Origin of the sequence: Parafrankia elaeagni (assembly GCF_000374165.1) — a bacterium.
GTDB lineage: Bacteria > Actinomycetota > Actinomycetes > Frankiales > Frankiaceae > Parafrankia > Parafrankia elaeagni.
On the sequence record NZ_KB893717.1, the window covers coordinates 1 to 230,686 of the forward strand.

General features: G+C 72.4%; 174 protein-coding genes, 3 tRNA genes and 4 pseudogenes. 89 read left to right on the plus strand and 92 right to left on the minus strand.

What is annotated here, in order from left to right:
* A pseudogene (locus tag B207_RS33460) lies at positions 1–190 on the minus strand (hypothetical protein); the annotation flags it as partial.
* A 375-nt stretch (positions 191–565) separates the two neighbouring features.
* Between B207_RS33460 and groL the strand changes: the two are divergent.
* Together groL and B207_RS0110830 are read left to right on the plus strand one after the other, a co-directional pair.
* The gene (gene groL / locus B207_RS0110825) at positions 566–2,188 is read left to right on the plus strand and encodes a chaperonin GroEL (protein ID WP_018636553.1); all 1,623 of its coding nucleotides are present in this window, start codon (positions 566–568) and stop codon (positions 2,186–2,188) included.
* Between the two features lie 327 nt (positions 2,189–2,515).
* A complete protein-coding gene (locus B207_RS0110830; protein WP_018636554.1) occupies positions 2,516–3,109 on the plus strand; it encodes a Uma2 family endonuclease in 594 nt (197 codons plus the stop codon).
* A 10-nt stretch (positions 3,110–3,119) separates the two neighbouring features.
* Here B207_RS0110830 and B207_RS0110835 read toward each other — a convergent pair whose 3' ends face one another.
* The 8 genes from B207_RS0110835 to B207_RS0110870 form a co-directional block, all read right to left on the minus strand.
* The gene (locus tag B207_RS0110835; protein WP_018636555.1) at positions 3,120–4,757 is read right to left on the minus strand and encodes a DNA repair helicase XPB; all 1,638 of its coding nucleotides are present in this window, start codon (positions 4,755–4,757) and stop codon (positions 3,120–3,122) included.
* A gap of 85 nt (positions 4,758–4,842) precedes the next feature.
* Entirely contained in the window at positions 4,843–7,359 is a 2,517-nt protein-coding gene (locus tag B207_RS0110840; protein ID WP_018636556.1) for a helicase C-terminal domain-containing protein, read from the minus strand.
* Between the two features lie 80 nt (positions 7,360–7,439).
* Positions 7,440–8,177, minus strand: a complete 738-nt coding sequence (locus B207_RS39680; RefSeq protein WP_154675273.1) for a hypothetical protein — start codon at positions 8,175–8,177, stop codon at positions 7,440–7,442.
* 76 nt (positions 8,178–8,253) lie between these two features.
* Complete coding sequence (locus tag B207_RS0110850) at positions 8,254–8,691, minus strand: DUF3180 domain-containing protein (protein WP_026310926.1); 438 nt, start codon at positions 8,689–8,691, stop codon at positions 8,254–8,256.
* Positions 8,688–9,224, minus strand: coding sequence for a 2-amino-4-hydroxy-6-hydroxymethyldihydropteridine diphosphokinase (gene folK / locus B207_RS0110855; RefSeq protein ID WP_018636559.1), 537 nt, complete (start codon positions 9,222–9,224; stop codon positions 8,688–8,690). Before folK ends, B207_RS0110850 begins: the two co-directional genes overlap by 4 nt.
* Positions 9,221–9,607: a dihydroneopterin aldolase gene (gene folB / locus B207_RS0110860; RefSeq protein ID WP_035740505.1), complete on the minus strand. Its 387-nt coding sequence runs from the start codon at positions 9,605–9,607 to the stop codon at positions 9,221–9,223. The genes folK and folB overlap by 4 nt, the downstream gene beginning before the upstream one ends.
* 5 nt (positions 9,608–9,612) lie before the next feature.
* On the minus strand, positions 9,613–10,506 hold the full coding sequence (gene folP, locus B207_RS0110865) for a dihydropteroate synthase (protein ID WP_018636561.1): 894 nt from the start codon (positions 10,504–10,506) through the stop codon (positions 9,613–9,615).
* The gene (locus tag B207_RS0110870) at positions 10,503–11,372 is read right to left on the minus strand and encodes a GNAT family N-acetyltransferase (RefSeq protein ID WP_018636562.1); all 870 of its coding nucleotides are present in this window, start codon (positions 11,370–11,372) and stop codon (positions 10,503–10,505) included. Before B207_RS0110870 ends, folP begins: the two co-directional genes overlap by 4 nt.
* A gap of 638 nt (positions 11,373–12,010) precedes the next feature.
* On the opposite strand from B207_RS0110870, the gene B207_RS0110875 reads away from it, so the two are divergent.
* From B207_RS0110875 to B207_RS0110890, 4 genes are all read left to right on the plus strand, one after another.
* Positions 12,011–13,255, plus strand: coding sequence for a hypothetical protein (locus tag B207_RS0110875; RefSeq protein WP_018636563.1), 1,245 nt, complete (start codon positions 12,011–12,013; stop codon positions 13,253–13,255).
* 20 nt (positions 13,256–13,275) lie between these two features.
* Positions 13,276–14,232, plus strand: a complete 957-nt coding sequence (locus B207_RS0110880; protein WP_018636564.1) for a phosphotransferase — start codon at positions 13,276–13,278, stop codon at positions 14,230–14,232.
* 53 nt (positions 14,233–14,285) lie between these two features.
* Positions 14,286–15,083, plus strand: a complete 798-nt coding sequence (gene larB / locus B207_RS0110885) for a nickel pincer cofactor biosynthesis protein LarB (protein WP_018636565.1) — start codon at positions 14,286–14,288, stop codon at positions 15,081–15,083.
* A 187-nt stretch (positions 15,084–15,270) separates the two neighbouring features.
* Positions 15,271–17,223 carry a nucleotide-binding protein gene (locus B207_RS0110890; protein WP_018636566.1) on the plus strand — a complete coding sequence of 651 codons (1,953 nt, stop codon included), beginning with the start codon at positions 15,271–15,273 and terminating at the stop codon, positions 17,221–17,223.
* Between the two features lie 10 nt (positions 17,224–17,233).
* Here B207_RS0110890 and B207_RS0110895 read toward each other — a convergent pair whose 3' ends face one another.
* Together B207_RS0110895 and B207_RS0110900 are read right to left on the minus strand one after the other, a co-directional pair.
* Positions 17,234–18,409 carry a geranylgeranyl reductase family protein gene (locus B207_RS0110895; protein WP_035740506.1) on the minus strand — a complete coding sequence of 392 codons (1,176 nt, stop codon included), beginning with the start codon at positions 18,407–18,409 and terminating at the stop codon, positions 17,234–17,236.
* A 37-nt stretch (positions 18,410–18,446) separates the two neighbouring features.
* The gene (locus B207_RS0110900; protein ID WP_195905279.1) at positions 18,447–19,448 is read right to left on the minus strand and encodes a DUF5926 family protein; all 1,002 of its coding nucleotides are present in this window, start codon (positions 19,446–19,448) and stop codon (positions 18,447–18,449) included.
* A 381-nt stretch (positions 19,449–19,829) separates the two neighbouring features.
* Between B207_RS0110900 and B207_RS0110910 the strand changes: the two genes are divergently transcribed.
* From B207_RS0110910 to purL, 5 genes are all read left to right on the plus strand, one after another.
* Entirely contained in the window at positions 19,830–20,789 is a 960-nt protein-coding gene (locus B207_RS0110910; protein ID WP_018636570.1) for an NAD(P)/FAD-dependent oxidoreductase, read from the plus strand.
* A gap of 196 nt (positions 20,790–20,985) precedes the next feature.
* The gene (locus B207_RS0110915) at positions 20,986–21,609 is read left to right on the plus strand and encodes an ATP-binding protein (protein WP_026310929.1); all 624 of its coding nucleotides are present in this window, start codon (positions 20,986–20,988) and stop codon (positions 21,607–21,609) included.
* Positions 21,610–21,769: 160 nt separating this feature from the next.
* Complete coding sequence (purQ, locus tag B207_RS0110920; RefSeq protein ID WP_026310930.1) at positions 21,770–22,489, plus strand: phosphoribosylformylglycinamidine synthase subunit PurQ; 720 nt, start codon at positions 21,770–21,772, stop codon at positions 22,487–22,489.
* Between the two features lie 20 nt (positions 22,490–22,509).
* On the plus strand, positions 22,510–23,502 hold the full coding sequence (locus B207_RS0110925) for an ABC transporter substrate-binding protein (RefSeq protein ID WP_230204964.1): 993 nt from the start codon (positions 22,510–22,512) through the stop codon (positions 23,500–23,502).
* Positions 23,503–23,536: 34 nt separating this feature from the next.
* Positions 23,537–25,822 carry a phosphoribosylformylglycinamidine synthase subunit PurL gene (gene purL / locus B207_RS0110930; RefSeq protein WP_018636574.1) on the plus strand — a complete coding sequence of 762 codons (2,286 nt, stop codon included), beginning with the start codon at positions 23,537–23,539 and terminating at the stop codon, positions 25,820–25,822.
* 50 nt (positions 25,823–25,872) lie between these two features.
* Here the strand turns inward: purL and B207_RS0110935 are convergent, their stop codons facing one another.
* Positions 25,873–26,967, minus strand: coding sequence for a DUF3027 domain-containing protein (locus B207_RS0110935; RefSeq protein ID WP_018636575.1), 1,095 nt, complete (start codon positions 26,965–26,967; stop codon positions 25,873–25,875).
* A gap of 157 nt (positions 26,968–27,124) precedes the next feature.
* Between B207_RS0110935 and B207_RS33465 the strand changes: the two genes are divergently transcribed.
* From B207_RS33465 to B207_RS0110955, 4 genes are all read left to right on the plus strand, one after another.
* Positions 27,125–28,798, plus strand: coding sequence for an MFS transporter (locus B207_RS33465; RefSeq protein ID WP_084692096.1), 1,674 nt, complete (start codon positions 27,125–27,127; stop codon positions 28,796–28,798).
* A 283-nt stretch (positions 28,799–29,081) separates the two neighbouring features.
* Complete coding sequence (gene mqnB, locus B207_RS0110945; RefSeq protein ID WP_018636577.1) at positions 29,082–30,017, plus strand: futalosine hydrolase; 936 nt, start codon at positions 29,082–29,084, stop codon at positions 30,015–30,017.
* 4 nt (positions 30,018–30,021) lie between these two features.
* The gene (locus tag B207_RS0110950; RefSeq protein ID WP_018636578.1) at positions 30,022–30,855 is read left to right on the plus strand and encodes a 1,4-dihydroxy-6-naphthoate synthase; all 834 of its coding nucleotides are present in this window, start codon (positions 30,022–30,024) and stop codon (positions 30,853–30,855) included.
* A gap of 98 nt (positions 30,856–30,953) precedes the next feature.
* A complete protein-coding gene (locus B207_RS0110955; RefSeq protein WP_018636579.1) occupies positions 30,954–31,304 on the plus strand; it encodes a rhodanese-like domain-containing protein in 351 nt (116 codons plus the stop codon).
* 4 nt (positions 31,305–31,308) lie between these two features.
* Here the strand turns inward: B207_RS0110955 and purS are convergent, their stop codons facing one another.
* Entirely contained in the window at positions 31,309–31,569 is a 261-nt protein-coding gene (gene purS, locus B207_RS0110960; protein WP_035740494.1) for a phosphoribosylformylglycinamidine synthase subunit PurS, read from the minus strand.
* 58 nt (positions 31,570–31,627) lie between these two features.
* Between purS and larE the strand changes: the two genes are divergently transcribed.
* Entirely contained in the window at positions 31,628–33,076 is a 1,449-nt protein-coding gene (gene larE / locus B207_RS0110965) for an ATP-dependent sacrificial sulfur transferase LarE (RefSeq protein WP_026310932.1), read from the plus strand.
* Positions 33,077–33,132: 56 nt separating this feature from the next.
* Here larE and B207_RS0110970 read toward each other — a convergent pair whose 3' ends face one another.
* A complete protein-coding gene (locus tag B207_RS0110970) occupies positions 33,133–33,372 on the minus strand; it encodes a hypothetical protein (protein WP_018636582.1) in 240 nt (79 codons plus the stop codon).
* 372 nt (positions 33,373–33,744) lie between these two features.
* Here B207_RS0110970 and B207_RS0110975 point away from each other — a divergent pair, with 372 nt between their 5' ends.
* The 3 genes from B207_RS0110975 (at position 33,745) to B207_RS0110990 (ending at position 37,170) form a co-directional block, all read left to right on the plus strand.
* Positions 33,745–34,140 (plus strand): cold-shock protein, encoded by a 396-nt coding sequence (locus B207_RS0110975; RefSeq protein WP_018636583.1) that lies wholly within the window; start codon positions 33,745–33,747, stop codon positions 34,138–34,140.
* A gap of 248 nt (positions 34,141–34,388) precedes the next feature.
* Positions 34,389–36,287, plus strand: coding sequence for a protein kinase domain-containing protein (locus B207_RS0110985; protein ID WP_018636584.1), 1,899 nt, complete (start codon positions 34,389–34,391; stop codon positions 36,285–36,287).
* A gap of 100 nt (positions 36,288–36,387) precedes the next feature.
* On the plus strand, positions 36,388–37,170 hold the full coding sequence (locus tag B207_RS0110990) for an HNH endonuclease family protein (protein ID WP_018636585.1): 783 nt from the start codon (positions 36,388–36,390) through the stop codon (positions 37,168–37,170).
* Positions 37,171–37,375: 205 nt separating this feature from the next.
* On the opposite strand, the gene B207_RS0110995 is transcribed toward B207_RS0110990, so the two are convergent.
* Positions 37,376–37,458 (minus strand) — tRNA-Leu (locus B207_RS0110995).
* A gap of 159 nt (positions 37,459–37,617) precedes the next feature.
* Here B207_RS0110995 and B207_RS0111000 point away from each other — a divergent pair.
* From B207_RS0111000 to pknB, 7 genes are read left to right on the plus strand one after another with little or no spacing between them, the layout of a single operon-like run.
* A complete protein-coding gene (locus tag B207_RS0111000) occupies positions 37,618–39,009 on the plus strand; it encodes an FhaA domain-containing protein (protein ID WP_018636586.1) in 1,392 nt (463 codons plus the stop codon).
* 2 nt (positions 39,010–39,011) lie between these two features.
* Positions 39,012–39,551, plus strand: coding sequence for an FHA domain-containing protein FhaB/FipA (locus B207_RS0111005; protein ID WP_018636587.1), 540 nt, complete (start codon positions 39,012–39,014; stop codon positions 39,549–39,551).
* Positions 39,548–40,960, plus strand: coding sequence for a PP2C family protein-serine/threonine phosphatase (locus B207_RS0111010; RefSeq protein WP_018636588.1), 1,413 nt, complete (start codon positions 39,548–39,550; stop codon positions 40,958–40,960). Before B207_RS0111005 ends, B207_RS0111010 begins: the two co-directional genes overlap by 4 nt.
* Positions 40,961–40,973: 13 nt before the next feature.
* Positions 40,974–42,455, plus strand: coding sequence for an FtsW/RodA/SpoVE family cell cycle protein (locus B207_RS0111015; protein ID WP_018636589.1), 1,482 nt, complete (start codon positions 40,974–40,976; stop codon positions 42,453–42,455).
* On the plus strand, positions 42,452–43,900 hold the full coding sequence (locus B207_RS0111020) for a peptidoglycan D,D-transpeptidase FtsI family protein (protein WP_018636590.1): 1,449 nt from the start codon (positions 42,452–42,454) through the stop codon (positions 43,898–43,900). Before B207_RS0111015 ends, B207_RS0111020 begins: the two co-directional genes overlap by 4 nt.
* Positions 43,897–45,576 carry a serine/threonine-protein kinase gene (locus B207_RS0111025; protein ID WP_018636591.1) on the plus strand — a complete coding sequence of 560 codons (1,680 nt, stop codon included), beginning with the start codon at positions 43,897–43,899 and terminating at the stop codon, positions 45,574–45,576. Before B207_RS0111020 ends, B207_RS0111025 begins: the two co-directional genes overlap by 4 nt.
* Positions 45,573–47,654 (plus strand): Stk1 family PASTA domain-containing Ser/Thr kinase, encoded by a 2,082-nt coding sequence (gene pknB / locus B207_RS0111030; RefSeq protein ID WP_018636592.1) that lies wholly within the window; start codon positions 45,573–45,575, stop codon positions 47,652–47,654. The genes B207_RS0111025 and pknB overlap by 4 nt, the downstream gene beginning before the upstream one ends.
* 48 nt (positions 47,655–47,702) lie before the next feature.
* Here the strand turns inward: pknB and B207_RS0111035 are convergent, their stop codons facing one another.
* Positions 47,703–48,353 (minus strand): aminodeoxychorismate/anthranilate synthase component II, encoded by a 651-nt coding sequence (locus tag B207_RS0111035; protein WP_018636593.1) that lies wholly within the window; start codon positions 48,351–48,353, stop codon positions 47,703–47,705.
* Positions 48,354–48,420: 67 nt separating this feature from the next.
* Positions 48,421–49,395: a DUF881 domain-containing protein gene (locus B207_RS38210; protein ID WP_018636594.1), complete on the minus strand. Its 975-nt coding sequence runs from the start codon at positions 49,393–49,395 to the stop codon at positions 48,421–48,423.
* A gap of 279 nt (positions 49,396–49,674) precedes the next feature.
* Between B207_RS38210 and B207_RS0111045 the strand changes: the two genes are divergently transcribed.
* Positions 49,675–49,941: a cell division protein CrgA gene (locus tag B207_RS0111045; RefSeq protein ID WP_018636595.1), complete on the plus strand. Its 267-nt coding sequence runs from the start codon at positions 49,675–49,677 to the stop codon at positions 49,939–49,941.
* A 186-nt stretch (positions 49,942–50,127) separates the two neighbouring features.
* On the opposite strand, the gene B207_RS0111050 is transcribed toward B207_RS0111045, so the two are convergent.
* The 3 genes from B207_RS0111050 to B207_RS0111060 all read right to left on the minus strand — a co-directional run bounded on the left by B207_RS0111050 (position 50,128) and on the right by B207_RS0111060 (position 54,320).
* Positions 50,128–52,062, minus strand: coding sequence for a glycoside hydrolase family 15 protein (locus B207_RS0111050; RefSeq protein WP_018636596.1), 1,935 nt, complete (start codon positions 52,060–52,062; stop codon positions 50,128–50,130).
* Between the two features lie 192 nt (positions 52,063–52,254).
* Entirely contained in the window at positions 52,255–53,118 is an 864-nt protein-coding gene (locus tag B207_RS0111055) for a PIG-L deacetylase family protein (RefSeq protein WP_018636597.1), read from the minus strand.
* A complete protein-coding gene (locus B207_RS0111060; protein WP_154675275.1) occupies positions 53,115–54,320 on the minus strand; it encodes a class I SAM-dependent methyltransferase in 1,206 nt (401 codons plus the stop codon). Before B207_RS0111060 ends, B207_RS0111055 begins: the two co-directional genes overlap by 4 nt.
* Before the next feature lie 180 nt (positions 54,321–54,500).
* Here B207_RS0111060 and B207_RS0111065 point away from each other — a divergent pair, with 180 nt between their 5' ends.
* Together B207_RS0111065 and B207_RS0111070 are read left to right on the plus strand one after the other, a co-directional pair.
* Positions 54,501–57,626, plus strand: coding sequence for an AfsR/SARP family transcriptional regulator (locus B207_RS0111065; protein WP_018636599.1), 3,126 nt, complete (start codon positions 54,501–54,503; stop codon positions 57,624–57,626).
* Positions 57,627–57,628: 2 nt separating this feature from the next.
* On the plus strand, positions 57,629–58,075 hold the full coding sequence (locus B207_RS0111070; RefSeq protein ID WP_018636600.1) for a PH domain-containing protein: 447 nt from the start codon (positions 57,629–57,631) through the stop codon (positions 58,073–58,075).
* 31 nt (positions 58,076–58,106) lie between these two features.
* On the opposite strand, the gene B207_RS0111075 is transcribed toward B207_RS0111070, so the two are convergent.
* A complete protein-coding gene (locus tag B207_RS0111075; protein WP_018636601.1) occupies positions 58,107–58,889 on the minus strand; it encodes a rhomboid family intramembrane serine protease in 783 nt (260 codons plus the stop codon).
* Positions 58,890–58,961: 72 nt separating this feature from the next.
* Between B207_RS0111075 and B207_RS41300 the strand changes: the two genes are divergently transcribed.
* On the plus strand, positions 58,962–59,264 hold the full coding sequence (locus tag B207_RS41300) for a hypothetical protein (protein WP_018636602.1): 303 nt from the start codon (positions 58,962–58,964) through the stop codon (positions 59,262–59,264).
* A gap of 47 nt (positions 59,265–59,311) precedes the next feature.
* Here B207_RS41300 and B207_RS0111085 read toward each other — a convergent pair whose 3' ends face one another.
* Positions 59,312–59,839 carry a peptidylprolyl isomerase gene (locus B207_RS0111085; RefSeq protein ID WP_018636603.1) on the minus strand — a complete coding sequence of 176 codons (528 nt, stop codon included), beginning with the start codon at positions 59,837–59,839 and terminating at the stop codon, positions 59,312–59,314.
* 308 nt (positions 59,840–60,147) lie between these two features.
* Between B207_RS0111085 and B207_RS0111090 the strand changes: the two genes are divergently transcribed.
* Entirely contained in the window at positions 60,148–60,858 is a 711-nt protein-coding gene (locus B207_RS0111090) for a hypothetical protein (RefSeq protein ID WP_018636604.1), read from the plus strand.
* 64 nt (positions 60,859–60,922) lie between these two features.
* On the opposite strand, the gene B207_RS0111095 is transcribed toward B207_RS0111090, so the two are convergent.
* Together B207_RS0111095 and B207_RS33475 are read right to left on the minus strand one after the other, a co-directional pair.
* A complete protein-coding gene (locus B207_RS0111095) occupies positions 60,923–62,653 on the minus strand; it encodes an FAD-dependent oxidoreductase (RefSeq protein WP_018636605.1) in 1,731 nt (576 codons plus the stop codon).
* 69 nt (positions 62,654–62,722) lie between these two features.
* Positions 62,723–65,020, minus strand: coding sequence for a hypothetical protein (locus B207_RS33475; RefSeq protein ID WP_051102487.1), 2,298 nt, complete (start codon positions 65,018–65,020; stop codon positions 62,723–62,725).
* 1,069 nt (positions 65,021–66,089) lie between these two features.
* Here B207_RS33475 and B207_RS33480 point away from each other — a divergent pair.
* On the plus strand, positions 66,090–67,121 hold the full coding sequence (locus B207_RS33480) for a universal stress protein (RefSeq protein WP_018636606.1): 1,032 nt from the start codon (positions 66,090–66,092) through the stop codon (positions 67,119–67,121).
* Positions 67,122–67,202: 81 nt separating this feature from the next.
* On the opposite strand, the gene B207_RS0111110 is transcribed toward B207_RS33480, so the two are convergent.
* From B207_RS0111110 to B207_RS0111120, 3 genes are all read right to left on the minus strand, one after another.
* Complete coding sequence (locus B207_RS0111110) at positions 67,203–69,023, minus strand: C2 family cysteine protease (protein ID WP_084692097.1); 1,821 nt, start codon at positions 69,021–69,023, stop codon at positions 67,203–67,205.
* Positions 69,024–69,097: 74 nt separating this feature from the next.
* A complete protein-coding gene (locus B207_RS0111115; protein ID WP_026310936.1) occupies positions 69,098–70,234 on the minus strand; it encodes a phosphotransferase family protein in 1,137 nt (378 codons plus the stop codon).
* A gap of 124 nt (positions 70,235–70,358) precedes the next feature.
* Complete coding sequence (locus B207_RS0111120; protein WP_018636609.1) at positions 70,359–71,504, minus strand: phosphatase PAP2 family protein; 1,146 nt, start codon at positions 71,502–71,504, stop codon at positions 70,359–70,361.
* A 636-nt stretch (positions 71,505–72,140) separates the two neighbouring features.
* On the opposite strand from B207_RS0111120, the gene B207_RS0111125 reads away from it, so the two are divergent.
* The 3 genes from B207_RS0111125 (at position 72,141) to ahcY (ending at position 76,648) form a co-directional block, all read left to right on the plus strand.
* Complete coding sequence (locus B207_RS0111125; RefSeq protein ID WP_018636610.1) at positions 72,141–72,347, plus strand: DUF1918 domain-containing protein; 207 nt, start codon at positions 72,141–72,143, stop codon at positions 72,345–72,347.
* A gap of 152 nt (positions 72,348–72,499) precedes the next feature.
* Entirely contained in the window at positions 72,500–75,049 is a 2,550-nt protein-coding gene (locus B207_RS0111130) for an efflux RND transporter permease subunit (RefSeq protein WP_026310937.1), read from the plus strand.
* 162 nt (positions 75,050–75,211) lie between these two features.
* Positions 75,212–76,648, plus strand: a complete 1,437-nt coding sequence (ahcY, locus tag B207_RS0111135; protein ID WP_018636612.1) for an adenosylhomocysteinase — start codon at positions 75,212–75,214, stop codon at positions 76,646–76,648.
* Between the two features lie 123 nt (positions 76,649–76,771).
* Here ahcY and B207_RS0111140 read toward each other — a convergent pair whose 3' ends face one another.
* Positions 76,772–77,326: a hypothetical protein gene (locus B207_RS0111140; protein WP_230204984.1), complete on the minus strand. Its 555-nt coding sequence runs from the start codon at positions 77,324–77,326 to the stop codon at positions 76,772–76,774.
* A 573-nt stretch (positions 77,327–77,899) separates the two neighbouring features.
* Here B207_RS0111140 and B207_RS0111145 point away from each other — a divergent pair.
* A complete protein-coding gene (locus tag B207_RS0111145; protein ID WP_026310938.1) occupies positions 77,900–78,694 on the plus strand; it encodes a peptidoglycan recognition protein family protein in 795 nt (264 codons plus the stop codon).
* Between the two features lie 99 nt (positions 78,695–78,793).
* Here B207_RS0111145 and B207_RS0111150 read toward each other — a convergent pair whose 3' ends face one another.
* Both B207_RS0111150 and B207_RS0111155 read right to left on the minus strand, forming a co-directional pair.
* A complete protein-coding gene (locus tag B207_RS0111150) occupies positions 78,794–80,161 on the minus strand; it encodes an ABC transporter permease (protein WP_018636615.1) in 1,368 nt (455 codons plus the stop codon).
* A complete protein-coding gene (locus B207_RS0111155) occupies positions 80,158–81,162 on the minus strand; it encodes an ABC transporter ATP-binding protein (protein ID WP_018636616.1) in 1,005 nt (334 codons plus the stop codon). Before B207_RS0111155 ends, B207_RS0111150 begins: the two co-directional genes overlap by 4 nt.
* 154 nt (positions 81,163–81,316) lie before the next feature.
* On the opposite strand from B207_RS0111155, the gene B207_RS0111160 reads away from it, so the two are divergent.
* The 3 genes and pseudogenes from B207_RS0111160 to B207_RS0111170 all read left to right on the plus strand — a co-directional run bounded on the left by B207_RS0111160 (position 81,317) and on the right by B207_RS0111170 (position 83,321).
* The gene (locus B207_RS0111160; RefSeq protein ID WP_018636617.1) at positions 81,317–82,261 is read left to right on the plus strand and encodes an SPFH domain-containing protein; all 945 of its coding nucleotides are present in this window, start codon (positions 81,317–81,319) and stop codon (positions 82,259–82,261) included.
* Positions 82,262–82,282: 21 nt separating this feature from the next.
* A pseudogene (locus tag B207_RS42815) lies at positions 82,283–82,477 on the plus strand (hypothetical protein); the annotation flags it as partial.
* 169 nt (positions 82,478–82,646) lie between these two features.
* Complete coding sequence (locus B207_RS0111170; RefSeq protein WP_018636619.1) at positions 82,647–83,321, plus strand: GOLPH3/VPS74 family protein; 675 nt, start codon at positions 82,647–82,649, stop codon at positions 83,319–83,321.
* A gap of 70 nt (positions 83,322–83,391) precedes the next feature.
* Here B207_RS0111170 and B207_RS0111175 read toward each other — a convergent pair whose 3' ends face one another.
* Positions 83,392–84,228: an undecaprenyl-diphosphate phosphatase gene (locus B207_RS0111175; protein ID WP_018636620.1), complete on the minus strand. Its 837-nt coding sequence runs from the start codon at positions 84,226–84,228 to the stop codon at positions 83,392–83,394.
* A 412-nt stretch (positions 84,229–84,640) separates the two neighbouring features.
* On the opposite strand from B207_RS0111175, the gene B207_RS0111180 reads away from it, so the two are divergent.
* The 5 genes from B207_RS0111180 (at position 84,641) to B207_RS0111200 (ending at position 89,749) form a co-directional block, all read left to right on the plus strand.
* Positions 84,641–85,303, plus strand: coding sequence for a TetR/AcrR family transcriptional regulator (locus B207_RS0111180; RefSeq protein WP_018636621.1), 663 nt, complete (start codon positions 84,641–84,643; stop codon positions 85,301–85,303).
* A gap of 290 nt (positions 85,304–85,593) precedes the next feature.
* Positions 85,594–86,895 carry an acyl-CoA dehydrogenase family protein gene (locus B207_RS0111185; protein ID WP_018636622.1) on the plus strand — a complete coding sequence of 434 codons (1,302 nt, stop codon included), beginning with the start codon at positions 85,594–85,596 and terminating at the stop codon, positions 86,893–86,895.
* Entirely contained in the window at positions 86,892–87,917 is a 1,026-nt protein-coding gene (locus B207_RS0111190; RefSeq protein WP_018636623.1) for a phosphotransferase family protein, read from the plus strand. The genes B207_RS0111185 and B207_RS0111190 overlap by 4 nt, the downstream gene beginning before the upstream one ends.
* Complete coding sequence (locus B207_RS0111195; RefSeq protein WP_018636624.1) at positions 87,914–88,714, plus strand: enoyl-CoA hydratase-related protein; 801 nt, start codon at positions 87,914–87,916, stop codon at positions 88,712–88,714. The genes B207_RS0111190 and B207_RS0111195 overlap by 4 nt, the downstream gene beginning before the upstream one ends.
* A 51-nt stretch (positions 88,715–88,765) precedes the next feature.
* Positions 88,766–89,749 carry an NADPH:quinone oxidoreductase family protein gene (locus tag B207_RS0111200; RefSeq protein WP_018636625.1) on the plus strand — a complete coding sequence of 328 codons (984 nt, stop codon included), beginning with the start codon at positions 88,766–88,768 and terminating at the stop codon, positions 89,747–89,749.
* A 107-nt stretch (positions 89,750–89,856) separates the two neighbouring features.
* Here the strand turns inward: B207_RS0111200 and B207_RS0111205 are convergent, their stop codons facing one another.
* Entirely contained in the window at positions 89,857–91,119 is a 1,263-nt protein-coding gene (locus B207_RS0111205; RefSeq protein WP_018636626.1) for an amidohydrolase family protein, read from the minus strand.
* 427 nt (positions 91,120–91,546) lie between these two features.
* Between B207_RS0111205 and B207_RS0111210 the strand changes: the two genes are divergently transcribed.
* Both B207_RS0111210 and B207_RS33490 read left to right on the plus strand, forming a co-directional pair.
* Entirely contained in the window at positions 91,547–91,978 is a 432-nt protein-coding gene (locus B207_RS0111210) for a nitroreductase/quinone reductase family protein (RefSeq protein WP_018636627.1), read from the plus strand.
* 266 nt (positions 91,979–92,244) lie between these two features.
* Positions 92,245–94,596 carry a WD40 repeat domain-containing serine/threonine protein kinase gene (locus B207_RS33490; protein WP_051102488.1) on the plus strand — a complete coding sequence of 784 codons (2,352 nt, stop codon included), beginning with the start codon at positions 92,245–92,247 and terminating at the stop codon, positions 94,594–94,596.
* 74 nt (positions 94,597–94,670) lie between these two features.
* Here B207_RS33490 and B207_RS33495 read toward each other — a convergent pair whose 3' ends face one another.
* The 11 genes from B207_RS33495 to B207_RS0111270 all read right to left on the minus strand — a co-directional run bounded on the left by B207_RS33495 (position 94,671) and on the right by B207_RS0111270 (position 109,861).
* Positions 94,671–96,530, minus strand: coding sequence for an AMP-dependent synthetase/ligase (locus B207_RS33495; RefSeq protein WP_018636629.1), 1,860 nt, complete (start codon positions 96,528–96,530; stop codon positions 94,671–94,673).
* A gap of 25 nt (positions 96,531–96,555) precedes the next feature.
* Positions 96,556–98,880, minus strand: coding sequence for an ABC transporter permease (locus B207_RS0111225; protein WP_018636630.1), 2,325 nt, complete (start codon positions 98,878–98,880; stop codon positions 96,556–96,558).
* Between the two features lie 5 nt (positions 98,881–98,885).
* Positions 98,886–99,659 carry an ABC transporter ATP-binding protein gene (locus B207_RS33500; RefSeq protein ID WP_230204965.1) on the minus strand — a complete coding sequence of 258 codons (774 nt, stop codon included), beginning with the start codon at positions 99,657–99,659 and terminating at the stop codon, positions 98,886–98,888.
* Between the two features lie 74 nt (positions 99,660–99,733).
* A complete protein-coding gene (locus B207_RS0111235; protein ID WP_018636632.1) occupies positions 99,734–100,882 on the minus strand; it encodes a 3-oxoacyl-[acyl-carrier-protein] synthase III C-terminal domain-containing protein in 1,149 nt (382 codons plus the stop codon).
* Positions 100,879–101,691, minus strand: coding sequence for a hypothetical protein (locus B207_RS0111240; RefSeq protein WP_018636633.1), 813 nt, complete (start codon positions 101,689–101,691; stop codon positions 100,879–100,881). Before B207_RS0111240 ends, B207_RS0111235 begins: the two co-directional genes overlap by 4 nt.
* Positions 101,688–102,806, minus strand: a complete 1,119-nt coding sequence (locus tag B207_RS0111245) for a fatty acid desaturase family protein (protein WP_018636634.1) — start codon at positions 102,804–102,806, stop codon at positions 101,688–101,690. The genes B207_RS0111240 and B207_RS0111245 overlap by 4 nt, the downstream gene beginning before the upstream one ends.
* Positions 102,806–103,297: an SRPBCC family protein gene (locus B207_RS33505; RefSeq protein ID WP_018636635.1), complete on the minus strand. Its 492-nt coding sequence runs from the start codon at positions 103,295–103,297 to the stop codon at positions 102,806–102,808. The genes B207_RS0111245 and B207_RS33505 overlap by 1 nt, the downstream gene beginning before the upstream one ends.
* A complete protein-coding gene (locus B207_RS33510; RefSeq protein WP_018636636.1) occupies positions 103,294–104,652 on the minus strand; it encodes a polysaccharide pyruvyl transferase family protein in 1,359 nt (452 codons plus the stop codon). Before B207_RS33510 ends, B207_RS33505 begins: the two co-directional genes overlap by 4 nt.
* Positions 104,649–105,941, minus strand: coding sequence for an SDR family oxidoreductase (locus B207_RS36830; protein ID WP_195905280.1), 1,293 nt, complete (start codon positions 105,939–105,941; stop codon positions 104,649–104,651). The genes B207_RS33510 and B207_RS36830 overlap by 4 nt, the downstream gene beginning before the upstream one ends.
* A 1,029-nt stretch (positions 105,942–106,970) precedes the next feature.
* Positions 106,971–107,043: transfer RNA gene (locus B207_RS0111265), tRNA-Ala, on the minus strand.
* A gap of 2,023 nt (positions 107,044–109,066) precedes the next feature.
* Positions 109,067–109,861, minus strand: coding sequence for a maleylpyruvate isomerase N-terminal domain-containing protein (locus B207_RS0111270; RefSeq protein ID WP_230204966.1), 795 nt, complete (start codon positions 109,859–109,861; stop codon positions 109,067–109,069).
* Positions 109,862–110,225: 364 nt separating this feature from the next.
* Between B207_RS0111270 and B207_RS0111275 the strand changes: the two genes are divergently transcribed.
* Positions 110,226–111,506: a polyamine ABC transporter substrate-binding protein gene (locus tag B207_RS0111275; protein ID WP_018636639.1), complete on the plus strand. Its 1,281-nt coding sequence runs from the start codon at positions 110,226–110,228 to the stop codon at positions 111,504–111,506.
* Positions 111,507–111,527: 21 nt separating this feature from the next.
* Here the strand turns inward: B207_RS0111275 and B207_RS0111280 are convergent, their stop codons facing one another.
* From B207_RS0111280 to B207_RS0111290, 3 genes are all read right to left on the minus strand, one after another.
* The gene (locus B207_RS0111280; RefSeq protein ID WP_018636640.1) at positions 111,528–111,656 is read right to left on the minus strand and encodes a DLW-39 family protein; all 129 of its coding nucleotides are present in this window, start codon (positions 111,654–111,656) and stop codon (positions 111,528–111,530) included.
* 146 nt (positions 111,657–111,802) lie between these two features.
* Positions 111,803–112,345, minus strand: a complete 543-nt coding sequence (locus B207_RS0111285; protein WP_018636641.1) for a YbhB/YbcL family Raf kinase inhibitor-like protein — start codon at positions 112,343–112,345, stop codon at positions 111,803–111,805.
* Between the two features lie 311 nt (positions 112,346–112,656).
* Positions 112,657–113,556 (minus strand): DedA family protein, encoded by a 900-nt coding sequence (locus tag B207_RS0111290; RefSeq protein ID WP_018636642.1) that lies wholly within the window; start codon positions 113,554–113,556, stop codon positions 112,657–112,659.
* A 259-nt stretch (positions 113,557–113,815) separates the two neighbouring features.
* On the opposite strand from B207_RS0111290, the gene B207_RS0111295 reads away from it, so the two are divergent.
* Entirely contained in the window at positions 113,816–115,108 is a 1,293-nt protein-coding gene (locus tag B207_RS0111295) for a lipase family protein (RefSeq protein WP_018636643.1), read from the plus strand.
* 16 nt (positions 115,109–115,124) lie between these two features.
* On the opposite strand, the gene B207_RS0111300 is transcribed toward B207_RS0111295, so the two are convergent.
* Entirely contained in the window at positions 115,125–115,898 is a 774-nt protein-coding gene (locus B207_RS0111300; protein WP_018636645.1) for a TetR/AcrR family transcriptional regulator, read from the minus strand.
* Positions 115,899–116,285: 387 nt separating this feature from the next.
* Here B207_RS0111300 and B207_RS33520 point away from each other — a divergent pair, with 387 nt between their 5' ends.
* From B207_RS33520 to B207_RS0111315, 3 genes are read left to right on the plus strand one after another with little or no spacing between them, the layout of a single operon-like run.
* Positions 116,286–117,731 carry a glycosyltransferase family 4 protein gene (locus tag B207_RS33520; protein ID WP_084692100.1) on the plus strand — a complete coding sequence of 482 codons (1,446 nt, stop codon included), beginning with the start codon at positions 116,286–116,288 and terminating at the stop codon, positions 117,729–117,731.
* Positions 117,725–118,519: a class I SAM-dependent methyltransferase gene (locus B207_RS0111310; RefSeq protein ID WP_018636647.1), complete on the plus strand. Its 795-nt coding sequence runs from the start codon at positions 117,725–117,727 to the stop codon at positions 118,517–118,519. The genes B207_RS33520 and B207_RS0111310 overlap by 7 nt, the downstream gene beginning before the upstream one ends.
* Complete coding sequence (locus tag B207_RS0111315; protein WP_018636648.1) at positions 118,506–119,657, plus strand: prenyltransferase/squalene oxidase repeat-containing protein; 1,152 nt, start codon at positions 118,506–118,508, stop codon at positions 119,655–119,657. The genes B207_RS0111310 and B207_RS0111315 overlap by 14 nt, the downstream gene beginning before the upstream one ends.
* Here B207_RS0111315 and B207_RS0111320 read toward each other — a convergent pair.
* The 4 genes from B207_RS0111320 to B207_RS41310 all read right to left on the minus strand — a co-directional run bounded on the left by B207_RS0111320 (position 119,616) and on the right by B207_RS41310 (position 122,799).
* A complete protein-coding gene (locus tag B207_RS0111320) occupies positions 119,616–120,233 on the minus strand; it encodes a class I SAM-dependent methyltransferase (RefSeq protein ID WP_018636649.1) in 618 nt (205 codons plus the stop codon). The genes B207_RS0111315 and B207_RS0111320 overlap by 42 nt on opposite strands.
* A gap of 310 nt (positions 120,234–120,543) precedes the next feature.
* Entirely contained in the window at positions 120,544–121,008 is a 465-nt protein-coding gene (locus B207_RS0111325) for an NUDIX hydrolase (protein ID WP_026310940.1), read from the minus strand.
* 472 nt (positions 121,009–121,480) lie between these two features.
* A tRNA-Ile gene (locus tag B207_RS0111330) sits at positions 121,481–121,554 on the minus strand.
* 72 nt (positions 121,555–121,626) lie between these two features.
* Complete coding sequence (locus B207_RS41310; protein ID WP_230204967.1) at positions 121,627–122,799, minus strand: DUF3566 domain-containing protein; 1,173 nt, start codon at positions 122,797–122,799, stop codon at positions 121,627–121,629.
* Between the two features lie 130 nt (positions 122,800–122,929).
* Between B207_RS41310 and B207_RS39685 the strand changes: the two genes are divergently transcribed.
* Complete coding sequence (locus B207_RS39685; protein ID WP_154675279.1) at positions 122,930–123,355, plus strand: hypothetical protein; 426 nt, start codon at positions 122,930–122,932, stop codon at positions 123,353–123,355.
* Positions 123,356–123,475: 120 nt separating this feature from the next.
* Here B207_RS39685 and gyrA read toward each other — a convergent pair whose 3' ends face one another.
* The 6 genes from gyrA to dnaA form a co-directional block, all read right to left on the minus strand.
* Positions 123,476–125,989, minus strand: a complete 2,514-nt coding sequence (gene gyrA / locus B207_RS0111345) for a DNA gyrase subunit A (RefSeq protein WP_018636652.1) — start codon at positions 125,987–125,989, stop codon at positions 123,476–123,478.
* A gap of 197 nt (positions 125,990–126,186) precedes the next feature.
* Complete coding sequence (gyrB, locus tag B207_RS0111350; RefSeq protein ID WP_018636653.1) at positions 126,187–128,292, minus strand: DNA topoisomerase (ATP-hydrolyzing) subunit B; 2,106 nt, start codon at positions 128,290–128,292, stop codon at positions 126,187–126,189.
* A gap of 283 nt (positions 128,293–128,575) precedes the next feature.
* Positions 128,576–129,172, minus strand: coding sequence for a DUF721 domain-containing protein (locus tag B207_RS0111355; RefSeq protein ID WP_026310942.1), 597 nt, complete (start codon positions 129,170–129,172; stop codon positions 128,576–128,578).
* A gap of 55 nt (positions 129,173–129,227) precedes the next feature.
* Positions 129,228–130,703 carry a DNA replication/repair protein RecF gene (gene recF, locus B207_RS0111360; protein ID WP_018636655.1) on the minus strand — a complete coding sequence of 492 codons (1,476 nt, stop codon included), beginning with the start codon at positions 130,701–130,703 and terminating at the stop codon, positions 129,228–129,230.
* A 1-nt stretch (position 130,704) separates the two neighbouring features.
* Positions 130,705–131,865: a DNA polymerase III subunit beta gene (gene dnaN, locus B207_RS0111365; protein ID WP_018636656.1), complete on the minus strand. Its 1,161-nt coding sequence runs from the start codon at positions 131,863–131,865 to the stop codon at positions 130,705–130,707.
* 1,612 nt (positions 131,866–133,477) lie between these two features.
* The gene (dnaA, locus tag B207_RS0111370) at positions 133,478–135,001 is read right to left on the minus strand and encodes a chromosomal replication initiator protein DnaA (RefSeq protein ID WP_018636657.1); all 1,524 of its coding nucleotides are present in this window, start codon (positions 134,999–135,001) and stop codon (positions 133,478–133,480) included.
* 1,216 nt (positions 135,002–136,217) lie between these two features.
* Here dnaA and rpmH point away from each other — a divergent pair.
* From rpmH to B207_RS0111410, 10 genes and pseudogenes are all read left to right on the plus strand, one after another.
* A complete protein-coding gene (gene rpmH, locus B207_RS0111375) occupies positions 136,218–136,355 on the plus strand; it encodes a 50S ribosomal protein L34 (RefSeq protein WP_018636658.1) in 138 nt (45 codons plus the stop codon).
* 29 nt (positions 136,356–136,384) lie between these two features.
* Complete coding sequence (gene rnpA, locus B207_RS38215) at positions 136,385–136,786, plus strand: ribonuclease P protein component (protein WP_084692101.1); 402 nt, start codon at positions 136,385–136,387, stop codon at positions 136,784–136,786.
* Positions 136,783–137,238, plus strand: a complete 456-nt coding sequence (gene yidD / locus B207_RS0111380; RefSeq protein WP_026310943.1) for a membrane protein insertion efficiency factor YidD — start codon at positions 136,783–136,785, stop codon at positions 137,236–137,238. The genes rnpA and yidD overlap by 4 nt, the downstream gene beginning before the upstream one ends.
* 12 nt (positions 137,239–137,250) lie before the next feature.
* A complete protein-coding gene (gene yidC, locus B207_RS0111385) occupies positions 137,251–138,672 on the plus strand; it encodes a membrane protein insertase YidC (protein ID WP_018636660.1) in 1,422 nt (473 codons plus the stop codon).
* Between the two features lie 229 nt (positions 138,673–138,901).
* Positions 138,902–139,495, plus strand: coding sequence for a Jag family protein (locus B207_RS0111390; protein WP_026310944.1), 594 nt, complete (start codon positions 138,902–138,904; stop codon positions 139,493–139,495).
* A 589-nt stretch (positions 139,496–140,084) separates the two neighbouring features.
* Positions 140,085–140,918: a glycosyltransferase family 39 protein gene (locus tag B207_RS42550; RefSeq protein WP_326828404.1), complete on the plus strand. Its 834-nt coding sequence runs from the start codon at positions 140,085–140,087 to the stop codon at positions 140,916–140,918.
* Positions 140,818–141,525: a hypothetical protein gene (locus tag B207_RS42555; protein WP_326828402.1), complete on the plus strand. Its 708-nt coding sequence runs from the start codon at positions 140,818–140,820 to the stop codon at positions 141,523–141,525. Before B207_RS42550 ends, B207_RS42555 begins: the two co-directional genes overlap by 101 nt.
* Positions 141,526–142,042: 517 nt before the next feature.
* Positions 142,043–142,798 (plus strand): 16S rRNA (guanine(527)-N(7))-methyltransferase RsmG, encoded by a 756-nt coding sequence (gene rsmG / locus B207_RS33530; RefSeq protein WP_051102499.1) that lies wholly within the window; start codon positions 142,043–142,045, stop codon positions 142,796–142,798.
* Positions 142,761–143,765, plus strand: a pseudogene (locus B207_RS42820) (ParA family protein); the annotation flags it as partial. The gene rsmG and the pseudogene B207_RS42820, both read left to right, overlap by 38 nt.
* A 494-nt stretch (positions 143,766–144,259) precedes the next feature.
* On the plus strand, positions 144,260–145,189 hold the full coding sequence (locus tag B207_RS0111410) for a ParB/RepB/Spo0J family partition protein (RefSeq protein WP_018636666.1): 930 nt from the start codon (positions 144,260–144,262) through the stop codon (positions 145,187–145,189).
* Between the two features lie 189 nt (positions 145,190–145,378).
* On the opposite strand, the gene B207_RS0111415 is transcribed toward B207_RS0111410, so the two are convergent.
* The 10 genes and pseudogenes from B207_RS0111415 to B207_RS0111460 all read right to left on the minus strand — a co-directional run bounded on the left by B207_RS0111415 (position 145,379) and on the right by B207_RS0111460 (position 161,856).
* Positions 145,379–146,017, minus strand: a complete 639-nt coding sequence (locus B207_RS0111415) for a GNAT family protein (protein ID WP_018636667.1) — start codon at positions 146,015–146,017, stop codon at positions 145,379–145,381.
* Between the two features lie 174 nt (positions 146,018–146,191).
* Positions 146,192–147,469 (minus strand): N-acetylmuramoyl-L-alanine amidase, encoded by a 1,278-nt coding sequence (locus B207_RS0111420; protein WP_018636668.1) that lies wholly within the window; start codon positions 147,467–147,469, stop codon positions 146,192–146,194.
* A 682-nt stretch (positions 147,470–148,151) separates the two neighbouring features.
* Positions 148,152–148,478: a thioredoxin gene (trxA, locus tag B207_RS0111425; RefSeq protein ID WP_018636669.1), complete on the minus strand. Its 327-nt coding sequence runs from the start codon at positions 148,476–148,478 to the stop codon at positions 148,152–148,154.
* A 124-nt stretch (positions 148,479–148,602) separates the two neighbouring features.
* The gene (gene trxB, locus B207_RS0111430) at positions 148,603–149,646 is read right to left on the minus strand and encodes a thioredoxin-disulfide reductase (RefSeq protein WP_018636670.1); all 1,044 of its coding nucleotides are present in this window, start codon (positions 149,644–149,646) and stop codon (positions 148,603–148,605) included.
* A gap of 238 nt (positions 149,647–149,884) precedes the next feature.
* Positions 149,885–151,384: a hypothetical protein gene (locus B207_RS0111435; RefSeq protein ID WP_051102491.1), complete on the minus strand. Its 1,500-nt coding sequence runs from the start codon at positions 151,382–151,384 to the stop codon at positions 149,885–149,887.
* A gap of 336 nt (positions 151,385–151,720) precedes the next feature.
* Positions 151,721–152,416: pseudogene (gene sigM / locus B207_RS41320) on the minus strand (RNA polymerase sigma factor SigM); the annotation flags it as partial.
* Positions 152,417–152,450: 34 nt separating this feature from the next.
* Positions 152,451–154,508: a protein kinase family protein gene (locus B207_RS0111445; protein WP_026310948.1), complete on the minus strand. Its 2,058-nt coding sequence runs from the start codon at positions 154,506–154,508 to the stop codon at positions 152,451–152,453.
* 648 nt (positions 154,509–155,156) lie between these two features.
* Positions 155,157–158,735 (minus strand): murein biosynthesis integral membrane protein MurJ, encoded by a 3,579-nt coding sequence (gene murJ, locus B207_RS41325; RefSeq protein ID WP_018636673.1) that lies wholly within the window; start codon positions 158,733–158,735, stop codon positions 155,157–155,159.
* The gene (locus B207_RS33540; protein ID WP_018636674.1) at positions 158,732–161,170 is read right to left on the minus strand and encodes a DUF6049 family protein; all 2,439 of its coding nucleotides are present in this window, start codon (positions 161,168–161,170) and stop codon (positions 158,732–158,734) included. The genes murJ and B207_RS33540 overlap by 4 nt, the downstream gene beginning before the upstream one ends.
* A gap of 215 nt (positions 161,171–161,385) precedes the next feature.
* Positions 161,386–161,856, minus strand: coding sequence for an NUDIX hydrolase (locus B207_RS0111460; protein ID WP_035740497.1), 471 nt, complete (start codon positions 161,854–161,856; stop codon positions 161,386–161,388).
* 185 nt (positions 161,857–162,041) lie between these two features.
* Here B207_RS0111460 and B207_RS33545 point away from each other — a divergent pair, with 185 nt between their 5' ends.
* Entirely contained in the window at positions 162,042–163,592 is a 1,551-nt protein-coding gene (locus B207_RS33545; RefSeq protein WP_018636676.1) for a CCA tRNA nucleotidyltransferase, read from the plus strand.
* Here the strand turns inward: B207_RS33545 and B207_RS0111470 are convergent.
* Positions 163,582–165,072, minus strand: coding sequence for an MFS transporter (locus tag B207_RS0111470; RefSeq protein WP_018636677.1), 1,491 nt, complete (start codon positions 165,070–165,072; stop codon positions 163,582–163,584). The two genes, B207_RS33545 and B207_RS0111470, sit on opposite strands and share 11 nt — an antisense overlap.
* 296 nt (positions 165,073–165,368) lie before the next feature.
* On the opposite strand from B207_RS0111470, the gene B207_RS0111475 reads away from it, so the two are divergent.
* Entirely contained in the window at positions 165,369–167,234 is a 1,866-nt protein-coding gene (locus B207_RS0111475; protein WP_018636678.1) for a substrate-binding domain-containing protein, read from the plus strand.
* Between the two features lie 138 nt (positions 167,235–167,372).
* Here B207_RS0111475 and B207_RS0111480 read toward each other — a convergent pair whose 3' ends face one another.
* Both B207_RS0111480 and B207_RS0111485 read right to left on the minus strand, forming a co-directional pair.
* Entirely contained in the window at positions 167,373–168,446 is a 1,074-nt protein-coding gene (locus B207_RS0111480; protein WP_018636679.1) for an inositol-3-phosphate synthase, read from the minus strand.
* Between the two features lie 272 nt (positions 168,447–168,718).
* On the minus strand, positions 168,719–169,423 hold the full coding sequence (locus B207_RS0111485) for a PadR family transcriptional regulator (protein WP_018636680.1): 705 nt from the start codon (positions 169,421–169,423) through the stop codon (positions 168,719–168,721).
* 338 nt (positions 169,424–169,761) lie between these two features.
* On the opposite strand from B207_RS0111485, the gene B207_RS0111490 reads away from it, so the two are divergent.
* The 15 genes from B207_RS0111490 to B207_RS0111560 all read left to right on the plus strand — a co-directional run bounded on the left by B207_RS0111490 (position 169,762) and on the right by B207_RS0111560 (position 187,604).
* Positions 169,762–170,169, plus strand: a complete 408-nt coding sequence (locus B207_RS0111490; RefSeq protein WP_018636681.1) for a DUF5318 family protein — start codon at positions 169,762–169,764, stop codon at positions 170,167–170,169.
* Between the two features lie 314 nt (positions 170,170–170,483).
* Positions 170,484–173,942, plus strand: a complete 3,459-nt coding sequence (locus B207_RS0111495) for a transglycosylase domain-containing protein (RefSeq protein ID WP_018636682.1) — start codon at positions 170,484–170,486, stop codon at positions 173,940–173,942.
* A 109-nt stretch (positions 173,943–174,051) separates the two neighbouring features.
* Positions 174,052–175,872, plus strand: coding sequence for a glycosyltransferase family 87 protein (locus B207_RS33550; protein ID WP_084692104.1), 1,821 nt, complete (start codon positions 174,052–174,054; stop codon positions 175,870–175,872).
* A complete protein-coding gene (locus tag B207_RS0111505; protein ID WP_407671408.1) occupies positions 175,869–177,119 on the plus strand; it encodes a hypothetical protein in 1,251 nt (416 codons plus the stop codon). Before B207_RS33550 ends, B207_RS0111505 begins: the two co-directional genes overlap by 4 nt.
* An 88-nt stretch (positions 177,120–177,207) precedes the next feature.
* A complete protein-coding gene (locus tag B207_RS0111510; protein ID WP_018636685.1) occupies positions 177,208–177,525 on the plus strand; it encodes a hypothetical protein in 318 nt (105 codons plus the stop codon).
* A gap of 199 nt (positions 177,526–177,724) precedes the next feature.
* Entirely contained in the window at positions 177,725–178,051 is a 327-nt protein-coding gene (rpsF, locus tag B207_RS0111515; RefSeq protein WP_026310950.1) for a 30S ribosomal protein S6, read from the plus strand.
* Positions 178,052–178,114: 63 nt separating this feature from the next.
* Positions 178,115–178,717, plus strand: coding sequence for a single-stranded DNA-binding protein (locus B207_RS0111520; RefSeq protein WP_026310951.1), 603 nt, complete (start codon positions 178,115–178,117; stop codon positions 178,715–178,717).
* 61 nt (positions 178,718–178,778) lie between these two features.
* A complete protein-coding gene (gene rpsR / locus B207_RS0111525; protein WP_006543269.1) occupies positions 178,779–179,015 on the plus strand; it encodes a 30S ribosomal protein S18 in 237 nt (78 codons plus the stop codon).
* Between the two features lie 11 nt (positions 179,016–179,026).
* Positions 179,027–179,473, plus strand: a complete 447-nt coding sequence (gene rplI, locus B207_RS0111530; protein WP_026310952.1) for a 50S ribosomal protein L9 — start codon at positions 179,027–179,029, stop codon at positions 179,471–179,473.
* An 818-nt stretch (positions 179,474–180,291) separates the two neighbouring features.
* Complete coding sequence (gene dnaB, locus B207_RS0111535) at positions 180,292–181,650, plus strand: replicative DNA helicase (protein WP_018636689.1); 1,359 nt, start codon at positions 180,292–180,294, stop codon at positions 181,648–181,650.
* Between the two features lie 77 nt (positions 181,651–181,727).
* Positions 181,728–182,090 carry an antibiotic biosynthesis monooxygenase family protein gene (locus B207_RS33555; RefSeq protein WP_018636690.1) on the plus strand — a complete coding sequence of 121 codons (363 nt, stop codon included), beginning with the start codon at positions 181,728–181,730 and terminating at the stop codon, positions 182,088–182,090.
* A 26-nt stretch (positions 182,091–182,116) separates the two neighbouring features.
* Positions 182,117–183,154: a collagen-like protein gene (locus B207_RS40605; protein ID WP_018636691.1), complete on the plus strand. Its 1,038-nt coding sequence runs from the start codon at positions 182,117–182,119 to the stop codon at positions 183,152–183,154.
* Positions 183,155–183,386: 232 nt separating this feature from the next.
* The gene (gene ilvD, locus B207_RS0111550) at positions 183,387–185,240 is read left to right on the plus strand and encodes a dihydroxy-acid dehydratase (RefSeq protein WP_026310953.1); all 1,854 of its coding nucleotides are present in this window, start codon (positions 183,387–183,389) and stop codon (positions 185,238–185,240) included.
* A gap of 161 nt (positions 185,241–185,401) precedes the next feature.
* Positions 185,402–186,538: a glycoside hydrolase family 16 protein gene (locus B207_RS0111555; protein WP_230204970.1), complete on the plus strand. Its 1,137-nt coding sequence runs from the start codon at positions 185,402–185,404 to the stop codon at positions 186,536–186,538.
* 70 nt (positions 186,539–186,608) lie between these two features.
* On the plus strand, positions 186,609–187,604 hold the full coding sequence (locus B207_RS0111560; protein ID WP_035740536.1) for a hypothetical protein: 996 nt from the start codon (positions 186,609–186,611) through the stop codon (positions 187,602–187,604).
* A 69-nt stretch (positions 187,605–187,673) separates the two neighbouring features.
* On the opposite strand, the gene egtD is transcribed toward B207_RS0111560, so the two are convergent.
* Genes egtD through egtA form a run of 4 tightly spaced genes read right to left on the minus strand, consistent with a single transcriptional unit; the run spans position 187,674 to position 192,558 of the window.
* A complete protein-coding gene (gene egtD / locus B207_RS0111565; protein WP_018636695.1) occupies positions 187,674–188,837 on the minus strand; it encodes an L-histidine N(alpha)-methyltransferase in 1,164 nt (387 codons plus the stop codon).
* Between the two features lie 42 nt (positions 188,838–188,879).
* Complete coding sequence (gene egtC, locus B207_RS0111570) at positions 188,880–189,626, minus strand: ergothioneine biosynthesis protein EgtC (RefSeq protein WP_018636696.1); 747 nt, start codon at positions 189,624–189,626, stop codon at positions 188,880–188,882.
* 32 nt (positions 189,627–189,658) lie between these two features.
* A complete protein-coding gene (gene egtB, locus B207_RS0111575; protein ID WP_018636697.1) occupies positions 189,659–191,071 on the minus strand; it encodes an ergothioneine biosynthesis protein EgtB in 1,413 nt (470 codons plus the stop codon).
* Positions 191,053–192,558 (minus strand): ergothioneine biosynthesis glutamate--cysteine ligase EgtA, encoded by a 1,506-nt coding sequence (egtA, locus tag B207_RS0111580; protein ID WP_018636698.1) that lies wholly within the window; start codon positions 192,556–192,558, stop codon positions 191,053–191,055. Before egtA ends, egtB begins: the two co-directional genes overlap by 19 nt.
* 507 nt (positions 192,559–193,065) lie before the next feature.
* On the opposite strand from egtA, the gene B207_RS0111585 reads away from it, so the two are divergent.
* On the plus strand, positions 193,066–193,857 hold the full coding sequence (locus tag B207_RS0111585) for a nuclease-related domain-containing protein (protein ID WP_026310955.1): 792 nt from the start codon (positions 193,066–193,068) through the stop codon (positions 193,855–193,857).
* Between the two features lie 80 nt (positions 193,858–193,937).
* Here B207_RS0111585 and B207_RS33565 read toward each other — a convergent pair whose 3' ends face one another.
* The 6 genes from B207_RS33565 to B207_RS0111610 form a co-directional block, all read right to left on the minus strand.
* Positions 193,938–195,854 (minus strand): conjugal transfer protein TraC, encoded by a 1,917-nt coding sequence (locus B207_RS33565; protein ID WP_018636700.1) that lies wholly within the window; start codon positions 195,852–195,854, stop codon positions 193,938–193,940.
* A complete protein-coding gene (locus B207_RS0111595) occupies positions 195,851–197,353 on the minus strand; it encodes an SCO6880 family protein (RefSeq protein WP_018636701.1) in 1,503 nt (500 codons plus the stop codon). Before B207_RS0111595 ends, B207_RS33565 begins: the two co-directional genes overlap by 4 nt.
* Positions 197,354–197,360: 7 nt before the next feature.
* The gene (locus B207_RS0111600; RefSeq protein ID WP_230204971.1) at positions 197,361–198,587 is read right to left on the minus strand and encodes a hypothetical protein; all 1,227 of its coding nucleotides are present in this window, start codon (positions 198,585–198,587) and stop codon (positions 197,361–197,363) included.
* 185 nt (positions 198,588–198,772) lie between these two features.
* A complete protein-coding gene (locus B207_RS38230; protein ID WP_230204972.1) occupies positions 198,773–199,552 on the minus strand; it encodes a hypothetical protein in 780 nt (259 codons plus the stop codon).
* 72 nt (positions 199,553–199,624) lie between these two features.
* On the minus strand, positions 199,625–200,065 hold the full coding sequence (locus B207_RS0111605; RefSeq protein ID WP_018636703.1) for a DUF6112 family protein: 441 nt from the start codon (positions 200,063–200,065) through the stop codon (positions 199,625–199,627).
* Positions 200,062–203,307, minus strand: a complete 3,246-nt coding sequence (locus tag B207_RS0111610; RefSeq protein WP_026310957.1) for a hypothetical protein — start codon at positions 203,305–203,307, stop codon at positions 200,062–200,064. The genes B207_RS0111605 and B207_RS0111610 overlap by 4 nt, the downstream gene beginning before the upstream one ends.
* A 423-nt stretch (positions 203,308–203,730) precedes the next feature.
* On the opposite strand from B207_RS0111610, the gene B207_RS33570 reads away from it, so the two are divergent.
* The 3 genes from B207_RS33570 to B207_RS0111625 all read left to right on the plus strand — a co-directional run bounded on the left by B207_RS33570 (position 203,731) and on the right by B207_RS0111625 (position 205,717).
* Complete coding sequence (locus B207_RS33570) at positions 203,731–203,961, plus strand: helix-turn-helix domain-containing protein (protein ID WP_154675280.1); 231 nt, start codon at positions 203,731–203,733, stop codon at positions 203,959–203,961.
* 74 nt (positions 203,962–204,035) lie between these two features.
* Positions 204,036–204,671, plus strand: a complete 636-nt coding sequence (locus B207_RS0111620) for a hypothetical protein (RefSeq protein WP_230204973.1) — start codon at positions 204,036–204,038, stop codon at positions 204,669–204,671.
* A gap of 47 nt (positions 204,672–204,718) precedes the next feature.
* Positions 204,719–205,717 (plus strand): C40 family peptidase, encoded by a 999-nt coding sequence (locus B207_RS0111625; protein ID WP_018636706.1) that lies wholly within the window; start codon positions 204,719–204,721, stop codon positions 205,715–205,717.
* A gap of 50 nt (positions 205,718–205,767) precedes the next feature.
* Here B207_RS0111625 and B207_RS40610 read toward each other — a convergent pair whose 3' ends face one another.
* The 4 genes from B207_RS40610 to B207_RS0111645 form a co-directional block, all read right to left on the minus strand.
* Positions 205,768–205,926, minus strand: a complete 159-nt coding sequence (locus tag B207_RS40610; RefSeq protein ID WP_006542861.1) for a hypothetical protein — start codon at positions 205,924–205,926, stop codon at positions 205,768–205,770.
* Positions 205,927–206,445: 519 nt separating this feature from the next.
* A complete protein-coding gene (locus B207_RS0111635; protein WP_018636707.1) occupies positions 206,446–208,179 on the minus strand; it encodes an FAD-binding oxidoreductase in 1,734 nt (577 codons plus the stop codon).
* A 48-nt stretch (positions 208,180–208,227) separates the two neighbouring features.
* Positions 208,228–210,738: a serine/threonine-protein kinase gene (locus tag B207_RS0111640; RefSeq protein ID WP_018636708.1), complete on the minus strand. Its 2,511-nt coding sequence runs from the start codon at positions 210,736–210,738 to the stop codon at positions 208,228–208,230.
* A 15-nt stretch (positions 210,739–210,753) separates the two neighbouring features.
* A complete protein-coding gene (locus tag B207_RS0111645) occupies positions 210,754–213,429 on the minus strand; it encodes a serine/threonine-protein kinase (protein ID WP_026310958.1) in 2,676 nt (891 codons plus the stop codon).
* 357 nt (positions 213,430–213,786) lie between these two features.
* Here B207_RS0111645 and pgi point away from each other — a divergent pair, with 357 nt between their 5' ends.
* Positions 213,787–215,445: a glucose-6-phosphate isomerase gene (gene pgi, locus B207_RS0111650; RefSeq protein ID WP_018636710.1), complete on the plus strand. Its 1,659-nt coding sequence runs from the start codon at positions 213,787–213,789 to the stop codon at positions 215,443–215,445.
* Between the two features lie 165 nt (positions 215,446–215,610).
* Complete coding sequence (locus B207_RS0111655; RefSeq protein ID WP_018636711.1) at positions 215,611–215,958, plus strand: STAS domain-containing protein; 348 nt, start codon at positions 215,611–215,613, stop codon at positions 215,956–215,958.
* On the opposite strand, the gene B207_RS36845 is transcribed toward B207_RS0111655, so the two are convergent.
* Positions 215,920–216,201, minus strand: coding sequence for a hypothetical protein (locus B207_RS36845; RefSeq protein ID WP_018636712.1), 282 nt, complete (start codon positions 216,199–216,201; stop codon positions 215,920–215,922). The genes B207_RS0111655 and B207_RS36845 overlap by 39 nt on opposite strands.
* A gap of 307 nt (positions 216,202–216,508) precedes the next feature.
* On the opposite strand from B207_RS36845, the gene B207_RS0111665 reads away from it, so the two are divergent.
* Positions 216,509–216,751, plus strand: coding sequence for a hypothetical protein (locus B207_RS0111665; protein WP_018636713.1), 243 nt, complete (start codon positions 216,509–216,511; stop codon positions 216,749–216,751).
* 18 nt (positions 216,752–216,769) lie between these two features.
* On the opposite strand, the gene B207_RS0111670 is transcribed toward B207_RS0111665, so the two are convergent.
* From B207_RS0111670 to B207_RS0111680, 3 genes are read right to left on the minus strand one after another with little or no spacing between them, the layout of a single operon-like run.
* Complete coding sequence (locus tag B207_RS0111670; protein WP_018636714.1) at positions 216,770–217,933, minus strand: right-handed parallel beta-helix repeat-containing protein; 1,164 nt, start codon at positions 217,931–217,933, stop codon at positions 216,770–216,772.
* Complete coding sequence (locus B207_RS33580; protein WP_026310959.1) at positions 217,930–220,287, minus strand: right-handed parallel beta-helix repeat-containing protein; 2,358 nt, start codon at positions 220,285–220,287, stop codon at positions 217,930–217,932. The genes B207_RS0111670 and B207_RS33580 overlap by 4 nt, the downstream gene beginning before the upstream one ends.
* Positions 220,284–221,558: a glycosyltransferase family 2 protein gene (locus B207_RS0111680; RefSeq protein ID WP_018636715.1), complete on the minus strand. Its 1,275-nt coding sequence runs from the start codon at positions 221,556–221,558 to the stop codon at positions 220,284–220,286. The genes B207_RS33580 and B207_RS0111680 overlap by 4 nt, the downstream gene beginning before the upstream one ends.
* 358 nt (positions 221,559–221,916) lie before the next feature.
* On the opposite strand from B207_RS0111680, the gene B207_RS0111685 reads away from it, so the two are divergent.
* Together B207_RS0111685 and B207_RS0111690 are read left to right on the plus strand one after the other, a co-directional pair.
* Complete coding sequence (locus tag B207_RS0111685; RefSeq protein WP_026310960.1) at positions 221,917–223,329, plus strand: UDP-glucose dehydrogenase family protein; 1,413 nt, start codon at positions 221,917–221,919, stop codon at positions 223,327–223,329.
* Positions 223,330–223,388: 59 nt separating this feature from the next.
* A complete protein-coding gene (locus B207_RS0111690) occupies positions 223,389–224,318 on the plus strand; it encodes a polysaccharide lyase (protein ID WP_018636717.1) in 930 nt (309 codons plus the stop codon).
* Here B207_RS0111690 and B207_RS33585 read toward each other — a convergent pair.
* The 4 genes from B207_RS33585 to B207_RS0111710 all read right to left on the minus strand — a co-directional run bounded on the left by B207_RS33585 (position 224,270) and on the right by B207_RS0111710 (position 229,898).
* Positions 224,270–227,503 (minus strand): ATP-binding protein, encoded by a 3,234-nt coding sequence (locus B207_RS33585; protein WP_051102492.1) that lies wholly within the window; start codon positions 227,501–227,503, stop codon positions 224,270–224,272. The two genes, B207_RS0111690 and B207_RS33585, sit on opposite strands and share 49 nt — an antisense overlap.
* A gap of 104 nt (positions 227,504–227,607) precedes the next feature.
* Positions 227,608–228,408 carry an ABC transporter permease gene (locus B207_RS0111700; protein WP_018636719.1) on the minus strand — a complete coding sequence of 267 codons (801 nt, stop codon included), beginning with the start codon at positions 228,406–228,408 and terminating at the stop codon, positions 227,608–227,610.
* Positions 228,405–229,388, minus strand: coding sequence for an ABC transporter ATP-binding protein (locus tag B207_RS0111705; RefSeq protein WP_018636720.1), 984 nt, complete (start codon positions 229,386–229,388; stop codon positions 228,405–228,407). The genes B207_RS0111700 and B207_RS0111705 overlap by 4 nt, the downstream gene beginning before the upstream one ends.
* 54 nt (positions 229,389–229,442) lie before the next feature.
* On the minus strand, positions 229,443–229,898 hold the full coding sequence (locus B207_RS0111710; RefSeq protein WP_026310961.1) for a MarR family winged helix-turn-helix transcriptional regulator: 456 nt from the start codon (positions 229,896–229,898) through the stop codon (positions 229,443–229,445).
* 128 nt (positions 229,899–230,026) lie between these two features.
* On the opposite strand from B207_RS0111710, the gene B207_RS0111715 reads away from it, so the two are divergent.
* Positions 230,027–230,653, plus strand: coding sequence for a nitroreductase family protein (locus B207_RS0111715; RefSeq protein ID WP_018636722.1), 627 nt, complete (start codon positions 230,027–230,029; stop codon positions 230,651–230,653).
* Positions 230,654–230,686: the final 33 nt, after the last annotated feature.

The window sequence follows — 230,686 nt, forward strand, 5'->3', positions numbered from 1 at the left end:
CGATCACGTCGCCGTGGGTGGCCCGGTTGACCTTGTCACGCATCGGGGCGAGCCGGTCGATCGTGCCCGCCAGATCGAGGCGGGCCAGGTAGTCACGCACGACGGGCAGCGCGCCGAGCGGCTTCTCGACGCTCGGCGGCCCGTAGTCCATCACGACCGTCACAGCCAGGAACAGTCCCAGGCCTGTCACTACCGATCGCGGTCACCCCGACGTGATCCGAACAAGAGACCAAGCAGCTGGCTCACCGCACGCACGTGCGGAAGACAGGACTAGCAGCGGTACCGGACCGAGCAGCGATCGCGCGGCGTCAGTCCGCGGATGGGTGGCGTTCAGCCGGATCTCCCGTGCGCCACACCGTCCGATGCAGGGGCACGAGCTTGCACTCTCCCATGCCGAGTGCTAAACAAGACCTGGCACTCTCGACATGGGAGTGCCAAGGGCTGAAACGACGAGGCTTCCTGGTCGTCCTCCCGCTCAGGCGGGGAGCCAGGTCGGGCCGTCCGTCGCGGGCGTCGTTGTGGCCAGGCCATCGAACTGCCATCCCCCTGGGAGGACCCAGACACCATGCCGAAGATCATTGCCTTCGACGAGGAGGCACGGCGCGGCCTGGAGCGCGGCATGAACCAGCTGGCCGACGCTGTCAAGGTCACGCTCGGCCCCAAGGGTCGCAACGTTGTCCTGGAGAAGAAGTGGGGCGTCCCCACGATCACCAACGACGGCGTCAGCATCGCCAAGGAGATCGAGCTCGAGGACCCGTACGAGAAGATCGGCGCGGAACTCGTCAAGGAAGTAGCGAAGAAGACCAACGACGTCGCGGGTGACGGCACCACCACCGCGACGATCCTGGCCCAGGCGCTCGTGCGCGAGGGCCTGCGCAACGTCGCCGCCGGCGCGAACCCGATGGGCCTGAAGAAGGGCATCGAGGCCGCCGTCGAGAGCGTCTCCGAGGAGCTCTCCCGCGTCGCCAAGGACGTGGAGACCAAGGAGCAGATCGCCTCCACCGCCTCCATCTCGGCCGGGGACCCGGCCATCGGCAGCATGATCGCCGAGGCGATGGACAAGGTCGGCAAGGAAGGCGTCATCACCGTCGAGGAGAGCAACACCTTCGGCCTGGAGCTTGAGCTCACCGAGGGCATGCGCTTCGACAAGGGCTACATCTCGCCGTACTTCGTCACGGACACCGACCGCATGGAAGCTGTCCTCGACGACCCGTACATCCTCATCGCCAACAGCAAGATCGCGGCGGTCAAGGACCTGCTCCCGATCCTGGAGAAGGTCATGCAGGCCGGCAAGCCGCTGGCCATCATCTCCGAGGACGTCGAGGGCGAGGCCCTCGCGACCCTGGTCGTGAACAAGATCCGCGGCACCTTCAAGAGCACCGCGGTGAAGGCCCCCGGCTTCGGTGACCGCCGCAAGGCCATGCTCACCGACATCGCCGTGCTGACCGGCGGCCAGGTCATCTCCGAGGACGTCGGCCTCAAGCTCGAGGGCACCACCGTCGACCTGCTGGGCCGCGCCCGCAAGGTCGTCATCACCAAGGACGAGACCACCATCGTCGAGGGTGCCGGCGACGCGGACCAGATCGCGGGCCGGGTCAGCCAGATCCGCAACGAGATCGAGAAGTCCGACTCGGACTACGACCGCGAGAAGCTGCAGGAGCGGCTGGCGAAGCTCGCCGGCGGCGTCGCGGTCATCAAGGTCGGCGCGGCCACCGAGGTCGAGCTCAAGGAGAAGAAGCACCGCATCGAGGACGCCGTCTCGAACGCGAAGGCAGCCGTCGAGGAGGGCATCGTCGCCGGCGGCGGCGTCGCTCTCCTGCAGGCCGCCACCAGCGCCTTCGAGAAGCTGGACCTGTCCGGCGACGAGGCGACCGGTGCGAACATCGTCCGTATCGCGCTGGAGGCGCCGATCAAGCAGATCGCGTTCAACAGCGGTCTCGAGGGCGGCGTCGTGGTCGAGAAGGTGCGCAACCTTCCGACCGGCCACGGCCTGAACGCGGCCACCGGCGAGTACGTCGACATGGTCGCCACCGGGATCATCGACCCGGCGAAGGTCACCCGCTCGGCGCTGCAGAACGCCGCGTCGATCGCCGGCCTCTTCCTCACCACCGAGGCCGTCATCGCGGACAAGCCGGAGAAGGACAAGGCCCCGGCCATGCCGGGTGGCGGCGGCGAGATGGACTTCTGAGTCCAGCTTCCCCGCTCTGTGCGAGCAAGGGGCGGTCCCGGCTTCGGCCGGGGCCGCCCCTTCCGCGTTCCTGGTCGGTCACCCGACCGCCGGGTGGGAGGTGCCACGGCGGCGGGTGACCGTTCACGGGGCGCGCCGGGTTGCGGGACGGAGCCGTCGCGACCCACGTATCGACCACGGGACAGCCACGAAACCCCTGATCGACGCACGTGAAGTTACCAGGCAGTAATAATGCTGACAAGAGACTTCGTCTCGTCGGCGGACTCCCCGCCTCGCGCTGGCGGGTCAGCGCCTCTGCCTTAGACAGTGGACGATGCAAGGAGCACGATGAACAACGTGGTACAAGCTCCCGCTCCGCTCCGGGCCCACCGCCCGACCCTCACGCTGCCGTCCCCGCCGGTCACCGTCGATGATCTGCACACGACGACGCACGGCAACGCGCGGGTCGAGATCCTCGACGGGCTGTGCGTCGCCCGCCCCTGGCCGACCCCGCTGCGCGCCCGGGTGACGGACCGGCTGCGGGCCCTGCTCAGCGAGGCGGCGACGTCCGGCGCGCAGGTGTTCACCGGGCTGCAGGTGGAGCTGTCCCCGCGTTGCCTCGTCGTGCCGGACGTCGCTGTGGTCGCGGTCGGCGACCCGCAGCGGCGGCGGATCGCCGAGACGCCGTTCGCCGTGCTCGAGGTCGCCGACACCAGCACCCGGCGCTACGACCGGACGCTCAAGCTCGACCTGTACCGCGAGTTCCGGATCCCGGTCTGCTGGCTGGTGGACCCGGACGCCGCGACCATCGAGGCGTTCGAGCTGGTCGGCTCCGGCTATGTGCCGGCCGGCGTGGTGCGCGGCGACGAGGAGCTGACCGTCACCCGCCCCTTCCCGGTGACCGTGACGCCGGCCGCCCTCATCGACCCGCCCGAGGACTGACCGACCCGGGTCAGGCCAGGTCGTCGGCGTCGACGATGGTGTAGGCGTAGCCCTGCTCGGCGAGGAAACGCTGGCGGTGCGCCGCGTACTCCTGGTCGAGGGTGTCCCGCGAGACCACGGTGTAGAAGTGGGCGGAGCGGCCGTCCGCCTTGGGGCGGAGCACCCGGCCGAGACGCTGCGCCTCCTCCTGCCGCGAGCCGAAGGTGCCGCTGACCTGGATCGCCACCCCGGCCTCGGGCAGGTCGATCGACACGTTGGCCACCTTCGAGACCACCAGCGTCGTGATCTCCCCGGTGCGGAAGGCCTCGAACAGGCGCTCGCGCTCCTTGTTCCGCGTGGATCCCTGGATGACCGGCGCGTCGAGCAGCCGCCCGAGCTCGTCCAACTGGTCCAGGTAGGCGCCGATGACCAGGACCCGGTCGTCCGCGTGCCGCTCGACGAGCCTGCGCACCACGGTGCTCTTGCTGTGGGCGGTGGAGCAGACCCGGTAGCGCTCCTCGGGTTCGGCGACGGCGTAGGTCATCCGCTCGTCGTCGGTGAGGGTGACCCGCACCTCGGTGCACTCCGCGGGCGCGATCCAGCCCTGGGCCTCGATCTCCCGCCACGGCGCGTCGTAGCGCTTCGGCCCGATCAGGGAGAACACGTCGCCCTCCCGCCCGTCCTCGCGGATGAGGGTGGCGGTGAGGCCGAGCCGCCGGCGTGACTGGATGTCGGCCGTCATCCGGAACACCGGCGCGGGCAGCAGGTGCACCTCGTCGTAGACGATGAGGCCCCAGTCGCGGGCGCCGAACAGCTCCAGGTGCAGGTACTCGCCCTTGCGGCGCGCCGTCATCACCTGGTAGGTCGCGATCGTGACCGGACGGATCTCCTTGCGTTCGCCGGAGTACTCGCCGATCTCGTCCTCGGTGAGGGACGTCCGGCGCAGCAGCTCGGTGCGCCACTGGCGGCCGGCGACGGTGTTGGTCACCAGGATCAGCGTGGTGGCGCCGGCCCGGGCCATCGCCGCGGCGCCGACGACGGTCTTGCCGGCTCCGCTGGGCAGCACCACGACGCCGGAGCCGCCCTCCCAGAAGCCGGCGACCGCGCCCTTCTGGTAGTCGCGCATGGCCCAGCCGTCCTGGCGCAGCTCGATCGGGTGTTTCTCCCCGTCGACATAGCCGGCAAGGTCCTCGGCGGGCCAGCCGACCTTGAGCAGGGCCTGCTTGAGCCGGCCCCGTTCGGACGGGTGGACGGCGATCGTGTCGTCGTCGAGCCGGGTGCCGAGCATCGGCGCGACCCGCTTCGACCGGGTGACCTCGGTGAGGACGGCGCGGTCGAAGGCACGCAGCACGAGGCCGTGCACCGGGTCCTGCTCCAGCCGCAGCCGGCCGTAGCGGTCCATGGTGTCGGCGACGTCGACCAGCAGCGCGTTGGGCACGGCGTAGCGCGAGTAGCGGACGAGGGCGTCGACGACCTGCTCCGCGTCGTGGCCGGCGGCGCGCGCGTTCCACAGCGCGAGCGGTGTCACCCGGTAGGTGTGCACGTGCTCGGGTGACCGCTCCAGCTCGGCGAAGGGTGCGATCGCCGCGCGGGCCTGGCTGGCGAGCGGGTGATCGACCTCCAGCAGCAGGGTCTTGTCCGACTGGACGATCAGGGGGCCGTCCGGCAAGCCGCCACCGCCTTCCGCAGTTCTGGTTCCCTTGCGCGACGCATCCGACGGTACAGCCGGCAGCGGCCGGTGCTCGACCCGCCGCTCAGGCGGGCTCGTCCGCGGTGGGGGGCACGATCCAGTCGCTGGCCTCGGGCACCGGCGGCGACTCGAACGATCCCTGGATCTCCGCGACCCGGGTGATCCGGTGCAGGGCGAAGCGGCGGGGGGCCGCGCTGCGCTCGTCCCAGGCGGTGAGCCAGCCGCCGTCCAGCTGGCTCGGCCGCACCACCCGGTCGCTGGGCGTCCCCTGCTGGTCGACGTAGCCGAGCAGGACGCGCCGGCCGTCGCGCACCGCGCCCTGCAGGGTGACCAGGATGAGTGGGGCGGAACGGACGGAGGTGAGGTCCTCGCCCGCGGACTCCCGCGCCGCGCGTGCGGCGCGGGCGATGTCGTCACCCCGCCGGACCAGTCGGACGACGTCCAGCAGCTGCTCGGGGTTCCCGCGGCCGCCCGCGCCGCTGCTGGGACCGGCGCCGCCGGTGGGGATGCGCGGTCGGGCGGGGGTCCGGTGCACCTCGGGGCGGGGCAGCACGATCCGCCCGTCCGGAGCCTCGGCGACGGGGGCGAAACCGGCGGCGCGCAGCCCCTCCAGCAGCTCCGCGACGGGCAACGAGGAGATCGCGATCGTCGGGGCCACCCGGCGCATCGCCAGCGCCTGGGTGTGCCGGGAGGCGACGACCTCGGTGAGCAGCGCCAGATCGTCGCAGCGCAGGTAGGACGCGGCCGGCCCGGACCGCAGCCGGCCGTGCCGCCGGGCCGTGTCGTCGATCAGGTACGTCAGGGTCTGCGGGACGCCACCGCGCGCCAGCGAGCGGAGAAGATCGTGCAGGTCCTCGGCCGCACTGCCCGCGTCCAGGGCGCGCCGCAGCGAGGCCTCGGTGAACCGGTAGACGGTGGCCGCGCCGGCCGATTCGATGTCGGCCATCCGGGCCAGCTCACCGGCCACCCGCGGCACCAGCGGGCCGGGGGCGACCGCGGTCAGGTCCGCCTGGATCAGCAGCTCCTCGACGGGTTCGGGCAGCAGCGGTTCCATCGCGTCCGCGAGCCGGCGGATCAGGCTCTCGCCACCGCCACCGCCGCCGCCACCGCCGGCCGCGCCCCGGTCGGCGGCCAGGCGCCCGGGCGTGCTCGGCACGCCGCGACCGGTGAAGCCGAGCAGCTCCGCCTCGGCCATCGTCCCGTCGATCATGCTGTCGAGCAGCGCGCCGGTGCGGCGGGGCGTGTGCCAGGTGAGCCGCGCGCGGACGGAGTCGGCGGTCGGTGCGACCCCGTCCGGCGCGGCGGCGATCGCGCGCAGCACCTCGGCTCGCAGTTCCGGGACACCGGGGCGCCGGGTGTCGAAGGACATCGCGGCGAGCTGACGCCCCCGCTCGTCCCGCCCCCCGACCAGCCAGGACGCCGACGGTGAGCGCAGCCAGCCCGCCGCGAGGACGGCCCACCGCTCGGCCACCGACTCGGTGCACCAGCGGTCGTAGGCGTTGGTGGGCACGAACTGCACCTCGGTGCCCGGGGTGGCGTCCACCAGCCCGGCGGCGGCGGCCGTCTCGATGACCAGCGCCGCCGCCGGCTCCGGCAGATCCATCAGACGGGCACCGGCGCGCAGGTCACGCACACTGAGCCCACCCGTGCGCAGCGGCGTGACCGGCACGGACCCCCAGGCTGTCAGCAGCGTGGTCACCGCCCGCACCAGCGCCTCGGCGGCCAGCGCGGCGGCCGGGTCGGCAGCACCCGCGCCCACCTCGCGGCCGGTGACCTCGGGCGGCTCGGGATGCAGCTCGCCGGCCGGGCGGTCACCGCGCAGCAGCAGGCCCACCTCCCGCGGCAGTTCCACGGTGGCGGCGTCGATCCCGACCAGCAGCCCGCGGGCGAGCAGCTCCTCGACCGGGCTGCGCGCCGCTGCCACGTCGAGGAGCCGCTCGGCGTCGTTCGTCGCGCCGAGTGCCGGACCACCCGCGAGACGTCCGGCGACCTCCCGGGCCCGCGGCGAGCACCCGTCGAGCAGGGCAGCAGCCCGAGCGGGCTCGGCGAGCACGGCGGACACCATCTCGATGAGGCCCTCGCGCCGGCCCTGCTCGGCGGCGACCGACGTGTCGGCGAAGACGGCCGCGGGCAGACCCACGGCGGCGGCGACCCGCGCGAGCTGGGAAAGCTGATACACCCCCAGGCACTTCCGTGCCGGTCGGCCGAGGCCGAGCGGGCGGTCCCCCAGCAGGTCGACGGCGACACCGACCAGCCGGATCGCCTCGTCGGGCCCCCAGATCACGGCGCGCTCGCGCAGGGAGTCGACCGCTGTGCGCACCTCGAGACCGCCGCAGAACACCCCCAGCTCACGGTAGGACGCGGGGCTGGGCAGCACGGTGAGCGCCTGGACGATCTCGAGGGTGAACGCGTCCAGCCGTTCCAGCGCTCGGGCGACACTCCCCCGGATCTCCAGCCGGGCCGCGAGGATGTCGAAATCGGGCGGCGGTGGGGTGGCGAGGTCCGGCCGGAGGCTGAACAACCGGGCCAGAGCGTCGTCCGGCAGCGCGCGCAGCCAGGCTGCCAGCGAGGACGAGGACATCCTGATGACGGTAGCCGCCCCGCCGGGCCCGGTCAGGCGGGACGTGGCCGGGCAGGCCCGGTCAGGTCCGTCCAGATCGGTCAGCGCAGATCCTGGACGGTGTCGACCACGACCGAGAGGTGGTTGTCGCGGGCCCAGCCCGCCAGCCGGGACAGGATGTCCTGATCGCCGGGCAGGGCCAGCGCACGGCCCACCGAGACCCCCACCACGAGCATCGTGCAGACCAGGAGCGCCTTGCAGACGGTCGACAGCGGCCGGCGCCGATGGTGGCGTGGCCGGGACGCGGAGCCGGGTTGGGGGGCGGGGTGGGATCGGGCGATCTCGCCCCACTCCTCGCCGAAACGGCGCGGAGGCTGCCGCGGGGCCGCGGGCGGGCGGGCGGGGACGGGCTCCTGGTGGCCGGTGGTGCTCACGCTCTCCAGCCCCGATGCCCGCGCGGTGGGAGGGGGCGTCGGCACGCGGCCGGGGCCGGGGGTGGGGGTGGGGGTGGGGCGGCGAGCACCAGGAGCTGGCTCGGTCGCCATGTCCGCCGGGTCGAAACCCGCGCGGCGGGCCGGGCCACGAGCCGGGCCGGGCCGGGGCCCCGGCGGCGGCTGACGCGTCGTCCAGGTCGGCCGTGACTGCGGCTGACGCGCCGGCTGACCACGCAGGTCGGCGAAGGACACCAGGCGCGCTCCGGCCTGGCGGGGCCGCCCGACGACCACCGGGCGGCCGGGCGCCGGGCGGGCAGGCGCCGGGCGGGCAGGCGCCGGGCGGGCAGGCGAACCGGACCGGCCGTCGTCAGGGCCGGAGAACGTGTCCTGGCCGTGAGTGACCACACCCGTCCCTTTCGTGCCGGACAACCGGATCCCAGGGTAGCGTGGCCGGTTCGACAACAGGCGTTGTGGTGGACCGTCAGCGGTTACGGATCCGGCACACCCGTTCCAGGGCCAACCCGCCGGCGATCAGCACGGCCGTGGCCCCGAGGCCGAGGCCGGCGGCCAGGGCGTCGCCGCCGGCGGTCCCGAACTCGTCGGTGCGGGGGGCCGTGTAGGCGAGCAGGGCGGTCCAGCCGCCGGCCAGCGCCGCGCCGACCACGGACGTCGCCTTCGCGAGCGCGGCCAGTCGGGCGACGGTCAGCGGCAGGATCGGGCGGGTCCCGGGCCGGCCGGCGAGGCGTCGCCTCGTCAGCGATGCCACCTGCAGCTCGATCAGCCCCACCAGCAGGACGGACAGGGACGTCGTCGGGGGCACCTGCGGCAGCGACTGGTACCTCCACCACAGCAACAGGTAGACCAGCGCGCCGACCACGACGGCGACCGAGAGAAGGTCACGCACGTGGGTGGGTCTCACCGCCGCGGTCCCGGCGTGTTCCCGGCCGGCAGGTCGAGGGAGGTCCGCCGCGGGGCGGCGGTGCCCGGCACCGCGAGCAGCCGCGCCACCAGGTCCGCCACCGGGCCGTGCCCGACCAGCGAGGCCTGCGGCTCGACGTCCAGCCAGGGCACGCAGACGAACAGCCGCTCGTGGGCGCGCGGGTGCGGCAGCAGGATGTCGGGGTCGTCGCTGCGGGTGTCGCCGCAGGCGATGATGTCCACGTCGAGGGTCCGTGGGCCCCACCGGACGGTGCGCACCCGCGCGGCCGCCTCCTCCGCGGCCCGCGCCGCCGCCAGCAGCGACGCCGGTTCGGCGGCACCGACCAGAACGACGGCGTTGAGGTAGTCGTCCTGGTCGGGCCCGCCGACCGGGTCGGTCTCGTAGACGGGTGAGGTGGCGTGCACGCCGAGCGTGGCGTCGAGCTGGGCTACCGCGCCGCGCAGGAACGCGAGCCGGTCCCCGATGTTGGAGCCGATCGCCACCACGGCGTGGCCGCCGCCCGCCGGGCTCATCCGGCGAGGTCGTGGCGGGAGCGCGCGACGGTCACCGCGATGTCGGCGAAGGGAAGCGGCACGGGTGCTGCCGGCTTGTGCACGGTCACCTCGGCCGTGTCGACCCGGGGGTCCGCCAGGCAGACCCGGACCAGCCGGTGCGCGAGGGTCTCGATCAGGTCGACGGGCTCGCCGGCCACGACATCCGCCAGGGCCTGGGCGAGCTCGCCGTAGTGCACGGTCAGCGTGAGGTCGTCGGTCGCCGCGGCGGGGCCCGTGTCCAGCCAGAGGGTGGCGTCGACGACGAAGAACTGACCGAGCTCGCGTTCCGCGGGCAGCACGCCGTGCCGCCCGTGCACCCGCAGCCCGGTCAGCGTGACCCGGTCGCGCCCGGCCCCGGTCACCGCCGTCACCGGGCCGGCCCGACCCGACAGGCCACCGGACGGGCGGGGCGGGCGGGGCCGGCCGCGTGCCACGCCCGGTGCACCCGGACGGCGTCCACCGCTGGGCGTACCGCGTGCACCCGCACCGCCCACACTCCGGCCGAGGCCAGCAGCACGGTCGTGGCCTGGGTGGCGGCATCCCGGTCGTCCGGCGGCCGGGGCGGTTCACCGGGGCCGCTCAGCACCGAGCCGAGGAACGACTTGCGGGAGGTGCCGACGAGCAACGGACGGCCGAGGGCGGCGAGTGCGTCCAGGTTCGCGAGCAGGGCCCAGTTGTGCGCCGCGGTCTTGGCGAACCCGATACCCGGGTCGATGATCACCTTGTCCTCCGGCACGCCGGCGGCCAGGACCACCTCGAGCCGGGCGGACAGCTCGCTCACCACCTCGGTGACCACATCGTCATAGACCGCCAGGGCGCCCATGTCCGCGCTGGAGCCGCGCGAGTGCATCAGGACGTAGTGGACGCCCCGCTCGGCGACGATGCGCAGCAGGTCGGCGTTCGTCCCGCAGGAGACGTCGTTGACCAGCAGAGCACCGGAGTCGACCGCGGCCGCGGCGACCGACGCGCGGCTCGTGTCGATGCTGATCGGCACGCCCGAGGAGGCCAGCTTGGCGACGACGGGCAGCACCCGGCGCAGTTCCTCGCTGGCGAACACCCTGGGCGCTCCGGGGCGCGTCGACTCACCGCCGACGTCCACGATGTCGGCCCCCTGGTCGATCATCAGCTGACCGGCCCGGACGGCGTCGGCCGGGTCGGGGTAGGCGCCGCCGTCCGAGAAGGAGTCGGGGGTTACGTTGACGACACCCATGATCCTGGTCGGGGCGTCGGTCGCGAACAGATCCGCGGGGGATGCGCTCATGAGCGGGCGGCCCCGTTCCCCGCCGGGCCGACTGGCGCCGGTGCGGGCAGCCTGCGGTAGCTGTAGCCGTAGACCGGCCGGAAACCACGGCGGGTGTAGAGCGCCCGGGCGGCGATGCTGTCCCGCTCGACCTGCAGGTAGGCATGGTTGGCCCCACCGGCGCCCGCCCACCGGGCGAGTTCGGCGAGTACGCGGCCCGCCGCGCCGCGGCCACGCGCGCCGGGCAGCGTGGCCATGCTGTAGATGCCCAGCCAGCCACCGTCGAGGACGCCGCGGCCGACGCCGGCTGGAACGCCGTCGACGTGAAGGGTGACGTAGCGCTGGGGCAGCGTCATCGCCCGGAGCACGGCGAGTGAACCGGCGCGCTGCGCGGCGAAGGTGGTGAGAACCCGCCCGGCGACGGCGAGCCAGCGCTCGTCGGGCAGGTCGGCGTGGGTCACCTCGACCTGCCCGTCCCCTGGACGGGCCACGAGCAGGCCTGCCAGGGGTGCGACACAGACATCCGTGGGCCCGGCGTCGTCGTACCCGGCGGCGTCGAGGGCGTCCAGCAGGCCGGCGGGACGGGCGACCGGGGTGACCTGGAAGGTCGGCGGCAGACCCACGGCCTCGTAGAAGGATCGGACCACGCGAAGGCCATCGGCGAGGTCCGGGACGTCGCCCCGGGCCCACACCGAGTTCCCTCGGCGCGAGGAGCCCGCCGACTCCCGAAGCACCCAGCCCGCATGGGCCTCCTCCCGAAGGGGCGGCCAGGCTCGATGCGCGAGTTCCTCCAGCCGGCAGGCCAGCGCCACCTCGCCCGCGGGCAGCTCCCGCCGGGGTGCCACCAGCGCGTCTTCTCCGGCGAGGCGCGCCGGATCAGCGACCACGGAAGCTCCGCGAACAACTCGCGGACACATCGACCACGGAACTGAGGCTACCGATCGCCTCTCCCGGCCGCGCGGATGTGCCCGGCCCGCCGTCGTCACCGCCGTCACCGTCGTGAACCGCCGATCCGTCCGGGGACGATCGACATCCATGCAACCCACCCACACTCGGAATCGGGAGCTCACCGCTGCCGTCGACCGTCCGGCAGCGGCAGCGACCGGCCGGTCAGCAGCACCCCCTAAACGAAGATAAACGTTACATATGCCTCAGGCGATAAAGAAGATCCAGTGGGTAGGGATCTCACTGGAAGATCCTTCACCGTTCCGCCGCCAACCAAAATCCCATAACCAGAACACCAATGACACAACCACCGACGGGCCACATTGCTGTGACGCAAGCCCGTCACTGTCCGACATCCACGCCTCGTAGCATCGGCTGGTGCACCCGACAACCGCATCCGCCGTCCGCACGTGCCATTCGCACGAGCATCGGCATACGCACGGGGGGCCGAGGCAACTTGCGATCACCGTGGTCCGTCCGGTGGCCGTCCAGCGGCCCGCCGGCCACGGCGCTTTCCCGCCACTAGCGTGAAAGCGCAAGGTCACGAACGCGCCTCGTGACACACAGGAAGGATCAGGGCATGCCGCAGTCGGACGGACCCCCGCCGCTGGCCGTGCCGGGTTTCGACGAGATCTTCATTCCCCCGGCCCGCACTCCCCCGGACGACCGGCCCGAGGACTATCCCGCCCAGCCCCCGGAGCGCCAGGCCCCGGACGACCTCACCTGGGCAGCCGGTGCCGGTGCCGCGGAACCGAACGGCGCCGATCGTCGGCGGTTCCAGCTGTCCGCGGGTGCGGCCGTCGTCAGCGCGCTGCTCGCCCAGGGCCCGATCATGGAGGTGGCTGACGTGCTCGCGGCCAGCCCGGTACAGCTGGCCCTCGAGCGCGCGGACGAGGCGCTGGGCGAGCTCATGAACACACACGAGGTCGTGCCGCCCGCCCACGTGCGGGCCAGGACGGCCCGGCTGCGGCGCGGCCTGGAGCGGCTCGGGCGCCGCTCGATGGGCACCGTGGAGTCGCAGCAACTGCTCGTGCTCGCCGGCCGCGTCGCGGTGCTCGGCGCCGACGCGGCCTTCAAACAGGGCGACGTCGGCTCCGCCCGCGATCTCGCCGCCGAGGGCTACCTGGCCGGCGTCGAGGCCGGCGACGGCCCACTGTGCGGCTCGGCGCGCGAGGTCGGCGCGGTCAACGAGTTCTACGTCGGGCGGCCCGGCGAGGCGCTGCGGCTCGCCCGGGACGGGATGCGCCATGTCGGCAGCGGGCCCGTCCGGGCCAGGCTGGTCTGCCAGGAGGCGAGGGCGCTCGCCGCGATGGGTGATCTGCGCGGCGCGGCGGGCAGCCTGGACCAGGCCTACGACCTGGCGGATGCCATCCCGGTGGACCAGTGGGGCCGTCCCGGGCCGAGCTTCGACACGTTCCACCCGGTCGAGGTCTCCTACAACGCGACGACGGCGCTGTGCCTGCTCGGCCGTCCCCGCGCTGCCGAGGAGCATGCCGACCTGGCCATGCCGCAGCTCGACGGGATGGACGCGCCGGGCTTCCGCTCCGTCATCCGGTTCGACCTGGCACTCGCGATGGCGCGCCAGGGCCGGCTCGAGCTGGACCGGGTCTGCGAGCTCGCGACCGACGCGATCGGTATCTCCTGGGGCCGCACGGTCGCCTCGGTCTCCAGCCGGGCGGACCAGTTGCTGGTCGCCACCTCCCCGCACAGCGAGGTGCGGGGAGTCCGGGAGCTGGCGGCACTGGTCCGGGAGTGGCAACGCTCGGCGTCGCGCCAACGGCCCGGCCCGGGAACCGCCGTCCCCCCGCCGCCGCTGGATCTCTAAGCCGCCCGTGACCGATCATCATGGCCACCGAACCCGCGGCTGCCGGCCCCGGCCCCGCTCCCGGACCCGCCGGCCGTTTCACCGCCGCGCGCTCCCGGCAGGCGCTCACCCGGCTCTGCGCCAGCATCGGCCTTGACGATCGGGACGCCGAACCGATCAAGCTGACCGTCAACGCGGTGTACAGGCTGCCTCGCGAGGGGGCAGTCGTACGCATCGCCAGTTCCACCGCGATGAACCACCGGGTGGCGAAGGTCGTCCAGGTGGCGCGGTGGCTGGCCGAGCACGGGATGCCCGCGGTGCGTCTCCTCCCCGGCGTGCCCGCACCTGTCGTGGTCGACGGCTGGCACGCCACGGTCTGGCGGGACGCCGCTCCGCCCGCGGCCGTCACCCGGCCGGCGGCGCATCCGGCCCGCAGTCTGGCGGACGTCCTGCTGCGCCTGCATGCGCTCGCGCCACCCGAGCCACCGCTGCCCGCCTGGGATCCGCTCGACGACGTCCGGCGGCGCCTCTCGGACGCCGAGGGCCTGCCGGCCGCGGACCGTGCCTTCCTGGAGAGCCTGACTCTGCGGGTCTCCGACGCGCTCGGGAGCGTCCGGTACGTGCTGCCGCAGGCCGTCATCCACGGGGACGCGCATCTGGGAAATCTGATCCACACCGCTCCGAGCAGGGTCGTGATCTGTGATTTCGACGCGACCTGCCTGGGTCCGGCCGAATGGGATCTGGTGCCGGTCGCGCTCGGAGCCGTGCGCTTCGGCCGGTCGCCACAGCCGCAGGAGGAACTCGCCCGCGCCTACGGCTTCGACGTCACGGCCTGGGACGGTTTCCCAGTGCTGCGTGCGGTCCGCGAGCTGAAGCTCGTGACGAGCGTGGCGCCCGTCCTCGCCAGCAGTCCGAGCGCCGCGGCGCAGTTCGCGGTCCGCCTCCGGAGCCTGCGCGCCGGGGCCGCCGACCGGACGGTCTGGGCCCCCTACCACTGACCGACACCGGTGCCGGCATCGGCGAGGGCATCGGCGATGGCAACATCGGCGGTATGGACCCCGAACGTCTGCGGACCCTGCTGCACGCCGTGTCCGACGGTGAGGTCACCCCGGAGGCCGCCGCCGCCGAGCTGGCCGCCGGCCCGCTGGGAGCCGACGGCTCGGGCTTCCGTGATCTCGGGTACGCGCGGGTCGACACGCACCGGGGCATCCGCACCGGTGATCCGGAGGTGGTCTTCGGAGCGGGCAAGACCGCGGCGGAGACCGTCGGCATCGTGGACGCCCTGCGTCGTGCCTCGGACGAGGCGCGGCCCACCATGGTCACCCGGGCGGACGGTGCCATGGTGGCTGCGCTGCGGGCACGCTGGCCTGACGCCTGGGTGAGTTCCAGTGCCGACGCGGGCGCGGGCGGGCGTCCGGCGACGGTTGTGGTCGGCGAGCCGCCCGAGCCACGCGGCCTGGTCGCGGTGGTCGCCGCCGGTACCTCGGACGCCCACGTCGCCGAGGAGGCGGCGATGACCGCCGCGGCCGCGGGTGCCGGGGTGGAGATCGTCCGGGACGTCGGCGTCGCCGGGCTGCACCGGGTGCTGGCGGCCCGGCCGGTCCTCGACCGCGCGGACTGCCTGGTCGTCGTGGCCGGGATGGAAGGTGCCCTGCCGAGCGTGATCGGCGGCCTGGTCGGAACGCCGCTGGTGGCGGTGCCGACCAGCGTCGGGTACGGGGCGAGCTTCGGTGGGCTCGCCGCGCTCCTCGGCATGCTCACCTCGTGTGCTCCGGGCATAGCGGTGTGCAACATCGACAACGGCTTCGGCGCGGGGCTGTTCGCCGCCCGGGTGGCCCGCCGGGCGTAGTCCTCTCGTGCCCTGGTGACGCCCCGTGCCGTGCCGAGGTCCATCGAGTCGTGTCATCCTGGATGGGGCCCATCACCGACCGCCCGAACGGAGGAGCGGGGCTGGACATCGTGCCGGGGCAGGGTCGACGGTGTGACGTCGCCACACGGCGGTCGTTCATCTCAGGCAGGATCATGAGAACGCGATCATGAGCAGGACTGACGATATCGGTGGCGGGGGCCGCCCGTCGCCGTTCGGCGGCATGTCCGTCGAGGTGACCGGTTCGCACGAGGCCGTGCGGCCGGACGAGCCGGCCGCCGGCCACCAGGGCTGGTTCTCCGACGCGCCAGCGGACGCGATCGACGTCGGCGGTGTCGACGTCGGCGGCATCGACGTGGGAGGTATCGACGTCGGGGGGATCGACGTCGGGGGGCCAGGCACCTTCGACAGCCGGCCGAACCGGATCACTCCACCGCCACCGCCACCGCCGCCACCGGCACCGGCACCGGCGCCTCCCGTGGCCGACCCGGCCGCGGCCTCATGGCTCGCGCACTGGCCGGTCAGCGATTCCCCCGCACCTCCCGCAGCCCCAGCGGCCCCCGTGTCTCCCGCGGCACCGCTCCCGCCGGCCTGGCCCGCGCCGCCGCCGGTGTCCTGGCCACCCGTGTCCCAGCCACCCGTGTTCCAGCCGCCGGTGCCGCCGCCGTCCGAGTCGGGGGGTGACACCTGGCCGTCGATCCGGCCAGGCGCGGGTGACGTGGATCCTCCCGCGCCGCAGGCGCCCCGACCGAACCGGATGATCGACGGTGTTCCGACCCGGACATTCGATCCGCTGCTCGACCACGGCCTGCCGCCGGCCGCGGGGCCGGCGACCGGTGAGTACCGGCCGTCGACGCTGTACCCGGCACCGCCACCACCACCGCTACCGCCGCCGGGCTCGGCGACCGGCCCGTACCGCTCCGGCCGGGTCGCGTCCTGGCTCCGCGACCCACCGGCCGACGTCCCGGAGGGCGTTCCGGAGGGCGTTCCGCCGGCCGAGCCCGCCGGCTACGAGCGGGAACGGGGGCGGGGGCCGGAACGCGAGCAGAGCGAGGGCCCCGGCTGGGAGCCGGAAGACCAGCCCTGGAAGCAGGAGCCGGGCCGTGAGCGGTCGTTCACGCCCTTCGAGGAGCAGCCGGAGCATCCGTACGCCGATCCGTACGCCAACCCCTACGACCCGTATGACCCGTATGACCCGTATGACCCGCGGCACGCGGCCGGGCTGTCCACCGGGGCGCTGCTGCCCCCGATGCCGGACACCGCCTCCCGCGGCTGGCGACGGCTGGTCTACCAGGTGTCCGCCGGGGCGCTGAACCCCGGCCCGTCCCCGGACGAGGCCCGGTACCGGCGCCTGCTGAACCGGATCCGCACCCCGCTGGACGACTGCCACCGCATCGCGGTCCTGTCCCTCAAGGGTGGCGTCGGAAAGACCACGACCACGGTCTCGCTCGGGTCGACGCTGGCCAGCCTGCGCGGCGACCGGGTCGTCGCGATCGACGCGAACCCGGACCGGGGCACCCTGGGGGCCCGGGTGGAGAGCACCACCCGGCACACCGTCCGGGACCTGCTCGAGGCCGCCGACCAGCTGCACCGCTATGTGGACGTCCGGCGCTACCTGTCGCAGGCCGAGTCGCGGCTGGAGGTGCTGGCCTCCGCGAGCGACCCGGAGATCTCGGATGCCTTCACCGACGATGACTACCGGGCCGTCGACGACATCCTGCAGCGGCACTACTCGATCCTGCTGACCGACTGCGGGACGGGCATGGTGCACAGCGCGATGCGCGGCGTTCTCGACCTCGCCGACACACTGGTGATCGTCAGCAGTGCGAGCGCGGACGGCGGGGCCAGCGCCAGCGGCACGCTCGACTGGCTGGACGCGCACGGCTACCGCCCGCACGTCAGCGAGGCCGTCACCGTGATGACGATGTTCCCGCAGCACGGTGAGGCGGTGGACGTCGACGCGCTGGAGGACCATTTCGCGGCGCGGACCCGCCAGGTCGTCCGGGTGCCGTTCGATCCTCATCTCGCCGCCGGCGGCCCGATCATGCTCGACGAGCTGCGCCGGGAGACCCGCCGGGCCTACGAGGAGATCGCGGGAGCGGTGGCCGAGCGCTTCCAGTAGGGCCCGCGGCTCACCGCGAGAGGGCGGCGACGGCGGCGGCGACGCCGGGGCGGCGCAACTGCCGGGCCACCGTGGAGCGGCCGTCGACGATCCGGCTGAACAGGCCGAAGGTGCCGGGGAAGGCCGCCATCATGGCGTGCATGAGCGCCGGGCGACGGGCGAAGGCCGCCAGCACCGTCCGGCTGGCGGCGATCTCCGTGCCGAAGACGTCCAGGACCAGCCCGGGATAGCGGTCGATGGCGGTGCGGTCGCCGGCCGCGGCCGCGGCGGCGGCGGTGCCGGCGAGCCGGCCGGAGCGCAGCGCGAAGGAGATGCCCTCCCTGGTCCAGGGGTCGAGCAGCCCGGCGGCATCGCCGGCGACCAGGACCTGGCCGCGCCGCAACGGCGAACCGTCGGCGCGCACCCGGGTCAGATGCCCGGAGTCGTGCAGCCGGGGCATGGCCGCGAGCCCCAGCCGCTCGACAAGCGACCGGTAGTAAACCCGCAGCGCCGGGCCTTCGGTACGGGACCCGATGACGCCCACGGTGAGCACCTGCCCCTTCGGGAACACCCAGCCGTAGGAGCCGGGCAGCGGCCCCCAGTCGAGCAGCATCCGCCCGGCCCAGGTGTCGGCCATCGCGGCCGGCACCTCGAACTCGCCTTCGAGCCCAAGGTCGACCTGGTCGCAGTGGACGCCGACATAGCTGCCGGCCCGGCCCGACGTGCCGTCGGCGCCGACCACGACCCGGGCCCGCACCGCCGGAGCGGATCGAACGAGAACTGTCACCGCCCGCGCGTCCTCGCGCAGGCCGGTGACATGGGCCATGGTGCGGATCTGGGCGCCGGCGGCCTTCGCCGCGCCGAGCAGCGCGGCATCCAGCTCGGAGCGCATGACCATCGACAGCAGTGGCTGACCGTCGTGGCGCCGGCGGGTCACCGTGCGACGGCCGTCCAGCGTCATGGTGAGCGCGTCGACCCGGGACCGGACGAGCGGGGCAAGATCGATCCGGGCGTGCTCCATCGACAGGCCGACCAGGCCGCCGCCGCAGGTCTTGTACCGGGGGACGTCCATCCGCTCCAGCACGCAGACGCTGGCGCCGGCTTCGGCCGCCGAGCGCGCGGCGGCCGCGCCCGCCGGCCCGGCACCGAGGACGACCACGTCGTAGTCCTCGGTGTCCGGGCCGGGCTGGTGGCCCTCGGAGGCCACGATCGGACGGGCACGGATCTCGGGGGACACGTCGAACCTAACGGAGCGTAAGCGTGCGCCCGACGACGCCGGCGCGTACTCGCCGTTCCTGGGAAGTGAGCGCGCGCGGGTCGGCGAAAGCTTCCCGCAGCACCGCCCAGAGCTGGGCAGCCGGCTTCTCACAGGAGTCGGCGTCCGCGCCGGGCTCCAGATCCCACACCGGTACCACGAGGCCGTCCGCACGGAAGGACCCGACGAAGCGGGAGCCGTCACCGACAGCGAGTTGGCCGGCGGCGGACACCCGCGCCAACGCGTCGAGGACAGCCTCTTCCGAGACGTCCGAGACGTCCGAGACGTCCGGGACAGCCGGGACAGCGGGGCCCAGCGGCAGCGCCCAGCGCAGGTGGACCCGGTCACCGGGGCTGCACCAGTAGGCGGCCGGCACGGACTCCAGCCGCGCGGTCGGGACCACGGTGGCGTTCGCCCGGTCCAGGCTCGCGGTCACCTCCGCGCTGGGCTCGACGCCGTTGGACGACGGCACCCACCAGGCGAAACCCGGGTGGACGGTGATCTCCAGCGGGGCCGGGTCGAGCAGGTCGGGGAGGCGGGGCAGCGCCGCCAGCCCGCCGGAGAGGCGTTCCACCGCGGCGGGAGCGGAGGCCGGCGGGCCGTCCACCACCGATCCGGGCTTCGCGTCGAGGGCCGCGAGCAGCGCGCCGGCCAGGTCGGCCGCGGGGTCGAGGCCACTCACCAGGGTCTGCATGGCGAGCAGGATCTCGCCGTCGTCACGGACGACCGCGGCCGCGGCCTGCGGCAGCAGGGTGCCGAGAATGATCCTCCGGTCGGCGTGATCGGGATTGTCGGCCAGGTGGGCCGCCGACAGGGTCAGCGGTGCGGTCGCGCTGGGGACGAACTCGCGCAACGCCACCAGGTCGGGTTCGTCCACCCGACCGGCGAAGGGCCGCAGGACCGGGGCGGGGCGGCGGCGCTCCCCATGGCACGCCTTGTACCGCCGGCCGGAGCCACACGGGCAGGGCTGCCGGGGCCCGGCGGACGGCACCGGGCCGGGGCTGGTGCCGGACCTGGTGCCGGACCTGGCGTCGGAGCTGGTTTCGTGACGGCTGGGCGTCGTACGGCGAGCGATCGGTGGGCCTCCGCGGTCGGGCCCGCGGGACGCGGGGCGCCGCGGGGCGGATCTGTAGGAAGGCAAGGCTAGGCCATCGGCCCGCGGCTCCGCGTTCGACATGCGCCGCCCCGCCGGGCCGTCGGCGGTACGCGCAGTGATAACCCTTCCCCACCTGGGAGTTTTCCCTTCGATCGGGACCCGGGGCCGTTCCGCGACGCCCAGTGGCCGCCGGGGCGCGCACGATGGCGGGATGGTTTCCGGGCTCGGGCGGGTCGGCAGTCGGCTCGTCGCCGGACAGCACAGAACGGTTTGCCCGTGGCAAAGGTCGTCGTCGCAGGTGGAGGGATCTCAGGCATCGCGTGCGCGCGGGAGCTGCGGGTCCGCGGGATCGACGTCGAGGTCCGCGACCGCGGCCGGGTGGTCGGTGGGCGGATGGCGTCGCGGTGGATCGACGGCCGGATCGTCGATTCCGGGGCCTCCTACTTCACCGCCCGCGACCCCGAGTTCCTCGAGGTCGTCGAGGACTGGCTGGCTCGCGGCCTCGTCCGCCCGTGGACGTCCCGGTTCCCGGTGGTCGACGGTCCGTCGGCGACGATCGGCCCGGCGTCGCCCGGGCCGCTGCGTTACGCGGCGCCCCGCGGGATCCGCTCGCTGGTGGTCGACCTGGCGAGCCGCGGCGGTGTTCCGGTGACGCAGTCAGCGCCCATCCGCATGGTGCGACCCGGCCCGGTGGTCGACGGGGAGGCGGTGGACGCCGCGGTCCTGGCGATGCCCGATCCGCAGGCGCTGCGGCACCTGGCCCCCGAGCTCGGCGCCGAGCGGGCGGTGCTGCTCGGACGGGAGTGGATGCCGGTGCTCGCCCTCCTCGCCGGCTGGGGTACCCGGGGGTGGTCGCCGATCGACGGCGCCTTCGTGCACGAGGACCCGACCATCGCATGGGTCGCCGACGACGGGCGCCGGCGCGGGGACAACGCCCCGGTGCTGGTGGCCCACTCCACCAGCGACTTCGCGGCCGGCCGGCTCGCCGACCCGCCCGCCGCGGCGGCGGCGCTCACCAGTGCCCTGCGCCGCCTGCTCGCCATCCCCACCGAACCGGACTGGACCTATGTCCAGCGCTGGACCTTCGCCCGCCCTGCCTTACCGCGGGAGGAGACGTTCTTCTTCGGCCAGGCCCGGGTGGGCCTGGCCGGAGACAGCTGGGGCAGGCCGCGGGTCGAGACGGCATGGCGATCGGGCACCGATCTCGCCCGGGCCATCGTCAGCGCGCTGGCCTGACCACGCGCGTTCCGCGCGTTCCCGCGCGATCCCACGCGCCCGGCCGGACAGCGCCCTGTACCCATCAGGTCGACATACCCGCCAGATCGACACCGATATCACAATGGACCACCACCGGGCGGCTGCCGTCCACTGGAGAAGCTACCGGCGGAAACGGCTCCGGTTGATGCCGGACCGGCGGGGTACACCCACCGACATGGAGATCAAACTCGGCCTGTCGCTCCCCCGGGATGAAATCTCCATTCCGATTGTCCGCCGAATATGTGCACAGGCACTGAAAGTCCTGGGGGTTTCCCAGGACTGCATCGAGGATGTCGAGATCGCGCTGACCGAGGCCTGCGCGAACGTCCTGATTCATGCGACGGCGGACGACGAGTACGAGGTCTCGGTCGGCGTCGACAACACGGTTGCCGTGATCGAGGTCGTCGACCACGGAAGCGGCCTCACCGGTTCCTTCGGCAGCGACGACGGCTTCTCGGGCAGTGACGACGGCTTCCCCGGCAGTGACGGTGACGGTGACGGCGGGCCCCACGGCCCGGCCACCCGGAAACCCGACTGGAACGAACCTCAGGGGCCCGATCCGTCCATGCTCGGTCCTACCGAACTGCTACCGGAACAGGGGCGTGGAATTCTTTTGATGCGCGCACTGATGGACAACGTCCGGTTCGACGCCGTCGATGGCCCGCTGCCGGGTACGCGGGTACACCTGGAGAAACTTCTGACCTGGAACAAGGATCACCCCGGTCGGCGTCTTCACCAGATTCCCACCCATCACGGCCCGTGGTCGGGACGTCCCCGGCAGCCACCCGACCAGCCGTAGCGCGGCTCGTCCCGGCTCGGTGTCCCGGCTCGGTGTCCCGGCTCGGGGTTTCGGCTCGGGGTTTCGGACCCTGTTCCATGGTTGTGCGCCCGCCCGGCCGGTAGGTTGAGGCCGGTTACACCGAGGTCGGATGGCGTGGGTCGAGGACGGTGGTGCGGAGATGGCGGCAGTTCCCGCCGGCGAGGCAGGTAACGGGCGCCCGCCCAGGGTTGGCGTGGTGACGTTCCCGGGCTCGCTGGATGACCGGGACGCCGCCGCGGCCGTGCGGCTCGCCGGGGCCGAGCCCGTCCCGCTCTGGCACGGTGACAACGACCTGCACGGGGTCGACGCGATCGTGTTGCCCGGCGGTTTCTCCTACGGTGACTACCTGCGGGCGGGCGCGATCGCCCGGTTCTCACCGGTCGTCGGCGCCGTTGTCGCCGCGGCCGGGGCGGGCCTGCCGGTGCTCGGGATCTGCAACGGGTTCCAGGTCCTGTGCGAGGCCGGGCTGCTGCCCGGTGCGCTGACCCGCAACGCCGGGCTGCACTTCGTGTGCCGTGACCAGCGGCTGCGGGTCGAGACCAGCGGCACTGCCTGGACCGGCTCGTTCACCGCCGGCGAGGAGATCGTCATCCCGGTGAAGCACGGTGAGGGCCGTTACGTCATCGACGCGCCGGCGCTGGCCGAGCTGACCGCCCAGGACCGGGTGGTGGTGCGCTACGCCGGGGGGAACCCGAACGGATCGGTGGACGACATCGCCGGGGTGTGCAGCGAGAACCGGCGGGTGGTCGGGCTGATGCCCCATCCGGAGCACGCGGTGGAGGACCTGACCGGACCGGGTACGGACGGCCTGCGGATGTTCACCTCGGTGCTGGACGGCCTGCTCCGCGCGGCCGCCTGACCCGGCATGGGTGGCCGAGCGTGACCGTACGTCCCAGCGCGGCGCGCGCGCCGCGCGTGGCCGCGGTGGCCGCTCTCGCTGCGATCGTCGCCCTGCTGTCGACGATCGCGGGCTGCGCGGAGTCGACCGACGGCCAGCTCGGCTCGCTCACCGTGGCCGACGCCGGTTTCACCGAGAGCAAGATCCTCGCCGACATGTACGGCGAGCTCCTCGGCCAGGCCGGCTACCAGGTGGAGCGGACCTCGGTCCAGAACACCGAAATCGCGCAGTCCGCGCTGGAGGACGGGCGGATCGACGCGATGCCGCAGTACGTGGCGACCTACGCGGGCCTGCTCAACTCCCAGCTGGGCCCAGGCCGCTCCGCCGGCGACGAGGCCGCCGCCGCGGAGACCACCGGCCCCGCCGGATCGATCGTCTCCTCGGATCTCGACTCGACCCTGCGTCTGCTCCGCGGCCTCGCGGAGGAGGTGGGGCTGAGCGTCCTCGAACCGGCCGACGCCGTCGACCAGAACGCGTTCGCCGTCAGCCGGACCTTCGCCGAGCGGCACCGTCTGACGTCCCTGTCGGATCTGGGGGCCAGCGGTCTGTCGGTCCGGCTCGCGGCCGGCGCCGAATGCGCCAACCGTCCCTTCTGCGAGCCCGGCCTGGTGCGGGTCTACGGCATCAGGATCTCGGGCATCATCGAGACCGGGGTGGCGACCGCCCAGACCAAGGCGGCCGTGCGGGACGACGTCGCGCAACTCGGCCTGGTGCTCACCACCGACGCCACCGTCGCCGACTACGACCTGGTCGTGCTGACGGACGACCGGAAGCTGCAGAACGCCGACAACCTCGTGCCGATCGTGCACTCCGGCTCGCTCACCCCCGAGATCACGGACGCGCTGAACGCGCTGGCCCCGGTGCTCACCACCGCCGACCTCGCCGAGCTGAACAAGAAGGTCGACGCCGAGCGGCAGAAGTCCGAGGACGTCGCCCGCGACTACCTCACGGACAAGGGCCTGCTGGGCGCCTGACCCGGCCGGCCCGCTCATCAGCCAGGATGGGACCGTGACCGGAACCCCTTCCGCCCCCACCACCGGCCCCGCCGGCCCCGCCGGGCAGGCCGCCCAGCAGCCCTACCGCGAGCTGGGCCTGACCGACGACGAGTACGAGCGGATCCTCGCGACGCTCGGCCGCGTCCCCACCGGCGCCGAACTGGCCATGTACTCGGTCATGTGGAGCGAGCACTGCTCGTACAAGTCCTCCAAGGTCCACCTCCGCCAGTTCCGGGACACCCCGGCCACCGACCGGCTCCTGGTCGGCATGGGCGAGAACGCGGGCGTGGTGGACGTCGGCGAGGGCCTGGCCGTCACGTTCAAGGTCGAGTCGCACAACCATCCGAGCTTCGTGGAGCCGTACCAGGGCGCCGCCACCGGCGTCGGCGGCATCGTCCGCGACATTCTGACGATGGGCGCACGGCCGATCGGTGTCCTCGACCCGCTGCGCTTCGGGGCGGCCGACGCGCCCGACACCGCCCGGGTGCTGCCGGGTGTGGTCGCCGGCATCGGCGGCTACGGCAACTGCCTGGGCCTGCCGAACATCGGCGGCGAGGTCGTCTTCGACCCGGTGTACGGCGGGAACCCGCTGGTCAACGCGCTGTGTGTCGGCGTGATGCCGGTCGGCCGGGTTCAGACCTCGGCGGCCACCGGAGTGGGCAACGCCGTGGTCCTGCTCGGCGCGAAGACCGGGCGGGACGGTATCGGCGGCGTCTCCGTCCTGGCCTCGGCGACGTTCGAGGCGGACGGCGGCCCGGCCCGGCGGCCCTCGGTGCAGGTCGGGGATCCGTTCACCGAGAAGATCCTGATCGAGTGCTGTCTCGAGCTGTTCGACCGTGGCCTCGTCACCGGCATCCAGGACCTCGGCGGCGCCGGCCTGACCTGCGCGCTGACCGAGACGACCGCCGCCGGCATCGCCACCGGCCAGCCGGGCGGCATGGAGGTCGACCTCGACCTCGTCCCGCTCCGTGAGGCGTCGATGGAGGCCCATGAGGTGCTCGCCAGCGAGTCGCAGGAGCGGATGCTGGCCATCGTCACCCCGGACGTCCTGCCGGAGGTCCTGGCCCTCGCGACGCGCTGGGGCGTGATCGCCACCCGGATCGGCACCGTCACCGACAGCGGCCGGCTGATCGTGCGCTGGCATGGCGAAACCGTGGTGGACGTCCCGCCCGGCTCGCTGGCCGACGACGGGCCCGTCTACGAGCGCCCGCTGCGCCGCCCGGCCGACCTGGACCTGCTGCATGCGGACGTCCCGACCACCCTGGAACGGCCGCGGACCGGCGACGCGCTGCGGGCGACGCTGCTGCGGATGATCGCCTCCCCGAACCTGTGCTCGCGGGCGTGGGTGACCGAGCAGTACGACCGGTACGTGCAGGCCAACACGGTGCTGGCCCAGCCCGAGGACGCCGGCGTGCTGCGGCTCTCCGACTCCGGGCTCGGCATCGCGCTGGCCACCGACGGCAACGGGCGCTACGCCCGGCTCGACCCGTTCGCCGGGGCCCAGCTGGCGCTCGCCGAGGCGTGCCGCAACGTGGCCGCCGCCGGCGCCGAGCCGATCGCCGTCACCAACTGCCTGAATTTCGGCTCCCCGGAGGACCCGGAGGTCATGTGGCAGTTCGCGCAGGCCTGCGCCGGGCTCGCCGACGCCTGCCGGCGGCTCGGGCTGCCGGTCACCGGCGGCAACGTGTCGTTCTACAACCAGACCGGGTCGACGCCGATCCACCCGACCCCGGTCGTCGGCGTACTCGGCCTGTTCGGCGACGTGCGCCGCCGGACGTCCATCGGCTTCACCGGTGACGGCGACACCCTGGTGCTGCTCGGCGAGACCCGGGACGAGTTCGGTGGCTCCGAGTGGTCCTGGGTCACCCACGGGCATCTCGGGGGGACGCCGCCCGCGGTCGACCTGGCCCGGGAGAAGGCGCTCGCCGAGGTGCTCGTCGCCGGGGCACGGGACGGGCTGTTCACCGCGGCCCACGACCTCTCCGAGGGCGGGCTCGCCCAGGCTCTGGTCGAGTCCTGCCTACGGGGCGGCCGCGGCGCACGGATCGATCTGCCCACCGGCGCCGACCCGTTCGTCGAGCTGTTCAGCGAGTCCGCCGGGCGCGCGGTGGTGGCGGTGCCCGGCGGGCGCCGCGACGAGCTGGCACGGCTCTGCGCCGCCCGGGGCCTGCCGTGGCGGCCCCTCGGCACCGTCACCGGCGGCAGCCTCGACGTGGCGGGCCGGTTCACCGTTGCGCTGGACGAGCTGCGGACCGCCCACGAGGGCACCCTGCCCCGCCTGTTCGGCCACACCGGCTGACCCACCCTGACGCCCGGGCGGGGGCCCCTCCCGGACACCGGGCCCGGGCGTCAGGAGTGGCCGTAGGGCTCGGTGTCGGTACCGTCGTCGGTGCGTCCGGCAGGGGTGTCCGCCACCGAGCCGGGCCCGTGCGCCCACGCGGCCACGCCGACCAGTTCGACGTCCGTCGGCATCAGGTCGGACGGGTCCTCGTCGAACGGCACCGCTTCCGGGTGCGCCGACGGCGCGACCAGTGCCTCGGAATGCGCGCCGCAGCCGTGGTCGATCGAGGTGACCCGGCTGTCGTCCGGCGCCAGCTCGTTGGCGCAGACGCCGAACATGCGCCCCAGCACGCCGACGAGCCGCACGTGGAACCCACAGGTCAGGCAGGACGCGGGCGCGACCTTGGCGATGGAGGCGTCCGGGCCGGCGTCGCCGCCGTACCACCGCTGCGCCGTGTCCTCCCGGCCGGCCAGGGAGAGGATCCGGGGCCGGCCGAGCCCCAGTTCCATCCAGACGTCGGCATCGTCGAACTCCAGCGCGTCGCCGGCCCGCAGCGTGAGGCGGGGATCGTCGACGGCGGTGGGCAGCAGGTCACCCACCCCGACGTCACCCGGCCGCAGGCGCTCCGACCACGGGACCCAGGCGGGTGCGAGGACCGCGCCCTCGCCCGGCATCAGGACCACGTCGTTGACGGTCACCTTCCGCAGGCGGGGGGCACGCGCGACGGCCACCGTCCAGGTCCAGCCGACGTAGGCCGGGGACAGGCAGGCGAAGCGGTGCAGCACCAGCCGGTCCGCCTCCGCCTCGACGCCCAGGTGCTCACCGACCTCCGCCGGGTCGCCGGCCTCCTCCTCGGCCGCGGCCCGCGCGAGGTCCACCGCGGCGGCGCACACGGCGTCCGGCGCCGGCTCGCGCGCCGTACGGGTCGCCCGGCCGGCCCGTGCCCTCGGCGCCGCCGGCTCCGGCTCCGGCTCCGGCTCCGGCGGCACAGTCTCAGGTGACACTGTCTCCGGCGTCACGCGCGCGGTCACCTCATCGGGCGGGGGTTCGGGCGGGCTGAAGGCCGGCTCGGCAGTCGGCTCGGCGGCTGCCCCGACCGCCGGGGAGGTACGCCGCGGCGAGCGGCGGCGGGGGGGTCGCGGCGGTGCCGGCTCGGTGACCACCGGGGGCGTGGCCTCACTGTGATCCGTCGCGGCATCGGCTGACGGATCGCCGGTACCACGCGACGACCCGCGGGACGCACGAGCCCCAGCCGACTCGGAACGAACGTCTAGTGCTTCCACGGCACGTATTCTCACTCACCGATGGCCGCCCCGCCCGATGTGGTCGTGGTCTCGGGCGGTAGGGGCGAGCAGACTCGGCACCGTGAAGTTGGGAAGCGCACTCACTGGCGGCCTCAACCGCCTGCGTGGGACCATTCGTCGCGACGGGGCGCAACAGTCCGGGCTTTCCTCGTTGACCGAGTTGTCGTTCGTCAACGCGGCGGGTGACGCACTCGTCACGGTGGCGCTGGCCGGTTCGCTGTTCTTCGCGGTGCCGACCGGGGAGGCCCGTTCCAAGGTCGCGCTCTACCTGCTGATCACGATGGTTCCGTTCGCGCTGCTCGCGCCGGTTGTCGGCCCGCTGCTCGACCGGGTCGCCCACGGCCGGCGGACCGCCCTCGCCGCCATCTGCCTGGGGCGGTGCCTGCTGGCCTGGCAGCTCGCCGGAGCGCTGGACGGACTCGCCGTCTATCCGCTCGCCCTGGGGCTTCTGGTGCTTTCCCGTGCCTTCGGGGTGGCCCGCAGCGCGGTCGTCCCACGGGTCACCCCGCCGGAAATGACCCTGGTCAAGGTCAACTCGCGTATCTCGCTCGTCAACATCGTCGCCGGCGCGATCGTCGCGCCCCTCGGCCTGGGGCTGGCCAGCATTCCCTTCGTCGGCTATCCCTGGGTGCTGCGGGCGTGCGCGCTGGTCTACATGGTCGGCGTGCTGCTCGCGTTCAACCTGCCCGGCCACGTCGACTCCGCGGCCGGCGAGCGGACGCTGCGCGAGCTGACCGGGCCGCGCCGCCGCGGCAGCCTGCGCACCCGGGTCGCGGCAGTGCTCGGTGCCCTCCCGGTCGCGCTGCGGGCAACGCTCGTCCTGCGCGGCCTGGTGGGCTTTCTCACCTTCTACCTCGCCTTCCTGCTGCGGACGAGCGGCGGGAACAACCTCTGGCTCGGTGCGCTCGCCGCGACAGCCGGCCTGGGCAGCGGTATCGGCGTCCTGATCGGCGGCCGGCTGGGGCGCCGGCGCCCGGAGGGCATCCTGATGCTGAGCCTGCTGCTGCCGACAGCCGGCTGCCTGGTGGCCGCGGTGACCTACACCCGGCTCACGTCGCTGGTGGCGGCGCTGCTGGCCATGACGGCGGGCTCGATGGGCAAGCTGGCGCTGGACGCAATCATCCAGCGCGACATCGTGGAGGACACCCGTGGTTCCGCCTTCGCGCGGTCGGAGACGGCCCTGCAGCTCGGCTGGGTGACGGGCGGGGCCTTCGGGCTGATCGAGATGCCGGGAGCACTCGGGTTCACGCTCGCCGCCGCGGTTGTCGGGCTCACCCTCGTATTTCAGTCCCGCGCCCTGCGCCGGGCCCGCGAGCAGGCACGCGACCGGCACCAGCAGACGGTCCGGCCCGGCGCCGCGGTCGTCCCGGCGGCCCCTGCCGGCTACGCCCCGGACCCACGGGCCGACGTCCCGGTCGGATGGCGGGTGCCGGACCCGGGGCTGGTGCCGGAGGCGGGTGGGACGGCGCCTTTCCGCGGTGCTGCGGCACCGGCCGTGGCAGACCCGGCACGGCCGCCGGCGCTGCGGCCGACGGTGCCGGACCTGACCATCCCGGCGGCACCGGAGTCGTATGGACCGGAGTCGTATGGAGCAGTGCGGAACGTGCCGGAATTCACTGACCAGGGATCGCAGCCGCCGGCATCTGAGATCATTCGACGCCGCGGCCGCCGCGGGCGGCGGGATCACTGAGCGATACGGCCACCGAGGGCGGAAACGGGCCAATGACAGTAGCCCGGACCGACTGTCGGCGCAGCAGGAACGAAAATAGCGTAGTTATAAAATAACTCAACGTGTGCGGAACCACGGAGGGTCGACCGCGATGCTAGGGTCCGTCAACTAGTCCGGTTTGCACCACCCCCCAGGCATCGTGGCGTTACCTCGCCGTCCGGCACGGTCGCCTGAATGCGGACCGGCGCCCCATCGGCACGACGGCAGAACAAGGACACATCCAGACCATGATCTTGAGTGGGTCATGACCCGCACCCTCATCGTCACCGCGGTGAACGCCGAGGCGGACGCAGTGTGCGCAGGTCTGATGGGGAGCTGGTCACGCGGCCGCTCGCGCACCCCGTCCGGCCCCGGAGGGCTGGTCTCGCCGGACTGGGACCGGCAGCTGCTGACCACTTCCACCCTCGGCCCCTATGTGGGCCGCCGGCGGGGTCCGGTGACCGTCCTCGCCGCCGGGCCGGCCGGTGCCGCGGCTGCGGCCGGCACCGCCGTCGCGCTGTCGGTGGCCAGCGCGGCCGGCGAGCCGTTCGGGCTGGTCATCGCCATGGGCGTCGCCGGCGGGTTCCGCGGCTGGGCCGAGATCGGTGATCTCGTCATCGCCGACCGGCTGGTCGCCGCCGACCTCGGCGCCGAGTCCGGCCTGGACGAGCCGGCGGAGGCCGCTCCCCCGGTCCGGGTCAGCGAGATGGACCGCAACCTGGGCTTCTACCCGCCCGGTGCGCCCTCTCCGCAGACCGGGCCCCCGACCGGGCCGGTCGCCGCCGGAGCGTTCCTGACCATGGACGAGCTCGGGCTCGGCTCGTCGACCCTGCAGCCCGACGCCGGGCTGGTCCGGCGGATGACGACCGTCCTGGGCGTCACCGGGCGGCGCATCGTCAGCGGCACCGTCGTCAGCGTCTCCACCGTGACCGGGACGGAGCGGCGGGCCGCCGCGCTCACCTCCCGGCTGGACCCGGTCGCCGAGGCGATGGAGGGCTACGCCGTCGGGATCGCCGCCGGCGCGTTCGGGGTCCCGGTGACCGAGATCCGGGCGATCAGCAACCTGGTGGGCCGTCGGGACCGGGCGTCCTGGAACATGCAGTCCGCGCTCGGCAGCCTGCGCACCGCGGCCGCGGCGCTGGTCGCGCACCCGGAGGGCCTGGTCCCCGTCCCGCAGGCCGAGAAGGGGCCGGCACACTAGGGCCGTGGACACGCTCAGCCTCGCGATCTCGCCCTGCCCGAACGACACCTTCGCCTTCCACGCGCTGGTGCACGGGCTGGTACCGGGAGCGCCGCCGGTGTCGACGACGTTCGCCGACATCGACGTGCTGAACGCACGGGCCGCCGACGGTGTCGACGACCTCGTCAAGGTGTCCTACGCGGCCCTGCCGTGGCTGCTCGGCCGGTACAGCCTGCTCGCCGCGGGCAGCGCGCTCGGCCGCGGCTGCGGCCCGCTCGTCCTGACCGCGGGGCGCACCGACCTGCGCGGGGCGTCGGTCGTCATCCCGGGCACACGCACCACGGCGTACCTGCTGTTCCGGCTGTGGGCGGAGAAGATCGGCGTCGGGTCGGTGGAGGTGCTGCCGTTCGACCAGATCATGCCGGCGGTCCGCGACGGCGGGTACGACGCCGGGCTGGTGATCCACGAGTCGCGGTTCACCTACCCGTCCTACGGCCTGACGGCCGTGGCCGACCTCGGAGACTGGTGGGAGGGCCACACCGGTCTCCCGATCCCGCTCGGCGCCATCCTGGCCCGCCGCGGGCTCGACACGGCGGGCCTGTCGGACGCCGTCCGGGCGAGCGTGGCCGCGGCGTTCGCCGACCGGTCCGCGAGCGCGCCGTTCGTGATCGAGCACGCGCAGGAGATGGCACCCGACGTCGTGAACGCCCACATCGAGCTGTATGTGAACGACTTCACGCTCGACCTCGGGGACGAGGGTCGCGCCGCTGTCGGCGAGCTGCTCGGGCGGGCCGCCGCCGCCGGCCTCGTCCCCGCGCTGGCCCCCGGCGCGCTCGACACCTGGCCACCGCGCGTCTGATCACGGACGTCTGCCCGGATGGGCGGCGGTGAGCGTGACGCCGCATCGAGCGTGATGTCGCATCCGCCGCCCGGCCTACCGGGTGGCAGGATGGCCCTGTGAGTCCCGAGCAGATACCCACGGTCACCGTGCCGGAACTTCCCGTCCAACTGCCCGCCGAGGGCGGCCCCGTGCTCGTCGACGTGCGCGAGCCCGACGAGTGGGCCGCCGGCCACATCGACGGCGCGGTCCACATCCCGATGGGCGAGATCCTCGCCCGCATCGGCGAGGTCCCGCGGGAGCGGGACGTCGTCGTCGTCTGCCGCTCCGGCGCGCGGTCCGCCAGGGTCACGGCGCATCTCGCGCGGGAGGGCTGGGCAGCCCGCAACCTGGTCGACGGCATGCTCGGCTGGCAGGCCGCCGGGCGCCCGATGGTGAGCGACAGCCCGGTCGCCCCCACCGTCATCTGACCGGCTACTCCTCCACGCGAGCGGGCTCCACCCGTACGACGTAGTCCTCGATCACGGGGTTCGCGAGCAGGGTCGAGGCGAGATGGTCGATGCGGGCGAGTGCGTCCGCATCGACCTCGCCGTCCAGCTCCAGCTCGAACCGCTTGCCCTGGCGCACCCCGCTGATCCCGTTCACGCCGAGCCGGGGCAGTGCCGTCAGCACGGCCTGGCCCTGCGGGTCGAGGATCTCCGGCTTGAGCATCACATCCACCACAACCCTGGTCACACCCGCGGACCCTACCGGCTTCCGGTGGCCCGCCGAGCCCGCTGGTTACGCTCACCGGGTGTCCCCCTGGAGAACATCCACCCTGGTCGTCGGTTTTGACCTGGACATGACGCTGTTGGACGCCCGCCGCGGGATCGTCGCGGCCTTCGCCGCCCTGACCGCCGAGACCGGCGTGGCGATCGACGGCGAGGCCGCCGTGGCCCGTCTCGGGCCCCCGGTGGAAGACGAGATGGCGCGCTGGTTCCCGGCTGACGAGGTGGCCCGGCGTGTGGTCCGTTACCGCGAGCTGTACAGCACGCACGCGCTGCCCCTGTCCGTCGCGATGCCGCACGCCGTCGAGGCGGTGGAGGCCGTCCGGCACGCCGGTGGCCGGGTGGTGGTGGTGACGGCGAAGAGCCGCCCACTGGCCGTGGCCAGCCTGGAACAGATCGGTCTCGCCGCGGACGAGGTGGCGGGCTGGTTGTTCGCCGAGGCCAAGGGTGCCGCGCTCCGCGAGCACGGGGTCGACATCTTCGTCGGCGACCACCTCGGGGACGTCCACGGAGCGCGGTCGGGCGGCGCGCTGGCGGTCGCGGTGCCCACCGGTCCGTGCACGGCCGCCGAGCTGGCCACCGCCGGCGCGGACGTCGTCCTGGACGATCTCGCCGCCTTCCCCGCCTGGCTCGCCGACGAGGTGCTGCGCCGGCGGCTCGACCTGTTGGCGCAGCGGCTGCGCGAACTCGGCTCGGTGCTCGTCGCGTTCTCCGGCGGAGCCGATTCGGCTCTGTTGCTGGCGGCGGCCGTCCGCGCGCTCGGCGCCGGGTCCGTGGTCGCCGCCACCGCGGTGTCTCCCTCGTTGCCCGCCGCGGAACTCGACGCCGCGCGCCGGTTCGCCGCCGACCTGGGTGTCCGGCACGTCCTGCCGGCGACGGACGAGATGAGCAGCGCCCAGTACCGCGCGAACGGCGCGGACCGCTGTTACTTCTGCAAGGCGGAACTGCTCGACACCCTCGGCCCGCTCGCCGCCGAGCTCGGCCTGGGCCATGTGGTGACCGGCACGAACGCCGACGACGCCGTCGCCGGCTTCCGGCCGGGCATCAGCGCGGCGTCGAGCCGGGGGGCGCGCACCCCCCTGCTCGACGCCGGTCTGACGAAGTCGCAGGTCCGGGCAGCCTCTCGCCAGTGGGGCCTGTCCACCTGGGACAAGCCGGCGGCCGCCTGCCTGGCCAGTCGGATCGCCTACGGGGTGCAGGTCAGCCCCGCCCGGCTGGCCAGGGTGGAACAGGCCGAGACGGCCCTGCGCGTGGCTGCCGCGGACGCCGGCTTCCACCTCCGCGACCTGCGTGTCCGCGACCTCGGCGGCCTCGCCCGCATCGAGGTCGACCCCGAGCACGCCCCGCGCCTGGCAGCCCGCCCCGAGGTGACGTCGGTGGTGCTGGACTGCGGCTTCGCGCGTGTCGAGGTCGACCCCCGGGGATTCCGCTCCGGATCGATGAACGAGCTACTCCCGTCGCCCGGCTCCGCGTAGTGACGTAGCCGGGCCGGGTGGCCGGGCCGGGTGGCCGGGCCGGAACCAGCCGGTGGTCAGACCTCCGGCGCGCCCTCGCCCTGCTGGTGGGCGCCCCGCTCGGCATGCTCGCGGTAGGCCTCGGCCTCGGCCTCGGAGACGGACAGGCCGTCGGCCGCCGCCATCGCCTCCGGGTCGACGGGTCCGCTGGAGGTGCGTGCCACATCGTCCCGGCGGCGACTCTCCTCCGCCTCGGCCAGAGCATCCGCGTCCCGGAAGTCGAGATCGACATCGTGGTTCTGGTCCAGCTTGGGCATCACACTCACTCCTCCGGCGATCAGATGGAACCGTAGGTGCGCTGATTCCCTTCCGTTTCCCTTCCGCGTCCGACCGGGGCCACACGGCCCATCTCGGGTCCGGCGCATGGCCCTCCTGCCCCGGATGCGCCTTCTGTAACGCCGGCGGGCGGCCGAGAAACCGGTTCGCCAGGTGTCCCGGCGCTGTTCCGCGATCGTGCACACGTCGGACCTGCGGGTACGCGCAGCCTTTGTGGCCTGGACGTCTCCAGGCCCGCCGGCCACGCAGCGTCATCGTCCGCGAAGCCCCTACACCCGGCGCGGACGCCCGATAGCCTGGGACTCGTCACCGCGTGTCAACCCGCCGATCCGCATCGCAGAACGAGGTCGCCCGTGCCCACCGGCAGAGTCAAGTGGTTCGATGTCGAACGGGGTTTCGGATTTCTCAGCCGTGATGACGGCGAGGACGTCTTCGTCCACAAGGCCGCTCTTCCGGCCGGTGTCGATCGGCTCAAGCCCGGCGACCGCGTCGAGTTCGGGGTGGCCGCCGGCCGCCGGGGCGACCAGGCTCTCTCGGTGCGGATTCTGGCTGCTCCGCCGTCCGTCGCCAAGGCCGCCGCGAACGCCAACCGGCGCAGTCCCGACGAGCTGCACAGCATGGTCGAGGACATGATCCAGATCCTGGACGACATCCAGGGCGAGTTGCGCCGCGGCCGTTACCCGGACCGGCGGGCGGCCCAGAAGGTCGCCAAGGTCGTGCACGCCGTGGCGAACGAACTCGAGCGCTGAGCGCCCTTCACCGCGGTCATGGTCGCACGGCACACGCCACGCTCTGTTCGCACAACCCGCGCTGTCGGATCAACGACCGCGGAGTACCGGCGGAAGGCCCCCTTCGTCCTGTATCGACGAAAGGAAGGGCGGTCCGCCAGGTGAGAGGTCGCGGGCGGTGCCGCGGTGTGGCCGGAAAATCCGGCCATAGCTTCGGCTCTCGCGGAGCGCACCGCGCGTTGGTGCAGACTGCGAAGAGGCCATGGACCATGGACGCCGCGACCCCGGCACCGAAGGTGGACGTCATCGTGGATCACAACGGGGAACACGCCCCGGCGGCGCGCGGACAGCCCGGGAGCGGCATGCCCCCGGGCGAGGTGCTGCACCCGCACGAGCCCCGAGTGATCGGCCCCTACCGCCTGCTGCGTCGTCTCGGCGCCGGCGGGATGGGAACCGTCTACCTGGCCGAGTCCGCGGGTCGGCGGGTCGCGGTCAAGATCGTCCGACCGGACCTGGCCGCCGACGAGGAGTTCCGCCGGCGGTTCCGGCAGGAGGTGGACGCCGCACGCCGCGTCGCGCCGTTCTGCACCGCAGAGGTGCTCGACGCCGACCCCGACGCCCCCGCCCCGTATCTGGTGACCGAGTTCATCGACGGCGTCCGGCTGGACCACGCGGTCGAGAACGGGCCCATCGGCGGGTCGACCCTGACCGGGCTCGCCGTCGGGGTCGCCACGGCGCTCACCGCGATCCACAGCGCCGGCCTCGTCCACCGTGACCTCAAGCCGAGCAACGTGCTGCTTTCGATGTCCGGGCCGCGGGTGATCGACTTCGGCATCGCGCAGGCGCTGGAGGGCGCCAAGGCCAAGCCGACGGCCTGGGGCTTCGGCTCCGCCGGCTGGATGGCTCCCGAGCAGGTGAACGGCCAGCCGATCGGCCCGGAGGCCGACGTCTTCACCTGGGGCATCCTGGTGGCCTTCGCCGGAACCGGCCACCACCCGTTCGGCACCGGAACCGACCTGGAGCTGAGCACCCGCATCGTCAGCTGGGAGCCGGACCTGCTGGGCCTGCCGCCCGGCCTGAAGACGCTGGTCGCCGCCGCCCTCGCCAAGAATCCCGACGCCCGCCCGAACGCGCGCGACCTGCTGCTGAACCTCATCGCGCTGCCGCCCACCACACCGTCGGCCGACAGCGGCGACGGGGCCGCCTGGCGGCCGAGCGACGCCGCCGTCGACCAGGCCGAGGAACTGCTGAACCTGACCCGGGGCAGCACCCTGCCCGGTTACGCGTCCTCCCGCGCCCAGTCCGCGAGGCAGCTCCGGCAGCCCGCCGCCGTTCCGCCCGCCGCCGGGCCACCTGCCGCCGGGCCACCTGCCCAGGTGCGCCCACCCGGCCAGGGCGGGCCACGTGGCCGGGGCGATGCCGCGGCACCCGGTGCCGGTCCCGGTCACGCCACGCCAGGGCGTCCCGGTATCGCCGTCCCGACGCCGGCAGGAGCGCCGCCGTTCTCGGGCGCACCGGCCGGTGCGGGGCCGCCCTCGGCGGGCTGGCCGGCGGCCCGGCCCCCCGGCCAGGGCCCGCCCCCGCCTCCGCCGGCGGCGGACACCGGTACGCAGGCGCCGTCCCGCTCGACCCGGCAGCGGCTGCTCCTGTTCGGAGCCGTCGCGGTCACGGCCATCCTCGCGGCCTGGCTGATCAGCGCCGTCACCGGCGGTGACTCCGGCAGCGGCCGGCCGGCTGCCGGCGGGCAGGCCCCGCCGGCGGAGGCCACGACGGATCCCCGGACAGCCGGACTGGGCACGCCGGTGCGCGACGACCAGCTGGAGTTCGTCGCGACCAAGGTCGAATGCGGGGTGGAGAAGATGGGCGAAATGATCTTCACCCGCCGGCCGGCCGGCCAGTTCTGCCTGGCCGACATGCGCATCACCAACACCGGCTCGGTCGAGCGGGCGCTGAGCAGCGAGGACCAGTTCCTGGTCACCACGGACGGCGAGAACCACTCCGCCGACTTCCTCGCCCGCCTCTACCTGCGCGACGACGTCTGGTCGACGATCGGGCCCGGGGTGACGGTGACCGGCACCTTCGCTTTCGACATCCCGGCCGACAGCGAGGCCCGCGCCCTCGAGCTGCACGAACGCCCGGAAAGCCGAGGCGTCACGATCACCTTGTAGCCGGCACAGGTTACGGTGGCCGCCGCGGTGGGAACCGACCATCACGGACCACATCGGACGCGGCACGCGCTCCGGTCATGCCGGCAGATCGGGGACGTGTGTGGGCGGGCGCAGCACCATTGCCGACCAGGGCAGCAGGGTCGGCGGGCTGCTCGCCGCCGCGGCGCTCCTGCTCGGGGTGCTCCTCGGCGGCTGCGACGAGGTGAACGAGGCTCTGGACGCGGCGGCGGGCACGCCGGCGCCCACCGCCGCCGCTCCCGGCGAGGCGGGTGCCGGCGGCGCGCCCGCGGCCACCGGATCGGCCCTGGAGCTGCTCGGCACGCTGCCCGTCCGCGGCGAGGACAACTCGCCCCCCTATCGGCGGGACGAGTTCGGAGCGTCCTGGTCGGACGTGGACAGAAACGGCTGCGACACCCGCAACGACATCCTGCATCGTGACCTTCGCAGTATCACCACGCGCAGGTCGGACGACTGCATCGTGCTGACCGGTGAGCTGCGGGACCCGTACACGACGCGGACGGTGCGGTTCGACCGGGAGCGCAGTGCCTCCGCCGTCCAGATCGACCACGTGATCGCGCTTGCGGATGCCTGGCGCACCGGCGCGCTGGAATGGTCGGACCAGGAGCGGCTCGCCTTCGCGAACGATCCGGAGAACCTGCTGGCCGTGGACGGACCGACGAACCAGCGGAAGAGCGACCAGGACGCCTCCGAGTGGCTGCCCCCCAGCCCCGGTGCCCGCTGCCCGTACATCGCCCGCCAGGTGGGCCTGAAGGCCCGCTACGGCCTCTGGCTGGAGCCCGCGGAGGCCACCGCGATGCGCGACGTCCTCCAGACCTGCCCCGCCCAGCCCCCCCTGGGCACCGCCCCCACCACACCCCGCTGAGCCCCAGGGAACTGGATACCAGGAACCGGCGACTCCGCACCAGGAACCCGGAGACCGGGGAACTCGGGGACCGGGAACTCGGGGACCGGGAACCGGGGAACTCGGGGGTTTCACCGCGGGGGGTCCCGGGGGCTCGCCCCCCCGAAAAAAGTCGCGGCCCGCCGCGAAGCAGACAAAAAGTCTGCGAACACGACGGGCCGGCTCGTGGGCGAGGGGGGAGTTGAACCCCCACGTCCGTTAAGACACACGGACCTGAACCGTGCGCGTCTGCCATTCCGCCACTCGCCCGAGTGGGACTATCAGCTTGCCGTGGCACACGCTACCACGCCGGAGATGTACTGAGGCGCCACCCCCCGCCGGGCGGGTGGCCATGTCAAGCTGCCGAGCCGTGGGACGGACCCGTCGGTGGGCATACGATCTCACAGACCGGGAGAAGGGAGGTCGGGCATGGGCGTGCTCCAGCGCTTCGAGCGGCGCCTTGGCGGCCTCGTCGAGGGCGCGTTCGCGAAGGTGTTCAAGGGCGGGGTCGAACCCGTCGAGATCGCCAGCGCGCTTGCTCGGGAGACCGACGATCGGCGCGCGAACAGCTCGAACCGGGTCCTGGTTCCGAACGAGTTCGCCGTCGAGCTCGCCGGCGGCGACTTCGCCCGGCTGTCCCCGTACTCCCGCGAGCTCTGCGACGAACTGGCGGAGATGGTCCGCGAGCACGCGGCCGAGCAGCGGTACACCTTCGTCGGCCCGGTGACGGTCCGCCTCGCGGAGGCCGCCGATCTCGATATCGGGGTCTTCCGGATCCGCAGCAGTGTCGCGTCGGCCGATGCGGCGGTGGTCGGCGGTCGCCGGGCGCGTCCCCGGTCGGCGGCGCCGGGCACTCCCCATCTCCTGATCACGACCCGGGCGCCGGGCGGATCCGGCGGCGCGGAGCGGGAGTATCCGCTGGACGCCGAGATCATCGTGATCGGCCGCAGCGTCGAATGCGACATCCGGCTCAACGACACCGGCGTGTCGCGGCGGCACGGCGAGATCCGCCGCCTGCCGGACGGGCAGTTCCTCTACGTGGATGCCGGCTCGACCAACGGCAGCCTGGTGAACGGCCGCGCGGCGACCCAGGTGAAGCTGATGAACGGCGACCGCATCGAGCTCGGCACGGCGGTGGTCGAGTTCCGCCGGGAGGATGCGCGCGCCGGTGCCACGGGTCCACGCGGCCCGCGTACCCCACCGCCGGCCGCGCGGTCGTCGGTCCCGCCGGGCCGCCCGGCGGATCAGCGGACCCCGCCGCCTTTCGACCCGCACCAGCCGACGTCCCCTGGCCGGCGGCCCGTGACGCCCGCGCCCGGGCGCGGGGATCGCGGGAACGACTACCGGGAAGGGCCGTCCCCCCGGTTCCGCGACGAGCCCGGCCCGCCCGACAGGTGGAGCCCGGGCCGCCGTGAGGAGAACTTCCGCGGCGGCCCGGCACCCCGCTATCGCGACGAGCCCGGCCCCGGCCTCCGACCGGGTCCGGGCCCCGGCCCCGGACCCGGACCGGACGAGTACCGGGAGGGCCCGTCCGCCCGGTTCCGCGACGACGGCCCGCCGGCACGCGACCGGCGGCCGGCCGGTGCTCCGCCGCTTCGCGGGCCGGGGCGCGGCGAGCGGGAACGCCCCTCCCCCGGCCGGGAGCCGCACCGGGATCAGCCTCGGGATCCTCGGCGCGACGGTGGGCGCGGCTTCCGCGGGGAGCCGGCCCGGGCCGACGACGGGCTCGAGGCGCTGGAACCACTCGACGAGCCGGACCCGTACGACTCCGGCCGAGCCGGCGGGCGTTACGGTGACGACAACCGCCGCAGGGGCTGGTAGCCGTGGATCCCACCGAGCCCAGCGAACTCGTCCTCCTGCTGGTCAAGATCGGCTTCCTGGCGTTGCTCTGGGGCTTCGTCCTGGTGGCGGTGCGGGCCGTTCGGCTGGACATGTTCGGTCCGACCCAGCGGCAGCGGCGGCGGCAGCCGGTGGTGGCGCGGGCGCCGTCCCCGGCGCCGAACGCGCGGCCGGAGCGGGTCCGGTCGCCCCGCCAGAACCCACGGCCTGTCCCACCGCCGGTGGCGGATCACACGCCGACCCGACTCGTGGTCACAAAGGGGCACCTTGCAGGCACAACAATCCCACTGGGCCCCGAGGTAATCACCATGGGACGGGCACCGGACTCGACTCTGGTCCTCGAGGATGACTTCGCGTCCGGCCGGCATGCGAGACTCGTTCCTCACGACGGACAGTGGTTCGTCGAGGACCTCGGCTCGACCAATGGCACATTCCTCAACCGCACGAAGGTGACGAGTCCCATGCCGGTACCTCTCGGCGCGCCGGTCAGGATCGGGAAGACCGTCCTGGAGCTGCACCGGTGAGCCTCAGGCTTCACTTCGCCGTCCGCTCGGATGTCGGGCATGTCCGAGAGGGGAACGAGGACTCCGCCTATGCGGGCGTTCGCCTGCTCGCGGTGGCCGACGGTATGGGCGGTCATGCCGCCGGGGAGGTCGCCAGCTCGACCGTGATCTCCCGGCTGGCCGAACTCGACGAGAACCTCTCGCCCCCCGACCTGCTCACCGAGCTGTCCGAGGCGGTTCGGGACGCGAACCGCCAGCTGCGTGACATGGCCCTGGAGAACAGCTCCCTCGACGGGATGGGCACGACGGTCACGGCGATGCTGTCCTCCGGGGAGCACCTGGGGCTGCTGCATGTCGGCGACTCCCGTGCCTACCTGCTGCGGGACGGCGAGCTGGCCCAGATCACCCACGACCACACCCTCGTCCAGGATCTGGTCGACCAGGGCCGGATCACCCCGGAGCAGGCGAACACCCATCCGCAGCGGTCGCTGCTGATGCGGGCGCTCGACGGCCGGGAGGTCGACCCGGACCTGTCGATGCGCCAGGCCGTCGTGGGTGACCGCTACCTGCTGTGCACCGACGGGCTGTCCGGGGTGGTGAGCGAGGAGACCATCCTGGAGGCGCTGCTGCTCGACCAGCCGCAGGACGCCGTCGACCGACTGGTCGAGCTGGCGCTCAAGGGCGGTGGGCCGGACAACATCACCGTGGTCGTGGCCGACGTGCTCGAGGACGGTCACGACGACGACGCGCCGCTGGTGGCCGGCGCGGCCGCGGAGAAGCGTGTCGTCCCGCATGCGGCGGCGGCCCGGTCCGGCCCGAATCCACGGAACGCGGACTCGGAGTCGGCGGCCGCCAAGGCGGCCCGCATCGGCCGCACCGGGTTCTACCGCCGCGGTTCCCACGAGCCGGGGGACGACCCCGACGAGGATCCCGAACGAGCCCCTGCACGCGGTGGGGGGCGGCGGCGCCTGTTCGTCTCGACCATGGTGCTGGTGCTGGTCGTCGCGGGTGCGACGGTGGGCTGGACCTGGGTGCGGGGCCAGTACTACGTCGGTGTGGACGACGAGAAGGTCGCGGTCTTCCAGGGCCTGAAGGGGAGCATCGCCGGCGTCTCCCTGTCGACGGTGCGCTCCCGCCACCAGCCGTTGAGCGAGGTGGCGGAGCCGCAGCGCGACCGGCTGCGCGACGGCATCCGCGCCGACGACCTGGCCGACGCCAACCTGATCATCTCGGAGCTGGAGCGACCGGACGACTCCGACGACATCGCGGACCCGGCATCCGAGACCGCGGCCACGCCTTCGCCGGCTGTCGTGCCGGACGCGAAAACCTCCGGATCCGAGTTGCCGTCCCCGGTGGCGGGCGTGTGCCCGACCGCGAGCCCCGTCCCCGTGCCGAACTGCCCTCCGCCGGCCGTGCCCCCCTCCCCGTGAGCACGGTCGCCTGATGACTCTCCCCCCACTCCGCAGGCCCAGATCGGCTGACCTCACCGCCACCTTCGCCGGCTTCCCGCTGCCGAGTGGGCTCGAACTTCCGCCGTACCGCCGCCGTGAGCTGCTCCTGCTCAGCTACGCCGGCGTCCTGGCCACCGCGGCGTTAGCCGCGCTGACGCTCGCCCACGACGGCGCGATCGGCTTCCAGGTCTTCACCTACGGCCTCGGCTTCTTCTCCCTGTGGGCGCTGGGGCACCTCGCCGTCCGCCGGTTCGCGCCCGCCGCGGACCCCGTGCTGCTGCCGGTGGTGGCGGCGCTCAACGGGCTCGGCCTGGTGATGATCTACCGGCTGGACCTGGCGAAGGCCGACGCGGCCCGCCGTGCCGGTCGGGCGATACCGACCGGAGCCGCGCAGACACAGCTGGTCTGGACGCTGCTCGCGATCGCCGTGTTCGTCCTCGTGCTCGCGGTCGTGCGCGACCATCGCAGCCTCGCCCGGTACGCCTACACCGCCGGGCTCGCCGGCCTGGTCTTCCTGATGCTGCCGATCGCGCCCGGCATCGGCGCGACCATCAACGGCGCCCGGCTGTGGCTGCAGGTCGGGCCGTTCTCGTTCCAGCCCAGCGAGGTCTCGAAGATCATCCTTATGATCTTCTTCGCCGCCTACCTGGTGAACAAGCGGGACGTCCTCTCGGTGGCCTCGCGGTCGTTCCTCGGCATGAAGATCCCGCGAGCCCGTGACCTGGGGCCTGTCCTGGTCGCCTGGCTGGCCAGCCTCGGCGTGCTGGTGGTCCAGAAGGACCTCGGGTCGTCGCTGCTGTTCTTCGGGATGTTCCTGGTGATCCTCTATGTGGCCACCCAGCGGGCGTCCTGGGTGGCCATCGGCCTCGCGCTGTTCATGCTCGGCGCCGTCGTGGCGCACAGCCTGTTCGGCCACGTGCAGATCCGGGTAGACGGCTGGCTGCACGCCTTCGACGGGGACAACCCGTCCGACACGTCGTTCCAGCTCGTCCAGGGCCTGTACGGCTTCGCGGCGGGCGGGATCACCGGCACCGGGATCGGCCAGGGCAGCCCGCAGCGGGTGCCGTTCGCGAACACCGACTTCGTCATGGCCAGCCTGGGCGAGGAGCTCGGGCTGACCGGTGTGATGGCGGTCCTGCTGCTGTACGCCCTCGTCGCGGCCCGCGGCATCCGGGCCGCGCTCGGCGCCAAGGACCCGTTCGGCAAGCTGCTGGCCACCGGGCTCTCCGCGACCCTGGCACTGCAGGTGTTCGTCCAGGTCGGCGGCGTGATGCGGCTGATCCCGCTGACGGGGCTGACGTTGCCGTTCGTCTCGTACGGCGGGTCGTCCATCGTCGCCAACGCCGCGATCATCGCGCTGCTGCTGCGGATCAGCGACGCCGCTCGGCGCCTGGACGAACCTGTGCCGGATGCGCCCCTGTTCGACCCCAGCGCGGTCTCCGAAAGCCCCACCCAGGTGGTGAAGACCACGTGAACACCCCGGTCCGCAAGGTGGCCCTCGCCTGCATGGTGCTGTTCGCGGCGCTGCTGGTGAACGCCAACTGGATCCAGGTCGGCCAGGTCGACCGGCTCAAGACCGAGCCGACCAACGCACGCCAGATCACCGAGCGCCTGGAGCGGCAGCGTGGCGGGATCATCTCCGGCGACACCCAGCTCGCGATCTCCGTCCCGGTCGACGACGAGTACAAGTTCCAGCGCCAGTACCCGGCCGGCCAGCTTTATGCCAATGTGACCGGCTACTACACCCTTTTCACCGCGGCGGGTCTCGAACGTTCCGAGGACGTGTTCCTGTCGGGGGACGACGACCGCCTTCTCGCCAGCCGGGTGACCGATCTGTTCACCGGTGAGGAGCGGCGCGGCGGCACCGTCGTGACCACGATCGTGCCCCGCCTCCAGCAGGTGGCGGCCGAGGCGCTCGGGGACCGCACCGGTGCCGTCGTCGCGCTCGACCCGGCGACCGGGGCGATCCTCGCCATGGTCACGAGCCCGACCTACGACCCGAACACCCTGGCCACGCACGACGAGTCGGCCGCGACCGAGGCCTACCAGGCGCTGGCCGGCGCCGAGAGCCAGCCGCTGCTGAACCGCCCGGCGCAGCAGACCTATCCGCCCGGCTCGACGTTCAAGCTGATCACCGCGGCGGCCGCGCTGGCCGCCGGGTACGAACCGGAGACCCGGGTCCCCGCGCCCGACGAGCTCACACTCCCGCAGAGCACCACAGTGCTACCCAACTTCGGCGGGGAAACCTGTGGGGACGGCAGGACGGATACTCTGATCCACGCACTGACCATCTCCTGCAACACCGCATTCGCCGAGCTGGGAATAGAGCTGGGAGGCGACGTTCTGCGGAACCAGGCGGAGGCTTTCGGCTTCGACTCGACGATCGAGGACTTCCCGCTCCAGCAGGCCCGCAGCATCTTCCCGGACGGCCTCGACGGAGCTCAGACGGCGCAGTCGGCAATCGGCCAGTTCAACGTCCGGGCGACCCCCTTGCAGATGGCGGAGGTGGCCGCGGCGATCGGCAACGGGGGTGTCCGGATGAAGCCCTATCTCGTCTCCGAGCTGCAGGGCCCGGATCTCAAACGGCTCAGCCGCACCGAGCCGGCCGAACTCGGCCGGCCCGTCACTCCCGAGGTCGCGGCCAAGCTCACGACGATGATGCAGAGCGTCGTGAGCTCCGGCAGCGGCCGCAGAGCCCAGATCTCCGGCGTGGACGTCGCCGGGAAGACCGGCACCGCCGAGCACGGGGCCGGTGAGGCGCCGCACGCCTGGTTCGTCGGTTTCGCCCCGGCCAGCTCCCCGCGGGTGGCTGTTGCTGTGATCGTCGAGGACGGAGGCGGCGAGCTCGGAACCGGCGGCGCTGTCGCAGCGCCCGTTGCCCAGAAAGTCATGCAGGCCGCATTGGACACGCAACGATGAGCACATCTGCCAACAGCCCGTCGCAGCCGTTCGCCGGCGCGGCCTCCCCCAACACCGTGCTCGACAACCGCTACCGCCTCGACGGCCGGATCGCGACCGGTGGCATGGGCGAGGTCTGGCGCGGGCTCGACCAGACGCTCGGCCGTCCCGTCGCGGTGAAGCTGCTGCGCCCCGAGTACGCCAGCGACGAGTCGTTCCTCGTCCGCTTCCGCGGTGAGGCCCGGCACGCCGCCCGGCTGTCACACCCCGGCGTCGCCTCCGTCTACGACTACGGCGAGGTCTCCACCGCCGACGACTACCCGACCGCCTACCTGGTGATGGAGCTGGTGGAGGGCGAGCCGCTCTCCGCCGTGCTGCACCGGGAGAAGCGGCTCACCCCCGACCGGATGCTCGACGTCCTCGGGCAGGCCGCCGACGCGCTGCAGGCCGCGCACGCGCTCGGCGTCGTGCACCGGGACGTGAAGCCGGGCAACCTGCTGCTCCGCCACGACGGAGCGGTCAAGGTCACCGACTTCGGGATCGCCCGGGCGGTGGACGCGGCCCCGCTCACCGCGACCGGCATCATGATGGGGACGGCCTACTACGTGTCGCCGGAGCAGGCCTCGGGCCGCCCGGTGACACCGGCGAGTGACGTCTACTCCCTCGGCGTCGTCGCCTACGAGTGCCTGGCCGGGCGGCGCCCGTTCGACGACCGCAACCCGATCGTCGTCGTGATGGCGCACCAGCAGGACAACCCCCCGCCGCTGCCGTCCGACATCCCGTACCAGGTCAGGGCACTCGTCGAGTCCGCCATGGCGAAGGACGCCGGGCGCCGGCCGGGGTCGGCGGGCGCGTTCGCCCGGTCGGCGGCCAGCATCCGGCGCGCGCTGTGGAACGCCGAGGCCGGGCGGTGGAACGGCGCGGACGCCACCACCCGTCATCCAGCACCGTCGGCACCACCGAATTTCGGGCCGGGGAACTCCCGGGCCCCGAGCCTCCCCCGGACACCGTCGTGGAACCGGCCGAGCGGGCCTTCCTGGCAGCAGCCGGGCGGCGCGGATCCGGCGGCCGGCGGCGGTCCCAGCGCCGGTGCCGGTGCCGGTGCCGGTCAGGGCATGCCCGCCACCGTGCTGCAGCCGTCGCCCGGAGCCGGTCCCGGGCCGGGCCCCGGCAGGCCGGGTGGTGGCCAGGCGGGACCCTCCGGGCCGGGCCGGTCGGGGCCGGGTTCCGCGGGCCCGCCGGGATCGCGCGGCGGCACCGGGCGGCTGTACAGCCCCGGCGAGTTCGCCGACTACGAGGCCAACTACCAGGGCAACAACGACTTCGGGCCGCGGGGCCAGGGCGGCCACGGTGACCCGGCCGGCACCCTTTACCAGCCGTCCCAGCCCAGCTGGTCGGACGAGCCCGGCGACGCGGCGGGCGGGCGCCCGGGCCGCCGCCGGCCCGTCCCGGCGAGCGGCGGACGGCGCCGGCTGCCGATGCCTGTTCTCATCGCGCTGCTGATCCTCACCGTGCTGGTGGTCGCTGTGATCACCCGTGAGTTCGCGGAGAGGGGAGGGTCCGAGAACAACAGTGCAGCCCCAGCAAGTGTGCTGCATCTCACACCCGTGGTAGAAAAGATCGTCGGTGCGGGCGGCGAAGCGACTGGCACCGTGGTGGCCGGCGCGAGACAGCCGACGACGGGTGACAATCTGTGACCGATGTAACGGAGAGATACGACGCTCAGCCGAGGCTCGTCGGCGAGCGGTACGAGCTCGGCGGATGCATCGGCTACGGCGGCATGGCCGAGGTCTACCGGGGCCGCGACATCCGGCTGGGCCGCGAGGTCGCCGTGAAGACGCTGCGCGCCGACCTGGCGCGCGACCCGACCTTCCTCGCCCGGTTCCGCCGCGAGGCGCAGTCCTCGGCGTCGCTGAACCATCCCGCGATCGTCTCGGTGTACGACACCGGCGAGGACGTCATCAACGGGACGCAGCTCCCGTACATCGTCATGGAGTTCGTCGAGGGCCAGACCCTGCGGGACATCATCCAGGCCCGGGGGCCCCTCGACGAGCGGTACGCGATGCAGGTCACCGCGGAGGTCTGCGCCGCGCTGGACTACAGCCACCGGATGGGCATCATCCACCGCGACATCAAGCCCGCGAACGTCATGGTCGGGGCGGACGGCGCGGCGAAGGTGATGGACTTCGGCATCGCCCGCGCGACGACCGCGACGTCGTCCACGATGACCGCCACCTCCGCGGTGATCGGCACGGCCCAGTACCTCTCCCCGGAGCAGGCCCGCGGCGCGCGGGTCGACTCCCGCAGCGACGTCTACTCCACCGGCGTGCTGCTCTACGAGCTGCTGACCGGCGAGCCGCCGTTCCGCGGCGACAACCCGGTCGCCGTCGCCTACCAGCACGTCCGCGAGATCCCGCCGCCGCCGTCGAGCCACGACCCGCGGATCTCCCCCGCGGCCGACGCCGTCGTGCTCAAGGCGATGGAGAAGGACCCGGACGACCGCTACGCGACCGCCGGCGAGATGCGTGACGACCTCGAGCGCGCGCTGGGCGGCCAGCGGGTGCACGCGATGATGACGGGCGGCGCCGACGAGACGATGCTCGGCGCGGGAAGCACGGCGACGGCCGGCACCGCGCTGCTCGGCCGCTCCGGCGGCGGCTACGACAACCGCTACGACGACCGCGGCGGCTACGACGACGACGGCTACGACGACCGCACGCAGATCCGGGGCGAGTCCTACGACCGCTTCGAACGGACCGGGCCGGTCAACCGCTACGACGACGACGGCCGCTACGACGAGCCCGGGCGCTACGACGAGCCCGGCCGCGGCCGGCCGGGCGGCGACCGCGACGGCTCGCCCATCCTCAAGTTCGTCCTCGCCGGCCTAGGTGCCGTCCTGGTCTTCGTCGTGGTGGCGCTGCTCGCCACCTCCCTGCTCGGCGACGACGGCGGCGAGGACACGGCCAGCGCGCAGATCACGATCCCGAGTGACCTCATCGGCAAGCCGTACAACGACGTGATCCGGGCGCTGCGGGCCGAGGGCTGGACGGGCACGGAGGACAAGAAGGACGAGCAGAACGACCAGTTCGACCCGGACACCGTGCTGAGGATGATGCCGGCCCCGGGCGCGCCGATCGACCCCGACGAGACCGTGACCATCACCGTCGCGATCGCGAAGGGCCAGCAGACGGTTCCGTCGACGCTCGTCGGCATGACCGAGCAGGCCGCGACGGAGACGTTGCGCGCCGCCGGTCTGGAGGCGGTGGCGGTGCAGTACTTCGACGCCGCCCAGTATGGGGTGGGCAAGGTCGAGAGGAGCGAGCCCACGCCCGGCGCCCTTGTCAGCGCCGGGGCGACCGTCACGATCTACGTGGTGAACCCGCAGGTCAACGTGCCGGACGTACGGGGCAGAACCGCGGAGGCGGCCGCCGCCGAACTGCGCAGGTTCGGGCTCGAGGTCGCCCAGCAGGCTTCCCAGGACGCTTCCCGCCCGCCCGGCACCGTCGCCGACCAGAGCCCGAACGGCAACAGTGTCGCCCGCGGCTCCACAGTGACGATCTTCGTCGTGCAGCAGGCCACCCAGCAGACGCCGACCTCACCGCCCACCACCGGAGGCACCGGGGAGCCCGAGGAGACGACACCGCCCGAGGAGACCCCGACCGCCCCGCAGACGACACCGCCGGTGACGACGCCGCCGGTGACGACGACACCCACGGCCGGCGGGCCTCCGTTCAGCGGTGGGCCAGGCCAGAACGGCGGCTTGCGAAACAACTGACCGGGCCGGGCCCCGGGCCGGGCCGGGTCAGGAGCCAGGGGTCAGGGGTCAGGCGAAAGCGGCCAGGCGCAGCGTCTCGACCTCCGCCGCGAGGGCGGGGGCGAGGCGGCTGGCCGCCCCGCCGTCGCCGCACGTCTCCAGCCAGCGGGCGAGCATCAGGTGCCCGCCCTGGGTCAGCACCGACTCGGGGTGGAACTGGACGCCTTCGAGCGGCAGCTCGCGGTGGCGCATCGCCATCACCACCCCGCTCTCGGTGCGGGCTGTCACCTCGATCTCGGCGGGCAGCGTGGGCTCCTGGACCGCCAGCGAGTGGTAGCGCGTCGCGACGAACGGCGACGGCAGGTCGGCGAGCACCCCGGCACCCGCGTGGTGAACCACCGACGTCTTGCCGTGCAGCAGCTCCGGCGCCCGGTCGACCGTCGCGCCGTAGGCGACGCCGAGAGCCTGATGCCCCAGGCACACCCCGAACAGCGGCAGCCGGCGGTCGGCGCAGGAGCGCACCATCGGGATGCTGACCCCGGCCGCCTCGGGCGTGCCCGGCCCCGGGGAGAGGAGCACGCCGTCGATGCCGAGACCGCCGACGTCCGCCGGGTCGATCTCGTCGTTGCGCCGCACCAGGCACTCGGTCTCCAGCTGGCCGAGGTACTGGACCAGGTTGAACACGAACGAGTCGTAGTTGTCGACGACCAGGATCCGCATCAGGCCTCCCGGGGCACGGCACCGGGCGCGGCGCGCCCACGGGTACGGCTTCCATCCTGCCGCACGCTCAGCCGGTGCCCGGCCCGATGTCGGTGAGCGGGTCCCCACTGTGCGCGGGCAGGAGCAGGTCGGCGTCCGTCACGACGCGGTACCCGAGGCCGTAGGCCGCCACGTAGTCCCGGTACAGCCGCACCCCGGGATCGCCGTCCAGCGCGCCGCGCAGCGCGGTCTGGTCACCGATCGCGCTGATCCGGAAGGGGGGTGAGTAGACCCGGCCCTCGAGCAGCAGCGTGTTGCCGACGCAGCGGACCGCCGTCCGGGGGGTGACCCGGTGGTTCATGATGGCCATGGCCTCGGCGCCACCCGCCCACAGCGCGTTCACCACCGCCTGGACGTCCTGCTGGTGCACGACGAGATCGTTCGGGCCCGGCGAGCGGATGCCGGCGGGCAACGGCCGGCCCCGGGTCTCCCGCGCCGCGTCGTCCAGCTCGACGGTCACCGCCGGGCCGCGGACGGCGGTGAGGCCGACCTGGGCGGCGAGCTCGGCGCGCCGCAGCCGCGGATCGTCCGCGTCCGGCGCGTCCGGCGCGTCCGGCGCGTCCGGCGCGTCCGGCGCGTCCGGCGCGTCCGGCGCGTCCGGCGCGTCCGGCGCCGGCGCCGGCCCCGGTGCTTCGGACGTGGGCGTGGGTGTGGACGGCGAAGGTGTCGGCGACACGGACGCGGAGGGGGCCGGCCGGTCGGGGGATGCCGCCCCGCCGGATCCCAGTGCCGCCCGCTCGCCGCGGACCCGCTCCGCCTCGGCGCTCAGGCGGCGGCGGTCCTCGGCGACGAAGTCGGCGACGCTCGCGACACCCGACCCGCCGGCACGGCCTGCCGCGGGTGTGGTCGCGACCGCACCGCAGACGAGGGCGACCAGCACGGCGGACGTCGCGGCCGCGGCCAGCCGCCAGGCACCCGGCCAGCTGGCACGCTGATGCGTCCGGCGGTCAGTGATGTCGTCCCGGTCAGTGATGTCGTCCGTGGCGCCTCGGGCCCTTCCCATGTCGCGCCGTCCTCCGGTGGGCGGCGGTCGCGGTCGGCCACTGTCCGCAGCCGTGGTTGCCACCGCCGCAGGCTACGCCGCGGACCACAGCCCGCATACGGCCGGCTCCGGTCGGCGTGCCGGGCAGGCGCCACGCCGCGGGGACACCGGGACACCTCAGTCGGCGCCCATACGGCTTCCGGACGGTCACACTGTCTACCCTGGTGACGAACGTCGCGATGACGCCCGCCCGGCACCCCGGCCGGCGCACCGTGCGAGCCTGGTCACGAGGAGCCCCCAGTGCCCGAATCCCGACGCCGGAAGTCGAAGAAGCCGGCGGCGACCGCCCCCCAGGGCAGCACCCGCACGCCGAAGCGCAAGCCACCGTCGCCGCCCTGGTTCGGGGCGATGATCCTGGCGTTCTTCCTGATCGGCATTGCCTATCTGCTCGTCTACTACTTCTCCGACGGCGGGGTGCTCGGGATGGAGAGCCTCGGCGGCTGGAACATCCTGGTCGGTTTCGGGTTCGTGGTCGTCGGGCTGGCAGTGTCGACCCAGTGGCGCTGAGCGGTCCAGCCGACGCTGAGCGGTCCCGTGGCGCCGCGATGACTTCCACCGATGTCATTCATCCACAACCGTTGTCCACAATGTGGATATCCGGCATACGGAACCCTTATGCCCGACGGGCCGACGCTGTTCCCGACAGGGCCGGCACAACGGGCCCCGGCCCGTTACGCCGGGGCCCGTTGCCGATCAGCCGGCGTAGGAGGGCTGGGGGCGGGAGTCGCCGCCCTCGGCCCCGATGACGTACATCACCGCGTTGATCAGGGCCAGGTGGGTGAAGGCCTGTGGGAAGTTGCCCAGGTGGCGGCCGTCTGCCGGGTCGATCTCCTCGGCGTAGAGGTCCAGCGGGCTGGCCAGGCTCAGCAGCCGCTCGCACAGCTGCCGGGCCCGGGTGACCTCCCCGATCTCCACGAGCGCCGACACCAGCCAGAACGAGCAGATGAGGAACGCGCCCTCCTCGCCCTCGGCCCCGTCATCGGTCTCGTCCGTCCGGTAGCGCAGGACAAGACCGTCCACGGTCAGCTCGTCGGCGACGGCGAGCACGGTGGCCTTCACCCGGTCGTCGGTCGGGGGCAGGAAGCCCAGCAGCGGCATCAGCAGCACCGAGGCGTCCAGGGCGGTCGACCCGTAGTACTGGGTGAACACGCCGCGGTGGTCGACTCCGTTGGCCAGCACGTCCGCATGGATCTCCTGCGCGATGCCGCGCCACCGCTCGGCCGTGGTGTAGTCACCGCGCATCTGCGCCAGCTGCCGGCCGCGGTCGAGCGCCACCCAGCAGAGCATCTTGGACGCCGTGAAGTGCTGGGGTTTGCCGCGGACCTCCCACATCCCCCGGTCGGGCTCCCGCCAGTGCGTCGCCGCGGCCTCGACGAGCCGGACGAGCACCGTCCACAGCCGTTCGGACAGGTAGTCCCGCGAACGGGTGTGCAGGTAGACCGAGTCGAGGATGACGCCCCACACGTCGTGCTGGCGCTGCTGGGCCGCCGCGTTGCCGACCCGGACGGGGGTGGCACCGTCGTAGCCGGACAGGTGCCCGAGGATCTCCTCGTCGATCCGCGGCTCGCCGCCGACCCGGTACATCACCTGGATGTCGTCGGCGTGCTCGGCGACGTCCGCGATGAACGAGAAGAAGTCGTCCGCCTCGTAGTCCAGGCCGAGGGTGTAGAGGCCCCACAGGGCGAACGTCGAGTCGCGGATCCAGCTGTACCGGTAGTCCCAGTTGCGCTCGCCGTGCGGGGTCTCCGGCAGGGACGTCGTCGCGGCGGCGAGCAGCGCGCCGGTCGGTGCGTAGGTCAGGCCCTTCAGCGCGAGGGCGCTGCGCTGGAGATGCCGGCGCCACGGGTGGTCCGGGAACCTCCCGCGGGACAGCCACTGCCGCCAGAACTCGGTGGTGCTCTCGACCGCCGTACAGGCCTGGCGGTAGTCGGCGGGCAGCAGCGGGTCCTCCGCCCGCCAGGTCAGCGCGACGAACGCGGTGTCGCCCTCCCGCAGCGTCGTCCGGGCCAGCGCCCGGCGGCCGTCGAAACCGAGCCGCAGGTCGGTGCGCAGCCGCAGCGAGACGCCCGAGGACGGATCGGCGTCCGGCCCGGTCTCCGGGCCGGCGTGGCTGATCACACCGGTGGAGTAGTCGTCGCCTTCGTAGCACCATGACTCGGGGCTGCGCCCGTAGTCGAAGTTCGGCTCACAGACGAGGCTCAGGTCGACGTCGCCGTGCTCGCACCGGGCGAGCCGCAGCAGCACGTGGTCGGCGTCCCAGTCGCCGGGGGTGCGACGGTGCGTCTTGGAGCGCCGGTGGGTGCGGTGCCACCGGCCGACGACCAGGCAGTCCGTGACGATCAGCCACCCGGTGGGTGTCTGCCAGGTGGTCTCCAGGACGTTGGTCCCCGGCAGGTAGCGGCGACCGGCCGGAATGAACGTCCGGTCCGGGCCGAAGCGGAACCCGCCCGCTGACCGGTCGAGCACCGCCCCGAACACGCTCGGCGCGTCGGGGCGGGGCACGCACATCCACTCGACGTTCCCGCTTGGCGCGACCAGGCAGTTCGTCTCGCAGTCGGAGAGGAACCCGTACTCGGCGATCGGCGGGAACGGGCTCCCCCCGCCACGTCGCGTCGGTGTGTGCGCCACTGTTCCCCCTCCACCCGCGCCGCGGTGCCGCGACGCCGTCGCCCGCGACCGGCCGCCCCTTCCCCGCGGATCGGACCACCAGATCGCTACTTTGAGTAAAAGTAAGAACGCGAATGGTAGCCAGACCCGGAGGGCGCGCAAGCCACCCGGCCGCGCCGTCGGCAAGCCGACACCGGCTGGCGGGGCCCGGGGTCAGCCGGGCCGGCGTGGGGTCCGGTAGTCCACGAACGCCTCCTCGGCGGCCCACGCCGCGTAGCGGTCCGGACCCAGCGCGGCCAGCGCGCCCGCCGTCTGCGAGGCATGCGCCCGCAGTGCGGCGATCTTGCGTTCCAGTAGGGCCCCGGTGGGCCGCAGCCGGGCCGCGAGCACCTCCTCCGCCACGACCGGGCTGTCCTCCTCAGCCTCCTCGGCGTCCTCGTTCATCCGCACGCCAAGGATCTCCTCCACGTCCCGGCTCTGGGCGGCACGGTCGGCGGTCGCGGCCGCGTACAGCAGGCGGGCGCCGGCCGGGGCCGCCCGCTCGAACGCGGCCGTCGCCCAGGCCGAGACTGCGCGGTGGTCCGGGTGGCCGGTGAAACCGTCCGGTCCGAAGGTCACGACAGCGGCCGGGCTGACGGCGCGGATGACCTCGGCGATCCGATGCACCGGTCCGGCCGGCGGGATCTCGGCGCAGCCACCGTCGGGCAGGCCGAGCAGAACCTGCTCGCGGACCCCGAGGACGTCCAGCGCCCCGGCCAGTTCGGCCACCCGCAGCTGGCCGAGCGTCGTTCCCGGCGGCGAGCCGGGCGGGACCGGCCCGCCCCGCTCGCCGCGCGTGGCCGTCAGGCAGACGACCCTGGCTCCGAGCCCCGCGGCCACCGCCATCAGCGCTCCGGACAGGTAGGTCTCGTCGTCCGGATGCGCCCAGATCCCGAGCAGTGGCCCCGGCGGGGGCGGCGCCGGGGTCGCCGCACCGGCGCGGCGACCGCCGAGAAGGTCGAGAACCAGCGTTCCGACCAGCCCGGTCGGCCCAGCCAGCCCGGTCGGCCCAGCCAGCCCGGTCGGCCCGCGGCTCATCTCCGGGCCTCGATGACGATGTTGACCATCGTCTCCGCGGCCACCCGGACGGAGCCGAACCCGCCGGCCCGGAGGACCTCGGCGATCCGCGCCGGTCCGGCCATGCCGCCCAGGGCGTCCCGGCCGGGTGCGTCGCCGTGGGCGGCGTGGGCGGCGTGGGCGGCGTGATCACCATCGGTACCCGGCTCGGGCTGCGAGAGCGCGTCGGGCAGGCAGACGAGGGTCGATGCCGCGTAGAAACTCTGCCCGACGACGTCGGTGTTGTCCTCCACCCTGTCCGCCGCGCGCGGCTCCACCAGCATCAGCGTGCCGCCGGGGGCGAGCGCCCGGTAGCACGCCGCGGCGGCGGCCACCGCGTCCCGAACGTGGTGGAAGGAGTCGAAGAAGCAGATGAGGCTGTAGCCGCCGCCGATGTCGCCGGTCACCGGGGCCACCGCGAAGGTCGTCCAGTCGGCGACCCCGGCCCGGTGGGCGGCCGTCCGCGCGGCGTGCACCGACTGCGGGTGCGGGTCGACGCCGTGGAAGGTGGACGACGGGAAGGCCTCCGCCATGAGCAGGGTCGACGAGCCGTGGCCGCAGCCGACGTCGAGCACCTTCACGCCGGAGCGCAGCCGGTCGACGATCCCGTCCAGCGCGGGGAGCCACTCACTGACCAGGCTGGCCCGGTAGAGCGGACCGAAGTAGCGGTGGACGCCGCTGTACAGCCGCGGGTCGTGGCTTCCCCACTCGATGCCACCGCCGGTGCGGAACGTGTCGACCAGCCTGTCCGCGGCGGCGTAGAAACCCATGATCGACTCGTAGCCGCCGGCCGAGGCCGCTGGCGAGTTCGGGTCCGCGAGCACCGCGGCCCATTCGGCCGGCAGGTGGAACTGCTCGTTCGCCGGGTCGTAGCGCAGGTTGCCGGCGGCGTACTGGGACGCCAGCCACTCCCGCAGGTAGCGCTCCACCAGGCCGGTCCGCGCCGCGAGCTCCCCGCTGGTGACCGGCCCCGCGGCCGCGAGAGCCGCCCACAGGCCGAGCCTGTCACCGAGCCACCCGAGGGCGCTCACCGTGGCGGTCGCCTGGTCCTGGGCGATCTTGAAGGCGAACCGCTCGACCTCCGCCAGGTCGAAGCCTCCCTGGGCCAGAGCCGTGTCGTCCGCCGTCGTGCCGTCCGCTGTGGTCTCGGTGGTCTCGATGGTCTCGATGGTCTCGGTGGTCATGGCCGCCTCCTGCTGCCGGCGGGCTCCGGAGGGTGTCGCACACCCGTCCGGGATGAGCCCGGTGATGAACACCTCCGAGGCTGCGTGAGCCGGCTTGAATGGGAGCTGCACGCCAGATGCACGCGGTTGCACGGCTCTTCCGCCGACAGGGAGGGGTCGGCCGGGAGGGGAGGAGCACAGATGACCGGCGGCACCATCCCCGACGACCGTTCCGCTCCGTGGGCGGATGTGGAGGTCGACCTCCTCGGCCCGATGCGGCTGCGCGTCGACGGGTCGGAGGTCGCCGTTCCCGGCGCCCGGCGGCGGGCCCTGCTGGCCACGCTGGCACTGGCCCAGGCGAGGGTCGTCGGAGTCGGCGCGCTCACCGAGGCCGTCTGGGGCACGGAGCCGCCCACCTCCGCCGGCCCGACACTGCACAGCCACCTCTCGCGGATCAGAGGCCACCTCGGGGCACGGGCCGACCACCTCCTCCGGGACGGCGGCGGCTATCGGCTCGTGCTCGCCGCCAACAGCCTCGACGCCGCCCGGGCGGAGGCGTCCGCGGCGCGGGCCCGAGCGCTGCGCCCGACCGATCCGGCGGCCTCGGCCGACCAGCTGCGGCTGGCCCTCGGCCTGTGGCGGGGTGACGCCCTGGCGGAGTTCGGCGAGGGTGGCCCGCTCGGTGCCGAGGCCGTCCGGCTGGCCCGGCTGCGCCAGACGCTCACCGATGATCTCCTGGATGCTCGCCTCGGCTGCGAACCCGCGGCGGTCGTGATCGGGGATGCCATGCACGCCGCGGCCGCCGACCCGTTACGGGAGGCCGCGCACCTGCTGCTCATCCGCGCACTGGCACTGGACGGCCGGGCCCCCGAAGCACTCTCCGTCGCCCGCGGCTTCCGCCGCCGGCTCGCCGACGAGACGGGTCTGGCCGCGTCGGCGGCGCTCGCCGATCTCGAACGCGCGGTGGCCCGCGGCGAGCTCGTTCCCACCGCCCCACCATCTGTCCGTGCTGCTGCCGCGGCACCGTCTTCGCAGCCCACGGAGCAGCCCACGGAGCAGCCCACGGAGCGGGGCACGCCCGGCGACCGGGCTCGGCGGGTCCCTCAGGACCCGCCGAGCCCGCGAGTCCGCCTGCCCCGCTCCCCCACACCTCTGCTGGGACGCGCCGACGAGCTGGACCGACTCGCCGAGCTGCTGCGCGCCGACCGGTGCGTGACCATCGTCGGGCCCGGCGGCGTGGGCAAGACGCGCATCATGCTGGACCTCGTGCACCGTGCCGCCCCGCTGTGGCCGGACGGGGCCACCCTGGTCGAACTGGCACCCGTGCGGGACGAGGCGACAGTGCCCTTCGTTCTCGCGCAGGCGCTGGAGGTCAGCACCCGAGGTGACCTGCTGCATGCCGTGATCGACTTCCTGTCGACCCGCCGGCAGATCCTCGTGATCGACAACTGCGAGCACCTGCTGGACGCCGCCCGCGCCCTGGTGGTCGAACTGCTCCGCTGGGTGCCGCACCTCGCGGTGCTGACCACGAGCCGGGCCCCGCTGGGCGCGGCCGGCGAGTGGGTGTTCCGCCTCGGGCCGCTCGCGCTGCCCGCGCCGGGCACCGATCCGGCCGACGCCGCCGACGCGGCCGCCGTCCGGTTGTTCCTCGACCGCGCGAGGCAGGCCCGCGGCGGCACCGAGCTGAGTCGCGCGGCCGTCGGCGACGCCGTGGAGATCTGCCGCGGGCTGGACGGCCTGCCGCTGGCGATCGAGCTGGCGGCGAGCCGGCTGACGGTACTGCACCCGACCGACCTGCGCGCCCGGATGGACACCGGGCTCGATCTCGGCCGGGGTGGCGGGGGGCCTGCCGACGACCATCGCCACCAGACCCTGCGCGGCACGATCGCCTGGTCCTACCGCCTGCTCGACGCCCGCGCCCAGCGGCTTTTCCGTCATCTGGCCGCGGTCCCGGGTGTCTTCGAGCTGTCGGTCGCCGAGTTCGTCGCCACGGCGATCGCCGACGACGATCCGGTGGCCGCGCTGGGTGCTCTCGTCGACACATCGATGGTGGAGACGGTCCCGTCACCGGTCGACCCCGGCAGCGGCACAGCGTTCCGGATGTTGGACAGCATCCGGGCGTACGGGACGGAGGCGGCGCGCGCGGCCGGTGAGCTCGAGGCCGCCCAGGATCTGGTCGCCGCCTGGTCCTGCACGTTCAGCCGGGCCGCGGCGGCGGGCCTGACCGGTGGGGACGCGCCGTGGTGGGGCCGGCGCATCCTCGCCGCGCTGCCCGTGCTGCGGGCCGGCCGCGAACGGCTGCTGGAGCGCGGTGACGTGGCGGCCGCGGTACGGATCTGCGTCGACATCGAGGAGTACGCGATCTGGCACGACAACGCCGAGCTGTGGGCCTGGACGCTGGACAGCACCGAGCTTCCCGGAGTCGCCGACCTGCCGGACGCGGCGCAGCTGCTCGCCGCCGCCAGTCACGCGGCGTGGCGGTCGGGCAGCCTGGCGCAGGCCGTCGACCTCGCCCGGCGCTCGCTCGCCTGCGCCCAGGACGAGATCGGGGTCAGTGTCGCCCAGTACGCGCTGGGCACCGTCGCGCTGTTCACGGGCGACTACGACGCCTCCGTCGAGAACCTCACCGCCTGCGCCGAGGTGGACTCGTACCGCATCCCGAACCAGCTGGCCGTCGCGGCGCTGGCGGCGGCCTACGGCGGCCGGGACGCGCTGGCCGAGCAGCTGATCACCCGCGCCGACCGGCTCATGGCCGGCACCACCATGGCGGTCACCCGGGCGTTCGTCCCCTACGTCCAGGCGGAGATCCACACGCACAGCGACCCCGCGCTGGCCCGTCGGCACGCCGAGCGCGCCCTGCGCGAGGCCCGTTCCAGCGCCATCACCTTCATCGCGGGGGTCACACTGGTCACACTGGCCTCGTCCGCGGCTCGCACCGGCGATCTGGCCACCGCGGTCGCCTGCTACCCGGAGGTGATCCAGCAGTGGCTGCGGACCGGAAGCTGGCCGCAGCAGTGGACCACCCTGCGTAACGCGGCCGACCTGCTCGCCCGGCTGGGCCGGGAGGAGGACGCGTTGCTGATGCTGATCGCGGCGGAGGCGGACCCCGATGCCCCCGCGGTGGTGGGAGTCGATGCGGAGCAGCTCGCGGGCCTGCTCACGAGGCTGGACGCCCATCTCGGCGACGCGGTGGCAAGCCGGATCCGGCAGGACGCGCTCCGGTTGGGTCGGGTGGAGGTGGTGGAACGGGCGCTGGCCGCCGTCGCCGCCCTTCGCACCGCGACCCCGGATACGGCGGATGCCACGGACGCGGCGGCGAGGATCTGACCGTGGCGCCGCAGAAGCTTTCCTGGTCTCCCTCGCTGCTGCGGTGCGCCGCGTACGCGGCGGGCGGCGGCGCCCTGCTCGTCGTCGCCGCCGTCGAGAGCCTGGCCTGGCGGGCGGCGTCCCTCGACAACGCGGGACGCCTGCTCGTCGGTCTGGTCGGCCTGGGGCTGGTGGGGCTGGCCGTCCGGGACGCGGCAGGCCGGCCCGCGCTGCGGCTGACCGCCGGCGGACTCGACTACGTGGACGGGCTGCGCCGCCGGCACCTGCCCTGGGCCGCGGTGCTCGGCGTTCGCTCCGCGGCCCTGACCCACAACCGCCGCCTCGTCCACGTGCGCACCCTGGAGATCGAGACCCTCGATGGGCCGGTGCTGATCAGCCGCCGGCAGCTCGGTGCGGATCCGGAGCAGGTAGCGGAGATCATCGAGGAGCAGCGCGCCCGGCTCGGCTGAGAACGGCCGGGTCAGGCGCGGTCAGGCGCGGTCAGGCGCCGAGAACCGGCAGACCGAGGGACGCGGTCTTTGCGAAGGCCACAGCGAAGAACACAGCGATGAGCGCAAGCACGCCCGCCGCCTGTACCGGCGCGCGCCGCGCCGGTACATAGGCGTAGATCAGCCCCACCAGCGCACCGGCGGCCAGGCCGCCGATGTGCCCCCAGCGATCGATGTTGTTCAGGGTGAACGTGATCGCGAAGTTGAGCACGATCAGGATCAGGATCTGGGTCGTGTCGGTCCGCATTCGCCGGGCGATCACGTAGAAGGCGCCGAAGAAGCCGAAGATGGCGGTCGACGCGCCGAGGGAGTACGCATCCAGGCCGTTCACCACGTAGCTCAGCACGTTCCCACCCACCGCGCCGGCGAGGAAGAGCCCGACGAGCCGCACCCGCCCGATGATCGCCTCGAGCTGGTAGCCCAACACGAACAGGGCGTACAGGTTCACCAGGATGTGCAGGTAGTGGCCGTGCAGGAAGGCGGCGCTGACGAGGCGGTAGTACTGGCCGTGCAGGGCGACGTCCACACCGCTGAGCAGGAAGTCCTGGCTGAACCGGTTGACGTCGTTCGCGTTGCGACTGAGCCCGGGCAGGTCCTGCAGGACGTAGGCGACAACGCACAGGCCGAGGAGAATCTGGGTGACCAGCCCCTGCCGGCCGGCCCGCCGCCGCGCCCCGAAGCTCGCGCGGTCGCCGGAGCGACGGGCCGGGCCCTGCCGGTCCGAGCCGGCACCGGACTCCTCGGGGCAGTGGAAGCCGACCGCCGCCGGACGCATGCAGTCCGGGCAGATCGGCCGCCCGCACCGCTGACAGGAGACGTAGGTTTCCCGCTCCGGGTGGCGATAGCAGTGCGGAAGGTGCGGTGGCCCCGCGGGCGGCGGGCTCCCGGCCACCGGGCCGGGCGGGCCGGCGGGCGCGGGCCCACCCGGCTGCCCGGGCCCACCGGACTGGCCGGGCCCACCGGACTGGCCGGGCTGCCCGGGCAGAACCGGCTGTTCCGGGTGGCCGGAGATGACCGGACCGCCCGGTGGGAGGGGCCGACTCCACTGCCCAGGCTCGTCGGCGCGCGGTGCGGGAGCGCCGCGTTCCGCGTCACCTGCCGGCGGATGCGTCACAGCCGGCCCCGCCGCACCGCGGCACCGCGATCATGACAGGCCGCCACGCACGCCACCCCCGCCCTCATGATCGTTTCGAAGCCTCAGACGGGCCGGGTGTCGATGACGATCTCGTTGATCACCACGTCGGTCAACGGACGGTCCTGCGCGCCCGTCTGGGCCTTGCCGATCGCGTCCACGACCTCGGTGCCCCGGGCGACCTCACCGAAGATCGTGTGCTTGCGGTTCAGCCAGTCGGTGGCGGCCGTGGTGATGAAGAACTGGGAACCGTTCGTGCCCGGACCGGCGTTCGCCATCGCGAGCAGGTACGGGCGGTTGAACTGCAGGTCCGGGTGGAACTCGTCGGCGAACTTGTAGCCGGGGCCGCCGCGACCGTTACCCAGCGGGTCACCACCCTGGATCATGAAGTTCGGGATCACCCGGTGGAAGATCGTTCCGCTGTACAGCGGAACGCCGGTCTTCTTCTCGCCGGTCTGCGGGTCGGCCCACTCCCGGCTCCCGGTGGCAAGCCCGACGAAGTTCTTGACCGTCTTCGGGGCATGATCGGGAAACAGCCTGACCTCGATGTCGCCCTGAGTCGTGCGCAGCGTCGCGTACAGCTCCTCGGCCATGAGCCTGCCTTCTCTCCGTCTTTTCGGCACGTACCTCTTGTCTCGCCCGATCGTATGCCGGGCTCACGACGACAGCGGCCACCGCCGATCCCACCGGACACCCTCGCCGGACAGCATCGGGCATGTGTCGCAAGCGTAGGTGACACGACCCGAGGGCCCGTCACGTTGTAACGGCCAACGGACGGGGTACGGGACACTGCACAGATCTTGACGGCGCGTTTCACCCGGGTGGGGCTTCGGGCGCCTGCCGCACGGCACGCCTTCACCTCCGATCGCGACATCAACGACGCAGTCAGCGAAGGGAAGCCATGAGCACGACACTCAAGGACAGGCTCGCGCACGTCACAGAGGCCGCGCCGGTGAGCGGGATCCCGGGCGCCGCGCGCAACGTGGCTGATCGCGCCGGCGCCGCCGCTACGAAGGCCGCGGTGAAGGCGGGCAGTACCGCCGGATCCGCCGCACATGCGACCCGTGGTGCCGGAAGCACACTGGCGCACCGGGTCTCCGACGTCTCCAGCACCGGTGGGAGCGTCGCCGGTAAGGCGGCCAGCCGGGCCGCCGGCAAGGCCTCGGAGGCGTCGGGCCGTACCGCGCGGCGGATCGAGAAGGCACGTTCGAGCGCGGAGATCTCGGCGGAGCGGGCACGGATGGCGACCGAGCTGCGCCTGGAGAAGACACGCTCACGCCGCGCCGTCCGCTCGGAGTCGAAGGCCCGGGCGCAGGCCGACCGGGCCCAGGAGCTGCTGGAGAAGCGGCTGGCGAAGGCAGAGCACCGGCTCGCCCGGGTCCACCGTCGGCGGCGGCGCGGCTTCGTCACTCTGCTGCTCGTCGGCAGCGGCGCCGCGGCGGCGGTCGCCGCCCGCCGTTACCTGGCCTCCGCCGATGCCGAGGACACCACCGCCCAGCCCGTCCCGCCGGTCCGGAGCAACATCACCGAGGGCGTCGGGCCGGAGGTGACGTCCGGTATGGAGGAGATGCCCGGCGTGGACGCCATGACCGAGGCCGGCCGGCACACCTGACCGAGCCGGCTCCGCGGAGCCGCGCGGCCCCGGGGGCAGGCCTCGGGGCCGGGCCAAGGTCAGGTCAGGTCACCGTGTAGTGCCCGGGCGCGCCGGCCGGCACGGCCGGGTGGGACGGTGCCACCGGGGCGACCCGCCGATACGGCGCTCCCTGCGGGGGCCGCGGGTCGGCGTCGCCCCGGTTCGGCCAGAACGCCATGGCCCGTTCAGCCATCGCTGTGATGGTCAGCGACGGGTTGACCCCCAGGTTCGCCGGCACCGCCGCACCGTCGACGACATGCAGACCCGGATGACCGAACACCCGATGGTAGGGGTCTATCACTCCACGCGACGGATCTTCGGACAGCGCCGCCCCACCGAGAATGTGCGCGGTGATCGGGACGTTCGCCAGTTCCGTGATCACCCCGCCGGCGTGGCCCCCCATCCGTTCGGCGACCAGCCGCGCCGCCTGGTTGCCCTCGGGAATCCAGGTCGGGCTCGGCTCACCGTGACCGGCCCGGCTGGTCAGCCAGGAGGTCCCGAACGGGCCCCGACGCCGACGGACCGTCAGCGAGTTGTCCCGTGACTGCATCACCAGGGCGATCATGGTCCGCTCCGACCAGCGCCACGGCACCCCCAGCAGGGCGAGGTACGGACGTCGCGCCACCGCTCTCAGGAAGGCCACCCAGCGAGGGAGCCGGCCGCCGCCGTCCGTCATCGCGCCCGACAGCAGTGCCATGAGATTGCTGCCGCGGCCATAACGGACGGGCTCCACATGCGTGTGGTCGTTCGGGTAGAACGACGAGGTGATCGCCACTCCGCGGGCGATGCGGCCGTCCGGCAGCGGCCTGGTCGCACCGAGGATGGCCTCGGAGTTCGTCCTGGTCAGGTGGCCCAGGCGCGGCGACAGATCCGGTAGCTGACCGCCGTCCCGCATCGCCAGCAGCAGGCGCTGCGTACCCAGGGCGCCCGCGGCGAACACGACCTGCCGCGCCGTCCAGTGGCCCGCGCCGCGGTCACCCGGGCGCCGGGCGCCGGTACGTGCTGTCTGGATCTCGTAGCCGCCGCGGCCGTCGGGCCGGACCCCTCGCACAGTGGTGTCCGGCACCACCCGGGCACCACACTGTTCGGCCAGGTAAAGGTAGTTGCGGTCGAGGGTGTTCTTGGCGCCGCGGCGGCAGCCGGTCATGCACTCGCCGCACTCCACGCAGCCGGTGCGGCTGGGCCCGGCCCCGCCGAAGTACGGGTCCGGCACGGTGACCCCGGGTTCACGCCGGCCGTCGCGGCCGAAGAAGACACCGACGTCGGTCAGCCGGAAGGTGTCGCCGACACCCATGTCGTGCGCGACTGCCTGGAAGACCTCGTCGGCCATGGACATCGACGGGTTCCGGGTGGCGCCGAGCATGCGCTCGGCCTGGTCGTAGTACGGCGCCAGCTCCGCCCGCCAGTCCGTGACACCGGCCCACTGCGGATCCGTGTAGAAGGCGTCCAGCGGACGGTACAGCGTGTTCGCGTACACCACGGACCCGCCGCCGACGGCCGCGCCGGACAGGACGAGCACCCGCCCCAGCAGCGTGATCCGCTGGATGCCGTGGCAGCCGAGGCGAGGCAGCCACAGGTACCGGCGGATGTCCCAGCTCGTCTTCGGCAGCGTCGCCGGGCTGAACCGGCGACCGGCCTCGATCACCGTGACCCGGTAGCCCTTCTCCGCCAGGCGCAGCGCGGCGACGCTCCCTCCGAATCCGCTCCCGACCACGAGGACGTCGCAGTCGTTCCCCGCGGCCGCCCAGGCCCGTTCGGTGTCGTCGCCGCCCATGGAACCCATCATGCCGCTGCACACGGAGCGTCGCCGAGACCCGAGGCGGGGCCGAGTACGGCGGCGGGCTCACACCCCCGCTGTCGGCTCCGCCTCCGGCGCTTCGGTATCCGCGCCCTGCCCCGCCCTGACCGGCGGCGCCGCCACCACGGCCGCGTCCGCGTCCGCGGTGATCTCCGTCACCTTGGTCGTCACAGCCTGGAGTCGCACCTCTTCAAGATCACGAGCTTCCTGCCTGTCCTTGGCTTCCTGTTTCTCCCGGGCTTCCTGTTTCTCCCGGGCTTCCTGGGCGCCCGCCGCCGCAGCGGCAGCGATGGCGGCCAGGTCGGGAGGCGGAGGCGGCGGCAGATCCGCCGAAACCGTCGGCCTGGTCGGGGGATCCGGCTCGCGCCCAGGACCAGCTGGCTGCGCTGGCGCTGGCGCTGGCGCTGGCTCGGGCTCGGGCTCGGGGAGGGCAGCTTTCGCAGGCACGGGTTTCGAGACGGCGGATTTCGGCGGCGTCAGTTGTGTGCCGGCGCCCTGCGCCGGGGGACCGGGCTGCTCCTGGCCGCCCGGCGGTGACGCAGCCGAGGGCGCGGTCTGTTTCCTGGTCGCCGCGGTGGTCACCGACGTCACCGGACCGAGTGGGCTGTCCGACGGTCGGGGACCCGGCCGGGCCGGCCGGTCCGGCATGGCCTGCCAGCCCAGGCATGAACGACAACTGCACTGGGTGACACCACGCGGCAGCCGGTCCATCCGCCAACGGATGTTGTCCACAACCCCGTCTCCGTTGACCCACACCCCGGTCGCGACGAAGTTGACCAGGTGGGTGGCCAGCTCGACCGGAGCCCAGGTGCCGTCGGAGAGCACATCGAAGACCTGCTGGCGCAGCACGTCGAAATCCTCGGCTGGCCCGCGGAGCAGGCTGGCAAGCGTGTCGATCACCTGCCCGGTGGCTGTCCACAGCTCCGCGGTCTCCGGATCAAGTTCCGGTTCCGGTTCCGGTTCGGGCGCCGGAGTCGGCTGGGCCGCTTCCTGCGCCGGAGGCGGACTGCCCAGGCCGACGGCGGCGTCCGGCGGAACCACGGGTGACGGGGCCGGATGCCGCGGGTTCTCGGCGGCCCGGCGGTTCGTCGTCGCCTCCTCGCCCGCGGACCGCGGACCCGGTGTCCGTAGTGCCGTCGGCTCACCGACCGGCACGGTCCCGCCTGGTGTGCCCGGGGCGGAGACTCCTCCGGCCGGGTCCTGCGCGGTGGAGATCCCCTCGACGGCGATGCCCTCGACGAACCCACCACGGGACGGCGCGGCCTCGGCCGGTGCGCTCACCGTTGGTGCCGCAGCCGTGGCCGCCAGCGGTCCGCCCGCGACCGCTGCGCCGCTCGCCGCATATTCGCTGGCGCAGATCCCCATGGCCGCGGTCCGCCCCGCGAGGGTCACGTCGGAGGCGACCGCCTGCAGGCAGGGGCCGGAGTTCCCGTGGCCCCCACCCGGCCCCGCCGGGCCGGCGGTGCCGACCACCGGGCCGAAGGGAACGTAGGGCGTCTCGCCCACAGCCATCGCGCGCTCGCCGTAGCCGACCTCGGGGCCGGCCTCGGAGGAGGCACCGGACACGGCGGGCTGGGGGCCGGCGGGGTTCGTCGACGCCGGCGCCGCACGCATGCCCGTGTCGGCTGGCGACGGGAGTGTGCGCGGCTGGCGACGGACCCGAATGATGCCCCGGCCGCCTGCGCCGTAGGTCGGGTGCTTGCGGCGGCGGATGAGCGCCGGCCGTTCCAGTGACGCCGCGGTGAGGCAGCCGTCGTCGGGGCCCGCTGAGGCCGCCTGCTCTCTCGCCTCGAGAATGACGGACTCGGCGCAACGGCCCGCGGTCGGGACGGCGGCGATGCCACGTGGATCCCCACCCTGCGGAGCGGCGGCCGCCGCTCCCACAACGGTGCCGTCGGGTCCGCCGGCGGGCTGCCCGCCCTGCTCGGCACCCGACCCGGCGAGCCGGTAGCCGCCCGTGCGCGCCACGGCCTCCGGCACGCTCAGCAGATAGCGCGCTGTTCGACCCGCCGCCGGACGGTGGATCGTCACGAGCCAGCCGTTGGCACGCAGTGCCGACAGCTGCCGCTGGGCGTGGGTGCGGCTGTAGTTGGTCTGCTCACAGAGCAGCGCCAGGCCGGGAGAGGTTATGTAGGAGCCGGCCGGCGCGGGGAGCGCCGCGGCCTCACTGTGCGTGCAGATCGTGAACGCGACGAGCTTCATCGCGGGAGTCACGCCCGACTTGGCGTTGAGGAGGGCGTCGTGCCAGTCCGCCATGCTCGCGACCGGCACTCCTCGATCGGGAGTGCTGACCATCACTAGCGCGCCGGGAATGACCAGCTGGGTCATGGTGTCGGAAGCCACGTTCCTCCTCCCTCAAGTGGCCTGATGCTCCCGGTCTCCGGAACTGCGGCCGGGTCTGCTTCGCCGCTCGCGACCGCCCGGTCACGGAGGGGCCGGCGGCAGCTGACGGTTCCAAGTTCTTTGCTACCAGTCTGGAGACCGTCCGGTGATGCTGAGATCACGTTTCCGTGCGGTCTCGTAGTTGTCCGATCGGTTTTTCCGGCGATTGGCCGGAGGTTGCGGGCAGGCGGCCGGCACGCAAGACCATCATCCGGGAGCGGTGCTCGTCGAATGCACCTTTGTCATCCGTGACCGGCCGGGGCTACTCGCCGGACCCCGGGGTCGAAGGAACAAGGATACGCGGGCCTTCGTCCGGTCCCGCACGCTACTCCGCCTCGCCCCGGGACACGCCGGACGTGACGGGTGTCCGCCCACACGGAGAACACACCCCCATCACCAACAACGGGTGACTGCCGGGTCACCTGCGGCGCCGAAGGTGGCCGGTGACGTTCCACCGCAGGCTGCGCAGTGCGCACCCACTGCCACAGAGCACACAAGGGACACGTGAGGGACATACGGGGAGCACACGGCCACCGCCGCCACAATCGCCGCGGAGAGGTCGTGCCGTTCAGCCGGAGAGGCCCTTCCGGCAACGCCCCGACGCGTCGCACACGGTGCGCACAGTTCACACGGAGCACACATCGCGCGGCGTGGACACACCTTCACCGCGCACGACGGACGTCCGAACGCGTCCGATTCGAGGGAGTTTTCTCCCCTACGGGGCTCTGGCCGCCCCAAAACACAACGATGGAGATCTATATCAGCAATCATCGCTGGACCTGGAGATCAGCTTTTACCACAAAGGCGACAACTGATTGCGGCCCACGAGGCGCCGGGTGCCATGCACGGCCACCACCGAGCACCAACGGCCTGCTTCTGGACGGCCAGGTTCCCGCGAGGCGGGCCGGGTAGGTGCCCATCGTCGGCCGGGGCAGAGGGTGGCGCCCTGGCCGCGGGGGGCGGGGGGGCGGAGGGCGGACGGGCCGGGAGTGGGGCCCGGTCGACAGCGCGTCGAGAGAGGGAGGCCGTCATGACCGACGAGGGCCGCAACGGGTCGGCAGGCAGGTCCGCGGGGGCTGACATCGTCGTCGGGATCGACGGGTCGCCGGGTTCGGAGTCCGCGCTGCGGTGGGCGGTCACGGAGGCGTCCCGGCGCGGCGCCCGGGTGCGTGCCGTCCTCGGTTCGTGCCCACACGAGCAGCCGTCAGCTGTCCGCCGGTGGGCCGACGCGACCGCGGGCCCGCACGACGAGGGGACGCTCGCGCAGGCCGCCGGCCAGGTTCTGCACGAGGCACTCACCGACGTCGAGCTCCCGCCCGGGCTCGCCGTCGTCGAGGAGGTGATTGACGCCCCGGGCAGCGAGGCCCTGCTCACGGCGGGCCGGGACGCCGAGATGATCGTGGTCGGGACGCGCGGCCGGGGCCTGCTCCACCGGCTGCGGATCGGTTCCGTCAGCGCCTCCGTCGCGGTGCACTCGCCCGTGCCCGTAGTCGTCGCCCGTGCCCCCCGAACGGGGGATGACGAGGATGCTGCGGAGTCGGCCGGGCCGGCCGGGCCGGCCGGCCGGAGCGAGCAGCAGCCACACACGCCGGAGTCACCGGAGGCGCAGCCGCCTCCGGTGGTCGTCGGTGTGGACGGTTCACCGAACTCGCTGGCGGCGCTGCGCTGGGCTGCGGACGAGGCCGTGCTGCGTGGTGCCCCTCTGCACGTCGTGCACGCCTGGCTTGCCGCGATGCCCCTCCCGTTCGCCGAGACGTCCGGAGAGATCGTGGCGGCCCTGGAGGACCAGGCCCGGGCCGTGCTGGACGACTCGATCGCACAGGTGATCGGCGCGGCCGCCGGACCGGGCCAGGACGGTCCGGCGGCGCCCACGCCCAGCGTCCGACGGGTGCTGGTGGCGGCCTCGGCGACGCGGGCGCTGCTGGAGGAGAGCCGGGACGCCGATCTGCTGGTGGTCGGGGCTCGCGGCCGGGGTGGCTTCGCCGAGCTCCTGCTCGGATCGGTCAGCCACCAGACGATGCTGCACGCGACCGCACCCGTGGCGATCATCCACGGCCACTGAGCGCTGCCGCCGCGGCAGTACCGCGGCCGCGCGGAGTTCCCGGCCAAGGTGGGGAGTTCCCGGCCAGGTTGGAGGGCGGGCTCAGCTCCGCCGGCGCGTCGACCCGCACTGGACGCCCGCCAGCTCCGCGCGGATCTCCTCCCAGCTGTGCCAGTCGAGCCGGTCGTCGGATGCGGTCTGGTCCCACGGGTTGCGGAGGAGGACCCGCCCGGTGTGCTCGTCCGCGCCGAGGATCGTGTAGGCGTGTGCGGGCACGAGCGTCGATCCGTTACCGGGCCGGTTCCGCGTGACCACGGTCACCACATCACCGGCCGCCAGTCTGCCGGCGATGTCCGGCACCTCGACGTCGGCCGCCGGGACGCCGACGGCCTCGGCGCCGGTCAGCTGCCGCATCGCGGCGGCGGGGTCGCCACCCTCAATACCTGCGTAGCTGCCCGCCAGGCGGGCGTAGGCCTTCTCGTACAGGGCGGGCCACAGCTCCGGGTCACCGTCGGCGTTGTCCGTGTCGGCGCCGATCTCCTGGCCGGTCCTCCGGTCCACGGGAAGGCTCCGGGTCACCGTGATCTCGACCGCACCACGCCCGGCGGATCCGGCGCCCGAGGCCGCGCGGGGACCGTGCCCCGTGTACAGGGTGACAGTGACCGTGCCGTTCGCGTTCTCCCGGAGGTGCTCGCGTAACAGCCCCGGATCCGCGTGGACGACGCCGAGGAGGGCGGCGAGGAAGTAACAGTCGCCGAGCCGGCCCTGGCCGACGTCCGCCGCGGTCGCCCCGCGCACCCAGACCGGGCTCCTGCCGTGCCCACGCCGGACGAAGCCCCCGGTGGAGGCGCTCGGCCCGAGCGCACGGATCCACGACGGCCCCTGCTCGACCACCGGCGGTTCCAGCCCTGGGAACAGCCGGGCCACCTCGCCCACCATCGACGCCGGCGCCTGACGCAGGATCAGGTCCCCGAGCGCGACGACGGCGGGCAGCCGGCGCAGCGTGCTCAGGTCCAGCCGGCTCGGTGCCAGGGCCACGGCCGCGGCCAGCACCTCCAGCGGGCGGCCGCGTAGACCGCCGATCACCGACGTCAGCTCGCCCGGAGCGAGCCGTGCCAGTCGTACGGAGATCTCGGCGAGCTCAGCCACCCCCAGCCGCAGCGGATCGGTGCCGATCAGCATCGCCAGCCCCGCGGCGAGCCCCTCCGGTGCGGCCGAACCGCGCGCGGCCAGCCGGGGCGCGGCCAGCCGGGGCGCGGGGCGGTCAGCCGGCCGCCAGGCCTGGTCAGGCGACGGCACCGGCCGGCGGGCGAGGCTCTCCGCAGCGGCGATCTCCGTCAGCCTGCGGTCGATCGCCTCGGCCATCTCACCGGCCTGCGCGGCCACGAGGTCGAGGCCGTGGCACACGCCCACAGCCCGCCCGGTGGGCCCCAGCCGAGCCAGGAGGCGCACCGCCTCGTGCCCGGCCGCCCGCAGCCGGTGAGCGAGCTCCGCGAGCCGCTCCACCGAGAAGCGGACGTCCACCGGCCCGGGCGGCCCTGTCGACCGGAGGCGCTCCGGCTGCCGGACGACCAGACGCCCTGGAGGAACCGGAACGGCGGCGTGACCGGCAGTGGCGTGACCGGTGGTGGCCTGACCGGCAGTGGCGGCGAGGTCGAGGACGTCGGCCCGCTCGCGGGCCAGGCGGGCGCCTGCGGCCAGTGCGGACGCCCAGGCGTCGATCCGGGCGTGGCATCGCTGCTGCCAGGGTGACCGCCACGTCAGGTCGTCGTCGAGGGCGATCACCGGCCCGAGCAGCAGCAGGATCTGCTCCGCCACCTGGCGCAGCGCGACGGCCGCCGCGCGCGGCGGGGCGGGCTCGTCATGGCCGGCACCGGGCCGCGGGCGCCCCACCGCCCCGGTCGTGTCGGCATCTCCCAACATGATCGAAAGTTAACCGCCGGGAGCCGCTCAGGGCCCGGGCCGACAGGGAGAGGCAACAGAGGGAACCAGCCGGGCTACAGCCCGGTGGCAGCCATCACCTGCAGGCAGCGGTCCTCCAGGTGGGTGACGATCTTCCAGTAGTCACGGAAGGCGGGGTTCGTCGTCTGGCCGTGGTGGTAACGGAAGTAGATCTGCTGCGCGATCACTGCGAGTCGGAACAGGCCGAACACCTGGTAGAACGGCCACCGGCCGACATCCACGCCGCGGCGTTCGCCGTAGTACTCGACGATCTCGGCCCGGGTGGGCATACCGGGGGCGTGGCTCGGCTGCCGGCGGGTGTGCCGGTAGACATCGTCATCGTCCGCCTGGATCCAGTAGGCGAGCGCGCCCCCGAGATCCATCAGCGGATCACCGATGGTCGCCATCTCCCAGTCGAGCACACCACTGATCCGCGGAAGCCCGTTCTCATCCGGACTGGACACATCGAAGACCACGTTGTCGAGCCGGAAGTCGTTGTGGATCACGCAGGCGGCGACGTCCTCCGGCGCGTACTCTGCCAGCCAGCTCATGACGGGCTCGAAGGACGGGACGTTCGGCGTTCGGGCATCCCGGTAGCGCCTCGTCCACCCACGGATCTGCCGGTCCACATACCCCTGGCCGCGTCCCAGGTCCGACAGGCCGTGGGCGGCCGGGTCGATGTCGTGCAGGGCCACCAGCAGGTCGAAGACACCGAAGGCCAGCTGGCGGGTCCGCACCGGGTCGAGGGTCAGCGACCGCGGGAACTCCGACCGCGGGATCACCCCGGCGACCCGCTCCATGACGTAGAAGTCGGAGCCGATCACCGCCGGGTCGTCGCAGAAGGCGATCACCCGCGGCACATAGGGGAAGGCCGGCCGCAGGCGCGCCTGCACCCGGTACTCCCGGCCCATGTCGTGCGCCCCGGAGGCCTTCCGGCCCCGCGGCGGGCGGCGCAGGACGAGATCGACGTTCTCGTAGCGCAACAGGTAGGTCAGGTTCGAGGCGCCTCCGGAGAACTGCCGGACCTCGGGGCGCCCCGGGGCAGGAACCACGCCGTCGGGCGCGACGGCACCGTTGCTGGTCGCCTCGGCGGATGCCCCGAGGTGCCGGCGGAGCCAGTCGTCCACCGCGGGTACGTCGAGCGCATCCTCGTCCCGCACCGGGCGCGACCCAGCTAGATCATCCACGGCCATCCGTCGAGCCTAGTGCCGGCGCGGTCGGCAGGATCGGGACACCGGTCCGGAAAACCGTTGCGCCGTAGGCCTCCGTCGGGTTGTCTGCCGCCGCGTCACGCCGCGCCCCACGCCCTCGCCAGCGTCAGGCGGTGGGGCCGGCGGCCGGATCCGCGCCGGGCGGTCGAACCGCTTCGCCGGGCGGGTCACCGGAAACGGCGGCCACCGCGGACACCGGAGACACCGGAGACACCGCGGACACCGGGGGCACCGGGGGCACCGGGGACGAGGCGGACGAGGCGGACACCGCGTGCTCGGCAGGGGTGGGCAGCAGGCGCTGCTCCGGCAGGCCGGTGACCGGCCTGCCACTTTCCTGGCGGGCACAGGGCACCGATCTGACTCCGGCGGAAGCGCTGGTCAGCGCAGTCGCCGCGGTCCTGTCGCAGGTCGGCCGCAACCGCTGGCGGGAGCCAGGGGCCAGGCACGCCAGTCTGTTCCGCACCGAGGGCCGGCTCAGCACAACCGCGATGGCGACCAGCCCGCCGCCGATGGCCCCGTCCATCCAGTAGTGATTGGCGGTGATCACAACCACGATGATGGTGATCACGGGATGGGCGACGATCAACCAGCGGGCCCGCGCCCGCAGAATCGTGATCACTCCCCAGGCGACCAGAATCGACCAGCCGACGTGCAGGCTCGGCATGGCCGCGTACTGGTTGGCCACCGTGTCGCCGGCGGTGTAGGGCGTGGGGCCGAAGACCGCGCCGGTGTCGACCAGCGTCACGTGTGGCATGACCTGGGGCAGAAACCGCGGGGGCGCCAGCGGGTACAGCATGTGGATCAGGAGTGCCGCGCTGGTGGAGGCCAGGATGACCAGCCGCACCCGGGGCCACGCATCCCGGTGCCGGACCAGGACCCACAGCAGGAACGTGATGGACGCCGGGAAGTGGACGCCCATGTAGAAGCGGTTCGCGAGCTCCAGCAGGTGCGTGGAGTGCAGCGCGAGCTGCTGGATCGCGGACTCGCTGGGCAGGTCGAGGAGCCGTTCGACGTTCCAGACGTCCCTGGCGTTCGCCAGGGCCTGCGGCTCCCGGCCGACGGCCAGCCGGCGCCCCATGCCATAGATCATGTAGAGCAGCGCGAGGAGCAGGACCTGACCACCGAAGAACAGCGCGGACGAGGTCGCGCGCCCCAGCCTGGTCGCGTGCAGCCACGAACTCCTCAGCGCGACGGCGACCGGCCCGTCACCGGACCTCGCCTGCTCACGCCAAGGAATCGGAATGCTCACCATGAGCCCCACCGGCGCATCTCACGCCCTCCCGCCGACATGCCCCGTTAACCTCCCGTTCCTACCGGCCGATCGGTAAGCAGAGCAAGAACCCGGCCCCTGTGACACCACACTCATCTGCCCTCACCCGCCGATGAGTGACGCTGCGTGATGCCCCGCCCGGGCCCGTTGGCCGGCCTGCCGCCCCTCCCGACTCGCCGGCTGGCGGCCAAGTGACAGTGAGATAAACCAACAGCGAACAACCCTCGGCTATTTCCACCACATTGGAACCTTTGTCCTACCCGCCTGTCGGATGTTCGACACAGGACGGCCATGAGGGCATTCCGGCCACACCACGCCCAGACGGCTGACATGGGACTCCGGCCGGCCGTAGGCCGCATATCGGTGTCCGTCACGCCCTGCCCCCCGGCCGAGACATCACCCACAGCAGTCCTCCGGACAGCCACGCTATGTCCAATATCACATTCATCGCGGACGGCACGGCAACCATCGCGCTCCGCAGACACGCCGGTTCACGGCGAAGGACCGCAAAATTGACGAGACGGACCTTTGCGGCAGGGCCTCCTTCCCACCTGCCGGAGACCGCGAACCGTGTTACTCCGGAGCTACCGCACACCCAGGGCCGAAGGGAGAAACATCATGTACGCATCGGTAGGCGACCGCTTCGTCGTCCACGGCCGCACGGTGGGAGACCCGGAGCGCCACGGGTCGATCATCGAGGTCCGCGGGACGGGCGGCGGGCCGCCGTTCATGGTCCGCTGGGATGACGGGCACGAGGGGCTGTTCTTCCCCGGCGCCGATTCCACCATCGAGCTGCGGCCGGCGCGCGAGCACGTGACGGTATGAGCACCTGAGGATGCGTTCCACGGTCCGGGCAAAAATTCCGGGTCGTGGGGGTCGGCACCCGGATGTGATGTGCGCTATACACCTTGCAAACCGATCTCCGGGCGGTTCGAACGGCCGCCCGGGCGCCACGTTGATCCCCGGAGAGCATCCTGATGCCAAGTTCGCCAGTGCCGTCGGACGGATCCGCCCGAGGCGGCAGATCGACCCGTTTCTGGTCGGGCCTGGGTCGCGTGGTCGGACGCCGGACTGGCATGGTCGCGGCGGTTGCCGCGCTCGTCACCGTGGTGCTGGGGTTCGGCCTGACCAGGCTGGAGTTCACCACCGGTCAGGAGAACTACCTCAACCCCGACTCCCAGGTCGCCAAGGACAACGTCGCCTACCAGCAGCTTTTCGGCGGCCAGGCGATGATCACACTCTTCACCACGAAGCCGGACGCCGACCTGGTCGACCTCTTCACACCCGGCAACGTCCAGAAGTTCCGTGAGCTGTCCACCAGCCTGGAGAAGGACCCCGGTGTCGAGAGTGTGATCACTCCACTTACGGCGCTCGAGTTTACCGAGAATCTTGTCACCAGCCCGGACGGACAGATTCTGCACAGTCCGGCAGCCAAGATCCTGCTTGCCGCCCAGGGCCGCGATCCGGATCCGAGGTCCGCTGAACTGCGTTTGGCCGACTCACTCCGCACGCTGGAACGCATCAACAGCATTCCAGCGGATCAGCGTTCGGTTGAGGACGCCGCCTGGATCGAATTCCTCCTTTACGACAACACCGGCGCGGTCCGCAAGTCGCTGCAGTCCTTCTTCCCGACCGAGCACACCGCCCAGATGATCGTGCGGCTGCAGGGCAATGCGTCGATCGAGGAGGAGGGCGAGGGCGCCACCGTCACCGAGGCCGCGATGGCACGCATGACCTTCGACAACGTCGACGTCATGACGACCGGTGCAGCCGTGCTCCTGCGGGACATCAACGACTACCTGCGGGGCGGGTTCCTCACCCTCGGTGGTATCTCACTGGTCATCATGGCCGGTCTGCTGCTGGTCGCGTTCGCTGTCCGCTGGCGGCTGCTGCCCCTGGCCGTGGTGGGTGTCGGACTGGTCTGGGCCTTCGGCCTCGCCGGCTACCTGGGCATCCCGCTGTCGGTGGTGACGATCGCCGGCATGCCCGTCCTGCTCGGTGTCGGCATCGACTTCGCGGTGCAGCTGCACAGCCGGGTCGAGGAGGAGGCCCAGCTCGACCGGGCCCTTGATCCGGTCGCGGAGGCGCTGGCGCGGCTCATGCCCGCACTGGCGCTGGCCGCCGTCGCCGGGGTCGTCGCGTTCCTCGCTCTGGAGTTCAGCGAGGTGCCGATGATCCGCGACTTCGGCGTGCTGCTGGCGATCGGGCTGCCCGTCATCGTGCTCGCGACAGTGCTGCTGAGTGCCGCCTCGCTCGGCTTCCGCGAGCGCCGGGCACCGACCGCACCGAAGGACTACTCCCGCGGCCCGCTCGGGCGGACTGTGGTCTGGCTCGGGTCACTGCCCCGCGCGGCCGCGATCCCGCTCGTCGTGCTCTCCACCGCGATCTTCGCCGGCGGTCTGGTCGTCGAGGGCGATCTGAAGGTCCAGACCGACCCGGAGAAGTGGGTCAGCCAGGACTCCCAGGTCGTGCACAACATCCAGGACCTCAAGGCGCAGACGGGCTCCAGCAGCGAGCTCGGCGTCTTCATCCAGTCGGACGACATCTTCGACGACCGGACGGTCCGGTTCGTCCACGACCTCGCCCATCAGCAGCTCGACGAGCACCCCCGCGAGCTGTTGACCGTGTCAAGCCTCGTGACCACCATCAGCTTCCTCATGGAGGTGCCCGGCACCACGCTGCTCGCGCCGACCGGCGAGGACATCCGGCTGGCCTACGAGGTCACCCCGGAGCCGATCAGGCAGAGCACCGTCAACGCGGACGGCCGGGCGCTCAACATGATCTTCCGGACCGGGCCGGGGGCACTGGAGGAACGTGCCGTCGTCGTGAACCACATCCGGGACTCGGTCGCACCTCCCGAGGGGATCCGCGCCACACCGTCCGGGCTTGCCGTGGTCGGCACGGGGCTGCTGGAGAACTTCGAGAAGAACCGGGTGGAGCTGACCTACTTCGCGCTGATCGGCGTCTTCCTCATCCTGCTCCTGCGGTACCTGAACATCGTCCGCGCGGTGGTCTCCGTGGTTCCGGTGCTGATCGCGGTGGGCCTCACCGCGATCGTCTCCCACCTCGCGGGCTTCGAGCTCAGCCCGCTGACGGCGGTCGGCGGCCCGCTGGTGATCGCGCTCTGCGCGGAGTTCACCACTCTGATCGTGATGCGCCACGTCGAGGAGCGGCGGCGCGGACGCGACCCGCAGGCGGCCACCGAAGAGGCCGCGGCCCGGACCGGGCGGGCCTTCATGGTGTCGGCACTGGCCGCAGTGATCGGAATCGTGGTCCTCGCGTTCAGCTCGCTGCCGCTGCTGCGGGACTTCGGCCTGGTCGTGGCCCTGAACGTCGGCATCGCGCTGCTCTCCGCCCTGATCGTGCTGCCGCCGCTGCTCCTGTGGGCGGACGAGCGCGGCTGGGTCTACCGCGAGTCGCGGGGCGTGCCGCCGGAAGCCGGTCCGCGGGTCGCTGCGGCCGGTGCCTCGGCCTCCCCTGCGTCGACGGCCACCGAGCCCGGGGCGGGCGGTCCGGCCGGCGGCTGATGTGACGCGACCGGACCGGGTCTTCGCCGTTCCGGTCCACTGTGGCACGCTCAACTGACTCGTACCTTCGCCTGCCGACGGCAGTCCGACAGGCCGCCGGCAGGCGAACCGTGACACCGCAGTGGAGGCTCGGCAGCCATCCGAGCGCAATGAGGAGAGGGCATGACTTTCGACTTCAAGGTCGCGGATCTCGCGCTGGCCGAGTTCGGCCGCAAGGAGATCCGGCTTGCCGAGCACGAGATGCCCGGGCTGATGGCGACCCGCGCCGAGTACGCGGCCAGCCAGCCCCTCAAGGGCGCCCGGATCATGGGCTCGCTGCACATGACGATCCAGACCGCGGTCCTGATCGAGACGCTGGTCGCGCTCGGTGCCGACGTGCGGTGGGTCTCCTGCAACATCTTCTCCACCCAGGACCACGCGGCGGCCGCCGTGGTCGTCGGGCGGAACGGCTCCAAGGACGACCCGCAGGGCGTACCCGTCTTCGCCTGGAAGGGCGAGACGCTGGAGGAGTACTGGTGGTGCACCGACCAGGCGCTGGCCTGGCCGGACGGCGGCGCCCCCAACATGATCCTCGACGACGGTGGTGACGCGACCCTCCTCGTCCACAAGGGCGCCGAGTTCGAGCGGGCGGGCGCGGTCCCCGCGACCGACCCCTCGGACTCCGAGGAGTACGCGATCATCCTGGACACGCTGCGCCGGACGATCTCCGAGAAGCCCGGCCGGTGGACCGCCGCCGCCTCCTCGATCAAGGGTGTCACCGAGGAGACCACGACCGGTGTGCACCGGCTGTACGAGATGGCCCGGGCGGGCACACTGGCCTTCCCGGCCATCAACGTGAACGACTCGGTCACCAAGTCGAAGTTCGACAACAAGTACGGCTGCCGCCACTCCGTCATCGACGGGCTGAACCGGGCGACCGACGTGCTCATCGGTGGCAAGGTCGCGGTCGTCGCCGGTTACGGCGACGTCGGCAAGGGCTGCGCGGACGCCCTTCGCGGTCAGGGTGCCCGGGTCATCGTCACCGAGATCGACCCGATCTGCGCCCTGCAGGCCGCGATGGACGGCTTCCAGGTCCTCACCCTCGAGGACGTCGTCTCGACCGCCGACATCTTCGTGACGACCACCGGCAACTACGACATCATCACGGCGAAGCACATGGCCGCGATGAAGCACCAGGCGATCGTCTCCAACATCGGCCACTTCGACAACGAGATCGACATGGCCGGCCTGGCGAAGATCGAGGGCATCGAAAAGATCAACATCAAGCCGCAGGTCGACGAGTGGGTGTTCCCGGACGGGCACTCGATCATCGTGCTGGCCGAGGGCCGGCTGATGAACCTCGGCTGCGCCACCGGCCACCCGAGCTTCGTCATGTCGAACAGCTTCACCAACCAGGTGATCGCGCAGATCGAGCTGTTCACCAAGACCGACCAGTACCCGCTCGGCGTGTACGTCCTGCCGAAGCACCTGGACGAGAAGGTCGCCCGGCTGCACCTCGACGCGCTCGGCGTCAAGCTCACGACGCTGAGCAAGCAGCAGGCCGACTACATCGGCGTCCCGGTGGAGGGCCCGTACAAGGCGGACCACTACCGCTACTGATCGACCGGCTCGTCAGAAGCGCCAGAGCGCCAGAGCGTGCGAAGGGCCGTCCCGGTCGCCCGGGGCGGCCCTTCGCCGTGTCCGAACCAGCTGCCCCGCCGGCCCCGTCGGTCAGGACGTCGGTCAGGACGTCGGCACAGGCAGGGCTCCGTCGATCGCCCCGGCCGCCGGGGCCTCGGGCGGGGCGGTGCGGAACCAGCACACAGCCGTCCAGATCGTGCCGGACCACGCCGCGTCGCTCCCGGCAGCAGGTTCCGCCGCACCGGCAGCGGCGTCGGTGGACTCCTCCTCCGCCGAGGCCAGCGTGTACCAGCCATCGGGTAGGTAGGCCCCCGAACGGGCCACTGTCGGGGTGTCGTAGTCGGCCGGGATCTCGTCGGGAACCACCAGCTCCCCCGCTCCTGGCGGGCACGCCAGCCCGTTGGACGCCGTGATCCGCGAGCCGGGCTGCCGACGCCCCGACCCGGTGTCACACAGCACCGCCGACCGGGGCGGCCAGAAGGCCGCCGTCTGCGCGTAGTAGCCCGCGGTCAGATGCACCGGTGCGCCCGGATCGGGTTCCCCGGTCGGGTCCGCGACGTCGAACTGGCGGTCGCTGCGGCACTCCGCCGCCGGGGTGCCGCCCGCGTGCGCCGCGGGCTGACCGACGATCGCGAGAGAACCCACGGTGGTCAACACAGCCACCATGCCCACCCGGCCAGGGGCGCGTGATCGGTCCAGGCGATGCGAGCGTCCCACTCCGCGTGATCGAGGCGATCGATGTGGCAGGCGTGATCGTGGAAATGTCATCAGCAGTACCCCTCCCTGTACGGGGAGTCAGACAAACATGTCGGACGGACGCCGACCCGCAGGTGCCGGGCAACACACGCCCTGTCGGCTTGACGACAGCCGGTGCCCGGACCTGACACCGCGGCGATCCGTGCCGGGTATACGCGCGCGGACGTCCGCACCCGCGCGGACAGTGGGTGCTTTCTGCCCCGCCATCCAGCCAGCGAATCACGACAAAACAATGCTGATACGCCGATCGGGGCCTGCGGACGACAGCCGGCCCACAGCACGAACGACCCCAGATGAGGATGGTCCGGCCCGGAGGGGTAGGAATCCCTCAGACCCTCCGACCCTAGAGGAAGACGTGAATCGTCCAGACCTGAGGCCACCGGACCACACGACGCCAGCCAGGACCCCGGTCCCGGTCAGCACCTCGGCCGCGGCCGGGAGCTCGGCTCCCACCAGAAACCAGCGGGGCTGACCGTGCCGGCCACCCTTTACCCACCGGCACGGTATCGCCCCGTCCGGAACACCTCGGGCAGCATGACGCAGCCGACCCGGGGCCTGATTCCCCATGTCCAGGTCGGCACGGGCTCGCTGTTCGGCTGGTTCGACAATCCGGCCAGCGAGGTGAGCTCGCACCTGTGGCTGTCCAGGGGCGGCGAGTTCGAGCAGTACGTCCCGTTCGACCGGCGCGCCTGGGCACAGGCCGCCGGCAACCCGTTCTGGATCAGCGTCGAGTGCGAGGGGTACGACACCGAGGACTACGCGCCGATCCAGATCCAGCGGCTCGGTGAGCTGTTCGCCTGGGGGATCCGTGAGTTCGGCTGGCGGGCCGAGATCACCGATTCGACGAACGGCTACGGCATCGGCACCCACCGCATGGGTGGCGCCTCCTGGGGCGGCCACTCCTGCCCCGGGAACATCCGGGCGAACCGCCGCGGTGACATCCTCGCCGCAGCGGTGGGCGCGCCCTCGTTCGCGGACCCTCGCCAACGCTATGCGGGCATGCCCACCCTGCGGGAGGGCTCCCGCGGCGCGGCCGTGGTCACACTGCAGAACGCGCTGAACATCATCTTCGGGCACGAGGCGACGTCCGGTGACCCCTTCAGGCTCGTCCCGGACGGGGCCTACGGTCCGCAGACCGCCGCCCGGGTGGCCTCGCTGCAGCGTTACGCGACGCCCTGGTTCGGGCGCATCCCCGACGACGGCATCTGCGGCCCCGCCACCTGGCGCAAGATCGGTTATGTGCTCACCGGAATAAACCGGCAGGTCTGACGCCGCCGGGCCGGGCCGCGGGCGCCGGGCAGACACCGGCCGTCCTCGCCCGGAGCCGACCCCGCGACCCCGCGCGCCCGCGCGCCCGCGCGCCCGCGCTCAGGCCTGGCGCAGCGCGTCGGCGAACGAGACGCGGGCACCGGTGCGCAGCACCGCGTTGTGGTAGATCCGCCCGGTGACCCGCAGGAGCACACCGATCAGCGCGAGTGCCAGCAGGACCGAGACGACGAGCTGCCAGACCGGCGCGACCCCGAGCGCGATCCGCATCGGCATGAGGACCGGGGAGAACAACGGCACCATCGACAGCACGGCGATGAGGCCGTTGTCAGGGTCTCCGGGCACGACCGAGACGCCCAGCACCCAGGGGACGACGAGCGCCAGGACGATGGGGCTGGAAATACCGCCGAGGTCCTCCTGCCGGGAGACCATCGCGCCGATCGCGGCGAAGGGCAGCGCGTACAGGAAGAACCCGATCACGTACCAGACCACGGACCAGACCACAGTTCCGGTCGCCTCGTTCGACGGCAGCGTGAGCGCGCCGGTGACCAGCGAGGCCGCCAGCCCGCCGCCGGCGAGAACCACCATCTGGATCAGCGCGACGATCCCGATGCCCAGGACCTTGCCTGCCATCAGCGTCCATGGCCGGACCGTGGACAGCAGCAGTTCGACGACCCGGCTCGACTTCTCCTCCACCACGCCCTGGGACACCGCAGGCCCGTACAGCATCAGCCCCATGTAGATCAGCAGTGCCGAGGCGATCCCGAGGACGAGACGCTCGCTCTGGTGGTCGGGCGCCGGATCGAGCGCGGTGACCTGGACGTCGGCGGCGGCCACCGTCTCGTTGACCTGGGCCGGGTCGCCTCCGAGCACACTGATCTCGTTGTCGAGCACCTGCTGGCGCGCCAGAACGGCCAGGACGCCACGCAGGTCGTCGCTCAGATCCTCCCGGACCGCGACCCGCAGCCCGCTCGGTGCCGCGGTGACGAGCGCGTCCAGGTCGCCGTCGGAGACCTCGCGCAGACCGGCGGCCTCGTCGGGGACCTCCCGCGTGGTGACGTCGATGTCCAGGCTTGTGGCGACGGCCGCGAGCGGGCTGGTGAGCGCGGACTCCGCCGCGACGACGCCGACCGACTCCGAGGACTCCCGGCCGCTCACCAGATCGATCACTATCGCGGCCCCGACCAGGAGGACGAGCAGGGCGCCGGTCGTGATCAGAAAGACCTTGGAACGCAACCGCAGGCCGAGCTCGCGGCCAGCGACCAGGCGCACCGTGGCCCAGGGGCTCAGTGCCGGGTAGAGCCCGTCGGCGCCCCCGTCCCCGCTCCCACCGGCCCCGCCGCTCCCGCCGCTCCCACCGGCCCCGCCGTTCCCGCCGGCCCCGCCAGCTGTCGGGGTCCCGCCCTGCATCGGGATGCCGGGGCCTGCACGCGGGCCGCCGGTAGGACCGAGATCGGCTTCCTGGTTCACGCCCTCGTCCCCTCGTCCACCGTTCTCGTCCCCTCGTCCACCGTTCTCGTCCGGTCGCCTGCCGCCGTCCGGTCGCCCGGCGCTTCGCTGGCACCGGCGTCGCCCGCGCTCACCGCGGAGCGGAAAAGCTCGGACAGTGACGGCCGGCGCCGCCGGAACTCCCGGACCGGCCCGGCGGCCAGCGCCCGGCGCAGCAGATCCTGGTCGTCCGCGCCGGGTGCGAGGTCGACGACCGTGCGGTCGCCCTCGGTGTGCCGGACGGTGACGCCGGGCAGGTCCAGCGCCCAGCCGGAGGGGGCTCCGGGCACCTCGACGATGATCTGCTCGACACCGCCGGCCCGCAGCTCGTCGACCGCGCCGCACGCGACCATGCGTCCCGAGGCGACGATGCCGACGCGGTCGCAGAGCCGTTCGACGAGCTCCAGCTGATGGCTGGAGAACACCACCGGAACCCCGGCGGCGCTCCGCTCGCGCAGCACCTGGCTCATCACGTCGACGGCCACCGGGTCCAGCCCGGAGAACGGCTCGTCGAGGACGAGAACCTCCGGGTCGTGGACGAGCGCGGCGGCCAGCTGCACCCGCTGCTGGTTGCCGAGGCTGAGGTTCTGGACCTCGTCGTCGCGGCGAGGGGCCACCCCGAGACGCTCCAGCCACGCCTCGGCGCTGCGGCCGGCGGCCGCGGCCGGCATCCCGTGCAGGCGGGCGAGGTAGACGATCTGGTCACGGACCTTCATCTTCGGGTAGAGGCCCCGCTCCTCCGGCATGTACCCGATACGGCGGCGCACGGCGAGGTCGACCGGCCGGCCGGCCCAGCGGACCTCGCCCGCGTCGGCGGCGAGAACCCCGAGCGCGATCCGCATGGTGGTGGTCTTGCCCGCGCCGTTGCTCCCGACGAACCCGAACAGCTCCCCGGCCCGGACGTCGAAGGTCATCCCGTCGAGGGCGATCACCTCTCCGTAGCGCTTGCGCACGCCGTCGATCTCGAGACGCCTGTCCGTCACCGGCCACCTCCACATAGCGCCCACCCCGTGGACGAGGCCATAGTAACCCGTTAAAGTGATATCACTTTGATATCGGGGCCGGGTTCGCGGCGCGCGTCGCCGGACACATCCAGCCAGCGCGGTCCACCTCGCCCAGCAATGCCTGGAGGCACTCATGCCCACCGAGTCACCACAGACCGGACCCACCCACGTCGTCGACATGCCCGCGCCGAGCGTGGGCGAACATCCCGCGAAGAACGCCTCCGGCCTCGTCATGCTGCTCGCCGGGCTGGTCGGTCTGCTGGTCGGAATCGCGGTCGCGGTGCTGGGCATCGTGCTCGCGGCCGGCGACCACGCCGTGCCGGGCGCCGTCCTCGTGGTCGTCGGCGTGCTCGGCGTCATCGCCGTGCTCATCTCGCTGTGCGGCCTCACGGCGGTCTCCCCCGGGGAGGCGCGCGTCGTCGCGCTGTTCGGCCGGTACGTCGGAACGGTGCGGACCACCGGCCTGCGCTGGGTGAACCCGTTCACGACCCGGCGGAAGGTCTCGACCCGGATCCGCAACCACGAGAGCGGCGTGGCCAAGGTCAACGACGCGGACGGGAACCCGATCGAGATCTCGGCCGTCGTGGTCTGGCAGGTCAGGGACACCGCGCAGGCAGTGTTCGAGGTGGACGACTTCGTCGAGTTCGTGGCCATCCAGTCCGAGACGGCGGTCCGGCACATCGCGACCAGCTACCCCTACGACGCCGGGCCCGAGGTCATGTCGCTGCGTGACAACGCCGAGGAGATCACGGCACGGCTCTCCCAGGAGATCTCGACGCGGGTCGCCTCCGCCGGCGTACGGATCATCGAGTCCCGCATCACCCGGCTCGCCTACGCGCCCGAGATCGCCCAGGCGATGCTGCGCCGCCAGCAGGCGGGAGCCGTCGTCGCGGCCCGGTCAAAGATCGTCGAAGGTGCTGTGGGGATGGTCGAGGCCGCGCTGGAGCGGCTCGACCGCGAGAACATCATCGAGCTGGACGAGGAACGGAAGGCAGCCATGGTGAGCAACCTGCTCGTGGTGCTGTGCAGCGAACAGTCCACCCAACCGGTCGTGAACGCCGGCACTCTCTACTCCTGAGCCTCGGAGCCAGCAAACGCCGTGGTCGAACGCAAGAAGATTCTGCTGCGCCTCGATCCCGCCGTGCACGACGCACTGGCGCGCTGGGCATCGGACGAGCTGCGCAGCACCAACGCCCAGATCGAGCACCTGCTGCGCGCGGCGCTCGCCGCACGCGGCCGGCTCCCCCGGGACGTCGGGGCCATCCCCCGGCGGGGCCGGCCCCGCCACGAGACCGAGACCAAGCCCGTGCCCCAGACCGAGACCGAGCCCGAGGCCAAGCCCGAGACCGAGACCGAGACCGAGACCGCGGCCGAGACCGAGACCGAGCCCGCGGCCGGCAGCCCCGAAGAAGGAAACCCGGGGCCGGCCCGCCGGGGCCGGCCGGAGCAGTAGGAGGCCCGTCGTGGAGCCACCCTCATCCCTGCCAGGCCAGCTTTTTCTGCTGGCCTACGATCTGGAGCGCGATCGCATGCGCCGATCGCCCCACCTCGGCCGTGCGCTGCGGGCGGCTGCCCTCACCGAGCTCCGCCAGCAGGGTGCGATCGCCGACGAGCGGGGCCGGGTCCGGCTCGTGCCCGCGTCCGCCGCCGGTCGGCATCCCCGGCCCGGGGCACCGGGCCGGGGAGGGCCCGGCCGCGACGCCCTGTCCGCGGCGGTGGCCGAGGAGATCAGCGCCCGGCAGCGGCCCCGCAAGTGGCGGCGCTGGGTGGACAGGAACCAGCGGGCGGCCGTGCGGACAGTACGGGAGGAGCTCTCAGCCGGGCACTGGATCAGGGTGGAGCACCGCCGGATCCTCGCAGTCATCCCCTCGACGGCTGTCACCGTGCGGGACAGGGCCATGGTGCGCCGACTCCACGGCACGGTGGACCAGGTGCTGCGGGTCGGTTCGAGCGCCGAGGCCGACCCGGTCGCCGCCAGCCTGGCGGCGCTCCTCGGGGCGGGAGAGATCGGCGCGCTTCGCGGCTGGCGGGCCCGGCGGGCCGTCCGGCACCGGCTTGCCGCGATGGAGCCGGTGGCCGGTCCCGCCGTCGCGGCGCTGCGCGCCGCCGTGCGTTCCCAGAAGTCCCAGGGTGCCTGAGCGCGTCCAGGCGGCCGGGATCAACTCGGATCAGGCCGGATCAGATCCGATCAGGTCGGGCCTGATCCGATCAGGTCGGGGAGATGAGGCCCGTTGCGAGCAGGAAGAGAAGGATCGATCCGAGGGCGAGGCGGTAGATGATGAAGACACTGTAGCTGTGCCGCGCGACGAACTTCAGCAGCCAGGCGATCGCGACGTAGGCCGTCAGGAAACTGACCACGGTCGCGGTGATGGTGACCGTCCAGCCGACCCCGTTGGCGATGTTGGACGACTCGGTCACGACCTGGAGCAGCGCGGCGGCGAACAGCGCCGGGATCGAGAGGAAGAACGACAGCCTGGTCACCGTGACCCGATCGATTCCACGGAACAGGCCGGCGGACATCGTCGAACCGGAACGCGAGATCCCGGGAATCAGGGCCATGCACTGGACGACACCGATCACCAGGGTGTCCTTCCAGGTGACGTCCTCCTCGTGCCGCTTCTGGGTGGCGACGTGATCGGCGTAGGCCATAACCCCGCTCCAGCCGATCAGCGCCAGGCTGACAAACCACAGGCTCCGCAGTGTGGTCTCGATCTGATCTTTGAACAGCAGACCGACGATCCCGATCGGAATGGAGCCGACGATCACCGCTGTGCCGAACCGAAAGTCGGGGTGATCACGGTACTCTGGCCTGGTCAGGCCCCGGGCCATGGCGGCGATGATGCGCTGGAAATCGCGCCGGAGGTAGAGCAGGGTGGCGAATACCGCGCCAACCTGGATGATCGCCGTGAATGCAGTGATGTCCGGGTCGTCGATCTTGTGGCCGAGCGCCTTCTCCAGGATTGTCAGGTGGCCGGTGCTGGAGACCGGGAGGAACTCCGTCAGCCCTTCGACCGCACCGAGAAAAACCGCTTCGACGATATTCATTCCAGCCCTTCCTCGGCACCACCTGCGACCGGCGGACCGCCAGGAGTGTATGCCGGGAAAGATCGGCAATTGACACGGGGTCTACCGGGCACGCCCCGCCTGGCAGCGCTCACCGGACCTGCGGGCCGCACGCCGCGGCCATCGGCACGGACCCACACGCCTTCTCCGCCCCGTCCGCCCCGCCCCGTCCGCCCCGCCCCGTCCGCCCCGTCCGCCCCGCGCATCCATCCGCGCATCCATCCGCGCATCCGTCCGGGGGCAGCCCAGCACTACCGTGGCGTGCCGGTCGGTTCGGCCGCCTCGCGGTCCCGACGCGGCTCCACCCACCGGAACGGCGCGCAGAATATACTTCTTATCCGCAGAGAAGAACGTTCTCGCCCTGCCCGCATCTCGGACCCAGAAGGACAGCGACGTGAGCGACACTGTCGGAGTGGAATGGGAGGATGCGCCGGCTTCGGTACGCGCCGCCGTCGACCGGGCGCTGAACCGGCACCAGCGGGACGCGTTGACCGAGGTCGAGCAGATTCTCAACGCCGCCCTCCGGGTCGCCGTCCGGGTCGCCCCCGCCGACCCCAAGGTCGCCGACATCGTGGCCGAGGCCGGGACCTCCAACCAGACCTTCTACCGCTACTTCGCGGGCAAGAACGATCTCATGCACGCGGTGCTCGAACGGGGCATCGTGCTGGTCCGCTCCTACCTGCGCCACCAGATGGCGAAGAAGCCGGATCCCGCCGGGCAGCTGACCGCCTGGGTGGAGGGCATGATCGCCCAGATCACCCGACCGGCGGTGGCCCAGCAGGGCATCACCGTCAACCGGCTGCTCGCCCGGGCCGGGGAGTCGATACCGGGGCGGGCGACGCTCGACGAGCAGCTCGGCGAACTCCTCATCCCCCCGCTGACCGCGGCCGGCCGAGCCCGTCCGGATCTTGACGCGCGGGTCATCCAGGATGCGGTGCTCGGCACCATGCAGCGCCATGTCGGGCCCGGCACGATGCCCAGCGAGGACGAACAGCGCCATCTGGTCGGCTTCTGCGTCTCCGTCATCGGCCCGGCGCCGCGGCCGCCCGCCGACTGAGTCCCGGTCCGACCTCGACACCAGACAACCACCCTCGGTCACAGGTGACTGTCGCCCCCGCGACCGAGGCCGTGTCCGCCGAGGACCTGCCGCATCGCGCCGAGCCGGCGATGTACGCGGCGAAGGCACGGCGCTCCGGGTCACCGGCCGTCTACACACCAGCACTGGACTCTCCCGGCCGACCTCCGCGTGACCGCCACGAAGATCCAAGACCCTCGTTCCGGGATATCGGAAGTTGTGTTCCGAGTATGAAGAACGTTATTCTGGCGACGCTGAGAGGAGCGCCGACGATGTCGTGGGATTTCGAAACGGAGCCCGAGTACCAGGCGCAGCTGGACTGGGCCAACACCTTCGTCCGTGAGGAGGTCGAGCCCCTCGACCTCGCCTGGCCGAACCTGCAGTTCGTGCCGCCGGACGACAATCTCCGGCGGGTCATCACCCCGCTGCGCGAACAGGTCAAGGCGCGCGGGCTGTGGGCCACCCACCTCGGGCCGGAGCTGGGCGGCCAGGGGCACGGGCAGCTCAAGCTGTCGCTGCTGAACGAGATTCTCGGCCGGTCCAGCTGGGCGCCGCTGATCTTCGGCTGCCAGGCGCCGGACACCGGCAACGCCGAGATCATCGCGCACTACGGCACGGAGGCGCAGAAGAAGCAGTACCTGCAGCCGCTGCTGGACGGCGAGTGCTTCTCGTCCTACTCGATGACCGAGCCCCAGGCCGGTTCCGACCCGACGCAGTTCACCTGCCGCGCGGAGCGCGACGGTGACGGCTGGGTCATCAACGGCTGGAAGTTCTTCTCCTCGAACGCCAGCACCGCACGCTTCGTGATCGTCATGGTGGTCACCAACCCGGACGTGAGCGCCTACCACGGCATGTCGATGTTCCTGGTGCCGACCGACACCCCGGGCATCAACATCGTGCGCAACGTCGGGCTCCCGGGCGAGCCGCTGGGTGAGGGCCACCATGCCCTCATCCACTACGAGAACGTGCGGGTTCCCAACGAGGCGCTGCTGGGCGGCGAGGGCCAGGCGTTCGCGATCGCGCAGACCCGCCTCGGCGGCGGGCGGATCCACCACGCGATGCGCACGATCGGCCTCGCGCAGAAGGCGCTGGACATGATGTGCGAGCGGGCGCTGAGCCGGCGCACCCAGGGCAGCCTGCTGTCGGAGAAGCAGTTCGTCCAGGGCTTCATCGCCGACTCGTACGCCCAGCTCAAGCAGTTCCGGCTGCTCGTGATCCACACCGCGTGGTCGATCGACAAGCACAACGACTACCGCAAGGTCCGCAAGGACATCGCCACCGTGAAGGTCGTGATGCCCTCGGTCCTGCACGACATCGCCGCGCGCTCGCTGCAGGTCCACGGCGCGCTGGGCGCCAGCAACGAGATGCCGTTCCACCAGATGATCATGGGTGGCTTCGTCATGGGTCTCGCCGACGGGCCGACCGAGGTGCACAAGGTCACCGTCGCGAAGCAGGTCCTGCGGGACTACAAGCCCAGCGACGACCTGTGGCCCACCGAGCACCTGCCCAGGCGCCTCGCCGCCGCCCGGGAGAAGTACGCCGAGTTCCTGGACACAGAAGTGGGGAACCTGTGACGATCGACGTCGACCGACTCACCCACTGGCTTGACGAGACCGGGCTCCCCGGCAGGGGCGAGCCCCTCGAGCACCGCTACGTCTCCGGCGGCACCCAGAACGAGATCTACGAGATCCGCCGCGGTGACCTGCACGGCGCCCTGCGGATCCCGCCCGCCGGCGCCCCGGCCAGCCGCGACGCGGGCATCCTGCGGGAGTGGCGCATCATCGAGGCGCTGGACGGGACGGACGTCCCGCACACCGAGGCCATCGGCATGTGCGAGGACCCCTCGGTGCTCGGCCGAACCTTCTACATCATGGGCTTCGTCGACGGCTGGTCCCCGATGGACCAGCGCGGCGTCTGGCCCGAGCCGTTCAACTCCGACCTGGAGGCCCGCAAGGGGCTGTCCTACCAGCTCACCGAGGGCATCGCCCTGCTGTCGAAGGTGGACTGGAAGGCGCGGGGCCTGGAGGGCCTCGGCCGGCCCGACGGCTTCCACGACCGCCAGGTCGACCGCTGGACGGCCTTCCTGGAGCGGATCAAGAAGCGGGAGCTTCCCGGCTTCGACACCGCCGCCTCCTGGCTGCGCAAGAACCGGCCGATCGACTACATCCCCGGCCTCATGCACGGCGACTACCAGTTCGCGAACGTGATGTTCCGGCACGGCGCGCCGGCGAAGCTCGCCGCCATCGTCGACTGGGAGATGGGCACGGTCGGCGACCCCAAGCTCGACCTGGCCTGGATGCTGCAGAGCTGGCCGGAGGACACCAGCTCCCCGGAGCTCACCGGCAAGGGGTACGCCGACCTCTACGCGATGCCGACCCGTTCGGAGCTGCTCACGCACTACGCCGAGGTCTCCGGCCGGCAGGTGGACGACTTCGACTACTACCGGATCCTCGCCAAGTTCAAGATGGCCATCGTGCTGGAGCAGGGCTACCAGCGGGCCGGCGACGACGTGAAGCTCCAGACGTTCGGGCCGATCGTGCTCACCGCGATGAAGGACGCCGCGGACCTCGCCGAGTCGACGGACTACAAGTCATGACCGAGGCTCCCGAGACCCCCGAGCTCGTCACCGAGCGAGTCGGTTCGACGCTCGTCATCCGGATCAACCGGCCGGAGGCCCGTAACGCCCTGACCCCCTCGCTCCTGGCCGCGATCGGCTCCGCCGTGCTGCAGGCCGAGAACGACCCGGAGATCCGGGTGGCCGTCCTCACCGCCACCGGTGAGAAGGCGTTCTGCGTGGGCATGGACCTCAAGGCCTTCGCGCGGGGAGGGAGCTTCGACTCCTCCCAGGCCGCGGACAAGGAGGGCCGGGCGGCCTTTGACCGGCTGACGACCGGGGACGTCCGCGTTCCCGTCATCGCCGCGGCGAACGGCACGGCGGTCGGCGGCGGCTTCGAGCTGCTGCTGGCCAGTGACCTCGTGGTGGCCTCCTCGGCGGCGAAGTTCGGCCTGCCCGAGGTGAAGCTGGGCCTGTTCGCCGCGGGCGGCGGGGCGGTCGCGCTCGCCAGCCGGCTTCCGCTGGCGGTCGCACTGGAGCTCACGCTCACCGGCAGCAGCTTCGACGCGGCCCGCGCCCAGCAGCTCGGGCTCGTCAACGCGGTGGTCGAGCCGGCGAAGGTGCTGGAGACAGCCCTGGAGTTCGCCGCGAAGATCGCCGCCAACGGCCCGCTGGCCGTCGCCGCCACGAAGGAGATCGTCCGACTGGCCGCGGAGGACCCCGGGCGAGCCCGGACACGGTCCGCCGAGCTGTCCGCCATCGTCTTCCCGAGCGAGGACGCGAAGGAGGGCGCGGCGGCGTTCATCGAGCGGCGCCCCGCGCAGTGGAAGGGACGCTGATGCCGCGGCCGGTGCCCGTGCCCGGGCCCACACCCGCCGGGCGGGCCTGAGATGCTGGCCGCGGTCTGCCGGGAGTACGGCGGGCCGGAGGTGGTGCGGGTCGAGGAGTTCCCGACGCCCGTGCCCGGCCCCGGCCAGGTCGCCGTGCGGGTGCGCGCGGCGGCCGTGAACTTCTCGGACGTCCTGCTGGTCGCCGGTGAGTACCAGGTGAAGGTCCCGCCGCCGTTCGTCCCGGGCAGCGAGTACGCCGGCGTCGTCGAGACCCTCGGCGAGGGCGTGACCGGCATCGCGCCCGGCGACCGGGTGTTCGGCACCGGCATGGTCGGCGCCTTCGGGGAGGTGGCCGTCGGCCGCGCCGAAGGCGTCACCCGCACACCGGAAGGCATCTCCGACACCGTGGCGGCCGCGTTCGGCGTCGCGCACCGCACCTCATACCACATGCTCCGGTCGGTGGCCCGACTCCAGCCGGGCGAGCAGCTCGTCGTGCTCGGCGCCGGCGGCGGGGTGGGACTCGCAGCCGTGCAGATCGGGGTGGCGCTCGGCGCGACGGTGACCGCCGTGGCGTCGTCACCGGCGAAGCTGGAGGCGGCCGCCGCCAACGGCGCGACGCACCTCGTCGACCACCGCTCGACGGACCTGCGCAAGGCGCTGAAGGAGACCCTGCCCGACGGGGCGGACGTCGTCCTCGACCCGGTCGGGGGCGACCTCGCCGAGCCGGCGCTGCGCGCCCTGCGGTGGCGCGGCCGCTTCGTCACGGTCGGCTACGCCTCGGGGACGATCCCCCGGATCCCGCTCAATCTGGTGCTGCTCAAGGGCATCGAGATCGGCGGCATGCAGCTGCGCGACCTGGGCACCCACGCTCCGGACGAGCTGGCGCGCAACGAGCGGGAGCTGATCGAGCTGTTCGCCGCCGGCAGGTTCACCCCACACATCGGCGCGACGTTCGCCTTCGCCGACAGCGCGGCGGCCCTGCGCCACGTCGCCGACGGCCACGCCGTCGGCAAGACAGTGCTGGAGATCGCCGCCGGCGACTAGCCGGACCGGCGGCACGCCGGACCGGCGGCACGGAGTCGGGCCCGGCCCGGTGCCCTCACAACGAGGTGGGGCACCGGGCCGGGCCGCCGTGTCTGCGGGGCCGTGTCTCAGCCGCTGTGCGCGTGCCGCTCGGCGAAGAGCCGCGCCCACTCCTTGCGGGAGCGGATGGCGGTGTCGACGTCGGTGGCGGTGGCCCGCAGTGCCCCCACGGTGGCCCGCTCGCGGGGCAGCTCCGTGAACGGGTCCCAGTTGAAGAACCGGCAGGCGTTCTCCCAGGTGATCTTGTTGATCTCCTCGTCGTTCGCGCCGGCCTGCTCCAGCTCGTTCAGGACGAACTCGGGCGCCTCCGGCCAGATCGAGTCGGAGTGCGGGTAGTCGCACTCCCAGGCGATGTTGTCGATGCCGATCTCGCGGCGCAGCTTCAGCGAGGTGGGGTCGGTGACGTAGCAGGCCAGTGAGTGCTCCCGGAACACCTCGCTGGGCAGCTTCCCGCCGAAGTCACGGCGCAGCCACTTCTGGTTGGTGTAGTGCCGGTCGCAGCGGTCCAGGTAGAACGGGATCCAGCCGATGCCGCCCTCGGAGAACGCGAACTTCAGGTCGGGGTAGCTGCGCATCGCCGGGCCCCACAGCAGGTCCTGCGCGCAGAGCGAGGAGATCTGGCAGGCCAGGATGATGAGGTTGTCGATCGGGGCGTCCGGGGCGAGCTTGAGCGCGCCGAAGCCGGTGCCGATGTGCAGGCACATCACCATGCCGGTGTCGGACAGGGCCTCGAACACCGGCGCCCAGAAGTCCAGGTCGTGGTAGCTGGGCAGCCCTTCGAGGTGCGGCAGCTCGGGCATGGTGACCGCCCGGCAGCCCTTGGCCGCGACCCGGCGGATCTCGTTCACCATCAGCTGCGGGTCCCAGGTGGGCAGCAGGGCGAGCGGGATGAACCGGCCCGGGTAGGTGCCCGCCCACTCGTCGATGTGCCAGTTGTTGTACGCCTGGACCATGGTGACCGTGGTGTCGGTCTTGTAGTGGTTCAGGTGACCCGCCGAGAAACCGGCGAAGGTCGGGAAGCACATCGAGGCCAGGATGCCGTTGCGGTCCATGTCCCGCACCCGGTCGTGGATGTCGTACACACCCGGGCGCATCTCCGCGAACCCGGCCGGGTCCTTGCCCCACTCCTCCGCCGGCCAGGACACGACCGCGTTCAGGCCGCTCACACCGGTGACCCGACCCTGGTAGATCCACTGGTCGACGCCCTTGTCGTTACGCACGACGTGGGGCGCCTGGTCCACGAGGTTCGCCGGGACGTGGTTCTTGAACATGTCCGGCGGCTCGACCACGTGGTCGTCGATGCTCACCAGGACCATGTCGTCGATGTTCATGTTCCTCCTCGACCGCCTGATTCGGGAGTGTGCTCCCGACCACACCTATACTTCTACGCCTTCCCACCCTGGCCGTCTCCGCGCATTCGGCCAAGAAGCTTGCGTAGTCGGCCAGACCTGACCGCTGACGAGCAGCCCGTCGCCTGGCCGTGCCCATGCGTCACACCAGCCCGCCATGCCCTGCGACACCCGCCGACGCGGCTGCCCGCGCGGGTCATCGGCGCCGCTCGGCCTGCCGTTTCCCCTGATCAACCATGACTGACGCGCACGTCAGGCGCCATCGAATCGGAGGATTGCCATCCGCATTGCCGAGACCGAGGGCCCCTGGCCGATGCGACCGGCGTCGCACCGTGGTGGACCGCGACCGGGACGTAATCAGGGTGCTCTTTGTGAAGAGCTGATGGCAGGACGACACAGAGGCGGGCTGATGAGCAGGAAGTTGTACAGCGCGCAGGAGATCCAGGAGTTCGTCGAGGAGTTCCGGGCGAACGGGGGCCGTCCGACGGGTCTCTTCGAAGGTGCCACGCTGCTGTTGCTGGACAGCGGCCCCGAGCCGGATGGTTCGCGGCACGTGTGCCCCCTGAACTTCTACCCCGCGAACGGCCGGTACTACGTCTTCGCCGCCAATGACGGCGCGGACGAGGACCCGCGTTGGCTCGGCCAGCTGCGGGCCGAGCCGAACGCGACCATCGAGGTCGAGGGCAAGGTCCTCCAGGTGACGGCCGTCGAGCTCGGGGCCGGCGAGCGGGGAATGATCTACGCGCGCCAGGCCGCCCGGAACCCGCAGTTCGAGCACTTCCAGGGGATGACGTCCAGAGTCATCCCGGTCGTGGCGCTCATCCCCACCGGCGACGCCTGACCCTGGCCGCCGCCCGGCACCCGGCACCCGGCACCCGGCACCCGGCACCCGGCACCCGGGATCCTCCACACCGGGTGCCGGGCGTTCCGGGTGCCGGGCGGCCCGGGCGCGGACGCACGTTCCGTACCTATTGGATGCGCGCATTGCGAGCCGCAAACGCCCTGCCGCGAGGGCTTCCGGATACCTCCCTATGATCGCGGATCGTGCCGGGAACGGTCGGTTCACGATGATCGCCGGGAATGTTGTCCGAGAGTCAGGCCCCAGTCGTGTTCATTGATCCGGAGCGGGTGGCGGCGGCGCTGCCCGCGTACGACCTTGGCCCGGAAGTCGGCTCGGGTGCCTTCGGGTTCGTCCTGGAGGGCCGCCACCGCGGTCTGGACCGCGTCGTCGCCATCAAGGTGATGCCGACCCGGCGCCGCCACCACGCCCTGGACTCGTCGGTCGAGGCGCGGATCCTGGCCCGCTTCGATCATCCGCACATCATCCGGGTCCACGACTACGTCCAGACGGACGACCTGCATCTGATCGTCATGGAAATGATGGCCGGGGGAACCCTGGACGACCGCAGGGGCGTCCTCACCCAGCTCGATGCCTGCGCCGTCGGCCTGGCCGTCGCCGACGCCCTCACCTGCGCGCACTCCAAGGGCATCCTGCACCGGGACATCAAGCCCGAGAACATGCTGTTCGACACGACCGGCCTGGTGAAGGTGGCCGACTTCGGGATCGCGAAGCTCATGAGCGGCGCGGCGGGCCCCACCAGCACCCTGGTCGGGACGCGGCACTTCATGCCCCCCGAACAGCTCCACGGCGGCCCGCTGAGCGCGGCCACCGACGTGTACGCGCTCAGCGTGGTGCTCCATCTCCTGCTGACCGGCGAGGTGCCGCCGGGCCCCATCCCGCCCCGCCCGCTGCTGGCCTCGGACGGCCGCGAGCATCCGGTGCCGTCTGCGCTGCGCGCCGTGCCCGGGCCGGTTCGGGCAGTGATCCAGGCCGCGCTGGCCGAGGACCCCGCGGACCGCCCGCAGACCGCCCGCAGGTTCGCGATCGCTCTCGCGGGTGCCGCCGCCGCGGCCTACGGCCCGGGCTGGCTCGCTCGGGCGGACGTGCCGGTCCATCTCCACGAGGACGTCCGCGCCGCCACGACCACCCCTGCCACGCCGGCCGCCCCTGCAACGCCTGCCGCGCTGGCCACCCCTGCCTCGCTGGCCGCGCTGGCCACCCCTGCCTCGCCGGCCACGCCGGCCTCCCTCGCCGGGGAGCAGCCGCCGGCCGTCGACGGCACGGTGCTCCCGTCAGCCGCACGTGGCGAAGCGCCGGCGCGCGGCTGGTCACCCGGTCCGGCGAGCTCGGCATCGGCATCGGCATCCTCGTCGCCGGCCCCGGCCGGGAAACCGGGCGCAGTGCCCGGGAAGCCGCGCGGCAGTGACGGCAGCGGCCAGCGGCGGCACGCCCGGCCGCGCTCCCACCGGAACGCGCCGCCTCGCCGCCTTCTCACCGCCGGCCTCGCTCTGCTGTTCATCGCCGTCGTGGCCGGGGGCACCGTGCTCGCCGTCGCCCTGAGCCACGACCGGCCCCGCGTCCTCGCCGCCCCACTGGGCGAACCGCTGACGGAACACGCCGACTGGGTGGTGTCCCTCGCGTTCGCGCCGTCGCCGTCGCAGTCGCAGTCGCAGTCGCAGTCGAGGCGGATCCTCGCCAGCGGCAGCAAGGACGGGACGGCGCGACTGTGGGACGTGTCCGACCCGGCCGCCCCGTACCCGATCGGACCGCCCCTGCCCGGCACCAGCCCCGGGGTGACGTCGGTGGCGTTCTCCCCGGACGGAAGGACGCTCGCCAGCGGCAACTGGGACGGAACAGTACGGCTCTGGGACGTCACCGACCCGAGGGCGCCGTTCACCCTCGGCGCCCCGCTGTCCGTCGACGTCGGCGGCCCCAGGTACCCGGAAACGCTTGTCTCGGTGGCGTTCCTCGCCGATGGATCGGCCCTGGCCAGCGCGGGACCCACCCAGACCACGCTGTGGAACGTCACGGACCGGCAGCGGCCGACCCCGCTCGGCCCGCCCATTCCCGGCCGCACGCGGCTCGCGCGGCTGGTGGGGGCGGACATCGGTGGCGCCGTTCTGGGACGGGTCGGCGAGGGCTCGACGGTCCGTCTCTGGAGCGTGGCCGACCCCGCGCACCCGGAGGCACTCAGCGTGCTGTCCTCCGGCCACGTCGGTGATGTCAACGCGCTGGCCCTGTCCCCGGACCAGCGCACCATGGTCACCGGCGGCGCCGACACCGAGCTGCGGATGTGGGACATCACCGACCGCCGGCACCCGCGCCTTCTCGGGAAGCCCGTCAGACACCACCAGAGCACCCTGTGGACGGCGCTTTTCCTGCCGGGCGGGCGCACAGTCGTCACGGCCAGCTACGACGGCACGGTGGGCGTCTGGGACGTCCGTGACCGCGAGCACGCGCGCTATGTGGGCCCGATCCGCACCCGCCACACGGACTGGCTGCTGTCGATGGCCCTCTCCCCGGACGGGCGGATCCTGGCGACCGGAGGCAAGGACGGGACCATCCAGCTGTGGAACGCGGCCGGGCTGACCGACGCGACACCGCCGGAGAACAGTTGAACGCCTCCGCCCCTGAACTCCTCCGCCCCGACACGCGCTCCCGTGGTCACCGTGGTACGCCCCGGCACGGCGCGTCAGCCGCCCGCCCCGCGAGCGGTGCTTCCGCGGCGGGGCGCATCCAGGCCAGGCGGCTGGTCATAGAGCGCCTCATAGCGGTCCGCGTGGAGGCGGTGGATGACGGCGCGGCGGAGCTTGCCGGTCGCGGTGAGTTCCCCGGCCTCCTGGGAGAGATCGCGCGGGAGGATGGCGAAGTGCTTGATCTGCGCGGGCCGGGCGACCCGCTGGTTGGCGGCGTCGACGATCCCGCCGACCAGCGCCTGTACCCGGGGGTGCGCCGCGAGCGTGGGAAGGTCGGCGGGGAGACCCCGCTCCCCCGCCCAGGCCTCGATCTCCTCCTCGTCCAGGGTCAGCAGGCTCACCAGGTAGGGCCGGCGGTCCCCGTAGCTGACGGCGTGCGAGATCCAGCGTGACTGGCGCAGCAGGTTCTCCAGCACTGCCGGGGCGACGTTCTTGCCACCGGCGGTGATGATGACGTCCTTGCGGCGGCCGGTGATGGTCAGGAAGCCGTCCGGGTCGAGGCGCCCGAGGTCCCCGCTGTGCAGCCAGCCGTCGTGCAGCACCTCCGCGGTCGCCACCGGGTCGCCCCAGTACCCGGCGAAGACGTGCGGGCCGCGCAGCAGGATCTCGCCGTCGGCGGCGATCGCCAGCTCCAGGCCGGGAACCGCCCTGCCCACCGTTCCGACCCGGTTGTCCTCGAACCGGTTCACCGTGCCCAGTCCGGTGCTCTCCGTCATGCCGTAGCCCTCGAGCACGGGCACGCCCGCCGCCCGGAAGAACTCGAGCACGTCCGGCGAGATGGGGGCGGTGCCCGACAGGGCGAGCCGTACCCGGCCGCCGAGGACGGCGCGTACCGGTGCCAGCGCGTCGTGGGCGGCGGCCTGGCTCGGGGCCTGGCTCGGGGCCTGGCTCGGGGTGAGGATCGCGGACATCCGCGCGTGGATCTTCTCGAAGACCCGGGGGACCGCGGGGAGCACGGTGGGCCGGACCTCGGCGAGCTCGCTGACCACCTGCGTGATGTCCCCGCCGAAGTAGGCCAGCGTCGCCCCGAAGCGCAGGGCACCGAACTGCATCATCTGGCCGAACATGTGCGCCAGCGGGAGGAACAGGTAGATGACGTCGTCGGGGCTGAAGTAGCCGAGCTCCGCGGCCGTCCCGCAGCCCGCGACGAGGTTGCCGTGGGTGAGGACGCACCCCTTGAGCGGGCCGGCGCTCCCCGAGGTATAGATGATCATGCAGGGTTCGTCGACCGTGACGGCCGCTCGCCGCAGCCGCGCCACCTCGGCGTCCCGGTGCCCGCCGCACCTGGCGGCATCGCCGAGCGTCGTGACGTCGATCGCGACGTCGGTCACCCCGGCCGGAGCCGGGGCGGCGGCAGCGCCGGGAGCGTCGGCCTCGGAGCCGGCCGGCGCGTCCTCCATGGTCAGCACCGTCCGCAGGCCGGGCACCGCGCCGGCGGTCAGCCCGAGGCGCGCCAGGGCCCCGAGGTCCTCCACGACCAGCACCACCGCGCCGGAGTCCCGGAGGATCCCGGTGCACTCCTGCGGAGAGCTGGTCGGGTAGATCGGCACGACCGCGGCCCCGGCCGCCAGGGCGGCGAACGCCACCCGGCTCCACTCGGGCCGGGAGTTCGCCAGGATGGCGACCCTGTCCCGCGGCGCCACGCCCAGGGCGACCAGGCCGGCGGCGAGGTCCGCCGTGTCGGTGGCGACGTCGGTGAAGGTCCGGTCCCGCCACGCGCCGCCGTCGCGGTACCGGACGGCGGCGCGCTCGCCGAACCTCGCCGCCGCGAGGAACGGCAGGTCCGACATCACCCGCAGGTCGAGGTCGGCCGGGGCAGGCGGCGGGACGGGCGGCGGGGCGGTGTGGAGCGTCACGATGGTCCTCTCGGGTTCCGGCCGGTCAGGTCGACCGAGTGCGAAGATGATCAGCGATCCCCCACCGCATGACGGCCCGCTGCCCGAGCAGGCCGACGACCGGGGCGACGACGACCGCGGCGAGCATCGGCCAGGCGAAGTCGGACCAGCCCACGTGCACGTCCACCGCGAACCACGCCTGTCCCATCCGGTCGTTGAGGTAGCGCGCGAGCCCGAACGCCAGCGGCACGGAGAGCACGAGGGAGGCCACAAGCTGGGCGATGACGCCGGTCATGATGACGGTGCGGATTCGCCGGCCGGAGAGCCCCAGCGAGCGCATGATCGCGAACTCGCCGCGCTGCTCGACGATCTGGATGTGGACGAGTGTCGTCACGAACAGGATCGACACCCCGACGCTGAACCCGATCGCGATGTAGATGATGCTCATCATCTCGGCGATCGACGTCTCGAACGCGCTGGTGATGCTGTCCTTGCTGGTGACCCTGGCGATGGTGGCGGTCTGCGTGCGCAGGGCGTCCGCGTAGTCCGGGCCGGCGTCCACGTAGAAGCCGGAGACCGCGTCCGGGACGGTGCCCAGCCGCTGGAGCGCCGGCAGCGTCAGGGTGGCCTGACGCAGGTAGATGTCGTTGGTGATACCGACGACCCGTACCCGCTGCGTCGCCCGTCCCTTGGCGGCGCTGATCTCGTCGCCGAGGCCGACGCCGAGCTGCCCGGCCAGGTCGTCGCTGAGGACGACCTCGTCGGCGGCGGTCGCGGCGTGCCCGCGGGCGGGGATGACGAGGTGCATGCCCTGGGGGGACGTCAGGCCGACCAGCAGGGCGGGGGCGGCCCTGTCCCCGGCGCGCAGCTCCCCGGTGGTGCGCTGGTAGGGCTCCGCGGCGGCCAGGCCGGGGCCGTCGATCGCCGCCCGCGCCTGGCTCTCGGGCTGCGGCTGGCGCAGGTCCACCGCATAGCGCCAGCGTTCGTCCCGGAAGGCTCCGTTGACGGTCTCCAGCGTCGAGGTCATGCCGAGCCCGTAGCTGATCGCCACCGCCACCGAGCCGGCCATCGCCAGGATCGAGGTGAGAGTGAGCAGCCGGGCCCGGGTCAGGCCGCGCAGACCGTGCCGGACGGCGAGGGGCAGCCGCAGCAGTGTCCGGCCGCGGCCGGGGGCCCGGCGGACGGCGGGGACGGGCGACAGCAGCTGCCGCGGCGGAGTCGCCAGCGTGGGGATGCTGGCGACGAGCAACGTGACGGCCCCGGCGGCGATGCCCATCGCGACCGCGACGGCGGCGAGGGCCGGGTCGACGGAGTGGGTGACATCGCGCAGCTCCATGCCGCTGGCGTAGACCTCGGCGAAGGCCCAGCCGACCCCGATCCCGAGGATCAGCCCGACGACCCCGCCCAGCACACCGATCACCAGCCCGAGCCGGACCAGTGCGAACCGCACCCGGCGGCGCCGGTACCCCAGCGCCGCGATGATGCCGAACTCGCGCCGCTTGTCGACGGCGAACCGGTGGAACGTCAGGATCCCGAGCACGATCGAAAGCCCGACCAGGGTGAGGACGATCGCCGGGCTGTAGGCGGCGAAGGCGTTGAGGTCGTCGCGGACGCTGCGGTAGCTGTAGCCGTCCAGGCGAGGGGTCACGCTGACCACGCCCACGCCGGCCGACTCGAGCTGCCGGGACAGTCGCAGGCCCACAGCCGACGGATCGGCACCGGGAGCCAGGCGCACCAGCAGGCTGTCGGCCAGCACCGCACCGGTGATGTCGGCTGCCCGCCCCGGGTCGGCCCACAGCACGCCGAGGGAACCCGGTTCCGCGACGACGTAGTCCGGGTTGACCGTCGTCACCATGAACTCGGCGCTGGTGCCGATGCCGACGACCGCCGGGGTCCACTGCCGCCCGAACGCGGCCACCGTCAGGTGGTCGCCGACGCGCAGGCCCTGGTGCTCGGCGAGCGAGCGGTCGACGACGACCTCGTCGGCGCCCGGGGCGAAGACGCGGCCGTCGAGCAGCTTCCACTGGTTCATCCGCGGCTGTGCCGGTTGGAAGACCAGCTCACCGGCCAGCGAGGTCCCGTCGGTCAGCTCGAGCGAGGCCGGCAGCAGGAGGCGCGACTCGACGTCGGCGACCTCGGCGAGGGCGCGCGCGTCGGGCAGGTCCGCGGTGGGCACCGGCTCGACCTGGACCTCCAGGTCGGCCGTGTGGAGCTGGCGGACAAGGCTGTCCTGCGTCGCGCGCAGGTCGTGCAGGGCGCTGGCGATCGCGAACTGGATGGCCACGCCGCTGCCGAGGATCAGGACCAGCGCGAGCACCCGGCCCCGGACCGACCAGAGGTCCCGCCACAGCTTGGTGTCGAGGAGTGCCATCGGGCTCACGCCGGCCCGCGGCCGGCCTGCGCCGGCGGTGACCCGGCCGGCCAGTCCAGGCCGTACCCAGCCACCCGCGGGGCCTCGTGCAGACGTCCGCGGGTCAGTTCGACCACCCGGTCGGCGCGGGCGGCGATCTTCGCGTCATGGGTGATGAGAACCACCGCCGACCCGCTCATGCGCTGCGCCGTGACGAAGAGCTCCAGGACGGCGGCGGCCGTCTCCTCGTCCAGGTTCCCGGTGGGCTCGTCGGCGAGGATCAGGGGGGTCTCCTTCGCCAGTGCCCGTGCGATCGCGACGCGCTGCTGCTCTCCGCCGGAGAGCTGCCCGGGAAAGCGGTCCCGCTTCGCCGCCAGGCCGACGCGGTCCAACCACTGGTCGGCGCGCTGCCGGGCGCCGGGCGGCATGGGCACCATCGCCTCCAGACCGAGCAGGACGTTCTCCCGCGCGGTCAGGGTCGGCAGCAGGTTGAAGAACTGGAAGACGAACGCGACGACATGCTGGCGGAAGCTCTCCAGCTCCTTCGTCCCCAGCGTGCGCAGGTCACGGCCGGCGACCCGGATCGTGCCGGCCTGAGGCTGCTCCAGGCCGCCGAGCAGGGTCAGCAGCGTCGATTTCCCGCTGCCGGACGGTCCGACGATGGCGACGAACTCCCCGCCGCGCACGGTGAGGTCGGTGCCGCGCAGCACCGGCACCGGTCCGTCCGTGCCCCGGTAGGCGTAGGACAGATCACTGGCCTCCACCACTGGTCCGGTCACCCGGTCACTTGGTCCGGTCACCCGGTCACTCTCCTTTCCACGCGCCCTGGACGGCGCCCGCGCCCCGCGCCCCGCGCCCCGCGGCACCGTCGGCGTCATACCCGCGCCCGCGTCCCCGCGGGATCTCGGACCTCCATCACGCTGCCCCGGGTGAAGAACCCGCTGCCGTAGCCGAGAAAGAGGAGCGTCTGGCCGGGACGCGGCCCGCTGCCGCGCAGTAGTTCGTCCAGCGCGTAGTACAGCGACGCCGAGGAGGTGTTCCCGTACCGGTCGAACGCCCGGAAGTTGTGGTCGACCTGCTCGGGACGCAGCGCGAGCGCTGCCGTCAGTTCACGGAGCACCTTGCTGCCCGCGGTGTGCAGCACCGCGAAGTCGACGTTGCGCTGCCACTGGGGAATCTGTCGGTCGACCAGATAACGGGCCTTCTGCGCGGTCGTGGTCAGATGGCGGCGCACCAGCGGTTCCATCACCAGCCGCACGCCCCTGCCGGCCACCGCGGGAATGGTGTTCGCCAGCCGGATCTCGTGGTAGACGGCGTTGGGCTCGTAGGTGATCGTCGACAGTGCCTCGTCGTCGGTGAGGACGCTGCCCGCGTGCCCCCGGATGCGAAGCAGCGGCGTGTGGCGGTGCGGCCGGCGGGCGACGAGGAAGGCCCCGACGCCGTCGCCGAACACCGTGTTCGCCACCAGGCTCGCGGTCGTGTCGGCCAGCGGGTTGGCCATCACGGAGGTCAGCTCGCTGGACACGACCAGGCCCAGCTCGCCGGGGCGCAGCAGGTCGCCGGCCAGCTCCAGCCCCAGCAGGGCCGCGGCGCATCCCATGTAGCCCAGGTCGACGATCCGGGCCCGGGGGTGGAGGCCGAGACTGTTGCCGACGATCGAGCTGAGGTTCGGCACCATGCCGCCGACCGTGGTGTTGGTGACGACCGCCCTGATCTTCTTCGGGTCGACACCGGAGCGGTCGAGCAGCTCGCGCACGCACCGCACCGCCAGCTCGCCGGTGCGCCGCCGGTACCGTTCGTAGCGTTGTTGGTAGGTCTCGCTGTGGGTGTCGTCGACCGCGAAGTCCGCGAAGTACCGGCTGCGGCTGCTGGCGAGCAGCTTGTGGTACAGCTCGACGAACTCGTCCGTCAGCTTGGGCCGCAGCCGCTGGTCGACCATCGTCCGCATGTCGTCGTTGGTGACCCGGACCAGGTGGCGGTCGCCGTCGAGTGGCATGGCGGCGAGGATGTCGAGCCCGGTCACCTCGCCTGCTCCCCGCCCACCGCCGGCTTTTCTGCCGCTGCCGGCTTTTCTGCCGCTGCCGGCTTTTCTGCCGCTGCCGGGTTCCCTGGCGGCGCGCCGGTGCCGTCGCGAGTGGGCTGCCGCGGGATCCCGGGGAGGCGTGCCAGGAGATAGGGCGGCAGGTCACGCACCGGCAGGAGCTCGACGACGACGAACAGCCCGTCGTCCCGGTTACCGGCGACGTAGTCGTCGTAGGCCTGCCCCGTGGGATGGGCCGGAGCCGGCTCCGAGCGCAGGGCGTAGCCCAGGTCACGCATGCGGTCCGGGACGAGCCCGCGGTCGCTCACCGTGGTGACGCCCAGGTGTGCCGCCGTGTCGGCGTACCAGGAGCCGAACGGGTTGGCGCGCTGCGGGGCGAGCACGTCGGGGAAGCAGCGGCCGCCCACCGCACGCATGTTCCGGTAGCTGCGCGGACTGTTCGTCACGCCGGCGAGGAACACCGGCCGCCACGGGGGGATACGCAGGACCGCCCGCCGGATGAGGAGGTGGCCGAACCGGGCCTGGAGTCCTCGGAACCGAGGGTCGGCAAGCCTGCCGGCGAGACTGAAGTGCAGCACCGTGCGACCGGCGACGCGCCGACGCTGGAAGAACTGGAAGCCGACCACGTCGTCTCCCTCGCGGGCGACGAAGATCTCGTCGACGGCGCGGGCGTACCGATCGATGACACGGCCGGGCTCGGCGGCCTGGAAGCTCGATGCGAACACGTGGGCGACGCCGCTGCGGGTCGGCTCATCGAGCGACCGGCTCGGCAGAAGGTCGATCGTCGTCAAGGGAGCTCTCCAGCGGTCCTGGCCGGCGCGGCGGTGCGCGCCGTCGTGGAGGACCCCGTTGTCGGGGACGCCGTGGCGGGCGGCACCGTGGCGTGCCCGGCGGCGGCACGGCCGGCGGGTAGTGGGCGGGGCAGTGGGCGGGGCAGTGCGTCCCGGAAGATCTCGACGGGGTCACGCCGGCGCAGCCGCCACATGAAGCCCAGGAACGGAACCTCGAAGGGCTGCCGGTAGCCCTCGCCCCGCAGGTGTCGACGGGCCTTGTTCAGGGAGTACCAGGGCACCCCGGGAAAGAGGTGATGCTCGGTGTGCCGGTTGAAGTTGAGGGCGAGCACCACGCCGAGCCAGTCGGGCAGATGTGTGGAGCGGGTGAACGCGTCCTGCTCGGCGAAGGGCACCGGTGCCGGGTGCGCGTCGGAAAGGAACGGGAAGAGCTCCGAGTGCTGCGGCAGGTTCATGTTCTCGATGACCACGTAGAACACGACCAGCATGGGGAGGAAGTAGGTCGCCCAGGCGACCGGGCCGACGACGGCGGCCGCGGTCACGTGTGGGACTACGCACACCGCGTTGGAGAACCAGCCCCGCGCGGGTTTGTGGCCCGGGATCCCGGCCGGCCGCACCGGATATCCCCAGAAGACCTCGAACAGGAACTTGATGAAGGGGATCGGCAGCCACAGCCGCCAGACCAGCCGGAAAAGCGTGTTCTGTACCCGTCCCGCCTTCCACAGCGCCAGCAGGTGCGCCTGGGTGGGATCCTTGTCGATCACACCGACCCAACGGTGGTGCAGGAAGTGGATGTGCCGCCAGGAGTAGTACGGAATGAGGCAGAACACGCTGCCCAGGTGCCCGCTGACCGAGTTGGCCCCGACGCGCGTGAACAGGGATCGGTGGCCGCTCTCGTGCAGGATGACGAACCATCGGAAGACCGAGATCCCGGCCAGGACCTCCAGGACGAGGAAGGCCGGGCTCCAGGGCGAGGTGAGGCTCAGACCCCACGCGATCGCCAGCAGCAGCAGGCACTCCCCCAGCACCGTGGCAAGGCCCTTGACGTCACTGACCCGCAGCAGACCCGCATCGCGCAGGGCCACCCGTGAGCGGCTGAACCGCACGGTCTCCATCACGCCTCCCCGGGAGGGGCCCCCGACGGGCCCGCGGCCTCACCCACGCCATCCGTCGGCGCGAAGTGGGCTTCCAGTGCCGCGTGCCGCCGCCGGAACGTCGAGGCGAGCAGCACCCGGCACAGCAGACTGTCGACGAGCGGCCCGAACCGGGTGGTCACCTGCAGGTGGTCGATGACCCTCGTCCCGCCACCAGGCCTCGGCTCGAACAGGTGAACGTGCCTGAACAGCCGGTAGGGCCCGCCCGCCATCTCGTCGACGAAGCGCACGTTCTCCTGGTACTCGACGATCTCTGCCCGGTGGGTGAGCCACAGGCCGGGTGCCAGCCGGTATCGGAAGTGCAGGAGGTCGCCCTTGCACCACCTGTCCAGCGAGCTGCGCCAGCGGACCCGGTAGGGGAACAGCTGCTCGAAGCCGATGCTGCTGGTGCAGTGGCGGAAGACCTCGGGCACCGGCGCGGGCAGGTCCGAGCTGTAGATCAGCATCGTCATTCCGCTGCCCTCGCGAGTGAGGTGGCGGAGACCGGCTGGCGTGGCAGGGTCAGGCTCAGGGACGGCTGTGGCTGGGGCTGGGGCTGCGGTTGGGGCTGCGGCTGTGGCACGGCAGCCGTCGCCCATCCTGCGTCGTGCGCCCAGGCCCGCAGGATGCCCCGGTTCTCCGCACACCGGGGCAGGTAGTACGAGGCCAGGCGTTCGGCGAGTCGGGAGCGACGCTCCTCGCCGGTGGCCACCAGACGGTCGAAACCGGCGCGCAGCGCGGCGGCGAGATGGGGGTTGTCGTGCCCGATCGCCAGATCGGACATACCGAGTTCGCCGTAGATGCTGGCGAGCCGCTCGTCATGGTGAAGTGCCATCTGTGGCACGGACGTCTCCATGGACAGAACGCACGCGTGGTAACGGGAGGTGACCAGGTAGTCCAGGCCACGCAGGTCGGCCACCATCTGGCGGGCCGTACGCTGCCCGGCGAAGCTGGCATGGGTGCGGTCGAGCACCTCCGGCGGCAGCGTGTCGAGGATCTGCCGGCAGATCCGGGTGTCCAGGGCCTCCATCGCGACGAGCTGCACCTCCCAGCCACGATCCCGGACGACGTGGACAAGCAGGTCGGACCAGGCTGCCACCAGCTCCTGAGTGCGCCGGGCCCGTTCGGCGTCCCAGGAGTAGTAGTACGGCCAGTGGTAGCGGAGCTCCCGGCTGCCCCATGGACGAGCCCGCACGGGCCACACGTGGAAGTTCACTGGCGCCAGGCCGACGCGCGGGGCTCGGCCCGCCGGGCGAGGGGCGCTGTGCCGGTACTGGAACGCCGTGTCGGTCGTGTCGAGGACCGACCGGGTGACCCCGGCCTCGCGCAGGATGTCGCGGGCAGCCGCCGTCCGGACGACGACCAGATCCATCGACCGTGCGACATACCGGGTGAGCAGACGGTTCACGGGCTTCATCCGGCCGGCGTCGACGGCGTAGGCGACGGTGGCAGCACCCGCCCGGCGCGCGGTCCAGGCTCCCCACAGGAACAGGTAGAGCAGGGCGCTGCTCCAGCTGTCCTTGAAAAGGCTGCCCTCCACCAGCATGACCAGGTCGTGACGGGCGGTGAGCCGCCGCACGGCGGCCGGGTAGACGTAGGGGATCTCGACGATGGACAACGTCGCCGACTCCGTGATCAGCCGGAGGGTGTTGGCGCGGCTCGCGGTGCCGACAGTGATCTCCACCTCCGGACCGAAGACGGCGCGAACGTCCTCGATGATGGTCAGCAGGCGGATCTCCGACCCGGTGTTCTCAGCGCCGAGGTAACCCAGCAGCAGCACACGCGGTGCGCTGGTCCTTTCCCTGGCCATGTCGTCCCCGTAGGTCACAGCACCGACTCCGCCCCGGTGGAGGAGCCGACCAGTGCGCCACTCGGAGCCGTCGCCAGCGCCGCCGTCGCCGCCCGCGTGCCGTCAGACACCCGCGTGCCGTCAGACACCCGCGTGCCGTCAGACACCCGCGTGCCGTCAGGCGACCGCGCCCCGGAGACCACTCGTGCCTCCGCCTCGAGCTCGTCGAGGAAGGCCTGGACGAACTCGCGCATGCGGACCAGATCCAGCCAGTCACCGGCATGTCCGTGGTCGGCCCCGCAGGCCCGCACATTGGTCCGGTCGTAGGTGCGCTCGTAGCACAGGTAAGGCAGGTAGTGACGCATCTTCCGAAGCAGGACCGTCTCGACCAGGTTGTCCCGCGGTCTGGGGGCGCCGGAGAACTCCGCCTCCAGTGCCAGCCCGATCAGCGGCGGCACCCCGTAGACGAGGTCGGCCAGGCTGAGCGGCCGTTCGTTGGTCAGGTGATACACCCGACCCGTCGTCGCGGCTCCCTGATCGAGGATCGCCAGCATCTCGTCGACCACCACGTCGACCGGGATCAAATTGATACTCGCCTGTCGCTTGGCGGGAAGCCGGACCGAAGGCGTGCCCTCGGGGATGTGCCCCGCCGCCCTCCACAGGAGCTCGACCACCTTGTAGAGGCCGGTCCGCGAGCTCGTGCGCAGGGTGCGCGAGTGCCCGATGATGATGCTCGGGCGGAAGATCCGGACACCGACAGCATGGCTGGCCGCATGTTCCCGGACCAGCCCCTCCGCGTACCACTTGCTTTCCTCGTACACGTTGGTGAACGCCTCCGGGCAGCGGGTGTCCTCCTCGGTGATCAGGCCTTCCCTCGTTCCCGAGACGTAGGCGGTGCTGATGTAGTTGACGGCATGCAGACCGGACGTATCGGCCAGCTCGGCGAGCAGCTGGCGCGTGCCGTCCACATTCGACGACCACACCTCGCCGCGGTCCTCCTCGCGGAAGGACAGATTGGCCGCGCCGTGCAGCAACTCGAACCCGTCTGTGGCCCGCACCCACGCCTGCCAGCCCGGGTCATCCCGTAGGCGCAGCACACGCAGATCCGCGGGCAGGACAGTGACCCGGCGCGCGAACGCCCCGACGTCGAAAACCGTCCCGCAGTCCGCGGCCGCGGTCGCCAACGCGGCCAGCACCCGCTCCCGCGGAGCCGCGCCGGGCGCCCCCCTCGCCAGACACAGCACCCGCCCGTCCGGATGGGAGTGCAACCATTCCAGAAGTACGTGAGAACCCAGGAAACCAACGGTTCCCGTGCAGAGAAGATCCACTCGCTCTCTCGTTTCTTTGCCAGTCACCAGCACCGTCCCATCCGGTTAATTCTCTAGCTGCTTTCGCGGTCGAATGGCCGGCGGCAACGAACCCAGCCGGTTATATCACGGGCCTCGACTTCATTAGCACCACCATCTTCGGCCACACCCGGAGAGAATTGAAGAACATGCCGGACTTTTCGTCACCAAATGGCGGCATCCGCGCTTCGTCTTATTGCCTTTGTAGATTAGTTTTCTTTGCAGTTCCTGGCCGCATTGACCAGCCGCCGTCAAACTCGATCTTCAATGCATGGATGAGCGGTCTGGGAAACAGTGAGGCGCGGGTCCGGATATGGCTCGATCACCGGCATCTGCCAGATCTGTCGAAGAAGGTGCGGGACGGGGCGCGACCGCAAAGATATCCCGAATGGCAGGGGTCTGGTATTCACCATCGACCTGTCCGGGTATCGGCTGGCCGCAATCGGGTCATACCCCGGGCACAAGCTATACGCAATCCCGGTGGACCGTCGGAGCAGAGCCATCTGCCCTGTCGAGGTGCGACCACGGGCCGCGGCGGTGGGCGGGCGGGCGTCCGGCCCAGGTCTGCGGCGGTCGCGGACAGACAGGAAGTCGGCCCATCGGCGGACTCCGATCTCCGCGCGGGGAACGGGTTGTTCCTCGCACCGGGAGTCGGTACACGGGCGCCACACCCGCGACAGCTACAGCGTGCTTCGTGGACTGCCCCGATCGCGTTCCCGCCTCCGCGACGCGCTCCGCGCCTGGAACAGCTGCTTTGATCAGGCAGGGCGCCGATGTGCCCTCTGACGTCTGCGGGCGCCTGCCGGGGTCGTGGACAGCTTCCTCGGCGGCCCGGCCTCGGGTCAGCCAGACGGTGGCCACGGCTGACGCAGCCCGGCCAGACGCCGATCACCCGGCCCCGCCACGTCGGGCGAAGCCCGACACCCGGGGGCCCGGGGGCCCGCCCCCGGAAAGACATAACGGCCCACGGCGAAGCCGATCAAAGATCGGCGAGCAGCATGGGCCGGCGAGTGGAGACGAGGGGACTTGAACCCCTAACCCCTGCCTTGCAAAGGCAGTGCTCTGCCAGTTGAGCTACGCCCCCGACGGACGTGATCATCGGGGCTGCACCGCCCCCGCGTGACCAACGTTCCCAAGCGTACGGCATCACGTGCCGTACGGGTGCCGCAGCCGAGGTTCGCCGCCTGCCCGGGGGCCTCGCGACCCCGGGCACGGGCAGCGGACGAATCCAGTCGCAGCGCCGTTGTCCACAGGGTCACCCAGCGCACCGCCAGTTCCCGCGTCCGCTCCGCGCCTCGACAGCCTTGCCACGCGACCGCCGACGGAGGCGACATCGATCCACCGTTGGTTCACGAGTGATTCGGACACCAACCCCGTGGGGCCTGGTGGTGTTCCGCATCCGGAGGGATCCGGGGTTTCGTGAGTGTGTCCACGTTGTGGACAACCTTGATGTGGATCTACAACGATGCCCACTGGTGGGGTATGTCGATGCGGGTGACGTCCGACCGACACGGATGCGTGACAAACAGATGGCTATGCACCATGCTGGTCACAACGAGCGTTGTTGACAGATATGCCTGGCGTGGGCTGATCGGCGGCGAAAGTCAGCTCCGGGCCTGTCGGGTTTACTCGCCCACCATCGTCGTCTTGTGCATGGGTAGTGCCGGCTGGTGTGCGCGGGGCCGGGTTCCGCCGGCCGCGAGCGATCACGACGCGGCGTCGATGGCCGTGGAATCCCTGGTCGTCACGCTGGCCGCCAGGTGGCGACGAGCACCGCGGGTGGTAACCGAGGACGGATTCCGTCCGTCGGGCGCCGGGTGACCGCACGCTGACCACGACTCATCTCCGGCCGGAGTTCCGCTTCGTCTCCGGCCCCGCGTCGCCCGTTTCGGGCCGCTGGCTGCACGCCCGCCAGACAGGTGGTCAGCGGGGTACCGAACAGCCCAGACCCGGTCAGCGGTGCCCATAGGTGGTCATCGCTGCTTCCGCATGCGCGCCGGGCGTGGACAACTGCCACAGCGCCGGCGAGAGCCGCTGCCGGCTGGCCTATCCGCGCCGAGGCTGCCCTGACAGGGCGACCAGCGGTTCACAGGCCGGGCTGGTCGTCTGTGGCGGCGTTCCGTGCGACCGACGCGCTCGCGACAGCTGCGCACCGCGGCCGTCGCGGGCCTCGGCCATCGGCGTGTGCCCGGCACCGCATCGCCGGCGGTCGCCGCACCGCACGGCCCGCCCCCTCGGAGACCGATGACTTTTGTTACTAAGCAAACGTTCTACACTCGGCCCCACGCACGAAGGAGCCTGGATATTGCCAACAGAATCCGCGGGCGACGCGCTGCCCAAATCTCCCCACGCAGGGCTTTGCCGACTTCAGTAACCAACTCCCTTGAATCACGGGCGAACCGCACACCGGCCCCGTGGGGGGAGTACGTCAGATTTTGCTACTAAGCAAACATCGCGAACACACTCCGCGGAAGGTCAGCGCGAGAATCATCCATCACTTTACGCCTGTGGTCATGGACATCGATTGACGCCAAGCAAAATAATTGCACTCCGATGACAGTCTCCACGCGGGGTGCGAGTAAGTTCCGCCACCCAAATCCCTCGATGGGGAGTGTGAAATTTTGACGATAAGCAAAATAATTCCACACAACCCCGCGACGGCTTTCGTCAGCGGATCGGTCGGACTCCCATGGTGGTTATCGACGTCGTTTGACAATCAGCAAAATTGTTTGCCAGGACCCTCACTGGTTATCGTTGACGTGTCTAACGTCACCCCTCGCTGGAGACTGTTAGATTTTGCTGGAAAGCAAAATACGCCGACTATACCCATCCCAGGTTTTCGTTGCGTAAGTCGCCGGATGCCCCCCACGGTCATCGTAAACTTTTGCTTTTAAGCAAAAATGTGTGACGGTCACCGTGCCTGGAAAACGTCAGACCAGTATCGCCGCAATCCCGATGGTCATCGTCGTCTTTTTATGACAAGCAAACGTCGGCGACGGTCACCATGAGCGGATTTTTCGGTCTGCGGCGATAAACAGAGCCTCGTCCGCGTCTGTCGTTCGCCCGGGCACCGGCCGCCGCCGGATTCGGACCCGTCCAGGGGCCGATCAGGTCCAGGGGGCGAGGGAAGGCCAGGCGGGATCACCCTCGGCACGTCCCGACAGCCAGCGCAGGGTCTCGCGGGTGGGAATGTCGACCCGGACCACTCGCGGGCCCCGCCCGGCGGTGAGGGAGGGGCGGTCGCCGGGGGTAAGGAGGATGGTGACGTCCGCGGGGACGCGGTCGGGCAGGCGGCGGGTCGACCAGGCCCACTCGGCTTCGACGTAGGCCGGGCTCAGATCCTCCCAGCCCGGGCCGCCGAGGTCCTTCAGACCGAGATCGACCAGGTGGACCTCGACCTCGCGCCACCGCAGGAACACCAGGTCGGCCAGGCTGGTGGCGCCCAGGGTGAGCGTCCGACCGAGGCCGCCGCGCCAGACGTCCACGTGGGTGCCGTCCCAGGCCTGCTCCAGTCGGTGGACCGCGTCGGTGAGGTCCGCCACCAGCTGCTGGGCGGGCTGGCCCGCGCCGGCCTCGACGCCGGCCTCGCGCTGGGCCCGCCCGCCCGGATACTGGTCCTCGGCGCGCCCCTCCGCTGCCGCGCCGAGGATCCCGGTGTGGCTGTCCGCGTTCCTCGCCAGGTGGGCGATCAGGTGGCCGACCGTCCAGCCCGGGAGGAGCGAGGCCCGGCGCGCGGTCACGTCGTCGACTCCGGCCGCCAGGCCGAGCAGGCGGGCGTGGGCGCGGGAACAGCCCAGCAGCCGGTCGAGAGGCACGGCGGACTGCGTGTACTCGGGGCCCGGCTCCCTTCCCGGGTAGCTGACGAACGAGGCAACCGGCGGTGCTGATGTCGACGTTGTCACCGACGTGGATGCGGCCACCGAGGAGGTCACGAAACCCGCGGGGGTTGTTGCCGCTGCCGCTGCTGGCGGTGGCGTTGACGGGCCTGTTCCGGGCGCGTTGGGGAAAGCCATAGGTCAAGGCTCCCCCGCTGCCGGGGGCTCATGCCACTTCGCGCACGCGGCCACCGCACTCGCCGCGCTCCCCGCAGCCTGCCAGTCCTATGACACGACGCGGGAGCGGGCGGCGACAGCGGCCGGTCAACAGTGCTTTCCGGATCGGCGCCGGACCGCGGAGCAGGCATTCCGGGGCTCCCGCCCAACCAGTCGTCCGACCGCGGGGCGACCATGTCCAGGCGGGACAGCACCAACCGGAGGGGGGTCAGCCATGATCGGAACTAGCCGGTCCAGCGGACCGGCGGACCGGCCGGCGGACGGATCGGGCAGCGGGGTGACTGGCGTTGGCGCCTCACTGCACGACCCGGCGCTGATACGCGGGCTCACCAGGCAGCGGCTGAGCCGGCGGAACCTGTTCCGCCTCGCGGGTCTGGCGGGTGCCACGGTCCTGGCGGCGGCCTGTGGGGACGGCACCGGGCCGGGTGGCCGCGGCGCCGCGGCCGACGTCGCGGGTTTCTGGTCGGGGCGGGAACGAGCGGGAAGAATCGATTTCGCGAACTGGCGTTTCTACATGGACGTCGGGGCCTCCGGTTCCGGGCATCCCTCACTCGAGCTCTTCACCCGGGAGACGGGCATACAGGTCGGCTACCACGAGGCGATTCGGGACAACGAGTCCTTCTTCTCAGGGGTCCGCGCCGACCTGGCCGCAGGCCGGTCCATCGGTTATGACCTGATGGTTCTGACCAACGGCAACGTCCAGAGCCGGGTGATCGAGCTCGGTTATCTGGCGCCGCTCGACCACAGGCGGCTGCCGATGTTCGCGGCCGAGGCCGCCCCGAGCGTGAAGGACCCTGCGTACGACCCGGGCAACCGGTTCACCGTGGCCTGGCAGTCCGGCATCACCGGAATCGCGTACGACCCGACGCGGACCGGCCGGGAGATCTCCCGGTTCGCGGACCTTTTCGACCCGACCTTCGCGGGTCGGGTCGGAATGTTCGGTGAGAACGAGGACCTTCCGAATCTCGCACTGCTCGGAATCGGCGTCCCACCGGCCAGCTCGACGCCCGACGACTGGCGGCGGGCTGCCGAGAAACTCCACCAGCAGCGGGCCGCGGGGATCGTCCGCCGTTACTACGAGCAGGAGTACATCGACTCACTCACCGCTGGCGAGCTGTGGCTTTCCATGGCGTGGTCGGGTGATGTCTACCAGCGCCTCGCGGCCGGCGCGAACCTGAAGTTCGTGGTGCCCGAGGAAGGAGGCCTCATCTGGACGGACAGCATGTGCATTCCGGTGACAGCGCAGAACCCGGTGGATGCCATCACCTACATGGATTTCGTGTACCGGCCGGACGTCGCCGGCATGCTCGCGGAGGACATCCGGTACCTCACCCCGGTGCCGGCCGCCCGCGGACACGTCTCCCCGGCGCTGGCCGGGTCGCCGCTGCTCTTCCCGACGCGCGCGGAACTCGACCGCGTGCACCGGTACCGGGTGCTGACCGCCGCCGAGGAGACCGAGTGGAACAGCATCTTCCAGCCGGTCTACCAGCGGTGACGGCGCCTGTGGACCAGAAGCTCAGTGATTGCCCTGCGCGGACGTGGCCTCGCGCCACAGGTCGATCTCATCCTTGTTGCGGCGGCGGCGCGCCGCGGTGAGGAGAGCACCGGCGCTGGCCGCCACGGCGACGAGAGTGAACTTGCGCATACCGGCTCCTCCTGGTCGACTGCGTCTCCTGCCACCGTATCGCGCCCCGATGCCCGTCGCCCGGACTGATCACGACTGATGACCTTCCGGCTGCCTGCCGGCTGGGAACCGGCAGGCAGGCAGCGCGGGCCGGCGGGGCCGCGAGGTCAGCGCTGGTAGGTGGCCCGCAGAACGCCCCGGGCGAGGGTGTGGAAGGTCAGGTTGAAACCGACCACGGCCGGGGCGACCGTGGCGTCGATCTCCAGCTTCGGCACGTCGACGGCGTGGACGACGAAGACGTACCGGTGCGGCCGGTCGCCCTCGGGTGGGGCCGCACCGCCGTAGCTCGGCGTCCCCCAGTCGCTTCGCACGTGGTAGGCGCCCGACGGCAGGCCGGCGAGATCACCGCTGCCGGCACCGGTGGGCAGTTCCGTCACCTCGGCCGGGATGTCGACCAGGACCCAGTGCCAGAAGCCGCTGCCGGTGGGGGCGTCCGGATCGAAGCAGGTGACGGCGAAGCTCTGCGTCCCGGCCGGGAAACCCGACCAGGACAGGTGCGGCGACAGGTCAGCACCGCCGGCGGCGGCGTACACCTGGTCAAGGCCGAGCGGGCTGCCATCCGTTATGTCGCTGCTGGTCAGGGTGAACGACGGCAGCGCGGGCAGCAGGTCGAGCGGGTCCGGTGCGGTCTTCCGGTCCAGCAGGGACATCGGTCGATCCTCTCGTCACGGTGGATGGCGGCGCGGGCAAGATCTGGGTGGTTCCGGTCGAGGGGCTGGCCCGGATTCGCGCCGGCGAGCGGGGCTGGACGCGCTCCAGATCCTCCCCGGGACACCCGGATGGGTGACGCAATGCCCCGATTGATCCCGGTTCGGGGTTTTTTCTCATTAGTTGTGTCGGGAAGACGACGTCTGCCGGGGCAACCCGATACGGTGGACAGGTTCCGGCGGGTGTCTCCCACTGAATCCCCCCGTATCAGTGGGTCGCCCGCCGGAACCTCTTCAGACGGCCGACGAGCGAGCTACCGGTTCCGGGTGGCGGAGTGCCGGCCACCCCCGCGGCGGTTGGTCCGCTCGATGCGGGTGGTCCGCTCAAGGTCGTCTTCCTGCGCAGCGCCCTGGAACTCCTCGGCGCCGTAACCGCCGCTTCCGGCCCCGTAGCCGCGCTGGTCAGCCAGCCCTGCCGGGCCGCGAGCCGCCGGGGCGCGAAGATCCTCCGCGTAGTGGCTGCCCGCAGCGGGCTCCTGCCCGGCAGCGCTCCCGACCTCTCCGGCGGAGCCGCGCCCCGCGGCCTTCCTGCGACGTGAGCGCAGGACCTCCACCGCGATGGGCAGCACCGAGATCAGCACGATGAGGATCAGCATCGCCTCGACGTTGTCCCGGATGAAATCGATCTTCCCGAGGAAGAAGCCGAGGATCGTGACGCCGCAGCCCCACAGCACCCCGCCGATCACGTTGAAGGTCACGAAGGTCCGGTAGTTCATGCGGCTGACACCGGCGATCACCGGAGTGAAGGTCCGCACGATCGGGACGAAGCGGGCCAGCACGATCGAGCGGGCACCGTACTTCTCGAAGAACTCCTGGGCCTGGTCGACGTACTCCTGTTTGAACAGCCGCGAATCCTCGCGGCGGAACAGCGCCGGGCCGACCTTGCGGCCGAACAGGTACCCCACCTGGTCACCCGCGATCGCGGCGATGCCGATGAGCACGCATGCGAGCCACAGCGGCGTCGACACCTCATCCCGGGAGATGAGCAGGCCCAGTGTGAACAACAGGGAGTCGCCAGGCAGGAAGAACCCGACCAGGAGCCCGGACTCCGCGAAGACGATCAGCAGGACCACGGCAAGACCGGCTTTTGCCAGGTTGTCGGCACTGATGAAGTCCGGCCCGAGGGCCAGGGTGTTCGACGCGAACGTGGTCACTGTCGAGGGCCTCCTGGTGGATTTCGAGCCGGCCGCGCTGGCGGCTGTGATTTCCAGGGTCTCACGCCACCGGTGTGGCCCCACTGCGGCCTCGACCGGGCCGGGCCGGCGGGCAGCCGCCCGACCAGCCGATCCGCCTCGGCAACCGTTCCGACCCGCCCCGCTCTCGGGCACGGGCGGACCACAGCGGCTGCCGGCGGAAACCTCGCCGAAGCCCAGCCGATGCCGATCCAGCGCAAATGGCCCATAGCCTCTACCTGTGGCGAGATCACGGCATCGTCTCCTCGGCCTCGCCCTCGGGGCCCTCGTTCTCGCGGCTCCGCTGGGCGCGTGCTCCCGTGGGTCAGCGGGGCCCACGGAGCCCCGCCGGACCGAGGCGGCACCTGCACCGACCCGGAGCCTGGCACCGGCCCTCAGCTACCACCTTGCCGGCTACGGCCTGGAGGACCGCGCCACCGACGGCGGCCCGGCCTCCGACGACCTCGCCGACCTGGCCGCGGGGGAGCCCGGGGAGCTGGTGTCCAGCGCCCCGGTGACCACGCCGGACGACATCCGCGCCTGGCGGGTGGTCTACCACTCGCGTGGGCCGCAGAACGAGGACCGCCTCGTCACCGGCCTGGTCCTGGCCCCGCCAGCCGATTCCCCGGTCCCGTCGGGGGGACGTCCGCTGGTCTCGTTCGGCCACGGGACAACCGGGATCAACGACGCCTGCGCCCCGTCGCGGGCCGAGCCTCCGCTGTCGATGATCGGCGGAACCCTGCGGCTCGTCCGGGACGGGTACGTCCTGGCGGTGACGGACTACACCGGGCTGGGCGGCCCCGGCGAGCACCCGATCTACGAGGCGGACTCGGCGGCGAAGGCGCTGCTGGACGCCGCCCGCGCCGCCCGGTCGCTGCGGCCTGCCCAGGCGGGTGAGGACGTGGTGCTGTGGGGCTACTCGCAGGGGGGGCAGGCGGCCCTCGCCGCCGGGGCCATCGCCGCCGACTACGCACCGGATCTCCGCGTCCTGGGATCGGCGGCGACCGCGCCCCTGCTCGACCTGCCCGCCTCGCTGCACGACATGCGGACCCTCCCGGACGGGGTGGCCTACCTCCTCCTCGCGGTAACCGGCCTCGCGGCCGCCGATCCGGCCCTTGCCCCCGATGCCATCCTCACCGCCACCGGCCGGCGGCTGACCGCCATGGCACACAACCGGTGCGCCGGCGACCTGCTGCTGGCGAGCACCGGCGAGTCCGTCACGAGCGTCTTCACCCGCGACCCGCTGCGGACCGAGCCGTTCGCCAGCGCGCTGGAACGCCAGTGGCAGTACGTGCAGGCGCCGGGCCCGCCCAGGCTGGTGCTCCAGGGCGGGCTGGACACCGTCATCCACCAGGCGACCACCGACCGGGCGGTCAGCGCGCTGTGCGCCGCCGGCGGATCGGTCGAGTACCACCGGTACGGCCTGGCCAACCACGGCACGGTGATCGACGCCTCGGTGGACGATCTCTCCCGCTGGGTGGCGGCACGGTTCGCCGGCACCGCCGCCCCGACCGGCATCTGCGCCACGCCCTGACCGCACCCGCCGGCGGTCAGCCGCTCGCCTGGGTGGCAGCGTCGGAGCCCCTCGCGGCGGCGAGGGCGAACTCGACGAGCCGACGGTGATATGGCGTCGGCACCGCCGCGACCTCCCGATCCGCCGCGGCCTCCCAGTTCGCCCCGCTGCCCAGACCTGTCATGCCGTCCGGAGCCGCTCCGCCGTCCGGAGCCGCTCCGCCGTCCGGAGCCGCCGCGCCGTCCGGAGCCCCACGGGGCCGGCCGAAGGCCTGGCGCCCGAACGCCTGCCGGGTCAGCAGGGCGCCGAGGAAAGCACTCGCCGCGAGATCCGTGTCAAGATCCGGTCGAGTCTCGCCGCGCAGCCGGGCGTCATGAAAGGCGTCCTGGACGGCTGCGGCGCACCGGTCCACCGACTCGCGCCGGAAGGCGGCGTAGAGATCGGGGTACCGGGACAGCTCCGCCACGCACCGGGCAAGGATCGACATGCGCGGCTCGGTGAAGACCGCGTCCACCTGCGGTGCGAGGCACAGGAGGTCCTCGCGCAGCGAGCCGGTCCGGGGCGGCACCAGGCCGGCCGCCAGGGTGCCCAGCGCGGCGAGGACGAGCGCGTCCCGCGTCGCCCAGCGGGCGTAGATGCCGCGCTTCGCGACGCCCGCACGGGCGGCGACGCTGTTCACGCTGAAGCCGCCGACTCCGTGGCCGGCAAGTTCGTCGACGGCGGCGCGCAGCACCCGATCGTCGATCGTCGCATCCCGCGGACGGCCCCGACGCGGCCGCGAACAGGCGTCGGCCAGGTCACCGGGAGGCATCGCTCCAGCCTAGGCGCCGGACCGCGGCGGCAGTCGCCGCGGCGACGATCAGGCCGCCGACGGTCAGGTACGCCGACGGTCACTACAGAAAGTAACGATCGCCCATCGTGACAGAGCGTGGCGGCGACGGTGTCCCCGATCCGGTCCGCCGGACCGGTGGCGGGGGGAGACGAGCAGGTGACAGGCGGTCTGGACGGATTGGGAAACTCACTCCCAACGAACGACCAACACGCGGCCCCGCTATCGCCGCCAACTACGCAGAGTGCTTTTTTTCGGTTCAAAGCCGCCGTAACTATGCAGTTTTCGTGAAGATCGCCGCTTAATGTCCTAGTGTTCCAGCAACGGCGCTGTCCACGGGCTCGCGGGACCCGTAGGAGCCCGCGAGCGATGGAGGACGCACCGTTGCGGATCGCGTTGTTGTCGTACCGAAGTCTGCCTACGTGCGGTGGCCAGGGAGTGTACGTACGGCACCTCTCGCGTGAACTAGTCACTCTCGGTCACCAGGTTCACGTTGTGAGCGGGCCGCCCTATCCGGCCCTCGACCCGGGAGTCGGCCTCACGCAACTGCCGAGCCTGGACCTGTACCGCGACGGTGACCCGTTCCGCTGGCCAGGGTTTCGTGAGTTCCGATCCCTCGCCGACGTCGTCGAGTTCGGCATGATGCGCACCGGCCAGTTCTCCGAGCCGCTGGCGTTCTCGATCCGGGCCTTCGAAGCCCTGCGGCCACGCGGCGGTCGTCGTCCGGACTTCGACATCGTCCATGACAACCAGGGCCTGGGCTACGGCCTCCTACCACTGCGCCGTGCGCTGCGCCCCTTCGGGATCCCCGTCGTCTCCACGGTGCATCACCCGATCACGGTGGATCGGCGGCTGCACCTCGCCGCCACGACCGGCCGGTGGGCAAGGCTCGGCGTCCACCGCTGGTACTCGTTCCTGCCGATGCAGGCACGGGTGGCCCGTGGTCTCGACGGTGTGGTGGTGCCTTCGGAGAGCTCCCGCCACGAGATCGTCGCCGACATGGATGTCCCCATCGATCTCCTCCACACCGTCCCACTGGGTGTGGAGTCCGACATCTTCACCCCGCGGCCCACCCGGCCGGTGGCAACGGCCGAAACGGCCACCGCGGGAGCGCAGGACGCCGGGACGGCCGGCAGCGCGACACCTGTGCCGGGGCGGATCGTGGTGGTGACCAGCGCGGACGTCCCCCTCAAAGGACTGATGGTGCTCCTGGAGGCGCTGGCGAAGCTGCGGGCGGAACGGCCGGCGCACCTGGTGTGCATCGGGAAGGTCCGGGAGGGCGGCGCGGCGCAGCGCCAGGTCGTCGAGCTCGGGCTGACCAAGGCGGTGACCTTCCGTTCCAATGTCCCCCAGCCCGAGATGATCGAGCTGTTGCGGTCTGCCGAGGTAGCTGTCGTTCCCTCGCTCTACGAGGGCTTCAGCCTCCCCGCGGTGGAGGAGATGGCCTGTGGGCTACCGCTGGTCGCCACCACGGCGGGCGCGCTGCCCGAGGTCGCCGGCCCGAACGGCGAGGCCGCACTGCTGGTCCGGCCCGGTGACGCCGACGCGCTCGCCGGCGCGATCGGAACCCTGCTGGCCGACCCCGAGCTGCGGGCGCGCATGGGCGCGGCGGGCCGGCGGCGGGTCGAGGAACGGTTCTCCTGGCGGGCTGCCGCGGCCGGCACCGCGGCCTGGTACGAGACGCGGATCGCAGCCGCGCAGACCGCCGTCGGCCGGTCCTCACATCACACTCCGCCCACTCACACCCCACCCGCCGCGGCCGTTACGGGTCCCGGTGCGGGCCCGACGCCCTCCGCCGCCGAGCCCGCATGCTGACCGTCGACTTCGAGCGGTTCCCGGTCCCCGGCAGGGCCCGGGTCCTCGATCTCGGCTGCGGCGGCGGCCGGCACTCCTTCGAGGCCTTCCGGCGCGGCGCCCAGGTCATCGCCCTGGACTACTCGGCCGACGAGGTCGGCGGGGTGAACACGATGTTCGGCGCGATGGCCGCCGAGCGGCAGGTGCCCGCGGGCGCCAGGGCCGCGTCCGTGCGCGGTGACGCACTCGCCCTGCCCTTCGCGGACGGAACCTTCGACCGCGTGATCGCAGCCGAGGTGCTGGAGCACCTGCCGGAGGACGGCGGCGCGATGGCCGAACTCGCCCGGGTGCTGCGCCCCGGCGGCTTCGCGGCGGTCACCGTGCCGGCCCGCTTCCCGGAGCGGGTCTGCTGGGCCCTGTCGGACGACTACCACAACGTCGAGGGCGGCCATGTCCGCATCTACCGGCGAGACGACCTGATCGGAAAGCTGCGCGCCCACGGCCTCGAACTGATCGGCCAGCACCGCGCCCACGCTCTGCACGCCCCCTACTGGTGGCTGCGCTGCCTGGTCGGCGTGCACGACGACGACCATCCGGCCACCAGGCTGTACCACCGTCTGCTCGTCTGGGACATGATGCGCCGCCCGGCACTGACCCGTGTCGCCGAACGCCTGCTCGATCCGGTGCTCGGCAAGAGTGAGGTGCTGTACCTGCGCAAACCACGACCGCCGCGACCGGATGACGAGTTCATCGCCGCCCCGCTGACCGCGGAGCCGCTGACCGCGGGAGCCGGGCGTGCGGGCAGCTGACACGGGGGCGATCCAGGCCGTTGTCGGCCGTGACGCACTGCGGGCCACCGCCGACGCCATAGCCGCGGTCCAGGAGCCCGACGGGGCCATCCCCTGGTTCGCCGGCGGCCACACCGACGCGTGGGACCACCTCGAGTGCGCGATGGCGCTCCTGATCGCCGGGCGGGTCGATGCCGCGGACGCTGCCTGGGAGTGGCTGCACCGCCGTCAGCGTCCGGACGGCTCCTGGGCCACCAGCTACCTCGGCGGAGCCGTCCGGGAGGACTTCGCCGACAGCAATCAGTGCGCCTACGTGGCCACGGCTCTCTGGCACCGCTGGCTTGTCACCGGCGACCGGGAGTTCGTTGCCCGGATGTGGCCCGTCGCCCGGGCCGCCCTGGACTTCGTGGTGGACATGCAGGCCCCCGGCGGCCAGATCTGGTGGGCTCGCGACCCCGCCGGCCAGGACTACCCCGAGGCGCTGGTGACGGGATGTTCGTCCACTCTGCACAGCCTGCGCTGCGGACTCGGCCTGGCCGCCATCGCGGGTGAGACGAAACCTGACTGGGAACGGGCCGCCGGTGCGCTCTGGCACGCGCTGCGCCACCATCCGGAGCTGTTCATGTCCCGGGACCGCTGGTCCATGGACTGGTACTACCCCGTGATCGGTGGCGTGCTGCGCGGGGCGGAGGCGCGGGCGCGACTGCGCTCCCGCTGGGACGACTTCGTCGTCGACGACCTCGGCATCCGCTGCGTCGACGACGAGCCGTGGGTCACCGGCGCCGAGACCTGCGAACTGGCCATCGCTCTGCACCTCGCCGACGACACCGACGCGGCCGTGCAGATGGTCCGCAACATGCAGCATCTGCGCGACCCCGGCGGCGGCTACTGGACCGGCTGGCAGTTCGCCAGCGAGGTCCACTGGCCCGAGGAGCAGTCGACCTGGACGTCGGCCGCGGTCATCCTCGCCGCCGACACGCTCTCCGGCGGCCCGACCGAACGCACCTTCCGCGGCGATGGCCTGCCCGAAGGGCTGTATCTCCCCCGCAGGGCCCCCAGCCTGCCCGCGCCCCGCGAGCCGGCCACCGCCGGCTGCGGGTGCGGGCGGGAACAGGCCTCAGAAGAGGCGGCGGAGCACCCGCAGACTTCCCGTACGTGACGTCTCGCTGAATCCGTCCCGTACCGCGCGCAGCAGCACGTGGTACGGAGCCTGGCCGCCGTCCGCCGGATCCGGGAACACGTCGTGGATGACCAGCCGGCCACCGGGGCGGACGTGGCGGGCCCAGGCCTCGTAGTCGACCTGGGCCTGTTTCTCGGTGTGCCCGCCGTCCAGGAAGAGCAGGTCGATCGGGGTGGACCACCACCGCCCGACCATTTCGGAGCGCCCGACCACAGTCGTGACCACATCCTCGACACCGGCGGACTCGAGGGTCGCCCGCAGCGTGGGTAGCGTGTCCATCCGCCCGGTCCGCCCGTCGACGAGCGTGTTGTCGTGGAACTCCCAGCCGGCCTGGTTCTCCTCCGAGCCACGGTGGTGGTCAACGGTGACGACCGCCGCGCCGATGAGCCTGGCGGCGGCGGCGAGGTAAAGGGTGGATTTCCCGCAGTAGGTGCCGATCTCACAGATGAGCCCACCGCCGGGAAGCTCGGCGGCGGCCGCGTACAGCGCCTGGCCTTCCTCGGGTGGCATGAAGCCCTTGGCGGCCTGCGCCGCCTGCTGCAACGCCACGTCCACGTCGTCTCCTCGTCCCAGGTAGGGGATCCGAGTGGCGGATCCGAAGCTCCGCGACCAGCGGGATGGACCCGCCCGGCTCCCCACCCCATCGCCGATGCCGCCTGCACGTCTTACCAGAACAGGCAAACAGCACGCATGGGATGCGCTCCTGCGGTTTCACGCCCTGAGGCCACAACGCCCGCCCACGGGCCGGGTCCCACCCGCCGGTGTCGGCTACCGGACACCCACCCCCGCCCTCAGGTACCCACGGACAGGGATATCCACAAGATAATCCACAGCTTTATCCACAGCCCTGTGTACGGAGTCGAGTTCAGGCCGGCCACGGGGCCGCACGGGCCAGTCCGAGCGCGACGTCCACCAGCCGGGTGCGCGGGAGCTCCGCGACCTCCGCCAACGCCACCCAGGCGGCCAGGTCGGTGGACCCGCCGGATTCGGGCCGCAGCTCCCCGCCCAGGACGCGCCCCGCGTAGATGATGCGCAGCCCGTGGAAGTCCGTGCTGTCCGGCGCCCAGAACTCTCGGATGGAGTCGACTCCCAGCAGACCGGTGATCTCGACGGCGAGCCCCGTCTCCTCCGCCACCTCCCGGACCGCGGCCCGCTCCGGATGCTCCCCGTGGTTCAGCCCGCCACCCGGCAGCGTCCACCGCGCCCCGTCCGGCTTCCCGGTCCGCCCGATCCACCGGGCCAGCAGCAGCCGATCACCGTCCACGCACACCGCGTACGCCGCGACCCGCTGGTACTCCCGAACACCCCGCGAGCCGCCCGTGTCCCCCATGCCGCGCACCCCTTCGCCCGCCGTGGAGGCCACTGCCTCCCGGCCCCCCGGACGATTCTTCAGGCGCCGACACCCCCCAGACCACGAAACCCCGCAACCCGCGCCTCAACGGCCCCCACAGGCCCCCTGCCGGGTACTCCAGCAAGCCCCCCCCGCCCCTCCCGCCACGGCGACCACACGCGACCGAAGCCCTACCAAACGACCACACACACCTCACAGCACACCCCACCCGACACAGACAGCTGCCCCCCCACCACCAAAACCCCCAACCCAGCCCCCCCACACCCCAACCCACCAACCCAAAAACAAAAACCCAACCCACACCCAGGCCACGGACCTGGGAGTGGGACCAACCACCAAAACCACAGCCCCCCGCCCGCCGCCGGGGGGGCTCGGGGGGTCACCCCCCGGCAAAATCCCGCGGGAGCCCGGGAACTCCCCCAAGGGGAGTGAACACGCAAAGCCGATCGCGTGGACCTAGGTGGACTTGAACCACCGGCCTCTTCCTTATCAGGGAAGCGCTCTAACCGACTGAGCTATAGGTCCTTGCTGGTGATGAGAGTACAGGATGGCGGCGGCTGTGGGACGGCCGCCGCCACCCTGGTTGAGGCTGATCCGCTACTGGTCGCTCAAGGTGACCTCGAGGCCGCCGATCATGTCGGCACAGAGGTTGTAGAGGAGCGCTCCGAGGGTGGCCAGGGCCGTCATCAGCACCACGTTGATCGCACCGACGAGGAGGCTGATCTGCATCGCGCGGCCGAAGGACAGCCAGCCGGACACGTCGGTGTTGGTGCCGTCGGTCAGCGTGTCGGCCGCGTCGGTGACGCTGTCGAAGACGCCGATGGAGTTGAGGACGAACCAGAGCACCGCCACGGCGACGATCAGGATGAGGAAGACACACAGGGAGAACGCGAACGACAGCCTGGTGACGGACAGCGGTTCGACGCGGGAGAGCCGCAGCCGGGCACGCCGGCTGCCGGCGGGGCCGCGTCGCTGGCCCTGTTCGCCCTGGTCTCCGCGGATGGGTTCGAAGCCGTCGTGGCCACCGCGCTGGGCGCCACGCGGCCCGCTCTGGGGCCCCGGGGGGCCGAGCGGGCCGGGGCGGGCGGAGCCAGGGGCGCCGGTGGGCCCCAGCGGCTCGGTGGAGAGCCCGTTCGGGCCGAGGCCACCTGACGGCGGGGGTGCGCCGGGTGACGCGCCCGGGCGGTCGTAGGGGGCGGTGCGGTCGGCCGGGACGGCCCGGGTGGCGGCTGGGCCGGCGCCGGCCCGGACCGGTTCGGGGGTGGGCCGGCGTTCGACGGGCATGCGTTCGGTGACGGCCGCCCGGTCGGTGGGGTTCCTCACGTCCGCGGCGCCTGGCTCCGTGGGGGCGGCTGTCCCGCGTTTCGACAGGTTCGGACGCACCAGGGAGATCGTGTCGGTGTCCCGGGGCCGGTCCGCGGGCGCGGGCGCGCCGGGGCGGGCCGCCGGGGTCGTGACGGTGGTCTGCGCATCGTGCTTTCTCGTCGTGTCGGTTGCGCCCGCCCGGGTGCCGCCCTGGCCGGTGGTGGTTGCGGTGGCTGGCTCGACGCTGGTCCGGCGCCTGGCGTCGGCCGGTTTCCGGGCAGCGCCGCCGGCGGGCGCGGGGTCGGTGTCACGGGCGGATGTTCTGGTCGGGGCCGGTCGTGCCCCGCCGCCGCGGTCGGTGTCGCTGCCGCGCGGGGTGGGGGCCGGGCGGTCGGTTCCGCCTCCCCTGCCCGCGGGCGCCGGGCCCGAAACGGCCGGGCCACCACCGGGTGTCTTCGCCGCCACCGAAGTGCCGGAACCCGTGCCGGAACCCGGGGCCGTGCCGGAACCCGGGGCCGTGCCGGAGCCTGGGGCCGTGCCGGAGCCCGGGGATGACTTGCCGCGTTGGAAGAAGGGGCTGGCACTGTCCGCAGCCGTGCCTCCGCTCCCCTTGGCGCCGCCAGCGCCAGCGCCCCGCGAGCCCGATCTCGTCGGTGCCGGTGCCGGTGCCGAGGCCGAGGCCGGCGCGGCGGCGGCGGGGGTGGATGCGGATGACGGTGACGCGCCCGAGGATGACGGCGTCACCAACTTCGGCGGCGAGGAGGCGGCCGCGGACGGCCGCGACGAGTTCCGCGCGGCCGACCCCGACGCGGGTGCCTCGGCCGGGTCGGCCTTCCCCGCTCCGGCCTTCCCCGGTGCGCCGTCGGTGCCCGTCGCGCGGGGCTCGCCGGGGCTCGCGGACCCGGTGCCGTCCGGCCGTCGCGTCCGGTCGGGGTCGTCCGGCCGGCCGCCGCTCACGGGTGACTCCGGGCGGCCCGGGGATGCGCGGTGGACGGCCGACCGGACGGGCCGGTCATTCTGACTGTCGCTCACGGATACTCCCCGTCCACTCCTGGTCGCACGTGGGCATTCTCGCCCAGTGGTCCTGGCGTTCCACCGGCGAGGCGCGACATGGTCATCTGGGTCTGCCGGATGGCCGAACTCAGGAGGCCGCCCCGTCCGGCCCCGCGGTCTCGTCGCCTGCGCCACCGTCGTTGGCATCAGCATTGCGCGCCACACCCACCACCTGCACACCGGCCTCCAGGTCGATGAGCCGTACGCCCATCGTCTGCCGTTGTGCCCGGCGGACATCCTTGGCTACGGTACGCAACACACCGCCATTGGATGTGATGGCGTAGAGCTGGTCGTCGGGTGCCACGACGAGCGCTCCGACCAGTCCGCCCCGGGTTGAGACGATCTTGGCGGTGAGGACTCCCTTGCCGCCCCTGCCCTGGATGGGGTACTCCGCGAGCGGGGTCCGCTTCGCGTAGCCGCCGCTGGTCGCGACCAGCAGGTCCGCGGTGCTTTCCGGCACGACGACGTCCATGGAGAGCAGCTCGTCCGAGTCGTCGAACCGCATGCCGATCACACCGGACGTCGCCCGGCCCATCGGCCGGAGCTGCTCGTCGTCGGCGTGGAAGCGGATGGACTGGGCGTTGCGGCTGACCAGCAGCAGATCGTCACCGGGAGCGACGAGACGGGCCGAGATCAGCTCGTCGTCGTCGCGCAGGTTGATGGCGACCAGGCCGCCGGCCCGGTTGGAGTCGAAGTCGGTCAGCGCGGTCTTCTTGCACAGACCGCGCTTGGTGGCGAGCACCAGATACGGCGCGGCCTGGTAGTCCTGGATCGCCATCACCTCGGCGATCCGCTCGTCCTGGCTGAACGCGAGGATGTTGGCGACGTGCTGCCCCTTGGCACTGCGTGCCTGCTCGGGCAGTTCATGCGCCTTCGCCCGGTAGACCCGGCCCTTGTTGGTGAAGAACAGCAGCCAGTGGTGGGTCGTGGTGACGAAGAAGTGCTCGACGATGTCGTCCTCGCGCAGCGTCGCGCCCATCACGCCCTTGCCGCCGCGCTTCTGCGAGCGGTACAGGTCGGTCTTGGTGCGCTTGGCGTAGCCGCCGCGGGTGACGGTGACGACGACGTCCTCGCGGGCGATGAGGTCCTCGACGGACATGTCGCCCTCGAAGGGCACGAGACGGGTACGCCGCTCGTCGCCGTACTTCTCGACGACCTCGGCCAGCTCCTGACCGATGATCTCGCGCTGCCGGGGCGGCGATGCGAGGATCGCCTCCAGGTCGGAGACGCGCGCCCGCAGCTCGGCGGCCTCGTCGGTGATCCGCTGGCGTTCCAGGGCGGCCAGCCGGCGCAGCTGCATGTCCAGGATCGCGGTGGCCTGGATCTCCGAGAGGGAGAACCGCTCCATGAGCTGGCCGCGGGCGACGTCCGCGGACTCGGCGTTGCGGATGAGGGTGATGACCTCGTCCAGGTGGTCCAGCGCGATGAGCAGACCGTCCAGGACGTGCAGCCGCTCGCGCGCCTTGCGCAGCTGGTAGCGGGTGCGCCGGACGATGACCTCGATCTGGTGCTCGACGTAGTACGAGATGATCTGGTCGAGCCGCAGCGTGCGGGGGACCCCGTCGACGATCGCCAGCATGTTGACACCGAACGTGTCCTGCAGCTGGGTGTGCTTGTACAGGTTGTTCAGCACGACCTTGGCGACGGCGTCGCGCTTGAGGTCGATGACGAGCCGCTGCCCGATCCGCGCGGAGGTCTCGTCGCGGACGTCCGAGATGCCGGTGATCTTGTTGTCACGGACGAGCTCGGCGATCTTCTCGGCGAGGTTGTCCGGGTTGACCTGGTAGGGCAGTTCGGTGACGACGAGCTGGGTGCGGCCCTTGTTCTCCTCGACGTTGACCACCGCGCGCATCCGGATGCTGCCCCGGCCGGTGCGGTAGGCGTCCTCGATGCCGTTGCGGCCGACGATCAGGCCGTGGGTCGGGAAGTCCGGGCCCTTGATGAGACCGAGAAGGGCCTCGAGCAGCTCCTCGGGCGTGGCGTCAGGGTGGTCCAGCGCCCACCGCACGCCCTTGGCGACCTCCACCAGGTTGTGCGGCGGAATGTTGGTCGCCATGCCGACGGCGATACCGCCGGCACCGTTGACGAGCAGGTTCGGGAAGCGGCTGGGCAGGACCAGCGGCTCGGACGAGCGGCCGTCGTAGTTCGGCGCGAAGTCGACCGTCTCCTGGTCGATGTCGCGCAGCATCTCCATGGCCAGCGGCGCCATCCGCGCCTCGGTGTACCGCATGGCGGCGGGCGGGTCGTTGCCCGGCGAGCCGAAGTTGCCGTTACCGTCGACCAGTGGGTAACGCAGCGACCACGGCTGGGCGAGGCGGACGAGGGTGTCGTAGATCGCCGTGTCGCCGTGCGGGTGGTAGTTACCCATGACGTCACCGACGACGCGGGAGCACTTGAAGTACCCCCGGTCCGGCCGGTATCCGCCGTCGTACATGGCGTACAGGACCCTGCGGTGCACGGGCTTGAGCCCGTCACGCACCTCCGGCAGAGCACGGCCGACGATGACGGACATGGCGTAGTCGAGGTACGACCGCTGCATTTCGACTTCGATGCCGATGGGTTCGATGCGGTCGCCGGGGGGCGGGGGTAGGACGTCGACCACGGGGTCCTTCCAGGCAGTGGGAGCGATGAGTCGGCGGGGGCGGGCCGGGCGCCGGGTCGCGGGGGTGGCCCGGTCCGGGCCGTGGCCATCCGCGGGCCGCTCACTCGCGGGTCCGCCGGGATCGGGAACGCCAGATCGCCCCGCCGGGCCGGGTCGGTCGGCCCGGTCAGCCCGGATCCGACCCGACGGGGGCTGGCTCAGATGTCCAGGAAGCGCACGTCCTTCGCGTTGCGCTGGATGAAGCTGCGCCGCGCGTCGACGTCCTCGCCCATCAGGACGGAGAACAGCTCGTCGGCGACGGCGGCGTCGTCCAGCGTCACCTGAAGCAGAATTCGCTTGTCCGGGTCCATGGTGGTGTCCCAGAGCTCGGTGGCGTTCATCTCACCGAGGCCCTTGAACCGCTGGATGGCGTCCTTGGGCAGCTTGCGCCCGGCCTCGACGCCCTGCTCGAGCAGACCGTCACGCTCCCGGTCGGAGTAGGCGTACTCCCAGTCCTCACGCCCCCACTTGATCTTGTAGAGCGGGGGCTGGGCCAGGAAGACGTGCCCGGCCTCGACCAGCGGGCGCATGAACCGGAAGATCAGGGTGAGCAGCAGGGTGCGGATGTGCTGGCCGTCGACGTCGGCGTCCGCCATCAGCACGATCTTGTGATAGCGCAGCTTGGCGATGTCGAAGTCGTCGTGAATGCCGCAGCCCAGGGCCTGGATGAGCGCCTGGACCTCGGTGTTCTTCAGGACCCTGTCGATCCGGGCCTTCTCCACGTTGAGAATCTTTCCGCGCAGCGGCAGGATGGCCTGGAACTTGGAGTCCCGGCCGCCCTTCGCGGAGCCGCCGGCCGAGTCACCCTCGACGATGTAGAGCTCGCAGCGCTCCGGGTCGGTGTACTGGCAGTCGGACAGCTTGCCGGGCAGGCCGGTACCGCCGAGCAGGCCCTTGCGCCGGGTGAGGTCGCGGGCCTGGCGGGCGGCGATCCGGGCCCGCTGCGCGTCGAGTGCCTTGCTGACGATCGCGCGGGCTTCGGTCCGGTTGACCTCGAACCAGTCCTTCAGCGCGGCGTAGCACATCTCCTGGACGAACTTCTTGGCCTCGGTGTTGCCGAGCTTCGTCTTCGTCTGGCCCTCGAACTGAGGCTGCGCGAGCTTCACCGAGATGATGGCGGTGAGGCCCTCGCGGATGTCGTCGCCGGACAGCCGCTCGTCGGAGTTCTTCGAACCGGCCTTCACCGGCTTGAGTAGGTTCTGGTCCTTCGCGTAGGCGTTCACCGCGCTGGTGAGCGCGGCCCGGAAACCCTCTTCGTGGGTTCCGCCCTCGTGCGTGTTGATGGTGTTCGCGAAGGTGTAGACCGACTCGTTGTAACCGCCGTTCCACTGCATCGCCAGCTCCGCCTCGATGCCCGTGCCCTGGGCCTCGAGGGAGATCACGCTGCGGTGGATGGCCTCCTTGGTCGCGTTCAGGTGACCGACGAAGTCGACCAGCCCGTTGTCGTACTTGAAGGTGACCTCGGTCGGCTCGGCGGCCTCAAGCGCCTCCGCCGCCGCTGCCCCGGAACCGTCGACGGCCGCCGTGACCTCGGCAGCCACCCCCGCGGCGTCGGTCTCCACGCCGTCTGGAGAGCCGTCCGCGCCGTCCTCCGCCGCAGCGGCGGCCACCGCCTTCGCGGCCCTGGCCGGGTCCTTCGCCGCAGGGCCTCGCTCGTCACGCAAGGTGATGGAGAGGCCCTTGTTCAGGAAGGCCATCTCCTGCAGGCGACGGAAGAGCGTCTCGTACTTGTACGTGGTGGTCTCGAAAATCGTCGGGTCGGCCCAGAACGTGATGGTCGTTCCGGTCTTCTTCGAGGTTCCTGTTTTCGCCAGCGGTGCCGCGGGGCGGGAGCCCGCATAGGGCTGGAACCAGGAGTGGCCCTCCCGCTCGATCGCGACGTCGAGCCGGGTCGACAGCGCGTTCACGACGCTGACACCGACGCCGTGCAGACCGCCGGAAACCGCGTAGGACTTGCCGTCGAACTTTCCGCCGGCATGCAGGGTGGTGAGCACGAGCTCCACCGTGGGAATCTTCTTGACGGGATGCTCGCCGACCGGGATACCACGGCCGTTGTCTGTGACGCGAACGCCGCCGTCGGCCAGCAGGGTCACGGTGATCGTGTCGCAGTAGCCAGCGAGCGCCTCGTCCACCGCATTGTCCACAACCTCGTAGACAAGGTGGTGCAGACCCCGCTCCCCGGTGGAGCCGATGTACATACCCGGGCGCTTGCGTACCGCGTCGAGACCCTCGAGAACCTTGATCGAACTAGCGTCGTAGGCCACGCGGCAGGTCCCCTCGTTCTGGACGGAAGTACTCCTCAGTCTACCCGGCAACCCGCCGTAACGGACGCAAGGTGCCCTCTCAGCTGTGCGCTGGGCCCCGAATTCCGGGCGGGTGTGGCCCCCTACCGGCTCCACATCGGCCGTGGCCTTGCGTCCGTCTGCGACGGGCGACCGGTCCGTGGCGCCACCGGGACGATCCGGACACTGCTCCCGATCAGGTCCGCAGCGCCCGTTCGGGGCGATACCGAGCTCGTCCCTGAGAGGCGGCCCGGGAGCCGGAATGTCATCCGTATGTGTCCCGCGGCCCGCGCCCGCCCGGCGCCGACATGCCCCCGCGACTCCAGGAGGGAGCAGCTGGGCCACGCACCGTGATATGGCGGACGACGTGCGGACCCAGCTCACGACGCAGGATCCCGAGGATCTGCCGCGACAGCATGCGCAGCTGGGTTGCCCACGCCGTCGATTCGGCGACCAGCTCCAGCTCGCCGTCACGCAGCGAGACCGGCGTGCAGTGCGCGGCGATGTCCGGCCCGACGAGAGCGTCCCACCGCGCCAGCACCGAGGCATCCGTCGCCTGGGTCTGCCAGCCGCGCTCCGCCACCAGCCGCGCGACCGCGGAGCCGAACGCCATCGGCGTCCGCCACTCCCGGCCCGGTGGCGCGATGCCCGGCAGCCGTGGCCGTGGCGGCGGATCACCGGGGCGCTCCTGGCCCCGGCGGCCACGCCGCGGGCCGTAACCGTGACCTCCGCCGGCATCCCCGGTGCCGGGGCCGTCGACGGTATCGGCCGTGGTGCCGGGGCCGCCGGCGCCACGGCCCTGTCGCGGGCCGAACCTGTTCTGATCGCGGGCTCTCGCGTCCCGCTTCGCGCGCGCCAGCATCTCGCGAGCGAGGTCGGCACCACGCGCGGCGGACGCGGCGGACGCGGCGGCGTCGTCAGCCGACACGTCGCACCTCGCCGGCAGCCACCTCGAACCGGGTGCCGGCCAGCTCGGCGGGCACATCCGCACCGACGGCCGCGGTGACGAGCACCTGCTCGGCCTGCGCGACGAGGGTCCCGAGCCGCGCCCGGCGCCGCGCGTCGAGCTCGGCGAACACATCGTCCAGCAGCAGTACCGGTTCCCGGTCATCCGCGCGAAGCAGCTCGAACGACGCCAGCCGCAGCGCGAGCGCCAACGACCATGACTCGCCATGGCTCGCATATCCCCGGGCGGGACGTCCCTTCAGCGAGAGCAGCAGGTCGTCGCGGTGCGGCCCGACCAGCGTGACCCCGCGTTCGATCTCCTGAGAGCGGACCTCGGCGAGCCCGGCCAGGATGGCCTCGGCGAGGCCGGCCCGTGTACTGGCGGCCGCGGCACGCCGGGCCGCTCCACCGACTCCGCCCGCTCCACCGGTTCCGTCCCCGCCTGTTCTGTCCGCACCAGCCGCACCGGGCACGCCGGGCACGACTTCCGGCGTCGCGTCGTTCGGGGCGTCCGCCCCGGCGCCCACCGCCGGGGCGACCGGAGTGTCCCGCGGCGCGGCGGCGTCCGGCGCCGGTATCCCGGACGAGGCTGATGACGTCGCGGAGGATCCGTCGGCTGTGTCGTTGCCTGCTGGGCGATCACTCGCTGTGTCGTGGTGCCCGGTCCCGTTCCCGGTGTCGCCCCTCGTCAGGCCAGTCGCCGTTGCCTCGTCGGGTGCGTCGGCCCCGGGCCGGGGGGCGTCGGGGACGCTCGAACGGTAGGCGAGATCCGTGGGCGAGTCCTCCCCGGCAACCGCGGCATAGGCGCTGCACACCCTCGGCCGGAGCTCCTCGACGAGTGCCAGGCGGGCCGCGAGCAGCTCAGCTCCGTGATCGGCGAGGTGTCTGTCCCAGACTTCCAGGGTGCGCAGGTCGCCCCGGCTACCGGCACGCCGGGCCGCGCCGGCGGTCCGCAGCAGCGCCGACCGCTGTTTCAGCACCCGGTCGTAGTCCGCCTGGACAGCGGCCATCCGCGGTGAGCGGGCCACGAGCAGCTCGTCGAGGAACCGCCGCCGCTCAGCCGGATCTCCCTTGACGAGAGCCAGGTCCTCCGGTGCGAACAGGACCGTGGCAAGCAGCCCGGCGACGTCACGTGCCCGCTGCAACGGGGCCCGGTTCAGCCGGACCCGGTTGGCCTTCCCGGGCATGATCTGGATCTCGACGAGTGCCGCCCGGTCGCCGCGGACGATCCGGGAACGGACCACGGCCTCCGCGCATCCCTCCCGCACGAGGGGGGCGTCGTTCGCGACCCGGTGACTACCCAGAGTGGCAACGAATCCGATCGCTTCGATCAGGTTCGTCTTTCCCTGCCCGTTCGCTCCCACGAACGCGGTGACCCCGGGCTCCAGCAGCAGATCAAGCCGCGGGTAGGAGCGGAAGTCCGTCAGGGACAGGTGCGTGAGATGCACGTCACCCGTTGAGACGAATCGGCATCAGCAGATAGCGGTAGTCGGGGATCTCCGTCTGGTCGTCGCCGCCCTTGCCGGTGAGGATCGCGGGCTTGTTCGCGGCCAGGGCCGCGTCCTCGTCGCTGGCGAACCCGATCCGCACGATGTCGGACTCCAGCGCGCCGAGGGCGTCAAGCAGGTAGGCGGGGTTGAACGCGACGGTGAGTTCGGGGCCGTCGTAGGTGACCGGCAGGGTCTCGGACGCCTGCGCCTCACCGCCGGTGCCGGCCTCCAGCACGAGATGGTCGGGGGTGAAGGTCAGCTGCACCGGGGCGGTGCGGGGGGCGACGAGGGCCACCCGCTTGACGGCCTCGGTCAGGGGGGAGATCTCCAGCTGGGCGATCAGCGGCGAGCTGTCGGGCAGCAGCTTGCGGTAGGGCGGGAAGGTGCCCTCCAGCAACCGGGTCGTGGTCTGCCGGGTGTTCCCGGCGAAGCCGGCGAGGGTCTCGCCCGACGGACCGGTTCCCAGCGCGATGGCGACCTCCACACCAGCCCCCGACAGCGACTTGGCGGTGTCGAGCAGAGTGCGGGCCGGAACGAGGGCGACGCCGGACGCATCCGGCGACGCCGGGCGCCACTTGAGGGTGCGCACCGCGAGCCGGTACCGGTCGGTGGCGGCGAGGGTGAGCGTGTCGCCCTCGATCTCGACCCGGACGCCGGTGAGGACCGGAAGGGTGTCGTCCCGGCCCGCTGCCACTGCGACCTGTGCGACGGCGCTGCCGAACGCGGCGCCCTCGATGTGGCCGGTGATCTCCGGCATCGGCGGCAGGGTCGGGTAGTCGTCGACGGGCAGCATCGGCAGCGCGAACCTGGCGTTGCCACAGGCGACGACGAGGCGGGTGCCGTCGACGCTGACATCGACCGGGGCCGCGGGCAGTGAGCGGGTGATGTCAGCCAGCATCTTGCCGTTGACCAGGCCGCGGCCCTCCTCGGTGACCGTCGCGTCGACCTCGCCCTGGGCAGCGACCTCGTAGTCGAACGCGGCGACCTTGAGCGCCGGGCCGGTGGCGTCGAGCAGCAGGCCGGCCAGCACCTGCAGCTGGGTGGTCGCCCGGCTCGGCAGGGTGCGCGCCGTCCAGGCCACCGCTTCGGTGAATTCGTCCCGTTCCACCCGGAACTTCATGGACATGTCCTCCCGTCGTTCCACGTCCGCCGTTGCCTGCGGCGAGCCGCGGAACCTGACATCACCGGTAGAGCCGCACAGGAACCAGCCGCCACCACCGAATGCCACGCCCCGGCCACCCGGGACGGACGAACGGCCACGATGCCGAGCCTGACCCGATCCAGCATCTCAGAGCCGGCCGGGCGTGCGGCGAGTGGTCTGTGTTCCGAGGGTGGCACACCGACCCGGGCGCCTGGACGGCGGTGCCGGGGTGTCCGGCTCCGCCACCGACAACCGTGCCCACCACCCGGCCTGGAACCCGTCCGCTGACGCACGCGCTCCTGCACGTTCATGACGCGTTTGCGTGAACGCGTTTGCCGGGAGGCGCCCGCGGGGACGACGCGTCCAGGCGGGTGATCGGCGCGGCATGAGCAGACGGGCCGCCCGGAGCCGTGGACCACACCAAGATCGTTTTCAGGCACTTGTCCCCAGGCCCTACTGCTTCGCGTTTTTTCTCTCCTGAAGAAGATCTCCTTCGTAGTAGTAGTAGGGGCTGTGGAAACTGTGGAGAACCGGCGTTCTCCCAGCTCAGGGCACCTATGGGCCTGTGCGCATCCTGGGGGCGACGATGTGGATGATCAAGGTGCTTATCCCCAGGGCTTGATCGATTCCACAGCACCCCCCCAGATGCGCACAGGCTGTGCACACGTTCATCCACCGGCTACCCACAGGCCACGAGACCACTGTTCCGCGGTTTCGGGACACGCTCGGCAGCCCGGGACGACCGGCATCGACCGACATTGACCAACATCAACCGTCTCGCACCGAGAACGGCGACTTATCCACAGTCTTCTCCACAACCTGTGGGCAAATACCACTAGTGGCCTCTCGGTCGGGCTCGAGAGGGGCCGGCAGGTGGTGCGAGTGCCCGTTCGGGAGATATACCCGATCCGCGTCGGGCACCCCTGTTCGGATGCACACGTCAGCTCTCGCCCGTTATAGGAATTCCAGGTCTTCTGGCAGGGAAACTGGATGAATAGCGGGTAACGGGCAGAAGGCCACGAGTTCGCCGTCCGCACCACTCCCCCGTCGCGGGGAGCGCATGCCCACCGGCCTTCAGGAAGCCGAGGATGGCCCTCGGGGGCCCTCGGGGGCCCTCGGGGGCTTGAGGATGACGGTGTGGGGGTTGCCGGTGTGGGGGCTGCCGGGCGTGCCCGGCAGCCCGTTGGGCGAGGGCCGACGGCCGCGCAGGGCCGGGTGCGATGCCGCGACGTCCGTGACATCTCAGGGTGCCGGCCGGTGGAACGCCGTCCCATGACAGCGCACGCCGCTGTCAGAAGGGCATGACGGGACACGCACAACCGAGAGGGCGCGCGGGTTGCGAAGTGGCGATGGTGAGCCGCGGTCAACGGCGCAAGGAGAAAGTCGTTCCGCGGGCCCGGTTGGCACTGGGCGCGGTTGGCACTGGGCGCGGGGCGCAGCGCACCCGGCCGTATCTCTGCTACTTCGTCCGGGAGAGACGGGTCATCGAGGCACTGTGCGTTATGCCCGATTCGGGCCGTATTTACCGCGGCTGTCTTTCCGCTATGCCATCCCGGCCGTGCCGGCCGTCGCAGTTCGAACGAGCGCCGGTTCAGGCGTGGCGGGCCTGCGCGCGGATCCGGTTCGTCAGCTCGGTCACCTGGTTGTAGATCGCACGGCGCTCGGCCATCAGTCCGCGGATCTTGCGGTCGGCGTGCATGACCGTCGTGTGGTCGCGTCCGCCGAAGTGCTGGCCGATCTTCGGTAGCGAAAGATCCGTCAGTTCGCGGCAGAGGTACATCGCGATCTGGCGGGCCGTGACGAGCACCCGGCTGCGGGACGTCCCGCAGAGGTCGTCCATGGAGACCCCGAAGTACGCCGCCGTCGCGTTCATGATCGCCGCCGCGGTGATCTCGGGGTTGGCCGCGTCGGGGATGAGGTCGCGCAGGACGATCTCGGCCAGGGTGCGGTCGACGTGGGACTTGTTGAGGCTCGCGAACGCGGCGACCCGGATCAGGGCGCCCTCGAGCTCGCGGATGTTGCGCTCGATGTGCGTGGCGATGTACTCGAGGACGTCCGGCGGCACCGGGAGCCGCTCGGTGGCCGCCTTCTTGGACAGGATCGCTATCCGCGTCTCCAGGTCCGGCGGTGTCACGTCGGTGATCAGGCCCCACTCGAACCGGCTGCGCAGCCGGTCCTCCAGCGCCGACAGCTGCTTGGGCGAGCGGTCGGAGCTGATGACGATCTGCTTCTCGGTGTCATGCAGGACGTTGAAGGTGTGGAAGAACTCCTCCTGCGTCCGCTCCTTGTTCTCCAGGAACTGGATGTCGTCCACGAGGAGCACGTCGATGTCGCGGTAGCGGCGCTGGAAGGCGAGCTGCCGGTCGTCGCGGATCGACGCGATGAAGTCGTTGGTGAACTCCTCCATGCTGACATACTTGATCTTGCTCTCGGGGTAGAGCCGGACCGTGTAGTGGCCGATCGCATGCAGCAGGTGGGTCTTGCCCAGGCCGGAGTCGCCGTAGATGAACAGCGGGTTGTAGGCCTTGGCCGGTGCTTCCGCCACCGCCACGGCCGCAGCGTGGGGGAACCGGTTGCTGTCCCCGATGACGAAGGTCTCGAACAGGTAGCGGGGGTTGAGCCGGGCCGGCTCGGACGGCCGGGGAGACGGGTCGCGGCCGAGGCCAGGTGACATCCGCCCGGGCGCTGGGCCGTCGACCCGGCCGTTGTCGTCCGCGGTGGTGTCGGCGCCCAGCCCGTGCCGGGGGATGTCGGACCCGGTGCCCGGCAGACTGAGCGGTCCGGTCATCGGTTCGGGGTCCGGCGTGTGCTCAACGGTGACCGCGACCCGGATCTCCCGGCCGTAGGCCGAGGAGAGAGCGGTGGAAAGGAACGGCCGCAGCCGGGAGTCGAGCAGGTCCTTGGTGAACTCGTTCGGTGCGGCGAGCAGCGCCGTGTCCTGGACCAGACCGAGCGGCCGGGTCAGCCGCAGCCACGCACGCTGCTGTGCCGACAGCGCGCCATCCGCGACACCGGCCACAGCTTCCTCCCACACCGCCGACAGGTCCGGATCGGATGTCGGCGCGGCTCCCCGGGACGGCAGACCGGCGACGGAGTCGGCGCTGAGGTCGGTCACTGCGGGGCTCCTTGTGGCTCTTCGTGGCTCTTCGGCGGACCACACGACCGCCGGAGCCGGAGTCGCTGGCCTGGCACTGACGCTCCGGCTGGCACTGACGCTGTGGCTGCACTGACGTTCTGGCTGTGGCTGTGGCTGTGGTCTTTGGGTGTCTGCTGGGGGTCTGCGGTCGTCCCGTCCCGATGGTCAGTCCTTCTGCCCCGGCTGCCGTCGGATGTTGCTGTGCTGACGAACAGGGCCGGACTGACGACTATGCCGGCCGACGAGCGATGTGTCGTGCCGACGGGATCCGGGACGGCCCCGGGCGGGAGTCGGCGGTGGGGCGCTGCTGGCGGTTGCGGGTCGTTCCTCGTCGTTCGCGGGGTTCAGGATCTGTTCGCTGTCTCGTGGTCGGACCGTACGGGGCAGTTAGTCGGACCGTACGGGGCAGTTAACAGGGCAGCGGTGACAGGGCGTGGGGCGGTTGTGCTACTGGGGATTGTTCCGCCTCGCCACGGCCGGTGTGCGCGGGACCCCCGCGGTGTCGGCACGGTCCACGACCGGTCCCGGGCTGCCGGAACAGCTCTGCGGCCTGTCGTGTCCGGCGGCACACGGCTCCTCCGAGAAAGTTCTCCACAACGTCGTCCACAACCTGTGCATGGACATGACACCGCATCGGGTATGGCACCGGCGGTCGGCCCACATCGGGTGGCGGCCGGGCCAGGCGGTGCGTGGTTCCGACAGGTGGCGGTGCTGCCCGCCCGTGACCCTGCGTCCGGGCGAAGGGAGCGGGTGGTGCACGGGTTCGTGTTGCAGGTGGTGCGCGGACGGAGGTTGCGGACGTTCACGGAGGCACGGACAGAGCACCAAACGTTAACAGCAGGGCACCGCGGACGGGATCGGGGTCTCCCGACGGCCACGCACCGGCCACGCATCGGCGCCGTGAGCGTGGCCTGCGGTCAGGACGGACCCGGCGTTGGTGGCATCGTGTGTAGGCTAGGGCGAACCACGGCGACGGTCGGCTCGGCGCCTGTTCGAAACGGCTCAGTGCCTTCTGAGGCTCGGTGCCTGTTCGAAACGCAGGGTCTGGCTTCCCGGACGTGGGCTTCGGCGAGCGGTCTCCCCTAGCCTTGGGGGGCCGATGCTGTTGGCCCGGGTCCTGGCCCCGTAGCCGAGGTGTCAGCCATGACCGGCGTGCCGCCGGTGTCCCGCCCGCCTGTGTCTCCGGAGTCCTCACGTGAGTAAGCGCACCTTCCAGCCGAACAACCGCCGGCGGGCCCGCACCCACGGGTTCCGGCTCCGGATGCGGACCCGCGCGGGCCGCTCCATCCTGTCCGCCCGCCGCCGCAAGGGCCGCAACGAGCTTTCCGCCTGACGGCGGAACAAGCCCGCCGCCGTCCGGCCATGCTCCCCCGGGGCTCCCGAGTACGCACAAAGCAGGACCACGCCGAACTGGGGCGGTCCGGGCGGCGTGTTCGGGCGGGGTCAGTCGTTGTCCACAGCGTGCACACCGATGTGGACAGCCCGCCCCGGGCCGGCTTCACCGTCGGGCGGCGGGTTGGTAACGCCGTGGTCCGTAACCGCGTCCGTCGGCGTCTGCGGGAGCAGACCCGGCTGCGGCTGTCATCCCTGCCGAGGGGAACCGCGGTGCTGATCCGGGCGTTGCCCGGTGCGGCGGGCGCGACGTCGGCCGAGCTGGGTAGTTCGCTTGACTCGGCTTTCCGAGCGGTGCGGTCCGCCGGTTCCGTCCGGCCCGCTGCTTCCCCGCGCTCCGCGGGGCCGCAGCGAACGGCCCGGTCCACATGAGCGTGGCCGCGGCGCTCGGCACAGTAGCTGTGCTGCTGGTGCTCGCCGACCTCGGTCTCGCCGCTCCCCTGACAGCCAGCCGTTTCCCCGTACTGGCCCGGACATCCAGCGGTGCGGTGCGCGGCCCGTTGGCCTGGGCGCTCGCTGCGCTGGTACGGCTCTATCGCGCGGGCTGGTCGGGGCGGAACGCGGGCTGTTGCCGCTTCGAACCGTCGTGCAGCGCCTATGCCCTGACGGCGATCACCCGTCACGGCGGCGTCATCGGTGGCCTGTTGGCCGTGCGCCGGCTGCTGCGCTGTCAGCCGCTGTCGGCGGGCGGCTACGACCCGGTGCCCGGCGCGGCGGCCGGGAGCACCGATCGGGTGCAGGTCTGGCCCGGGTATCGCACTGCGTCCCCCCGCCGGGGGACGCGTTCCGAGATCGAAGGTTCCCGTCGCGGAACGCGGGTGTGAGGAGACAGACTGGTGTTGGATCCGCTTTACCATCTCGCGGCAAACGCGATCGTCTTCTTCCACAAGGGCTTCGGGCCCATCTTCGGCCACGACAGCTTCTTCTCCTGGGCGCTGTCCGTCGTCCTGCTGGTCATCTCCGTCCGCATCCTGATCTTCCCGCTGTTCGTCAAGCAGGTGAAGTCCCAGCGGACGATGCAGATGATGCAGCCGCACATCAAGGAGATCCGGGAGAAGTACGGGCACGACAAGCAGCAGATGCAGCTGGAGATCATGAAGCTGCAGAAGGAGCACGGCAACCCGCTCCTCGGCTGCCTTCCGATCCTGCTGCAGATCCCGCTGTTCATCTCGCTCTTCCACGTCTTCACCCACCTGGCCCCCATGAACGAGGGGCCGGGCGGCTCCCTGGTCTGGCGGCCCCGGGTCGGCCTGTCCGCCGATCAGGTGGAGCAGATCGCCTCGGCGAAGCTGTGGGGCATTTCGCTGTCAGGCAAGTTCACCTCCTCGCAGGAGTTCCTGGACTTCCTCGACGGCAACGGGACCAACACGAAGATTCTCGCGGTCGTGCTGATCATCCTGATGGGTGCGACGACCTTCCTCACGCAGCGCCAGATCATGTCGCGCACCGGGCCGGTCGACCCCCAGCAGGCGATGGTCCAGAAGGTCCTGCTGTACGGCTCGCCTCTCATGCTGGCGATCTTCGGTTTCCAGTTCCCGATCGCCGTCCTGCTGTACTGGTTCACCACGAACCTGTGGAGCATGGGCCAGCAGTTCTTCGTCATCAAGAAGATGCCGCCGATCAAGCCGCTCGGCGCCGGCGGCAAGGTGCCGGGCGCGCGTCCCGGCTCGGCGGACGGCGCCGCGGTTTCCCGGCCCGCTCCCGGCGCCCGCGCGGGTGCCAAATCCAAGAGCCGCCCGCGGGCGGACGAGGTCTCTCTCACCAAGGGCACGGCTGGGGCCGGAGCCACCGGCGCGCAGGCAGCGACGCCCCGGTCGGGCAGCCGGCCGTCGACCGCCCCGCCCGGGACACGTTCCCGGACCGGTGCGTCCGCGGGCAACGGCACCCCCAGGACCGGTGCCGCCGGCAAGCCCGGTGCCGGAGGAAAGGCCGGTACCACGGGCAGGACCGGTGCCGCCGGCAGGACAGGTGCGGCCGCGGCAGGAACGAAGGGTGCTCCCTCCGCTGGCAAGCCCGATGCCGCGAGCGGCAACGGGACGGTGGGCGCGACAGGCGGGCTGGCGGACGGTGTGAACGACACCCAGCCCGGTTCGGTGCCCGCCGCGGCGGGCACGCCTCGGACGAACGGCATCGCCGACGCCGACCAGGCAGCCCGGCCCACCCCGGCGCCGGTACCCGCGGGCGCGCGTCGCGCACCCGGTGGGTCCCGGCCCGCGAAGCGCCGCGGGAAGGGCAAGCGGCCGGGCGGGCGCCGGTGATGTACGGGCGGTGGCCCCGAACCCGCTCCACGAGGTGTCCGGTCGACGTCCCAGGGCCCACGCCCGGCAGCGGTCCCGGACCCGACCACAGGCATCGTCCGGGCAGTCTGGCCGGGACGACCCGGAACGTCCGCGTCGGTCGCCCCCGACAGCGTCGCGTTGACCCTGCGGCGTCCGGACGCCGGAGTACCCTCGGCACCGCCGCCCACTTTCCCCTGGAGTAATGCTGATGACCGGTTCGGCACCTGATCTGGCCGTGGAAGGACCTGAGGCCGACGCGGCCAACGAGGACGGCTCCGCGGCCGGGGCCGACACCACCACGACCGAGGAGTCCGCGGATTCCGCCCGCCCCGAGGAGCGCCGCCTGGCCGACCTGGAGCAGGAGGGCGAGGTCGCGGCCGACTACATCGAGGGTCTGCTCGACATCGTCGACATGGACGGTGATCTCGACCTGGACGTCGAGGGCGGGCGCGCCATCGTCGCCGTGGTCGGCGACGGGCTGGACAAGCTCATCGGTCCCGGTGGCGAGACGCTGGAAGCCCTGCAGGAGCTGACCAGGCTCGCGGTGCTGCAGAAGACCGGCATGCGCAGCCGGCTGATGCTGGATGTCGGCGGTCATCGCGCCCGCCGGCGGATCGAGCTGCGCAAGGTCGCGACCACGGCCGCCCGCCGCGTCATCGACAGCGGCGAGCCGCGGAAGCTGGCCGCGATGACGCCGTTCGAGCGCAAGGTCGTGCACGATGTGATCGCCTCGATCGACGGCGTGCACAGCGAGTCCGAGGGCGAGGAGCCCAGCCGCAGGGTCGTGGTCCTGCCCGACTGACGGCCGTGTACCGTCGCGGGAACCTGCCCGGGGGCCGGCACCGTCGGCAAACCTGAACGCGCACGGGCGCCACCTGCGTGCGCACGTGGTGCCGCGGTGTGAAGAGCCGCCCCGGCGGGGTCACCGCGCCCGGGGCCCCGGGCGTCCAGCGCGGGATCGGGGAGCACGGGTGGTTTCGCCACGGGTGGAGGACCCGGCCGTCGGCATCCCGTCGGCGCCGACAGCGCCGGTGCCGCCGGTGCCGACGGTGCCAGCACAGGGCGTCGAGGCCGAGCGTCTGACGGGCGAGCCGCACACGCCAGTCGCGGTCCGCGACGACGCCGCGCCTGGCGGGGTCGGTGGTCCTGGCGGGGCTGAGGCCGTCCGGGTGCCGAGGCACGCCCGGCTGTGGACGGCTGTCTTCGTCGTCGCGGCCCTGACGGGGCCGGTGGTCCTCCTCTCCGCCTACCTGCGCCGCCCGTTCTGGTACGACGAGATCTGGCGCGGTCATTTCGTCAGCGAGCCGGTGGGCTCACTGTGGTCCGAGCTCTCGGTGGCCAACACACCCTCCGCGCTCGGCTGGCTCGGCCTCGTCCGGCTTTCCGGCGAGATGTTCGGCTGGCACGGCTGGGCGCTGCGGCTGCCGGGCCTGCTGGCGGTCCCCGCCCTGGGTGTCGCGATCGCCGTCCTGGTCCGCCGGTTCGCCGGGCGCGCCGCCGCGGTTGCCGCAGTGTGCCTGCTGTGCCTGAACGCGACCTTCCTCGATCTGGCGAGCCAGCTCAAGCCGTACGCGATCGAGACACTCGCGGTGGTCGCCGTCGTCCTGCTGTGGCTGGGGCCGGTGCCCGGCGGTCGCGACGAACGTGCCCGCGGGACGAGGCGCACGGCGGCCGGCATCGTGGCCCTGTGCGCCGTGCCCGCGGTCTTCGTGGTCGTGCCGCTCGCCGCGCTGGACGTCCTGACCGGTGCCGGGAAGCGGAGACGCCGCCTGGCCGAGGGGCTGCCGGCCGTCGGTCTCGTCACCGCACACGCTTGTCTTCCTCGGGCACCAGTCCGCGCAGCGCGGCGGCGTCTACTGGGACACCCAGTTCCTCGCCGGACGAGACCCGTGGGAAGCCCTGGTCTTCGTCGCCGACCAGCTCTGGCTGACCGTCACCGGATCCCCGCCGGGGATCGACAGGTTCGACCCGAGTCTCCTGCCGGTGTTCGTCGAGCTGCCGCACCAGCTGCCCTGGCTGCTTGCTCCGGCGACAGTCGGCTTCGGCTTGGTCGGGGCGGCGGCGCTGCTCCGCCGCCCGGACGGCCGGCAGGTCCTGGGGGTGGTCGCGGGCGCCGAGCTTCTCATGCTCGCGGCGAGCGCCGTCCGGTTCTGGCCGTTCGGTCCGACCAGGACGAACCAGTTCCTCGTACCGCTGCTTCTCCTGGTCGTGCTGGTCGGCGCTGACCGGGTGGTCCGCCGCGCGTTCCTTTCCGACGGTCTCCTCCCCCTCCGCGGGACTGTCGGCGCAGTGTCCGCGGTGATGGCCGTGGTCCTGGCCGCGGGTGTGGCAGCCGCCGGCGGGCTGTCCGGGAATGGGCTGCTGTGGGAGCGGCGGGACCGCCTGCGCGGAATGGATCTCACGGTCGACGCGGCGGTGGCCGCGCGGCGCCTGGTCCGTCCGGGGGATGTCGTGGTCGTCGGCGGGCGGCTGGCCCGGCCCGGCTGGACCTACGCCATGGAGGTCAGCGACGATGCGCCGCGGTCTCCCGGCGGGCTGCCCCCCGTGCCGGCGGGTACGCCGGCCGGGCGGGAGCCGGCCCGGGTCCTCCGCGCCGAGACCGTCTTCGTGCGGGCCGATCTCCGCGATGACGCCGGTCGCCTGATACCGCTTGCCGCTCAGCTGGCGCGCCCTCGGAAGCCGGAGCGACTTGTTGTCTTCATCCTCGACATCGAGGAACGAGAGATGGCCGCTGGGCTTGCCGCGCTGCGCGCCGACGGCTGGTGTGCCGGTGAGCGCTGGTCGTTTCGACTCACTGGATCGGTCACGGTCTACGGGCGCTGCGCGGCCTGACTGTCCTGTCGGTGCCGATCCTGTCGGTGCCGGCGGAATGATTCACGGGAAACATTGAGCGGTGTCGGCGGGCGGGTCACTCGTCCCGAAACGGCTCTCCGAGCCCTGAGTCCCGACACAGCGCCTATCCTGGGCAGCGCCTGGCCCGTCAGCGCGTGTTGAGCAGGGATGCTGGTTCTGTGCCTTCATACCCCACCTTCCTGACCCGTCGCGGGTGTCGCCCGTTGTCGGCTCGTTCCGGCCTGTCCAGACCGCCCTCCCCCGATCGGGGGAGGGCGCGCCTGCCGCGTCCCCACCCCGCCGTGACAGTGGCCCGCGCGCGAGGCAACCGGACGGCGGCCTGCCAGTGACCGGTCAGGATGGCCCCGATACTTCAGAGAGCGCCCGTGGCGCGGGCGGCCTCGACAGTGGTCTCGGCAGTGGCCCCGCCGGCAGCGACGGCAGCGACGGCAGCGACGGCGAGACCGGTGGAGTCGAGCCTGTTCCGTCGGCGGCGGCCACCGTCTTCGGTGCGCGCCTGCCGCTGGCGGTCCGGTACTCGGAGCTGCTGGCGACGGCTGGCGTCGAACGTGGCCTGATCGGTCCCCGTGAGACGGGCCGGCTGTGGGAGCGGCATCTCCTCAACTGCGCGGTGCTCGCCGAGGCCATCCCCGCGGCGGCGCCGGATGCCGCCGGCTCACCCGGCCACCCACCCGAGGTGGTGGACGTCGGCAGCGGCGCGGGTCTGCCGGGAATCCCCCTGGCGCTCGCCCGACCGGACCTGCGGGTGACCCTGCTCGAGCCGATGGACCGAAGGTGCCGGTTTCTCGGCGAAGTTGTGGCACAGCTTGGCCTGGACGAACAGGTGACGGTTGTGCGCGGCCGCGCACCGGACTTCGCAGACCTGCCGCCACGTCGGGTTTTCGACGTATCCGTGGCCCGCGCCGTGGCTCCTTTGGCGCAACTTGGCGCGGTACTGCTTCCGATGACTCGTCCGGGCGGTGTCATGCTTGCACTGCGCGGTTCGCGAATCCTTGAGGAATTGCAGGCGGCGCGTAGTGATCTCGATTCCCAGGGTTGGCGCGAGGTGGACGTCGTGACGTGCGGAGCTGGCCTGGTGGAGGAGCCCACCCGCCTGCTGCGCGCTGTGCGCTCCCGTTCGTCGGCTCGCGGGGACGGCGGGAGGGGACGGCGCGGCGCGGATGACCGGCAGGCCAGGCGGGCGACACAGCAACGGCGAGCACGGGAGGGCACTCCTGATCGACCGGCACGTGGACGGTCTCGTTCCACGTGAAACACAGATGCCTCATCACATGGCGAGGGCACCTGAAGCAGCGTCGACGGGTTGGGGTGGCCTGGCACACGGGGGGACTCCGGGCCACGCGTCCGGCTTCCCGGGGCTGGACCCCCTCGACTCCTCGACCCCGATCGGAGCGGCGGCGGCAGCAGCGGTGGAAGCACTGACGATGGAACGACGACGGCCATTTCCCCGACCCAGGCGGCGGCGGGTCATCACCGTCGCCAACCAGAAAGGTGGCGTCGGGAAGACGACGACCACCGTCAACCTCGCGGCCGCACTGGCCATGCACGGCATCCGGGTGCTCGTGGTGGACCTGGACCCCCAGGGCAACGCCTCGACGGCGCTGGGGGTGGACCACCGCTCCGGGACTCCGTCGATCTACGAGGTGCTCGTCGGCGACCGGCCACTCGACGAGATCGTCGTGCAGTCCGGTGAAGCCGAGGGGCTCTTCTGCGCACCGGCCACCATCGATCTCGCCGGCGCCGAGATCGAGCTGGTCTCCCTGGTGGCGCGGGAGACCCGTCTGCGGCGGGCCATCGAGGGCATGCGGAACGAGGTCGACTACGTCCTCATCGACTGCCCGCCGTCCCTGGGCCTTCTCACGGTCAACGCGCTGGTCGCCGCCCGTGAGCTCCTGATCCCGATCCAGTGCGAGTACTACGCCCTCGAAGGCCTCGGTCAGCTGCTGCGTAACGTCGAGCTGGTCCAGGCCCATCTCAACCAGGAGCTCCGGCTGTCGACCATCCTGCTGACCATGTACGACTCGCGCACCCGGCTCGCGGACCAGGTCGTGCACGAGGTGAAAGAGCACTTCGGCGACCGGGTGCTGAACACCACGATCCCCCGCAACGTCCGGCTCGCCGAGGCACCGAGCTATGGGCAGTCCGTCCTCACCTACGACCCGGCGTCCCGCGGGTCGCTGTCGTACCTGGCTGCGGCACGGGAGCTCGCCGAGCGCGGGGCGGCAGCACCTCGCGGCGCCGCCACCCCGCCCGAGCGGGAGACTCCCCCCGCCGCCGGGGCCGCACCGGCACCCGCCGCGCAGGGCGGTCCTCTCACACCCGGCGGCGGGGCTCAGCGCGGGCCCGTCCCACGTGCGCCCGGAGCAGTGAACGGGCGCTCCCCCGCCACTGACACCGCCCCCGCCGGTTTCGGGCCGCAGCAGCCCGCTGAGCGCCGCGCCGCGCCCCTTCCGCAGTTCCGCAGCGCGGAGCGGAGCGGCGGCGTGGACGGCTATGCCGAGGCCGCGGCCTACCCGAGCACCACCCCGTACCCGAAGGGCGACGGCTACGCGCCGGCTGACAGCTACTCGTCGGCTGACGGCTACCCGACCGCCGACGACTACGAGGCCGTGGACGGCTACCCGGCCACCGACGCCCACCCGGCCACCGACGGCTACCCGGGGTCGGGCGGCTACGCGGGTCCCGGCGGTCCAGACCTGAACGGGGTCCGCCGATGACGACGCGGCGCGGCGGACTCGGCCGCGGGCTCGGCGCGCTCATCCCCGCGTCCGCCGAGGCCGCGGACGCCTACCACCAGCCGGGCGTGGCTCCGGAACGCGGGCCGGCACCCGCCCCGGTCGCCGGCGCGACCTTCCGCGAGATCGCGCTGGACTCGGTCACCCCCAACCCGCGGCAGCCGCGCAACCACTTCGACGAGGACGCGCTGGCCGAGCTGGCCGACAGCCTCAAGGAGGTGGGTCTGCTCCAGCCGATCGTGGTCCGCGAGCTGCTGCCCGGTCGGTACGAGCTGGTGATGGGTGAGCGCCGCTGGCGCGCGTCGAGGCTCGCCGGCCTCGACCGGGTGCCCGCCATCGTCCGGGAGACCGCGGACGACGCCATGCTGCGCGACGCGCTGTTGGAGAACCTGCACCGCCAGCAGCTCAACCCGCTGGAGGAGGCGGCCGCCTACGAGCAGCTGCTGCGGGACTTCGGCGCCACCCATGAGGAGCTGGCAGGCCGGCTCGGCCGTTCCCGCTCGCATGTCACGAACACCATCCGGCTGCTGGGCCTGCCGCCGGCCGTCCAGCGGCGGGTGGCCGCCGGTGTCCTCTCGGCCGGGCACGCCCGCGCGCTGCTCTCCCTGGAGGGCCCTGAGGCCCAGGACCGCCTGGCCACCCGCATCGTGGCCGAAGGGCTGTCGGTGCGGGCGGTGGAGGAGATCGTGGCGCTGGGAGAGGAGGGGCCACGCAAGCGTGCGCCGCGCCAGCCGCGGTCGCCGGCCCCGGCGCTGACCAACATCGCCGACCGGCTGTCCGACCGGCTCGAGACGCGGGTGAAGGTGGACATGGGCCGGAACAAGGGGCGGATCACCGTCGAGTTCGCGACGCTGGAGGACCTGGAGCGCATCGTCGAGGCGATGTCGCCCGGCTCGGCCGTCTCCTGATCCGTCCGCCTCCCCTCAGGTCCGTCTCCTCGCAGGCCCGTTTCCGGGGCGCCCGGGGCCTGTGGACCCAACCGACGGCCGTTCCCTGACCCGACGGCCGGCCTGCGGTTCGCACCCCGTTCCGCCCTGTGCTGCCCCGTTCCGCCCTCCGCCTCGCCTCGCCCCGCCCCGCCGATGCAGGGGCGGGCCTCAGATCGCTCCGGGGACAGGGTTCACCTGGCGCAGGACGCCTTCCGGGTTCATCGACCCGAGCAGGCGCTCGAGGGCGACCTCGACGTCCTCCCGCCAGCTCACCGCGTTCTTGACCTCCAGCCGCAGCCGGGGCCACCGGTGGTGCGGGCGCACCGTCTTGAACCCGACGGCCAGAAGATAGTCGGCAGGCACCACGCAGCGGGTGCCGGAGCCCTTGAGATCGCCGAACGCCTCGATGGCACGGTAGCCGCGGCGGGTGATCTCCTTCGCCACCGACTGGACGATGACCCTGCCCAGGCCCTGGCCGGTGAACTCGGGGACGATCTGGGCCGTCGTGAGCAGCACGGCATCCGGGCTGACCGGGCTGGTCGGGAAGGCCACGGCCCGCGGGACGTACGCCGGCGGCGCGAACATCACAAAGCCGGCCGGGACGTCATCGACATAAACGATTTTTCCGCAGCTGCCCCATTCGAGGAGCGCGGAGGACACCCAGGCTTCCTTCTCGATGTCGGTGCCGCCGGCCTCCTCCGCCCGGCTGCGGGCGACCGGGTCGAGTTCCCAGAAGACACACCGCCGGCAGGGGAGCGGGATGTCGTCGATGTTGTCGAGCGTGATGTTCGCGATCCGTCGACTCATCGAGCAGTGCCTCCCAGCGGTGGGGATGATCCCGTCAGGCCGGTCCTTTCGCTTACCTCGGACAGCCTAGGACGCCCAGCGCCTCTGGTGACCACGGGCACGCCGTGACGTGTTCCACGTGAAACCCGTCGGACGGCCGTCGGAGGGCCATCCGACGGCCGGCGGGGGCCGGCGTCAGGTGCGAGCCGCGATGCGGGGGACCCGCAGCTGACCGGTCGGTGGGTCCTGCTCGGGTGGCAGGAACAGTCGCTGGGTGGCGGCGAGCAGCGCCTCAGCCACCGCGGCCCGGAACTCGGTCGAGGCGAGCGCGGCCACGTCGTGGGCGTTGGTGAGGTAACCGAGGTCGATCTGGACCGCGGGCATGCGCGTACGGCGCAGCAGCTCCCACGTCTTGGAGTGTGCCCGGCAGTCGACCATGTCGGTCCGCGAGATGATCTCTCGCTGGACGAGCAGCGCGAACCGCTCGCCGACTGCCGACGATCCGCGTGCGTGGCCGTAGTAGTAGGTCGACACGCCCTGCGCCTGACTGGAACCGCTCGCGTCGACGTGCAGCGAGACGAGCAGGTCGGCGCCGATCTCGTTCGCCCGGGCCGCGCGTTCCGCCTCGGGGGGCGACTCGTGCGGGCCGTGCACCAGGTGTGCCTCCAGCCCTGACGCCAGCAGGCGTGCCTCCAGCCGGGAGGCGAGGTCGGCCATCAGATCACGCTCACACAGGGAGCCGTTCGTGACACCCGGGTCATCGCCACCGTGGCCGGGGTCGATGGCGACGACCATCCCGAGCAGGGACGGCCCGCGGGCCAGCAGCCGCACCGACTCCCGCAGGACGTCCGGCCGGCCGCCGGTGACCGTGCGTTCGAGCCGCTTGAGCTCGCGAAGGGTCCGGGGGCCGCACAGGCCGTCGGGGTCGAGGCCGCGGTTGCGCTGGAAGTCTCGGACGGCGGCGTCCGTGCGGGCACCGAAGATGCCGTCGGCACGGCCGACGTCGAACCCCATGTTCGACAGACGTTCCTGCAGGGCGGCCACGTCGTCGCCGACGAACGGGTGGGTGACGCTGTAGTAGAGGAGACGGTCGCCGAGGCGGCGGCGTGCCTCCTCGATCGCGCGGAAGGTGTCCGGCCCGATGATGCCGTCGACGGAGAGGCCACGGCTCTGTTGGAAGGCCCGGACCGCGTTGTCGAGCTCCCGGTCGAACAGCTCGGCCGTATCGGACGCCTCCACCGAACCGGCCGTGCTGCCCAGACCTGCGGCGACACCTGAACCGGTGGCGCCGGTCGAGTCGGTGGCGCCGACCGAATTCGGGGCGCTGTCCGGCCGGGCCTGATCGGCCGGTGCGTCGACATCTGACGAACTGGACTGCTGGCGCGGTGCGACAGGCAGGAAGCCGAGGTAGATGAAAGCTGCCCGTGCCTCGGCTACGGAGGGATCACGGTCGCCATGCCGCAGCAGCTTCACGAAGAAATACCTTTCATCACCTGTGCGTTCACCGGACCGCCGATCTGCGCGGACCGGTCCGGCCGCCGGATCCCGCCATCAGATTAGGGCATGGGCCCAGGCGCGCGAGGACGGCGATGCCCATCGTCCGGCTTTCGGCACTCACGCACGATTACCCGGTCTGGTACCCGCCGGACATGCGGAAAACGGGTGTCACTACCGCGTGTGATCGAAGGTAACGGCAGTGGGTGGGCCAGGGCCCTGCGTTCCGCTTTCGATCATGTCCACGGCCCGTACAGGGCCGTGGAGCGCCACCTGGCGCCCCAGGCACGCCCCGCAACCGCTTTCTGGCACCACGGGCAGCCGCAGCGACACGCAGCGACACGCAGCGACACGCAGCGACACGCAGCGCCACGCAGCGACACGCAGCGCCACGCAGCGCCACGCAGCGCCACGCAGCGCCACGCAGCGCCACGCAGCGCCACGCAGCGCCACGTGGCGTCACGTGACGCTGCGGGCGGGCCAGGTCGGATCCCGGCCGGGACCGACAGCGGGTCCGGCCGGGAGGGGAGCGGGCCGGGAGGGGAAAACAGCGACGGCCCGCTCCGAGCGGAGCGGGCCGTCGTTTCTGGATCAGGTCAGGCCGGTGCCGGATGGGTCCGGGCGCACAGGCCGCCGGCCGGGGGACCGGACGGCAGCCCGCTCAGACGTACGACGCCAGGTCGCGCAGCAGCGCGGCCTTCGGCTTCGCGCCGACGATCGTCTTGTCGACCTCGCCGTTCACGAAGACGGCCATCGTCGGGATCGACATGATCTGGTACTGACGGGCGATCTCCGGGTTCTCGTCGATGTTCAGCTTGACGATCCGGAGCTTCTCGCCATGCTCCTTCGCGATCTCCTCGAGGACCGGCGCGACCATCTTGCACGGGCCGCACCACTCGGCCCAGAAGTCGACGAGCACGGGCTTGTCGCTCTTGAGTACCTCGGCGGCGAAGGTGTTGTCCGTCACCGACGGTGTGGCGCCTGCCATGGGAATCTCCTTGCGGGTTGCGTACCGGGTCGGGCGGGGGTGGGGTGTGAGGGGTCTGGGGTGGTCGCCGACGGCCGGCTCGGCCGCCGGCTTCGGTGATGGAGAGCTCAGGGTGGCGGAGAGCTCAGGTGGCGGCGAGCTCGGGTGCCGGCTGGCGGGGGGCCTGCGCGGTGGTGTCGGACGCCCCCTCCAGACCGGCGATGTAACGCTCGGCGTCGAGGGCGGCCGAGCAGCCGGTGCCGGCCGCCGTGATGGCCTGGCGGTAGGTGTGGTCGACCACGTCACCACAGGCGAACACACCCGGGACGTTGGTCAGCGTGGTCGGGTGGGCCACCTTCACATAGCCCTCCTCGTCAAGCTCGAGCTGGTCGCGGACGAGGTCCGTCCGAGGATTGTGACCGATCGCCACGAACAGGCCCGTGACGGCCAGCTCGTCGGTGGCGCCGGTGACCGTGTCGCGCAGCCGCACACCCGACACCTTGTTCTCGCCGAGCACCTCCTCGACCGCGGCGTTCCACCGGAACCTGATCTTCGGGTCGGCGAAGGCGCGCTCCTGCATGATCGCGCTGGCGCGCAGCTTGTCCCGGCGGTGCACGACGGTGACCGACTTCGCGAACCGGGTGAGGAACGTGGCCTCCTCCATCGCCGAGTCACCGCCGCCGACGACCGCGATGTCCTGGTCCCGGAAGAAGAAACCGTCACAGGTGGCACAGGCGGACACGCCGCGGCCGAGTAGCCGGTCCTCGTGCTCGACGCCGAGCTTCTTGTAGGCCGATCCGGTGGCGATGATCACCGACCGGGCCAGGTAGGTCTCCTCGCCGACCCTGACGACCTTCGGGTTCGCGGCGAGGTTGACCTCGGTGACGTCGTCCGGGATCAGCTCGGCGCCGAACCGCTCCGCCTGGGCGCGCAGGTTGCCCATGAGCTCCGGGCCCTGGATGCCCTCGGGGAAGCCGGGGAAGTTCTCCACCTCGGTCGTGGTCATCAGCGCGCCGCCGGCGGTGATGGCGCCCTCGAACACCAGCGGGCGCAGGCTCGCGCGGGCCGTGTAGATCGCCGCGGTGTAGCCCGCCGGCCCGGATCCGATGATGATGACGTCCAGAACCCGCTCGCCGGAACGTTCGGTCCCGGCGGTCGGGGCCGCCTGGTCCTTGCCCTGGCCTGCCACACCCGCTCCCTTCGTGGTCGCCGGCGGATCCCCGCCGGCTGCTGTTCGGCTTGTCGGCCGGTGCCGGCCGCGGGTGCCGGGTCGACGTGATGTCTGCCCGCATAACCCCCGGCACCCGCCGCTGATTCCTCCGGTGAGTCAGTGTGGCCGGCGGCATCCGGGGCGGGCTGGCACCCATGGGCGGTCCGCGCCCGTGCCCGTCCCGCACCTTCCGCCACAGCCACCGATGATCACCTGGTCACGCACGGTTCGCGTTCACGCTGTACCACACGGCGCTGTGCGCCGGCACGATCCCGCAGTGCGCGTCGAGGATCACGAGCCGCGTGGACGTCGGCTGTCCCGCGACCGAAAGAACGATCATGATGGCTGCCTGGTCGTCGAAGCGGACCCGGTCCAGCGCGATCACCGCGCCGCCGGTCTGCGCTGCCAGGCCGTCATAGCACATCCGCAGCTGCGGCGTGTCGATCAGCCGGGCGAGGGACGCCGGGGTGTTCTGCAGGGGCGTGCTCTGCCCGCCCAGCGCGTCGCCGGGCCCGCTTTCGCCGGCGCGGGGCGGGGCGGGGAGCGGATCGTCCGCCCGTGGGGACGGCGCCCCCGCCACGGACCAGGTCAGCCGTGTCACCGCGATCCGCCCGGCCAGCAGGGCGTGGCCGTGGGCCACGACGGTCGCGGGGCGGAGCACTTCGTCGGAATCACCGACGAGCACGAAGGTGCCGTCCGGCGCCTCGGCCAGCGCACGGGTGTCGCGCGTGTCCGGGACGGGCGCCGCGGCGGCCGCCGGCCCGGACGCGCTGTCGGCAGCGACCTCCACCGCCGGGTCGCTGGCCGAGGTCGCTGCCGAGTACGACTCGCTGCCCCCGCCGGTCAGCGCGCGCACGGCGAGGAGCGCGGTGCCGAACGCGAGCAGCGCCACGCAGGCGGCGGCGATCGACACCCAGTCACGGGTGATCCGGTCGCGGCCCTGCGCCGCCTGCCCGCGCCGCGACGCACGGCTGTCCTGCCTGCTGCCAACCAGCCCACCGCCGACCCGTCCGGGGCCGCGTCCGGGGCCGCGGCCGGGCTCCCGCTCCAGCCTCCGCGGCCGGCGGCCGGCGGCGACGCGGGGACGGCGGCTGCCGAGCCCACCAGGCGCCGCGGCACCGCCGGGGTGGTCGTCGTGCATCCCACCGGCGCCAGGCCCGCCCAGGGGACCGCCGTCAGCGTGCGGGCCGTGCGGGCCGTGCGGGCCGTTCGTGCCGCCGGGTCGGTCTGCCTTCGCGACCTGGCCGGCCCGGCGAGCCTCGCCGGAGCCGTCGGTCGGCCCTCGGCCGGGTGCCGGCTCGGCGTCGTCACCACCGGCGCCGGAACGGGAGGCGAGGGCCGCCTGGATGCGTGCGGCGACCTCGTCAGGCATCGTCATGGTGGCCAGCCGGGCAAGTTCCGAGCGGACCCGGTGCAGAGCGGCGAGCGTCTCCTGGCAGGTGACGCACCCACGAACGTGCCGGTCGACCCGGGACGCGGTGATCACCCGGGAACGGCCCGGGCCCGGGGGTTCCGGATGAGTGTCGAGATAGGCGTCGAGCACCTCGATGTCGGGGTGCGAGCCGCGCCGGGTCACCGAGGACGTGTCATCGGCGGGAGCGTCGTCGGGTGCGCCCGGATCGGTGAGGGGGCCGGGGCCGTGTGCGTCGTCGGCGCCGCTCGGGTCGCCGAGGTGCCAGCCGGGATCCGAGTCCTGGGCGCCGTGCTTGTCCGTCATCACCGCTGATCACCTCCTTCGGCGAGTTGGCCACCCGGCCGTCAGGTCGGTCGGTTCGTTCAGGCTGATCGGGCCGGCCGACCCGGGCGGACCAGTGTCACCGGACGCCGCCGTGGCAGCACCCCCCGGACCACCGGGGCCTGCCGGGCCGACAGCGGCCTCCGCGGCGAGGCTGGCGGAGACCTGCGCGGCCGGACCGGCAGCGGCGATGTCGCCCGCCGTTGCGCTGCCCGCCGTTGCGCGGCTGGTCGTGCCGCGGCCGGTGGCAGACGCCTCCGCCGTCGTAGATACCGCTGCTGTCGTAGGTGCCGCTGCCAGGTCGCTCGCCGGCACCGTGATGCCCTCATCGGATCCGTCCCGTGCGTCGCGCCGTCCCTCATCTGAGACGGAAGGCGAGGCCCCCGGGTTCCCGAATGCCGGCTGCGGCGTGCTTTTGGGGGCGAGATGCCCGAGATGGGCGGCCAGTCTGGCCCGGGCCCGCGCGCAGCGGCTCTTCACCGTGCCGACGGGAATGTCCAGCATCTCGGCGACCTCGGCGACCGGGCGCCCCTCGACGTCCACCAGCACGACCGGGACGCGCAGGGTGTCCGGGAGCAGGGCGAGCGCGGTCCGGATGTCCATCCGGGTGTCGTGCTCGGCGATCGCGTCGCGGGCGTCGACCGGCTCGTAGGGGACACCGTCAGGAGATGACGGAAGGGGCACTGTCGGGCGGACCGCGCGGCGGCGAAGACGGTCCAGAGCAGCATTGGTGACGATCCGGTGCAACCAGGTGCCGACGGCCGCCTCGCCGCGGAAGTCGGCCGCGCGGCGGTGCGCGGAGAGCATCGCCTCCTGGACGGCGTCCGCCGCGTCCTCGGCATCACGCAGCAGGACGAACGCGACCGTCCACAGCCGGTCCGCGTGCGCCCGGAACAGCTCGCCGAACGCCTCCGGATCACCCGCCACATGCCGGCGCAGCGCCTCGGCGTCCACGTCCGGATCCGCCCCAAGGGAGCCAGGCACCACCGGGCGCCCGGCCGGAGACGGCGTCACCGTCGCTCCGTCCCAGCCCACCGTCCCGCGCTGCTCAGTTCCGGAACTCGACCTCCGCGATCGACCCCTTGAACTTGCCGTCCACGGTCGGCAGGTTGGTGAGCCAGATCACCCAGTACCTGTGCTCCTGCTGGTCGGACGGCATGACGATGGTCGCCGGACCGCTGGGCTTCTGCGCCTGCGGGTCGCCGACGACGGCGTAGTCGTTGATGTTCTCCGAGAGTGTGTCGGACGCCCTCAGCTCGAAGGTGACCGGCCCCAGGGTGCCGACGGTCACCACGACCTCGCTGGGGCGGATGGCCTCGTTGAAGGCAAACCGCAGCCCCACGCCGCTCTTGAGACCGCCGAACGGGCCAGGAGGGTCGTACCCGTCGGTGGTCCACTGGGTGGCCGGCTCCCCGTCGTGCACGTTCGGAACGGTCTCCGGGTTCTCGTCCTTCACCGCGTCGGAGCTCAGCGGGTCGAAGGACCTGACCTCGGCCGGTGGGATCGTCTGCCCGGCGGACACGCCCGCGGGCCCCGACGGGCCGCCAGCCTCAGTACCCGGCTCGCCGTCCCCGTCCTGCGGCTGGAGCGCGATCACCGCGACGACGGCGACGAGGGCGATGACGACCAGCAGCGCGAGCCAGGGCAGGAGACGCCTGACCGTGCCACCGGCGCCGTCCGCCCCGCCGCCGCGCCGGCTGTCGGACGACGGCGGCACAGGACCGCCGCCGTCGTCGTAGCGGCGTGGCTCGGAGGGCCCGCGCTGGGCGGGGTAGCCGTCGTAGCCGCGGCCCCGGTCGTCGTAGCCCCGGTTGTCACGTTCGTCGTAGCCGCCGCGGGCGCCGTAGCCCCGCTCGTCGTAGGAGGTCTGGTCGTAGCCGTCGCGGCCCAGGTAGGAGGTCTGGTCGTAGCCCGGGCGCTCGCGGCCGCCGTAGCCGTTGGCCGGGTTGGAGCCGTAGCCGCCGCGGCCGTCGTAACCGGAGCTGTCCTGGTAGCCCCCGTTGCCCTGGTAGCTGCCGTTGGACGGGTAGCTGCCGTTGGACGGGTAGTCCGCGGTGCCCGGGCCGTAGGGGTCCATCGACATCGCCTCGGTGCTGACCGGGCCGTCGTCGCCGAGGCTCATCAGGCCGGTGTCGAGCACCTGGTCGACCGGGCTGACGGCCTCCAGCTCGGCGACCAGGTCGGCGGCCGTGGTGATCGGCGCGCCGGCGCGCTCGTCGCCGAGGGTGGCCAGCGTGATCGCGTCGAGGTCGCGGGGGACGGCACTGTTGATCTGCCGGGGGGTGCGCAGCCGCCCGTCGGAGGTCGGGGCCGCCGGCAGGGCGTGCTCGCCGACGAGGGGCCAGGTGCCGGTGAGGCCGGCGTAGAGCAGCGCGCCGAGGGCCCGCACATCCGCCAGGTCCCCGGCGGTACCGGCGCCCGCGCCGTCGCCGCCCTCCGCCTCGGCGGAGCCGATCGTGGGCTCCGCGCCGGTGACGGCGCCGTCGAGCCCGGCGAGGATGCCGCCGATCTCCAGATCGACGACCTTGACCGTGCCGTGACCGGAGACGATGACGTCACCGGGGTTGAGCCCGCCGTGGTGGATGCCGCGCTCGTGGGCCGCGGCGAGGACCCGGGCCGCGGCCAGCACGATGGCGCCGGCCTGCTCGGGGCGCAGCGGTGTCTCGGTGGCGAGCTGGCGCAGCGTGCGCCCCTCCACCCACTCGGACACCACGTAGGAGACACGTGCCGAACCGGTGGTGGTGGTTGTCGCGTCGTAGGTGGAGGCCGCGCCGGGATGGACGAACCGCCCCGAGCTGATCGCGGCGCGCAGGAGCGCCTGGGCGATGTCCTCGAGAGCGGACTGGTCGATCTCGCCCTCGGTGTCCGGTTCGTCGCTGTCGAGATGCTCCACGATGCGGACAGCCACCGGACGGGCCAACACGTTGTCATCGCCCCGCCACAGTGTGACCGGACCACGAGTGTTCAGGGGGGCCAGCAGCCGGTAGCGCCGGTCGAGAACGGATTCGGCCAGCACGGCGGTACTGGCGGGGCCTGGCGCCGACGCTTCGTTCGTCACGTCGTTATCGACGTCCGCGCCCTGCGGTCGGTTGCTTCCGTCGACCACAGCGCCTCCGTCGTCCACATACCCGCCGGCCGACCCGACGACGGGTTGCCCCACCCGAACCGGGCAGGGGATCCGCCCAGCGTTCCGCCACTGTGAACGAACACCCCGGGCACCCTCCGTCGCCTTGGCAGACATCGGGCGCCCATAGGCGCCGCGAGCCTGGGTGCTGCGCCTGGTTCACCGGCGACGTTGGGCGGGGCCCGCGCACAGCGTGTTCAGTGTACGAGGCGAGCCCAGTCATCTCGCGGATGTCTTCGGACAAGCCAGGTTGGCACACACACCGGAACCGCGTGCCTATCGATGCGCCACGGACACCGTCTCGCGCCGCCCCGGATATGGAGCGGGCCGGCGGCCTGGGCGGCGCGAATCCGATTGGAGTTTTCGTCTCGACACTCTCCGTTCCAGATCCTGCCGGATGTCCGAAGAATTTCACGCGACCGACACGTAATTGCTACGTGCCGTTGTGTCGCGGGATGGTGGACACAGCCAGGTGGGATCGGAAGCAGTGCTGGGCCCGCCGCCGTCAACCGCAGGAGGCTTTGTCGTGCCCCCGGTGGTCCTCCAGGCTGGCAAGCCGTGGATACGACCTTGGTGCCATGGGCGGCCGAAAACAGGGCGACGGATTCGCGGCCACCGGCCCGTCGGGGCTCAGCGCCCGCGCCCGCCAGGCGGCCCGCCACGCCCGCCCGAGGAGCCCCGCGGGCCGCCGCCGCGTCCACGGCCCTGCCCCCGGTCCGGCCCGGGCCCGCCCGACCCCGACCCTCGGGACCCGCCCGACCCTCGGGACCCCGACCCTCCGGACCCCGACCCTCCGGACCCGCCCGACCCTGATCGTCCCGAACCGGACCGCCCGGAGGAGCCGCCGCCGGCCGGCGGTCGGCCCGACGAGGAACGGCCTGAGGAGGAACGGCCCGACGAGGCACCGCCGGTGGGAGCCCGACCGGACGGTGGCCGTTTCGCTCCGGCCGCCGAGGCCGGCCGCGCGGCGGCACCGGCACCGGCACCGGCCGGAGCGCGGCGCCCGGCGCCGAGCCTGCCTCCCACCATGCGCATCAGCGCGGTCATCTCGTAGAGCCCGCTGCGGACCGACACCACGACGAAGACCACGCCGCCCACGGCCAGTCCGACGACGACCGCGACCGCCGAGACGAGCCAGCCCGTCCCGAGCAGGTCACGCAGGCCGGCCGCGATGACACTGGCGAGCACGGCGCCGATGCCGGCCGTCACGCTCACCCGGGTGGTCACCCGCGCGATCCGGTTCCCGTCGATGCCGCCGAGCCGGCGCCGCAGCAGGACGGTGGTGGCGGCCAGGCCGATCAGGTAGGCCAGCGAGAAGCCCAGCGGCAGCACGACGGCGCGGTGCTCCACATCCGCCAGCTGGGACAGCGTCACCGCGGCGACGACATTCGTCGCCACCACGCCGATGTTGACCAGCGCGGGGGTGCGGCTGTCCCGGTAGGCGTAGAAGGCCCGCAGCTGCACCTGGAACAGGGAGAAGGGCACCAGGGCCACGGCGAAGGCGCTCAGCGCATCACCGATTTTCACCGCGGAGTCGTACCCGACAGCACCGTGGTGGAAGATCGCGACGGCGATCGGACGTCCCAGCGCCAGCAGGAACAGCGCCGACGGGACGATCGCGGTGACCGTCATCCGGGTAGCGGTGGAGAGGTCCTCGCGGACCAGCGCGTCCTTGCCCGCGGCCGCGTGGTTGCTCATCCGTGGCAGCAGTGCGGTGACGACCGAGACGCCGATGATCGCGTAGGGCAGCTGGAAGATCTGGTAGGCGTTCTGGTAGATCGTGAGGACCTGGCCGCCTGTCGCCAGCTTGGTGATCACGATGAGGCCGAGCTGGCTGACGACCACGTAGAGCAAAGTCCAGCCGGCGAGCCGGTACGCCGCACGCAGGCCGGGGTGGCGCAGGTCGAGGCGCGGCCGATAGCGGAAGCCGACGGCGCGCACGGCCGGCAGCAGCGCGACGGTCATGACGATCACGCCGAGCGTGGTGCCGCCGGCGAGGATGTAGGTCTGCGCGTCGGTGATCCCGTCGACCGTCGGCGGCCTGTCTCCGGGCGCGAAGATGAACACCACGCAGGTGAGGATGACCACCAGGTTGTTCAGCACCGGCGCGAACATGGGCGCGGCGAACGACTGTCTGGTGTTGAGGACCGCGCCGAGCGTCGCCCCGACCCCGTAGAAGAGCACCTGGGGCATGAACCAGCGCAGCATGTCCGCTGCCAGGGCCTTCTGCCCCTCGTCGCCCTTGATGTACAGGCCGATGATCTGGGGCGCGGCGAACATGCCCAGGACGACCGCCACGCCCAGGACCATCACCGTCAGGGTCACCAGGGACGAGGCGAAGCCGTCCCCGCCGTCCGGGTCCTCCTTCGAGGCGCGGACGAGCACCGGGACGATGGCGCTGGTGAGAATGCCCCCGAGCAGCAGGTCGTAGAGGATGTTGGGCGTGGTGTTGGCGGCGGTGTAGGCGTCGCCGACGGATGCCACTCCGATGGCGGCCGCGATGGCCACGGTGCGCAGGAATCCGGAGGCCCGGGAGGCGATCGTGCCGATCGCCATGGTCCCGCTGGCGCGGCCCAGGCCGACGCCCGCCTTGCCAGCGCCCTTGCCCGTGCCGGTGCCCTTGGTGGCGGCCACGGGACGCTTCCCGCTCGGCTGCCGTGGGCGTTGCTGCTGTGGCTGACGCTGCTGCTGTGACGGGCGCTGCTGCCGTGGTGGTCCGGGGCGCCCCGGTGCCGGTGGTCGGAGGCGCCTGTCGGCGGGCGGGGGAGCCGCGGGCGGGGCCAGGCGGGCGGTGCGGTCGTCGGCGGGAAGTTCCTCGAACAGGTCCTCGTCGGGCAGCGGCGTGCGACCACCACCGGGTGGCGGCGTGCGACCACCGCCGGGCAGTGGTGTGCGGGGGCCGGGGGCCGGGGTGCGCGCGCGCGCCGGCCGCACACCGGGCCCGCCCTCCGACGGCGGCGGGATCGCCGGTGCGCTCGGAAGCCTCCTGGTCTGCTCCGCGGCCAGACGTTCCACGGGAGCGTGCGGGCCGGAGGGGTACCCGCTGATCGCTTCCTCATCCACCTGGTATGACTTGGGCGGCATACCCGGATACGGGTCGATACGGCCAGCTCCGCTGTCGTGCGGGTCTCTGCTGGGCCGCCGGGCCGCTGCCGGTGATGGTGGCGGCGCTGCCGGGGGCGGAGTCGGAGGCACTGGCGGACCACCGGGGTAGGCGGAACCGGACGGCACGCGGGCCGTGGGAGGCGCTCCGTCCGCAGGCCACGAGCCCGCCCGGCTGTCCGGGGAGTGCCGGCCTCGGCCCTCGCCGCGGGCGCCGTAGCCGTAGCCGAGGTCCCGGCCGTAGCCCTCATCCTGGTCGTAACCGTCGTCGGCCCAGGGGCGTCGGGGCCCTCGGCCGTCGGCCGCGGCGTCGTGACGGTGCCCCTCGGACCGTGAACCGCCATGCCGGTCCACGTCGTACGAGGGGCCACCGCGGTCGCTGCCGCCGCGTTCGTCGTCATACCAGCGCTCGTATCCGGCGGGTGTGTCCGCGCCGCGCGCCGCGTCGTGACCGTCATATCCGTGTCGATCACCGGGCCCGCGTTCGCCGCCCCGCGGGTAGCCGTCGGACTCGCGGTCGTCGTACGGACGGTCGTCGTACGGACGGTCGTCGTGGCGATGATGACCGGCCTGGTAGTCCTCCCGCCGGCGGCCCTCGCGCGGGTGATCGTCCGGCGGGTAGGCCTCCGGGGGGTAGCTGCCACGCGGGTAGTCGACCGGCGGGCCGTCGTCGCGCTGGTAGCCGTCGTGCCGGTAGCCGTCACGCCCGTACTCGTCACGCGGCTGTTCGTAGCCGCGGTGGTCGCGAGGGTCGTGCTGGTCGCGAGGGTCGCGAGGGTCGCGAGGGTCGAACTCGTCGGCGGGACGGGGGGGCCGGTGCGGATCCGGGTCGTCCCAGGACGTCGAGGAGTCTCCGGAGGGTCGGGCCACGTTCGGACGGTAGCGGTCCAGACGCTCATCGGCATCGGGAAACGGCGGGTCTTCCGGACGGGGCCGCGCGGCGTTCCCGTAGTGCTCGTCGCCGTGGTCGGCGTACCGCTCGACGGAGTAGGGATCCCGCTCGACGGAGTAGGGGTCGCCGGCGGTGCCGCGGTCGGGGTTCCGCCCGTGCGGGCGGCCGTCCCGGCCGTCGCGGGGGGGCCGCCGAGGCCGGTCGGCCGGGGTCACCGGCCTTCCCGTCGCCGGGGCCGGGGCCCCGAGCCGGCGGGGGCGGCCGGCCGGTCCGCGACCCAGGGCGCTGTCGGGCCGTGGTCCGGGTCACCGGGATGGTGGGGAAACCGGTCGAGGCCCGGCGGATACGGGTCCCGCTCCGGAACGCTCGGCAGGTTGCCCCGCAGCGGCAGCGTCGCCTGGTCGGTCCATCCGGGCCCGGCCCGGGACGGCTCGGGACGGCCGGCCTCGGGCCTGGGCGGCTCGGGGTGGTCAGGTGACCCTGCACCGCCGGCCAGGGCACGCCGCCGGGACCACGTGCGCAGCCGGCGGAGCTGGCGGACCACGACCGCCGCCATCAGCACGCCGACCGCGCCGACCGTGATGGTGGTCGCGATCGCGCCGTAGACCGTCGACCGGACCAGCACCCGCGCGGACGCCTCCGGGCCGAGCGTCCTGCCGTCGGCGGTCTCCAGCCGGATGTCGATCGGGAACGTGCCGGCGCTCTCCGCGTCGACCTCGATCTCGATCTGGTCCTTCTGGCCGGCGATGAGGCGGCGGGCGACCTCGGGCGCCGAGATGAGCCGCCCGCGGTCGCTGGAAACGATCTTCAGGACGACGGTGGCGTCCCACAGGGTGCTGTTCTCCAGCGTCACCGGCACCCGGCCGCGGCTGCTGGTGAGGTTCACCATCTGCGATCCGACGACCCGCACGCCGTCCCGGAACTCGGTGGCCTGACCGTCCGCCTGCTGGACCAGCGAGACCCCGGTCGGCCGGTCCGTCCGCCAGGCCGCCGACAGTCCGGTGATCAGGGTGTTCTTCATCCGGCGGGTCTGCTGGCAGTCGAGGGGGGCCGCGGGGGCCGCGGGGGTCGCCGGGCAGAAGAGCGAGGCCAGGGTCTGCACCTTGTCCCGGACCTCGCCGACGCCGTCGACGTAGTCGACCGGCAGCTCGCGCTCCCGGAGCGCCTCGGGGTAGGTCAGCCCGGCGCGCTGCCGGGTGCCGTCCAGGGCGGGGTCGGTCACCGCCTGGATGCCGACAGCGGTCGAGTAGGGGCTCTCGACGGTGCGGAGGATCTCGGCGAGCCAGCCCCGGGGGATCCGGCTCGCGTCCCGGGGCAGGGCGAGGACGACCGACCCCGGCGCCGACCGCGACACCCGCAGCCGCTCGGCGGTGATCATCGCGAGTTCGGCCTGGAACCGGGCGAGCGCCACGCCGTGGTCCGCCTCGCTGCCCTCGTAACCGGTGACGAGATCGGCAAGCCGGTGGTCGGCGGCGAGTGCGTGGACCTGCCCGCTGTCGGTGGCCAGGGTGACCCCGGCGGACGGGGTGTGGGTGACGGAGCGGGCCGCGGGCAGCAGCTCGTCGTCGACGATCACCGTGCCGGCGCCGTTGGCACTGAGCACGTTGACCGTCGGTGCGTCGGCGATCCCGTCAGCGGGGAAGGCGATGTCCCGGATGCGCTGCGGGTCGATCCCGAGGAGTTGGGCGATCACGGTCTGGCCGGTGTTGACGGAGTACTGCAGCGCGTCCAGCTGGTCGGCGTGGACGAGGGCGGGCAGGTCGACGTCTCCGTAGGGCAGGGCGAAGACGGTGCCGCCCAGGTCGGCGTACTGCCTGATCATGTCGAGGAAGACCTGGGCGTCCGGGTCGGGCCGGCCGCCCTTCGGCCCGTCCGGAGCCGCGAACTGGTACTCCTCCTGCATCAGGAGCAGGGCCTGGACGAGGGTGGGGTCGACTCCGAGCGCGACTGTCGGCGGGCCGGAGGGCAGGGCCACCGTGGCGCGGACCGCGTCGAGCAGCTCGCGGAGCCCGCCCCCCTCGGCGATCTCGGCGCGCAGGCCGTCGTCGGTGAGCAGGCCGTCCGAGCGCAGCCGCGGCGGGCTGGCCAGCGGCACCACGGTCAGGACCTGCGTCCGGGCCGTCACCTGCGGGGCGGACAGGACCATGAACGTCGTCGCCGTGGCCAACATGTCCGAGGCCCGGCCGTTGACCCTGCCGACCACTCTGATCCGCACGGGGCGCACCTCGACCCCCGCGGGGGGGACGTAGCGGGAGACGTCCGCCTCCGCGCGGAACGGGCTGCCCAGCATCGTGCCGGCCGGGTCCAGCAGCCCGCTGGCCAGCTTCCGGTACTGGACACTCTGGACCTGCTCGCCCTGGCTCAGCCGGCTCAGGTCGTCCCGGGAGCGCACGGCCGACCCCACGTCGAGGGCGATGCCGAGGTCGGTCAGCCCGTCGGTGCCCTGGACGAGCACGGAGCCGGCGACCTGAAGCTGTGGCGAGGCGGCGCTCGGGGGGTTGACCTGAGTGAGGGCGAGACGGATCGGGAGGTTCGCTCCCGGCGGCATCGTGCCTGACGGCGCCGTGCCCGGCGACGCCGTGCCGGTTGTGCCAGGAGATGTCCGGGTGACGGGCTGGATGGCCACCGGTGGGCCGGCAGCGATTCCCACAGATGAGGCTGATCCTGTGGACAAGTCTGTGGACAGTCCTGTGGAAACTGTGGATGAAGCCTGCCCGGAGCGGCCCTCCGCTCCGGCCGCGGTGCCCACGGCGCCGCCTGTTCCCACGCCCGGCCCGGTGATCGCCATGGTACCGAGCACGGCCGCGACCGTGGCGAGGCGCGCCGCCGGCCGCCGCCGGCACCGCCGGGCCGGGAGGAATCCGCTCACGAGGCGTCGGCGAGAATTGTCGGGACGCCGTCCAGCAGGCGCCGCTCGTCCGCGTAGGCCAGGCGGGCGGCGGCCTCGGGCAGGGGCACCCACGCGACCTCCGCCACCTCGATGTCGTCGTCGGAGAGCTCACCGGACATCCGCAGCAGGAGGAAGTGGTGCACGGTCTTGTGCACCCGGGCCTGCCCGGTGACGAACCAGAAGTCGATGGTGCCCAGCGGGCCCAGCACCGCTCCCGTCACCCCGGTCTCCTCGGCGACCTCCCGGACGGCTGCCTCCTCCGTGGTCTCGTCCGCCTCGACATGCCCTTTCGGCAAGGACCACAACAGATGGCCATGGCGATCCCTACGGGCGATCAGGGCGGCGTTGGCCCTGGTGGAAACCGTATCGAGAACGAGCCCACCCGCGGAGGTCTCCTCCACCCTGCGCAGCGGCCTGCGGCCGGGCGTCCTGCGCGTGGAGGGCATGCACTGATCGTACGAGCAGCGGCCGAATCGGCCCCGTTGTGTGTCCGCTTCATCCGGGAGTATCACCTCAGCGCGCGGTTGGGTGCGTTCCGCATCCCGGCGGCGGCCCGTGAGGTGTCCGCGCGCGTCGGAGCGGGTACGGCCGTCGCTCCGGGCCCGCTCGCCCGTAATCTGAACAGGTGGCTGTGATCAGTCTTGACAATCCCCGGGATTCGGCGGAGCAGGTGGTGAGCGAGCTGCTGCGGGTTCCCGCGCCCGCTGACGAGCTGGGCCGGATCTTCGCCGACCACGGGCATGCCCTGTACCTGGTCGGCGGGTCCGTCCGCGACTCGCTGCTGGGCCGCGCCGCCGACGCCCCCGACCTCGACTTCACCACGGACGCCCGGCCCGAGCGCGTCCTGGAGATCACCCGTGGCTGGGCCGAGGCGACCTGGGAGGCCGGCATCGCCTTCGGCACGGTCGGTCTGGCCCGGCGCGGGGTGCGCTTCGAGGTCACGACGTACCGCAGCGAGTCCTACGACCGGACATCCCGCAACCCCACCGTCACCTATGGTGACGGTCTGCGTGAGGACCTGGTTCGGCGGGACTTCACGGTGAACGCGATGGCGGTGTCCGTCCCCGGGCACGACTTCGTCGACCTGTTCGGTGGCATGGCCGACCTCGCCCGCGGCGTGCTGCGCACCCCCGGCCCGCCGGAGGCGTCCTTCGACGACGACCCGCTGCGCATCCTGCGCGCGGCCCGCTTCGAGGCCGCCCTCGGCCTCACCCCGGAGCCCGAGCTGGTCGCCGCGATGCGTTCGCGGGCGGACCGCATCTCGATCGTCTCGCCCGAGCGGGTGCGCGACGAGCTGCGCAAGCTGATCGTCAGCCCGGACCCGGTCGCCGGGCTGGAGCGGCTCGTCGAGGTCGGCGTCGCCGATCTGGTGCTGCCCGAGCTCGGCGCGATGCGGATGGAGATCGACGAGCACCACCAGCACAAGGACGTCTACGCGCACACGATGACCGTGCTGCGCCAGGCGATGGCGCTGGAGGACGACGGGCCCGACGAGGTCCTGCGCTGGGCGGCGCTGCTGCACGACATCGGCAAGCCGCGCACCCGCCGGCACGTCCCCGGCGGCCGGGTGTCCTTCCACCACCACGAGGTCGTCGGGCGGGACATGACGCGCCGCCGGCTCGTCGCGCTGCGCTTCCCCAAGGACGTCGTCGACGCCATCTGCTCGCTCGTCTACCTGCACCTGCGTTTCCACGGTTACGGCTCCGGCGAGTGGACGGACGCCGCGGTGCGCCGGTACGTCCACGACGCGGGCCCGCAGCTGTCCCGGCTGCACAAGCTGGTCCGTTCGGACTGCACGACCCGCAACCGGCGCAAGGCCGAGAACCTGGCCCGCGTCTACGACTCCCTGGAGGAGCGGATCACCGACCTCGCCGCGAGCGAGGAGATCGCCTCCATCCGCCCGGAGCTCTCCGGCGACGACATCATGTCGTTGCTCGGGCTGCGCCCGTCGCGGCTCGTCGGGCAGGCCCGGGCGTACATGCTCGACGTCCGGTTCGAGCGGGGGCTGCTCGGCCGTGCGGGCGCCGAGGCGGAACTGTTCCGCTGGGCGCGCGAGAACGGCGTCCCGCTTCCGGGCGACGCGGCCGGTGACCGTGACAGCGGCAGCGCCGGCGGCAGCGTCGGCGACGGCGGAGGAGCCGGCGACGGCGGAGGAGCCGAGGGACCGGCCGTCAGGTCGTGAGCGTCGGGTTCGTCGCGGGCGGCACGTTCGTTCCCGGCGGCGCGGACAGCGTGCCGCCGGGGGCCAGCGCGCCGCCCGAAGACGAAACGCCGCCGGAGGACGGCGAACCGCCGGGGGACGGAGCGCCGTCCGCGGCTGATGTTCCGGGCACCGGGACAGTGGGGTGGGCCGCGCCGACCGCACGGATCACCCGGTCCTCCGGGTGGCGCATCGCGGCCCGGAAGTAGATCGCGCCGGCGAGGCAGTAGCCGACACCCGCGACGACGACGACCGGTGCCGACCGGCCGTCCTCGGGCAGGATCAGCGCCGCGATCGCGGCCGCGGCCACGAAGGCGAGATTGAACAGCAGGTCGTAGAGGGAGAAGGCCCGGCCGCGGTAGGCATCCTCGGTCTGCTCCTGCACGATCGTGTCGACGCAGATCTTGCTGGCCTGGGCGGAGAAGCCGAGCAGCAGGCCGGCGACGACGTACAGCGGGGAGCTGAACGGCAGCCCGAGCGCGATCTCGACCACACCGCCCGCCACGAGGACCAGCGCGATCCAGGTCGCCTTCGGGAGGCGCCTGGTCACCCGGGGGGTGACGACGGCGGCCAGGACCGTCCCCGCGCCGCTGGCGGCGACCACCGCCGCGAGGCCGGCGAGCCCGCCGCCGGTGCCGGTGAAGTGGTTGCGGTAGAGCAGCACCGTCATGACCAGCACCAGGCCGTAGGCCGCCCGGGACGTCGTCAGTGCCGCCAGGGCGCGCCGGGCGGGGCCGTGGTGCCACAGGTAGCGCACCCCGTCCGCCATGTCGACGGCGACGCTGCGGGTCTGTGACCAGGCGCCCTGCCAGGGCACCGTCTCGACCGGGCCGAAGGCGAAGCGGCCGGGTCGGGCGGCGATCAGCGCGGCGGTGGCGTAGGCGAGCGCCGCCAGCGCGGCGACCAGGGCGACGGCGTTGTCGCCGCCGCCGGTGATGCCGCGCAGGCCGCTGCCGACGCCGGCCCCGATCAGGGTGGCGACGGTGCCGGAGGTGACGGACAGCGCGTTGGCGGTGACGAGCCGGCCCACGTCGACGACCATCGGCAGACCGGCGGACAGCGCGGCCAGCACGAACCGGTTCACGCTGACGGAGGCGAGGGCGGTCGCGTAGAAGTCGGCACCGGTCCGCCCGCCGAGGATCAGCCCGACCAGCACCACCATCAGCACAGTGCGGACCACCGAGGAGACGACGAGAACGCGTTGCCGGGAAACCCGGTCCAGCACGATGCCGGCGAACGGGCCGATCACGCTGAACGGCAGCACCACAATGGCGAGGGACGTCGCCAGCGCGCCCGCGGTCGTCGCACGTTCCGGCGAGAAGATGACGTAGCTGACCAGGCTCGCCTGGAAGACACCGTCCGCGGCCTGTGACGACAACCGGCAGGCGAAGAGCTGCCGGAATCCGCGGCCGTCGAGCAGGGCACGCAGGCTGCCGGTCCAGTGCTTGCTGGTCCAGGACACGTCCGCAGCCTACGAAGAAGGCGGCCCGGCCGTGGGAGCGGGTGGCGGCATGGTTGCCGCAGCCGACAGGCGCACCGGCGCCCGCCGACAGGCATACCGGCGCCCGCCGACAGGCATACCGGCGCCGGACCAGCAAGGGTTTCGCCGGGCCGCCCACCGACAAGGGCCCTGGATATCGCCGACCGGCAATGGCGCCTCAATGTAGACACTGCGGTTCTCCGACGCCCGGATGCTGTCCGAAGAGTCGACTACGGTCGCTTCGCGTAGCCCACCCGTTTCGGAGGTGTTCCGGTCTGATGTCTGGTGCCCGGCACCGGTACCGCCGCTCAGGAACGTCGTTACGGGGGGTCGCCACCCTGGCTGCCGTTCCGCTCGCTGCCGGCGCCCTCACCTGCGGCTGGTTGTTCCTGCGCGCGACAGCCGGGACGGCGGGATGCTCCGGCTCCGTGGCGCTGACCGTCAGCGTCGCACCGGCGCTGGCCGAACCGCTGCAGGCGGCCGCGGCGGCCTACCGCAGCGAGCACCCGGCGGTCTTCGGCTACTGCGCCTCCCTTGAGGTGAACACCGTCGACGGCGGCAAGGCCGCCTCCTACCTGCGCGGGGGCTGGAACGAGCCGGGTGCCGGCGAGATCCCGGATGTGTGGGTGCCCGACTCCGCGGACTGGCTGGCTCTCGCCCGAACCACGGAACCGGCCAACCGGCTGCTGATCGACTCCGGGACGGTGATCGCAACCTCGCCGGTGGTCCTTGCGATGCCCCGGCCGATGGCGGAGGCGCTCGGCTGGCCACGGCACCAGGTCTCCTGGGCCGAGCTGCAGGAGTTCCTCGGCGCCGAGGACGAGGACTTCTGGGGCGCCCGCGGCCAGGAGGCCTGGGGAGACCTCTCCGTCGGCCTGCCCGACCCGCGGACGTCCACGGCCGGGCTGACCGCGCTGACCAACGTGGTCTCGCTCGCGCTGGACGTCCCGCCCGAGCAGCTCACGGAACGTGCCGTCACCAGCGACATGACGGCCAGGCGGGCCGTGCTCGAGCTGGAACGCCGGGCGGGCCTGGTGCCCGACTCGGACACCGGCCTGCTCACCGCGTTGCGCGCCGCCGACGTCGGCGGCCCCGACGGCCTGCGGATGTCGGTCGCCCCGCTCTCGGAGAGCGTGGTCTACCAGCACAACCGTGGTCTGGGAGCCGGCGGCGCGACCGCAGCCGGGGGCGGCGGGAACGGTGGGGGCGGCGGGACGCCGGGCGGGGAACAACTCGTCGCGTCCTACCCGGACGACGGCCAGACGTTGGACGAGATCCGCTACATCGAGCTGAGCCGTACCTCGGCGGACCCGGTGAAGGCACGCATGGCGCGGGATCTGCTGGCGGTGCTGCAGTCACCGCGGGGCAGATCAGCGCTGGTCCACAGCGGTTTCCGACCGCCGGACGGCATCGCCGACTCCTTCGGGCCGGAGATCGGCCTGCTCGCGCGGCCGCACCTGGAGCAGAAGCACCCGCTGACCGCGTCGGTGCTGGCCGCGCTGCAGGCGACCTTCATCAGCGTGCACCAGCGCGCGAACGTCCTCGCCGTCCTGGACACCTCGGGCTCGATGAACGAACCGGTCCCCGGGGGTCCGGGGCGCAGCCGCCTGACGGTGGCCATCGACGCGGCGAAGGCCGCGCTCCCGCTGTTCGCCGACGACAGCCGGCTCGGCCTGTGGCGCTTCTCCGTGCGGCTGCGCGGGGAGCAGGACTGGGCGGAGCTCGTCCCGCTCGGCCCGATCAACGAGCAGCTCGGCCCGTCCACGCGGGCGCAGGTCCTGGTGGACGCGATGAACACTATCGAGGCGCGCGGTGACACCGGGCTCTACGACACCGCGCTCGCGGCCTTCCGGTACATGACCGGGCACTACCTGGAGGGCCGGCCCAACCAGGTGGTGCTGGTCACCGACGGGAAGAACTCCGATCCGGGCAGCCTGTCCCTCGACGAGCTGGTGCGGACCCTGCGGGCGGAGTACTCACCGCAGCGCCCGGTCGAGATCGTCACGATCGGCTACGGGACGGAGGCCGATCTGGGCGCGCTCGCCCGGATCTCGGAGGCCACCGGCGCCGAGACCTATCCCGCGCTGGACCCGAACAACATCTTCGGGGTCCTGGTCGGCGCACTCACCGAGATCCCCCACTGACACCGAGATCCCCCACCGACCGTGCCGCAGGGCTGTCCCCTCCTGGCGAGCGAAACGGCGAGAGCCGCCGAGAGTGCCGTCTCGGGCACTCTCGGCGGCTCTCGCACCGCACTGCGCCGGGCTCGGCCCGGCCGGGGCTCAGCCCTCGCCGCGGATGAAGGCAGCGACCTTGTCGCGGGCGTCGCTGTCGCGGTACTGCTCCGGCGGCGACTTCATGAAGTACGACGAGGCGGAGAGGATCGGGCCACCGACGCCGCGGTCGAGGGCGATCTTCGCGCAGCGGACGGCGTCGATGACGACACCGGCGCTGTTGGGGGAGTCCCAGACCTCGAGCTTGTACTCCAGGTTCAGCGGGACGTCACCGAACGCGCGGCCCTCGAGGCGGACGTACGCCCACTTGCGGTCGTCGAGCCAGGCCACGTAGTCGGACGGGCCGATGTGCACGTTGTCCTTGCCCAGGTCATGAGACACCTGGGAGGTCACGGCCTGCGTCTTGGAGATCTTCTTGGACTCCAGCCGCTCCCGCTCGAGCATGTTCTTGAAGTCCATGTTGCCGCCGACGTTGAGCTGCATCGTGCGGTCGAGGATGACGCCGCGGTCCTCGAACAGCTTCGCCAGCACGCGGTGGGTGATGGTCGCGCCGACCTGCGACTTGATGTCGTCGCCGACGATCGGCACGCCCGCCGCGCGGAACTTCTCGGCCCACTCGGGGACACCGGCGATGAACACCGGGAGGCAGTTGATGAAGGCCACCCCGGCGTCGATGGCGCACTGGGCGTAGAACTTCGCCGCGTCCTCGGACCCGACCGGCAGGTAGCAGACCAGGACGTCGGCCCGGGCCTCGCGCAGCGCCGCGACGACGTCCACCGGCTCCTCGTCGGACTCCTCGATGGTCTCGCGGTAGTAGCGGCCGAGACCGTCGAAGGTGTGCCCGCGGGCGACGGTCAGCCCGAGCGGGGGCACGTCCGCGATCTTGATGGTGTTGTTCTCGCTGGCCACGATGGCCTCCGAGAGATCCCGGCCGACCTTCTTCGCGTCCACGTCGAACGCGGCGACGAAGGTCAGGTCGGAGACGTGGTAGTCGCCGAGCGTCACATGCATCAGGCCAGGGACCTGGGCGGACGGGTCGGCGTCGCGGTAGTACTCGACCCCTTGGACGAGGGAGGCGGCGCAGTTGCCCACACCGACGATGGCGACACGTACCGAACCCATGACGGATGCGCTCCTTGGCTGGTGGCTGGGATGCTGGCGTTCACTGACTGACTGGCAGGTGCAGGTGCAGGTGCAGGTGTGCGGGTGCTGACTGGCGGTGCTCTGCCGGCCGCGGGCACCACAGGGCCGGCCAGGGCGAGCCCGCGTCGGTGGCCTGGCCCGCCGACCGGCTGTCGGTGCCCGGCTCGGTACAGCCCCGGCCCGGCAGGCCTCCGGGAACCGGCCCGTGTGTACGGACGGCTGCTCCCGGGGCCGTGGGACCAGGCCCGCTGCTAGCTCTCGGGACCCGGGGAGGTGCCCGCGCCGTCGGGGCTGTCGGCGCGGATCGTCGGGTCGCCCGGGGGGCCGCCCGCCGATCCGTCCGCTGCCGAGGCTGCCTCAGCTGTGGACGAACCTGTGGACAACTCTGTGGATGATGTGGACAACAGCTGCGCCCCGGGAGGGGATGCGGGCTTCTGGGCCCGTTCCGTCTCGATCAGCTCGCTGAGCCATCTGACCTCGCGCTCCACCGATTCGAGCCCGTGGCGCTGCAGCTCGAGGGTGTAGGAGTCGAGCCGCTTCTGGGTGCGGGACAGCGCCGAACGCACCTTCTCTCCACGCTCCTCGAGCCGGCCGCGCCGCCCCTCGAGGATCCGCAGCCGCACCGCCGCGTCGGTCTTGGAGAAGAAGGCGAAGCGGACGCCGAACATCTCGTCCTCCCAGGAGGACGGCCCGCCTTCGCCGAGCAGCTCGGCGAGTTTCTCCTTGCCCTCGCCAGTGAGGGTGTAGACGACCCGGCTGCGCCCCCCGATGCGGGCGGCGGCGCCGGCGTCGTCCGCGGTCACGTACCCGGAGGCCTGCATCCGGCGCAGGCACGGGTAGAGCGACCCGTAGCTGAAGCGGTGAAAGGAACCGAGCACGGCGGCAAGCCGCTTGCGCAGTTCGTAGCCGTGCATGGGGCTTTCCGACAGGAGCGCGAGCACCGCCAGCTCCAACATGCGCGCTCTCCTCCCGGTCATGGTGGTCAGGTCGCCCCGAGGACAGCTGCGTCGAGGTACTGCATCGAGAAACTACATCGAGCTGTCCTGTCGCACCGACATATCGATGCGATACATCGAGGATAGCCCTTCCGGTACGACCACGGCAACAGTGGATGGCGGATCGGCGACCGGGCGATGACGGATCGACGTCGACAAGCCAACCCGTGCACCCTGATGTGCCGGCGATTCGGGGCGGGAGGAGACCGGTGTGACGCCGCGGGGGAGGGCCTGGCCGGCTCGTCGAGTTCTGTCGTTTCCGTCTGCCCGGCGTCCGGCGTCGGCGTACCGTGGCAGCCATGCGTCCACGGTCGGTCGTCGACTACGCGCTCGCCCGCAGGGCGACGCTGGGCGACCTTTTCGCAGGAAGAGTCGCCTCCGGCGACGTCTGCGACGCGCATCCGTATCTGGTCCGGGCCGCGAGGTACCACGGCGAGCCCACCAGGAAGCGGTGCCCGGTCTGCCGGGGCGGCGACCCGCTCGTCAACGTCACCTACACCTATGGCGACGAGCTGGGTCCGAGCTCCGGCCGGGTGCGGGCGACCAGGGAGCTCCCCGGCCTCGCCGCCCGGTACAGCGAGCTGCACGTCTACGTCGTGGAGGTGTGCCAGCCCTGTGGCTGGAACCACCTGATCACCTCATATGTGATCGGCACGGGCGAGCCGCCGGCGAGGAAGCACTCCGGCCGCCGGGCCGCCGACACCTGACACCCACGCGCTCCGGCGCCACCCGCACTTAGGTGCCCTCTCGCGGGTGTCCCGATCTGGCGTGAGATTCTGGTCTGCCATGTGGGTTTCCACGTGGGCGCGGCCGCCTTCGGCGTGCCGCGCCGGATGCGGCACCGGCCGGACCATGGCATGAGCACGGTGACCGGGGGGATTCACGGCGACGGATGGGGTAGCTGGTGAGCACTCCCTACAGCCAGGGCACAAGGGCGATCGGGCCTCGTGCCGGCAACGGTGAGGACCCGCGTGGGGCCGCGCCGGGCTCGGGCGCCGAGCGGCCACGTCCCGGCGCCCCGGTGGCCGGCGGGCCGCCGCCGCCCGGTGGGCCGGTTCCCGGCGGACCGGGTGCCCGGCGAAGCCCGGGAGCCGCCAGCGCCGGCGGGCCCCCCGCGGCTGGCCGCGGCGGGCCCGGCGCAGACGAAGCCGAGGCCGGTGGCTGGACGCCCGACCGGGGCGCCGCCGCCCGCCGCCGGGAGACCGAGGCCGCCACTCGCTCCCGCTCCGGCTCCGGCCCGGACGCACGCTCCGCGCAGCGCCCCCCCGCCGGCCCGCCGGCCGGGCCCACCGGTGGCCAGGCGCCCGGCCGGCCCGGTGGCCGCCCGGCGACCCCTGAACGAGCTGATTCCACCAGTCGCACCGGCGGCCCTGCCGGTCGCGCCGACAACCGTGTCGACAGCCGTGTCGACAGCCGTGTCGATGATCGCGCGGGCGCCCCCGCGAGGCCCGGCTCCGGTCCGGCCGGCAGGCCGGCGCCGGGCCGCGCCGCTGCCGTGGGAGCTGGGACCGGCAGCGGGATCGATGCAGGCACGGCAGGTGGCCGCGGGTACTCCGATCGCGGTGGATCCCGCCAGACCGGGGCCGGGCGGACCGGCTCGGGCCGTGTCTCCGATCCTCGCGGGCAGTTCGGGCGCGAGGACCCCGACCGGGGTGACCTGACGCGCGCAGCCACCTCCGGTCGCGGGGAACCACCCGCACCCGGCCGCGCGCCGCGTTCCGTCGCCGGCCGGGCCGCCGCCGAGCGCGCCGCCGGCCGGCCGGCGACCGTCGACGACAGCGGCGGCGGCCGGGGCGAGCGCGGCACGCGGGGCGAGCCCGAACGGAGGGACCGCACCGAGCGGCTGTCAGCCGCCACCACCCGGCTGCGGGCCGTCCGCCCGGGGGGCGGCCGTCCGTCGGCACCCGAGCAGCCGCCCGCCCGCCCCAACGCCATCTACGACACCGTCGACCAGGCCGCGCTGAGCCGGGTCGACGTCGCCGAGCGCACCGCGGACGCCACCGTGTACCGCAAGGTCGCTCCCGGCGGCGCCACCGGGCGCTCCGGCGGCCGGGGTGGCCCAGGTGGCCTCGACGAGCTGGACGACATGGGCCGTGACGCGGGCTCCGGGTCCTCCGCCACGGCGCGGATGAACGGCGTGGACCGGGCGTCCGGCCCGCGCCGTGCGGCGCCGGGCCGGCGGCCGGGCGGTCCGCCGCGCCCCGGTGAGCGTGACCCGGGCGGGCGCACGGGGCCCCGGTCCACCTCCGCGCACGCGGCCGGCGGGCGGGTCGCGGCCGGCGGGCGCGGTGCCGCGCGCCGCACCCAGGGCCGGCGCGGCCCGAAGTGGTGGCGCAACCGGCCGCGGTGGTTCCGCCGCCTGGTGCTCATCGGCCTGACATCGGGGTCGCTGCTGTTCGTCGCCGGCATCGCGGTGATCTACGCGGCCACCCGGGTGCCGCTGCCCGAGGAGGTCAAGACCGACCAGACGTCGATCATCGCCTGGGCGGGCGGCGGTGAGATCACCCGGATCGGCACGGTGAACCGCACCGACGTCCCGCTCTCGCAGGTGTCGAAGGACGTCCAGCACGCGGTGCTGGCCGCGGAGAACTACAACTTCTACAACGAGCCCGGTATCTCGCCGAAGGGCATCGCCCGCGCCATGTGGGTGAACGTCACCGGCGGTGAGATCTCCCAGGGTGGCTCGACGATCACCCAGCAGTACGCGAAGAACGCCTACCTGACGCAGGACCGCACGTTCACCCGGAAGATGCGGGAGATCGTGCTCGCGATCAAGCTGGACCGGAAGTACTCCAAGGACCAGATCCTGGAGTACTACCTGAACACGATCTACTTCGGGCGCAACTCGTACGGCATCGAGGCCGCGGCGAAGAGCTACTTCGACAAGCCCGCCGCCCAGCTCACCGCCGGTGAGGGCGCGGTGATCGCCGGCCTCATCCGGTCGCCGAACTACCTGGACCCCAAGGAGAACCCGGGGCCCGCGGAGTCGCGGTGGAAGGACGTCGTCGCCACGATGGTCGCCCAGGGCTGGGCCCCGGCATCGCTGGCGAACGAGAAGCCGCCGCCCGTCCTGGACAAGGACGAAAGCGGTGGCTACAACTCCTCCGATCAGGTCGGCTACATCCGTGACCAGGTGAAGGAGGAACTGGACGCCGCCGGGATCACCGAGGACCAGATCAACCGCGGCGGGCTGCGCATCACCACCACCCTCGACGAGGGCCGGCAGACCGCGGCCTTCCAGGCTGTCAACGGCCAGATCGCGGAGGCCTACGCGGCCGTGCCCGATCTGCGTACCGGACTGGTCGCGCTGAAACCGGGCACCGGCGAGGTACTGGCCTGGTACGGCGGCTCCCTGTACGGCAAGGGCGACAACGGTCAGGAACAGTTCGAGGACAACGTGTCCCAGGCGGAGGTTCCACCCGGATCGACGTTCAAGACCGTCACCCTGGTGACCGCGCTGAAGGAGGGCATCAGCCTGAGGTCGACCTACGAGGCTCCGGCCGAGATGACCATCGGTGACTACCAGTTCGGCAACGACGAGAGCGAGCCCGGCCATCTGGGCTGGCCGGATCTGGTCGAGGCCACCGCGGAGTCGATCAACACGGTGTACGTGCCGCTGGGTGTCGATGTCGGGGTCAACGACATCATCCAGACCGCCCGCGACATGGGCGTCGACGAGGACACTCGCCTCGATGATGTCGCCGGTGTCACCCTGGGCCAGGACGGCGTCTCCGCCCTGGACATGACGCAGGTCTACAGCACTCTGGCCAGCGGCGGTTACCGGTCCACCCCGCACATCGTCGCCCGGGTGGAGGACAGTTCAGGCGATGACATCCTGCCGCCGCGGGACGGCGAGACCACCGGCGAGCCGGTGATCCCGCCGACCGTCGCGCGGGACGCGACGTTCGCGTTGCAGGCTGTGCTTGACCACGGCACCGGTAAGAACGCGAGGCTCGCGAACAACCGGCCGGCGGCGGGGAAGACGGGCACCACGGACGACTTCCGCTCCGCCTGGTTCTGCGGGTACACGAGGGAGATCGCCTCCTGCGTGAACATGTTCCGCGGCAAGGGGGAGAATACGGACCTCCTCAAGGGCATCCCAGGGGCCGAGAACGGGGTTTACGGAGGGGCCTACCCGGCGCGGATCTGGAAGGACTTCATGGATGCCGCGCTGAAGGACGTGCCGGTGACCGGGTTCGACCCGCCCGCCTACGGTGGTGCGATCACGCTGCGCAGCCCGGCGCCGGCCCCGACGACGCCGTCCGAGCTGCCGACCCAGCCGGCCAGCAGCAGCAGCGGCGGGATCGGCGACTGGGACCTCTTCGGGGACGATGACGATGACCGTGGTGGGCAGAGTGGCCAGACCGGTCAACAGGGCGGCCAGACTGGTCAACAGGGCGGCCAGACCGGTCAGCAACCCACCCGACCTCGACCGTCACGACCACCCGGCGGGATCGTGGTGGACCCGTTCAACAACTGAGTGAGGCCGTGACGGCGCCGCTCCTTCACCAGCGCCGTCACGGCCGCCCCGTTCCCCGTTCCCCGCGCCGCAAGTGTCGTCGGACGGGGCGCGGACGCCGTGTACCAGAATGGCCCGCATGGCCACGACACCGGCGTCGCCCACCCGGTCCAGCCCGGCGCGTCACGACCCGGTGGTCGCGGGCGCGAGTGAGATCGTCGGCGGTCCGCCCGGGCGGCATGCCGTCATCGGCGCGAACCGCACCTGGTGGACGCCGCTGCGCCTGCTGATGCTGCTGGTCGTCGTCAGCTGCGTGCTCGGCTACGTCCAGAAGGCGGGCTGCCGCGACACCCGGAACTGGTCCGAGGAGTACCAGTACACCCGGATGTGCTACTCGGACGTGGTCGCCCTCTACAGCCAGGAGGGCCTGATCGATGGCAAGATCCCCTACCTGGACTACCCCACCGAGTACCCGCCGGTCATCGGCGCGGCGATGCAGTTCACCTCCCTGTTCGCCGGCCTCGGTTCGGCGCCGGAGGCGGTCTTCCGTACCGACGAGGCCGGCGCCCAGGTCTTCGACCACTACTCGATGGACTCCCGGTCGGCCCTGTTCTACGACTTCACCGCGCTGCTGTTCGTCCTCGCCGCCTGCGTCGCGGTCGCCTGTACCGCGCTGACCGCCGGGCGCACCCGCGTCTGGGACGCGGCGCTCCTCGCGCTGGCCCCGACGCTCGTCCTGCACCTGCTGACCAACTGGGACATCCTCGCCGTCGCGTTCGCCGCCGGGGGCCTGCTGGCCTGGTCGCGGCGCGCTCCGCGGCTCGCCGGCATCCTGTTCGGGCTGGGCATCGTCACCAAGCTCTACCCGGTCTTCTTCCTCGTCGGGCTGGCCGCGCTGTGCCTGCGGACCGGGCGGATGCGGGAGCTGGCCCGCACCGCGGTCTTCGCGGCCGGCACGGCGGTGCTGGTGATGCTGCCGGTGTGGCTGACCGCCGGCTACTTCGACGGAACGACCAAGGTCAGCGACGGCATCTGGTCGACGTTCTGGGGCGGCGGCGACTGGGTCGCCCTGCTGGACGGCGAGAGCGCCGGCGCCCACAACGGCCTGCAGCGTTTCTTCGAGCTCAACTCGGAGCGCGGTGCCGACTGGGACTCGCTCGCCTTCGGGCTCACCTGGGCCGCGGGCAAGTACGACACCGGCTGGTTCGCTCCCGCGCATCTGCTCGTCCTGGCCGTCACGCTGCTGCTGGCGGGGCTCGCCGCCTGGCTGGCGATCCGCAGACGGCCCTGGCTGACCCGGCCGATCGTCGCGGCGGCCGTCGTGTGCTGGCTGGTCCCGACGATCGCCACGCCGCTGGTGCTGGGCGCGGTGCACGAGCACGGCATCCCGGTGGGGACGCTGAACATCATCACAGCCGTGGCACTCGTGGCGGCCGTCGCCGGGATCCTCGCGCTCGCCCTGCTCGCACCACGGCGACCGCGCGTCCCGCAGGTGGTCCTGCTGCTCGTCCTCGCCTTCCTGCTGACCAACAAGGTCTTCTCGCCGCAGTACACGATCTGGCTGCTGCCGCTGGTCGCGCTGGCCAGGCCCCGCTGGCGGCTGTTCCTGGTCTGGCAGGCGTGTGAAGCATGGGTGCTGTTCACCCGCTTCATGCACTTCATCTTCAACGACACCTCGGGCGCTGACGGCATCGACCGCGGCTGGTTCGTCGGCGCCGTGGTCCTGCGCGATCTGGTTCTGTGCGTCCTCGCCGCGTTCGTGGTGCGGGAGATCCTGCGCCCCGTTCGGGATGTCGTCCGCGCCGACGGCCTGGACGACCCCGCCGGCGGGGTGCTCGACGGCGCGCCGGACGTCCGGGGCGGGCAGTTCGGCGCGCGCTCGCTGCTGCCGCGCCGGCCGCGCCGCTCGCGGGAGGCCGTGCCGACGGGCGTCCCCGCGTCGGTCGAATGATCACGGAACCCTCGCCGCCCAGTCCCCCCGGGGAGGGCGGTCCCGCTACTGCCGCCGGGAGTGGGAGCGGGAGTGGGTCCGGGGCTCGGCCTGGGTTCGGGCCTGCGAGCACGTGGCTCCGGAACGGCTGGGCGCGGCTCCCCGGGGCCGTGCAGGCGACGCTGCCGCTCTGGGTGGCGAGCCGGGTGGCGGTGGTCATCGCGTCGCTCGCCGGCGCCCGGGCCCTGTCGAACGGGCCGGTCCGGGACGTCCCCGGCCTGACCACGCTGTGGGACCGCTGGGACGTCGGCCTGTTCACGAAGGTGGCCCGGTACGGCTATCTCTCCGACGCCTACTCGGACCGCACCGAGGTCGACTTCCCGGGGCTGCCGCTGGCGATTCGCGCCGTGCACGTCGTCGTCCCGGACTGGATCGCCGCCGGCCTCGTCGTCTCGTTCCTGGTCGGCATTCTCGGGGTGGCCGCGCTGTGGCGGCTGGCGGCCGACGAGGTGGGCGAGGCGGACGCGCGGTTCGCGGTTCTGGCGCTGGTCTGCTTCCCCTACGCCGTCTTCCTGTTCGCGGCCTACTCCGAAGGCGTGTTCCTCGGCTTCGCCACGGCGGCCTGGCTGGCGGCGCGGCGCGACCGCTGGCTGCTCGCCGGCCTGCTGGGCGCGGCGGCGGCCTCGGCGCGGGTGACCGGCCTGCCGTTCTGCGCCGCGCTGGTCGTGCAGTACGTGGTCGTGCGGCGGGCGGCCGGGCGGCCGCTGGTCGCCCGGCCCGCGCTGGCCCTGGCACTGCCCCCACTGCCGATCATCGGGTTCATCCTCTACCTGCGGGTCCGGAGCGGGCGCTGGGACTCCTACACCGACGCGATGCGCGCCGGCTGGAACCGGGCCGTCGACTGGCCGTGGCACGGCTGGTCGAAGACCTGGGACTCGGCCTTCGACGGGAACGGCGCGGCGACGTTCGTCTGGTTCTGGCGGGGTGAGCTGCTCGCCGTCGTCATCGGAGTGCTGCTCACCGGTGTCCTGTTGTGGTCGCGGCGCTGGGGTGAGGCGACGTTCGTCGGGCTCATGACGATCCTGATGAGCTTCTCGAACTACTACGCGTCGGGAATCCGCGGCATTCTCGTCGCCTTCCCCCTCTACCTGCTGCTGGCCAGGGCGGGCGCACGGAGGCCCTGGGTGCGCGGTGTGTACGTGTGGTGCTGCGCGCCGCTCATGGTGGTCTTCGTCGTTGCCTTCACACAGGGGAACTGGGTCGACTGAGGCCGTCACCCGCCCGCGAGGACGGAGCGACACGGCCACCGTGATCGGATGCGCGCCCTCGCGGCCGGCCATGGTCCAGGATGGGTGCGTGGCTGACCATGGACGGGACGACCCCGCGAGCCCGGCGGCGACCTCCGCGACCTCGGCGGGCCAGGAGGAGGGCGGTGCCTCCCCGGCGCGCCTCGCCGGCGGGCCGCTGCCGCTGTCACTGCTGGTGCCGGCCGCCGCTGCCGGCCTGCTGGCGCTGCTCTTCCTGATCCTCGCCGTCGTGGTGCCCGAGCCCGGCCGGCATGCCCACGGGCTCCTGGTCGTCGTCGACCTGGCCGGCGTCATCGGCGTCGCCGTGGTGTGGCTCCGGGTGATCCGGCTGCTGAGCCTCCCGTCCGTCCGCGGGCGCGTCGAGTAATCTCGTCCAGACATGCCGTGTGCCGACGGTGCGGCGCTCTCCTGGTGGTACAGCTTTCCTGGCAGTACAGCTCTGCTGGCAGTACAGCTCTGCTGGTCAAACAGCTCTGCTGGCCACCCGGCTCAGCCGCCCCGGCATGCGGTCCCTCCTGCCACGGGTCATCCGTGGCCGCTAGAGTCCACAGGAGGTGGGTTCAGCCTTGTCACGTCACTATGAACTGATGGTGATCCTCGATTCCGAGCTCGAGGAGCGCACGGTCGCACCGTCACTCGACCAGTACCTCAACGTCGTCCGCCAGGGCGGCGGCGTGGTGGAGAAGGTCGAGGTCTGGGGTCGCCGCCGGCTCTCCTACGAGATCGCGAAGAGCCACGAGGGCATCTACGCGGTCATCGACCTGCACACGGAGCCGGCCGTCGTCGCCGAGCTGGACCGTCAGCTCGTGCTGAACGAGTCGGTGATCCGTACCAAGGTGATCCGCCTGCCCGAGCCGAAGGCGCCGAAGCCCGTCCGCCGGGCGGCGGCGTGACGTACCCCGCCCGTACGGCGCGTTTCGCGCCAGGGCGGGCTGTCCAGCCAGGGAGTTGTGATCATGGCCGGTGAAACGGTGATCACGGTCGTCGGCAACCTGACCAACGACCCCGAGCTGCGGTTCACCCCGAACGGGGCCGCGGTCGCGAGCTTCACGGTCGCATCCACCCCGCGCACACTCGATCGTGGCACGAACGAGTGGAAGGACGGCGAGGCGCTCTTCCTGCGCTGCTCGATCTGGCGTCAGGCCGCCGAGCACGTCGCCGAGTCCCTCACCAAGGGCGCGCGGGTAATCATTCAGGGGCGCCTCAAGCAGCGCTCCTTCGAGACCCGTGAGGGCGAGAAGCGCACTGTGATCGAACTAGACGTCGATGAGATCGGCCCGTCCCTGCGGTACGCCACCACGAAGATCACGAAGGCCTCCCGCGGTGGCGGCGGCTTCGGTGGTCAGGGTGGCCCCGGCGGCGGTGGTGGCTTCGGCGGTGGCCAGAGCGGGCCTGGCGGCCCGGCTGGCGCCGGCTTCGGTGGCGCTCAGGGTGGTTCCGGCGGCCCCGGCGGTGGTGGCTACAGCGGTGGTCAGGGCAACGGCGGTTATGCCGGCGGTGCCGCTGACGACCCCTGGTCGCAACCCGCTGGTGGCTACTCCGACGAGCCCCCGTTCTGAGGGCCGGGTGTCTACATCGCGCGATCGGAACTCGCGCTCAAACCGAGGTAGGAGCACATCCATGGCCAAGGCGGCCGTGCGCAAGCCGAAGAAGAAGGTTTGCGTCTTCTGTAAGGACAAGGTTCACTACATCGACTACAAGGACACCTCCCTGCTCCGGAAGTTCATCTCGGACCGGGGAAAGATCCGCGCTCGTCGAGTGACCGGCAACTGCAGCCAGCACCAGCGTGACGTCGCGACCGCGGTGAAGAACAGCCGCGAGATGGCGCTGCTTCCGTACACCTCGACGGCTCGCTGAGGGGGATGACGATGAAGCTCGTCCTCACGCAGGAGGTCCCGGGCCTCGGTAGCCCCGGCGACATCGTCGACGTCGCCGACGGCTACGGGCGCAACTACCTGGTGCCGCGCAAGTACGCGATCATCGCGACCCGCGGCGCCGAGCGCCAGGTCGCGCAGATCAAGCGGGCGCGCGACGCGCGTTCCGTCCGCGACCTCGACCACGCCAAGGAGATCGCCAGCCAGCTGGCTGGGCTGTCCGTGCGACTGACCAGCCGCGCGGGCAAGGAGGGCCGGCTGTTCGGCTCGGTGACCGCGGCCGACGTCGTCGCCGCCGTCACCGAGGCCGGCGGCCCGGCGCTGGACCGCCGGCGTGTCGAGCTGAGCACGCCGATCAAGGCGCTCGGCTCGCACTCCGTGTCGGTCCACCTGCACCCGGAGATCACCGCGAAGGTGAGCGTCCAGGTCGTCACGGCCTAGGGCACCTGCCGCGGCCACCCGCACCCGGCCAGGTCCGGTGCGGGGGCCGGCGCGTCGCGGGCGCGCCGGCTGATGTGCTGACGAGGCTCCGTTGGCTCCCGACGATGGTCGGGAGCCAACGGAGCCTCGCGTGTTTCGGTGTCGCGGTGCGGGGCCGCTGCCACGTGTAGATCACTGTCTCCCGGCGTGTGGTTCGGGGCGGACGGTGCCGTGCGGCGGGAGACTTGTAGCGGTCGGGCACGCTGTTCACCTGGTTGCGTCACCTGGTTGCGCACGGCCGGCCTGTACGCGGTGTGCGGCGTAGGTCTCCCTGTGTGACGCGATCAGACCCCGGGACGGTATGGCTCGAACTGGTTAGCCCCCACGATGGGGGCAGAACGGCCCGGACGATTTTTCGTCCACAGGCAGAGCCGCGCCAGCGGCCGGCAAGGACTGCGGATCCGGTTCCCACCGCCCTGCGTGTCCACAGTCACGCCGGGTTCCGTCCCAAGGCATTCCCCAGAACCTGGCCGGTTACCAACAGGTTGTCCACAGGGGGCTGTGGACAACTTCTTGGAGCCTCCCCGTGCGTGTGCCTACTGTCGAGCCGTCCACACTGGCCATCTATCCAGGAGGACCGGATAGTCCAGACGGGCGGGGGGAAATGATCTTCGAACTGGTGGCCGGGCGGCCGAGTTGACAGGCTTCATACTCACATCGAACATATGTTCGATGTCGGTGGTCGGGGTCTGTGTCGATTCCGGCGGCGTCGATTCCGGCGGCGGGGCAGGTGTCAGGTCCGCGGCCGCCGGCGTCGAAGGGCGGGAGGGCAGCAGGGCGTGAGCGTCGCCGACATCACCCGTGGGTCCGGAGCACCGGTCGAGTTCGACCGGACGCCACCCCACGACCTTCCGGCCGAGCAGAGCGTCCTCGGCGGCATGCTGCTCTCCAAGGACGCGATCGCCGACGTCGTCGAGGTCCTCAACGCGGCCGACTTCTACCGGCCGGCGCACGCCACCGTGTACGAGACCATCGGAGATCTCTACGGGCGCGGCGAGCCGGCCGACGTCATCAGCGTCGCCGCCGAGCTCGGCCGGCAGAACCTGCTGGAGCGGGTCGGCGGCCCCGCCTACATGCACACGCTGATCTCCAGCGTCCCCACCGCCGCGAACGCCGGGTACTACGCGCGGATCGTCGCCGAGAAGGCCGTCCTGCGCCGCCTGGCCGAGGCCGGCACCCGCATCGTGCAGCTCGCCTTCGGCCCCGCGCCCGACGTCAGTGAGGTCGTCGACCGGGCGCAGGCCGCCGTGTACGAGGTGACCGAGCGGCGTACCAGTGACGACTACACCCCGCTGGGCGAGCTGCTCAACCCCGCGCTGGAGGAGATCGAGGCCATCCAGGGCCACGACGGGGCACTCACCGGCGTGCCGACCGGCTTCACCGATCTCGACGAGCTGACCAACGGACTGCACAGCGGCCAGCTGTGGATCGTCGCGGCCCGGCCGGCGGTCGGAAAGTCCACCCTCGGGCTGGACTTCGCCCGCGCCGCGTCCATCAAGAACGGCATGACCTCGGTCATCTTCTCGCTGGAGATGAGCCGGATGGAGATCACCATGCGGCTGCTGTCCGCGGAGGCCCGGGTGTCGCTGCAGAACATCCGCACCGGCCGGCTCACCGACGACGACTGGGGGCGGCTCGCCCGGCGGATGGGTGAGGTCGCCGAGGCACCGCTGTACATCGACGACAGCCCCAACCTGACGATGATGGAGATCCGGGCGAAGGCGCGGCGCCTCAAACAGCGCAACGACCTGCGCCTGGTCATCCTCGACTACCTGCAGCTCATGTCGTCGCCGAAGAAGGTGGAGAGCCGCCAGCAGGAGGTCAGCGAGATCTCCCGGTCGCTGAAGCTGCTCGCGAAGGAGCTGGAGGTCCCGGTCGTGGCGATCTCGCAGCTCAACCGTGCCTCCGAGCAGCGGGCCGACAAGCGGCCCCAGGTCTCCGACCTGCGCGAGTCCGGCAGCCTCGAGCAGGACGCCGACGCGGTGATCCTGCTCTACCGGGAGGACGCGGTGGAGAAGGAGTCCGCCCGGGCCGGCGAGGCCGACCTGATCATCGCGAAGCACCGCAACGGGCCGACCGGCACCGTCACCGTCGCCTTCCAGGGGCACTACTCACGTTTCGTCGACATGGCCAACTGACTGCCCGACCACCACCCACGGCGGGTCCGTGGGCCACCGAACTGAACAGGCGTCCGGGCGGTGACAGACTGGACGCCATGACCGTTTCCGGTGTTCCCCCGCGCGACTCCGGGGTTGTCGAGGTCGCGAGGTTCGACGTGTTGCCCGGCAGCGAGGAGGCGTTCGCGGACGCCTACCTGCTCGTCCGGCACGAGCTGGTCACCACGCCCGGCTGCCGGTCCGTTCGGATGACCAGGGGCGTCGAGTCACCGTCACGCTTCGTGCTGTTCGTCGACTGGGACAGCCTGGAGGCGCACACCGAGACGTTCCGCGGCTCCGACCGGTTCACCCGGTGGCGGGCGGCGCTCTCGCCGTACTTCGCCAGCGCTCCGGCGGTGGAGCACGTGGTGGCCATCGCCGACCGTGCGGACCCGGCGGGCCCGCCGGCGACGTCGGCCTAGCCCGCCCCCGGCCCGCCTGATCTGCGATGGCCACCTTCTTCGAGTACCTCGTCTTCGCGCCGCTCACCGCCGCCTTCTTCGGCTTCCTCGTGTGGCTCTTCGTCGCGATCATTCTGCGGAGGGTCGTCGAGCGGATCCGGATCAGGCCGGTCGTGTTCTTCGTGACCGGCTACGCCTTCATCGGGCTGCTGAGCATCTACCAGCTGGTCGGCTACGACGACCCGCACGTCGCGCCCCTCCTGGGCACCGTCGCCTCACTGGTCCTCGTGCTGGCGGTCCGCAGCTGGTGGCGGGGACGGCGAGGACGGCGGGGCAGCACGACAGTGGCGCGGTTCAACCGCGCATCCGGGCCGCGGGCCGGGGCAGGCCTCCTCGGCGGGCAGGCCGGCTCCGGCGGCCCCCAGCCGGGGCAGCAGCCCGTGGAGCCCGGCCATCCCGGGCTGGCGGGGCAGCCTGGCCAGGCGGGCCACGCCGGCTATCCGGGCTTTCCCGGGCAGCCGGGTCACACCCCCCAACCGGGGCAGCAGGGCCGTCCCGGCCAACCCTTCGTCCCGCCCCACGGCCAGCCGGACCACCCCGGCTGGACGCCCGGCGCACAGGGCGGGCCGTCCGCTCCCGGGCCCGGACGCCGGCCCGGCTATCCGCTGGCCGCTCCGCCGCCGCCCTCGTCACCCTTCGCGCCCCCGCAGCCGCAACAGTGGCAGCCGCCGCACCAGCAGCCGTCGCACCAGCAGCCGCCGCGGCCGGTGGACGATCATCCGGAGACGCCTGGCTCGGGCACCGCTGGTCCGACCGGAGACCGCCCCGCCGCGGACCCGGCACCGGGGCCTGAGCCGGACATCGACCCGACCTGGCTGGACTTCCTGGCCGCCGAGTCCGGTGGGGCGAACCGCACCGACCAGCCTGACTGGCCCGACCGCACCGACCGCACCGACCGCACCGACCGCACCGACCGGCCCGACCGGCCCGAGGGGAGAGCGGGGGACCAGGGGAACGCAGGTCCTGGCGAGCCGGACGACCGGGATGATCCGGACGCCGGGCCTCCCCGCGGCTGGACGCCCTGAAGGATTCCACCCGGCTTCCCTCCAGTGGATCCGCCCAGTGGATCCGCGATCGTGGTGGGGCCGACTGTCGGAGGTGAGGCGTAGCCTTTGCGGTGGCGGGCCTCCGGATCCACACCTCGGATCGGGGTGCGCCCCGCGTGTGTACGCACGGACCGGTGCCCACCTGCCCAGGTCTGGCGTTCCGAGCACCTCTCCAGTGTTCCGTGCCCCGCAGTCCAGCCCAGAGGTCAAGATGCCCGCTCTGCGTTCCCGTACCACCACCCACGGCCGCAACATGGCCGGTGCCCGCGCCCTGTGGCGCGCGACCGGCATGACGGACGACGACTTCGGCAAGCCGATCGTCGCGATCGCGAACAGTTTCACGCAGTTCGTGCCGGGCCACGTCCACCTGCGCGACCTGGGAACCATCGTCGCGGACGCGATCGCCGGCTCCGGCGGTGTCGCCAAGGAGTTCAACACGATCGCGGTGGACGACGGCATCGCGATGGGCCACGGCGGCATGCTGTACTCGCTGCCCTCCCGCGAGATCATCGCGGACAGCGTCGAGTACATGGTCAACGCGCACTGCGCCGACGCCCTGGTCTGCATCTCGAACTGCGACAAGATCACCCCGGGCATGCTGCTGGCGGCGCTGCGGCTGAACATCCCCACGGTCTTCGTGTCGGGTGGGGCGATGGAGTCCGGCCAGGCCGTCATCACCGACGGGGTGGCCCACGCGCGGCTCGACCTGATCGACGCGATGACCGCCGCGGTCAACCCGGCGGTCAGCGACGAGCAGCTCGGCTCGATCGAGCGCTCGGCCTGCCCGACCTGCGGGTCCTGCTCGGGAATGTTCACGGCCAACTCGATGAACTGCCTGACCGAGGCGCTCGGCCTGGCGCTGCCGGGCAACGGTTCGGCGCTGGCGACGGCGGCGGCCCGGCGCGGCCTGTTCGTCGAGGCCGGCCGCCTCGTCGTCGACCTCGCCCGGCGCTACTACGAGAAGGACGACGAGGCCGTCCTGCCGCGTTCGATCGCGACGGCGGCGGCGTTCCGCAACGCGTTCGCGGTGGACGTCGCGATGGGCGGCTCCACGAACACCGTGCTGCACCTGCTCGCCGCCGCCGTCGAGGCCGGGGTGGACGTGGGCCTCGACGACATCGACCAGATCTCCCGCACGGTGCCGTGCCTGTGCAAGGTGGCGCCGAGCTCGACCGACTACTACATGGAGGACGTCCACCGCGCCGGCGGGATCCCCGCGATCCTCGGCGAGCTCCACCGCGGCGGGAAGCTCGACCCGAACGTGCACAGCGTGCACGCGGCGAGCCTGCGCGAGTTCCTCGACCGGTGGGACGTCCGCGGCGCGGACCCGTCTCCGGACGCGGTCGAGCTGTTCCACGCGGCGCCCGGCGGGGTGCGCACCATCGAGCCGTTCAGCTCCACCAACCGCTGGGACAGCCTCGACACCGACGCGAAGAACGGGTGCATCCGCTCCGCCGAGCACGCCTACTCGGCCGATGGCGGTCTCGCTGTGCTCCGCGGCAACCTGGCGCCGGACGGCGCGGTGGTCAAGACCGCCGGTGTCGACGAGAGCCAGTGGACGTTCCGCGGGCCGGCCGTGGTGGTCGAGAGCCAGGAGGCCGCGGTCGACGCGATCCTGAACAAGGTCGTCAGGGCCGGGGATGTGATCATCGTTCGGTACGAGGGCCCGCGCGGCGGCCCCGGCATGCAGGAGATGCTCTATCCGACGGCGTTCCTCAAGGGCCGCGGGCTGGGGCCGAAGTGCGCTCTGATCACCGACGGCCGGTTCTCCGGTGGCAGCTCGGGCCTGTCGATCGGCCATGTCTCGCCGGAGGCGGCGCACGGCGGCCCGATCGCGCTCGTCCGCGACGGTGACATCATCGAGATCGACATCCCGACCCGCCGGCTGGAGCTTCTCGTGTCCGAGGAGGAGCTCGCCGCGCGGCGAGCCGAGATCGAGGCCGGCGACGGCTACCGGCCGACGGGTCGGGAGCGTCCTGTGTCGGCGGCGCTGCGCGCCTATGCGGCGATGGCGACGTCCGCCTCGACCGGTGCGGCGCGTGACGTGCGGCTCATCACCGGTTGATCGCTGTTGGTTGCTGGATCGATCGCTTGATGTGTGTGAAGGTGGGCGTTGTTCGCTCGTAGCGACGCCAGGTAGTCGTTCAATCACGATGTGATCTGTGCGGTAGCTGGTGGTCGCGGCCGGGCCCGCGGGGGGCTGATCGTGAGGAGATCCGCCTCGCCATGGCTCGTCACCGGCGTCCGACCCATCGTCGCCCCCCGCTTCGGGGCGCCCGTCGCCGTCCCCGCCCCCGCGCGGCCGCCGCGGCCGCGCTGCTGTCCGGGATGGTGGTGGCCGGCCTGGTCACCGGCATCACGGTGACCACCCGTCCGCAGCTCGACGACGGCCCGGCCCGCCTGGGCGCCGCCGGCATCCCCACGGGTGGGCCTCCGGTCCCCTCCGTGGGCCCACCCGGCCGGTTCCCGGATTCCTCCTCCGGCCGGTCCTCCTCCGGCCGGTCCGTGGGGCCGTCCGCCGATGCCTCCGGGCGCCCGCCATCCGCGGGCGCGGCTCCAGCCACGGGCTCCGCCCTCGCCGCGGGCTCCACGCCCGGCGATGCTGTGTCCGGCGATGCTGTGTCCGGCGGTGACGAGGTGAGCCTGCTGTGGTCGGACGAGTTCGACGGGCCCCGCGGGGCCGCGCCGGATCCGGGCACCTGGATCACCCAGGCCGGCGCTGGCTGGGGCGACCGGGAGATGCAGTGCTACACCACGGACCGGCGGAACCTGGCGATCGACGGCCGCGGCCACCTGGTGATCACCGCGCGACGGGAGCCGTCCTGCGGTGAGGCGGAGTTCTCCTCCGGGCGGATCGAGACGCTCGGCAGGCGGACCATGCGGTACGGCTACCTGGAGGCGCGGGCGGTGCTGCCGACCGGCCAGGGGTCCTTCCCGGCGATCTGGTTGCTCGGCTCCAACATGCCGGAGGTCGACTGGCCGGCGAGCGGTGAGCTGGACGTCGTCGAGACCGTGTCCACAGCGCCCACGACCGTGCACACCAACGTCCACGGGGTGGACGAGTCCGGTGCCCACTGGCAGGCGACCTGGGGTCGCGGCGGCATGCACGACGCCGGGGTGGACCTCGCCGCCGATTTCCACACCTACGGACTGGAGTGGACACCGTCCGCGCTGCGGTTCGTCTTCGACGGCCGGACGATCCGTACGCTCACCCGCGACGACGTGCCGGTCTGGCTGTGGGACAAGGACCACTATGTGATCCTCAACGTGGCGGTGAACCGGGGCGGCGCCCAGGCCACCGCCGCCGACTATCCGCAGCGGATGATCGTCGACTACGTGCGCGTCTTCTCCGGGCGCCCCTGACGACTGTCCGGTGCGGGACGCGGCAGCCGGGGAACCAGGCGGAGGCCGGCCGCGTCGAAGCACCGTGACGATGATGACGCTGCGCGGCGCGCGACTCGCGGCCGTAGCCCTCCCCCTGTTTCTCACCGCGGCGGCCTGCGCCGGTGACACCACCGGGTCGGACAGCCTCCGCGGGGCCGGACCCGCTCTCACCGGCGCTCCTGGCAACCCTGGCACCCCCGTCGGGTCCGGCGTGGACGACACCGCGGTGCTGCGGGTGGACCTGGTCGGCGGGTTCGTGACCCCGCAGATCCTGGCGGCCCGGCTGCCCGTGGTGAGCGTCTACCCGGGCGGCCAGGTGATCTCCGAGGGTCCGCAGGTCGCGATCTTCCCGGCGCCGGCGCTGCCGAACGTCCAGCTACGGCGGATCGCGCCCGCGGACGTCCAACGGCTCGTCGGCCGCGCGGTCGCGGCCGGTGTCGGCGCCGGGAGGGACTACGGCGAGCCACCGGTCACCGATGTGCCGTCGACCCGCTTCACGGTCCGGACCCCGGAGGGTGTCAGGACGACTGAGGTGCGGGCGCTGGCCGAGGCGGACGGCACCGGGCTGACCGCCGAGCAGCAGAACGCGCGACGGGACATCCAGGAGCTGCTGGACGCCCTCACCGACCTGCCGGGCACGATCGGCGACACCGGGCCGTACGTCCCGACGGCCGTCGCCGCGATCGCCGCACCGCTGGTCAGTGACTGCCCGGCGGGCGGCGTCCAGCCTGTGAACCCGTCCGGTGGCGCGGCGCCGGCAGGTCCGTCCGGTGGTGTCCAGCCACCGGACTCCTGCGGAGGCGGCCTCCCGCTTCCGGTGGAGCAGGCCTGGCCCGGCCCGGAGCTGCCAGGTGAGCCACTGGCCGAGGGCCTCGATGTGGGCTGCGTGGCCGTCCGTGGAACCGACGCGACGGTGCTGCTGGCGGCCGCGCGCACGGCGGTGGACACGACGCCGTGGACGTCCGGCGGCCGGCGCTGGACAGCCGACTTCCGGCCGCTGCTCCCGGACGAGTCCGGGTGCGCCGACCTGCGCGCGGCTTCCTGAACAGCGCGTCCGTTCCGGCCCTGCCGGTCCAGCCCGAGCCCGCGCCCGGGGTCGTCGGGGTTGTCGGGGTCAGTCGGGAACGGCGAGGGTGACGGAGAAGTCGCGGTCCGGGTCGGTCCACTGGCGGCTGGTGGCGAGGCCGGACGCGGCGAGTTCGGCCCGCAGTCCGTCCAGGGTGAACTTGGCACTGATCTCGGTGCGCATCTGCTCGCCTTCCTCGAAGCGGGCGACCAGGTCCAGCGCCCGCACGGTGACCTCCTGGTCGCGGACGCTGCGCAGCCGCATCTCGATCCAGGAGTTCTCCGCGTTCCAGACCGCGACGTGGGCGAACCCGCGCAGGTCGAAGTCGGCGTCGAGCTCGCGGTTGATCACGGAGAGCACGTTCCGGTTGAACGCGGCGGTGACACCGGCACTGTCGTCGTAGGCCGCGACCAGGCGTCCGGTGTCCTTGACCAGGTCGGCGCCGAGCAGCAGGGCGTCCCCGTCGCGGAGCTGGTCACGCACGGCGCGCAGGAACGCCGCGCGGGCGGCGGGCTGCAGGTTGCCGATGGTGCCGCCGAGGAAGGCGACGAGCCGCCGGTCGCCGCCCACCGCTCCCGCGGGCGCGCCGGGGAGGCTGCCCAGGTGGCGCTCGAAGTCACCGACCACGGCGCGGACCGTGACTCCCGGGTAGGCCCGCAGAATGTCCGCGCCGGCCTGGAGCAGAGTGGCCTCGTCCACGTCGAAGGGGACGAAGCGGCGCAGCGTACCGAGGCGGCGCAGGGCGTCGAGCAGCAGCCGGGTCTTCTCCGAGGTGCCGGAGCCGAGCTCGACGAGGGTCGCGGCCGGGCAGGCGGCGGCGATCTCGTCGGCGTGGGCGGTGAGCACCGCGTGCTCCCGGCGGGTCGGGTAGTACTCGGGCAGCCGGGTGATCCGGTCGAACAGCAGGCCGCCGGTGGCGTCGTAGAACCACTTGGGGGGCAGCTCGCGGGGCTGCGAGGTCAGACCGGCGCGGACGTCGGCGGCCAGGGAGGTCTGGCGTTCCGCCGCGGCGAGGTGGCGGTCGACCGTGACGCCGGCGGAACCCTCGGTGCCGCGGGGCCCGTTGGGTCCACCGGGTCCACCGGGTCCACCGGGTCCGCTGGATCCGCTGCTGTCACGGGCTTTGTCGGGGTCGCCTGATCCGCCGCCGGCTGCTCCGGTGAACGTGGACCCGAGGGTTACCCGGGCGGTGGCCGGCGTCCTGGATGTCATCGTGGGTCCTCCGTCTGCCTTGTGCGACTCACAGTAGCTGGCCTAGGAGATCAAACTACTAAGAGTGACTTTACGTGTGTCGGCCACCAGGAGTTGTTGGTCCGGTACGTCGACCCAGCCCGGTTCGTCATCATCCGGCTCGCTTGTGACCAGAACTCCGTCCGGGCCCTCGCGGTAGCTGAGGGTGTCCCGCCAGGTTGTGGCAACGATCTGGGTACCGTCCGTGACGAGGAGGTTCAGTCGGGCGGGCGGCCCGTCGGGTTCGGTGAGGTCGCCCAGGGTGAGGACGACGTCCGCGACGGCCTTGGCCAGCGGCAGCCGCGACGTGCGCTCCCAGAGGAGCGCGGCGACGACCGCCGAGTCACAGCGGGACTCCGGCACCGCCGCCCCGTCCGTCCGCGCCTGCAGCTCCCGCATCGCCGCGGCCGCGTGCACCCGGCCGTTGTGGCTCAGCAGCAGCGTGCCGGAGGTGAACGGCGCGGTGGCAGTCTCCTCGACGGGCATGCCCACCGTCGCGCTGCGCACCGCCGCCAGGACGCAGCCGGAGCTGACCGTGCCGGCGAACGAGGCGTAGGAGGCGTCCGTCCACATCGGGACGGCGCGCCGGTACCGCGCCGGCTCGGGCCGCAGCGCCGGCGCGTACCAGCCGACCCCGAAGCCGTCGGCGTTGACGGTGCCGTGCCGCATCCGGCGCGGCGCCCACGACTGACGGAGCAGGCCGGACGGGCGGTCGAGGGTCAGCTCCGCCAGCGTGCGCGGGGCTCCGAGCCAGGCCAGGTGACGGCACACAGACGGATGGCCCCTCCGGGTCAGGACGCGGGTCAGGAAGCGTCGGCGTCGCGGGCGAGCCGGAACCCGGCGAAGATCTGCCGCCGGATCGGGAAGTCCCAGTTGCGGAAGGTCGACCGGACCGCACTGGGATGAGTGGCCCAGGAGCCACCGCGCAGCACCCGGAACCGGGCCGGATCGTCGCCCCGAGGATAGAAGACCTCGCTGTACTCCCGATACGGGAACGCGGCGAAACCGGAATAAGGGGTGAATCCACTTGCGGTCCACTCCCACACGTCCCCGATCATCTGCTCGGCTCCGCACGGGCTCGCGCCGGCCGGCCGGCTGCCCACCGGCACGGGCCTGGCCTGCCCGTGGCCCAGGTTCGCATGCTCGGACGTCGGATCGGTGTCGCCCCATGGATAGAGTCGTGAACGCCTGGTGACCGGGTCGTGTGCGCAGGCCTTCTCCCACTCGGCCTCGGTGGGCAGCCGCCGTCCCGCCCACCGGGCGTGAGCCTCGGCCTCGTACCAGCACACATGCTGCACCGGCTCGTCCAGCGGGACGGGTTCCACCCGCCCGAACCGCCGCCGGGTCCAGACATCGCCGTCCCGCGACCAGAACAGGGGCGCGGTCAGCCCCTCCTGACAGCGCCACGCCCAGCCCTCGGCGGACCACAGCCGCTCGTCGTCGTAGCCGCCGTCGGCGATGAAGGCCAGCTGGGCCCGGTTCGTCACCGGGAACCGGCCGATGTGGAAGGCGGGCAGGTGCACAGGGTGCGCCGGCCGCTCGTTGTCGTACGCCCACGGGTCGGTGGAGGTCCCCATCGTGAACGCGCCGGCCGGGACCAGCACCTCCGCGGTGTCGTCGACGACCGCACCACCAGTATCAGCACCAGCACCAGCACCACCAGCACCAACAACACGGCCGCTGCCCGTCCCGGGGTCGTCCAGGACGGGCGGCCCGCTGCGCAGCTGCAGCGTGGCGAGCATGGTCTCGTCATGCTGGTGCTCGTGCTGGATCACCATCCCGTACACGAAGGCGCCCGCCAGCAGCCGTTCCCGGTGATCCTGACCGGCCCCGGGGAGCAGCTGGTCGGCGTTCAGCCCGGCGAGGACGTCCAGCACCCGCGCGCGGACGTCGGTCAGGTAGCCGCGTGCCTCGGCCGGGCCGAGCAGCGGCAGCGTCGTCCTGCTCGCCCGGCTGTGCCGGAAGGCGTCATAGATGCCGTCCAGGCCGGGGCGCAGCTCCGGGGTGCCCGTGAGCGCGCGCAGCAGCCAGATCTCCTCGTAGTTGCCGATGTGCGCCAGGTCCCAGACGAGCGGGGACATCAGCGGCGAGTGCTGGCGCAGCAGGTCGTCCTCGGCGAGGTCGGTGTAGCCGAGCGACCGTCTGCGGGCGGCGTCGAGTTCCGCCGCGAGTGCCTCCGGCCCGGTGGATCCGTCGGTCAGGGCACCGGAACGCATCGGGCAGCCTCCTCGCGCAGCAGCTCTGTCGGCCCGCGCGCCGCGAAGCGCGCGCTCAGATCATCGGCCGGCGACCGCCGCCGCCGGGTGTAGCGGTCCGCGAACGCCTCCACCGCGGCCCGCAGCTCAGGGTCACCGCCGGCCCGGCCGAGAGCCGTGAGGGCGAGGTCGATGCATCGCGACGCGGCGCGGAACAGCTCCGGGTCGCGCAGCCCGCGCCGGGCCGCGGCCTCGCCCCGGCCGGCGACCGGCAGGCAGGCGGCGAGCGCGCCGCGGGCGGCGTCGGGGTCGTCGAGCAGCACCGTCGGGACGGCGACCGCCACCGGCCAGAGCCCGGACGGCTGCGCGTCCAGGTAACGCAGCTCCAGCCAGCCGCGGGGACGGACCGGCGGAAACAGCGTCGTCGCATGCCACCCCAGGTCCTGGACGGTCGGTGGCCGCCGTACCGGTCCCGCGCCGGCCAGCCAGGCGCCGAACGTCGTCGGCCGTTCGACGGCCCGGTACCGGCCGTCGTCCTGACCGACCATCATCAGCGTCGCGTCATGCAGGTAGCGGGCCCAGAACACGGCGAGCTGCTCCGGCCCGGCCGCGAGGTCCGCCAGGTCGGCGAGGTCAGGCAGGACCGGCCCGGTGCGGCTCGTGTCGATCCCGGCCCACACCGCCTGGCGGCCGGACTGCCAGCCGAGTCGCTGCCCCGCGCCGACCGGCGACGCCGCGAACATCGCGATCAGGACCGGCTCCAACGCATGGGCGAGCCGGAAGCGCGCGACGATGTCCTCGTCATCGGACCCGCCGTCCAGGTTGACCTGCACCGAGGCGGTGGAGCACATCATCGTCAGGCCCGCCTCGCCCCCGCACGTGCGAAAGTGCCGGTCCATCGCCACGTAGCGGGCGGCGGTGGAGTGCCGGCGCGGCGGCCGCAGCGGGTCGACGCCGAGCCCGGCGACGCCGAGCCCGACCCGGGCGAGCTCCTCGCGGACGATCTGGAGGTCACCGCGCATCGCGGCCACCGCCTCGGTCATCGGCAGCGGGGGACCGGACAGCTCGAGCTGCCCACCGGGCTCGAAGGTGAGCCGGCTGCCACCGGGCAACCGCCCGTCCGTTTCCGTTCCGGTCCCGGTCCCGGTCGTGGTCGTGGTCGTGGCTCCGGTGGCGGCTGCGAGCGCGGCCGCCGTCTCCTCCGGCGGGACGGACCGCTGCGGGCGGGTGACGTCGACGACGAACGATTCGATCTCGATCCCGACCCGGCGGCGCGCGCCGCCGGTCTCGGCCGGCCTGTCACCCGGTCCGGCCGCGTCACCCGGTCCGGCGGTGTCGCTCGGTCCGGCGGTGTCGCTCGGTCCGGCCGGACCGGCCGGACCGGCCGGACCGGCAGTGTCGGCCGCCTGCCGCTCGGCGTGTGGGTGGGCAAGGACGTCCCGCCCGGCGACCCGGACGATGTCCTCGAACGACCGGAGCACGTCCGCAGGTGCGGAGGTGGTCTCCATGTGATCTGCCTTGTCGGTCGTCTCGGGCTGGGTGCGCGGGCCGTTGCGGCCGGCCCGGGTCGTTCGCCCGTCTACGGAAGCGCCAGGGGGCACGCGGAGTGGCATCGAGCGGCTCCTCTCCCTGCGCCTCGGTCACAAGGAGGCGCCTATCGTGAGGGCGTTCTCCCCACAGCGACGGTCCGGCTACCCCTCGGCGGGCGGCGGCGGGACGGACTCCCCCTGACACAAGGCATCACAGTGGCTGCCACTTCCCGATGGGGAGCTGTGGGTCTTCGGTGGCTCTCCCGGATGTTCCACGCTTCCGGGCTGTTGTGACTGCGAATTGGATGGAAGTGTGACCCTGATGATGGAGATTGCTGGTAGCGCCCGGTGACCGGATCGGGGCAGACTCGCTGTTACCCCCCTGCGGTCCGCCGAAGCACGGCGACGGCACCGAGCTGACAGGAGGTGGTGACCGCGGACACTCACGATCGTGTGCCGGCCAACAGGTCGGCCGGCAGGTCGGCCATGGCCGAGTACCAGCGCCGCCGGCAGCTGTACGCCGCCGAGCGCGGTGACAGTTCGCGGCGGGTCGCTGTCACCGCGGCGGCCGCTGCCGTCGGCGCGAGCGTGCTCGTCGGGTTCCTCTGCGGTGCCGCCGGCCTGTCCGCCGGGCGGGTGGTGCAGGGCGCGGTGCTCGCGGCCCTCGCCGTGCTCGGCGCGGTCGCCGTCCGGTACTACCGGGTTCCGCCGGAGATCGAGGCCTGGCGGGTGGACGCCGAGGCGGAGCGCCGCACCGCCCGCTCGCTGGACCGGCTCAGCCGGGCCGGTTACACCGTGCTGCACGACCGGCAGCTCGCCGACTCCGCCGGCAACATCGACCACCTGGTGATCGGCCCGTCCGGTGCCTGGGTGATCGAGACCGACGCCCACCGCGGCCCGCTGCGGCAGAACGCCGCCGGGGTGTGGGTGGGCAAGGTGCCACTGCGCGCCATGCTCGGCCTCGTCACCTGGATGGGAGAGGAGGCCACCAGCCAGCTCGTGACCGAACTGCCCGCCGGGTGGCAGCTCGAGGCCCAGCCGGTGGTGGCCTTCGCCCGCACGGACGTCCCGAACGGGCTCGCGCTGGTGGAAGGGGTGCTGCTGCTTCCGCTGGCCGGGATCGCCGACTACATCCTGTCGGCCGGTGTGGTCCTGCGCCCGATCGACGTCGCGTTGCTGGTGGATGTCGCCGAGCGGGTCCTGCCGGGCTACGAGGTGGCCGGGCCGCCGCCGGCCTGGCCGACCCGCTCGCGGCTGCGCGGCATGCTCCGCCGCTGACCCGGGCCGCTGACCCGGGCCGCTGACCCGGGCCGCTGACCCGCCGCCGGCCCGCCGGCAGCGCGGGGCACGCGGGCGGGTCAGCGGTGTGCGCCGGCGCCGCCCGCGGGCGGCTGGCCCATCCCGTGGTAGGTCGGCGGGGGCGTCGCCTCGCCGGGGACGTGCGGGTCCCCCACCTGGATGTGGTGGAGCCCCTCCCGCACCAGCGGCGGAGCGGACCAGCGCGGGCCGGCGACGAGGTTCTCCTCGTCCTCCTCGGCGGGGTCGTGAACGTGGTCGTCCCCGTCCTGCCACAGGGTGGGGACGAGCTCCGGCGGGTCGAGCTCGCTGGGGTCGAGATCGTCCGGCACGAGGTTGGTGTCGTCCACCTCGCCGTGCATCTTGGACCCGTTGAGCACCACCGGGATCTCCAGGTCGCCCACGACGTGCTCGACGTAGAACGCGCGGTGCTGGATCAGCCAGAGGGCGTAGCCCGGGTCCAGCCGCGGGAGCAGGTCGGCCGCGACGTCGGTGAGGCCCAGCGCCTCCTGCGTGTCGGCGATCTGGTCGGACGCCTGCTTGTACAGGATCCGGATCGCCGTCTCGGCGAGCAGGCCCTTGGCGATCTCCACCGAGTCGGGGGACGCGGAGAGCAGGTCGGAGATGCGGTGCGCGACGATCGCGTTCGCACAGCCCCACTGCCGCGCCAGCTTCTGCTGGGCGGAGAGGCGTCGGACGAGCCCGGCGAAGCGCATCAGCCGCCAGCACTCGTCGTAGACGACGTAGCGCTGCACACCGTCCTGGCGCATCAGGGCGGCTTCCATCCAGGCCTGCGCGCAGGTCATGATCAGCGCGATCATCTCGTCGCTGCCCTGGACCCGCTCCAGGTTCAGCACGGCGATCGGCCGGTCGAAGTCCAGCGGGGACGTCGTCGGACCGTCGAAGAGACCACCGAGGGCACCGTGGGTGAGCCGCCGCAGCGTCAGCGTCGCGTCGCGGGAGGCGTCCCGCAGCTCGGTGGCGGTCATCGGCAGCGCCGCGCAGTCCTCCTCCGTCGGGTCGGTCATCGCCTCGAGCACGTGGGGGAGCAGCGGGGTGGCCCAGCGGTCGGGTGCGGCCCCGGTGATCTGCCGGGTGACGACGTCGAGCGCCAGGTCGACGGCGGTGTGCTCGGCCGGGGTGAGCGGCACCCCCTTCGCCGTCTCGATCAGCGAGGACAGCAGCGCCGAGCGGGCCCGCTTCACCTCGCGGGCCCAGTCGGCGTCCGCGATGCCCCGCGGGCGCGGAGGGGCGTCCAGCGGGTTGAGCCGGGTGGAGAGGCCGGGGCCGATGTAGGTCGGCTCGCAGCCGAGCCGGCGGGCGAGCCGGGTGTACTCGCCCTTCGGGTCGCAGGGGACCGCGGCCTGGTAGCCGAACGCCGACCCGCGGGAGATCAGTGTCTTGAGCAGCGCCGACTTGCGGGAGCCGACGGCGCCGAACACCGCGAAGTTCGGGTTCTCGATGACCTGCTGCCGGTACAGCTCGAAGACGTCGAAGTCGAACGAGTTGCCCGACCACACGTGCCGCCCGATGTACATGCCGGGCGCGTCGAGCCCGGAGTCGACGACGAAGGGGTAGATCCCGGCGATCTGTGCCGTGGTCTCCATGTGAGCGGGCAGGCGGAGCTTGTGGTAGTTCCGGCCGGCGTACGGGCCGAGCAGCTTCGGCGGCTGGAGGCCGCGCCGCAGCGCGGCCTGCGCCCGGCGCATGGCGATCTTCTCCGCGTTCGCCGCCGCGCGCTCCGCGCGCCGTGACCGGCGGCTGTGGGCTGCCTGTGCCTTCGCTCGCCGCCGCCGGCTCTGCTGGCTGCCGCCCAGGTCGGCGAAGCCGCTGGCCTGCCAGCCCGGTTCGGCCTCGTTGCTGGCGTCATAGCCGTAGCCGGGGTCGTAGCCAGTCTCGTAGCCGGAGTCGTAGCCCGGGTCGAAACCGGTCTGACGGCCGGTCTCGTAGCCGGCGTCATCGGAGTCAGCGGGCGTCACGACACCCCCACCGCGAGCGGCAGCGCGCCGACACTGAAGCCCTGGTCCTGCTCGCCGACGAGACGGACCATCTCCAGCCGGCTGCGTGACGCCAGCGTCTCGGCCTCGCCACAGGCGTCGGCGAGGGATTCCAGATCGTCCGCGGAGACGGTGACGAAGCCGTGGAAGCGGAAGGCACCGAAGCCGGCGATCAGTTCCTGCTCGCGCCGTTCGACCTCGTCCGCCTCGGCGACGTCCCGCTGGGTCGTCACCTTGCCCACCTTGTCCCGCATCTGCTGCTCACCGAGGTGCGCCATGCGCCGCCGGTTCACCGCCTTCTCCGCCTTGCGGCCCGGCAGCGGCTCCACCACCAGCGAAACGGTACGCCGGCAGGTCGTCTCCATGAGCAGCGGTGCCAGGAACGCCGCCGGGGACGGGACGCGAGGCCAGCCGTTGATCCAGTAGGTGGTGTGGAAGCCGGAGTCGGTGCGGTAGTGGTCCCAGGCGTTGACCGCCCGGACCGGGCCGGCGATCGCCGGGTTGATGCCGGACGGCAGCCCCTTGAGCCCACCGGCGAGGTCGGTGCTCGCACCGCCGCGGGCGTCGATCATCTCGGTCGAGTACGGGTCGTAGGTCGTGCGGATCACCGCGGCGAGCGCCCGCGGTGGCAGCCACCCCACCGTGTTGATCGTGGCGCGCGCGAGCGCCGCCTCCATCGTCCGCAGCTCGCCGAGGAGCACTGCGCACGCAGCCTCGTCACCACCACCCGCACGCTGGATGGCCCGGCGGGCGTCCTTGGCCCGCAGCTGGAAGGACAGGTAGGTCTCATGCCGCTGCGCGACCGGCCCCGCCGCGTCGATCACCTGCTCGTAGGCCTCCGCGGCCCAGGAGTCGTCGTGATGGCCCCGCACCCGCCAGTGGCGCTGCAGCTGGTCGCCGGAGTCCGGCAGCGTCCGCTCCAGCCACTGGATGCGCGACAGCTTGCCGCCGCCGCCGGTCAGCCCGGCCAGCAGCTCGCCCCAGGCATCCACCCGGGCCTGCTGGTCGCCGGACTCCAGCAGCGCGAACTGGCTGCCCTTCACCTGCAGGACGGCCGTGTAGGTCTGCCTCTTCACATCCTTGACCACGGCCACGTACCGGCCGCCGCCCACGGGGAACGACAGGATGACCAGGCTTGACAGCGGCCCCGGCAGGGCCGTCCTGGTCATCCGGTCCTCGGTTGGCCCGAGCCGGAAGAAGCCTCCGCGGAACACCGTCTCGCCCGTCACCTTCTGCATCGTGAAGCCGAACACGATCGGCACCCACTGGTCGAGGTTACGATCCTCCACCCGGACGAACGCGACGAAGACGAACCCCGCCGCCAGCAGCAGCCACAGCGGGACGAAGACCAACGGCGAGCGCAGCGCACCCAGGACCGACAGCATCACGCCGATCAGCAGGGCGAGCTGCGGCCAGCGCATGCCGAGGAGAACCCCGCCCCGCTCCAGGGGCCCGAAGCGATAGCTGCGTTCGGCGATCACGATCCACTCACCCGCCGCCGGTACGCGCCGGCGGGGTCACCCGCGGCGTGGCCTGCGGCGTTACCGGCGGCCTCGCCACCGGGCCGCCTCCGGACGTCCGCCCGCCACCCGAACCAGCCCCGCCGACCCGGGTCACGCCGCCACCCCCGCGGGTGGTGACGGCCTTCGCCGGGACGGACCGGGGTGCCCCGGCGGCCGCACCGACCGTGCTGCGGGCAGCCCGCACGCTCGCCGTCGCCGTCGCCGGCGCCTCACGCCCACCGCGGGCCGGAGCGGGACCCGGCATGCCCGAACGGCTGGCCCTGGCACGCACCGCGCCGGCGGTACCGGCGCGCGCGGGCAGTCCGGCCGGGGCGTTCCCACCGCGGCCCGGCCGCACAGCGGGCCGCGCGGCCGGGAGCGCCGAGCCACCGACCACGCCGGCATCGCCGAGCATTCCCCGGTTCCTGGTCTGCAGCCGCGAACCGATTCCGCGGAACGTGTCCCGCGAGGTCGAGCCGAGCAGCGCGCCCGCGCCATGCCCGAACGACGCCGCGCTCCGGCGGCCCGCCGATCCGACCGCGCGCATCAGCTGAACATCGGCGAACCCCAGCAGGTGCATGAGCATGAACGGTGAGAAGACCGCCGCGATCATCACAACGACACCACTGAGAATGCTCAGTGTCTGGTCAACCGTGGAGCCGGACGAATCCTGGGCGATGCCCGCACCCAGGGCGAAAATCGCGTAGATGACCGGCTTCGCGAAGATCAGGGCGACCAGCATCTCCGCCGCGCGCTTGATCCAGGTGCTGGTCGTCATGGTCGGCTGACCCGCCAGGTACAGCGGGATGAACACCGCCACCACGATGATCGCGACTTTCCGGATGTACAGCACCACGAACAGGGTGAAGGAGAAGATGGCAACCAGGAGCGACAGCACCAGGTCGAGGGCGAAATTACCCTGTTCGGGCAGTGTTCTCAGCTGGGCGACGAGGTCCGCCCCCAGTTCCTTGTCGTTGCCGAAGGCCTCGGCCATGCCGTCCGAGGCGGCCAGGATCATCTGCAGCAGCGTCAGGGCGATGAACGAGCCGATGATCGCCGTACCGGTCGAGACCAGGGCACGCACGAACACATGCGGGTCGCCCCGCAGGGCGGCCACGGTGCAGGAACAGAGGAAGAGACCGGTCACGATCAGGATCGAGACGCCGAAGACGATGTTGTAGTTGTCGACGACATACTGGGCATTGAGATCCACAGCGGTCTTCTGTGCCGCAAAGCTGAAAACGGACGCCGAAAGATCGGCCGCCATGTTGCAGAACGCCTTGCCGACCGAGTCCAGAAAATCTTCCGCAGCCCCACCGGCAAGATCCCGGAGAGGTGTGAGTGGTGTCCATGCCAGGACTACGGTTTCGTCTGGCGTGGAGGCCGCAATACCGCCCGTCATGATTGAGGTCCTCCAGCCATCACGAAATCTCTAAATTCTCCGGCGTTACGGCTATGAAGAAGTGGGCCATCGGGGCCGTCGTCGGCGTCTATCAGCTTCCAGTCGTCTTCCTGCCAGCGCACCTGGCAAATCTCTGAGCCCCAGCGGACCTGAGCCTGCCTAATTGGGTCTACGGAGTCGTAAACTCCGAGAGATATTGCGCCCCAAACAAATATTGTCGCGTCGGACTCCGAAGATGATTGGATCTGATATCCCAGAGGCCGCGCGTCGAAGTTGACTTGAGGATCCTGAATTGATGTGACGCCGAGTGTCGCCGCGTTTTCTTCGTCGACCTGCAGTATTCCGCTGGCAAGTGTTTCTACTGATGTTTGATCTGAAATCGAGCCGAAGAATCCGCGAATTCTGTCTTCTGCCCGATTGGTGACATTGTTGTAGGCGGTGAAGTAATTACCGCAAGCGCTTATCGCGCCGGCTTCGGTGTGGGGGTAGCCGACGGGCACCCCGAACTCGTTGACCCGGGTGGGCCCACCCACCGGGCCGTCGCTGGCTGCCACGGGGACCTCACTGGTGGGGGAAACGGCGACGGCAGGTGTCTCGGGGGGGTCCTCGGCGGACTGTTCGGGGGCAGGGTCGGAATCGGCCGGAGTCCTGGGGCCGCTGTCCGATGAATGCCGCCCCGCGACGTAACCGATGCCACCGGCCCCGATCGCGGTCACCGTGGCTGTCGCGACGATGACGATGATCAGGCGCCCGAATGCCCACTCCGTCAGGCTCACCAACGCCCACTCCCCTCCGTTGCCGGCAGGGTCATCATCGCAATGTCGGAGGCCAGATACCTCCGGAACCGGCTAGAAGGCGCTGGACGGAAGCTCATGGACCACGTCGGGGTCATCGACGATGTCATCAGCGGGCGCTGGGGTGAACGTCTGGACCACGGCCGGCGGGCGCATGCTGTTCGCATCATCGGAGTCGTTGGTGGCGGAGGCGCCGGTCGCGAGGAAGAAGTTGACGAACGCTGCGGCGGCACCGACCAGGAAGGCGAGGCCGAACCCGGCGAGGACACCGCTCTTGCCCACCGCCGAAGCGCGGTCGAGCCCCATCCGCTCACCGAGTGCCCAGGCGATTCCGCCCAGCAGGACGGCGGCCACGGCTGCGACGACCGCGTAGGCTGCCAGACCGTTGACCAGGTCCTGCAGGGCATTGATGCCGGGTGCCTTGGAGTTGTCCGGCGTGACGTCCACCGCGGCAAGAATGACCGCTGCCGAAGCGGCTGCAGCATCGACGATCATCGTGGTTCCCTTCCTGCGGGCGACGGGTCGCCCGGACGATCCGGCTCGGACACCCGCGCGGGTGGGCTTCCGGGCCGCAGGTCGCCAAATGATACGCCCGGCACCTGACCGTGATCGGCATCGGCAGTGTGTGACAGCGTCGATGTGTTGGGTGTTGCTAGTTCGGTGGGTGGCCGGACGGTCGGTCGAGCTACTGTCGATGTTGGTTCTATCTGTACCGTGACCTGCGCTTCGGCCTCCTGCGCGTCGCCTTCGGAGTCGGCGACGGCTGCGAGGGCGTCCACCGTTTCGGCGGCGAGCCGCAGGTAGGCCCGCCGGGTCGCCAGCCGCAGCCGGGGAATCCGTACCGGGGTGCCACGGCTGGGGTCGAGGCGAGGGTCGTAAGGGACCCGCACGATGCCGTCGACATGGCGGGCCAGCCGCGCGGTGGCGTTGCGCGCGCGGGGCGAGGGCCGGCCCCGCCGCGGCGATACCACCGCCGCGATCACGACGGGCCCGGAAGGCGCCGGATCCGCTGTCCCGTCGTCAGGTGCTCCCGGCTCGAGACGCCCGCGGCCGGCTGGCTCACGGGCCCGCACACCGACACCGGCGAGTGCGCCCTCCGGATCGATCAGGTCCGCGAGGGTTGTCTCCAGGTCGGACGCGGTCGCCAGCGTCACCAGGATCACCGCGTCGGCGGAGCGCAGCGCGGTGGGGGTCAGCGGAGCGGCCGCGGGCGCGTCCATGAGGACCAGCGGGTAGGCGTGGGCCAGACCGCCGAGGACGGCGTGCAGCATGGCCGGGGTGGCCGGTTCGTCGACCGGAACCAGGGACCGGTCGCCGGCGCCGGCGGTGCCGTTCTCGGCAGGGCGGTCGACCGGCAGGACGTCCAGGTCGTAGACGCTGCCCGCGCGCTGTGCGCTGATCAGCGCCCGCGTCTCCTCGGCGGGAACACCTGCGCCGGAGCCGCGCAGGCGGGCGATGTCGGCGACTGTGGCCAGCCCCCGGCTGCCGACCCTGCTGACCAGGTTGTCGCCGCGTGACTCGTCGATCTCGACACTGTCGGCCGAGGTCGGCGGTACGAACCCGGGGGTCTCGGCCCCGGGGTGGAGGTCGATGCCGAGCACCGGCTCGCCGCGCACCCCTGCCAGGGTGAGGCCGACGACCCCGGTCAGCGTGGTGGTACCCGAATAGGGGAACAGCGAGGTCACGGCGATCCGCCACGAGCCGGGCAGGATGCTGGACGCCCGGTCCGAGAGGGTGGTCCGGAGTGGGATCTCCTCCCAGTGCTCGGACTCGTCCCCACTGGCCCAGCTCTCCTGCCCGGGCCACTGCCGGCGGGTGGACGGCCGCAGCAGCGCGGCCGGCACCTCGTCTCCGGCGGTGAGAGCCGGGACGCGGCGGCGCCCGCCGGGGACCATCTCGGTAGAGGTGGGCTCCTCGTGGCTTTCCGTGGCCGCAGGCGACTCGGGTACGGCGGGCACCCTGGTCGGGGCAGCCAGCCGCGGCACCGGGGACCCCGACGGGGCCACCTCGTCCCAGCTGTGCTGGCCAGGTGTGCCGTACTGGTCGGCAGCGGCCGGCTGGGCCGTCAGATCGGCCGGGAGCGCCTCCACGATCTCGGCCGGTGCCGGTGCCGGCACCTCGTGCCACGCATCGGCCTGGTCCCAGGCCGGGACGGCCGCCGGGGTCGCTTCGGGCACGGCCTCCGCGGGCACGGTCTCCGCAGGAGCGCCTGACCACGCGGTATCGCCGGGCCAGGCCGGATCCGTCGGCCACGCGGGTTCGGCCGGCCAGGCCTGCCCTGCCGGCCAGGCCGTCTCGCCCGCCGGCTCGGTGCCGGCTGCGGGTGCCGGTTCGGCCGTGGGCGCGGGCGCCTGGGCGGGCAGCGCGGCGTCTGGTGGGTAGACCTGCTCCGGCCCGCCACCGGCCTGGCCCGGATGCCCATAGCCGCCCCCGGACGGGTCGTTCCAGCCGGAGGGCGACGCCGGGTCCGATCCGAAGAGGGCCGGTGACTGCGGGCCAGCGGCGGGTGGCTGGGGGGCAGGAGGCGGCTGCGACGCGGCAGGTGGCAGCGACGCGGGAGGTGGCAGCGGGACGGCAGGTGGCAGCGGGACGGCAGGTGGCTGGGGAGCCGCGAGCGGCGGCGCGGCAGCAGGAGGGGGAACCGCCGGCTGCGGGCCGGTGGTGGGAGTCCTCGGCGCGAGGGCGGACGGGCGGCCGGGACGGCGCGGCCCGGCCGAGGTGGGCCGGCGGCCCGGCGGGGGCGCGCTGGTTCCGCCGCCCCGGCGGGACGGCGGTTCCTGCGGGTCGCTGCTCGAGGGCCGCGCGCCCCCCGACGAACCGGCCCGAGACAGACCGGAGCGACCGGAGGCACCCCTTCCGCCCGCGGCGCCCGAACCACCTCGGCCGGCACCACCCGGAACACCTGGAACACCTGGACCGGTGCGGCTGGTGGGAGCTGCCGTGCCCGGGCCGGCGGGTGTCGAGGGTGCGGCGGGCGCGGTCACGGAGCCCGCCGTGGCGGGCGGGAAGCTCGGGTCCTTGCGGCCCATGGGGGTCGGCGGCGGGACGGCGCGGGGTGTCGCCGCGCGCCGGAGCGCCGGGCGGCGCGGCGGATTCCGCTGCGCCAGCTCGTCCTCCGGGACGTCCGATGTCGGGGTGGCGGCTGTGACCCGTGGCAGCGGTGACGACGCGGCGAACCGGCCGGGGGGTACCGGGGCGGGGACGCGGGCGACGTCGACGCGGCGCGGTGGCTCGCCGGCGACGGGTGGTTCAGGGCGGGGCACACGCGGTGCTGCGGCGCGACCGCCGCGGCCGCCCTCGCCGCGGCCCGAATCGCCGGGGGCGGCCGGTGTGCCGTCACGGCCGGCACTCGGCGGGGTGCGGGGCAGCCGGCGGCCGCGGCGCTGGGCCTGGCCGCGCGGCTCGTCACGGGTGTCACGGAACATGCCGGTCCGGCCTGGCCCCGACATGCCGGACCGGCCTGGGGGGCCGGGCTCGTCCGGTGCCGCATCCTCGAGGTGGAACGCCTGGTCCTGCCACGGTCCGCCACCACCGTCGGTGGCGGTGGCCTCGTCCTCGTCGCCGCGCCTGCGGTGTCGGCGGCGGGCCGCCCGTGCGCCGGTGCGGTCCTCGCTCTCGCCGTCGCGAGCCGGGAGCTCGGCCGCGAACGGCGTGGATGCGGGGATTCGCGCGCCAATCAGTGAAACGGGCCGCGCGTCCCCTTCCTCACCGTACGGTGCCTGTGGCACATCGCTCACGCGCCGTCGCCCTCCTGGCAGGTCTGGGCTGGTTGCTTGGTCTGGGCTGTGTCGCCTGGTCTGGGTTGATCGCCTGGTCTGGACTGATCGGTGGGTCTCGGTCAGGAGCTGAGCTGATGGCCCGCCTGGCCACTCGGGTGGCCAGTTGGTGCCAGTTACAGTTACTTACTGTTACTTACTCTCGGCTGCGGTCGGATCGATGTAACACGAGCCATTCGAGTATGACAAGCGCCAGTTGGGGCTCGCCAGGGCAGGCATTGCGGTGTTAGCCTCCCTCGCCGGTGCACAACGGCTGGTTGACGCCGGTCGAGAAGGGGGCCCTGGGTGGTGCAGGACAGCTTTCCGGCGGCCTCGTCGCGTTCGTCGCGTTCGTCGCGCCCGCCGCGCATGCCTGCCCGGCCGGCGGCGAGGACCGCCGAGCCGGTGGCGTCCCCTGTGGTCTCGAGTTCCCCACCTGCGAGGACGCAGAGCTCCAGCCGCCCGGCGGACGACGACGAGGTGCTGACCGTCGACGAGCTGGTGTCGTGGCTGCGGCTTTCCGAGAGCACCGTGCTCAAGCTCCTGTCCGAGCGGGCGATCCCCGCGCGCAAGGTGGGTCATCAGTGGCGGATCCGGCGCGGCCGGGTTCGGGACTGGCTGGACGGCCACGAGTGAGACCACGCGGGCACCAGGGAGGAACTCCAGTTCGGCACACCGATAGCTCCTGGTGCCACCCCCTTGCCCGCTGCGTGACATTGATCTCTCTCGTCCTGGTTACGGCGGTGGGCTGCGCGGCGCTCGACAATGCTTCGACCGAGCCGGCGCCGTCGCCGACCGGTGGGCCGCCCCCGGGGGCCAGCCAGGCGCCCGGCCCGCCGCTCGCGACCGCCACCGTGGAACCTCAGGGCACGGTTGATCCCACAGATCCGCAGGCTGTGGCCCGGGACTGCTTTCAGAAGTGGCAGTCCTTCGACGCGCGCACCGACGCCGGCCCGGTGGCCGGGGTCGAGCGGGCCCGCGACTGCCTCACCCCGGATTTCGCGGCGAAGCTCACCGGGGCCTCCGGCCCGGGTGGGGGTGTGGACGGCACGGACGGGGGGCGGGGCGACCCTCAGGCTGATCGTGCCTGGCAGGAGCTGCGGGCCGCCGGCACCCGGTCGGCGGTCACGGTGCTTGCGGTCACACCCGTCGGAGCGACCGACACCACCACATCCGGGCAGGTGGCGCTCCTGCTGAATGTGCGCAGGGAGACGGTCTCGAACGACGGCCAGCCCGAGATCACCGTCTCGACACCGGCGGTCACGATGCTGGCCGGCACGGATGGCACCTGGCGGATCGCCGGCGCCGACCTGGCGAACGCCGCCGGTGACGCGCCTGGCCGGTAGCCGGGCCGGTAGTACGGACAAGCGACGGGCAGAGGCGGGCGACGGGCATGGTGGGAACGTCGCGGCGACCGGGCCGCGGAGGGCGCTGGCTGCTCTGGCTGGGCTTCGGTGGCTTCGTCACCATCGGTGGCGTCTTCCTGCTCATCTCCATACTGATCCTGGTGATCGCCGCGCCGTTCCTCGAGGAGCAGCGGACCGGTAGCCGCGCGATCGTGAACTCCGAGGGGATCCCGACCGAGTACGTGCAGCTCATCACGGATGCGGCGAACGCGGCCGGCTGCGCCGAGGTGACGCCCGCCGTGCTGGCAGCCCAGCTGCGGCAGGAATCGGGATTCAACCCGCAGGCCCGGTCCCCGGTGGGGGCGATGGGAATAGCCCAGTTCATGCCCGGCACCTGGGCCGCTCATGGCACCGGTGATGTGTGGAACCCGGTCGACGCCATTCCGGCCGCCGCGCGTTACGACTGCGCGGTCCTGGCGTCGGTGAAAAATGTTCCCGGCTCGGCTCAGGAAAATATGCTCGCCGCCTACAACGCCGGGCCCGGCGCCGTGCTCGCCTATGCCGGTGTGCCGCCCTACCCGGAAACGCGCAACTATGTGCGTACCATTCTGGCGCAGGCCCAGGTGTACGGTGACGCGCTGGACACCGGGGTCGAGGTGTCGGTGGAGTCGGTCCAGCCGGTGCTCGACTTCATGTGGTCGCAGATCGGCAAGCCCTACGTCTGGGGCGCCAACGGGCCCAACGCGTGGGACTGCTCGTCCCTGGTGCAGGCGGCTTACCGGACGATCGGTATCTCCATTCCCCGTGTGACGACGGATCAGCTTGCGTTCGGCCCCCGGGTCGCCGGCGTCGAGCCGCAGCCGGGGGACCTGCTCTTCATCCCTGGATCAGACGGTACGGCCCTCGCGCCTGGCCACGTCGGAATGTATGTCGGGAACGGGCAGGTAATCGCGGCGAAGGGCGCGCGGTGGGGTGTTGTTCTTTCGGAACTTTCCGACTGGACGACGGTGGTCGCGGTCACCCGCCCCTTTGCCAGCAGTTTCTGAGGGCGTTTCCGGTCTCGCCGGGGCGTCCCCGCCGCGCCCCGGCCCCGACCTCAGACCGCGACGTCCGAGACGAAACTGCTGAGCCCGTCGGCCACGGTACCCAGCGCGCCGAATGCGCTGTGAACTACATCGGCGGCGTCGCCGGGGGCGGTGACCATGAAGAAGATGATGAAGATGGTCACACCCCACGGCCAGATCAGCTGCTTCATTGGACCTCCCGAAGAGCGTGGGCGAACCGGTGCCCTCGGGGGTCCGGTGCCTGTGGTGACGGTCGGTGGTTGCCGACAGCATGTGTGTACTGACTTTGAGTAGTGGTCGCAAGGGGAACCGCCGTGCCACGGCGGGGTCCCCGTGCGGCCCACGGGTGGTCCTCCGCCCGCCCGCGGAGATCGCGGGGGCGGCCCGGGAGGCCGGTCCGAGAGCCCACCCCGTGGCCTTCGGCGGCGTGTCGAACCGCCGATCGAGCAGGGCTGCCCCGGCAGGGAAACCCCTGTGGGGCCGATGACGTCGGGGCCCGGATGCGGGCCCGCCCGATGACACGGAACTGACAGGGGGTTGATCAGGGGTGGCCAGTAGTCGACGACCCGGCGAGCCGATGTACTGGTCCTCACCGTTCCGGGCAGGTGACGTCGACTCCCTGCCTGGAGCGGCAGCCTTGTCGGGAAGCTGACTACGGTGGGTGACGTCGGTTGTGGGGCGCGCCCGTCGGCGTCGCTCGGCGTGCCCGCTCAGGCGGGGCGGATGCTCTGCGCGAAGGCGAAGAGGTTGTCCGGGTCGTAGGCGCGCTTCACCGACCGGAGCCGGGGCAGGTTCGCCCCGTAGTAGGCGGTCTCCCAGTCCGTCAGCTGGGGGTCGATGTAGTTCTGGTAGGCCGACCGCGAGACGTGCGGAGCCAGCGCGGCCACCGTCTCCCGCAGCCAGTCGGCGTTGCGGGCGCGCAGGTCGCCGTCGTCACCGAGGTCGTAGCCGGCGATGTACTGCGCGCTCGCGACCACGTCTCGGTGGACGAACGCGGTCTCCTGCGGGCCCAGCCGCCCGATGGCGCCGCCCCAGGAGTCGAGGATGACGCCGCCCGAGCGCAGGCCGGGCACCCGCTGGCGTGCCTCGACGGCGTCCAGCAGTGCCTCGGCACCGGCGCCCGACAGCGGTTCGGTGAGGAAGTTCGACGCCGCGAGCTGGGCTACCCGGGACAGCGTGCCCTCGGGGTGGCGACCGGTGAGGTGGCACTGGGCCACGGTCCGTCCCGCGCAGCCGGCTTCGATCAGCATGGCCTCCAGCGGGCCGCGCTGAGCCGCGAAGGCCGAGGACGGGGCGCGGCCGACGGCGTCCACCAGCTGGGCGAGCAGGTCCTGGGCCGCCTGCGGCACGGCGGTGGCCGAGCCAGCCGAGCCGGCCGAGCCGGCTGAACCGCCGAGCGGTGTGCGTGCGCCCGCGCCGGAGCCGGCGGCGGCGGCGGGGGCGACGTCGCTGATCACGCCGCTGACCCGGATCGCGGGCACGGTCACGGTCGCGCCGTCCGTGCTTGTGGTGCTCGTAATGACACAGGTGGACCACAGATCGTCCGGAGCGTCCGGCCGCAGGTTCCAGTCCTGCCAGGCGGCGATCACATCGGCCGCGGCGTCCCACGGCCACCGGTAGGTGAAGATCGTCAGAGGTGCCGCCCGGTGGGTGGCGAACGTGAACGAGGTGACGATCCCGAAGTTGCCGCCCCCGCCCCCGCGCAGCGCCCAGAACAGGTCGGCGTCACGCTCGCCGTCCACCCGGATGATCTCGCCGGAGGCCAGGACCACCTCGGCGGAGAGCAGCTGGTCGCAGGTCAGGCCGTGGCGCCGGCCAGCGACCCCGATGCCGCCGCCGAGAGTGAGGCCGGCGACTCCCACCGTCGGGCAGGATCCGGCAGCAAGCGCCGCCCCCGCCCGCGCGAGCTGGTCGTAGACGTCGACGAGCTGGGCTCCCGCGCCGACGGCGGCGATCCCCGCAGCCGCTGTGTCGGCTGCGGCGGGGCCGTCCGCGGTGGGGCCGTCCGTACCCGACCGGCTCCCCGGGCGGACCTCGTTCAGGAGCGACACGTCGATGACCAGGCCGGTGCTGGCGGAGTAGCCGCCGTAGCTGTGCCCCCCGGAGCGGGCGGCGAGCGGAATCCCGGCTGACCGCGCGAACGCGAGACTGGCCGCCACGTCGGCAGCGGAGGCGCAGTAGGCGATCCCCTGCGGCCGGATCTGGTCGAAGGCGGGATCGAAGAGCTGGCTCGCGGTGGTGTAGTCCTGCGCACCCGGCCGGACCAGGCGGCCGGAGAGCTTCTCCGCGAGACGCTGCCAGTCCCGCTCGGTCGGCTTCTCCTCGCCCGCGCCGCCGCACCCGGCGACGCCGGCGGTGAACCCGCCGAGACCCAGCAGTGCCAGCCCCGCCCCGGCGAGGCGCAGTGCCTCCCGCCGGTCGATCGAACCTTGCCCGTCGAACATGCCGCCCGTTCCGTTCGCTGCCCGGGCGCCCGCTGCCCGAGCGTGGCCCTAGTCCTCCTCCGCGGCCCGCAGCACGGTGGACACGATGCCGTCCGGCCCGATGCGCCTGACCCCGCCCTCGCCCTCGCTCACGTAGACGGCCCCGGAGATGTCGACCGCCAGACCGCGGGGCGTCATGCGGGTCTCGGTGGCCTGGCCGCCGTCCGCGGTGTTCGCGGTGGCTTCGCTCGAACCCGCGAACGTGGTGATCTTACCGTCGACGGACACGACCCGGATCGCGTTGTTGGCGGAGTCGGCGATGTAGAGCTCGCCGTTCGGACCGAGCGCGAGGTCCTGCGGGTAGGAGAGCAGGGCGTCTACGGCCGGCCCGCCGTCACCCGAGCGCCCGGACTCGTCCGGCTTGCCCGCGACACGCGTGACCTTGCCGTCCGAAGTGATCTTTCGCACCGTGTGGGCGCGGTAGTCGGAGATGTACAGATCCCCGTTGTCGGCGAGCGCGAGGCCCGCCGGCTTGGCGAACATGGCCTCCGCCGCCGGGCCACCGTCACCGGACGTCCCCCAGGTGTCGGCGCTGCCGGTGACCACCGAGATGAGACCGTCCTGGACCTTTCGGACGCGGTAGCCATCGGTGAAGTAGAGCACGCCGTCATCGGAGACCACCACCGCGAGTGGGCTGCTCAGGGCCGCCTTCGCTGCCTGGCCGGACGCTCCGCCGAAGCCCTCGTCCGGCGCCGTTCCGGCGACCGTTGTGATCGTCTTCCCGTCGACGAGGCGGATCCGGCCGCCGTCGGTGTCGGCGATGTACACCTCGCCGTCACCGCCGACGGCGAGGGCATGCGGGCCGATCAGGTTGGAGCGCTCAGCCGGCCCGCCGTCACCCAGGACCGGTGTCGGGGAGGGCGACGGCGACGAGCTCGCGGAGGGCGACGCGGACGGCCCGCCGGTCGGGGTGGGGCTGGGAGGGGGCGGGCCCGCCCCGGCGATCCGGTCCAGCGACCCGTCCGGCCGCAGCCGCAGGACCTGGCCCTGCCCACCGGACGTCGGGCCGCTGTCGACCGTGTACAGCGACCCGTCCGGGCCGATGCCGACATCCTCCGCGCTGTACAGACCCTGGGCCTCGACGGGCTCGCCGCCGGCATACGCCGGCCGCTCGGGATCGGAGCCGCCTGTGAGCCAGAGACCCAGCCCGATCGCCGCGGCGAGCAGCGCCACCGCGGTGACCGAGGCGATGACGACGGTCCCGCGTCCGGGCCGGTACCCGCCGCTGCCCGGGCCATGGTGCTGCGCCCGCCGCCTGGTGGGCGGGCCGGTGGCACCGCCGTACGGGTCGACCCGGGTCGGCACCGGCCCGCTCGGCCCACCCGGCCAGCTTGAACCACCCGGCCCGCTCGGCCAGTTTGAACCACCCGGCCCACCCGGCCCACCCGGCCCACCTGGTCCGTTCGGTCCGCCGGGCCAGCTTGGCCCGCCGGGCATGCGAGCCGTACCTGGACCGCTGGGGCCCGCCGGCCCGAGAGGCAGGCCAGGCCCGCTGTGACCGCTCGGTGAGCCGGGCATGCCGCGGCCACCCGGCGGGGCGGCGCCGAGGCGGCCGGCCAGTTCGGCCGCGGTGGGGTTGGAGCTCTGGGCGTGGCCGGCGGCGGCGAGCACGTCGTCGCCGAGGCGCACCGGCACTCCGCTGGCCGCGAGCCAGCCGGGGCCGAACACCTGCGTCGCCGCGGCGGCGAGGTCGAGGGCGAAGTCGTGGGCCGTCGGCTGGCGCCAGGCCGGCTCCTTGGCGAGGGCGGTGAGGATCACTGCGGCCAGCGGCGGCGGCGCCTCGGTGAGCGGCAGCGGCGCCACCGACATGTGGTGGTGCAGCAGCGCGGGCACGGGCAGGCCGGCGGGGAACGGCGTCCGGCCGGCGAGCAGTTCGTACAGGACGACGCCGAGGGAGTACAGGTCGGTGCCCGGGCCGAGGCGGGCGCCGGTGATCTGTTCCGGAGCCATGTAGCGAGGCGTGCCGACGAGGCCGGTCGTGGTCGCTGCCGCGGTCTCCAGGATCTTGGCGATCCCGAAGTCGGTGACCTTGGGGGTGCCGTCCGCGGCGAACAGCAGGTTGTCCGGCTTGACGTCCCGGTGCAGCACGCCGCGGTCATGCGCGGCGGCCAGCGCCCCGGCCGCCGCCAGGCCGACCGCGCAGCCCGCGCGCGGGTTGTGCGGGCCGAGCGCCCGGTGCTTCAGGCTCCCGCCGGTCAGCTGCTCCATCACCAGCAGGCAGAGGCCGTCGTGCTCGACGTAGTCGTAGATGCGCACGACGTGCGGATGGTCCAGGCCGGCGAGGACCCGGGCCTCGGAGAGGAACCGGTCGCGCAGGTCGCCACCGCTGTCACCGTACCCGCTCCCGTACCCGCCGTGGCCGCCGCCGCTCGGTTCGAGCAGCACCTTCACGGCGACGTCCCGGTCGATCAGCCGGTGGCGACCGGCGAGCACCGCCCCGAAACCGCCCCGCCCGAGCTCCCCCCCGAGCTCGTAGCCGGTCAGCGCGGCGGCGACCCGGCCGATGTCGACGGACGTCATGGTTCGCGCCCCGGCCTACTGGGCGATCGTGGTGATCGTGCCGTCCGGCGCGATGCGCCGGATCCGGTCGTTGCCGGCGTCCGCGATGTACAGGGAGCCGGAGCCGTCGATGGCCACCGAGCTGGGCTCGGTGAACTGGGCGGCGCTGGCGGGGCCGTTGTCGCCCGAGTAGCCCTCGGTGCCCGTCCCGGCGATCGTGGTGATCGTCCCGTTCGGGTCCACCTTGCGGACCCGGTTGTTGCCGTAGTCGGCGATGTAGACCTCGCCGCCGGGGCCGAGGGTCACGGACGGGACGGACAGCTGCGCCCGGGTGGCGGGGCCGTTGTCGCCCGAGTAGCCCTTCTGGCCGTTGCCCGCGACGGTGTGGATGATTCCGTCCGTGGTGATCTTCTGGATGGTGTTGCTGCCGAGGTTGGCGATGTAGAGCGTGCCGTCGTCGGCCAGCACGACGTCGTTCGGCCCGTTCAGGGTGGCGGCGGTGGCGGGGCCACCGGCACCGGTGAAGCCCTCGGTGCCGGTGCCGGCGATGGTGTTGATGATGCCGTCCGGGGTGATCTTCCGGATGCGGTTGTTCTCGTAGTCGGCGATGTAGATCGACCCGTCCGGCCCGATCGCGACCTTCTCGGCGCTGTCGAGCTGCGCGGCCGTGGCCGGGCCGCCGTCACCCGAGAAGCCGCTGGTGCCGGTGCCGGCGATCGTGGTGATCGTCCCGTCCGGGGCGATCTTCCGGATGCGGAAGTTCTGCGCGTCCGAGACGTAGATGTTGCCGTTCTTGTCCAGCACCGCCGAGCCGGGGCCGTCGACCTGAGCGGACGCGGCGGGCCCGCCGTCGCCGGCGTAGCCCCCCGAGCCGGTGCCGGCGAGATCGGAGACCTGACCGGTGCTGGTGATCTTCTGGACGCGGTCCGTGGAGAGGCTGGTGACGAGCAGCGCGCCCTGCGGGTCGATGGTGAGGCTGTAGGGGCTGAGGCCCTGCACCGTCACCGGCGGCCCGCTGTACGCCGTGCCCGCGCCGGCCGGGGTGTCCCCACCACCACTGCCCGAGCCGCTCGTGGTCGCACGGTCGTCGTCGCCACCGCCACCGCCGCCGGAGACGGCCGCGACGATGCCGACTGTCAGCGCCACCACGAGGACGAAGACGACCGCCGCGATGATCAGGATGCGGTTGTTGCGGTTCTGGTCCGCCTGGCCCGGGGCCCGATGCCCCGGCCCGCCCGCGGCCGCGCTGCCGGGCCGCGGCGCCGGCCGCTGACCGGCGCCGCCCCAGCCCGCGCTGGCGTAGTTCTGCCCGCTGGTCGGCCGCCCGGCGCCCGGGCCCTGCTGGCCGGGAGGCGCGTAGGGCCGGGTGGGCCCGGCGCCCGGCCCGAGCGGCCGCGGCTGCGGCGTGGAGCCGGGCGGGGGACCCAACGGCCGTGGATGGGGAGTGCCCCCCGCCGCCCCCAGCGGTGCTGACGGAGGTGTCGCGCCCGCCGGGCCGGTCAACGGCCGCGGGTGGGGTGTGCTGCCGCCGGCTGGCCCGTAGCCGGGCTGGCCGTGGCCGGGCTGGCCGTAGCCAGGCTGGCCATAGCCGGGCCCGCCGGGAACCTGCCCCGGCTGGGCCGCACCGGGCATCGGCGTGCCCATGCCCGGGTAGCTGGCGCCCGGCCCACCCGGGACCGGCCCACCCGGGACCGGCCCGCGGTAGCCGCCGCCAGGCTGCCCCGGCGGATAGCCGGGCCCGCCGGGTGGGTGGCCCCCGCCGGGGCGTGCGGCCGGGAAGCCCCCGGATCCGCCGCTGTTGTTGCTGCTGCTGCTGGTGGTGCCGCCGATCGCCCCGCGGATCTCGTCGTCCACCCGGAGCTTGACGTCCGAGCGGGAGATCCAGTTCGGGCCGAACGCCCGGGAGCTCGCGAGAGCCAGCTCCAGGGCGAACTCGGCGGCGTCGGCGAACCTCGCGCCGGGCTCCTTGGCCAGCGTGCGCATGATCACCGCGGAGACAGGGGCGGGCACCATCGTGAGCGGCTCGGGCATCACGGTCAGGTGGTGGTGCGTCAGCGGCTGGACCGCCATCTGCCGGCCGAACAGCGGCCGCTGGGCGAACATCTCGTACAGGACGCCGGCCAGCGCGTACAGATCCGTGGAGGGGAAGAGCCGCCCACCCATGATCTGTTCGGGGGCCATGTAGCGGGGCGTGCCGAGGATGGCGCTGGCCGTGGTCTCCGCCCCGTCGAAGATCTTCGCGATGCCGAAGTCGGTGACCTTGAGCAGGCCCGAGCCGTCGAACATGATGTTGTCGGGCTTGACATCGCGGTGCAGCACGCCCTGGCTGTGCGCCGTGGCGAGCGCGGCGGCCGCGGCGATGCCGATGGAGCAGATGGTCTCCGGGGAGAGCTTCTCGGCGGTGATGCGCTGCTTGAGCGTGCCGCCGGAGAGCAGCTCCATCACCAGCAGGCAGGTGCCCTGGTGCTCCACGTAGTCGTGGATGCGCACGATGTGCGGATGGTCGAGCTCCGCGAGCACGCGGGCCTCGGAGAGGAAGCGCGCGCGCAGATCCGGGTCGTCGCTGGTGTCAAGGAGGATCTTGATGGCCACCTTGCGGCCGATGAGCCGGTGCTGGCCGGCGAGCACGAGGCCGTAGCCCCCCTTGCCGAGGTCTCCCTCGACCGCGTAGCCAGGGAGCGCCGCCTCCACGAGAGATCTGTCGATAAGCAAGGTCGGTTCCGTCCGTCACCGGCTGCCGGGCGGTCACCACAACCACCGTGCGGTGGTGACATCCCGAGGGCCACATCGTGCGGGATTGTGCGTGGGCAGCCCCGCGGTTGGTTCGTCTGGTGGTGCCGCGTTGGATGGCCAATCCGGGGTGCTTCGGCGCGTTCCCGGCGATACTACGGCCTCATACCCCCCGTTCCGCCCTGCGTGGCGACCCGGCAGACGCGTCAGATGCGCGACTGCAGCATGCTGGGCGTCGTCGACAGGTGTTCGGCCGTGCGCGCGTGCCGGGGGTGCCCGGCAACGCAGCCGCACGACAGCACTGCCTCCGAACTCCCCGCCGAGGAAGGGCCCCACGTCATGGTGAACACCGAGCCCACTGCCCTCACCGCCGGAGCGGGTGCGCAGCAGACCCCGGAATGGGCCGCGCTGACCGCGCACCACGCGGAGCTCTCCGCGGTGACGCTGCGCCAGCTCTTTGCCGACGACCAGAACCGCGCCGCGTCATTCAGCGTCGACTCGGACGGACTCCACCTGGACTATTCCAAGAACATCGTCACAGCGCGGACGATCGAACTGCTGGTGGCCCTGGCCAACCGCGCCGGGCTCGGTGCCCGCATCGAGGCGATGTTCGGCGGCGAGCGGGTCAACGTGACCGAGAACCGACCCGTCCTGCACGTCGCGCTGCGCGCCCCCGCCGGCGACGTCATCCGGGTGGACGGCGTCGACGTGGTCCCCGAGGTGCACGCGGTGCTCGACCGGATGTCCGCGTTCGCGGACCGGGTCCGCTCCGGGGTGTGGACGGGCGCGACCGGCGAGCACATCACCACCGTCGTGAACATCGGTATCGGCGGCTCCGATCTCGGGCCGGCCATGGCCTGCCAGGCGCTTCGCGACTACTCCGACCGGTCGATCACGGTCCGGTTCGTCTCCAACGTCGACCCGACCGACATCTGGGAGGCGACCCACGACCTCGACCCGGCCACGACCCTCTTCATCGTCGCGTCGAAGACGTTCACGACGCTGGAGACCCTCGCGAACGCCCGGGCGGCCCGCTCCTGGCTGACGGCGACGCTCGGCGAGGACGCCGTCTCGTCGCATTTCGTCGCGGTCTCCACGAACGCGGAGAAGGTGGCCGAGTTCGGTATCGACACGGCCAACATGTTCGAGTTCTGGGACTGGGTGGGCGGCCGGTACTCGATGGACTCCGCCATCGGCCTGTCGCTCATGGTCGCCATCGGTCCCGGGCACTTCCGGGAGATGCTCGCCGGATTCCACGCGATGGACGTCCACTTCCGGAACGCGCCGTTCGAGCGGAACCTGCCGGTCCTGCTCGGCCTGCTCGGCCTGTGGTACCGGGACTTCTTCGGCTCCCAGGCGCACGCGGTGCTGCCCTACAGCCAGTACCTGGACCGTTTCGCCGCGTACCTGCAGCAGCTTGACATGGAGAGTAACGGCAAGTCAGTTGATCTCGAAGGCCGGCCCGTACAGGTGCCGACGGGCCCGGTGGTGTGGGGCACACCGGGGACCAACGGTCAGCACGCCTACTTCCAGCTCCTGCACCAGGGGACGACTGTCGTCCCGGCCGACTTCATCGGCTTCGTGCGCCCGAACCATGCGGGCGTCGGCGATGTCGACCAGCACGCCCTGCTGATGGCCAACTTCTTCGCCCAGACCGAGGCACTCGCCTTCGGGAAGACCTCCGAGGAGGTGGCGGCCGAGGGAGTGGCCCCTGGGCTGGTCCCGCACCGGACGTTCGCCGGGAACCGGCCGACGAACACGCTGCTGGTCTCCGCCCTGACCCCCTTCACCCTCGGCCAGCTGGTGGCACTGTACGAGCACAAGGTCTTCACACAGGGCGTCATCTGGGGCGTCAACAGCTTCGACCAGTGGGGAGTCGAGCTGGGCAAGGTGCTGGCCGGGCGGATCATCCCCGAGCTGACCGACCCGGCCGCCCCCCTGCGGCACGACAGCTCCACCAACGCCCTCATCGAGCGGTTCCGTACCGGCACCGTCTGAGCTGGCACCGTCTGAGCTGGCACGGCCCGCGGCTGGCACCGGCCCCCCGACCGGCAATGAGTAACAGTAGTTCAACGATTAGCTGAGGCTATGTTACTCTCGGTGATCAGTCGACGGGATGGCGCCCGTGCTGTGACGGACGGAGATCTCCGGGGGGCGACAGGCATGCGGGTCGAGTCGACAGCCACGCGGATGACGGTGCGGCGAACCGGGGACGACGTCGTCATCGAGCTCGGCGGCGAGTTCGACACCGTCGGCCGGCTGCGGTTCCGCGAGCAGATCGGTGAGCTTCTGGGCCGGGGCGGCGGCCTGGTGACGGTGGACGTCGGCGACCTGGCAGCCGTGGACATCGCGGGCCTGGCCGCGCTCCTGCGCGCGGAGCTGCTGCTCCGCCGCGTCCACACCGAGCTGCGCATCCGCGCGGCGTCCCCCGCCTTCAGCGAGCTTGTCCGTGAGACCGGTCTCGCCGGTCGGCTACGGGTCGAGGAGGCCGGCCGCCGCCGCGGCTACTGACCCGCCCGCTACCGGAGGGCTGGCCGGCATCGCGGGGCTGGCCGGCATCGGGCCGGTGGACGGCGTGCCCGCGGTGTCCACCGGTGCGCTGTCGGTGGCCGGTGCGGCGTCGGAGGTGGCCGCGCGAACGGCCCGCCCCGCCGAGGAGAGGTTCTGTTCCAGCCTGCTCATCATCAGCATCCCGATCATCGCGAGGAGCGGGAAGCTGAGCATGATCAGGATTTCGGACGTGGTCAGGTCCACCGGTCCCCCAGAGATCGGGTGTCCGAGCGCCGGTTTGGCGCCCCGCAGGTCCGCTTACCCGACCTGGAGGTCAGTTCACGCTCCGGGCGGCGCGGACCTCGCACTCACCCGTGTCGGGTAATCACCCACCCGGCGTGCCGGTCACCGGAGTGTGGGCAATCCGGTGCTGTGCAGCCGACCCGACTGCTCGTACTCTTCCCTGAGGGATGTCCTCCTGCCCCGACGACATCCGCCCGGCTGGCCGATCTCCGGGATCGCAGGGGGGAGGCTCACCATCAGCACCGAGGACCTACATGCCCGACTGACGATGGTGACCGAGCAGGTCGACTTCGCCCTCGCCGAGGTCGCGCTGTGCGGGGCAGCCTACCGGCGCGCGGCGCAGGACGACCCCGACTGGCCGTGGCCGCCCGAATCCTCGCAGCACCTGGCCCGGCCCCTGGTCGCCCGTGCGCTGGCGGCGCAGCTCACGGCCGTCGCCCGGCTGCGCCTGTGGGCACAGGAGCTTTACTGGCTGCAGGAGCAGGTTCGCCTGCGCGCCATGGTCCCCTGATCTTCCGGCCGGCCGGCGTCAGTCGCGGGTGCAGTCGGTGTTGAACGGGCCGGACTGCGCGCCCTTCACCTCGTTGTCGCAGGTCACGATGTTCTGGGACCGGTCGGGCTGGTGGATGTACACGCCGAAGCCCGTCGCGTTCACGGTGAGGATGTTGCGGCGGAAGGTGTTCTGCTGGCCCCAGCCCTCGTCGATGACATGGGTCTGGATGCCGTCCTCCAGCGTGCCGCCGCCGACACCGATGTTGTCCTCGACGAGCCAGCCGTTGCCCTTCACGTCGATCCAGGAGTCGGCCTCGACGAGCGCGTCCGAGGAGAGGGTGTTGCCGCGGACCACCCCGCCGGTCGTCCCCTCCTTGATGTCGATGTTCTCCGACGTCGTCCCGGCGATGTCGTTGCCGATCACCGCGTTGCGGTCACTGCGGTCCGGCTGGCAGTCGGTGTAGGTGCACCAGTTGCTCTCGGCGCTGCCGATGTAGACACCCTCGCCGAACTTCTCCCGGCGGTTGCCGGTGTCCCGGATGACGTTGCCGATGACCGTGTTGTCAGAACTCGCGGTGCGCAGGTGAATGGCCTCGTCGCCGATCGTGGTGACGCGGAGCTGGGCGATGGTCGAATGCTGGACGCCGTCCCCGATCACCCCCTTCTGGCCGTTGCGCACGGAGAAGCCGACCACCCTCACCCAGGACGCCCCTTCCAGGTGCAGCACGTACTTGGCGTCGTCGTCACCGTCGTCGTCCTTGCCGTCGAGGACGGCGTCCGCCGACCCGCACAGCCAGATCGGCTCGGCTTCGGTGCCCGAGGCGGTGAGCTTGAACGCGCCCCGGTAGACGCCGTCGGCGATCTGGATGACGTCGCCCGGCCTCGCTGCGGCGAGAGCGCTGCGCAGGTCACCGGCGTCGGTGACGGTGGTCCCGTCGGACGGGCATTCGACCCGTTCGACCCCGGCGGTGGCCGCGGCGGCGGTCGGTGCGGCCGTGCTGGCCCGCAGGGACGGAGCGGGCCGGGACGGCGCGACCTCGAGGGGGCTCTCCGTCTCCTCCGGGGCCGGGGTGCGCGCCGCGCCGGAGTCGGACCCGTCCGAGCCGCAGGAGGTCAGGGCGACCGCCACCGCCGTCAGGACACCGGTCGCGGCCAGCCGCGCGGTCCGGCGGTGGGGTCGGGCCGGGCGGGCGGTCGTCATTTCGTGTGGTCCCCTCTGGAGCGCCGGCGGCGCCGGTGATGTGGGCCGGTGGCCGGTGACGGCGGCTCGGTGTGCGGGTGCGGGTGCGGTGACAGCGGCTCGGTGTGCGGCTCGGTGTGCGGCTCGGTGTGCGGCTCGGGGGTCGGCCGGGATGGTTCGGGGAGGTGGCCGTCCGCCCATCGGCTGCCGGGCCCCTGGGCGGCCGGTCCGGGTTCGGGTGCCGCCGGGCCGCCGGGCCAGTCGGTGCGGGGCCACTGGGCTGGTCCGGCGCTGTGATCGGCGCCGTCGAAGGGCCGGCCCGTCATTCCCGTTCCGTGCGGGCCGGTGTCCGCGGTGTCGATCCGCGGGCGGGTGGAGCGCCGTGGGTGCCGTGCCTGGGGGACCACAGGGCTGGCGGAGCCCCTGCCAGCCGCACCGGCACCCACCGGCGTGAGCGCGGTGGACGTGGCGACGGCGGCCCCGGCCGGAGCTGTCCTCGTGCCCCCGGCGGCCGGTACGAGCCCGGCCGGTACGAGCCCGGCCGGTACGAGCCCGGCCGGCACGAGCGCGGCCGGGCCGAACGGAGCTGGGCCGAAGGCGGCCGGGGCGAGGTCGTCGGCGCCGCGCTGGCCGGGAATGCCGGAGTAGGCGGCATCCGGGCGCATCGTGCCACCGGTGAGCCGCCGGACCAGCAGCTCGGACTCGGGGTAGGGATGCCTCGGCGGGCGACGCCGGGCCCGGTGCCGGGTCCAGGCGCCGAGGATGGGGAACAGCGCGACGGCGCCCCACACGACCAGCGCCGGATGCCGGCGGATCAGCGTGTACCAGTGCTGCGGCTCGCGTTCCACCCAGCCGTCCGCGTTGTTGTGGTGCACGTCGCCCTCGCGGACCCCGAGGGCCTTGCGGATGTCGACGGCACGCCACCCCTCGCCGGCGAGGGTGTTCCACTGGATGGCGGTGCCGTCCGCGGGCCCGCGGACGGTGATCGCGAACTCGGTGGCATCGCGGATCTTGTTCCGGCTGATGATGTTCGTCGTCGCCTCCTGGGTGATCACCCCCAGGCGACTGTCGGACACCTCGTTCTCGGTGATCGCGGTGCGGCGGGCGTCCGGCCCGACCTGGATGCCGGCTTCGTCCGGCCCGGTGATGGTGTTACCGGTGACCTGGGTGCCGTTCGCGCCGCTCTTGACGATGATGCCGAGCTGCCCGTCACTGATCGTGTTCTTCCGGACGATCGTGTTCTCGCCGCCGACGACCCTGATCCCGTACCGCCCGTTCGCCGAGACGGTGTTCTCCTCGATCAGTGTGTCCCTGATCTGGTTGATCTGGACGCCGGTCGCGGTGGCGATCACACCGAGGCCACGGCCGTCCAGGGAGATGCCGTCGCCGCTGTTGTCGGCGACCGTGCTGCGCATCACCCGGGAGCCCGAGGCCCGGTCGATGGTCATGCCGTCACCGTGGTTGCGGGCGGCGGTGACCCCCGAGACGAGGGTCGTGATCGCGTCCCGGTGCACGGCGAGGCCGGAGCGCTCGTTGTCGATCAGGCGCACCCCGATCATCTGGATGCCCTCGCTGCCCGAGACGTAGGCGCCGTAGATGTTGTTGCTGAACGTCGAGTTCGCCGCCCCGCCGGTACTCGGCTCGCCCTTGCTTCCCGTCCAGGCGACACCGCCGGTCCGGCCGTTCCAGAAACCCAGGTGGTTGGCGCTGACGTTGCGCAGGATCAGCTCGCCGCCCATGGTGCGGAGGTAGGAGCGGCCGTCCGCGGTGAGGCTGTCCGGTTCGAGGTTCTGGACGTCCCAGCCGATGACGGTCAGCGGGTTGTCCGGGGTCGCGCCGGCGAACTCCAGTCCGCCGCGCCAGGTGGCCACCGAGGTGAAGCCGGCCGCGCCGCTCGCCAGCCGCAGCGTGCCGACGCTGGCGTCGATCACCAGCCGGGCCTGCGGGCCGACCAGGACGTGCGCGGTGAACAGCACGGCCCCGTCCACCTCGTGCCGGCCGCCGCCGGCGGCGATGACGTCCTCGGCGCTGTAGGGGGCCTGGCGGGCGGGCAACAGCAGCGTGGGCTGGCTGCCGGCGACCTCGACGAGGGTCGGCGCGGTCAGCACGCCGAACCGCTCGAACATGGACCGCATCCGGATGTCCTCGGCGTCGACCAGGACGGACTGTTGCTTCGCGTCCCCGGAACTGACCGGAGGCAGCGGCGGCACCGGCTCCGCCTGCGCCGGCAGCGCGGTCAGGGTGGTCAGCGCCGTGACCGCCGCCAGCACTGTCAGCGGCGCGAGGGCGGCCAGGGCGGTGCGGAGCTTCCGCCGAGGGGCCGTCGGGGCCGTCGGGGCCGTCGAGATCGCCGGGGTCGTCGGGGTCGGGGTCATCGGGCTCCGCCCGTCGCTGTGGCGGCCGCCGGGCGGGCTGCCGGGCCGGTTCGGGTCGAGGCGTCGGTCTGTCCCTCGCCGCCGATCAGGTCGGAGCGCCGGGTCAGCCAGCCCTGCTTGTTCATCGAGACGAGGGCCCAGGCCTTGATCGGCAGCGCGATGACGATGATCATCAGCACGGTGAGGGGGAGGATGAAGATGTCGCGGGGATGCTCCCGTAGGTGAGAGAGCCCGCGGATGAGCCGTCCGAGCAGCAGCCAGGCGACCGCGATGATCGGGGCGTTCGGCTCCGGCCGGAACATCCACAGGACGAAGTAGGTCATCGCCACGCCCATCGTCACCGGCGTGAGCACGATCTGCAGCACACTGATCTGCGTGATCAGGGGCTGCCGCCACAGCCAGCCCTTGTAGATGGCCGTCAGGTAGGTCCGGTAGGAGTTCCGGCTCCAGCGGACCCGCTGTTTCAGGAAGGCCCGCAGGTTGTCCGGGAACATCGACATGGCACGCGCCGTGTGCTGGTGCATCGTCCGGTAGCCGGAGGCGAGCACGAGCCAGGTCAGCCGCCCGTCGTCACCGGCGATGCACCGCCGGCCGAGGAAGAACTCGTGCTCCAGGTTGTGCAGCACGGGCAGGATCGCCGAGCGCCGGTAGGCCGCGGTGCGCCCGGACAGGCAGGCGACGGCGCCGACCCGGCCCTGCGCGGGCACATAGTCGAGGTAGCGGATGTCGACGAGCCAGTTCGCGACCCGGCGCCACACGCTGCTCCGCGGCTCGTACACGTTCTGGCGGGTTCCGACGCCGCCGACCTGCGGGTCGATGAACGGCATCTGGACGGCGGCGAGCAGACCCGGCTCCCAGGCGGTGTCGGAGTCGCAGAGCACGACGATCTCCATCGTCGCGGCCGACAGGCCGACTCCGAGCGCCGAGCGCTTGCCCTCGTGGACGAAGGGGATCACCCGCACCGTCGGGTCGGCACGCCGGGCGAGGCGGTCGATGAGATCCCGGTCCTCGACGTCGGGGATGATGATGATCTCGTCCGGCTCCTGGCCGAGCCAGGTCTCCAGGCAGCGGATCAGGACGTCGGGGTCCTCCCGGAAGGACGGGACGACGACCGACGTGGTTGTCCGGAAGTTGTTCCGGACGGGCTTGTATCTGGTCGAGAGGAGCCGCCGACTGAGCCACACCACCCAGGACACGGCGCCGGCGATGCCGAGCGGGATCAGAGATCTGTGATCGCGGACGAACTGCACCGCGTCGCCGAGCCACTCCATGCCTGGTTTCGCTCCCCCCGAACGCCGGCTACCGAGAACGCCGGGGGCACGGGCAGGAACGGGCACGATGCACCGACAGGCACGCCAGCCTGCAGGTTCACGACCCCCACCGCCCCCGTCGGTGGTAGCCCAGACGTGTTGTTTGCTGAGCCGCCAGAACAGTAGCAGCAGGCTCTGCCCGTTCGTCCCGCCGTCACAACGGCGTAACTCGGGCTGGCAAACTTGTCGCTTGAGGTAGTACCTCGAACACACGGGGGGATGCATGCTCCGCCGCCGGCCCCCGCTCATCTCGACGAAACCTGGGCGGTCCACAATTCCGTCCGCGGCCCAGCCAGATGCTTGAGTGGGGGGACACACTATGAGCGCCGAGTCAGTGAGTACCGAGACGGTTACGGCACCACTGCGGATCAGTGTGATTGGCACCGGCTATCTGGGGGCCACGCACGCGATCTGCATGAGCGAGCTCGGTTTCGACGTCGTCGGTATCGACGTCGACCCGGACAAGGTGCGGCGGCTGGCCGACGGCGAGGTGCCCTTCTTCGAGCCCGGTCTGGAAGAGCTCCTGCGCAAGAACCTGGCGACCGGCCGGCTGGCCTTCACCACCTCCTTCGCGGAGGCGGCCGACGCCGACGTGCACTTCCTCTGCGTGGGCACCCCGCAGCGCGCCGACTCCGGCGCCGCTGACATGACCTTCGTGGACGGCGCCGTGGAGCGCCTGCTCGCCGTCGGGCCGAAGTCCGGGTCGCTGCTGGTGGGCAAGTCGACGGTCCCGGCCGGTACCGCGGTACGCCTCGCCGGCTGGCTCGCGCGGGAGGCCCCCGACGTCGACCTCGCCTGGAACCCGGAGTTCCTGCGCGAGGGCTTCGCCGTCGAGGACACCCTGCGCCCGGACCGGCTGGTCTTCGGGCTGCCCGCCGACGACGAGTGGTACGGCGTCGCCGACCGCTACGACCACGGTGACCACACCGGGCGGCGGGACCGGGTGGAGGCCAGGCTGCGGGCGGTCTACGCGGTCGCGCTGGCCGCGGGCACACCCGCCGTCGTCTCCGACTTCGCCACCGCCGAGCTGGTGAAGGTCGCGGCGAACGCCTTCCTGGCCACGAAGATCTCCTTCATCAACGCGATGTCCGAGGTCTGCGAGGTCGCCGGCGCCGACGTGAAGACCCTGGCCTCGGCGCTGTCGTACGACACCCGCATCGGCGGCCGGTTCCTCGGCGCCGGCCTCGGGTTCGGCGGCGGCTGCCTGCCCAAGGACATCCGCGCCTTCCAGGCCCGCGCCGAGGAGATCGGCGCCGGCCCGGCCCTGCGCTTCCTCGACGAGGTCGACACCGTCAACCTGCGCCGCCGGACCCGGACGGTGGAGCTGGCGATCCACCTCCTCGGCGGCGTCGCCGCCGGGCGGCGGGTGGCCGTGCTCGGCGCGGCCTTCAAGCCGAACAGCGACGACATCCGCGACTCGCCGGCCCTCGACGTCGCCGACACCCTGCGCCGAGCCGGCGCCCGGGTGACGGTCTACGACCCGGCCGCGATGGAGAACGCCGCCCGCAAGTTCCCCGACCTGCGCTACGCGACCGGGGTCGCCGCGGCGGTCGCCGACGCCGATGTCGTGCTGCACCTCACCGAGTGGGCCGACTTCCGGGAGATCGAGCCGTCGCTGCTGACCCCCCTGGTCCGCCGCCCGGTCATCGTCGACGGGCGCAACACCCTCGACCCGCAGCTGTGGCGCGGCGCGGGCTGGATCTACCACGCCCTCGGCCGACCGAACGTATGAGCCGGTCGGGGCAGCCGGGAGCGACACCTCCGGGGCCCCGCGGCCGGACGAGGCGGGCGATGCTCGCCTCGTCCCTCGGCGTGCTCGGCCTCGCTGCCGGCGCCGGGTGCGGAGCGCTCACCGACGACCAGGTCTTCGACCCGGCCAGTGAGATCCTCCCGCCCGACACGGCGGCGCCGGCCGCGGGTCCCGCCACCACGGCGCCCGCGGCCGGTGTGGCGACGGGCCGCACGCTGGCGGACCCGGCCGCGGCGCGGGAGTTCTTCGGCAGGGAGCTGGTTCCGCAGACCCGGTCGTCCTTCGGGCTCGACCGGGCCGCGATCATGGTGTCGGACGACCCGCGTTTCCCGCAGTTCCTGCGGGTGGCGATCCCGGTCGACGCGATGAACCCGTCCGACGCGAGAATCTACGGTGACGGGCCGACCTACGGTGGCACGCAGCTTTTCGTCGATCACACACTGCGCTCGCCCTACGAGCTGTACCTGCGTTACTACCTGCGGTTTCCGGAGACGTTCGACTTCGGCAACGGCGGACGCCTGCCCGGATTCTTCGGAACCATCGTGAAGGACCGCCGGCGCACCGAGACGATGCGCAGCGGACTGGCGACGCGTTTCGCCTGGCGCGAGGGCGGCAAGGGCATCGTGTACGCGAACACCGCCCGCGAGGACCATCCGGTGAATGTGATCGGGAAAGGCTCGTGGTACTGGCCGAGGGGCCGCTGGGCCTGCGTCGAACAGGGCGTCAAACTCAACTTCGAGGGTTTCGCCGACGGGGTGATCCTCATGTGGCTGGACGGCCAGCTGGTGCACAAGGAGAGTTTCAACCCGCGGATCTCGAGCGATCTGCGGATCGGCGGCATTCTCGCCACCGCCACGTTCGGTGACGGTGGGGCGTCGTTCGCGCCGACCACGACGCAGGCGATCGACCTGGCCGGCTTCGCCTACGGCATCGCGCGCCTCAACCCGCTGCCGAGGCCGGAGGAGACCTGATCGAGGCTTTCGAAGTGCCGCCGGGCCATCGCCGCCGCGGCCCGGTTTCCCTTGTGCAGGAAGCGCGCGGCGGCGGCCTCGAGGCTCTCGGCCGCGTCGTCCTTGCGCCCCGCCCGGTACAGCACCTCGGCCCGGGCGAGCAGGGCGTTGCCCTGCCCGTCGATGTCATCGGTGCGGCTGGCGAGATCGCAGGCGGTGTCGGCGAACCGTAGTGCCTCGGCGTCGCGCCCGGAGATCGCCAGCAGCCGGGCGTGCACCGAACACCAGCCGGCCTGGGCGGGCAGCTGGTCGCCCGCGGCGGCGTCCCGGCACCGGTTCACGTACTTCGTCGCCTCCTCCAGCTTGCCGAGGCGGACGAGCACGTCGGCGAGCAGCGCGGCGCGGGTGGCCAGGTGCGCCCGTTCGCCCATCCGGGACAGCTGCCGGCAGCTGCGCCGCAGCTCGCGCTCGGCGACCTCCGGCTCACCGGCGAGCAGCGCGACCCGGGCGACGACGAAGCCGCTGTGGAACGGGTCGGCGCGGGCGCCGCGGATGTCACCGACGATCTCCTCGGCGTCCTTGAGGTGGGCCCGCGCGGCTTCCATGTCGTCGGACATCGCGGTGAGCAGCGCGAGCTGGGCGAGGACAGCCCGGCGCAGGCCGCGGTCGTCGCCGGCGCCGTCCAGCGCCGCGGCCGCCTTCGCGATCGAGTAGGGCACCGGCCCCGGAACCAGGCTCAGCAGCAGGACGAGCTCGCGCCGCAGCGAGTGCGCCGCCCGTGGCACCCCCGACTCCTCGGCGTGCCGTACCGCGTTCTCCATCGCCTTCTCCGCCGCCGCGAACTGGCCGGCGGCGCCGTAGGCGGCACTCTGGCTGCGGCAGGCCAGCGCGGCCCCGACGTCGTCGCCGTCGCGGACGAAGGACGCCAGCGCCGCGGTCGCCTCGGTGAGGGTGCTGGCGACCAGGCCCTCCGGGTCGGTGGCGAACAGGACGCGCAGGTGCGCGAGGCGGGCGTGGGCGCGCAGCCCGTCCTCACCGGCGCGGCGTGCCCGGTCGCTGACCTGCCGCAGGATCCGTTCGGCGTCCGAGAGCCGGCCGAAGGAGTACAGCGCCCAGCCGAGGTCGATCTCCGCGCGCAGCCGCAGCGGGTCGGTCTCCGGCAGCAGGGTGATCGCCCGCTTCAGCAGTTGCGCGGCGCCGGTCTCGTCACCCTGGCGAACCCGGTCGGCCGCCTCGATCAGGCAGGTCGCCGCGGACCGGCCGAGCTCGACCATCTCGTTGTCGCGCTGGCCGAGCTCCACCCGGTAGCGGTAGGCCTGCTCCAGGTGGTACCCGACCAGCTCGTCGTGCTCGCCGGGACCGCCGACCATCCGGGCCTGCAGCCAGCCGGCGAACCGCTCGTGCAGGTCGGCGCGCTGGCGCTTGGACGTCGTCTGGTACGCGCAGTCCCGCAGCAGGACGTGCAGGAACCGGTACGCCTCCACCCCGGGCAGGTCGGAGCGGTCGGGGTGGACCAGCTCCTTGCGGACGAGCGACAGGCAGTGCTCGTAGACGTAGGGGCGTTCCACCGGGTCGGACAGATCGATGACGGCATCGAGGTAGAAGCGTTCGCCGACGACCGCGGCGCGCTCCAGCACCTGGCGCTCCGGCGGGTCCAGCCGGTCGAGCCTGGCGGCGAGCAGCGCGGAGATCGTCGGTGGCACGGTGACGCCGCGCAGGCTGCCGGTGGCGATCCACCGGCTGCCCTCCCGGCGGAGCAGGCCGTCGTCGACGAGCGCGGCGACCATCTGCTCGACGAACAGCGGGTTGCCCGCGGCGGAGGTGGTGATCCGGGAGACCAGCGCGGGGTCGAGGTCGTCCGACCCCATCAGGGTGCGGATCAGCCGCTGGCAGCGTGCCTCGGTGAGCGGCGCCAGCAGCAGCGAGGTGGCGTTCAGCTTGCCGCCGCCCCACATCCGGCGCTCCTCGAGCAACTCGGGGCGGGACAGGCACAGCAGCAGGATCGGCGCGTCGCGGGACCAGTCCGCCACGTGCTCGATGAGGTCGAGCAGGGTCGGCTCGGCCCAGTGCACGTCGTCGAACCAGAGCACCAGCGGGCGCTGCTCGGCCAGTGCCTGGAAGAACGTGCGGACGGCCCAGAAGCTCTCCTGGGTGCCCAGCTCCGCACCGCCGAGGCCGACGAGGGGGGCGAGGGCGTCCACCACCTCGGCGGCCTGTGGGACACCGGCGAGCAGGTTCTTCAGCCGCAGCCGGCCGTCGGGCGCGCTCTCGTCGGCGGACATGCCGGTGGCCTGGCGCACCATCTCCATCAGCGGCCAGTAGGCGATGCCCTCGCCGTAGGACAGGCAGCGGCCGGTGAGCACCGTCGCCCGGCTGGAGATGCCCTCGCAGAACTCGCCGACCATGCGGGACTTGCCGATGCCGGCGGGCCCCAGAACGGTGAACAGGTGACAGGTCCGCTCCTCCACGACTGCCTCGAAGGCGTCCTGGAGGCGGCGGCGCTCGCGGTTGCGGCCGATCACCGGCGCGGCGAACCCCTGGGACGGCTCCCGCAGGCCGGGCCCGACGCCCGGGTTGCGCAGGCCGAGCAGCCGGTGCGCCCGCACCGGCTCCCGCTTGCCCTGGACGACCAGCGGCCCGACCGAGCTCGTGGTGATGCTGTGCCGGACGAACCGGTAGGTGCTCTCGCCGATGAGGATCTCGTCGGGCGGGGCCGCCTCCTCCAGCCGGGAGGCCACGTTCACCGGGTCACCGGTGGCGCCGCCGCCGGCGACGGTCACCTCGCCGGTGTTGATACCGATCCGCACCCGCAGCCGCAGGTTCAGGTCGCGGTGGAACTCGGTGTTCAGTTCCTCCATGGCGGCGCGGATGTCCAGGCTCGCCCGGACGGCGCGCAGCGCGTCGTCCTCATGCAGCACCGGGATGCCGAACACGGCGAACACCGCGTCACCGATGAACTTCTCGACCGTGCCGCCATGCGCGTAGATGACCTCGCGGACGGTCGTGAAGAACCGCCACATGACCTGTTGCAGCTGCTCGGAGTCGATCTTCTCGCCAATGTCGGTCGACCCGGTGATGTCGACGAACATGATGGTCACGATCTTGCGGGCTCCGGTGCCTGCGACGGGCAGGGGATTCCCGCAGGCGGAGCAGAAGCGCGCGCGCTCGGGGTTCCCCTCCTCCCCGCATGTCGGGCACAACGCCATGTGCGGGATCGTAGGCCGATCGCGGTGGCGAGAGGTGGGGGATGAGGGGACGCGCCGTGCGGGCAGTGACCTATGCCACATCACGGATTCGGTCCGTTCCTGGTTCAGGATGGCAGGTCCCGGCGCAGTGAGGCGCTCGCGGCGGCGATGAGGACCACCGCCCACGAGATCGCGGCGGACAGTGACGAGACCGGGGTCTCGGTGGTGGGCCACAGGAGCACGCCCGAAGGGGCGGTCACCGGGCCGTGGAAGCGCGCTCCGTCGAGCACGGCCTCGACCAGGCCGCTCAGCGCGACGGTGCCGGCGCCCAGGCCGAGGCCGCGGGTGAGCTCACCCAGCGCCACGCCGGTCAGGCCGGCCGCGCACACCACGGCGACCACGATCAGGTAGGCGGACAGCAGCTGGGCGGGCCGGTCCGACCGCATGGCCGCGCCCCCGTGCCGGCCGGCGCCGCGCAGCCACCAGGCCGCGAACACGAGGCTGGACAGGACCATGCCGGTGAGCACCACCGTCGTGGCCTGGGCGGCGAGGACCCGCACCCGGCCCGGGCTGACCAGCCAGGCGTGGGTGACTGTGCGATACCGGTATTCGCTGGTGACGAGAACCAGGCCGAAGAACATCATCGCGTAGGCGAGGAGGAAGCCGGAGCGGGCGCGCAGACTGATCCAGGCGCGGGCCGGATCGGCCTGGGCGCCCCACAGCAGCAGGGGCAGCGCGTGCACGGCCAGGACGACACACAGCCCGGCGAGCTGCCACCGCCCGGTGGCCAGCTTCATGAGCTCGGCACCGACGAGGCGCGGTGCGCGCGGCCCACGGCCCCGCCCCGTACCCCCCGTACCCCCCGCGCGCGACCGGCGGACGGCGGCCCGGCCGCCGTGGGCGGCGAGCGTGTGCGGGCCGGTCATCGGCCCTCGCCGGTGGACTGGCCGGTCAGCTCGAAGAACGCCCGCTCCAGATCCGGCCCCGTGGTGTGCAGCTCGACGAGGGGGATGCCATGACCCGCGCACAGCCGGCCCACCCGCTCGGCCGTGCCGTGCGGCAGGCGGAGGGAGTCGGGCCCGGTGCGGACGACCCGCGCCCCGGGAAGCAGGGAGGGCAGGAGCCCGGCGAGCCGGTCGGCCTCGGGTGTGCGGACCTCGACCCGGCCCGCGCCCACCTCGCCGGCGGGCGCGGCCAGCACCACCCGGCCCCGATCGATGATCACCACGTGGTCGACCGTCTGCGCGACCTCGGCGAGCACGTGGCTGGACACCAGGGCGCAGCGCCCGGAGGCGGCCCACTCGCGCAGGAAGTGGCGCAGCCAGCGGATGCCGTCCGGGTCCAGCCCGTTGGCGGGCTCGTCCAGGACGAGCAGTTCGGGCTCTCCGAGCAGGGCGCACGCGATGGCCAGCCGGCCGCGCATCCCCAGCGAGTAGCCACCGACCGGGCGGTCGGCGGCCGAAGTGAGGTCGACACTCTCCAACGCGCCCTCGACGGCTGCCGATCGTGCACGGCGGGGCAGGCCGAGTGCCACCGACAGACAGCGGAGGTGGTCACGCCCGCTGCGGGCCGGGTGAGCGGTCGGTTCGAGCACGGCGCCCACTGTCCTCGCCGGGTCCGACAGTTTCCGGTAGGGGCGGAGCTCCCGGGCGGTGCCGTCCCGGAGCAGTGCCTGCCCGTCGGTGGGCGCGACCAGGCCGAGCAGGATGCGTAACGTCGTGGTCTTGCCCGACCCGTTCGCGCCGAGGAAACCGGTCACCGCCCCCGCGGGCACGGTGAACGAGACGTTGCGCAGCGCCTCCACCCGCCCGTACCGCTTGGTGAGGTCGCGGACCGCCACGACGTCGCCCGAGGTGGCCGCCCGGGCCTGAGCCGGACCGCCGGCCTGGCGGGCGTTGTCATCCACCGTCGCGGATCTGGTTACGGTGGCCTCCTCAGGTCGGAACGCCCTGTGATCGTCTCACGGTAACGGCCGTGTGTTTCCGGGGGCAGCGCTGTCGCGCAGCCGGGCGAGCAGACGGCCCAGAGTGGCCCGTTCGTCGTCGGACAGGCCGCCGGTGAACTGCCCGACGGCGCCTGACGCGTCGGCCAGCCCGCGTTCCAGCGCGGTCCGCCCCGTCGGCGTCAGCTCCAGCAGAATCGCCCGCCGGTCAGTGGGATCGACCCGGCGGCACACCATGCCGTCGGCCTCCAGCCCGTCCACGGTCTCGGTCATCGTGCGGGGCGCGACGGCGACGGCCGCGGCCAGATCGCGCGGCCGGACGGGCCCGCGCTCGGCGACGAGCCGCAGCACCTTCAGGCGGGCCAGGGTCAGCCCGGCGCCGGCGCGCAGCGCCTCGTTGACCGAACGCCGGACCTGGTGGCCGACGGCCAGCACGAGGTCGATGAGCGGGTCTCCGGTGTCGGGTGGGGGCATGTCCCGGTCGTCCCCTTCGCTGCTTTCGTCGTTGTTCTCAGCCGATTGTGCGCCGTGCGTCACAGGTCCGAGCACGGAGCATCCTCTATTGTGAGGGCACCTCATCGAAATGGAAAGGGCGGAACACCGTGGACGCACTGGCCTGCCTGATGACCCGCCGCACGGCCACCCGGCTGGTGGAGCCGGGCCCGACATCCGAACAGCTCGCGGTCATGCTCACCGCGGCGACCACCGCGCCGGACCACAAGATGCTGCGCCCCTGGCGCTTCGTCGTGGTCCGCGGCGAGGCGCGCACGACCCTCGCGAACGCGATCACCGCAGCCGCCGAGGCCGTCGGTGGCCTGGCCGAACCCGTGATCCGCAAGGCCGCGGGCAAGGCCACCCGCTCGCCGGCCCTGATCGCGGTGATCGCTTCCCGGGTGCCCGGCGCCAAGGTCCCCCGTGCCGAGCAGGACGCCTCCGCCGCGGCGGCGGCGCAGAACATCTGCCTGGCCGCGCACGCCCAGGGCGTCGCCTCGGCGTGGAAGTCGGTACCGCTGCCCGACAGCGACGAGGTCCGCGCCGTGTTCGGGCTGACCGGCGGCGAGGAGCTGCTCGGCTGGGTCGAGCTGGGCACGCTGTCCGACGCCGTCCCGCTCCCGCCGCGCCCTCAGGTCGACCTGCCGGCGGTGACCGCCGAGCTCACCACCGACGGCGTGCTCGCCCCCGTCCCGGCCCTGGCCGCGGCAGCCACCCTCGTGACGCCGGCGGGGTGACGCGTGGGCCTGTTCGTGGCGGCTGGCCCGGGC

Bases quoted from the DNA above. Each gene is read 5' to 3' on its own strand.
- B207_RS33550 (WP_084692104.1), top strand. From the start codon at position 174,052: ATGGCCCGCATGGCCACGACACCGGCGTCGCCCACCCGGTCCAGCCCG.
- B207_RS0111245 (WP_018636634.1), bottom strand. From the start codon at position 102,806: ATGGAGACCGTGCGGTTCAGCCGCTCACGGGTGGCCCTGCGCGATGCG.
- B207_RS0110985 (WP_018636584.1), top strand. From the start codon at position 34,389: ATGGACGCCGCGACCCCGGCACCGAAGGTGGACGTCATCGTGGATCAC.
- B207_RS0111625 (WP_018636706.1), top strand. From the start codon at position 204,719: ATGGTGGGAACGTCGCGGCGACCGGGCCGCGGAGGGCGCTGGCTGCTC.
- B207_RS0110840 (WP_018636556.1), bottom strand. From the start codon at position 7,359: ATGTCCTCGTCCTCGCTGGCAGCCTGGCTGCGCGCGCTGCCGGACGAC.
- B207_RS0111120 (WP_018636609.1), bottom strand. From the start codon at position 71,504: ATGGTGAGCATTCCGATTCCTTGGCGTGAGCAGGCGAGGTCCGGTGAC.
- B207_RS33465 (WP_084692096.1), top strand. From the start codon at position 27,125: ATGTGGTCGTGGTCTCGGGCGGTAGGGGCGAGCAGACTCGGCACCGTG.
- B207_RS0111055 (WP_018636597.1), bottom strand. From the start codon at position 53,118: ATGAGCCGCGGGCCGACCGGGCTGGCTGGGCCGACCGGGCTGGCTGGG.
- B207_RS0111275 (WP_018636639.1), top strand. From the start codon at position 110,226: ATGATCGGAACTAGCCGGTCCAGCGGACCGGCGGACCGGCCGGCGGAC.
- B207_RS0111485 (WP_018636680.1), bottom strand. From the start codon at position 169,423: ATGTTGGAGCTGGCGGTGCTCGCGCTCCTGTCGGAAAGCCCCATGCAC.
- B207_RS40610 (WP_006542861.1), bottom strand. From the start codon at position 205,926: ATGAAGCAGCTGATCTGGCCGTGGGGTGTGACCATCTTCATCATCTTC.
- B207_RS0111025 (WP_018636591.1), top strand. From the start codon at position 43,897: ATGAGCACATCTGCCAACAGCCCGTCGCAGCCGTTCGCCGGCGCGGCC.
- B207_RS0110890 (WP_018636566.1), top strand. From the start codon at position 15,271: ATGAGCAGGACTGACGATATCGGTGGCGGGGGCCGCCCGTCGCCGTTC.
- pgi (WP_018636710.1), top strand. From the start codon at position 213,787: ATGGTGAACACCGAGCCCACTGCCCTCACCGCCGGAGCGGGTGCGCAG.
- yidD (WP_026310943.1), top strand. From the start codon at position 136,783: ATGAGCGTGGCCGCGGCGCTCGGCACAGTAGCTGTGCTGCTGGTGCTC.
- rnpA (WP_084692101.1), top strand. From the start codon at position 136,385: ATGCTCCCCCGGGGCTCCCGAGTACGCACAAAGCAGGACCACGCCGAA.
- B207_RS0110880 (WP_018636564.1), top strand. From the start codon at position 13,276: ATGGCCACCGAACCCGCGGCTGCCGGCCCCGGCCCCGCTCCCGGACCC.
- B207_RS0111685 (WP_026310960.1), top strand. From the start codon at position 221,917: ATGAGCGCCGAGTCAGTGAGTACCGAGACGGTTACGGCACCACTGCGG.
- B207_RS0111680 (WP_018636715.1), bottom strand. From the start codon at position 221,558: ATGGAGTGGCTCGGCGACGCGGTGCAGTTCGTCCGCGATCACAGATCT.
- B207_RS0110915 (WP_026310929.1), top strand. From the start codon at position 20,986: ATGGAGATCAAACTCGGCCTGTCGCTCCCCCGGGATGAAATCTCCATT.
- B207_RS33520 (WP_084692100.1), top strand. From the start codon at position 116,286: ATGGAGGACGCACCGTTGCGGATCGCGTTGTTGTCGTACCGAAGTCTG.
- B207_RS0111665 (WP_018636713.1), top strand. From the start codon at position 216,509: ATGGTGACCGAGCAGGTCGACTTCGCCCTCGCCGAGGTCGCGCTGTGC.
- B207_RS0111655 (WP_018636711.1), top strand. From the start codon at position 215,611: ATGCGGGTCGAGTCGACAGCCACGCGGATGACGGTGCGGCGAACCGGG.
- B207_RS33505 (WP_018636635.1), bottom strand. From the start codon at position 103,297: ATGACGATGCTGATCTACAGCTCGGACCTGCCCGCGCCGGTGCCCGAG.
- B207_RS42550 (WP_326828404.1), top strand. From the start codon at position 140,085: ATGTTCGGCTGGCACGGCTGGGCGCTGCGGCTGCCGGGCCTGCTGGCG.
- B207_RS0111185 (WP_018636622.1), top strand. From the start codon at position 85,594: ATGTCGTGGGATTTCGAAACGGAGCCCGAGTACCAGGCGCAGCTGGAC.
- B207_RS38210 (WP_018636594.1), bottom strand. From the start codon at position 49,395: ATGGGAAGGGCCCGAGGCGCCACGGACGACATCACTGACCGGGACGAC.
- B207_RS0111390 (WP_026310944.1), top strand. From the start codon at position 138,902: ATGACCGGTTCGGCACCTGATCTGGCCGTGGAAGGACCTGAGGCCGAC.
- B207_RS0111640 (WP_018636708.1), bottom strand. From the start codon at position 210,738: ATGACGTCCGTCGACATCGGCCGGGTCGCCGCCGCGCTGACCGGCTAC.
- B207_RS0111475 (WP_018636678.1), top strand. From the start codon at position 165,369: ATGTCTGGTGCCCGGCACCGGTACCGCCGCTCAGGAACGTCGTTACGG.
- folK (WP_018636559.1), bottom strand. From the start codon at position 9,224: ATGAGCCCGGCGGGCGGCGGCCACGCCGTGGTGGCGATCGGCTCCAAC.
- B207_RS0111605 (WP_018636703.1), bottom strand. From the start codon at position 200,065: ATGATCGTCGATGCTGCAGCCGCTTCGGCAGCGGTCATTCTTGCCGCG.
- B207_RS0111415 (WP_018636667.1), bottom strand. From the start codon at position 146,017: ATGAGTCGACGGATCGCGAACATCACGCTCGACAACATCGACGACATC.
- B207_RS0111015 (WP_018636589.1), top strand. From the start codon at position 40,974: ATGACTCTCCCCCCACTCCGCAGGCCCAGATCGGCTGACCTCACCGCC.
- trxA (WP_018636669.1), bottom strand. From the start codon at position 148,478: ATGGCAGGCGCCACACCGTCGGTGACGGACAACACCTTCGCCGCCGAG.
- B207_RS0111555 (WP_230204970.1), top strand. From the start codon at position 185,402: ATGGCTCGTCACCGGCGTCCGACCCATCGTCGCCCCCCGCTTCGGGGC.
- egtD (WP_018636695.1), bottom strand. From the start codon at position 188,837: ATGACATCCAGGACGCCGGCCACCGCCCGGGTAACCCTCGGGTCCACG.
- B207_RS0111115 (WP_026310936.1), bottom strand. From the start codon at position 70,234: ATGGCCGTGGATGATCTAGCTGGGTCGCGCCCGGTGCGGGACGAGGAT.
- rplI (WP_026310952.1), top strand. From the start codon at position 179,027: ATGAAGCTCGTCCTCACGCAGGAGGTCCCGGGCCTCGGTAGCCCCGGC.
- B207_RS0111125 (WP_018636610.1), top strand. From the start codon at position 72,141: ATGTACGCATCGGTAGGCGACCGCTTCGTCGTCCACGGCCGCACGGTG.
- B207_RS0111000 (WP_018636586.1), top strand. From the start codon at position 37,618: ATGGGCGTGCTCCAGCGCTTCGAGCGGCGCCTTGGCGGCCTCGTCGAG.
- B207_RS0110830 (WP_018636554.1), top strand. From the start codon at position 2,516: ATGAACAACGTGGTACAAGCTCCCGCTCCGCTCCGGGCCCACCGCCCG.
- B207_RS0111130 (WP_026310937.1), top strand. From the start codon at position 72,500: ATGCCAAGTTCGCCAGTGCCGTCGGACGGATCCGCCCGAGGCGGCAGA.
- B207_RS0111505 (WP_407671408.1), top strand. From the start codon at position 175,869: ATGATCACGGAACCCTCGCCGCCCAGTCCCCCCGGGGAGGGCGGTCCC.
- B207_RS0111160 (WP_018636617.1), top strand. From the start codon at position 81,317: ATGCCCACCGAGTCACCACAGACCGGACCCACCCACGTCGTCGACATG.
- B207_RS0111635 (WP_018636707.1), bottom strand. From the start codon at position 208,179: ATGTTCGACGGGCAAGGTTCGATCGACCGGCGGGAGGCACTGCGCCTC.
- B207_RS0111280 (WP_018636640.1), bottom strand. From the start codon at position 111,656: ATGCGCAAGTTCACTCTCGTCGCCGTGGCGGCCAGCGCCGGTGCTCTC.
- B207_RS0111670 (WP_018636714.1), bottom strand. From the start codon at position 217,933: ATGACGACCGCCCGCCCGGCCCGACCCCACCGCCGGACCGCGCGGCTG.
- B207_RS0111490 (WP_018636681.1), top strand. From the start codon at position 169,762: ATGCGTCCACGGTCGGTCGTCGACTACGCGCTCGCCCGCAGGGCGACG.
- B207_RS0110970 (WP_018636582.1), bottom strand. From the start codon at position 33,372: ATGCCCAAGCTGGACCAGAACCACGATGTCGATCTCGACTTCCGGGAC.
- mqnB (WP_018636577.1), top strand. From the start codon at position 29,082: ATGACCCGCACCCTCATCGTCACCGCGGTGAACGCCGAGGCGGACGCA.
- B207_RS0111355 (WP_026310942.1), bottom strand. From the start codon at position 129,172: ATGCTGGCGCGCGCGAAGCGGGACGCGAGAGCCCGCGATCAGAACAGG.
- B207_RS0111085 (WP_018636603.1), bottom strand. From the start codon at position 59,839: ATGGCCGAGGAGCTGTACGCGACGCTGCGCACGACTCAGGGCGACATC.
- B207_RS0111065 (WP_018636599.1), top strand. From the start codon at position 54,501: ATGACCGGCGGCACCATCCCCGACGACCGTTCCGCTCCGTGGGCGGAT.
- B207_RS0111300 (WP_018636645.1), bottom strand. From the start codon at position 115,898: ATGCCTCCCGGTGACCTGGCCGACGCCTGTTCGCGGCCGCGTCGGGGC.
- B207_RS0111560 (WP_035740536.1), top strand. From the start codon at position 186,609: ATGATGACGCTGCGCGGCGCGCGACTCGCGGCCGTAGCCCTCCCCCTG.
- B207_RS42555 (WP_326828402.1), top strand. From the start codon at position 140,818: ATGCTCGCGGCGAGCGCCGTCCGGTTCTGGCCGTTCGGTCCGACCAGG.
- B207_RS0111195 (WP_018636624.1), top strand. From the start codon at position 87,914: ATGACCGAGGCTCCCGAGACCCCCGAGCTCGTCACCGAGCGAGTCGGT.
- B207_RS0111690 (WP_018636717.1), top strand. From the start codon at position 223,389: ATGCTCGCCTCGTCCCTCGGCGTGCTCGGCCTCGCTGCCGGCGCCGGG.
- purQ (WP_026310930.1), top strand. From the start codon at position 21,770: ATGGCGGCAGTTCCCGCCGGCGAGGCAGGTAACGGGCGCCCGCCCAGG.
- B207_RS33585 (WP_051102492.1), bottom strand. From the start codon at position 227,503: ATGGCGTTGTGCCCGACATGCGGGGAGGAGGGGAACCCCGAGCGCGCG.
- B207_RS0111095 (WP_018636605.1), bottom strand. From the start codon at position 62,653: ATGGGCGGCGACGACACCGAACGGGCCTGGGCGGCCGCGGGGAACGAC.
- B207_RS0111110 (WP_084692097.1), bottom strand. From the start codon at position 69,023: ATGTTGGGAGATGCCGACACGACCGGGGCGGTGGGGCGCCCGCGGCCC.
- B207_RS0111710 (WP_026310961.1), bottom strand. From the start codon at position 229,898: ATGCCCCCACCCGACACCGGAGACCCGCTCATCGACCTCGTGCTGGCC.
- ahcY (WP_018636612.1), top strand. From the start codon at position 75,212: ATGACTTTCGACTTCAAGGTCGCGGATCTCGCGCTGGCCGAGTTCGGC.
- ilvD (WP_026310953.1), top strand. From the start codon at position 183,387: ATGCCCGCTCTGCGTTCCCGTACCACCACCCACGGCCGCAACATGGCC.
- B207_RS0111310 (WP_018636647.1), top strand. From the start codon at position 117,725: ATGCTGACCGTCGACTTCGAGCGGTTCCCGGTCCCCGGCAGGGCCCGG.
- B207_RS0111325 (WP_026310940.1), bottom strand. From the start codon at position 121,008: ATGGGGGACACGGGCGGCTCGCGGGGTGTTCGGGAGTACCAGCGGGTC.
- B207_RS40605 (WP_018636691.1), top strand. From the start codon at position 182,117: ATGGCCACCTTCTTCGAGTACCTCGTCTTCGCGCCGCTCACCGCCGCC.
- B207_RS0111225 (WP_018636630.1), bottom strand. From the start codon at position 98,880: ATGGCACTCCTCGACACCAAGCTGTGGCGGGACCTCTGGTCGGTCCGG.
- B207_RS0111520 (WP_026310951.1), top strand. From the start codon at position 178,115: ATGGCCGGTGAAACGGTGATCACGGTCGTCGGCAACCTGACCAACGAC.
- B207_RS0111075 (WP_018636601.1), bottom strand. From the start codon at position 58,889: ATGCGTCCGGCGGCGGTCGGCTTCCACTGCCCCGAGGAGTCCGGTGCC.
- folP (WP_018636561.1), bottom strand. From the start codon at position 10,506: ATGAGCGCATCCCCCGCGGATCTGTTCGCGACCGACGCCCCGACCAGG.
- B207_RS0111700 (WP_018636719.1), bottom strand. From the start codon at position 228,408: ATGACCGGCCCGCACACGCTCGCCGCCCACGGCGGCCGGGCCGCCGTC.
- B207_RS0111480 (WP_018636679.1), bottom strand. From the start codon at position 168,446: ATGGGTTCGGTACGTGTCGCCATCGTCGGTGTGGGCAACTGCGCCGCC.
- B207_RS0111060 (WP_154675275.1), bottom strand. From the start codon at position 54,320: ATGACCACCGAGACCATCGAGACCATCGAGACCACCGAGACCACAGCG.
- B207_RS0111210 (WP_018636627.1), top strand. From the start codon at position 91,547: ATGAGCAGGAAGTTGTACAGCGCGCAGGAGATCCAGGAGTTCGTCGAG.
- B207_RS0111090 (WP_018636604.1), top strand. From the start codon at position 60,148: ATGAGCACGACACTCAAGGACAGGCTCGCGCACGTCACAGAGGCCGCG.
- larB (WP_018636565.1), top strand. From the start codon at position 14,286: ATGGACCCCGAACGTCTGCGGACCCTGCTGCACGCCGTGTCCGACGGT.
- egtA (WP_018636698.1), bottom strand. From the start codon at position 192,558: ATGGAGACCACCTCCGCACCTGCGGACGTGCTCCGGTCGTTCGAGGAC.
- B207_RS33480 (WP_018636606.1), top strand. From the start codon at position 66,090: ATGACCGACGAGGGCCGCAACGGGTCGGCAGGCAGGTCCGCGGGGGCT.
- groL (WP_018636553.1), top strand. From the start codon at position 566: ATGCCGAAGATCATTGCCTTCGACGAGGAGGCACGGCGCGGCCTGGAG.
- B207_RS0111200 (WP_018636625.1), top strand. From the start codon at position 88,766: ATGCTGGCCGCGGTCTGCCGGGAGTACGGCGGGCCGGAGGTGGTGCGG.
- B207_RS33555 (WP_018636690.1), top strand. From the start codon at position 181,728: ATGACCGTTTCCGGTGTTCCCCCGCGCGACTCCGGGGTTGTCGAGGTC.
- B207_RS0111285 (WP_018636641.1), bottom strand. From the start codon at position 112,345: ATGTCCCTGCTGGACCGGAAGACCGCACCGGACCCGCTCGACCTGCTG.
- B207_RS0110875 (WP_018636563.1), top strand. From the start codon at position 12,011: ATGCCGCAGTCGGACGGACCCCCGCCGCTGGCCGTGCCGGGTTTCGAC.
- dnaN (WP_018636656.1), bottom strand. From the start codon at position 131,865: ATGAAGTTCCGGGTGGAACGGGACGAATTCACCGAAGCGGTGGCCTGG.
- B207_RS0111585 (WP_026310955.1), top strand. From the start codon at position 193,066: ATGGCCGAGTACCAGCGCCGCCGGCAGCTGTACGCCGCCGAGCGCGGT.
- B207_RS0111460 (WP_035740497.1), bottom strand. From the start codon at position 161,856: ATGCCCTCCACGCGCAGGACGCCCGGCCGCAGGCCGCTGCGCAGGGTG.
- B207_RS0111410 (WP_018636666.1), top strand. From the start codon at position 144,260: ATGACGACGCGGCGCGGCGGACTCGGCCGCGGGCTCGGCGCGCTCATC.
- B207_RS0111435 (WP_051102491.1), bottom strand. From the start codon at position 151,384: ATGACGGACAAGCACGGCGCCCAGGACTCGGATCCCGGCTGGCACCTC.
- B207_RS0111205 (WP_018636626.1), bottom strand. From the start codon at position 91,119: ATGAACATCGACGACATGGTCCTGGTGAGCATCGACGACCACGTGGTC.
- B207_RS0111035 (WP_018636593.1), bottom strand. From the start codon at position 48,353: ATGCGGATCCTGGTCGTCGACAACTACGACTCGTTCGTGTTCAACCTG.
- egtB (WP_018636697.1), bottom strand. From the start codon at position 191,071: ATGCGTTCCGGTGCCCTGACCGACGGATCCACCGGGCCGGAGGCACTC.
- rpsR (WP_006543269.1), top strand. From the start codon at position 178,779: ATGGCCAAGGCGGCCGTGCGCAAGCCGAAGAAGAAGGTTTGCGTCTTC.
- B207_RS0111175 (WP_018636620.1), bottom strand. From the start codon at position 84,228: ATGAATATCGTCGAAGCGGTTTTTCTCGGTGCGGTCGAAGGGCTGACG.
- B207_RS33580 (WP_026310959.1), bottom strand. From the start codon at position 220,287: ATGACCCCGACCCCGACGACCCCGGCGATCTCGACGGCCCCGACGGCC.